The following is a 224,534-nucleotide window of genomic DNA, read 5'->3' as shown; positions in this document are numbered from 1 at the left end:
GTCCTAGTTCATCGACGACCTCGTCGGGGATCACCCACCAGCAGGCCTGAGTGATCATGGTGTGGGTGGGCATCTCGAGCGCGACAGAATCCCATACGTCATTGGTGATGTCGTCACGTCGCAGATAGCCGATGACCTGCTCGGTCAACTCCACCTGCCCGAACGCCACATACCCAGTCCCGAAACCCCGACGGTGTTCCTCGTGGAGGATGCGCACCGTTGACGCCGACTGGGGCTGGGTCCAATATCCCGGCAGGTCCTGATGAACCAGGGCGTGGTGCTCATCGGGAGCGTATTCGTCGACCAGCCATTGGTCACCCTGGTGCAGATATACCGCGCCGGGGTGCACCGTCCGGTCCGCGGCGGCCTCGTCGACCACGCCAATGACCCTTCCGGTAGCTGAATCGACGATGTCGATCCCCTTGCCTGCTGACGATCGTAAGTCGATGGCATCGACGGCCCGCTCCGGTCTGGTCCAGAAAAACCGGTTCCCACGGCGTCGTAATACGTGTTGGTCAGCCAACATCTTGCACATAGGCGAAAAAGCTGGACCGTAAAACTCCTCGTCGTCGGGGGATAGGTAAGCCTCCTGTGCAGCTGCCGCCAAATGTGGACCAAGAATATAGGGGTTGTCCGGATGGAGGACAGTGGATTCCACTGAGGAAGAAAATAATGATTCCGGATGATCGAAAAGGTAATGGTCGAGTGGATTCTCCCGAGCCATGAGCACTACCAGCGCGTCACGCCCGGACCGTCCGGCGCGTCCGGCCTGCTGCCACAGAGCTGACAGTCGTCCTGGATATCCGGCGATGACGACAGCATCCATACCGGAAATATCCACCCCCAATTCCAGGGCATTCGTTGCGACGACGGCCCGAATGGTACCGCTCTGCAAGCCCGCCTCAATGGCTCGGCGATCCTCGGGTAAGTATCCGGCTCGATAGGACGCGATCCGTGCACCGTTGATCACCTGATCCTGGGCCCGGGTCGAAATGATCTCCGCCAAAGATCGCGAGGCAACAAAACAGATCGTCTGTAACCCAGCGTCGGCGAGATCAGCCACGACACCGGTGGCATCGCTAGGCACCGTTTCAGCAGGTTGCCACAGCACGACGTCACGGCCGGGGTGCGGGGAGCTGTCCTCGTCGATGACCTCGACCGTGTCCACACCCAGCAATCGAGACCCAGCCTCATGCGCATTGGTCGACGTTGCGCTGGACAGCAGAAACACCGGATCGGCCCCGTGCATCCGACATATTCTGCGAAGCCGCCGAATGATCTGGGCCACATGCGCCCCAAACACCCCGCGATACCGGTGGGCCTCGTCAATGACGACGTATCTCAGGCTCCCCAGCAACCCAGCCCACCGAGAATGGGACGGCAGGACCGTGTAGTGGAGCATGTCAGGATTCGTCAGAACGTACCGTGCCTGCTCTCGGACGAAACGACGCTCGGCGGCGTCGGAGTCACCGTCGAGGGTGGACACCAGCCAGTTCGGTGGCCCGACCTCGCGACACACCCGGGCCTGATCGTGGGCGAGGGCCTTCGTCGGCGCCAGGTACAAGGCGCTGTTGCGTTTCAGGTGATCGCGCAGGGAGGCTGGCAGATTCGGGGTGGGCGCCTTCGGCAGAACCGGGGTCGTCGATGCCGTCGCCGCCATGATCGGCAACAGATACGCCAAGGTCTTGCCCGATGCCGTCGCCGTGCAGACAGCGGTGTGATGGCCAGTCCTCGCCAATTCTGCGACCCTCGCCTGGTGCTCCCACGGGCGCGAGATGCCGGCCTTTTCAACAGCCTGACGACAATCCTCGGGCAGCCATGATGGCCATTCACAAGTGCGCTCAGCCGTAGCGTCACGGTGATCGACATGCACGACCTGGGGGCTGGCCAGTAATCGCGACACAGTCCGGCCGTCGTGCGTCGACGGGACAGGTGGAACGGTCACGCGCCAAGATTGCCATCATGGGCAGACACCTCATCGATGACGAGATCGAACAGCTGCGGAACACCCTCATTGACATCGGCTACCTCACGGACCCCGTCATGGCAGCCATCGGAGAGTCCGGACAGCGTGGACTGACGAGGAACAGCACCACCCCGGCATCCCGGGCCCTGGCGGGCCGCACTGACCCGCTGGCAGGAGTCATCCGGCTGTGGCTACTCCAGCAGGCGGTTCCCGTCGAGCAGCTCTCCCCTCTGCCGGTGCGCACCCTTGTTGAGGCAGGCATCGTGAACGTCGATGGGGAGACGGCCCGCGCCCTGGTTGACCTGCGTCCCTATGGTTCTCCCGACGACGGCGCCTCCGGCTGGACCGTCTCCGACCTCATTCCTGGCCTGGACAAGGTCATCACCAGGACCCTCTCCGACTACGTTCTGGGTGTCTCGCCGGCATCGGTGTCCCTGGCCCAGATGGCCATCCCCACCCACGTCGGAAGCGCCTTGGACATGGGCTGTGGCTGTGGCGTGCAGTCCCTGCACCTGTCTCGCCACGCCGACCGCGTCGTCGCCACCGACATCAATCCACGGGCCCTCGAGATGGCTGAACTCACCTGCCGTCTCTCCCATGTCGACGTGGATATCCGGGAAGGATCCCTCTACGATCCCGCCGGAGATGACACCTTCGACCTCATCGTCACCAATCCGCCATACGTCATGGCCCCTCCCAGCCCAGACGGCCAGCGTCTGGTCTACCGCGAGGGCGGATTCTGTGGTGACGGCTTGGTGGAGGCCGTAGTTCGCGGCGCTCCCGCCCGCCTCCGCGACGGCGGCATGCTCCAGGTACTGGCGAATTGGGCCCACATCGGCGACCAGCCCTGGTCCGAGCGGCTGGCCACCTGGGTTGAGGGGACCGGCTGTGATCTGTGGGTCGTCGAGCGGGAACATCTCGATGTCTGTGAGTACATCGAGACCTGGCTGACCGATGCGGGCCTTGACGGATCCTCCCAGTGGCGTACCCGCTACGACGAATGGCTGTCCTACTTCGATACCCTCGGCGTCACCGGTGTCTCCCTGGGATGGATCACCCTGACGAAGACCTGCCGTGACACGCCGGATTTGTCCTTCGAGGAATGGCCATGGCAGGTCGCGCAGCCCATTGGAGGAACGCTGGCCCAGCGCACCCAGACCGTCACCTGGGCTCGTCTGAGTGACGAGGACCTGTTGGCGCGACGCTGGCGGATCGCCTCCGACGTCGACAACGAGACCACCGGACGTCCCGGGGCCACCGACCCCGAGCACATCGTGCTGCGACAGCGTCGGGGACTGTGCCGGGCCGTCGAGATGACGACGGCCTCCGGTGGAGTACTGGGAGCCTGCGACGGGGAGCTCACCCTCGGCCAGATCACCGGAGCCGTCTCGGCGATCCTCGAGGTCGACCATGGCGACCTCCTCGCCGAGGTGCTTCCGCTGGTCCGCACGTGCCTGCGTCACGGCATCGTCGAGGCTGCCTGAGTCCGCACGAACGGGTGGACGTCGACCACTGCGAGTCTCCTGTGGCAAGGGTGTTCCGCGATGCGCTATTTTCTTGAGAGAATCGTCAAAAAGGAGAACCGATGACCGATCACCAGGAAATCCCGCTCACCGAGACCCATCACTGCAGCTGCGGTGAGAGCAACGCCGGACTGCCCGAGCTCGACGTGCGCACCATTCCGCACGCCATCCGCCACGGTGCCGTCATCGGTGCCTTCGCCCAACTGCAGCCGGGTGCCTCGATGGTCCTCATCGCCCCGCACAACCCGCTGCCCCTGCTGAGCCAGCTCGAGCAGATCAATGGATCGCTCGACGTCGAGTACCTCACCGAGGGGCCCGAAGAGTGGCGCATCAAGCTCACCAAGCAGGGCTGAGACCTTCTCGCAGGACGTGAATGCACCCTGCCCCGACCTTCTGTCGGCCAGTCTGAGACAGGCCGACAGAACAGGCTCGTCACGAGCAGGGTGTTCTCGTTCCGGGCGGACCCGAGGTGCCGGATCCGACGGCTGTTGTTACGGTTGACGCGCGGTCACCGGCGACGGTGCCGCTCATTGGGCCGCGTACCGCCCCCTCGGGTCAGCCCGGCAGCCCACGTCACGTCAACGGAGAAGGCAGGAATGTCACCGACCAAGAGCCTCGTCATCGTCGAGTCACCCCACAAGGCCACGATGATCGCCGGGTACCTGGGACCCAAGTACACCGTGCGAGCCAGCCAGGGTCACGTGCGTGACCTGCCCACCAGCGCCTCCGAGGTGCCCGCCAAGTACAAGGGCCAGCCCTGGGCGCGCACAGGAGTCAACGTTGATGATGAGTTCACCCCCATCTACGTCGTCTCCCCGGAGAAGCGATCGACGATCCGCGAGCTGAAGAGCCTGCTCAAGGAGTCCGACGAACTCCTGCTCGCCACCGATGGTGACCGCGAGGGAGAGGCCATCGCCTGGCATCTGCTCGACGAGCTCAAGCCCAAGGTCCCGGTGCGCCGGATGGTCTTTAACGAGATCACCGAGAAGGCCATCAACGACGCCGTCGCCAACACCCGTGAACTTGACACCGACCTCGTCGACGCCCAGGAGACCAGGCGCATTCTCGACCGTCTCTACGGCTACGAGGTCTCTCCTGTGCTGTGGAAGAAGGTGCTTCCACGTCTGTCCGCTGGTCGTGTGCAGTCGGTGGCGACCCGTCTGGTCGTCGACCGCGAGCGCGAGCGGATGGCCTTCATCAGCGCCAACTACTGGGACATGGAGGCCACCCTGGCCACCAAGTCCGATGAGTTCCAGGCTCGCCTCGCGGCACTGGACGGCACCAGGATCGCCGCCGGGCGCGACTTCGATTCCCACGGCAACCTCACCTCCAAGGTGCGTCGCCTCGACGAGGCCACCGCGACCACCATCGCGAAGACTCTCGAGAAGACCCCGTTCTCCGTCACCAAGGTCGAGTCCAAGCCGTACACCCGTCGTCCGTACGCCCCCTTCCGCACCACGACCCTGCAACAGGAGGCCGGCCGTAAGCTCGGCTTCACCTCCCAGCGCACCATGTCGGTAGCCCAGGAGCTCTACGAGGGTGGCTACATCACCTACATGCGTACCGACTCGGTGGCCCTGTCCCAGGAGGCCATCCACGCGGCTCGCGGCCAGGCCGCCGAGCTCTACGGTTCCGACCACGTCCCGGACAAGCCGCGCATCTATGCCTCCAAGGTCAAGAACGCCCAGGAAGCCCACGAGGCCATCCGTCCCGCCGGTGAGCACTTCCGCACCCCGGCTGAGACCGGCCTCACCGGCGACAGGTTCAAGCTTTACGAGCTGATCTGGATGCGTACCTTGGCCTCCCAGATGGCTGACGCCAAGGGCGAGACCCTCTCGGTGACGATTGAGGCCACCCCGTCCTGTCCGATCAGCGTTGCCGACGGTGACGTCACCACTGCCACCTTGACGGCATCCGGTCGCACCATCACCTTTCACGGCTTCCTGCGCGCCTACGTCGAGTCGGTCGACGAAGGAGCCTCCGACGACGCTCAGAAGCGGCTGCCCCAGCTCGCGCAGGGCCAGGAGCTGGATCCGCGCGAGGTGACGGCCAACGGTCACGACACCCGCCCTCCGGCCCGCTACACCGAGCCCAGCCTGGTGGCGAAGCTCGAGGAACTGGAGATCGGTCGTCCGTCGACCTACGCCTCGATCATTCGCACCATCACCAGCCGCGACTACGTCTTCAAGAAGGGATCAGCCCTCGTCCCGACCTGGCTGGCCTTCGCCGTCACCAGGTTGCTCGAGGAGCACTTCTCCAACCTCGTCGACTACCAGTTCACCGCTGACATGGAGGAGACTCTCGACCAGATTGCTCGCGGTAACGCTGACCGCGTGACGGTGCTTTCGGCCTTCTACTTCGGCCAGACCAAGTCCGACGACGGTGACGTCCCGACGCCCACCGAGGGTCACGAGGGTCTGCACCAGCTCGTCACCGAGCTCGGGGACATTGACGCCCGGTCCATATGCACCTTCCCGCTCGGGGACTCCGACGTCGTCGTCCGGGTTGGTCGTTATGGCACTTACGTTGAGGACTCCGAGGGCAACCGGGCCAACGTTGACGACACCCTTCCCCCCGACGAGCTCACCATCAAAGCTGCCAAGGAGCTGCTGGCAAGCCCGAACGGTCAGGATCGCGAGCTCGGGCTGGACCCGCACAGCCACCGTCCGATCGTGGCCCGCAATGGCCGTTTCGGTCCCTACGTCACGGAAGTACTTGATGAGGACGAGGCCACCGAGGTCGTCGAGACGACCGCCAAGGACGGCAAGAAGCGTCGCACCAAGCGCAAGGTGAAGCCGCGCACCGCCAGCCTGTTCACGTCGATGAGTCTCGAGACCGTCACCCTTGACGAGGCTCTCAAGCTGCTCTCCCTGCCGCGCGTGGTGGGCACCGCTGCTGACGGCACAGAGATCACCGCTCAGAACGGACGCTATGGCCCGTACCTCAAGAAGGGCACCGACTCACGCTCCCTGGGCAGCGAGGAGGAGATCTTCTCCATCACCCTGGAGCAGGCCGAAGCGATCTACTCCCAGCCGAAGCGGCGTGGTCGGGCCGCCGCCAAGCCGCCGCTGCGCGACCTCGGTGAGGATCCGACCTCGGGACGCCCGATTGTCGTCAAGGATGGTCGTTTCGGCCCCTACGTCACCGATGGCGAGACCAACGCAACCCTGCGCAAGGACGACTCCGTCGAGGAGATCACCCCCGAGCGTGCTCAGGAGTTGCTGGCCGAGAAGAGGGCGAAGGGGCCGGCCAAGAAGCGGACGACGCGGAAGACGACCACTCGCAAGACCACTGCGAAGAAGGCGACGACCAAGTCCGCCTCGAAGTCCACATCCTCCAAGTTGACCACGACGAGGAAGACCGCCGCGACGTCGTCGTCGGGAAGCTGAGATGACCGCCGCGTGGCGTTCGGGAAGCACCGAACCGTTGTACTTCGAGTTGGCGTGGGCGGCTGCCCGGCCGGTTCCGGCTGACCTGCACACCACCGTCGCCGCTGTCGGGGCGCGTCGCACCATCGAGTGCGAGATCACCCTGCTCGACTCCCCGGACCACCGGCTGCTGAGGTCGGGAATCGTGATTGCCCACCGCGTCGTGGACGGACTGGGGGAGTGGTACATGGACGCTCCCGAGTGGTCGCCATGGCTTCCGGTGGCCCGCTCGGTGGCCCTCGACGCGGCTGGTGAGCTGCCCCAGGACTTCGCCTGCTTGGCTCGTCCTTTTCTGCGGGGGGCAACCCTGTGCCCGGGTGCGGCCTTGTCGTGGGAGCGCAACGAGACCATGCTCGAGGCCCCCGATTCCACCAAGTTGGCCCTCATCCGCGACGACCGGATTGCCGTCGTTCAGTCCGGGGTGACGACCTCGCGGGTACGTGAGCTGACCATCAATCCATGGCGCGGGCTCACCGAGGGACAGCGGGAATGGCTCACCAGCCGCATCCTGGCCCTGGGCGGGGTGCCCGTCACACGTCATCCGTCGGTGTTGCGACGCCTGGGCCCCGGTGCCGGAGCCCTGACCGATTACCCCCGTCCCCATCTGCATGACGGCGCCGGTGCGCAGGCCTGGGTGTCGGCCCAGGTGGCCGGGCGGCTGCGCGACGTCGTCGAGGCTGATCTGGCCGTACGGTGCCACGGAATGGACCTCGGATCGACCGAGACGAAACGCACTGAGCCGCGCGTCCTCCCCGAGTCCCCGGACAGCACTGACCTGGTTGGCATGGGGTATGACCCGGTGACGACCTCGGCTCCCAGCATTCACGACGGCGCCCACGGGTCTATCAGGCCTCTTCAGAAGGCCATTCACGCGCTGTCGGAGACACTCGATGCGATGTCGGGCCTGCTCGATCCGTCATGGGTCAAGCGCGCCCAGGACCTGTGCCTGCAGATGATGGAGCTGGATCCCGGTCACATCAGCATCCACAGCCTGCCTCGTGAGTACTGCCAGTTGCTCGAGGAGATGACGACGGCGGCGCGGTCGCCACGAGTCACGGTTGATCCTGACCAGCCGGCTCGTTCTACGATGAAGCGGATGCTCAAGGAATCGGTTGCCCAGGCGGTGGCAGCCAGCGACGGCGTCGAGGATTTTCAGGGATGGGTGGCGGCAGAGAGGTCTGCTCGCCATGCTGCTGCAGTTGCCGACATTCTTGACACTGGTCGAGCCGAGAAGGTGGCCAGGCGGCTGCGTCCGGTTGTCAAAGAATTGGCTCGTCTCAAGGGCAGTATGAACGAAGATGTTGACGTCTCCGAGATGTCTGCTGAGGATGCCTTCGAGGCTGGACGTCAGGTCGAGCGGTCCCGGGCAGCCCTGTCTGCGGCCCGGCAGTCGTTCCGCGACGACTGGCCACAGCATCGTCGCAAGATTTTGAAGGCTCTCCATGACTGATCATCAGACTCGAACCGGACGCGACCTGGGCGGCCTCTTCATCGTCCTCGAGGGTGGGGACGGTGCCGGCAAGACGACTCAATCCCGACGCCTCGACCAGTGGCTGACCTGTGAAGGTGTGCCGCGTCTCATGACCCGTGAGCCCGGTGGTTCCGGGCTCGGGCAGAGGATTAGGGAACTGGTGCTGTTTTCCGACGCAGCGGAGATCTGCCCACGTGCCGAGGCCCTGCTTTACAACGCTGACAAGGCCCAACACGTCGAGCAGGTGGTCATGCCGGCTCTGCGCGAGGGCAAGGTCGTCGTCTGTGATCGCTACGTCGACTCGACGATTGCCTATCAGGGGGCCGGGCGCATCCTCGGCCCTGACGAGGTTGCCCAGCTCGCGAGCTGGGCAACCGGCGGCCTCGTCCCCGATCTGACGGTGCTTCTCGACGTCGATCCCTCCGAGGGCGCCGGGAAGATCGCCGCCAAGGACCGCATGGAGGCTGCCGGTGAGCAGTTCCACCAGCGGGTGCGTCAGCACTTCCTCGATCTCGCCGACGCTCACCCGGAGCGCTATCTCGTTCTTCCCGCCCGCAAGAGCCGCGACGAGATCAGCGCGGCCATCATTGAGCAGGTGAGCAAACTCCTCGACCGGTGAGTAACTGGATGCCGTCACCATGAAGGTGTCGGCACGATCTGCAACGATAGCCCCGTGAGCGATGTGTTGACCGGCGTGTGGGCCGATCTCGTGGGCCAGGAGAAGGCTGTCGAGGTGCTGCGCCGTGCCGCTGAGTCGCAACCGGGTCGCTTCTCCCACGCCATGAGCCACGCATGGCTCATCACCGGTCCGCCGGGATCGGGTCGGTCCAACGCGGCGAAGGCCTTCGCGGCGGCGTTGCAGTGTGCCGATCACGGCTGTGGGCGGTGCAACGCCTGTCGAACTACCTCGTCAGGTGCGCATCCTGACGTCACCTTGGTTCGCACCGAGGCGCTGTCCATCGGCGTCGACGAAGTGCGTGAGCTGGTGCGTCGGGCGGCGACGAACCCGGTGCATGGTCGTCACCAGGTGGTTGTCGTCGAGGACGCTGACCGCATCACTGAACGCGGCGCCGACGCCTTGCTCAAGGCCATCGAGGAACCCGCCCCCAAGACCGTGTGGTTGTTGTGTGCGCCCACCCCTGAGGACGTCATCGTGACCATCAGGTCCCGGTGCCGACGTCTCCACCTGGCGACTCCGCGCGACGAAGCCGTGGCAGACCTGCTCACTCGGCGCGACGGGATCCCCCCTGAGATGGCCGCCGAGGCTGCTCGGGCCGGCCAGGGCCACATCGGTCGGGCACGACGTCTTGCCCGTGACGAGGAGGCGCGAGCCCGCCGCAACACCATCGGTGAGCTCCCCACCAGGTTGCGAGGCCTCGGAGATTGCCTGCATGCAGCTGAGGACCTCGTCAATCAGGCCAGCGAGGAGGCAGCAGCCGCAACCGCCGAGGTCGACGCTGCCGAGCGAGCTGAGTTGGAGAAGGCCTTGGGGTTCGGGTCATCCGGGGCTCGTCCACGCAATGCCCAGGCCGCCATCCGGGATCTGGAGAAGCAGCAGGCCGCGCGAGTGAAGCGCCTTCAACGCGACGCCTTGGACCGTGTCCTGACGGAGCTGACGGCCTATCACCGCGACGTGTTGGCCATCCAGACCGGGGCCGTGCGTGCGGAGGAGGAGAACGCCCTGCGAGGGGCTCGACTGGTCAATGCCGGTTGGTCAGCCTCCCTTCACCGGGTGGCGCAGTCCCGGAGTCCCGAACACACCGTCGCCACCATCGACGCCATTTTGAGCGCGAGGAGTTCCCTCGAGCACGGCGTCACCCCGTTGCTCGTCATGGAAACCCTCCTCATCGCCATGACGCGAGCAGACCGCGCTCCGTGGTGAATCCCGCCTGTCAAGGCCTGACAAAGTGAATGACAACGGTGTGTTGCACCGCTGCTGAAGCCAGTTTCGTGACACAGTGTGAGTGTGCCGTGCCGTATCCTCGGTGCGGTCCCCAAGTCGTGAGGATTGAGCGTGAGCAAGGCGATCAAGAGGACTGCAGCGGACTCCACCGACGCCGAGACCACCCGGGTCATCCGGACGGGAGCCTCCCGCGCGGATTCCGATGCCAACCGCGCTGAGGTCATCAACTCCAGCGATTCGGTGGACTCGGAGCGCACCAGCGTCATTGACGACGACGTCTTCCGTTCCGACACCGAGGAGACCCGCGTTGTTGATGATCGTGAGTTCGAGGAGGAGCGTCGCCGCCGCGAGCTGGCTGAACAGCGTGCCCGTGAGCGTGCTGACCGCCAGGCGATCGAGGCTGAGCGTCAGCGTCGTGCTGCCCATGCCGAGCCGGAGCCGGAGCCAGTCGTTGAGCCGGCCCCCAAGCGCACCACGGACAAGGCCATGGCCTCCCTGGGGATGTTCCTGTTCCGCATCGTCGTCGGCGGCATCCTGGGCATCCACGGATTCCAGCACCTCACCCAGCGTGATCTGACCCTGCGCGCCGTGCAGACCCTTCCGCTGTCCAGCGGATACGCCCAGGCTGGTGTGTGGGTGCTCGGCATCTGCGAGTGTGTCGCTGCCGTGTGCATCGTCCTCGGCCTGTTCACCCGCATTGCGGGAACCGGTGTCGTCATCATCATGGTGTTGGCGCTGGTCTTCATCTTCTGGGGCAGTTTCGCCATCTTCAAGACCATGGGCTTCAAGGGCGAACTGGAGCTCCTGCTGGCCGGATGTGGTGTTCTGCTGCTCTTCCTGGGGGCCGGCGGTTGGTCGATTGACGCCGCCTACCGGCACAGCCGTGCCGCTGCGAAGACCGAGGAGGTCGGCTACTGAGCCGAGTCGTAGCGGTCGCCTTCCGCGAATACGGACAACTTTTCCACCTCGACGTCGGAACTCTCGACGTCGAGGTGGGTTCATGGTTGCTCTACCCCACCACTGAAGGCCCACTGGTGTGCCGGTGTGTGTGGGGGCCGGAAGAGGTTGTTCCCGACGCAGCGTTGCCGGTGTGCCCAGGGATCGCCGACGACGAGGCCGTTTCCGCGGCGGCTCGGGATCGACACCGCCGGGATGAGATCTTGCAGACTGCCCGCCGCACCGTCGAGGACTTCGACGTCGAGATGGAGGTCCTGGCGATCGACGTGGTGGAGTCCGACGATGATCGCCTCATTGCGGTGTACTTCCGTGCTCCCCGTCGGGTCGAGTTCGCCACCATCGTCGGTCCGCTGGCACGACGGCTACATGCACGCATCGACCTACGTCAGCTGCGCGGTCGGGACACCGCCCGAGCTGTCGGCGGGGTGGGAGTGTGTGGCCGTCCGCTGTGTTGCGCGACCTTCCTGCCCGAGCCGTTGTCGGTGCCCAATCGTCTCGTCACCGAGCAAGGAATGGCGTCCAACCCCTTGGCTGTGACCGGCGCATGCGGCAAACTCATGTGCTGCCTGCGTTACGAGTCTCCCTATTACGCTGATTTCGAGGCTGCCTTGGGAGAAGCCAGCGGCCCGGACGGTCCGGGTTGTCCACTGGTGTCGGCCTGCTCGACGGTCGGACGACGCCGGCTTCACGAGGAGCGCGAGGACACCTGACCGAGGAGGCCCCATGACTCGACGCGATCCGCGACGGCGCACGATTGCCGCGGCCTTGGTCGCCTGCTCCTTGCTGTCGGTGACAGCCTGTACCGGTGAGGAACCCACCTCGGGGCCGACGATCACCCAACCCGCGTCGACGGGCCAGCTGTCCGCCACCCCGAAACCCATGCCATCGCCGTCCGTGACGGCGTCAGTCAAGCCAGCCCAAAAGACGGCTGATCCGAACCCTCCGGTCGCCTCGTTCGACCCCAAGGCCCACGCCCACATGGAGGGCCCAGAGAGCCCGGACCGCCAGACCATGCACCCCGCATCGCAGGACGACAAGCAGTTCAGCAAGCCGCCAGCCGGTAAGGGGATGAACCGATACCTGTCGCGCAAGATTTCGTGGCATGCCTGCGGGAACCACCAGTGTTCCAAGGTTCTCGTGCCGCTGGACTGGGACGATCCGAATGGTCCGGCGATCACCTTGGCCCTCAAGCGCAAGCCAGCGGAGTCGTCGTCCAAGGCGACCCTCTTCGTCAATCCCGGTGGGCCCGGCGGTTCCGGCCAGGAGATGGTGGACAACTTCAACTCCACGGCATTCCCGAACCACGACGTCATCGGGTGGGATCCGCGCGGGACTGGACAGTCGACCCATGCCGATTGCGGTCCTGCGAAGACGATGGACGCTTTTTTCGGCCTTGACGCGTCCCCCGACGACGAGGCTGAGTGGAAGGCACTCGTCCGTGGTACGAGGGATTTCGCGCGCAGTTGCCGGGCGCACTCCGGAGAGCTGCTGGACCACATCTCGACGATTGACACTGTTCGTGACCTAGACTATCTGCGCTATCTCATGGGCGACAAGAAGCTCGACTACCTCGGCATTTCGTACGGAACCTTCCTCGGTGCGACTTATGCCGAGCTGTACCCGGGACGAGTTGGGCAGATGGTGCTGGACTCCACGGTCAACATCACCAACCACGACACGATCAGCCAGATCGTCGGATTCGACCGGGCCTTCGGCGACTTCGCCACGTGGTGCGCCAAGCAGGGGGAGCGCTGCGCAGTGGGGACGAGCGAGGCCGAGGTTCGCAAGACCACCCTGAGCTTCCTCAACCGTCTCGACTCCCATCCGTTGAAGGTCGAGAACCGGGCCTTGACGCAGAGTCTGGCAGCGGCTGGCATCGCGTTGTTCCTGTATTCAGGCAAGGAGGCGTATCCCTACCTGGCGGGCTCCTTGCTGGGTGCCATGAAGAACGGGAACGGCAGCTACCTGCTGACGGCAGCAGACCTCCTGAACGGGCGTGGCAAGAACGGCCAGTGGGAGACGATCGCCTCGGCCTTCCCCGCGATCTCCTGCCTGGATCAGGCCGATTTCGGTCTTAACCACGCCCAGAAGGAATGGCCCAAGGAGGCAGCCAGGGCGCCGACCGTCGGCAAGGCCCTGGGAGTGACACCGACCTGTGAGGTCTGGACGGCTCACCCGACGTATCAGCTGTACCTGACGGCCCAGGGCGCGGCGCCGATCCTGGTTCTGGGTGCCACTGGCGATCCCGCCACCCCTTATGAGCAGGCCGAGTGGATGGCTGGCCAGCTCAAGTCCGGTGTGTTGCTGACCTGGCGCGGCGCCGGGCACTCGGCGTGGGAGCTTGGCAACCAATGCGTCAAGGAGGCCGTCAAGGGTTACGTCAATGACGGGAAGGTCCCCAAGGACAAGACGGTGTGCTGACGTAAGGGCCTGGTGGCAGGCGTTCTGGTGCGACGGTATCCGTCCTCGGCCGTGAGCACAGACGTGCGCGCCGCGCTGGAGGTTTGGGAGACGTCGTTACCCTTGTCGTCGTGAGGAGGGATCGCTCATGACGTTGGGTCAGCGCCATGCCATTGGCATCGTGTTGCGCATCACGGGGTTGGCCTTGCTCGCAACCGCGCTCCTTGCGCTGGAGTGGGCGTGGCGGTCCCACGCATGGAACGATCTGGAAGCCGTTGACGGGCATTGCGTCATGGTCGGGGCGCGGGTCGATGACGGACGTGTCCCGAAGGTGGGATGCGAGGAGGACGGTGCCCGCTACGTCAAGGACGTTGTCAAGCCCGGTACGAACTGCCCGCAAGGATTGACGCGGGTGTCAGTGCGACACGAGCTCAGCCACGACACCGGGTACGTCGGTGCCTTGTGCGTGCAGAATCCCTGATCGAGCACGGTTTGACCAGCGCGGTCAGAATCGCTGTCCAGGCCACCTGACCTGATCGCGCCAACCAATTCGCGGCCAGCCCGCGGGATCTCAGGAATGAGTCGTCAGGAGAGCACCGCTCGACGCAACACGTCAAGCGGCAGGGCTCCCATCCGCAGCACCTTGGTGTGGTACCTCTTCAGGTCGAAGTTCGGGTCCTTGGCTTTCGCGGCCTCGCGCAGTTCCAGCCAGGTGCGCTCACCGAGCTTGTAGGACGGGGCCTGTCCGGGCCAGCCGAAGTAGCGGTTGACCTCGTAACGAGCTGATCCCTCGTCCATGGAGACATGGTTGTTGAAGAAGGTCCACGCCTTGTCCCAGTTCCATTCACCGCCGCCGACTTCCTCGGGTGCCTCGAACTGGCAATGGAGGCCAATGTCGAGGACGACGCGGGCGGCACGCATGGACTGCCCGTCGAGCAGGCCCATGAAGTGACCGGGATCGTCCATGTAGCCCAGATCAGCCATCAACCACTCGGCATAGAGGGCCCAGCCCTCACCGTAACCCGACGTCCAGTAGTTGCGTCGCCACGAGTTGAGCTCGTCACGGGCGGCGATGGCCGAGGATGTTTGCAGGTGATGGCCGGGTGCGCCCTCGTGGTAAACGGTCGTCAGTTCTCGCCACGTCGTGAAGATGTCGACTCCTTCCGGCACCGACCACCACATCCGGCCAGGACGGGAGAAGTCGTCGGACGGAGGCGTGTAGTAGACGCCTCCGTCCTGGGTCGGGGCGATCATGCCTTCGATGTGACGAGCCTGCTCGGGAACGTCGAAGTGGGTGCCGTCCAGGAAAGAGATGGCCTCGTCGGCGCGCTGCTGCATCCATGCCTTGAGGGCCTCGGTGCCGGAGATCTGGTAGGCCGGATCAGCGTCGAGGGCTGCCATGGCTTCCCTGACGCTGGCCCCCGGACGGATACGCTCGGCGGTCTCGCGCTGCAATTGCCCGATGCGGGCGAGTTCCCGTTTGCCCCAGTCATAGGTTTCGGCGAGATCGACAGTGGTGCCGACGAACTGGCGGGAGGCCAGACGGTATCGATCGATACCGACGGCGTCGGTATCGGTAGCCAGCGGGGCGATGTCGGTGGCGAGGGTCTCGGCGGTGCGACGGAAGTTGGCCTTGGCCGCGTTGATGCCCTCGGCAAGCGCCGACCTCACGGAGCCCGGCAGGTCGTCGGAGGCAGTCCGCTTGAGGTAGTCGTCGAAGAATCCACCGTCGGAGGTCCAGGAGGTGATCTGCTCGACGAGGAGGCTCACCTGACGGATGGCAGGCGCGATGCCGGCATCGATCGAGGCGCGCTGGGTCTTCAGCCAGCCGTCGAGGGCCGGGGCGGTGGCGTGCAGACGACGTGCGACCGTCGACACCTGATCGGGGGTCTCGGTGGGCATGGCGTCGTAGACCTCGCGGATCTCGTGGACGCCCGAGGCAATGCCGTTGAGGGTGAGGAGGTCGTATCCCCTGTCGTGGCTCTCTGCCTCCAGACCCAGGTTGGAGCGCATGGCAGCGACGGTGATCTCGTCGGTGTCGTCGGCGGGCATGGTCTTGTCGAGACGGTCCAAGGTGTCCATGACGAGCTGGTACCGGGCCTCCATGCCGGCGGGGGACAGGTCGTCGTACTCGTCCTGGTTGAGGTCCAGGCCGAGGGCGGTGGCCACGATCGGGCTGGACGCGACGAGGGAGTCCCAGTGGTGGTCGGCAACCTCGTCGACCTCTGACCCCATCTGGTGGGTGGTGTGTGCGTTGTCGTTGGTCACGGTGATGACGCTATCGCGAGTCGTGGACAGGTGGGAGTCGCGTGGTGTTCCAGAAAGAAGCGTACCGGTTTCGCGACGAGGTCATCATGCCGGTATAGTCTTGCGAGCCTGCCATGGCAGGCGTGCCAACTTAGCTCAGTCGGTAGAGCGACGCTCTCGTAAAGCGTAGGTCACGGGTTCGATTCCCGTAGTTGGCTCCATGAGCGCCCGGCCAGGAATGCTCGCATGGGTCGTCAGGAATTGACGACGGCTCCCTGTCTTGCCGATGGATCCCCGTGGTGATCTACGGTCGCGGTGGTGACCGCTGCGAACACGCGAGGGCCACTGACGACCTTGGTCAGGTGAGTGATCGCTGCGGGCTTCTTGGCGTGGTCAGTGGGGATCATCCGACAGGCCAGGATTGTGGGGGTACTGGCCTCAAGGTCACTAGGGGTGGTCGTCCGGTGCTCGGTATCGGGTAGAGCGATGGTCCTCTTTCCGCATGAGTGGATGAAGTTGGCGGCGAAGGTCGTCGGCATTGCCGCCATTGTTGGCAGGAGAGCGTGGTTGCGTCGCACGCTCGTGGCAGGGATGGCGATCGGCCTCCTTCTGCGCTCTGGCGAGTGGAAGTGGAACCGTCGTTTGGGGGTGCAACTCGCTTATAAAATGACATGTAAGACACGAGGAGCCCCTGATAAGTATTCCGTTTATCTGTGATTTTATTCTGTCTAATCTGTGGTGATCCTGTAGATGGTATACATGGCATTGCCCACGCTGGGTGGGTCGCCAATCTTTGGTTGGTGAGTACTCGAAGAAGGGATACCCAATGCAGAACACTCTGACTCAGTCCAAGTCATCTCGAAGCACTGTTGGCGTTGCTGCTTTGGTCGCAGTTATCGGCGTTGTGCTGTCGACCTTCACTGGCGCTTACATTGCCGGTATGTTCGGTCTTTCCACCTCTGCGGCTAGCCAGATCGTGAACGCGGTTTCGGTTGGTGGTGCCGCGCTGTCGATCGCCATGGCCGTCGCCTCCGGTGGCATTGCTGGCGCCGCCGTGGCCACTGCCAAGTGGGCTATCAAGAAGTGGGGCAAGAAGGTCGCAATCGCCTGATGTCCGTCTCTTGTCGAAGGTGGGTGCACATGAGGAACTGCGGTTTCATCGCATCCTTCCTCTGTGCGCTCGCCATCTTCGCGGTGTCGGCAGTAATCGCGTTCGGCACGCTCGACGGAGCGACACCAGGAGGTGGGGGTATGCTTGGCAAGCCCCTCGGGGGCTCCGGAGATTCGCTCTTCATTTCGATCCTTGTGCGAAATGCCTCGGTTGTCCTGAGCTTATATGCAGGCGTCATCTCAATCGGAATTATTGCGATGGTCGGCATCGCCTCTCTCGGCTTTTTGATCGGAGCAAGCACGGCGGCAGCTGCCAATGAAGTTGGGCTGACGATGGCGCTGTGGTCCGTGAGTGGTTATGCCGTCGTCGAGATCTTGGCATATCTGTTAGCTGCGGCGGCTGGATTACTGCCAGTCAGTACCGCGGTGCTGACTTCTGGACCTCCCGCGGAAGAGAAAGTTGTCACCCGTTATCTCGCTCCATTGCGCCAGTCATTGGTCCTTCTGGCTGTCTCGTTGGTCCTCGTCGTCGTGGGGGCTGGGCTCGAGGCGGCGATCATCCAGTCAAGAAATGGTTGATATCATGAGCTTCACATCAGCGGGCTACGTTTCCGATGCTGTCGGGCGTCTCAAAACGGATAGAGCGGTCGTGTGGATCGCGGTGGTGATGACAGGTCTTCTCATTGCCATTCGCCTCTGGACCCAGTTGGCTGATCGCATCAGCCAGGTCGGCTGGACACGAGGCCACACGTCGGGTCTCGAGGACCCGGCGCTTGCTCAGCTTGCCGTCCGTCTCGGAATAGTCTTTGCAATGATTCTCTCGACCGTATTCCAAGGGCTGTATCTCTTTCTGTGTGCAGTGGTGGACGAGAAGATTCTTCAGGGCACCATGGTGCCCGTCAGAGAGGACAAGGGCACCGACGGAAAGACCGGGTTGGGGCCCGCGGTTTTCGTCGGGCTGTGCGCCACGGTCCCGGTGCAATTGGTTGCCTTGATTGCCAATGTGTCCGCGCCGAAAGAGTATCCGGCAACGTTCGTCTGGCTTTTCGCGGTCGCGGTTGCCACCATAGTGTGGACGTGGAGGCGGCCCGCAATGGGCCGGGCTGGAACACGTGGAAAAGTAACCTCAGCCGCGTTGTTGCTTGCGGTTGGTGCGATTTCTCTCGTGCTGTGAGGAAATGAGGAGCATTTATGCAGGTTTTGTACATGCGTTCCCGGCGGATTCTTGCGGGAGTGCTGGCCGTCGCCCTCAGCGTGTGTGCGGTGATGACGCTGGTCAGAGATCCGCAGGTCGTGGGCGTAGTAGTGGGCATCGTCGGCATCGTCGTGGCGGCGTTGCTGGTACTGGTGGCCGTCCTTCCCGGGATACGCCTCCGACGTGATACTTCCGCATTCCTCAGTGGAGCGATCTGCCTTGGTGCTTGCCAAGGAACATTGGGGAGAACACTCAGTGCTGCTGGGTACATGGTGGTTCCTGCTGTCGTCGTCGCCATTTGCTGCGCAACGGTCGCGGTCATGGTCCAGGCGGAAATTGATTCTCAGAGTACCAAGGATCGCCTGTGAACGCGCTGACCTTCCGGGCGGCACATGACATCTGCGATGCTTCCTCCCTCGACGCCCTTGGGTGGAGGCTCTCCCTCAAGGGTTATCGAGTGATGCGCGTTCTGGTCGCCTTCGTCGCATGTGCCTTCGCGGCTGCGGTGGCGGTCGTGGGATGTGACTGGCTCGTCAATCGGCTTGCCCAGGGCGGCGTCGTCGTCGGAGTCACACTGCCGCTTGCCGTGAGCCTGTACGTCCTCATCCTTCACGCCGTTCGGGAGACGCTGACCTCTCGCAGAATCCGACTGACGAACCACCCATGTGCTGAATTCTTCCGTGCTCTGGACATCTCGAGGTCCGACGTCGTCGTGGCGGAAATGCTCGAAAGACTCGTGATCACGTCTGCGGTCGTCGCGGGGCTCTCCTGGGGTGCCGGATTGCGAGTGTCGTTGACGGGAATACCGCCCACCGCGGTAGGTGCTCTGGTGATGATTCCGGTCGCCACCGCTCTGGGCATGGTGGCCATCACGACATGGGTCGCTGCGAAGCTCAATGACTCTCACCGTCCCAGTCAGGTGGGGGCTGCCTGCAGCGGAGCTGTCACCGGAATCATCCTTGCTCTGAGTGTCAGGTGGGTGGCTGATGTCAGTCTTCAGCATCTTCACGCCATACCGGCGTTTACGTGGACATGGGTCACCGTCGGCGTCGCTGTGGCGACGACGGCAACCGGCATCGGGGCGGTGACCGGATGCGTCACCCTGCGATCTGCCCCTTTCCTGGTGCGAAACAGTGTGTCTCATGAAAAGGCCAGGGTCCACCTGCGCCGGTCGAGAGGAATCAGCCCGTGGGTGCGCGTGGTCATGAGTGATCTGTCACCAGTTCCGGTTGCGGCCGCGTTAGCGCGTCTTGTCTTCCTCGTGTGGAGCGTTGGTGCGGTGGTCGTGGTCATCGCTGTGACGGCACTGGGTGGATCAGGGCTTGATCTGCCGGCGCGGAGTGTCACTCAGCTCTCGGCCATCCTGCTGTTGATCCTTGGCCTGGTGGTCTCGGACCTACTGTCCACACGTATCGGTCCTGCGGCATTGGCGCCACGCTGGAGGATGGCGTGGGAGCTGGGTGCCAGTCCGACCCAGCTGGCGATCGCGCCCCTGGGCGTTGCCCTCCTCTTTGGTGTTTTCCTCGTCGCACCTGCCGCGGTGGCAGCTGGTGTGCTGGGCGGTGATGCCCTCATTCCTCTGCTCGTCGTGTGGGCGTCGATCGCGTGCGCCTGGGTTGCCGCTGCTGTCGTCGCCAGTGACGCGGCTCTTCCAGACGGCACGGTTCCGACCTCGACGTCCGTAGGGTTGCTCAGTGTCCTGGCATCCACGGCGATGATGGCCGTCATCCTGATGACGGCCTTGCACGGGGTGGGCTGGATCGGCTTCATCCTGACCTTCGTTCTCCTGGGAGGTGCAACATGGGTGACGAGACGACGCGTTCTCGCCCTGCCATCGAGGCCATTGGCCTGACGCTCGGTTATTCCCCGGACCGGCCAGTCGTCCAAAGTCTGTCGTTCCATCTCCAAGGTCCCGCGACAGTGCGACTCGATGCACCGAACGGGACCGGTAAGTCGACCCTTATCGAGGGGATCTCCGGCTACCTCCGTCCCACTGAGGGCAAGCTGATCGTCTGTGGCAAAAAGGCGTCGGACCCCGCAGCGCGGAGGCGACGACGAGTGTGTCGCGCTAAACCGTCACTACATCCCCATCTGAGCATGGTTGATCACCTGACTCTCGCCGCTCGATTGGCAGGTTGCGACAGGGCTGAGCCGATGGCGCGTGCCAAGGACATCGGCCTCGACGAATGGTTCGACTACCGCACATCCACCTTGTCGACAGGAACCGCGAAACGGCTGTGGTACCTCATGTGCACGACGGGCAAGTTCGACGTCGTCGTCCTCGACGAGCCGTTCAACGGGGTGGACGAGGAGTCGAGCCGTGTGATGGTCTCTGACATCAACGAATGGCGTAAGGGGAGCCTCGTCCTGCTGGTGGCCCACGCCTTGCCCGACGGTCTCATGGTCGACGAGGTCTTGGGCCTGCCCCGGACGACGGATAGTGCACACTCCTCGCCAACCCAGTGACGATGCCGCGACCGGCTTGGCGCGACTCGGGTCTCAAGACGGTCGGCATGTGTCGCTTCCCCACCAGGACAGGATTCGAGTGGGCGCGCAAGGCCGTGTTGAGCAGGTCTCAGAGGCGCTGGCGAGTGACGTCGACGGGGATGACTCTCCTGCGAGTACCGGTAGGACTGAGTTCGTGGTTTTGTGGATCGTCGGCAGTGCTGCCCTCCTGACGTGCCCGCAGCTTCGCCGCACGGCGTGCGGCTCGTGCTCGCAACATGCTCTGCACCTGTGACGACGACAACTGCAGGGTCCACTCCGAATTCTGGGGCAATACCCACCGACGACGATGTGCCAAGGCTGTGAATCCCAGACCGATGAGGGTCGCGACAACCATTCCGAACGAGGGGAACCCACGCTTCTGCGCCACGACCATGACAATCGCCGAGGCCAGCGCGGGTGTTGCATACAGATTGTTGCCACCGAAAACTTGCGGCACATTTCCTGCGCAGACGTCACGAATCATGCCGCCACCGACGGCCGTCATGAGCCCCAGGAGCACTGCGGGCATGATGCTGAACCCAGCGGTCAAGGTCTTGAGGGCGCCGGTGGCCGCCCAACAGCCCAACACCATGCCGTCAGCGAGAATGAGGGCGATCCTCCAGGGTCGGGAATCCAGCTTCCATAACATCGCCACGCCAGCGCCGACGAGCGCGACCGTCAAGTAGCGCGGGTCGGTCAGGGCAACTGGGGGAGCGGCTCCCAGCAGGACGTCACGGACCATCCCGCCGCCCAACGCACTCGTGATCGCCAACACACAGAAACCCACAGCATCGAATCGCTTGATGCGTGCCAACCTGCCACCCAACACTCCGTTGAGGAGCACGCCGGTGAGGTCAATGGCGCGGAACAGTTCGGGCAACAGGGAGTTGAACTGGGAGAGCATCGCGGACAAGGTACCGCACCAGCTCACTCAACTCAGATTTGCTCACCGGCCCAGCAAGCGCGAACCGGGGTATCGAAGCGGGTCGACACCCAACGCGACAGAGGGCCCGGTACGATCGAGACACCACGATTCATAGGTCGCGGCCTGACTTCTCGGTTCGGCCGTCCAGCGGAATTGCAAGGGGACGCATGTACGACAGCATCATTATCGGCGCAGGTCTTGCCGGACTGACAGCCGCCGAAGAACTCGCATCCGCAGGACACTCAGTGGTGGTTCTGGAGGCTCGCTCCCGAGTGGGTGGGCGCCTCGAGAATGCCGAGTTGTCCAATGGCCAGGTCGTCGAGTTGGGTGGTCAATGGGTCGGTGCGGGCCATGAGGAACTTCACTCCCTCATCGCCTCGCAGGGTCTTGAACTGGTCGACTCCACCGAGGGCGACGTCGTCGTCAAGGCCCGTGGGCGGGTCTCCCACGTCACCAATTCGTCCAAACCGTCTGCCCACACCCTCACCCCCTTCGAGCTTTCTGATCTCGGTCAGGGCCTTCTCAGGTTCCGCCGTCTGGCCGATCGCGTTGCCAACAACAATGGTTGGACGACGGCTAACGGCACCTGGCTGAATCAGTCCCTGAGCCAGTGGGTGGTGTCGAATGTGCGTACCGACGCCGGCCGCGACTACATCACCAATCTCCTCCGCCGCGCCTTCGGGGTCTCTCCCGACGACACCACCCTGCTTGAGGGGCTGACGAAGGCCAACGCCGGGGTGGACTTGGAATCCCTCGTCGCCGTCAACGGTGGACTCAAGCAACAGCGCGTCAAGGGCGGTGTCGTGCAGGTCGCCCGCAACCTTGCGGGGCGTCTCAGTGATGACCTCAAGCTCTCCTGCCCGGTTCGCTCCGTCCGCGCAGATGACGACACCGTCACCGTCACGACGTCCGACGGCACCGAGTACCAGGGCCGCAGCGTCATCGTCACCATCCCGCCGCGTCTTCTCAAGGAGATCGAGTTCGAGCCCGCCCTTCCGGCAGAGCGTCTGGAGATGGCTGAGAAGGTGCCCGCAGGCAATGTCATCAAGGCTTTCCTCGTCTACGACAGCCCGTGGTGGCGTACCTCTGGTGCCTCCGGCCAGATGGGTGCCGACGAGGGCGCCGTTCGTGTCATCTTCGACACGTCCGACGACGAGACCGGCAAGGGAGTCCTGATGGGCTTCTTCGAGGGCGCCGAAGCCTCTGGCTACGGCCAACTCTCGGTTGGTCTGCGCCAGCGCGCCTTCGAGGAGGTCGTCGAGTCCGCCTTCGGCGAGGCCCCCAGCTCCCCGATTGAGTACCTCGATCGAGACTGGTTCGCCGAGCCCTACACCGGTGGCTGCCACGGAGCTCACTTCGCTCCCAGCCTCTGGACGACCACCGGCCCGGTCCTCGCCCAGCAACTGGGCAGGGTGCTCTTCGCCGGCGCCGAGTACGCCTCCTCCTTCAACGGTTACATGGAGGGTGCGCTGCGAGCCGGTGCTCGCGCTGCTCAGGAGGCCGTCGACCTGCTCTGACACTCAGACGCTCTGGACTCCTCGGTGCGTGGCGAGATCCTCTCCCTGCCGCACACTGCGTGATCGTCTCGGGGTGCCTGCCCTTGTCATCACACACGACCTCGGGTCGGCGTGAAACCTTACTGCTATGTATCAGGAGAGGATCGTCGAGTGGGACCCGACGGCCACCCCAGTCCTGATGAACGCATCGAGATTCCCAAGGGCCGGGTGGCCGATTCGGGTCTGCTCTACCGAGTAAGGGATCACAGCCTCACGGTTGCCGACGCTTTCCTCCTCGATCCGCTGGCCCATGTCGAGATCGAGTACCGGCAGATGGTGCTGCGTCACAAGACCGTCCTGGTCCTTCATCTCTGACGCTGCTCTCCCCACCCGTGGCAATTGGGTTCCTGATGCGATGCGCTGCAATCAGGGCTGGCAAGTAACCCTCGTCAGAACCGAGATCGCCACCATGAAGGCGGTAGGGCTGCCGCAAGGGTGGGTGTGGCATATGGGTTTCTACTGGAATCTGCTCCCACCTGGCGTGGCAGCGACCCCTGTCTCGACCCCAATCACCACCGAACCCACGCGGGAGCAAAGCCAATCCATGCGGACCCGAAGTGCCGATTCACAGAATCGGCCAGCGTTGCGGAACCGGTCGACTGGTCTTACGGACGTGTGAAGAATCGCGATCTTGTGTTACGACGGTGACAGGAACGTGACGCGGAGACCTTGAAAACATGCCATATCCTTGATGCGCCACTCACGGACGGAGATGAGACTATGTTTTGTGCGCGATGCGGCACCCAGGTGGGTGCGCACGATGCCGCCTGCAGACAATGCGGGCTGGACCTGCGCCTGCCCGGCGCCGTGCGCATGACAGACCCAGGCTCCTTCGACGAGACGGTTGTGCGGCGCCCTGCGAGCCCCAATGAGGCTCCGACGAGGGAAATCCCTCGAGTGCAGACCCTGTCGGAGCCGCGAGATCGGCAGGACGTGACGCCGACCCAGCAGTGGAACACCAACCAGCAGAGGTCCGACGGCCAGCCCTGGTCGGATCAGCAGCCTCCGCAGGGCCAGAATCAGGGATCTGGCGATTCTCATCTGCCCAATGACTGGTTCCGTGACCCTGAGGCGGAGTGGACACGCGCGATGGCGACAGTTCCGGAAACCCCCGTCTTCACCCCACCCCCACCACCGTCTACTCCTGCCACGGCATACCCTCCGCCGCCTCCGGAGGATTCGTCTCGCCACCGCAATGTGCTCATCGGCTTGGTGATCGGGCTACTCGTGCTTGTCGTCCTGGGTGCGATTCTGCTCTTCGCTGGCGGTCTGAAGGGGTCCTCGAGCGGGGATCCCGCGCCGGCGGCGACGCCGTCGACCAGTGCGCAGCCCGAGCAGCCTGCCTCGGAGGAACCTCAGGAGGACGCGGCATCCGTTGATGCCACCCCGAGCTTCCTCGAGTCCTCGCCTGCGACCGCGGCCAGTTCGACTCCGTCCACCCCGGAATCCCCGGCCTCGAGTGCGCGCCACGTTGCCGACAAGCTTCCTGACGGAGACACTGTTTGCTCCTCGACGGTTGGCGCGGTGGGCACGACGTCATGCCCGTTTGCGCTTGAGGTGGCCAAAGTGATTCCTGACGATGCGCAGGGCGAGTACGAGGTGAACGCCCACAGTCCGGTGACGGGCAAGGACTACACCATGAAGTGCAGGACGCAGGAGACCTACACCACCTGCACCGGCGGTGTCGCTGCCGAGGTTCACATCCTGCGCTGAGCGAGGACCGGGGCAGCCATCACATCGGTCGTTGGACTCCGACCAGGTGCACCTTGTCGAAGTACTCGTCCGTCAGATCTGCCCAGTTACCGTCGACCGAGACCTCGGTGAGGGTGGCTGGCGGGTACCAGCATCCGACCTCCTCCTCGGCCCCGCTCATTGCGGCCAGTTGCGCCGCCAGACCGGGGATCGTGGGGGCATGGGCGATGACGAGCAGGTTGTTGACGTCGTCGTCGATCTCTCCGATGCGCTGACGCATGGTGTCGGTGCCGCAGTAGTACAGGGCTCGCATGAATTCCACGGGGCAAGTCAGCTGGAGGCAGTCCCAGGTCTGCCGAGTGCGCAGAGCGTCGGAGACCAGCGCATGGCCGACATTGCGCAGTCCAAGGCTCATTCCGGCCTCGCGGGCCTGACGGCGTCCCAAGTCGGTGAGTGGACGCTCCCTGTCGCCACCGGCGGCGTGGGATGCAGGCTGGGCATGTCTCATGAGGAACAGGGTGTGCATGATTCCATCGTTGCACCACGTGGCCGAGGTAGCCCTACGATGTTGGCATGCCGCTCACGGACATGGGGATTGACGACGCGCGCAACTACCGCCCGGTCGTCCCTGAACCCGACGGTTTCGACTCCTTCTGGGCCGAAACCCTCGACGAGCACGCCGGGATCCCACTCGATCTGACGGCGGATCCGTTCGACAATCGCCAGGCCCTCATCAACACCTGGGACGTGTCATGGGCGGGATACCACGGTTCTCGGGTGAGTGGTTGGTTACATGCCCCTGCCGGGGCGAATGGTCCGTTGCCCCTTGTCATCGAATACATCGGCTACTCGGGTTCGCGTGGGGTCCCCATCGGGTCGGCCTTCGCGGCAGCCGGGTACGCCCACGTCGTGGTCGATCCGCGCGGTCAGGGGTGGGGCCATCCTGCTCTGACCGAGAACTCCCCGGACACCCATGAGGGTTCCGGCGCTCCAGGATTCATGACGCAATCCCTGTCTGACCCGCGCGGCCACTACTACCGCCGGTTGTTCACCGATGCCTTCCGGTGCCTTCAGGTCGCTCGGGAGATGGAGATCGTCGATCCCACCAGAATTGCCGTCCTGGGCCACTCCCAGGGCGGTGGTCAGACGATCGCGGTGTGCGGGTTGGCGGCCATGCGTGGCATCGAGCTGGCTGGTGCTTTCGTTGATGCCCCCTTCCTGTGCCACATGAGGCGCAGCTGCGACATCGCCACGGATGGCCCGTATTTCGAGGTCGTCAAGTACCTGGCGGCTCATCCGTCCATGTGTGGCAAGGCCTTCCAGACATTGGGTTACTTCGACGGTCTGCACTTCGCCCGTCGCTCCCGCACCGCCACCTGGTTCTCCGTGGCGATGATGGATCAGCTGGTACCTCCGTCATCCGTGTGGGCGGCTTACAACGCCTGGGGCGACGGGATGGTTGCGGACAAGCAGATCGCCGTCTATCCCTTCGCAGGGCACTCAGCTGGAGAGAACGTGCAGCGCTGGAACCAGCTCGGCGTGCTGGCCCAGCTCTTCTCCTGAGCTCAGCTCTTGACGGCGACGACGAGGTCGCGATGGATCGACGAGTCGACGCGGTGGCTGAATTGACGCCACAGGTCGTCATCGAGGGCAGTCAGGTCAGCGTCGGACAGGATCGCCACGAGATCCTCGCGGGACAGACCAAAGGTGTTCCACGACATTCCCAGCGCACCGCCGTGGCGCAGCTGTCCGGCCCACACCGGAACGGCCTCGCACAGTAGATCGGCGGGGGAGCGACGTCGCGACGATCCGCTGTGGGACCCGTGTACGACCCCGTAAGGGGCATCGGTGACGATGGCATCGAAGGTCTTGCGTCCCCACAGGTTCGCCGAATCGACGGCGTCCCCCGAGAACACCCCCATCGTCAGGGGTTCGGCTCCAGGGAGTCGGAGCTCGGCGTCAAACCGCTTTCCGATGGAGCGGCCGTCGCGGCGTACCGGATGGGTGCCACAGTTGTGCTTGAGGCGCTTGCGTCGCAGCCAGGTGGTGACGTGGGCGGCCATCGCCTCGACGGCCTTGGTGTCCTGCTCCACCCCGAACCCGTTGTGACCGGCCATCCATGCGCACTCCAAGGTGGTGCCACGCCCGGCCAACGGGTCGAGAATGGCCAACCGTTGGCCCTCGTCGCGACGAGTGGCGCAGCGACCGCTGAGGCTGGCAACGGTGAGGTTGAGCAGCAGTCGGGTGAATTGCTCATTGGTCTTACCGCGGTACTTGGGGATGGTCACGAGATCCTCATCGACCACGTCGACTCGTGGCAACTCGAGGGGAGCCAGCAGGTCGTCGCGACGTTCGAAGCAGGTGAGAGCTGCCGAGGCTCGTGCCACCGCACCCAAATCCTCAGGTCCCAAGGGTTCGTCGCTACTGACGGCGAGGTACCCGACCCCGGCCACCGTCACCGGTGAGACCGACGTGGCATTCGGGCAGGTGAGGGTCAACTCTGCAGCGCACAGGCGGCCTGCCTGCCCGGCATATACGTGGTTGGCGGCAGGGGCGAGCAGGACGAGGGTCTTGGGCATGGCTGACATTGTGTCATGCCCTCCGTCCGAGTTGCCGAGGAAACAGCGATCGACGACCGCTGCGTTGCGGTCGCCGATCGCGGTGTGCTGGTGAGAACTCGCCTCCCGATGTCGGGGCGGTGTCGGGTGACGAGGTCGACCTGTCAGGCCAGGTTGACCTGCAGGTGCTCGTAGGAGGTGCCCTTGGCGCGCTCGAACGAGGCCTTGATCTCGGCCTCGGCCTCCTCACGACCTGTCCAAGTGGCGCCCTCGACCGACTTTCCGGGTTCGAGGTCCTTGTAGACGGTGAAGAAGTGCTCGATCTCCATGAGGGTCATGCTGCCGACGTCGTCAAGGTCGATGAGGTTGGTACGGCGAGGGTCGTCTGCGGGGACGCACAGCACCTTGTCGTCGCCACCCATCTCGTCCTGCATCTGGAACATGGCCAGTGCCCGGCATTCGATGAGACAGCCGGGGAAGGTGGGCTCGGTGAGAAGGACCAGGGCGTCGAGCGGATCGCCGTCCTCGCCGAGGGTTCCCTCGATGTACCCGTAGTCGTACGGGTACTGGGTAGAGGTGAACAACGTGCGGTCAAGGCGAATACGACCGGTCTCGTGATCCATCTCGTACTTGTTCTTGGTGCCGCGCGGAATCTCGATCGTCACATCAAAGTGCAAGCTATCGGGCTGTTCTCCCTGGAATGGGTTGGTGAAATCATCAGTCACGAGGGGCCCCTCTTCTTGTATTGGACACGGTAATGATCGACACTGTATCCGTTTGCAGGAGGGGATTATTCGTGCCACACCCAGATCAACGTAAGCCGAAACGTGCTGTGCCCAAGCTACGACGTCGTGTGCCGGCATGGGTTCCAGTCGTAGTCGGGGTCGCCGTGATCGTCATCGTCGTGATTGCGGTGGTCGTCAGTTCGCTACGAACTGGGACGTCAACGAACGAGGCGGAGCGCGGACTGTTGCCTCGCCGTCACGGGAACACCGCGCCTGCGGTGCAGCCCGGTCGTGGGGTTGTCGCTGCGGTGGCCCCGACAACTCCGTCAGCCAAGCCGCTGGCCGCAAGCGTCGCCGCTCGTGTGAAGGCTGCCGGTGCGGCCCCGGGCGTGATGGGTGCCGACATCATGGATGCGGCGACTGGTGAAACCCTCTATCAATCAGGGCAGACCACCCTGATGACTCCTGCGTCGAACCTCAAGGTGATGACCGCGGTTGCGCTGCTTGATTGCACGGATGCCGGGCACCGTTACACGACGAAGGTTGTCACTGACGGGTCGGCAGTGACCCTGGTCGGCGGTGGCGATCCCTACTTGCGTTCCACGGCGTCCGCCGAACATCCTGAGTACCCGTCGATGGAACAGCTCGCCAAACGCACGGCGGCGGCCCTCAAGAAGGCTGGCACGACGTCGGTCACCGTCAGTTTTGACGACACGCTGTTCTCCGGTCCCGCCTGGAACAGCGCGTGGCCGATCGCCAACTACGCCGATGAGGTCACCCCGATTACCTCACTGTGGGTTGACGAAGGAATGGTCAACAACGACCGGTGGAATCGAAGCAGGACTCCTGCGGATCTGGCGACGAACACCTTCGTTGGGCAGCTGCGCAGCGCCGGGATCAAGGTCACGGGATCGGTGGTCCGGCACAAGGCGGGCGAGTCCGACACACAGATTGCCGCGGTGCAGTCGATACCTGTGGAAGACCTCGTGACCCGCACCCTGGAGGAGTCAGACAACTCCGCCGCCGAGGTGCTGAGCCGTCAGATGGCCCTCGCGAGCGGGAAGCCGGGGTCCTTTGCCGGTGCTTCCCAGGCCCTCGAGGAGCATCTCAAGAACATGGAGGCCTGGCAGGATGGCGCGGTCGTTCAGGACGGATCGGGCCTGTCCCGAGGCAACCAGATCACGGCGGCCATGCTGTCCCACGTCTGGCGGAAGGTTCTGGTGACGCCGAAGCTGCAGCCGGTGGCCAATGCGGTTCCCGTCGGTCGAGTCTCGGGAACCCTTTACGCGCGTTTCTCCGAGCCGAGCACGGCAGCAGCTCGTGGCGTGGTCCACGCCAAGACTGGCACCCTGCAAGGGGTCATCTCGATGTCGGGATGGCTGCGTGACGCCGATGGGCGGATCCTCGTTGCCTCCTTCATCATCAACCAGACTGACGGCTCTGCCCGATCCTGGCTCGACGTCGTCTACGGCAATCTGGCCGGGTGCGGCTGCACCCGCTGATGGCACGACGTGAACTGGGGCCAGCAGCCCTGACTATCGCCCAGGCCGTCGAGCGAGAGGTCCGTGGAATCGATCGATTCGTCGTCGGGTGTTCTGGTGGGCCGGACTCCCTCGCCCTGGTGCTGGGGTCGAGGTGGGCATCGCGACGTTGTGGAGTCGAGATGACGGTCGTCATCGTCGACCATCAGCTGCAGGACGGCTCGGACGAGGTGGCAACGCGCACTCGAGACCTGCTGACCGACCGTGGGATGGACGCCTGTGTGCGTCGCGTCGAGATTGATCCGAATGCCCCTGACGGCCCGGAGGCAGCAGCGCGAACCGCGCGCCGAGCAGCGCTGGTCAACGTCGCCGGGAAAGCGCCGATTCTGCTCGGTCACACCCTCGATGATCAGGCTGAGCAGGTCTTGCTGTCCTTGGCCCGTGGCTCCGGGGCGACGTCGCTGGCCGGTATCCGGCCACGGACAGGCCAGTTCTGGCACCCGTTGCTGGCGGTGCGTCGGGCCCAGACCCTGCAGGCCTGCCAGGAATGGGGTGTTGAGCCCTGGCACGATCCCCACAACAGTGAGCCCCGGTTTCTCCGTTCCAGGGTGCGTACCGAGCTCATGCCGGTTCTCGAGGAAGTCCTTGGGCCGGGGGTGGCGGAGTCCCTGGCCCGCAGCGCGACCCTGTTGGCCGGAGAGGACGCCATCCTCACGGGTGTGGCTGGTCAGTGGGCACGAGACCACGAGGTGACCGACGACGTTCTGCCCGGGCTGCGAGAGGTGGAACCCGGGTTGGCCCGGCGGGTCGTCAAGAAGTGGTTGCCCGAAGCGGCGATGGTGCACGTCGACGCGGTGCTGGGTCTCCTGGGCGGTCCCGGAGGCGCTGGGGTCGACGTCCCGGGTGGTCGCGTCGAGGTGAGACGCGGGACCCTGTACCTCACCCGGCGCCTGTGACGGATCGGGAATCGGTAAGGTGGACCCGTGCGAGCTTCTGACATTCCCGGAGATTTCGACCACGTTCTTCACACCGAGGAGCAGGTGGCCTCTCGAATCCGCGAGGTTGCTGCCCAGATCGACGCCGATTATTCCGGGCGGGAGATCCTCATGGTTGGCGTGCTCAACGGTGCTGTCATGACCATGGCGGACCTGTGCCGTGCGATGAAGTCCCACATGTCCATGGACTGGATGGCTGTGTCGTCCTATGGCGCCGGCACGAGGTCCAGCGGCGTGGTGCGCATCCTCAAGGACCTCACCAAAGACATTGAGGGCCGCGACATCCTCATCGTCGAGGACATCATCGACACCGGCCTGACGCTGAGTTACCTGGTGCAGAACCTGCGCAGCCGCAACCCCAACTCCATTGAGATCATGGCGATGTTCCGCAAGCCGGAGGCCGTCACCTGCCCGCTCGACGTCAAGTACGTCGGCTTCGACATCCCCAACGAGTTCGTCGTCGGATACGGCTTGGACTACGCCGACAAGTACCGCAATCTCACGGATGTGGCGACGCTGGCACCGCACGTCTACAAGTCCTGAGAGCGGGATCCCGCGTCGCGACGTCGTGCCAGTGGTTTATTCCTGTTCTGAGCTGTCCGCGAAACGTAGCAAGGGCTGAATGTTGTCATGCGCTGGTATCGTGACGCTCTGAGTTCCACCCATCATGCCTCTAGGTAGTCTATGAAAAACGCGTCCCGCATCTTCAAAGGTCCTCTGATCTGGATCCTGTTGTGCATCGGCTTGATCATTGTGTTCCTGCAGTTCGCCGGGTCGGGGAACGGGTACAAGGACATTCCGACTTCTGAGGCTGTCAGCATCATCAACAGCTCCAAGAAGCTGGATGACGTCACGCTGACTGACGGTGACCAGGTCATCAAGATCACTGAGAACGACGACAAGAAGTACCGCTCGTACTGGGTTGGCAATCAGTCCGACCAACTCGTTGAGAAGCTCGACGACCGGGTCCGGGCGAAGACGCTGAAGTCGTGGCAGGGGGAGAATCCGGGGCAGAGCATCTGGAAGGCTCTGCTCATCAACTTCTTGCCGTTCATCATCATCTTGCTGTTCTTCCTGTGGGCCATGAACGCGGCCCAGGGCATGGGTGGCCGCGGCGGCGTCATGGGGTTCGGTAAATCCAAGGCCAAGGTGGGCAGCAAGGACACCCCCAAGTCGACGTTCGCTGACGTCGCCGGCTGCCAGGAGGCGATCGACGAGCTGCAGGAGATCCGTGAGTTCCTCGCCGAGCCGGCGAAGTTCCAGCGGGTCGGTGCCAAGATCCCCAAAGGTGTGCTGCTGTACGGCCCGCCTGGCACTGGTAAGACGTTGCTGGCCCGTGCCGTGGCCGGCGAGGCCGGGGTGCCATTCTTCTCGATCTCGGGTTCGGACTTCGTCGAGATGTTCGTCGGTGTCGGTGCCTCCCGTGTGCGTGACCTCTTCGAGCAGGCCAAGGAAGCCGCCCCAGCCATCATCTTCATCGACGAGATTGACGCCGTCGGTCGTCACCGTGGTGCTGGCATGGGCGGCGGCCATGACGAGCGTGAGCAGACCCTGAACCAGTTGCTCGTCGAGATGGATGGCTTCGACGTTCACGGTGGAGTCATCCTCATCGCTGCCACGAACCGTCCCGACGTCCTCGACCCAGCCCTGCTGCGTCCCGGTCGATTCGACCGTCAGATTGCGGTGGAGGCCCCGGATCTCGACGGTCGTCTCAAGATCCTCCAGGTGCACGCCCACGGTAAGCCGATGGCCGACAACGTTGACCTGGCGTCGATCGCCCGTCGCACCCCCGGCATGACCGGTGCTGACCTGGCCAATGTGCTCAACGAGGCTGCTCTGCTGACGGCTCGGGCCAACCTGCCGGTGATCGGCAATGCTGAGCTCGACGAGGCCATTGACCGCGTCATTGCCGGCCCCCAGAAGAGGACTCGTCTCATGAACGAGCACGAGAGGCTCGTGACGGCCTACCACGAGGGTGGACACGCCCTGGTGGCGGCGGCCATGCCGGGTACCGACCCGGTGCAGAAGATCACGATCCTGCCACGTGGCCGGGCACTGGGCTACACGATGGTCATGCCTGACTCGGACAAGTACTCCCAGACGCGCAGTGAGTTGCTCGACTCGATGGCCTACATGCTTGGTGGCCGCGCGGCCGAGGAGCTCATCTTTCACGACCCGTCGACGGGTGCCTCCAATGACATTGAGAAGGCCACCAAGGTGGCCCGGGCCCTCGTCACCCAATACGGCTTGTCGGCCCGTGTCGGCACGGTGCAGCTGGGGTCGGGAGACGCTGAGCCCTTCCTCGGCATGACTGCTGGTCAGCAGCGTGACTACTCCGACGAGACAGCCAAGATCATTGACGACGAGGTACGTGACCTGCTTGAGAACGCCCACCAGGAGGCTTTTGACTGTCTGGAGGCCAACCGGGCGGTGCTCGACGAGCTGGTCCGTCAGCTGTTCGCCAAGGAGACGCTGAGCAAGGCCGAGGTCGCCGAGATCTTCAAGCCGCTGAATCGTTGGCCCGAGCGCGGCGCCTTCACCGGTTCTGACAAGCGCGTGCCGTCGTCCATCCCGCCGGTCACGCCGCCGCAGATTGCTGGTGTGGACGAGGATGCTCCCCAGGTGGGTGCCGGGCGTCGTGGTGTCATTGCTCCGCCGACTCCCGAGCCCGGTGGGGATGTTCCGGGGGACGACAATCCCGGTGGGTGGCAGCCGCCGTCCGACTGGGAGCCGCCGAGTGTTGGGGGAGGCAAGCCGCCTCAGCCCCCGACGCCTGGGCCTACCCAGCCGGGTGAGGGTCCTCAGCCGCCCTCGAGTGGAAATCCGTGGGGGCCACCGAGGTCTTGATGATCGTCACGGCCTGCCGGAAATGGCCCGGCAGGCCGTTGTTCTAGGCTATCCGCTGTGACGTCGACCAATCTGCCGCTTGACCCCGACCAGGCCCCACGGGGTCGCACCAGCCTGACGGTTTACGCGGCCATCGTCACGTACAACCTGTTCACGGTGGTCGGCGTCGTCGTGTTTGACTGGCCGGTGGGCAACATTCTTTTGCTTGGTTGGTGCGAGAATGTCATGTTCGTTATTGCCGCGACGCTGGCCAATGGTCGTGTGCAGCGGGAGTCGAGGCGCACCGGCTTACCGATCCCGGTAGATCCGTCGGCTGTACAGGCTGGCAATATGAGTCTCGATGCTACCGCTCCGCCGTTCGCCTACTTGTTATCCAATCTTTTCTTCTCCCTCGGTCACCTCGTGTTTGCTGGCGTGTTGGCCGTATTCGTCGGGGTGAAAATGACTATCACTGCGGCTGGTGTTCCTTTTGTGCTGGCTGTTGTGCGTCATATCGTCGAGGCGTTCAATGATTTCTTGGGTGATCCCGCTGTGCGGCGTGCCAAGGACTTGCGGGCCGCTCGGGATGCCAACTGGCGGGTTGTGGTCCAGCATGTCTTCATTCTCGTCGCCTGGGGGCTGTTTATCGGCGCGCTCAACCTTGCAGACGACCACCTGGGGCACTCTGGTGGGTTGGGACACATGAACTTCGAGGCCAGGTTGCATGTCGTGGCGGTCGGGGTGCTCTTGCTCTACGTCACTGCCAAGATCGTCGTTGAGGTGCTGATCACTCGGGCTCGTGACCGCGTGCAGCCGCTGTCGAGCCTGGCGGATGCGCTCTGAAACGGCTCTCGGGCCTGCCGAGCGCTGCCCTAGAATCGTGCGGGTGAGCGAGTCCATGCCAGAGTTACCCGTCGACGTGCCTCGGGCCGAGGCTGCGGTGCGCGAATTCCTTCTGGCCATCGGAGAGGACCCCGACCGGGAGGGGCTGCGCGAGACTCCGTCGCGCGTGGCAAAAGCCGCCCAGGAGCTGTTCGGGGGTCTCACGCAGGATCCGGCTGAGCTGCTGGCGACGACCTTCGACATCTCCCACGACGAGATGGTGTTGGTGCGAGACATCGAGGTGCAGTCGACCTGTGAGCACCACTTGTTGCCGTTCATCGGTGTGGCACATGTGGGTTATATCCCGGCTAAGGGTGGCCGGGTCACGGGTTTGAGCAAGATCGCCCGACTCGTCGACGTGTATTCCCGACGCCCCCAGGTCCAGGAGCGGTTGACGACTCAAGTTGCTGACGCCATGGTCCAACACCTGAATGCCCGTGGGGTGATTGTTGTTGTTGAGTGTGAACACATGTGCATGACGATGCGCGGCGTGCGCAAACCGGGGTCGAGGACGGTGACGTCGGCGGTGAGAGGGATTCTTCGTGATCCGGCCACACGCGCCGAGGCGATGGGGTTGATCACGCGCTGACGTACGCGGGAGGATCCTGGCTCGCTTTGGGCCTGTACTTGGGTCTTGGGCCCCATCGTCACAAGTTGCTGTCCACATAGCATCAGGACAGTGTCGAGTCCTCTTGGCGTGCCGGCTGCCGCATCTATCGGCGCAATTATCGGAGCCACCGAGGGGGCACTCGTACTTGCGTTGGCGACCCCGAAGCGCTACCGGCGACCCGACGAGTGTGGTCTACCGGTCCGACGCCGCGCGTGGGTTCCGTTGTGGACCACGGTGGTATGCGCCCTTATCGCCGTGTCCTGGCGGTTGATGCCGGCGTTCCTTTCAATTCTGCTGATGTCGGTCGCAGTCATGGTCGCGGCCTGTGTCGTCGACGTTGACGTGCACCGTCTCCCCAACATTCTCACTTTGCCGCTACTGGTGGTTCTTCTGGCCCTTCTGGGCGTTCTGGCGGCGGTCACGGGCGCCTGGTCGGCGCTGGGGCGGGCTGTACTCGCTGCGGCCGTCGTCTTCCTGGTCTTTCTGCTCCTAGGACTGATCGGACAAGGCGGAATGGGCATGGGGGATGTCAAGCTCTCCGCGTCGATCGGCCTGCTCGCGGGGTATGTGTCGTGGGTTCACGTCATTCTGGGCGTGCTCGCCGCGGCTCTCATCGGTACTGTGTGGGGGCTGGGTCTTCGAGTGGTGCGCGGCCGTGACGCCTCCCAGGATTTCGCGTTTGGTCCACATCTCGTCGCGGGCCTGCATCTAGTGCTCTGCCTGCCGGTGCTGACGGCGGTGTGATCGTGATTTCCTTTGACTGGATAGCCCGGGTGGCACCCGTAACCTCGGGTGAGTTTCCGGCGGCCGTGCAATGCCTCTTTCAACCTTCTTTGGCCAGCACGCGTCCGAAGTGGACTAGCAACGCCATGCCGAGCAGGCCGATTCCCGCGATGGTGACGACGAGTGCTCGGAAGGGCACTCCGACTCGGGTCGGCAGCAGCCACACCGCCCCTGACGCGACTGCCGTCCCGGAGCATGTCATGGATTCATTGCCGTCGGTGGTGCCGACGGCCAACACCGGGCGAAGGGCATCTCGATGTCTGGCACGCTCACCGATGGACGGGTCTGCAGGCGTCGTCATGGATGTGGTTGACGAGTCTCGGGTAAGGGTGCAGGTCAAGACCTCGTCCGGGCCGGTGCCGTTGAGCTGCACCTGCTTGGATACGAAGATCACCTGGCCCTCAGAGAGGGGTGGGGAGCGATGCAGCTGCACCGGCTTCCCGGCTGTGACGTGCACCTCTGGCGTCTCGGGCAGACTCCAGGCGGCGATGCCAAGTCCCAACAGCCCGACCGAGCACAGCGCGAGGACGGTGGTGAGGATGAGCCGGGCTGTCTGCGTTCGACGCGAGTTGGTCATCCGCCGCCAGCCGCGACGGTGGGGTGGGGCGAGGTGGCGGTCCATCTGTAGTCCTATTCGTTGGTACCGGAACGCCATGACCATACCCGACAGGCCTACATATACATCACGTATTACGAATGATCGGGCAATGACCCGTACCGCAGTTAAAATTGGCCCGGAATGCCGAAGAGTCATGCCCGTATGCCCAGGCCAGAGGCTGATCTGGCCCGACAAGGGCTCGCACTGGGCTTGGTTCGACCGACAGAGACCGTTCCGACACGAATCACACGAGAAGGAGGCGAGTTGACTATGAACGATGTCTTCGTCGTAGTGGAGGCCTACCCGGTTCATAGCGGCCTCACTGCTTGGCGGGGCGACGACCCGACGGTTCTTGTCATGGGGGCCGATGACCCGAGCTTGCTCGCCGCTTGGCTGAGGTTTTATCCGGTCGATTCCGTGACGCTCGTGTATCGTCCGGCCGTGGCCCGGCAGGCACGGTTCGCTGCCACCTTGGCCAGCGGAGCCGTATCGGCCGTCCCCGTGGCGCATGTCACGCATCGCGCTTCGGCCCTGGCTGCAGTCCTGGCCTGCTCGGCGGTTGCTCCTCGCCGTGAACCGCTAGTGGCGAAGATCGAACAACTCGAGCGTGTCTTGACCACCTCGAGGTCCGGCGTGGTCCTTCGCTCGCTGTCCGGCCTCAATGACCCTTCCCCCGGGCTTGGGCGCCATCTGGCATCCCTGCTTCCCTGGGGAGGCGTATCGGTCGTCCAGTTCACCCCCGAGGTTCACTTTTCTCGAGAGTCTAAGGCCGGGACCGGTAGTGCCGACTACTGGCTCCAGGCATGGAGGGTTACCGAGGGGGACTGCCCACTGGTTGGCCCACTGCAGTCGGCCACGGTGGAACGGCCTGTCATTGACGTTCGAGCCGAGTACGGCAGCCGAGGTCGAGAGTTTGCCCTCCTCGGCTGGCCTACCGACGTCCGTGAACCGTTTGGTAGGTGCCCAGTGTGCGCTGCCGATTGCCTGCGCCCGGTGTGCCCGGTGTGCCATGTCCATGTCCTCAATCAGGAGAGTGTCGCGTGAACCCTCGTCAACGTCGTGGTCTCATCTACTTGCTCATTGCGGTCGTCGTCGCCATTGCGACCTTCCTGACGGTGACGCGGTATGTGTCCTCGGTTAACAGTCAGGTCGGGTCGCGCGTGACCGTGTACCGGGCCAAGGCTCCGATCAGCCCTTACACCCCGCTGTCCGAGTCGCTTCTTGAGCCTGTCGAGGTGCCTCGCCGATGGACCTCTGATTCCTCAATCGTCAGCATGTCAGCCTTGAAGGGACGCCGAATCGGCTTCCGTGTGGAGCCTGGAACCGTCATCACCCGCGACATGCTCATCGCTCCTTCCGATCTCAATCCAGACGAGCGTGAGATCGCCATCAACGTCAACTCGGTGACTGGAGTCGCCGGGCGAGTCAAGCCGGGCGACAGGGTCGATATTTACGCCGTCTTCGCTGACGTTCCCGGCCTGCCGAAATCGGTTCGTGTCCTGACACGCAACATCCGCGTGGTGTCCATTGCGGGCAAGATGAATGTCACTAACCAGTCCGGCAGCGGCCTGGCTGAGACCGAGGTCATCCCAGTCACCCTCGCCCTCACCCCGAATGACGCGACGGCCGTCACCTATGCCGCCGCCTTCGCGAAGGAGGTTCGTCTGGTGGCGCTGCCCACTGATGCTGGGGCCAACCGCAATGGTGAGAATAGCGAGTACGACGCCTCTAGTTTGGGTGGCCAGGCCGTTCCGGAGGGCAAGAGGTGAGCACCGCAATTATTTGCCACGCCGACCGGAACGTCGTCGGTGACCTCCAGACCCTCCTGTCGGAGCTGCCCGATCTGGCGGTCACCGACGTCGTGGCGACAACCATCGAATTGAGGAAGGCCGTTGCCCGGTCGGCACCGGACCTCGTCCTCATTGGTGACCAGACCGGCCCTGACCCTGTCGAGGATGTCTGCCGGTCGTTCCTGTCAGCTCATCCCGGGACCGCCGTCGTTGAGGTCATGACTCACCGATCCGACTCGGCGGCCATGCACGCCATGGAGTCGGGTGCCCGTGCCGTCATCAGCCAGCCTTTCGTCTACGAGGATGTTTCGGAGCGCGTCGCCAATGCCCTCGAATACGCCGAGACGATGCGCACGGTCATTGCAGGTACCGCGGCCCAGTCCCGTCGGCGTGGACGCTTGGTCTGCGTCGCCGGTGCCAAGGGCGGAGTCGGAACGACGACTCTGGCGGTTCACATGGCGGCTGATTTCCTGCGCGTTCACCCGAACTCGCGGGTGTGCGTGGTCGATGCCGACGTGGAGAAGGGGGATGTAGCCGCGATGCTCGACATCCGTCAGTCGGTGTCCATCGCCGATATCGCCAAGGTCTCCTCCGACCTCTCGGCGTCGACCGTGGCCGATGCCGTCATCCAGCACGAGAGTGGCATCCACGTCATGCTCGCGCCCAGCGACGTGCGTGAGTCCGACTACATCACACCCGAGGCCATTCGTGCCGTGCTGGATCTGCTGCGTTTTGAGTTCCCTTTGGTCATCGTCGACGCCGGCGGCCATGTTTCGCCCGGCCAGGCGGCGGTGGCCCAGATGGCCGACGAGATGGTCGTCGTCACCACCCCCGACGCCTTGGTCATGAGGGCCTTCCGTAAGCGCGCGGCAGCCTGGGAATCGCTGGGTGTGCGTGACGAATCGGCTCTCAAGGTGGTCGTCAACAAGGTCGACAAGAGGTCGGTCTTCCCGGCGTCGGCCGTGGCCAAGCTCACCGTCGCCAAGGTGCTGGACGTCATGTTGCCGTTCATGCCCAGGGCTCTGGAGGTTGCCTCGAACGATCGCGATCCGCGGGCCCTCACCGAGGTGTCCTGGTGGCGGCTCATCTCGGCTCTGCGCCGCGAGGCTGGTGCTGATATCGAGTCTCCTGAGCCAGCCGAGGAGGCGGTGACGGGCCGACGTGAGCGAGCTCGATCAGAGACGGGCCGGCAGAGTGCTACCGCACGACGTGCGGCCCGAAGGAAAGCAGACAAGGACAGGGGCAAACGATGACGACTGTGATGAGTGCGATGCGTGGCTCTTGGTGGCGCGATGACGCCGGTGGGGTCGCCCTGGAGGACGTCGGCATCCTGCCGATCGTCCTATTGGTGGTGCTGGCGGGTTGGCAGATGCTCGTCGTCGGGGTTTCCGATGTCATGGTGGGCCGTGCGGCGGCCGCGGCCTCGCGCGAGTATTCCGTGTCAGGTTCCCTGACCTCGGCCACTAACAAGGCTCGCGGCGCTTTGCCTCGTCCTTTCGACGACGTCAGCGTTAGTGGCGGAAGTTCCATCACCGTCAAACTCAGGGTGCCTGGGTCTCTCACCGGCGTGTGGGGTGCCATGCACGTCGTAGAGGCATCGAAGAGTGTCGTAGAGGAGCCTCGATGAGTAACCGATTGAACCGCAGGGTGTGGGAGGATGACAAAGGTGGTGCCGCCATCGAGGTTATCGGGCTCCTGCCGTCGTTCCTCCTTGTCGCTGTTGCCGCCGTTCAGCTCGGCCTGGTCGGCTGGACCTCAGTCGAGACCACCCATGCTGCCCGGGATGCTGCGCGAGCTGCGACTCTCCACGAGGACCCGACCTCAGCCGCGCAGAATTCTCTCACTGGGGGTCTTCACGTCGAGTCGATGTCGGTCGGTGGTAGTGACAGCCGCCGGGTGAGCCTCACCGTGCGCATCCCTTCCCTTATCGGGTTCCAGGTCGGGACGGTGACCCGCGCGGCGGAGATGCCGAGGTTGCGGCCATGAGATCGTATGCAGCCTTCGAGGACGCCCGCCCGCACACGGCGGAGTCCGATGAGCAGAGGGAGTCGCTGGTCTCGGTGTTTCGGCGCCTCCTGCTTGAGGAGGTCGATCTGGGCGAACTGTCAAAACTCGACACCGCTCAGCGCAAGGTCCGCCTGGAGCGGGTCATCGCGCACCTCGTCTCCCGCGAAGGGGTCATTCTTTCCACCTCGCAGCGCAACCAACTTGTGCGCCGAGTCGTGGATGAGGCTGTGGGCCTGGGTGTGCTCGAACCGATCCTCTCCGACCCGAGCGTCAGCGAGATCATGATCAACGGACACCAGACGATCTACGTCGAGCGGGCTGGCAGGCTTGAGTTGTGGCCCACTGCCTTCAGTTCCGAGGACCAGCTCATGCAGTCCATCGACCGGATCGTCTCCACCGTCAACCGTCGCGTTGATGAGTCCAGTCCGATGGTTGACGCCCGCCTACCACCCGATCCCCGCATGCCTCGCGGCGCTCGAGTCAACGTCGTTTTGCCGCCGCTGGCCCTCAACGGTCCGACGGTGACCATTCGACTGTTCCCCCAGGCTCTCAGCCTCGAGGCGATGGTCGAGAAAAACTCCCTCGACCTAGCTACCGCGCAGTTGCTGCGGTCTTTCGTCCAAGCCAGACTCAACGTCATCGTCTCGGGGGGCACCGGCTCGGGCAAGACAACCCTGCTCAATGCCCTCTCAAGTTTCATTGATCCGTCTGAGCGGATCGTCACCATCGAGGACGCCGCAGAGCTCACCTTGGACCAGCCTCACACCATCCGACTCGAGACTCGGCCGCCCAACGTTGAGGGTGGCGGTCAGGTGACGATTCGTGACCTGGTGCGCAACTCGCTACGTATGCGACCGGATCGAATCATCGTCGGTGAGTGCCGTGGGGGAGAGGCTCTCGACATGCTCCAGGCCATGAACACCGGCCACGAGGGGTCACTGACGACCGTGCATGCCAATTCCCCTGACGACGCTCTGGTCAGGCTGGAGACCTTGGCCTCGATGAGTGACGTCGGCATGCCTTTCCAAGCCCTCCACGACCAGGTGAACTCGGCCATTGATGTCATTGTGCAGCTGCAGCGCACCAGTGACGGCGCCCGCCGGGTGACGACCGTCGCCTATGTGTCGAGCCGTCGTCAGGAACCTTTCAGACTCCAGCCGATCATGGAGTGGGTACCTTCGCCGTCCAACCCGGGGGACGGCGCCTTCCGCACCTGCGAGATTCCGGACGCTCTTGCTGCCCGACTGGCTGCGGCCGGGGTGGGCCTCGATCACCAGGAGGCCGCATGATCTGGTTCTGGTTGTTGTTGCTCGAGGCCGGTACCATCGCTGGGCTCATTCTGTTTGCTCTGCGCGACTTTTGGTGGGTCCGGTCCCAACGTCGACGTGCCGTCAGAGGCGCAGCCTTCGTCGGGTTGCGTCCAAAGACCGCCTTCGGTGATCTCAACGCCCGGTTCGTGCAGACCCGACCGGGCCGATGGCTGGCGCGCGAGCTCGAGGCCGGTGGCATCACCCAGCCGCCTGCCGCTGTGGCTCTCATCACGGTGGCCGTCTCGATTCTTGTTACGGTGGTCTTCTACCAGATCCTGGCCCCGGCCCTGGCAGTCCTCGGTGTCGTGCTGGGGCTGGCCGGGTTGTGGGAGTTCGTCCGACGAGCACAGCAGCGGCGCACGGCGAGGTTCGTCGACCAGCTTCCGGAGCTCGCCCGTCTCCTGGCCAACGCCAGCCATGCTGGTTTGTCGCTGCCGACTGCTATTGCGATGGTGTCTGAAGAACTCGGAGAGCCAGCCCGGAGCGAGTTCGCCGCGGTCGAGAACCGACTCAGGTTCGGTGCCCCACTGCAAGCGGCCCTCGATGAGCTCTCCTCCCACATGCGCTCGCGTGAGGTGTCGGTCCTCATGTCGACCTTGGTGGTGTCGGCCCGTAGTGGTGGCTCGCTGGTGACGGCCCTGCGTGGCATCGCTGACTCTCTCGAGGAGCGCAAGGAGACTCGTCGCGAGGTGACGACGATCCTGTCGCAGGCTTTGTCCACGGCTTATCTCATCATTATCATCGGACTGGGCCTACTTGTTGCGCTCAATTTCCTGAGCCCCGGCACTGTCGAGCTCATGACGAAGTCGATGGTGGGGCGGATCTGCCTCATCGCGGGCCTGTCATTGTTCGCGGTGGGGTTCGTCATCATCCGCCAGATGACGAAGGTGAAGTTGTGAACTCGATCCTGTTTGGTCTCATCCCAGGCTTCGTTGCCCTGGGAGCTGTCGTTCTTGCCATACGAGGCATCTATCTGGCGACCTCGGACCCGGCCGAGGCATTGGACCTCGACGAGGTGGCTCTCCTCAAGAAGACCGAGAGTGCTCGTCGTGCCGGCCCCTTGGAGTCACTCGCCCTGACCATGCTGCCGACTGTCCGCAATGCCCTCCCAGAACGCGCCGTCACCTGGATCCAACGTCAGGTCAACGCCGCTGGACGTCCCGATGGGATGACCGTTGACACGGTGATCACCGATATCCTCAAGTGGGCGATTCTCGTGGTTCCCCTAGCGGTGGTTCTCATGGTGCGGGGAATGGGTTTCATTGCTCTGCTCGCGCTGTTCATCCCGATCATCCTCCCGCTGGGCAAGCTCACTGGTGATGTCAAGCGCCGTAAGGAGCGTATCGATGACGACCTACCGAGCTTCATGGATGTCTTGGCGGTGACGGTCACCGCTGGTATCGGCTTCCGACGCGCTTTGCGGACTGTGTCGGAGCGTTATGGTGGCCCACTCGCCGAAGAGATCCAGCTCACCCTTCAGCACATCGACAATGGCGCGAGCATGCGTCAGGCCTTCACCGCCCTGCGCGACCGGACGGGCTCGGCAGCGGTGGACGAATTCGTCTCGGCTTATGTGCAGTCAGAAGAACTCGGTGCGCCACTCGTCGACACCCTCAACCACATTGCCGCCGACATGCGACGCTCTGCGGCCCAGGCTGCCCGCCAGCGGGCGGCGAAGATTGAGCCTCGGGTGTCACTGGTGACGACGACCGTCATGGTGCCGGGTGTCCTCGTTCTGCTCATCGGTGGCCTGCTCATCGGGACTGGCATGCTCGACCAGATTTCGGGGTTGTTCAAGTGAGCGCTATGCCCCGGCCCGGGATAGGTGGCTCCCAGCTCCATGAGCTCACCCGGGCGGCGCTTTCGCTGCGGCTCGTCGCGGTGTTCATCGCCCTGCTCTGCCCCTTTGGCAGGAACCTGTCCATTCTCCAGATCGCGGCCGTTGTCGCCATTGTGGTGCTGTCGATCTTTGAGGTGCGTTCCCCCGAGTCCTTGTCGCTCCTGGAGGCCCACCCGTTGTTGACGCTGGTCGACTTGACTGTCGTCGTCGGCTTCGTCGTCGTGGCTGGGGCGGCGGGGGCGTTGCAGCTGACGGTGCTGACGACGGCCTTCCTCGTCGGCGTCTGGGTGGATCGTGTCGGTGGGCTCGTCACGATGGTGCTTCTCCTCGTCCTGTATTTCCTCGGGTGGAGGACGAGATCAGGGCAGGACGGGTCAACCGGGCTCATCATGTCATTCATGCTCATGGCGATGTGGTTCCTCGGTCTTGTGGTGCGCAAGGCTGCTGATAACGAACAACGTAGTCACAAGGTTCTGCAAGCCAGCATCATCGCCACCACAGCGGCCGAAGAACGCGCCAAGCTCGCCACTGAGTTGCACGACAAGCTGGCCAAGACGATACAGAGTGTGGCTCTCACGACTTCGGTCATCCCTGACGCCGTGGAGTCCGATCCGTCGCGAGCCATCATGGTCGCCAAGCAGGCGCATCAGATGAGTGCGCAAGCCGTCTCCGAACTGCGTTGCGTGATGTCTGGGTTGCGCGAGGATTCCACCGAGCTCGTTTTCGGAGAAGCCGTCATCGGTCTGGTAAGTGCCTGGCAGTGTGCCGAAGATCGTCACGTCCGTCTCAGCATCGACAAGGACATGGTCCTCGAGCGCCAGGATGTGCAGTTTGAGGTATTGGCCGCGATCAGCGAGGCCCTCGACAACATCGCCCAACATGCTGGTCCTTGCGACGTGTCGGTCGTTGCCAGCAAGGAAGGGCCAACCCTGAGCGTCGTCGTTCGGGACACGGGTAAGGGGTTCTCGGAGCCGGAGTTGCGCGCCTGTCAGCGTGCTGGTCACCAAGGCGTGCTCGATATCCAGCGTCGTTTGTTACGTGTTGGGGGAAGGGCCGAGGTCTCGAGTGAGGTCGGAGAGGGGACGACGGTGACGATGGTTGTCCAGGATAAGCTTTGGGAGGAACGTGAGTGAGCCCGAAGTGACCACAGTCATGGTGGTCGACGATTCTGCGGTCATGCGTGTGGGGCTGCGTACGCTGCTCGAGCAGGACGGCGCTCTTGAGGTCGTCGGTGAGGCGGCCGATGGTGATGAGGCGTTGCGCCTGGCCGAAGAACTCAAACCGAACGTCATCTTGCGTGACATTCGGATGCCGCGTCGTGACGGCCTGTCAGTCCTGCCGCAGCTTGCTGCCGGGTCGACGGTCATCATGACGACCTTCACCGACGATTCGGAGTCGATTCGTCGCGCCCTGGCCGAGGGCGCTGTCGGGTACCTTGTCCATGGCGCCTTCGACGCCCAGTCCCTGGGCCACATGATCCGCAGTGCCAGGGCTGGAGCCATGACCTTGACTGCACCGGTGATGAAGACCTTGGCCGAAAAAGGGCCTGCTGCGCGGACAGGGGAGGGGTCGGTTGCGGGGGAGCCCGTTCTCCCCCGCAAGACGACCATGGGCCTTAGCAGTCGGCAGGTCGAGGTCATGGAGCTCATCGCCGACGGCAAGTCGAACAAGGAGATCAGCAAGACGCTGTTCCTGGCTGAAAAGACGGTGAAGAACCACATCAATCAGATCTTCGCGACCCTCGGGGTGACGACACGGGCCCAGGCCATAGTGCTGTGGCTCCACGGTTCGGGCCCTCACGGACTCCCCTGACAGTGGGCTCAACATGGGCACATAGTTGGGCCTTGGGACCCTGTGATGGGCTGGTGAGAATCCGTAGGTTTTTCCATGTCAGGTGAGGGAGGGATTTCACCAGATGCCTTCTCTCGGACACCTCGGAGGAACATCACACCACAGGGAGAGGAAACCATCATGAACGATCTGGTTCTCGCCACCACCGTCCGCACGCAGCTCGCCATGAAGTCGATCGCCGACAAGCTTCGTCAGGAGCGCGGTGCCAGCGCCCTCGAGTATGTTGGCATGCTGCTCATCGGCGCCGTCATCGTGGGCGCCGTCCACGCGGCCATCAATCCGGGCACTGTCGGGAAATGGGTTAAGACCGCCACCGACGTCATCGGTAATATCCACCCGTGATCTTGGAGATGACGCAAACCAGTCGGAACGACACCGTAGCATGATGTCCCGACTGTGGTGTGGCGCGGTGGATGCATATGGCGTCCACCGCGTCGCCATGCCTCGGGTGATCCGAAGTCAACCCACAGCGGGGAGGTAGGCCGATGAACTGGAGACGCGACGATGGGCAGGCCAGCACGGCGCTGCTGGCGGTGTTCACTTTCGTCATCATCATGGTGGCGGTGCTGGCAATCCCGCGGTTTGCCACTGCGGGGACCGAACGTACCGGTCTGGACTCTTCGGCGGACGCGGCTGCCCTTGCCGGAGCGCAGAAGGTGCAGGACATGCTTCCGGAGATCGTCGACGCGTACGCGAAGTCTGGTGGGCTCGACGCGCCGGTTGGCGACGCTGGAGCGGATTCGGCCATTTCCTTTGCGCAGCGAAATGGCTCGGATGTCATTTCCTATCAGTACACACCGGAGAACGGTTTGATCACGGTGTCGGTCCGAAGCCGTGATGTGCAAACCAACGGTCAACACAACGAAGGGCATGCTGTCGCCGATTCTCGATTCGCCTTCGGTTTCGGTTGCAGTATCGACATGGAACCAGCGGAACCGAAGGAGGGAGAGACATTCTCGCCTTCGGCAAACGGACATATGGTGTGCAATGGAAAGTCGATAGACATCGTGATGGACGGGTTCGGGAAGATCACCGTGACGACGCCTCCTGAGCAGATCAAGACCCTTCTTGTCGGCGATGACAAGGCGTCCCTGGTCAAGTGAGTCGACATGTTTGTGGGCGTCGGTTCGCGTCGTAGGGCCGATGGTTAATGGAAGTTGGCCGGGTATCACCGCAACGGTTCTCTGCGCGAGGGCTGCCTATTCTGGTGGGCTGTGGACGTGACCCGGCCTCTATCGTAGGGTCATTATTATGCGTAAGTTGAACGTTAGAGCCAGTGGGCTCCTCTGCGGGCTCACTATGGCGGTGGTTTCGGCGGTGGTGCCGGCACAAGCCGACGACGCGACGCCAGGGCAGGTGCCGATCATCGGTGCAGTGGCTGTGAGCCATGGGGACGTTGAGAAGCGTCGGGCTGCGAAGCCGGGCTCGGTGGTGCTGGCGTTGCATGCTGTGCGGCGTCTGCCTCAGGCGACTGTCGTTTATTACTCGCTGACCGTCGACTCGTCGGCGTCCGGGCCGATTGATGGGGGCTACTTGGTCGGCGTGCCCGGCACCCCGCGTTACAGCGGGATTCTGGAAGCCGATGGCGGCATCCTTGACGTCCGCAATCACAAGTTCTACCGCACGATCGTGGACCCCCCGGGCTGCAAGATGTGTGTCCAAGAGTGGTGGAACTCAGGGTCCCTGGGGTACACCCAGCCTGGGCACGCGACGGTTGGCTGGTTCAGTACTCCTCGGGTGCCGTCTGATGTTCAGCGGGTCGATGTCGCGGTCGGTAACCGCCTCTTTCATGATGTGCCGGTTGAGGATGGTCCGCTTACCCCCACCATCGACGAGGAGACCGCGAAGGACCAGTGGCTTGACGGCCTTCCTTTGGGGGCGGCTTGGCCTGCCTTGGATCCAAGCGTTTTGTCGGATGTTGATGTGGCTTCTTATGTCAACCCGCTCATCATCACGACGGGGGAGGTCTCCGATGCCAAGCGTAAGCGGGTGATGGGGGACACTACGAACATCGATTTGGATTCGTCGGTGTTGTTTGATCATGATTCCGACGTCGTCAAGCCTGCTGGGCGTGCTGTCATCAATCGGGCGGCCAAGGATCTTGTGGCGGCCAAGGCGACGGGGAAGGTTGAGGTCACTGGGTATACCAGTAGTGAGGGTGCCGCTGAGCATAATCTTGATCTTTCGCGGCGTCGTGCGGGGTCGGTGGCCAAGGTGTTGGGGCCTCAGTTGCCGAAGGGGGTCACGTTGGTGACGGCTGGTAAGGGTGAGGCTGATCCGGTGGCTAGTAATGACTCTGAGGCTGGGCGGCGTCTCAACCGTCGGGTGACGATCACCGTCAAGGAGAGATGATGAAAGGGCGTTGTGTCGCTATCGGCCTTGCCGCTGTTTTGGCTCTGAGTGCCTGTGGAGGTTCTGACAAGCCTACTGGGTCGGAGACCCCGAGGCCGTCGGTGTCTGTTACGACTCCTTCCACGGCTGTTACGACGTCGGGTATGAGTTCTTCTGTGACACCGAGTGTCATGAGCTCGGCTGAGGTGGCGTCCCGGGAGTCGGCGGCCGCCCAGCAGGTCATGGGAAAGGTCAAGGATGCCGGCGGGCCTCTTCCCAAGGAAGTGGCCACGATCCCCTTCCACCCCTATCTCTATGAAACGCAGCAAGCTACACTTCACGTTGCCTCGGTCAAAGCCAGTGCCACGGGCACCGTCCTCACCTTCTGGCTCACCTCGAACGACATGAGCTCCTTAGCCATGTCTTTCGTCAACCCGGAGGGCTACCCCTCCCTGATCGACACCGCCGGGGGTGTGAAGTACTCGGTCGACTCCTACCCTGCCGGATACAAGAAGAGGTTCGTTATTGGGACTGACTCGCCAGAGGTGGGTCCAGATGGGGTTTACGTCATGGAGGCGGCCTACCCGCCGTTGCCCGACTCAGTGAAGAAAGTCAAGGTTACGGTCGGATCGGCGAAGACGTCCCCCGATATCCCGGTGACCCGCTGAACGTGCTCTGTCTTCTGGGCCCACATTTGGGGCCACGGACTCAGGTGTCCGGGGTGGTGTGTTCCTAGGCTCATTACCGGTTCGCGACACCGTCGAGAGGAAGACCGATGTGGGCCAAGAATGAGCGGGGTGCCGCGTCGATGGAGTATGTGGCGATGCTTCTTGTCGCCGCGTTGTTCGCCGGGGCCGTGGCCGTCAGCATCAAACCTGAATGGGTGCGGTACAAGGTGTGCCAGGCCCTCGTGGCCATTTCTGGGGAAGGGTCGTGCAGCGCCCCCGCCAAGCCGCCGGCCCAGACCCCACCCAAGGTGTGCACGATCAACAGCTCGACCGAGTCCAATACGTGGTTTGCCAAGGGCAGTTTCAAAGTTGTTAACGCTGGCGGCGAGGATACTTTCGGATACCGGTTTATCCGGTACAGCAATGGCACCGTCGATGTCGAGCTGTACCGCTCCGGCAAGGGAGAGGTCGGTGCCGATTGGGGGCTCGGCGGAAACGGGAAGGTCGGTGCGGATGTCTCGCTTACTGGGTCGGGCAAGTATCAGAAGGGCGAGGTCTTCCACTACGACAGCCTTTCTGCCGCGCAGGCTCATGTGGCTGACTTCAGGCGGTACGTCGAGGAAAGGGCCTTGGAAAAGTCTGGGGGTGGGGAGCCGAAGTTGGAGGGCGCCAGGCACACTGCGACCTCCAAGGTGTGGGAGTATGGCCTGGGTGGCGAGCTCGACGGTGGGCTCAACCTCGGCGGTGGCGCCCATAAGTCGACGGCTGCCGGACTCGATGGGAAAGCCGACGGTAAGGTGTTGTACACCAGCAAGGAAGACAAGCGGACGGGGGCGAAGACGACGAAGGTCGAGACCGTCGGGGCGCTCAAGGGTAACGCCACCGTCAATACCCCGGGCTCGGGGCCCCACCTGTCGGCCAATGCTAACGGTCAGAAGGATGGCAAGACTTCCGTCTCGGTGACCAAGGACAAGTCGGGCAAGATCACCGAACTCGTCATCACCCAGAGTGAGGCCGGAGGCAGCGGCTTTGGCCTCGACGTGGGTGAGGGCAGTACTGGCAAGGGCAAGTACAAACCCAAACATTCAGCTGGCAAGGCGGCCAAGGGTTCTTCGGATCCTGACTACAAGCCTCGTCATGCGGCCGACAAGAAGCGTCCCGACCCCAAGTTTGCCCTCAAGTCTGGTGTGAACGGAATGGATCGTACAACGACGACCTACCGGCTCGCCGTCAACGACAGCAACCGTGCCGAGGTTACCAAGTGGCTCGGCGGTAACGGTATCTCCAGCAACCCCGTGGACGTAGTTGGCTTGCTCTGGAAGGCGTCAAGCATCCACCCGCTCGATGCCCACCCCAGCGACGGCTTCGCGAAGTTCCTCCGCGACTCCGAGGATGCCCAGTTTGACTCTCAGACGACCACGGAGAGCAGTTCGTCCGATGACCACAGCGTCAAGCTGATCATTGCCTCGGGCGGTAGCAGAGACGACACTACGTCGTCAGTGTCGATGGGTCAGAAATATTATTCCTTGGAGAATGGCCAACGAGTGTCTCATCCGGTCGTTGGTTGTAAGTGAGTGAAGGAACACGAGGACTATGAAGATGACCGCTGGTGACGTCATGTCTCGCCGTAGTGTTCTTGCTGGGGGTGCTTTGGGTGGGCTGACCATTGTTGGCGCCGGTCTCGTTGGGTGTTCGAGCTCACAGAATGCAGGTGCGCAAGGGGACTCGAGTTGGGTCAAGGCTGAGGTTGGGCGTGTGTCGGTGCGTCATCCCGCCGAGTGGGTCGAGAAGCCCTCTCACAGCAAGGTTTTCACGAAAATGTTCACAGACGAGACCGGCTGGATGTATATCGCTGGTGACTACAGTGACAACACCGATCCCGTGCTTGTTCAGGACCGACTTGAAGTCCGGATGACCGGGAACGTGGATGGGTTTGAGGCCAAAGGCTGGGATGAAATTACCGTCAAGGGGGCTGGGGAGGCCGTCAAGTGCCCGTTTGTGTTCAACCGGGAAGGCAAGAGGGCCTACGGTTGGTGGCTCATTGCTTCGCTTCCGGCACCCATCGGTGGCACCAGTGTCGTGAGTATCAATTTGCTCACCGAGGATACCGACTTCGTTGACAAGGTCATACCAACGATGGAGCTGCACGACCAATGAGAGGCGTGGGCCTGGGTGCTCGGCAGCGACGTCAGGAATCGGCGTGGTCTGATCCGGCGTTGGCCCAACCGGCGTCGCGGCGGTCTGGTGCGTGGCATGTCGCGTGGTTGTGCGTGCTCACCTTCGTGGCGGCTGGTCTGGCCGATGTTGTCGTCGTGTGGACGGGAGTGCGCGTCCACCACCCACAGGTGGGATCGGCCCTGCTTGGGCTTATTGCTGCCCTGCCGTTGGCGCACTCGTGGGCTGCGCGCCGGGCCTCGACGACCGTGTGGTGGGCCTGTGCGGTGATTTTGCTTGCTCTGGCTGGGATTGCCGGGTACGCCTGGGTTCGCATAGGTTTCCCCCCGACGAACCCGCGTCTCGTTGCGGTGCTCGTCTCGATTTTCCCGCTGGCAGCGTGCAGCGCCTTGGGCCTGGGATATCTGTGGAGGCTCTGCGAACGCCTCCTTGCTGATCACCGCCACCTGTGAGCTCGCCCTAGACTTCACCCCATGATCTCCGTGGACCCCACGAACACCAATCCGCACCCCGCCCGCACCCTTGTCATGGGAGTCGTCAACGTGACCCCCAACTCCTTCTCCGATGGAGGCATGTGGGCCGATCCCGAGGTGGCCATCCGGCACGCCCGCGACCTCGTCGCCCACGGGGCTGACATCATTGATGTCGGCGGCGAGTCCACTCGCCCTGGCACCGAGCGCACCCCCGAGGACGAGGAACTGCGTCGCGTGCTGCCTGTCGTCGAAGCCCTGGTAGCCGACGGGGCCACTGTCTCCGTCGACACCATGCGCGCCTCAGTGGCGGAAGCCGTTGTCGAGGCCGGAGCCACCATCGTCAACGACGTCTCCGGGGGCAAGGCCGACCCGGCCATCCTCGACGTCGTCGCCGACGCCGGAGTCGACTACGTGCTCATGCACTGGCGTGGCCAGTCGGCCACCATGCAGGATCTCATCCACTACGACAACGTCGTCGCCGACGTCATCAGCGAAACCTCCCAGCAGGTCGACGCCGCCATCGCCGCCGGAATCGCTCGCGAGCGCATCATCGTCGACCCCGGTATCGGCTTCTCCAAAACTGTTGAACACAATTGGCAGCTCATCGACGCCGTCGACGCCTTCCAGGACGGTTTCAAGGATCTGCGCGTGCTGTGGGGAGTCAGCCGCAAGCGCTTCCTCGGCGAACTACTTGCTGACAACGGCCAGGACCGCCCTGCCCTGGAACGCGATGCCAGCACGATGGCCCTGTCGACCTACCTCGCCCTCCATCGTGCCTGGTGTGTGCGCACCCACGAGGTCCGTGCCAACCGCGACGCCATGGAGACCGTCGCCCGCCTCCTCGCCTGAGCCTGCGCTTCTTGCTGATTGACGCTGTGCCTCTCCTCGCAGACGTCGTCGACAAGCCCAATTGCGGTGTACAGGTAACCTTCCGACATGACCGATGGACAGATCACCCTGACGGGCATCCGCGCCCACGCGAACCACGGCGTCCTCGCCAGCGAGCGTGAGCTCGGCCAGCCCTTCAGCGCTGACGTCACCCTCGACGTCGACATGGACACCGACTCTGACGACATCACCAAAGCCGTCAATTATGCGACAGTCGCACAGCAGGTGCTCAACGTTCTCGCAGGGGAACCGGTGAATCTCATCGAAACCTTGGCTGGCAGGATTGCCGACACCGTTCTCGCGATCAGTCCGCGAGTACGTCATGTCCAGGTGACCGTCCACAAGCCGCACGCCCCGGTAGGAGTAGCCCTCGACGACGTGGCCGTCACGTGCCGAAAGGATGCCGAGTGAAAGCTGTATTCAGCCTGGGTTCCAACATGGGAAACCCCTTTGCTCATCTGCGAGACGCCGTCCGCCTCATCTCCGAAACCCCCGGTCTTCACGACGTCGTCGTCTCGCCCGTCTACGTCACTGCCCCTGTTGGGGGAGTGCAGCAGGACGACTTCCTCAATCTGGTCGTCGTCGCAACCAGTGACCTTCCACCATCAGTCTTGTTGGAGCGTGCTCACGTCATCGAAGACGCCCACGGGCGTGAGCGCACCATCCCAAATGGTCCTCGTACCCTCGACGTTGACCTCATTTGCGTCGGCGATGAAACCGTCACTACTGACGAATTGACGCTTCCGCACCCCCGAGCACATGAGCGCGCATTCGTCCTCGTGCCGTGGTCCGACGCCGACCCTGAGGCCGAATTGCCCGGGTACGGACGGGTTGTCGATCTGCTGGCCCGCTTCGACGCCGACGACGTAGCCAACGCCGTCAAGCCGTATTCACGCCAGATTGACGTGGCTGGTGTCACCGTTGCGAGAGGATGGGACGAGAGGCGCGAAGAGGAGGATCTAGAAGAGGAGGATCTATGACACGGAGCCTGCCACCGGACTGGGATGACGATCGACGCCCCGACGGCGGCGATGATCCCCACGGCAATCTCGCTCCGACCGACTGGAAGGTCGTCATCGTGGCAGCTCTGTGTGGAGCTGCCCTGGGATGGTTCACGCTGAGCATCTACCAGGTCAGTGACAACACCGTTCCGATCCTGCCCTGGTCGCTCCCGGTGGTCATCCTTGTCGTCGCCGTCGCGACATGGGGATATGCCAGGGCCTTTCGCGCCAAGGTCGTCGACCCCAAGCGAGAGGTCGAGGCGAACCAAGGCCTCGTGTCACTGGCACTGGGAAAGGCCATCACCTTGTCGGGTGCTGCTCTCGTCGGGGCGTGCATCGTGTACGTCCTCACCTACGTCTGGCACCTCAACATCCCCTACCCCCGGCAGCGGACCATCGTCGGGGCGGTGACAGCCATCACCTGCGCGGTCATGGCATGGGCCGGGTGGTTCCTCGAGAACGCCTGCAAGGTGCCGAAGGGTCCGGAGGATCCGGACGAGCGCTCCAAGAGGTGACAGCGACCACAAGATCGCGACTCGCCAGTGTTCAGTGCTTGACGCGAGGCCCAACGGACTGTACTTGAGGACGCCTCACGCGATATGATTGATTGCGTGAGCGGCGTGCATGATCTCAAACGGGTTGAAAAGGACACTGGCGAGCGCAAGGGTGTGCTCGTCATTCTCATCGCGGCAACGGTTGTTGCCATTGCGTGTGGACTGATTCCCTCCATCTGGGCGGTCCGGGCTGGCGTGCTCGTAGCCCTCGTCGGAGCGTGGGTCTCGGTCTTCATGGCGTGGCGTCAGGTCGATGCCATTCGCCAGATGCATTACGACACCATCAAGGAACTTCGTCACGCTGCATCCGAGCAGGAGAAGCGTCACCATGCTGAGTCCATGGAGATGATCGACACCTTCTCGCGTCGTGTCGGCTCCATCTCGAAGACCCTCGCCGACACTCGCGCCAAGCTGGATCACGCCGAGAGCGAGTTGTCGACCCTCCGTGGCGACAAGGCTGCTTTGCAGTACAAGGTCACGGTCGGTAATAAGAGGGTCGCTTCGCTCGAGATGCGTATCACCGAGCTGGAGACTGAGCTTGACGCCCTGCTGGCTGACGGTCGTTCGGGACGCCTGGGAACCCTGCGCACCGTCACTGATGCGGGCGTCCCCACCGCTGAGGAGATCTGGGAGCGCGGCAATGACGCGACCATTGCTGATCTGTCTCGCGTCGCCTTCCCTCGCCTGTCTGACGAGACTCACGTGACCCGCCGCCAGGCCTGACACTCCGCCACCGAAAACCTCACGTGGGGCCCAGCCACTTGGCTGGGCCCCACGCTTGTCGACCTGAAGGGGATCTGGGGGTGTCATGCCCCGTCCTCACTTGTCAAGATCTCCCAATGTCCATCCCAAGGACGCGATGGTGGCCTCGAGATCGTTTACCCGAGTCCCCGGCAGAGTGGCTTCCAAGACTTGGACGTTGGCAAAGGTGGGAGTGCGCAGCGCCATTCTCCACGGCGTCGTGCCGCCGCGAGATTCCAGCAGGTACCCGGTTCGTCCCCAAGGTGCCTCCATGGCCGTCCAGGTGCGTCCCCGGGGAACCTTGACAGCCGTCGGCAGGCGCGTCTCCAGTGGTCCGTCTAGAGCTGGTAGTCGGTCCAGGACCTGGCGGCACAGGCTCGACGACACCGTCACATCGTCGCACAGGGCCGCCAGTCGCGAATAGGCGTCACCCTGAGGTTCGGTGACGGTCGCAGGCCAGGTCAGTTCATCGTAGACCGGTGAGCTCTCACGGGTGTCCAGGTTGATTCCGCTGGCGCGGGAAACCGGCCCTGAGAGGCCGTAGGCGTCAACCATCTCGCCTGCGATGACGGTGACCTCGCGAATCCCTTCGGCGGCGTCGAGGGCGGCCCGTAACCGGGGCAGGAGAATGTCAGCCTCGTCGAGCCATTCCCGTAACCCGGGGCACCACTCCTGTTCAGGATGGATCTCAAGCCCTCCGATGCGCGTGATCATGGGATGAATTCGATTTCCTGAACACCATTGCCAGATCGTTCGTGAATTTTCAATCGTGGAGGCAACCTCACTCTCAAGGCCTGGATCATCACAGTGGTGGCCCAACCAGGACAAAAACGTGAGGTGTGAGGTGATTCTGCTGAACTCCGTGAGCAAGGTGCGTATCCATGCCACCCGAGTCGGCACGGTAATGCCCATCGCCTCTTCGATGACATGGGCTGCGCCGGTCTCACCGATGAAAGGTGACGTCCAGTCATGGCGCGATGCAAGCATGGGAATCTGTCGGTAATCTCGAACCTCGAACAGTTTTTCATCTCCGCGATGAAGGTTGCCGACATTCACCTGTGCAGAGGTGATGAGCTCGCCGTCGACGGTCGTGGCAATGCTGACGAGCCCCGGCCTCGTCGGGTGAAGTCGCCCGAGGTCAAGCCGGATCACCTCGTATTCCCCACCGGATTCGCCATCCGGCGTTTCTGCGGGAGTCGCTGACATCACCGATCCGACGGCAAACAAGATCTTTCGCGTGGAACTGAACACACCCTGAGGATGCCTCATTGCGCTGCCAGATGCATCTCCGGGACAGCCATTCGGTGAAAATGGGACAGAAGTCGTCTTGTGATTCTCTTTGCCATGAACATAAACTAGGCTTTGAAAGCCGAGGTTGTATCTACAACGCAAGTCTGAAAGGAATACCATGGCACAGCGCGTACGTGTTGATCTTGTCGACGATGTGGACGGGAGTCCTGCTGAGGAATCCGTCAATTTCGCCCTTGACGGCGTCAGCTATGTGATTGATCTGTCCGCCGAGAACGCCTCCAAGCTGCGCGATGATCTGTCCACGTGGACCGCCAATGCTCGTCGCACCGGTGGCCGGCGTACTCGTGGTCGTCGTCCCACCGGAGGACCAACTGCCAACGAGGTCCGTCGGTGGGCCAAGGAGCACGGCTTCGAGGTCTCGGAGCGTGGGCGCGTCTCCAACGAGATTTGTGAGGCCTACGATCGAGCTCATTGATCCCAGTTATGTGATCGTCTGACAAGGCGTGTCGGTGACGGCGCCGGAGCAGGAAGGCTCCGGCGCTGTTCTGTTCCACCCGGGGTTGTGCCAGCGGCGTAAGCGGGTATCTCAGATCTGTCGTCAGCGGTTACTAGACTGACCACACAGGCCGACAGTCCAGTGCTGTCGGTTGGTTGCATGAAGGTTTCACGCGACCGCGGGTGGATCCGTCCGCCGGTGTGTCCGGTGGTTGATCTGCCCCACATACAAGGAGAGTTCATGTTCGAACGGTTCACCGATCGGGCCCGTCGGGTCGTCGTCCTGGCCCAGGATGAGGCCAAGGCCCTGAACCACAATTACATCGGCACCGAGCACCTGCTGCTCGGGCTCATCAGCGAGGGCGAGGGCGTTGCGGCCAAGGCCCTCGAGTCCCTCGACATTTCCCTGGAGGCGGTCCGCGCCCAGGTGGAGGAAATCATTGGCCACGGCTCCTCGACGCCGACCGGCCACATCCCGTTCACTCCGCGCGCCAAAAAAGTCCTTGAGCTGAGTCTGCGCGAGGCCCTTCAGATGAATCACTCCTACATCGGCACCGAGCACATCCTGCTCGGCCTCATCCGTGAGGGAGAAGGTGTCGCCGCCCAGGTCCTGATCCGCCTTGGTGCCGACCTCAACACGGTGCGCAACAGCGTCCTGCAGTTGCTGCAGGGCTACCAGGGGGACGAGCGTCAAGCCGCCACCTCCGGCGCACCCGAGGCTGGTCCGCAGCAGTCCTCGGCGACGATCCTGGACCAGTTCGGTCGCAACCTCACCGATGCAGCCCGTGACGGCGAGCTCGACCCGGTCATCGGGCGTGAGACCGAGATCGAGCGGGTCATGGTCGTGCTGAGTCGCCGTACCAAGAACAACCCGGTTCTCATCGGTGAGCCCGGTGTCGGCAAGTCCGCCTGCGTCGAGGGCTTGGCTCAGGCCATCGTGCGCGGCGACGTCCCCGAGACCCTGCGGGACAAGAAGATCTACTCCCTGGACCTTGGCTCCATGGTCGCCGGATCGCGGTACCGCGGCGATTTCGAGGAGAGGATGAAGAAAGTCCTCAAGGAGATCAAGAATCGCGGCGACATCATCTTGTTCATTGATGAGATCCACACCCTCGTCGGTGCCGGCGCTGCCGAGGGAGCCATCGACGCTGCCAGCATGCTCAAGCCGATGCTGGCTCGCGGTGAGTTGCAGACCATCGGTGCGACGACCCTTGACGAGTACCGCAAGTACATCGAGAAGGATGCCGCCCTGGAGCGTCGTTTCCAGCCGATCCAGGTGGCTGAGCCGTCGATCCCGCTGGCCATCGAGATCCTCAAGGGTCTGCGCGATCGCTACGAGGCTCACCACAAGATCACCATCACCGATGAGGCCATCGCCTCGGCGGCCAACCTTGCGGCCCGTTACATCCAGGACCGCTTCCTTCCTGACAAGGCCATCGATCTCATCGACGAGGCCGGCGCCCGGATGAACATCCGTCGCATGACGGCCCCGCCGGACCTGCGCGAGTTCGACGATCGGATCGCTCACGTGCGCGTGGAGAAGGAAGCCGCCATCGACGCCCAGGACTTCGAACGTGCCGCCGGGCTGCGCGACGACGAGAAGAAGCTTCTTGCCGAGCGCGAGGCCAAGGAGGAGGAGTGGAAACAGGGCGACGAGTCGGTTCCGGCCGTCGTCGGTCCTGACGAGATCGCCGAGGTGCTCTCTGGAGCCACCGGCATCCCGGTCTTCAAGCTCACCGAGGAGGAGTCCCAGCGACTACTCCACATGGAGGACGAGATCGGCAAGCGTTACGTCGGACAGGAGGACGCCGTCAAGGCGCTGTGCCGTTCCATCCGTCGTACCCGCGCCGGCCTCAAGGATCCGAAGCGTCCGGCTGGCTCGTTCATTTTCGCCGGCCCCTCTGGTGTCGGCAAGACCGAGCTCACCAAGGCGCTCACCGAGTTCCTCTTCGGTGACGAGGATGCCCTCATCACACTGGACATGAGTGAGTACTCCGAGAAGCACACCGCATCCCGGATGTTCGGTTCCCCGCCGGGATTCGTCGGTTATGAGGAGGGCGGCCAGCTCACCGAGAAGGTGCGCCGCAAGCCATTCAGCGTCATCCTCTTCGACGAGATCGAAAAGGCCCACCCCGACATCTTCAACTCCCTGTTGCAGATCCTCGACGAGGGACGTCTCACCGACGCCCAGGGTCGTGTGGTGGACTTCAAGAACACCGTCATCGTGCTGACGACTAACCTCGGTACCCGTGACATCTCCAAGTCGGTCAACCTTGGCTTCTCCAAGGCCAACGACGCCGAGTCCAGTTACGAGAAGATGAAGGCCAAGGTCACCGAGGAGCTCAAGGGGCACTTCCGCCCCGAGTTCCTCAACCGTCTCGACGAGATCATCGTCTTCCACCAGCTCACCCAGTCCGACATCCTACGGATCGTCGACCTCATGGTGGACCAGTTGGAGGAGCGTCTGGGCGACAAGGACATGGGCATCGAGGTCACCCCGGCCGCCAAGGAGCTGCTGTCCAAGCGTGGCTTCGATCCGCTGCTGGGTGCCCGTCCACTGCGTCGCACCATCCAGCGCGACATTGAGGACGTCCTGGCCGAGAAGATCCTCTTCGGCGAGGTCAAGCCCGGTCAGATCGTGGTTGTCGACGCCGCTCCGGAGGGTTCCGAGGAGCCGTTCGTGTTCAAGGGCACGGAGCGCTCCGAGCTTCCGGATGAGGTCCCTGAGGAGCTCACCTCGTCGGCAGGGGACAACAACAACGGTCAGCAGGACTGATCACTTGAGCACGTCACTGCGGCCCGGCGCTCGATGCGCCGGGCCACAGTGTCGTATGGGGAAGAGTTCGGGGCTTCGTCACACATTGATGTGTTTGTCTGGATTATCGAGGAGCGGCTCGAGAAGGCTGATTGCTCCCCCTCGGGAAGCGGCCCAGCGCTCCGACGCATCTGGAGAGGTGATGAACCGTACTGGTCGGGGCCCTAAAACTCGCTGATCGAGTTCGATGCGCGCGGACGGTTCCAACGCAGGCAGAAGCGTGGCTAGTTCGCCGCCGAAGATGACGTCATGAATGACGAGGAGATTGGCGATATCTGCGATGGCTCGGCCGAGCGCTCGTCCAGCTAGGGAAAGTGTTTGGATAAGTTCGGGAAGGGGCTGGCTGGAGAGCATCCCGGCAGCCGTCGTGGAACTAGGCAAGTGGAGTGTACGGGCGAGCGCACGGTGGCCTACGAAAGCCTCAAGACAACCTGTTGAACCGCAGGAGCATGTCGGTCCAGCTGGATCTACACAGACGTGGCCTATCTCACCTCCCCATCCTTGTCTGCCGATGGAAGGGCGCGAATGGGCGACGATGCACCCACCGACGCCGACATCGCCGGAGATATAGAGAAAGTTCTCAGGACCGTTCGGGACACCGGGAGAGAGCCTTGCAGCACTCCACGAGGCGAAGGTCGCTTCATTGCCGACCTGGATGTCGCCGAGCTCTTCTCCGGGATCGAGCAGAGGTGCGGGGGTTACGTGTTCCCACCCAAGGTTGGGGGCCTTATATAGGGTGTCACCGACAACGATGCCGGGTAGAGCGAGCGCTGTTCCTCCAAAACTAATGGCCGATGAGCGTAGCCGGTTGACCATGGCGGAACCCATTGCGCCGAGCTTAGTCAAGACGGCCTTAGGTTCGCTATGACGGAAGTCCCCGGTCCGTGCCTCTTGGAACAAGACCTCACCAGTTAGATCCATCGCTAGAGCCGTCAGGTAAGACACGTTCGCCTCTAACCCGATCGTGAAGACAGCTCCCGGCCGGATAATGAGAGGCGTTGCGGGTCGGCCGGGGGTGCCATTGTTCGGAGCGTTGAGTTCCATGATGATGCCGCTGGACAACAGACTGTCCACTAGCCGGGAAACAGTCGAGCGTGTCAGACCGACTTCATCGGCGATGTCAGCACGTGACAGGGCAGTTGGGTGGGTGGCAATAGCCGAGAAGACGCTGGCTAGGTTCGAAGCACGGACGTCTCGAGCGTTCATGCTTATCGTGCGTTGCTCAGGGGATGCCGGGTTGCGTCGCTTCGGCCTAGGCATGACGACAACACTAAACCACAAAGCCTTCATGATAATCGAACAGAAAAACAAACAGGGGGATTCGGTTGGCTGATCTGATGTGAATATGGGACTTGTTTGGATAGGGCGGTACGGCCAGACTGGCGCCTGACGAGGTGGCGGTGACGCCTATGTCCACTCGGATGTCGACATACTCCAGAGCGTAATAGCTTGTCAGAGCCGTAACTATGGTTGTGTTGGGATGCCTGGCTACAAAAGTGCATGGGGCGATCAAATCTTGTAGACGAGGTGCTTGCGGGGGGTTGGAGAGATGGGTTACGCTGATGTTTGTAACATCGAAAAACAAATTATGGAGCGACTGCCTACCCAAGACGCTCGCTCGGATGTACAAGGAGGTACGCACAGCATGTCTGGACTATGGAATGTTGATCCCATCCCATTCGTGGGCCCTGAGGATCTCAAGCAGAATCTGGGCTTCCGCTACTATCAACCCGATCGCATCGTTGCTGGGAAGCGCATGGCTGAGTGGCTGCGCTTTGCTGTTGCCTATTGGCATACTTTCGATCAGCGCCTGGTTGATCCCTTTGGGGATGGAACTGCGCAGCGTCCGTACGACCACTTCACTGACCCGATGGATCTGGCATTGGCGAAGGTGGACTACGCGTTTGAATTCTACCGAAAACTTGGTGTGGAATACTTCTGCTTCCATGATCGTGACATCGCGCCTGAGGGCGACACTCTACGTGAGACGAATAAGAATCTCGACCGTGTCGTTGACCATATCGCCGATCTTCAGGCTGAGACCGGTATTAAGCTGCTCTGGAATACCAGTAACCTGTTCACGAACCCGCGTTTTGAGGCTGGTGCCGCCACGTCACCGTTCGCTGACATCTATGCCTACTCCGCTGCCCAACTCAAGCACAGCTTGGAGATCGCAAAACGTCTAGGCGCCGAAAATTACGTATTCTGGGGCGGTCGTGAGGGCTATGAGAACTTGTGGAATACCGATCTCAAGCGTGAGCAGGACCATCAGGCTTCATTCTTCCGGTTAGCTGTGGATTACGCCAAGGAAATCGGTCTAGGAGCGCAGTTCTTAATCGAGCCCAAGCCTAAGGAACCAACGACTCATCAGTATGACTATGACGCTGCTACGACGATCGCATTCCTGAAGAGCTATGAGCTGGATGATCACTTCCGTCTTAATCTCGAGGGAAACCACGCTAACCTGGCAGGACATAGTTACCAGCACGAGATCCGTGTGGCTCGGGCTGCCAACATGCTTGGCTCTTTGGATGCTAACCAGGGCGACAAACTGCTCGGGTGGGATCTCGACGAGTTCCCGTCTGACCTGTATGAGGCCACCGCTGTGATGTGGGAGATTCTTGACGCTGGTGGTATCGGCCCGCATGGCGGCCTCAACTTCGACGCTAAGCCACGACGTACCTCGTTCGCCCCAGAAGATCTCTTTGGTGCACACATTGTTGGGATGGATACCTATGCTGCCGGTCTGCTCGTAGCGGCGAAGCTGCATGAAGACAAGTACATCGAGGACGTCATCGCCGATCGCTATAGCTCCTACGAAGATGGTCTAGGCAAGAAAATAGACGAGGGCAGTGCAACTCTGGCTGAGCTTGAGGAACACGCTCTAGACATGGCTCAAAGCCAGCTTATAGCGGCAACCCATTCCGATCATGCAGAAGCTGTGAAGGCTACTGTCAGCAACTACGTTGTGGCGGCATTAGCCCAATCCTGATCGCACGCGTGGCTCGGGCCGGCGGTAGCTGTCGGCCCGGGGCCCACGGATTTCCCGAAATCTCTAATTTAAGTCCCTGATGCTTCAGAGCCTCGGGGCACCCTCGCGACGGTGCGAGGTAAGAAACGCAAACCAACGGCGGTGTGTGATGCAGAAGCATAAAACTCCCATGGGGTTCATCTACGTTTTCGGGTCCTTGGGCGGACTCCTGTTCGGTTATGACACGGGAGTCATTTCTGGCGCTATCCTATTCATTCAGGATCAGCTCCAGTTGCAATCTTGGGGCCAGGGCTGGGTTGTCAGTTCTGTTTTGCTTGGTGCGGTACTTGGCTCAGCATTTATCGGTCCAATGTCTGACCGTTACGGCAGGCGCCGGCTCATCCTGCTCGCATCGGTGATTTTCTTCATCGGGGCGCTTGGGTCTGGGTTGGCCCACTCGGTGACCATGCTCATTATTGCTCGCGTGATTCTTGGCATGGGTGTAGGTATCGCATCGGCGTTGATTCCGACATATCTCTCGGAACTTGCCCCCGCGAGCCGCCGTGGCTTCCTTACTGGGCTGTTCCAGCTCATGATTATGACAGGAATCTTGCTGGCTTATGTCACTAACTATGCTTTTGCAGGGTTCTACAGTGGCTGGCGTTGGATGCTAGGCTGCGCTGCGATTCCATCGGCAATTTTATTTTTCGGAGCCCTAGTGCTTCCCGAAAGCCCGCGGTTTCTAGTACGTGCGGGTAGAGAGGACGAGGCCACCGTCATCTTGCGAGGTATATACCGAGATAACGACGAAGTTGTTACCGAAAAGATTGCCGGGATCCGTCAACAAGCTGCCGTGGAAAATGGTGGGCACAAGGAGTTGTTCGGCAAGACGGCTCGTCCGGCTCTCATCGCAGCCATCGGTCTGGCGGTGTTTCAGCAGATCATGGGCTGCAACACAGTACTGTACTATGCACCCACCATTTTTACTGTCGTAGGATTTGGAGTCTCAGCAGCCTTGTTAGCTCACATCGGTATTGGTGTGTTCAATGTTATTGTCACTGCACTAGGGATCTGGCTTATGGATAAAGTCGACCGCAAGGTGATGCTCATTGCTGGCGGTTTGGGTATGGCTGTTTCCCTCTTCGTCATGAGTTTTTCCATGCGTTTCGCTGAGGGGTCGTTGGCCGCTGGGGTGATTTGTGTGGTTGCATTGACGATTTATATCGCTTTCTTCTCAGCAACATGGGGTCCGGTGATGTGGACTATGATTGGTGAGATGTTCCCTCTCAATATCCGTGGGCTGGGGAACTCCTTCGGTAGCGTCATCAACTGGGCGGCCAATGCTATCGTCTCGCTGACTTTCCCAGTTCTACTTGGTTCGTTAGGTACGGCCAACCTGTTTATTGGGTATGGCGTGTTATGCCTCGCTGCGTTGTGGTTCGTGCACGCTAAATGCTTTGAAACCCGTAATCGCTCCTTGGAAGAGATCGAAGAGGCGCTACGTGCTGCCTCTGCTAAGGACGACCCCAATCTAGCTCACGCCTGAGGATTGATGTTTCAGCCGCGGCGATCGGATACGTCGACGCGATTTTGTGACAATGCCGACCTGTAAACGAAGGAGGAGAGACGATGATTGCCACGGCATCTGGTCGATTGGAACACAACGTGCATCGATACGTAGCTGGGGTGGACACCTCGACCCAGTCATGCAAAGTGCTCGTTATTGACCCGCGGTCTGGACGGGTCGTGCGAGGGGGGCGGGCAGGGCATCCCGACGGCACGGAAGTAGACCCGCAGGCTTGGTGGCGAGCATTTCAGGATGCGGTTGCACAGGCCGGCGGGCTCGACGATGTGGCCGCACTTTCAGTCGGGGGCCAACAGCATAGCATGGTCTGCCTCGACGAAAATGGCGATGTCATCCGCCCGTCACTGCTGTGGAACGATACCCGATCGGCGCAAGCGGCGGAGGCTCTGATCCTCGAAGCTGGTGGAGGAGATCGTGAGCGTGGAGCTGCGTGGTGGGCGGACGCCGTTGGGTCTGTACCCGTGGCATCACTCACGGTGACGAAACTTCGGTGGCTAGTTGATCATGAGCCTGACAATGCTGCCAGAGTTGCTGCGATATGCCTGCCTCACGACTGGCTGACTTGGAGGATCTCGGGTAGTCACGATGTGAATGACTTGATTACGGACCGCTCTGAGGCGTCGGGTACAGGGTATTTCGATGGGAGAGATTCGACATATCGGCGAGATATCTTGATGGATGCTCTGCGCGTCAGTTATGAACGAGCAGAACAGATTGTTTTGCCGCGGGTCCTCTCACCGTGGGAACGCGCCGGAAATGGGGACTCGAAGCATGATTGGGGGCACGTTATCCTCGGGCCCGGCTGTGGGGACAATGCTGGAGCTGCGCTGGCTCTTGGATTGAAGCCCGGACAGGCGATGCTCTCGCTCGGTACGTCGGGAGTCGTGGCTGCGGTATCAGAGCATCCGACTGCCGACGGTTCTGGATTGGTGACTGGATTCAGTGACGCAACAGGACGATGGTTGCCGCTAGCCTGCACCCTCAATGCCGCGCGCATCATTGACGCAATGGCTTCGATTACCGGTATTGGTACTGACTATCAACGTTTCAGCGACTTGGCGCTGTCGGTTCCGGATGCTGGCGGACTTATTCTTACCCCGTACTTCGAGGGGGAACGGACCCCGAATCTTCCTGATGCCACCGCAGCTCTGACCGGGATGAATCTGGCGAATAGCGACCGTGCCCATGTGGCTCGTGCATCGGTAGAAGGCTTACTCAATTTAATGCGCGGAGCGTTGGATGCTCTCCGTCGGCTGGATGTCATCATCGATGAAGTGGTTCTCGTCGGAGGAGGGGCCCGCTTGTATGCAGTTCAACAGCTTGCGGGCTCCGTTTTGGGGTGCAAAGTGAGTATTCCTGAACCAGGGGAGTACGTGGCTCTTGGGGCGGCGCGGCAGGCTGAGCGGGTGCGTATGTCAGCTAGATGACCTCGCGTTCTCGCACTGAGGTATGAAACTATTGAATGGGACTGTTAGGCGGGCGAAATTGTCCTGCGAGCCATGTGTTCGGGAAAGCGAACAGGACAGTCCGATAGAGTTGCCAGAATCCTAACCCGGGATCATGCACACGCCATGAGTGAGATGGGTGAGCGTATTAAGAAAGTGCTTGGTAAGCGGCCCATGGATCAACAGGGCCTTGCCGATTGAATTGGCATATGCAAGGACAAGCCGGGGTAAGTCACTCAATGGCGTCAGGTAGTTCACAGTTGGTGAAGCGAATGTATCAGTCAAGTACTTGACATTGATCTGGGTTGGCTCATTGACGGGAGTGTTGATGCTAAGATCATTCGCACTATATTTAGGCATAAGTATGACTCTGATGGAGTAGTGCATATTCTTTCAGATGCTATTGGCTGTGCAGATCTGGAATTGGTTGAGCCAGCCTTGCTGCTGGCTGATGTGACCGGTGACACTATATTCGATGTGCTTGCTACAGTGTAAGTGCCGCGAGCGACCCGGGGAAAGAAGTCCGCTCGTGCGTATAGCAAGGTGGGTCGCGGCGGAGGACGAGCCTTCCCGGCTCCGGTCATTAACTTATCTGGTTTTCTTTCGAGTCTTGGCGTGGATTTAGTGTTCTTGTCTCATGTCCACGCGGACCTAGTTTAAACTTATTCGGTGGTGGTCTGTGGTCGAAGAATTGTCATCGTGCACACGACTTCTGCATGGTATTCGGCGGTTTCAGGATATTCTACGAGTTGGTGCATTTGCTTTTTTGGCGTGGCAGGGTTCAAACTGGGGGGCAACCCCGATGTCCAGTTGAATGAAGAAGTAATTGTCAACGGGTTTGCCGCTGACTTCCTTATGCCTCTGGCGACGTCGTAGGCCTCAGTGAAGATGCCGATGCGTCCGAATATTGCGGATTTCTGTTGGGGTTATACCATTGGCGTGGCTGCGCTTCGCATCCGTTGCGATAATCTTGGAAATAGTCTTTCGATTCTAGCCTAGTCGGAGTTTGCTGAGTTATGGAACAAGAAGAATCCAGTTATAGCATCGGATCACACTCGACTATTGCGGGTTCCAATAGTCCCACAGTGGATCATTGAGCGGCATGCCGATCTTGTCAGTGAGGTTGCCATCTCCCTGGCGCCTTGACAAAGATGACCGCTACACCGGTCGAAGACCTTGTAGCGTCGCCGGTTCCCGCAATGCCCGCCTTTTCAGAGATTTCGGAGATTGGATTGTGGCATGATTCGCATTGTCGTCTCTGATACGTCGCTGATGCGAAATATTCGTGACTTGGGACGGCTCCATTTCATGGAGATGCTTTTCGATGAGTTTAATAGATCGTGGACTTGCGATGTGGAGGTGGGATGTCAAAAACAACGTCTAGACCACGATCGGTTGGAGGGAACTTTCGATCCTTCAATTCAGGTGAATCCAACAGAAGTGATTAATTCTAAAACTATGTGGACGATGTGTTTCGGAGGCAGGTTAACGGCCACTAGCCCTCGGACACCCCGTAGGAAGGACATGGGGAAGTGTGTCACTCTAGCAATATGGGCTGACCGCTCTGCAGTTGGCGACAAGTTCCTCATCTTGGCTGAGGATCGCTCGGTCGTGCAGTTTTGTCGGTATGCCGCCATTCCCTGCACTGCGCAGGCACGTTTTATGGCAGGACGGCTCAGTTCCTGTGACGACTGCGGGCTCCGTGGCATCGCTTGCCTTTCGGTACGCCGACTTCCTGGATACTAACGCCGAGGCGGTGCACCGCATGCATGACCGTAGAGGCTGAACGTCCCCGGCTGGGACGTAGTCGTGATATCACATTTCGCTGATATCAGGTGTGCCTCGTCACACCAGCAACGCCTGGAGGGCGAAGGACACCAGCCAGTGGGTGGACATGAAGTCGCCGTCAGTGATTTGGGAGGCCACCTCGCTGATCTGACGATTAGTGGCCACCTCGATGCGGCGACGAGCGTCGTCGTCGAGCCATGGTGTCAGCACCCGCAGCTGCCAGGCCCGCGACAGGCTCAGCCCATACAGGTGGGCGAGCTTGCCGTCGGTGCCGTCGGTCACCTCGGCGACATCCAACAGGTTGTCGTCAGCCTGTCCCAGATGCGGTAGGAAGGCGTGCAGCCAGGTGCCAAACTCATCGGAGCGACCTTCGGTCCGGTAGACCCGCGCCATGAGGTGGGCTTCGCTCAACGCCGCCGACAAGAAGTCATTGCCGCTGGGCTCCCAGGACGACGGGTAGTCGGTGTCGGCGTCGAAGAAACGGTGGGAGTGCTTGACAATGGCATCGACGACGTCGCTACGTCCCAGGGCCTGGGCGGCATCGAGGCACAGGCCAATACCGAAAGCGGTGTTGTCGTGGGTTCCGGTGCGGACGGGGAAGGTCATCGTCGGCAGCCATGCCAGCAGGTTGTCGAAGATCTGGCGTCCGACGATCCGAGTCGCGGACGCCCACTCCGGCGAATTGCTCGTCATGGTGGCCAGCGCTGAACACTTGGCGGACAACAGTGCCGCCCATCCCCAGCCGTAGGGACGCTCGTACCCGCGATGAACCCGCAGGTACTCCGCCTCCACCTGGGCATTCTCATTGGTCAGACGCGCATTGAGAAGGCCAACCAGCTCGTCAATGGTTGCGCAATCGATCGACTGGTTTGCGTGCTCGAGCAAGGTGAGGGCCGACCACTGCATGTGTGCCGAGGAATGCCAGTCCAGACACCCATGAAAACACGGATGGAGACGCCATGGCGTGACGTCGACGTCGTCCGGCCCCTGGGACTGGTGGGCTGAACCCCATGGGAAGGGCCGATTCAGGCCGTCAATGATCGTCGTGGCCCATCCTTGGGCGTAATCGTCAACGTTCACAGCAAACCTCCTGGGAAGCAGCACAGATACATGATGAGAATGTTGCAGAACAGCAGTGGAACAGCGGTGGGGATCTGCGCCTTGATAGGACCATAACTGTCATCAAGCTCAAGCAAAGCTGCCGGGACCAGATTGAAGTTCGCGGCCATCGGGGTGCACAAGGTGCCGCAGAATCCGGCCAACATACCCATTGCGAAGATGGCAGCCATGTTGCCGTCGAAGTGCTGGATGAGTAGCGGCCACCCGACGGCAGCCGTCATCACCGGGAATGCCGCGAAGGCGTTGCCCATGACGAGGGTGAACAAGGCCATGCCGATGCAGTAAACACAGACCGCTGCGAAGAGACTTCCGGACGGCAGGATCCACGACGTGATGCGTCCCACTGCGTCACCGACGCCGGCATTATTGAACAGGGTGCCCAGGGTCGCCAGGAACTGAGGCAGGATCGCTGCCCAACCGATGTGGCCGAGCAGCCGGTCACCTTCCTTGAAGGGCACCATGGGGGAGCGCACCTTGAACATGATCATGGCGACGACGAGGGAGATCAGCGAAGCAGCTCCTAGACCGATGATGGTCGCCATGCCGGTTTCCAACACCGGATTTCCGCCGAAGGACAGGTCACGCATGCCGGCCACCGCGAAGATCGCGGCGACGATCGGAATGATGAGGGCGGGCACGAACAGTTTGTTGCCGAACCTCTCGGAGAGCTCCTCCCGCTCGGCGTCAGTAGTGGTCTCGTTGGAGCCGCGGCCCGGGAAGCCGCATGCCGCCAGTACGACCAGGAGGAGGACAGCGACGCCCTCCACGAGTGCCGGTGCCGTCTTGTCGACGACGAAGGTGCCGTAGCCGAAGCAGAAGGCCAGGATCGCCCAGAAGGCTGCTGATCCTAACCGCTTCCTGTCATCGCGATCGCGCATCCGGATGACGGCGATGATGAGGAAGAGGATTCCGCACAGCCAGTAGAACCATTCCACCTTGATCATTCGCGGACCCCCTGCTCAGGATTGCCGCCCGAAGGCAGACTGACGGTGCGGCCAGGCTCAGGAGTGGTGTCGACGCCGACGTCGTCCCCTCCCTCGGCGGCCATCTTGGCGAGCTTGCGATCCAGCAGCCACATCCGTGGGGCATGGATGAGGAAGGCGCAGATAGCCGTCGGGATGGCCCACAGGGCGATCTGGAGGGCTTCGAGCTTGAGGTTGTAGGTGGCATCGACGAAGCCGGTGATGAGCAGGATCGACCCGATGGCAATGAAGACGTCCTCACCGAAGAACAGTCCAATGGTGTCCGCCGAGGAGGCATAGGAGCGCAGTTTCTCCCGCATCTTGCGGGTGTAGCGAGGGTGACTGCGTCGGGCGGCAGCCTCAGCCATCGGCACGACGAGGGGACGCACCGCCTGGGCGGGTCCGCCGATGGATGACAACCCCAGTGCAGCGGTGATCTGGCGAATGGCGAGGTAGATGGCGAGGAGCTTCCCAGCCGTCATGGATTTCATCTTCGACATCAGGCGGCCGGCCTGTTGCATTAGGCCGTGACGTTCTAGCAATCCGATGACAGGCAGCACGACGATGAAGACCGTCACGGATCGAGAACTGGCAAATCCGGTACCGAAAGTTTCGATGATCTTGACCGGCGACATGCCGGCAATGAGACCGGCAGCGACACCGGCGACTGCGACCACGAGCATGGCGTTGAGCCGCAGCGCGAAGCCGACGACGACGATCGCCACGGCAAGCAGAACCCACATGGTTCGCTCCTCTCCTGGGTGTTTCTGGGGATTTTGTCGCGTCACTCTAGAGAGCGTGTCGGGAGTATTTCACGTCTCCATTGCCGGATCTGTCACGACGGCCAGGCAGATTGCGGCAATCTTGGGTCATGACAACTGTTGATCTCAATGCAGACATGGGGGAGTCCTTCGGGTCGTGGAAGATGGGTGACGACGAGTCCCTGCTGGGAATCGTCACCTCGGCGAATGTGGCCTGCGGGTTCCATGCCGGCGATGCCGTCGTCATGGGACGCACCTGCAAGGCCGCCGCAGAACGCGGGGTGTGCGTGGGGGCCCATGTCGCCTACCGGGACCTCGCCGGGTTCGGTCGCAACTTCGTCGACGTAGACCCCGGACGACTGCGTGACGAGGTCATCTACCAGTTGTCGGCGCTGCGCGGGGTTGCCGCGGTTCACGGCGCGTCGGTGCGCTACGTCAAGCCTCATGGCGCCTTGTACAACACGATCGTCCACCACGAGGCGCAGGCCAGAGCTGTCGTCGAGGCGATCGTCGCCGTCAATTCCGCCACGGATTCTGACGTGGCCATCCTCGGTCTGCCCGGCGCCCTCGTCCTCGACCTTGCCGAGCAGCAGGGGGTGCGAACCCTGCGTGAGGCCTTTGCTGATCGCGCCTACAACCCGGACGGCACCCTGGTGTCGCGTAGCCAGGAGGGATCGGTGTTGCACGACCCCGACGAGGTCGCCGAGCGGGTCGTCAAGCTCGTGACCCAGGGGGCGGTGACCGCCATCGATGGCACCGAGGTGAGTATCCAGGCCGATTCGGTGTGCGTTCACGGTGACACCCCGGGGGCTGTCACGATGGCCACGGCGGTGCGCGATTGTCTTGCTGCTGCCGGTGTCGAGCTGCGGGCTGTCGCATGAGACTGCTGCCGGCCGGGCGGACGGCGGTTCTCGTCGAACTGGACGACGCCGGTCAGCGGCGGCGTCTGCATCGCGCCCTGAGCGACCACCCGGCTGAAGGGATGGTGGATCTCGTACCGGCCCAAACGACGGTGCTCGTCCAGGTGGAGTCCGCTGACCTGTTGCCGGGAGCCGTCGCCCATGTCCAAGACCTGCTCGCCGGGGGATTGGACGCTGTCGAGGAGGGATCGCGGGAGCCCCTCCCAGTGCCCGTGCGTTACGACGGACTCGATCTGTCGGACGTGGCAGATCTGCTCGACATGACGACCGACGAGCTGGTGAAGCACCACAGCGACCAGCTGTGGACGGTGGAGTTCGCGGGATTCATGCCTGGGTTCGGGTACATGTCCGGGGTGGACTGGCCCTACCGGATTCCACGTCGCTCCAGCCCCCGAACCCGGATCCCACCGGGCAGTATCGCCCTGGCCGACGGATTCACCGGGGCTTATCCGCAAGCGTCACCGGGCGGTTGGCAGATCATCGGGACGACGGAGATGACGCTGTGGGACGAGAACGCTGACCCGCCGGCCCTGCTGTTGCCGGGTGCCGTCATCAAGTTCGAGGCGGTGACCTCATGACTCACTTCGTCGTGGAGATGGCCGGGCCCAGAACCCTCGTCGAGGATGCTGGACGTCGCGGATGGGCCGATCTGGGGATCAGTGGCTGCGGGGCGTGGGATCGTCGCGCCTATCGGGAGGGAGCTCGTCTCGTCGGTAACGCAGCCGGTCTCGGGTGCCTGGAAGTTCTGCTCGGTCCAGTGCGTCTGACGTGCATCGGAGAGCCTGTTCTTGTTGCTGCGACAGGGGCAGACGTCGAGATTGATCTGGATGGATCACCACGTCCCAACGGCCGTGGATTCCTCGTCGCCGATGGTCAGACGCTGACGGTCGGTGCGCCGGAAACGGGATTACGGAGTTATCTGTCCGTCACCGGAGGCATCAGTGCGACGCCGACCTTTGCCAGCGTCTCGGCCGACCCGACCCGAGGGATGGGACCAGCCCCGCTCAAGACGGGAGACGTCGTCACCGTTGGGGATGGGCCAGCCGGCGTCATCACTACGAAGCCTGTCAACGTCGGTCCCGCGCCACAAGAACTCATCCTCCACGGCGTATGGGGCCCGCGCGACGACTGGTTCACTGACGCTGGCCGACGCGCGCTCGAGGAGACGACATGGCGGGTCGGAGAGGCGAGCGACCGCGTCGGGACGCGGCTGGAAGGGCCGTCCCTGGAGCGAGCAGTGACGGGGGAGTTGACGAGTGAGCCGGTGGTGCGAGGAGCGATCCAGGTGCCCACCTCGGGTGTGCCCCTGGTCTTCGGCCCGGATCATCCGACGACCGGTGGGTACCCAGTCATCGGGGTTGTCGACCCCGACGACGCAGACCGTCTTGCCCAGGCTCGAGCCGGGGTCGTCGTGAGGTTTCGGATGTCATCGCAGCCGTGGCGATGACACGTTCCCGGGGTAATCCGCCGGGGTATCATCGGCCCTTGCCCTAACCTCTTCGCCCCCTAGGAGACCTCTTGTCGTCCGAGCAATCGCCAGTCGTGGACGTCGATCGCCTTGCCCGGGACCGAGATGGAAATGTTGTCTCCGAGAGGCAGGCATGGAGCGCTCTGTGGGCCCTCCTCGTGGGCTTCTTCATGATCCTCGTTGACACGTCGATCGTCACGACCGCACTGCCAGCGACCATCCGCGCCCTCAACGCCAATCTCAACCACGGCGTGTGGATCACCAGTGTCTATCTGCTCACCTACGCCGTCCCGCTGCTGATCACCGGACGTATGGGTGACCGCTGGGGCCCGCGTCGCATGTACCTCATCGGCATGCTCGTCTTCGGAGTCTCCTCGCTGGCCTGCGGTCTCTCCCCGACGATCGGCGTCCTCATCGCCGCCCGTGCGGTTCAGGGCATTGGCGCTGCCTTCATGACTCCGCAGTCCCTGTCGATGATCACTCGACTCTTCCCGCCGGAGAAGCGTGGCGCCGCCATGGGTCTGTGGGGAGCCACGGCAGGTGTGGCCAGCTTCATCGGCCCGGTTCTTGGCGGCGTCCTCGTCGACACCCTGGGATGGGAGTGGATCTTCTTCGTCAACGTCCCGATCACCGTCATCGGGCTCTGGTTGGCCATCCGGAACGTCCCTGCCCTCGAGACCCACGGCCACGCCTTCGACTGGCTCGGCGTCATCCTGTCGGGTATCGGCATGACCCTGTTGGTCTTCGGTATCCAGGAGGGCGAGCAGTACAACTGGGGGACGATCACTGGCATCATCTCGGTGCCCTTGCTCATCATCCTCGGCGTGGTCTTCATGGTGCTCTTCATCGTCTCGCAGACCCGATGGGCACAGACCCATCTGCACGCGCACGCGAGCGACTTCGAACCGCTGGTTCCGCTGCGTCTGTTCACCAAGCGCAACTTCGCTCTTGCCAACATCGCGATCTTCCTGGTCGGCATGCTCGTGACTGCCTACTTCCTGCCAACGGCTGTCTATTTGCAGAACGTTCGTGGGAAGTCTCCGACGGTTGCTGCTCTGTTGCTCATCCCGACCGCCATCTTCTCCGGTTTGCTGTCGCCGGTGGTTGGGCGGGTTCTGCAGCGCCGCTCGTCGGGACGAATGGCTGCCATCGGCGTGGCTCTCTACGTGATTGCCTCGATCGGATGGTGGCTGTTCACCGTGCCGTCGACAGGTCTGTGGGTCTTCCCACTGCTCTCGATCATCACCGGTATCGGTTCGGCCATGACGTGGAGCCCGATTTCTCTCGTTGGTACTGACGACCTCGGACAGGCTGACGCCGGAGCTGGTTCGGGGGTCTTCAACGCCACCCGCCAGGTCGGTTCAGCCCTTGGTTCGGCGTTCATCGCCATGATGATGGATGCCCGAATCATGGCTCGTCATGATCTGGGACGAGGGCTCGGCGAGTCGATGTTCATCACCATCATCGCCGGTACGATCTGCGGCATCGTCTGTGCCTTCTTCGCGAACTTCCAGCGTTCGCGTCAACACAATTGTTGATGACAACAATCCGTTACGGGGCAGGTGGACGGCACGAGGAGCCTTTCGCCTGCCCCGTAGGATGGCCATATGAGGGTTGCCATCGGAGGATTTGCCGGTCTCATCGGCACAGCGCTGGTTCAGCGGCTGCGCAAGGGAGGACATGACGTCGTCACGCTGACTCGTCATGAAGCCATCCAACCCTCCGACCGCAGATGGGACCTCGACACCCTGTCCATCGCCCCGCCATTCCTCGACGATGTCGACGCCGTGGTGAACCTGGCTGGAGCACCCATCGCGGAGGGACGTTGGACTGAAGAACGCAAGACCCGCATCCTGGCATCCCGCATTGACTCCACCCGTCTCATCGTGCGCGCTCTGGCATCCTCACCACGCTGCCGGGTTTTCATCAACGGATCAGCCGTGGGCTATTACGGCCCTCGTGGCGATGAATGGCTCGACGAGAATGACCCCGCTGGCGAAGGGTTCCTGGCCGAGGTCTGCCAGCGGTGGGAAGCAGCCGCGTGCGCCGCTCCCGAGGGAGTGCGCGTGGCAACCCTGCGTACCGGTCACGTCATGAGCTCGTTCGGCGGCATCCTCGGCAAGGAGCGCCCACTCTTCCGGCTCGGATTGGGCGGCAAGATCGGTGACGGCAGCCAGTACATGTCGTGGATCAGCCTTCATGACCATGTGTCGGCCATGGTGCGGATCCTCACTGAGGATTCCATCAGTGGACCGGTCAACCTCGTCGGACCGAATCCATGCACCAATGCCGAGTTCACGAAAACCCTGGCCAAGGCGATGCATCGTCCGGCAGTGGTGCCATTCCCGGTTCCGGTGGCAAAGACGATCTTCGGGTCGCAGCTCGTTGACGAGACATTGTGTGCAGGGCAGAGGGTCAAGCCAGCCAAGCTCCTTGAGCACGGATTCGAGTTCCGCGACACCTCCATCACCGAGTCAATCACCTCAGTACTTGCAGGACGCCGATGAGCCAGAACAACCAACGTCCCGACAATTATTCCCGCCCAGACGAGTGGGGTTCATGGGCGGACGAGCCGAAACATGACGAGTCCTCCTGGGCACCTTCGCAGCCAGATTCCGGGCAGGCAGAAAGGACGTCGAGACCGGAGTCCGAGCCATATCGCTCGGGGGAGGTCGATCCCTCGTGGGAAGCACCCTCGGCGTCGTACCAGCAAGCCGCGCCCAAACCCGTTGCCCGCCCTAAGCGACGCAGCGACGCTCCGGTAGCGACGTGGACCCTCATCGGCGTCTGTTTCCTGGTGTGGGCGGGGGAGTGGGTCAGCCCTCAGATCCGCGACGCCGTCGTCCTGGCGCCGATCGAGGGGTTCCATGAGCCGTGGCGATTCGTCACGTCGATGTTCGGACACGCGCTGAGCATCTTCCACATCGGCTTCAATATGTACGCGTTGTGGGCCCTTGGCCGATCTCTGGAGCCCTTCCTCGGACGCGCCAGATTCCTCGCCGCCTACCTCATGTCCGGCCTGGGCGGGGGAGTGCTGTTCTGCCTGATGGCCTCCCCGCACGGTGACGGGACGCTCCTGCCGAACATGAATGACGGCGTCGTCGGCGCATCCGGCGCGATTTTCGGCCTGTTCGGAGTGCTGCTCATCGTGCAACGCAGGCTCGGGGCGTCGACCCGCGACCTGTGGATCGTGCTGGCCATCAACGCGGCACTGCTGTTGTTCATCTCCGGGATCGCATGGCAGGCCCACCTTGGGGGTTTTCTCGTCGGAATGATGTGCGGGGTTATTTTCTTCGAGGACCCCAAACGTATTCAGGCTGGCAAATCCGCGCAGACATGGCCTCGAATGGTTTTGTTACTGCTTGCCATGGTGGCCGCGCTGGTGGTCAAATATCTGGTGGTCTGATACGCGTTTGGTGGCGGTCAGGAAATGGTGAGATCAGCGAGATCAGCTGGTCGGTGACGTGCGATGTGTAGCCCCTCCTGAATGGCCCACATGGCCCACTGGTCGCGAAATTCTGGGTTCCGGGTTAAGGCTCGGTGGCGCCTGAGCGGTGCCGAGACTTCGCACCACACTCGCAGGGATGCCAAAGGTGCATTCGTCGGCGTCAGTACCCCGCAGCCTTCGATAACGAGGGGACGATTCGCATCTAGGATGACTTCGTCGTCGAAGCGGTTTTGATACCAGTCCCAGCGCCGGTACCGGCGTCTAGCGACGAGATCACGCAGGTCCCACACCGATGACAATCCGGACCAGCCAGGGTACAGGTCGTCAGCGTGGACGAGCTGCCAGTCGGCATGGTGACAGATGAGGGTATTGGCTAAGGTGGTTTTTCCTGCCCTAGAGCGCCCATCGATGAGGACAACCGGCTGCCCGTGTCGTAAAGGTTCGGCAAGGATGAGTTCCTCCAGAAGGTCAAAGCGGTCGGCGTCAATGAGCACCTCACTAGTCTCGTCGCCTTGGGCCAAGGAAAGCAACGATTGGGGGCGGTCAGCCCGTCATCAGGTGAGTAGTTTCACGCAGTGGCCCCAAGTTATCAGCGCCGTTGCGCTTATGCAGCAAGATACCCAGCCCGCTCAACGAGTACCGCAATGCGGACTCGACTGTCGACGTTGAGCTTGGTCTGAATCGTCGACAGATGCGCCTTGACGGTGCTTGCCGAAATGTTTAACCGCGCGGCAATGGCGTCATTGGTTAGTCCCTCGGCCACCGCTATTGCAACCTCTCGCTCCCGGTCAGTGAGGGCGGAAAGGGTCTTGCGGGCAGCCCGGTGGCCCTGTCTACCAGTGTCGCTCCGCAACTGTTCTAGAAGTTGGCGGGTCGACGTCGGGGACATGAAGGCATCTCCAGTGTGGGCCGCACGCACGGCACTGACGATGTCCTCAGGTGAGGAGGTTTTCAGTAGGAACCCCAATGCCCCGGCGTGAATTGCGTCGGTGATGGCCGCATCGGTGGTGACGGTAGTGAGGACGACGACCTTGGGCGAGCTCGGGGAATGGGTGATTCGCGATGTCGCCTCCACACCACTCATTCCGGGCATTCGCAGGTCCATGAGGACCACATCGGCCTGGGGAGCCTGCCTCACGGCTCCGTCGCCGTCACTGGCCTCACCGACCACCTCAAGGTCATCAGCGGCCTCAAGGATCTGGCGTACAGCTCTGCGTACGAGCGTGTCGTCGTCGACGAGTAAGACGCGAACGGGCAGCATGGCCACATCCTATGATGTTCACCGTTTGCGATTCGTTGCGGCTGCACCGTGGTCTATTAGGAGCAGGCGGGGATGATTATCACCGCCACGGGATGTCCACATGGACGTGGAACAGATCGTCGTCAAGACCGTAGTGAAGGCTGCCCCCAAGTAGCTCGACACGCTCGGTGATCCCCTTAAGCCCGCGGGAATGGGCACTCGGTCCTCCAGCCCATCCGCCGATGTAGCCGTTCGTCGCGTCGATGCTGATTCCGTCTCGGGGATTCCCGCGTACGCGCAGGGTCGTCGTCTGCCCGGGTGCGTGCTTGGCTGCGTTAGTGAGCAGCTCCTGAACGATGCGGTAGACGGCCCTCGACACGGCGGGATCGACCCGATCGGCGTCCTCAATGAAGACGCTCGAATTGAGGGGCTGACCGGCGCCGAAGGACTCGTCAATGACCTCGGCCAGTTTCGACAGGGGCAAATCGGGTGTCACGCGGGACTCGGTAAGTACCGACAACAGGGAATGCAGGTCATTGACGGCTGCAGCTGCCCCAGCCTGTACCTCGTGGGCGGCCTTGACGGCGTCCGGATTGTCCCGAAGTTGAGTCTCTAGCGCCCCGGACTGCAGGCTGAGAAGGGACAATCTATGGCCGAGTTGATCGTGGATTTCCTGGGCGATGCGCTCGCGTTCCTCGCGGCGTGACAATTCGTCGCCGAGTTTGGCGTTGGTGGCCTGCGCGACGTCGCGTTCCCGGGTAAGTGAGGTTGTGGTGCGTTGGGTGCGGCGCCACAGCCCCGAACCAATGGAGATGATGAGCCCGGCGGCGATGAAGGCCGCAACGGTGAACCAAGAGACCGTCAGATCAGCAGTGTCAGGGGTGTTTGCTGGGGACAAGAGAGTTTTGATCGTCGACGCGGCCTTCGGAGACCTGGCGGCGTCCACGACTCCTACGATGGTAGTCGTGATCGTCACGGCCGCGGTGGTCCACCACGGTGCCGCGCCACGTCGTCGTCCCAGCAAACATGCCAGGGCGATAAGAGGAACGGTGTTACCGATCGGTAGCACCAGGCTGATTGCCGCTGTGACGAGGGTGATTGTGAACGGTTGACGATGTCGCCATAGCAGCCAGACGGGCAAAACCACATCTGCGACGAGGGTAGCGATTCCGTGCAGCACGGTGAGACCGGAGGGGTTCTGCGCCGTCATATGGAGGGCCAGTGGACAGAACGCGGTCGAGGTGAAGCATCCGAGTATTCCGATGGCGATGAGGACGATGGACAGCCAAACGGCGGGCCTGCGATCGTCGCCCACGACTTCGTACTCGATCATGCCCTCATCCTAAGGGCGGTTTCGGTAGGGCTGCCTCGACCGGATGGACGAAAACACCTGCCCAATCGGCCACCTGCGGTCTGTCCGTTCGGCCGATGCGGGAGGGCCCGATCCTGGGATGCACTGGTGTGGAGTCGAAAGGAGACACCAATGTCCAATGACCAGCAATCACCCCACTACCCACAACCGCAGTACCCGGGAGAAGGTCCGCAAGGTCAGCCCAACTTCCAATATGCCCTGAACTCGAGCGGGATGCCGCCGTCGAAGCCAAAAAAGCCGATCTACAAGCGGGTGTGGTTCTGGATTGTCATCGCCGTCGTCATTCTGGGGATTTTCGCAGGTCTGGAAGGAGGGTCGAAAGGAGGTGACGAGCAGAAGTCCGGTAGCGACAAGGCCGCGTCCGCCCCAGCTACGAGCCAGGCCAAGCAGGTCGAAAAGCCTGCCGCGAAGACCACCGACGAGGATCAAGTTAAGGGCGACCTTGCCCTGCTCAAGGGTTGGAAGTTGAAGAAGGACGAGTTCACGGTCCATGTGACGGGGTACGTACGCAACAACTCTGACGAGTCGATCAACAACTACGTCCAGATCGAATTCAACGCCTATGACGCGTCCGGCAACAACACGGACACCTGTCTGGCCAACGCCAACTCTATCGATGCTCACGGCAAATGGAAGTTTGATGCGATTTGTTCCCAAAACCCTAGTGAGATCAAGACCGTGAAATTTAAGGATATCACCGGAATCTGATCAGCCCGAGGTTCAGCCGCTGCGATGGATCGCAGCGGCTGAACCTCGTTATGTTGCGGTGGGAGTTAGGCACGCATCTGGATTTTGATCTGGTGACTTTGGTGCTGGCTTTCCGGCAGGAGGGTCATCGCCATTTTTGTGTATTGACCGCTACCGATGAGCCTTAACAGGTGCGCGATCGTCAGTCATCCATCCCCATCACCTCGTTGTAGAGCCGGGTGGTGTGTAAGGCGATGTAGTTGATTTCGGCTTTCGTCAGGTCGTTGCCGATTACTTTCGACATGTGCTCGGCCACTTGGCTAGCTGCCAATGTGGCTTCTGGGTAGTGATCTGACATGAGTCCCACAATGTCCAGGTCAACGTGAGAGAGCTGCTTGTTGTCCGAGGCCCGAGCGAACAGATAGCGAAGGTGGGTGACGAAGCGGGATGCGCTCATGGACGAACGGTCGATCTCAACGTGCCACAGGTCCTCCAGCTCGGTGAAAACGTCGCAGATCGTCTGAGTCATCGACATGGTCCGCGAAACGTCTCTACTGTCCCACCGCTGATTGATGAAGTGCAGGGAGAATGCCACCCATTCCTCGGGTTGCAAATGGATTCCGAGAGCACCGTCGACGATTTCGACAGCGCGTCGGCCCAGTTCCGCCTCATCGGGATAGAGCTGACGGACTTCCCATTCCAGGGGAAAATCGATGACGGCCCCCTGCTTAGCTCGGTGCACAGCTGCGACGAGGTGATCGAGGATGGGCAGCATCATCCGTCGGGCATGGGGAGTGCCCAGCTCTTTGCGCGCCAATTCGACGATTGCCTGTGCCACTCGCACCTCGGTGTGAGTGGCGTTCGTTAGCAGTGATGCGATGGCGGTCGTGCGATAGGCACCCTCTGCGACATATCGCTGGGCCGATGAGGCATCGACGATCTCCCCGCGGTGTCGTCCATAGGCGATACCGCGAGCATTGACGACTATTTCGGTCCCCGAACCGTTGACGCCGAGAAGAACATTGTTGTTGTAAATCTTCTTGACGATGACGTGCCCTGGTCTGAGCGATCCCTGCTTCGTCGTTGCGTGCCGTGAGCGATCCGAACGTTGCACCGGGTCATCCTGCGGTGACTGAGAGCACTGACGCCGGATCATTGCTGCGTTCCGAGATGGTGAACCTGGCCGCGTTGGTCACGACCACGGGGGAGATCAGCGACGGTACGTGTGGCCGTATGCTGTCCAGATCGACGCTCAGGAGCAGATCGCCGGTCCTGACCCAGTCGCCCTCGTTGACGTGGGCAGTGAAACCTTCGCCCTTCAGCTCAACGGTGTTGACGCCGACGTGGACCAGAACCTCCGCCCCATTGTCTGCGCGCAGGCCAACGGCGTGGAGGGTCGGCGCGACAAGCATGACGATGCCGTCGATGGGCGAGGTGAAGTCGCCCGAGACCGGGGCGACCGCAAAGCCTGGGCCCATGTGCTTGCCTGCGAATACTGGGTCCGGTACGTCAGCAATATCGATGATCTCGCCCGAGACCGGTGCTGCGATGGTCAGGGGTGTGGCCTTGCGGCGCTTGCGAAAAATGGACATGTCGACACCTTTCAGTCGTCGATTCCGAGTTGGGCGTTGATGGCGTTCTTGTAGAGGATGGCTTTGGCTCCGTAGACGGCCTGGACTCCGCCGCCGACCTCGAAGACCTCGGTCGCTCCGAGATTCTTGAGTCTGGCTTTGTTGACCTGATCAGGCACCTTTACTGACACACGCAGACGCGTGATGCACGCGTCGACGTCCTCGATGTTCTCGGCACCGCCCAAGGCAGTGATGATCTCCGCCGCTGTCTCGTCGATCCCGTTGTTCCTCCGCTCGGACTTTTCCTGGGACCTTCTGTCGGTGGGTGTGGCGGCAGTCATGGTGTCCTCGAGATGTCCCGGAGTGGCGATCCGGAATTTCTTGATGAAAAAGGTGAAGGAGAAATAGTAGATGACGAACCAGAGCGCGCCGACAGGCAACACATACAGCCAGTGGGTCTTGGCCTCACCTTGCAGCACACCGAACAGGAGGTAGTCGATAGCACCACCCGAGAAGGTATTGCCAATACGAATGTTGATGAGGTCCGCCACCAGGAAGGAGACGCCATCGAGGACCGAATGGAACACGTAGAGCAGGGGAGCGACGAAGAGGAACATGTACTCGATCGGCTCAGTGATTCCCGTCAGGAAGGACGTGAAGGCGACCGAGGCGAACAGGCCGGTGTACTTGGCACGACGCCCCTTGGGCACGCACTGCCACATCGCCAGACACGCGCCCGGCAGACCGAACATCATGGTGGCGAAGCGGCCGGCGAAGTATCTGGTCGAATGGGTGAACAGTCCGACGTGGTTCGGGTCGGCGAGCTGGGCGAAGAAGATCTTCTGCGCGCCGACGACGGTCTGTCCGGCGACGACCTCGGAACCGCCCAGCGGGGTGTACCAGAACATCGGGTAGATCATGTGGTGCAGACCGACGGCACCCGCCAGACGCATCAGGAATCCGTAGAAGAGGGTGCCGATGACGCCCCATCCGGCGATCGCGGTGCCGGCGGACACCATTCCGGCCTGGATCGGCGGCCACACCAGGAAGAAGAACGCGCCGATGATGATTCCGGCGAAGGCCGTGACGATCGGCACGAAGCGCGAGCCTCCGAAGAAGCCGAGGAAGGCCGGCAGCTCGATGTTGTGGTAGCGGTTGTGGAGCCACACCGCGACGGCGCCGATGACGAGTGAACCGATGACGCCGGTGTCAATCGTCCGGTCGGGGTTGGAGGACAGGGAGACGAGGGCCTTGGTGGTGGCTGTCATGACGAGGAATCCGGTGATGCCGGCCAGTGCGGCGGTTCCCTTGTCGCGTTTCGCCAGGCCGATGCACAGGCCGATCGACAACAGCAGCGCGAGGTTTTCGAAGATGACATTTCCAGCTGCGCTCATGACCTGGAAGATGTCCTGGAGGATGGGATTGCCGAGGGCGGGGTAGCTCTTGACGGTGGTGGGGTTGGACAACGCGCCACCGATACCCAGCAACAGGCCTGCGGCTGGGAGGATGGCGATCGGTAGCATGAAGGCCTTGCCGATTTTCTGCAGGGTCTTGAACATGTCAGTTCTCTGAGGGGGTCTGGGCGGCGCGGGCGTGGATGGCGTCGACGAATCGGGTGCAGATCTGGGCGGGACGGGTGATTGCGCCGCCGACGACGACGGCGTGGGCCCCGGCGTCGAGGGCGGCCACAGCGAGGTCGGGGGTCGAGATGTTGCCCTCCGCGATGACGGGGATGGACAGGTCGGAGGCGAGACGACGCACCAACTCGAGATTGGGGACGGGGGAGTCCGCGGAGGCGGCGGTGTATCCGGAGAGGGTGGTTCCGACCAGGTCGACTCCGCACTTCTCGGCCGTGACGGCTTCGTCGTAGGTGGAGATGTCGGCCATCAGAACGGCAGTCGGATGGGCCTTGCGGATCTGGGCGATGAAGTTCGGCGTGGAGACATCGTTCGGATGGACGCGGTCGGTGGCGTCGAAGGCGACGATGTCGGCCCCGGCAGACAGGACTGCCTCGACGTCGTCGAGGGTCGGGGTGATGTAGGGCTCGAAACCGCCGTACTCCTTCTTGAGCAGGCCGATCACCGGTAACGGGACGGCTGCCTGGATCTCCTTGATGTCTCGGACCGAGTTGGCGCGAATGCCACCGGCACCGGACTGCGCAGCGGCAGTCGCGAACAGGGGCATGACGCCACCGTTCTCGGAATACATGGGTTCGCCGGGCAACGCCTGGCAGGAGACGACGAGTCCCTTTCTCAGGGACTGCACCACTGGATTCATGAGTACCTCCGGCAACGTGGGATACCGGCGTGGACACACTCGTGCCCGCCGGTGGATCAGGTATTGCCGAAAGTCACAAGCCTGAGATCCATGGAATGTTGCAGGAACCGTAACACACCCTTAGTTGAGTGCCACGGGGAGGGGTGCGTCACTGGGTGAGGGTGGTCAGATCCACCATGACGTCAGCAAGCTGCTCAGGATGGTGACGAACTTGGTGAAGCCTCTCCTGGATGGCCCACATTGCCCACCAGTCGATGAAGAACTCGTCACGTCCCAGGGCTCGGTCGCGGCGTGCGTCATAGGGGCAGGAGCACCACACCGTCATCGAGGCGTGCCTGGTATTCGTCGTGGTGAGGACCCCACACCCCTCGATGACGAGGGGACGATGCGCGTCGAGGGTGACCTCCTCGGCAAACCGGTCCTGGTACCAGTCCCAGCGTTGGTAGTGGTTCCCGACGATGAGCTCGCTCAGGTCCCACACCGCTGACAGGCCGGTCCAGCCGGGGTAGAGGTCGTCGCCGTGGACGACCTGGGTGTTCGGGCTCATCTCGGCGACGCGGTTGGCAAGGGTCGTCTTTCCCGACCCCGAGCCGCCGTCGATGAGGACAACTGCCCGCCTCGCCGCCGCGTCGATGTGCCCGGCAATGGCCTGGGCAGCGGCAACACTTCCCGCGATCGTGCTCACAGCGTCACCAACTCCCCGCTGCGATGGACCAGACCGTCGTGGAGCAAGGATTCCAGGCAGCGCGACGCCTGATCAGATTCCGGCCACGCGGACAGGGCCACATCAACCCTGACGCCGTGCGGACTGTTGCGGACGACGTCCATGATCACGCCACGGCACTGACGATCGGTGCCCTTCCACGGCTGTCTCCGGCGGGCCGGGGCATTGTCGGGCTTACCATCAGCTACCCACCGGCAAACACCCTGGATGGGGCACACCTCGCACAGCGGAGACCTCGCTGTGCAGACCAGCGCTCCCAGCTCCATGGAGGCCACCGCCCACCTCGCGGCCCGGACGTCGTCTGTGGGGACAAGCGCGTCGGCAACCACTCGCTCTGCCTTCGTCACCGAGGTGGGGCAGTTCGCGATCCCAGACTCTGCCCGGGCAATGAGGCGGCGCACATTGGTGTCGAGCACGGTGGCGCGGCCACCAAATGCGAAGGAGACTACTGCGGCAGCGGTGTAGTCACCGATACCTGGCAGCGCAACGAGGTCGTCATAATCGCTGGGTACGACCCCACCGTGGTCGGTGGCGACAGCCACGGCACACGCATGCAGCCGAAGGGCTCGACGCGGGTAGCCCAGTCGCCCCCACGCGGCAACCGCTTCGCCAGAATCCTCCTCTGCCAGGTCGTCAGGGGTGGGCCAACGGTTCATCCACTCATGCCACGGGCCGATGACCCGCGACACAGGTGTCTGCTGGCTCATCACCTCGCTGACGAGGACGCCCCACGGGGAGGTGCCTGGCCGACGCCACGGCAGATCTCGTCCGTTGACGTCGAACCAGTCACAAACCGTCTTGACGGCGTGCGGACTCAGCCCGGTTACAGGTACCGACATCCGATCTCAGCCGGTGACCCTGGCGGCGGCCTCGGCAGCCTTCGGCAGGGCCTTGCGGAAGATCTCGAAGGCCTCGTCGTCGTGGGTGTCGGAGAGGAACCAGGCCTCGAAGCACGAGGGCGGCAGGTTGACCCCGGCTCCCAGCATGGCGTGGAAGAAGGCGGTGTACGCCTCGGCGCTCTGGGCCTTGGCATCGTCGTAGTCGCGCACCGGACCATCCACCCCGAGGAAGACGCTGAAAAGGTTCCCGGCGTTCTGCAGGCGGTAGGAAACGCCAGCCGCATCGAGGGCGGCGACCAACTCGCCGCGCCACTGCTCGGAGCGGGCATCGAGACGCTGGTACACCCCGGCGTCAGCCAGTTGCAGGGTCGTGACCCCGGCGACGGTGGCCAGCGGGTTACCCGACAGGGTACCGGCCTGGTAGACCGGACCGGTCGGTGCCAGCAGATCCATGACCTCGGCGCGTCCACCCAGGGCAGCCAGCGGCATGCCGCCGCCGACCACCTTGCCGAAGGTGATGATGTCGGGCGCGAAGGCTTCGCCGGACTGCTGCTGCAGACCCCAGAATCCCGACGCGCTGCACCGGAATCCGGTGAGCACCTCGTCGGTGATCATGAGGGCGCCGTGCTCACTGGTGAGTCGACGAATCGCCGCATTGAAGCCGGGCTCGGGCGGGACGATACCCATGTTGGCCGGGCAGGACTCGACGATCACAGCGGCGATCTGGTCGCCACGCTCGGCGAACACCTCCTTGAGGGCCTTGACGTCGTTGTAGTCCGCGACGATGGTGTCAGCGGTCGAGGCAGCCGGGACACCAGCTGAACCAGGCAGACCAGCAGTGGCCACGCCGGAACCAGCAGCGGCGAGCAGGGCGTCGGAGTGACCGTGGTAATTTCCGGCGAACTTGATGATGGCGTCACGCCCGGTGGCGCCACGGGCCAGTCGAACCGCTGTCATCGTCGCCTCAGTACCTGTCGAGACGAAGCGCACCTTCTCCACCGGGGCCATTCGCTCGATGATCGCGTCAGCCAACTCGGTCTCGGTGCGGGTCGGAGCACCGAAGGACAGCCCCTTCGACGCGGCCTCCTGAACGGCGGCGACGACCTCGGGGTGGGCATGACCCAGAAGGGCCGGACCCCAGGTGCACACCAGGTCGACGTACCGGGTGCCCTCGACGTCCCAGATCCACGGGCCCCGGGCCTTCTCGATGAAGCGGGGAACCCCGCCCACCGATCCGTAGGCCCGCACCGGGGAATCCACCCCTCCGGGAATGACGGTCTGTGCGGCGGAGAACAGTTCGGCGTTGGAGGTCATCTCTTCCTTCCGGTGCTTGGGCTCGTGGTGGGCATGATCATCAAGGATCAGAAGTCTTCGCGGAACATCTGAGCGGCCTCAATGGCCCAGTAGGTCAAGACGAGATCGGCGCCCGCGCGCACGATCGAGGTCAGGGACTCGTTGATGCAGCGACGACGGTCGATCCAACCTTTGGCGGCAGCGGCCTCGAGCATCGCATACTCGCCGGAAACCTGGTAGGCGGCTACTGGCACCTGGGAGACCTCGGCGACGTCGGCCAGCACATCGAGGTAGTGAGAGGCCGGCTTGACCATGACGGCATCGGCACCCTCGGCCAGGTCGAGCAGCGTCTCGCGCATGCCCTCACGACGGTTCGACGGATCCTGCTGGTAGGCCTTGCGATCACCCTTGAGGGAGCAGTCCACGGCGTCGCGGAAGGGTCCGAAGAAGGCGGATGCGTACTTGGCCGAGTAGGCCATGATCGACACGTCGGTGAACCCCTCGCGGTCGAGGGCGTCGCGGATGACGGCGATCTGGCCGTCCATCATTCCCGACGGGGACACCATGTGGGCTCCGGCCCGAGCCTGGGAGACCGCCATCGCGGCATACAGCGGCAGGGTGGAGTCGTTGTCGACGCGGCCGTCAGGAGTCAGCGCACCACAATGGCCATGATCGGTGAACTCATCCAGACAGGTGTCGGCACAGATGACGAGGTCGTCACCAACAGCCTCGCGCACCGCAGAGATACCGGCATTGAGGATTCCGTTGGGATCCCAGGCCTGGGAACCGATCTCGTCCTTGTGCTCGGGAATACCGAACAGGTCGATACCGCCGATGCCGGCCTCGGCGGCCTTGGTGGCGAGTTCCTTGATGGACTCGATGGAGTGCTGGTACTGGCCAGGCAGACTTGTGATCTCGACAGGGGAGTCGATGCCCTCCTTGACGAAGACCGGCAGCATGAGCTGGGCCGGGGCGACCCGGGTCTCCGCGACCATGCGTCGCATCGCAGGGGTGGTGCGCAGTCGGCGTGGACGCGACACCGGGCGAAGTTCTTCGGGCAGCGGCTTGACATCGGCCATGCGGAGATCGCTGGAATCAGGCAGGTACAGGTTCATGATCATCTTCCTTCTTAAACAGGTCGTCGATCAGGCGACCAAGGATTCGACCGCCTCGAGGACGGCTTGGGGGGTGGGGGAGGAGGCCACCGCGTCTGATGGGTGGCCGAGCTCCTTGAGGGTCTTCGCAGTGGGTCTGCCGAGAGCGACGAGCTTCTGACGACGCCATCCCAACGGTTCGACGAGGTCGATCAGGGCACGTCCCACCGAGGATGCAGTGACGACGACGAACCCGACCGACGGCCAGGACTGGGCGATCACCTGGGGCAGTTCCTCAACGGCAGCGGTGGTGTACACCTCGAGCCGGTTGACGGTGCAACCGGCCCTCGTCAGTCCTTCGGGGACGGTGTCGGCGGCCAGTTTCGAGACCGGGAGTAGGACGTTCGTGGCACCACCCGGCCATTCGGCGACCAGACCGGCTCCGCTGTGGTCCTCCGGCACGAAGTCGACGCCAGTACTGCGCTTCTCCAGGGCCCTCGCAGTAGCTGCGCCCACGGCTGCCACCTTGATGTCAGGGTTCGGCAGTGGATCGGGCAGCAGCCCGACGGTGGTCTTCGAGGTGACGACCAGCCAGTCGGCCTGCCACAGGTCGGCCTCGGAGAGCCTATCGGCGTCCGGGAGCTCGACGGTCCGGGTCAGCGCCTTGTGGATGACCCCGTAACCGGCCTGCTTCAAGGTCGTCACGAATTTGTCGTGGGAGTCGTCACGGGGGACGACGACTGGGGGTTTGATGAGATCAGCAGGGTTCGTGGTCATCGAGTGCTTCCTGAGGCCTTGAGGTCTGCGACATCGGCGGCGCCGTCGTCCAGCAGCTCCTCGGCGGCCGTCACTCCCAGGGTATGCGCCGCGGCCAGTGCCGGCTCGACCTCCTCAGGCAATTCGACGCTCACCTGTTCCCGAATGGTGCGCGACCCGTTGACCGCAGCCACAACGACGTCCAGGGTCAACACGTCTGGGGACCTCCCGGGGGTCGGCGTGAGATGGGCCAACGCGCCGATCGGGGCGGCGCACCCGGCCCCCAGATGGGACAGCACGGCTCGCTCGGCGGTGGCCGACAGTCGCGTGCCGTGGTCGTCGATTCTGGCGAGGGCCTTGGCGAGCTTGCCGTGATGCACATCGGCGGTCCGACACTCGACGGCCAGGGCTCCCTGGGCCGGAGCCGGCAGCACGACCGACGGGTCGAGAAGCTCGGTGATGACGTCACTGTGACCCAGACGAGCAAGCCCTGAGGCAGCCAGCACGACGGCGTCGAGGTCCTCCGTGCCGCTGTCCTTGGCGTAGTGACCCAGACCCTTGACCCGGCCCAGACGGGTATCGACGTTGCCGCGGATGTCGACGATCGTCAGATCCGGTCGCACCGCCAACAGTTGGGCCACTCGCCGCGGCGAACCGGTTCCGACGCTGGCCCCCTGTGGCAACTCGTCGAGGGTGAGACCGTCACGAGCCACCAGGGCGTCGCGCGGATCCTCGCGAACAGGGGCGGCACCAATCGTCAGTCCGAGCGGGCGTCCGGTCGGCAGGTCCTTGAAGGAATGGACAGCGATGTCGGCTGAGCCCTCCAACAGGGCAGCGCGGATCGCCGAGGCGAACACCCCGATGCCACCCATTGACGCCAACGAGGCCGTCGAGGTGTCACCGTGGGTGGTGATCGTCGTCAGATCGACGTCGAGCCCCTGCGATCTCAGCAGCTCTGCGACCATCTCGGATTGAGTGGTGGCCAGGGTGCTGGCACGGGTTCCCAGACGGATTGAAGACATGCCCCCATTGTGGCACCCGGATCCGACGCCTCCCCTGCTCTCAGACCAGTTGACGAGCCGTGTGGCGGGCCTGCGGCACCAAGGCGGCGATGCCGGAGCCCGACGCCCACGCCCCGACCAGGCCGATGCGGCCTCGTCCGGACTGGTTCAACGCCTCGAGTTGACGGTGCAGGCCGTCGCGCCACGCCCTGGTCTGTGGGGTCAGTGGGGCCAGTGAACCCGTCCAGTAGATGATTTGGGAGTCCACCACCTGGTCCGACGACAATTCCACACCGAGCAGGACCGAGGCATCTTCCAGCGCCCGTTCGACGCTGAACTCGACGTCCGTCTCCCCGGATCGTCCATAGGAAACTCGCAGCAGGTGCAGACCGTCGGGGCAGGACTGGCTCAGGCTTGGCCACTTGGCCGACATGTGCGTCAGAGCCTTGGCCTTGACGCTCGTCGTCCCGGGAGCCACCAACATGCCGTTTCCCCGCGGGCAGTCGTCCAGCTGCGGAGCCTGCAGGGCCAGATTGACGTGACCAATGGGGGCGCCGGGAACCATCCCGGGGCCGGACACGTCAATGATGCTGCTCATCAGCTCGGTGGCAGAGCCAGCCGAGCAGGCCACCACGACGCGCGGGGTCAGGAAGGAGTGCACCTCGCCGTCGGGGATGGGAGGCAGGGACGGATTGGGATTGCGTGAGGTGTCGGCGGCCTCGACGAGCCACTGGTCGCCATGGTGGGTCAGCTCTCGCGCACCTACTCGGGTCATGATCGTTGCACCGGCCTCCTCGGCCTGACGGCGCAGCTCGGCCGGCATGGTGAACATGCCACCGGCAACTGACGCGACGACCGGCCCCTCTGGCATCCGGGAGCGGCACAGCGCCACGCCGGCTGCCAGGGATCCGGTGGTCCGGGCGGCAGTTCGCAAACCGGGGGAGACGACGTCTGCCGAGAGCAGGTGCGGATCGGCGGCATGGATGCCACCGGCGATCGGCGTGACGAGTCGCCTCAGCACATCCGGACCCATGCGGGACTCCACCAGGGTCCCCAGATCTCGGGGAAGCTCGTCGGGCATCGGGGCGTTGTCGAGTTCGGCGGCGCGGGCGGCCTCGTCGACCCCCAGCGCCATCACGACCGCCGGATCCGACAGATCGGCTGGGATGCCCAGGATGGCATTGCCGGGCATCGCGAAGCAGGCGTCGTCGAAGTACACCCAGGACGGGGCAGTCCTCGGCTTCTCGACGGTCACCCCCAGTTCCTCGGCCAGCTCGGCGGTGTCGGGAAGACGAATGGCCCACCCCTCGGCGCCGATGTCGTAGCTGATCCCCGCCAACGTGGCCCCAACCACCAGGCCGCCGGTGTACCCGCGGGACTCCACCAGCACAGGGTGCAGCCCTTCCTGGGTGAGCTGCCAGGCCGCAACGAGCCCGGCCATGCCACCACCGATGACGACGGCGTCGACGTTGTGTGGATCAGGGATGCTCATCGTCACTTCCTCGCAATTGTGGTTCACAGTGAGTGCACCAGCTCCACCAGTCGCGTCAGGACGTCGGGGTCAGTGTTGGCGGGCACGCCATGGCCCAGATTGACGACGTGGCCAGGGGCCTGGCGTCCAGCCGCGACGACGTCGCGAGTAGCGGTCTCCAATGAATCCCAATCGGCGAAGAGCAGGGCCGGGTCAATGTTGCCCTGTACCGGCATGTCCATTCCGGAGACCATGAGGGTGGCGCAAGCCTCGTCGAGGCTGATGCGGTGGTCGATGCCGAGCACCGGGTTGCGGGACGCCGTCGCGGCCACCTGGGCCAGCTCGGCGAGAAGATGGCCGGCATTGACGCCGAAGTGCACCACAGGGGTGTCCGGGTCGAGCTCTGCGAGGGCTCGCTGGGAGAACGGGGCGACGCTGGCGCGGTAGTCGACGGCGTTCAGCGAACCGGCCCAGGAATCGAAGAGCTGGACGGCACGGGCCCCACCGCCCACCTGGGCGGCCAGGAAGGCGGCGTCAAGGTCGGCTACCCACTCCATGAGCTTGGCCCAGGCCGGGGGATCTGAGTGCATCATCGCGCGGGCGGCCAAGTGGTCGCGGGAGGGTCCGCCTTCCACCAGGTAGGCGGCAATCGTGAACGGGGCCCCGACGAAACCAATCAGGGGCGTGGTGTCACCGAGTTCTTCCACCACCAGTCGGGCAGTCTCTTCGATGGCCGAGGCATCACCGGGTTCGCGTTGGGTGATTCGCGCGACGTCGGCAACGGTGCGAACAGGCTCGTCGAGGACCGGTCCGACTCCCGGCTCGATCCGCACCCCCACCTCGGCCAGGGCCAAGGGCACCATGATGTCGGAATAGAGAACTGCCCCGTCGACGTGGTGGCGTCGCACCGGCTGGCAGGTGATCTCGGCTGCCAGCTGAGGGTTGAGACAGGAGTCGAGCATCGTCGTGCCTTCGCGGGCCTTGCGGTATTCCGGGAGCGAACGGCCCGCCTGACGCATGAACCAAACCGGCGTGACGGCAGGGCGATGCCCGGTCATGGCCTGCAGAAGCGGCGAATCGGCTGTGAAGGTGGTGGTTTCAGTCATCACCTCGATTGTGCCCCACGTCGTCGAGAGGCTGTTCATGGGGCGGTTGTTGGGCGCGAGGCTCATTGCTACTGGGGCTCGTCGGAACCGCATGGTTGAATAGCGCTTCGTGGGATTGTGTGTCTTGACCGTGGATTATGCCGAGCAGGGACTCGGCGTCGTTTCCGAGGCGGCCGCGCAGGTCGATGGGCTCGCCCTGGCACTGACTGACCATCCCCAGATCCGTGGCGCTCTCGTGTTGTCAACGTGCAACCGAGTGTGCCTGATGGTGGAGACTTCTCCTGACTCTGCCGCTCAGGGATTCGACGAGGCCGCACTGCGGTCCTGTCTCGCCGACCAGGGGGCGGCTGTGTTGGCTGACTCGGCCCAGATCTTCTGTGAGACAGACGCCGTCTGGCGAGTTTTCCGGGTAGCTGCTGGTCTGGAGTCGATGGTTGTCGGTGAGCGCGAGGTTGCCGGACAGATGAAGCGTGCTCTGAATGAGGCGCGCAAGGAGCAGACGGTGTCATACACCATCGGCCACCTCGTCGAGGAAGCGCTCAAGACCTCTCGTCATGTCGCCACCGAGACCGCACTGGCTGCCGGGGGACGCACCGTGGTGGCCGTTGGACTAGACCTCGTCTCCCAGCAGATGGACCTTGGTGGGGCGCGTGTCCTCGTCATGGGAACGGGTTCCTATGCCGGAGCATCGTGCGCCCAACTGAACTCGCGTGGCGTGACTGAGATTCAGGTTCATTCCGCTTCTGGCCGTGCCGCCGGATTCGCTCGCCGTCACCGTGTGACCGAGGCCGTCGATCTGGATGCCGCGTTGGAGCAGGCCGACCTCGTCGTCACCTGCCGTGGCTCGGGTGTGCCTGCCCTCTCCACAGAGGTCGCCCGACGTGCAGTGGATGCTCGCGCCGGACGCGACCTGCTGGTGCTTGACCTGGCCGTCAGCGGAGACGTCGAGGAACCTGTGCCCGCCGGGGTTGAGGTCATCGACCTGGAGACCATACGTCATGCTGTTCCCGCCTCGGCCGAGGCCGAGCGTGCCGCCGCCGAGCACATCGTCGCCACCGGTGTCCGTCATCTCGCCATTGACCTCGAACGCCGCCGGATGGCACCCGCCGTCGTCGCCTTGCGCGACGTCATCTCGGATCTGGTCACCGCCGAGCTGGAGCGCCTTCCCGAGGAGGGATCCGTGCCGGTCGACGAGGTGGCAGCATCGTTGCGTCGTCTTGCTGCGTCCATGGCGCACATCCCGTCGGCGCGAGCCAGGATGGCCTCTGAAAAGGGCCTGGGGGATCGCTGGCTCAACTCGTTGTCGGACGTGTTGGGCATCGACGTCGAGATCGCCGCTCCCGTCATCGACATGTCAACCTTCACCAACGCTGACTGCATGGTCTGCCCGGTCACCGGCCTGCGGGTGGAGGACCTTGCCGCGGACGCGGCCCACCGAGGTGAGGAGAAAGACTCGTGACCGCCAACCCCTATTCAGCCCCCAAGGATCCGCTGGCTCCCTATGACGCGGTGCTCATCGCATCTTTCGGTGGGCCGCGTTCCCCCGAGGAGGTCATGCCCTTCCTGAGGAGGGTTTCCAACGGTCGTATCCCGGACGAGCGGTTGGCCGAGGTCGCCCACCACTATGACCGGTTCGGCGGGGCCAGTCCCATCAACGTGGCGACGGATGCCTTCGTCAACGCCCTGAAGGATGAGCTTCACCAGCGCGGAGCTCGAATCCCGGTCTTGCTGGGGAACCGCAACGGCTCACCTTTCCTTGATGACGTCCTGCCGGAGATGCACAACCACGGTGTGCGTCGAGTTCTTGTCGTCGTCACCTCCGCATACGCCTGCTACTCCGGTTGTCGGCAGTACCGTGAGGAGATTGCTGCCGCCCTCGACAAGGCCGGCGTCACCGACATGCAGATCGACAAGGTACCTCCCTTCAACGAGGCGCCCGGCTTCATCCGTGCCAATGCGGAAGCCCTCATGCAGTCCTTCATGCGCATCCCGCCGACCCCGCTCGAGGCAACTCGAGTCGTGTTCGTCACCCACTCCATCCCTGATTCCATGCAGGAGGCGTCCGGGACGGGACAGCCGGGGACCGACTACGTCTCCCAGCACAAGGCGGTGTGCGAGAAGATCGCCGACCAGGTGCGTCAGACCTTCGGCAACATGCCGCAGTGGGATCTGGCCTATTGTTCACGATCGGGACGACCGACCGATCCCTGGCTGGGTCCTGACATCAACGACCACCTGCGCACCCTTCCGGAGCAAGGAGTCAAGTCCGTCGCGGTTGCGCCGATCGGGTTCATTGCTGATCACATGGAGGTCGTCAATGACCTCGATCACGAAGCAGCCGAGACGGCGGCCGAGATCGGACTGGCCTTTGCCCGAGCTGCGACCGCTGGCGCCCATCCGGCCTTCGTCGCCGACATGGCGGGCCTCATCATGGCCCAGGCAGCGGCTGCTCGAGGAGAGGGTGGAAGTCTGACCTCCTGGCCCACCCCCTGCGCGCCCGGATGCTGCCGACGTTGCCCGGATGCCAAGGACATTCCGGCCATTTCTGGAAGTGACATCGCCGAGCCTGACGAGAGTCAGGCCTGCGAACTGGTCGCCGCCTCCGCGGTCTGCGAATCGGAGCCGGAGTCTCGGTCCCCTTACGACCTTCTGACCAAGGAGATCCCCATGACTGATCCCTCGAGCCCCGACTCGGTGCGTGAGGAGCCTCGCGACGACGAGGCCCCCGCCGGTTCCTACACCGCGCCGACTGACCCGCGTGACCACGCCGTCGTCCCGGAGGAGGTCAATTCCTCCAGCAAGTGGGCCATGTACTCCGTGTTCCGCGTTGCCACCCCGCTGCCCGCTGATGATGTCGAGCGTCGTCAGCTCATTGACGGTTCTCACGAGTGGGTCGGACGGTCCGGGGTCGAGACCCGTGGCTGGTACGACCTGTCGGGTCTGCGTGCTGACGCCGACCTGCTGGTGTGGTGGCTGAGCGACGACCCGGCTGCACTGCAGGACGCCTACCACCGCTTCCGTGGGTCCGGCCTGGGTCACCACCTGGACCCGGTGTGGTCGAACATGGGCGTGCATCGCCCGGCAGAGTTCAACAAGTCTCACCTGCCCTCCTGCTTCGCCGGAGTCGCTGCGCGACAGTGGGCAGCCTTCTACCCCTTCATCCGATCCAAGGAGTGGTACCTGCTTCCGGCTGCCGACCGTTCTCGGATGCTGCGCGAGCACGGCATGGTCGGTGCCGCCAGCTCCGACGTCAAGGCGTCCACCTTGGCTGCCTTCGCCCTGGGCGACTACGAGTGGATTCTCACCCTGGAGGGTGACGACCTCGTCCGTCTCGTCGACGTCATGAAGGACCTGCGCTACGTCGAGGCTCGTCGTCATGTCGACGTCGACACCCCCTTCTTCACTGGTGAGCGTGTTTCCCCGGTGGTGTGGGCCGACCGTCAGATGAGAGCCTGATGGTGCCTTTGCATGGCCTGACTGACCCAGTGGGTCCGGAATCACCGCAGACCTATTGGGTGCGGCGTCTCGTCCTGCTCATCGCCCTGGTGGTTGTCGTTGTCCTGGTGATCGCGGGTATGTCCAAGCTCATGGGTGACTCGAAGGAACAGGCTGCGCCGGTGGCATCCTCCGTCACCCCGAATCCGTCATGGACGGACACCGCATGGGGGCAGGAGGCTCCGACTTCCGCGGGTTCAGCCAGCTCCAACACGTCCGCTTCCCCATCGGAATCCCCATCAGCGTCGTCATCTCCATCCGCGCCGACCGTCGGCAAGCTTTGTGACGGATCTCAGCTGGCGGTCAAGGTTACGGGAGACACCGCGAAACCCAAGGTGGGTGGCACCGAGACTTTCACCGTGGAGGTGAAGAGCTCGTCTGACTGCCGCTGGGACACCCAGAAGGTGACGCAATCCCTCACCGTGACGTCCGGAACCGATCGCATCTGGTCGACCGAGGACTGCGGGTCCTGGGGGCCGAGGGGAGTCCACGAGATCACGTCTAAGAATCCGTGGACCTACAAGGTCTCATGGCCGACGAAGCGTTCCACCGGCAAGTGCAAGGTGTCGAAGGAACCCCTGGGTGGTGGCTACTACATTGCCACCGTTGAGATCGACGGCGGCTCAAGCGATCGATTCGTCATGCAGGTGAGTGAGTGACCTTCTGACACATGACATCGGTCCCAGCTCATGAGCTGGGACCGATGTCATGTGTCAGTGGAAGCGGTGGGTGCGTTGGTCGTTCTCGAAAATCGCCTCCAAGGCCTGCCTGATCTCGCGTGCCCGTTTCAGACCGACTCCCTTGACGTCGCCAAGTTCCGAGGTGGACGCCGAAACCAGACTCTGCAGGTTTGAGAAATGATCTATGATCGCCTGGATCGTCAGGGACGACAGATCGGCGACTGATGCCAGCTGGCGGTGGCCGCGTGGCTGCATGGGGGCGTGGAGAGGATGCTCGACGGGATCGAGGTCGATGGCTTCAGCCACCTTGGCGACGTCGAGAAGGTCCTCCCACGGCAATTCCTGTAGCCCGGACAGGGAAAACTCGCCCGGGGCGACGGTCTCAGGCCGGTAGTCCTCGGTGAGGAGACGGCCCAGGTCCTCCACGCCTAGGGACAACTCGTTGCGCTGCAACTGGACCAGCCGACCCTCGACGCCGAGTGCTGACACATAACTGCGGACCTCGGCGTCGATGCGACGCCACATCTCGACTCGTTGAGCGACAGCGGCGACGTCGCGAACCTGCACCTGGTCGCGGACTTCCAGCATGGTGAGGTTCTCGGCCTCCTCGACCAGACGTGCGCGATAACTCGACAGGGTTGCCAAGGCCTGGTTCGCCCGAGCCAGCAGCTGCTCCGGTCTCTCGATCGGGTAGCGGCGACCATTGAGGAACAGCGACATCACTGACATGGATGACGAGACGACGACCACCGGTGCGCCGGTCTGCTGCGAGAGTCGATCGGCGGTGCGGTGACGTGTGCCGGTCTCCATCGTCGGCAGATTGCCATCAGGTACGAAGTGAACCGCAGCGGCTGTGATGCGCTCGTGGTCGCTGGAGACGACCAGACCACCGTCCATTTTGGACAGCTCGCGGAGCGCTTGCGGGGTGAGCTGGATGTCAAGGGGGAAACCGCCCGAACAGACCTCGTCGATCTCCGGGCCGTTACCGAGCACGATGAGGCTACCGGTACGCCCATTGATGATCCGATTGAGTCCCTCCCGAATAGGTGTGCCAGGGGCGAGCAGAGCCATCAGGTGACGGATCCGCGCGGCCTCCATCTCCCGGTCGCTCTCGGGGGCGGGCTGGGCATCGCTCATGAGACGACTCTAGTTCTACCCACCGAAGTTCTCACCTCCGGTGTCTTGTCATGCTGGCTCGCCTGGCGCTGGCGCTGCCGACGCAAGTTGAGCACCGACAGGGCTTCGGCCACGCTGCCGACCTCGATGACATGGAGTCCGTGCATCGTCGGGACCTTGGTGTGCGCCTCCCGGGAATTGCGTGGCACGACGGCGAGGTCGAAGCCCAGACGTGCGGCCTCCCCGACGCGCCTTTCCAGACCAGGGACTCGTCGCAGATCACCGGCGAGTCCAACCTCTCCCAGGGCGACGACTCGCGTCGGGAAGTTGGTGTCGAGAATGGCCGAGGCCACCGCAACCGCGATCGCGAGATCGGCTGACGGGTCAGACACCCTGGCTCCGCCCACCGTCGAGACGTAGACGTCCCGGTTGCTCAGCGGTAGGCCAGCCTTGCGTTCCAGAACGGCCAGAATCATGGCGACCCTACCGCCCTCGACCCCGTGGGTGGTGCGACGCGGGTACTTCTCGGACGCCGATGGGGCCACCAGGGCCTGCACCTCCGAGAGCAGGGGACGGCGTCCCTCCATCGTCACCGTCACGCAGGTGCCCGGCTGAGGATCGGCATTGTCCGAGGTGAACAGTCCCGACGGATCGGGGACCTCCATGATTCCGCTGTCGGTCATCTCGAAGCAGCCCACCTCGTCTGCCGGGCCGTAGCGGTTCTTGGTGGCGCGAACCATCCGGAATCCGGAGTGACGGTCGCCCTCGAAGTTGAGGACGACGTCGACCAGGTGCTCCATGGTGCGCGGCCCAGCGATCGACCCCTCCTTGGTGACGTGACCGACGATGATGACGGCCATGCCACGCCTCTTGGCCACCCGCACCAACGCACCGGTGACCTCCCTCACCTGGGAGACTCCGCCGGGGGAGCCGTCCGCCTGACTCGTCCCGACTGTCTGAACCGAGTCCAACACCATGAGGGAGGGCTCGGTCTGCTCGATGTGTCCCAGTACCGTTCCCAAGTCGGTCTCGGAGGCCAGGTAGAGCTCATCGGCCAGGGAATTCGTACGGCCAGCGCGCAGCCTCACCTGGGCCGCCGACTCCTCGCCCGTGACGTAGAGGGTGCGTCGTCCGGCCTTGGCCCATTTGGCGGCGACGTCGAGGAGCAGGGTCGACTTTCCGACTCCGGGTTCGCCGGCAAGCAGGATGACAGCTCCAGGTACCAGGCCGCCTCCGAGTACCCGGTCCAGCTCGCTGATCCCGGTGAGGTGACGGTTGGTGGCCTGCTTGCTCACCTCACCGATGGGCACGGCCTTGGACGTGGGCGTTGATGAGGCGACCTCGGTGAGTTTCGCTGTCCCCTTCTCGACCACCGAACCCCAGGTCTGACACTCACCGCACCGACCGACCCACTTGGACGTCGTCCAGCCGCACTCGGTGCACATCCACGTCGGAGTCTGCGTCTTCTTCGCCATGGCCCATACCCTGCCAGCAGGAGCTGACAGGTCCGACGATGGTGGTGTTCTCCTCAGACCTCATCTCGAAGGTCTCGATGGCTGTCGGGAGCCGTCCGATCAGCCGGTGATCCAGTCATTCCGCACGGATCAAAGCCGTTCCCGAGTCGTGATCGGGGTCGTCAGGGGTTCGGATATCCGGAACACGGCACACTCCCGGTGGTGACGTCTTTTCGTGCACTACCGGGAGGTGCTGTCAGGTGTTTGACGTCAGATGCGAACTCGTCCGCGAGACGGGGTGTTGAAGGTCACGGCGTCAATGCCGGGGTGACCATTCGGGCTGGTGAATTCGAAGGAGATGCCCTCAACCTCGTCGGGAATCCTTTCTCCCAGCCAGTCCTCGACGCGCTGACGCGACCCGGACACCTCGACCGAGGCAAGGGTGACGTTTCCGCTCAGGCTGGAGGGCAACAGCGCGACCGGGGAGGTCCACTTGATGAAGAAGGGAAGCTGCGGGTCAGCCATCAGTCCCTTGACGCCGATCTGACGCCACTCGAGGTGGCGGCCATCGGGGAAGGTGCGCCTGCCGGGCACCGACTCGCGCTCGAGTCGCGTCTCGTACGGGGCGAGATCGTCGACGGAGACGGACCACCCCATCCATCCGCCGCCCTGCTCCTGACGGGCGCGCACGGCCTGGCCGAAGACGGCCTTCTCGGCTGCGGGGTGGTCGAGCACCTCCACAACCTCGATGTAACGCGGCCCGGCCAGCGGCAGGATGCGGTTGCGGGTGCCGAAGCTCGGATGGACTCCCCCGTTGATGAATGAGGTCCCCAGGATTTCGCCCAGGCGAGCGGCATCCTCATCGAGACCTGCAGGGCCAGCGGCGAACATGAGATGGTCGACGTGCATGGCAGTATTGTCTCCTGTGTCCTGCCCATGATGAAATCCGCCCCCGGATGGCTGCAACGAAGCGGGTTCGAGTGAGGTCATGAGGGAATGTGGACGAGGTGCGCATTCCCTGGCTTGCGACACGCGGTCGATCCCGACAAGGTAGGTTGAGCATGTGCCTGACAGTGTCGGACCTGACAATCCCTCGACCACGGCTGCTTCCAGTGTTCCTCGCGTGACGTTGTCGACGACCTCGGTCTATCCCGAGTCAACCGCCGACGCCTTCGCCCGAGCCAAGATCATTGGCTATGACGGTGTGGAACTCATGGTCGGTATCGACCCGGTTGCCGCAGATGTCGACCGGATCGTCGAATTGTCGGCAGAACACGGCGTCAAGGTGTGGTCGATCCATGCGCCGTGCCTGCTCGTCACCCCGAATGTGTGGGGTAGCGACTCCTGGGGCAAGTTGGACAAGGCTGCCGAGGCCGCGGGGCGACTTGGCTCCGAACTCATCGTCATCCATCCGCCTTTCCGCTGGCAGCGCGATTACGCGAGCCGGTTCGAGGAGGGAATCGCCGAGCTCAACGAGAAGTACGCCCCACTGGTTTTCGCCGTCGAGAACATGTACCCTTGGCGTACCCCGGCCGGTCGTTTTGCCGCATATCTGCCGGGATTCGACCCCACCAAGCTCAGCTACGACCACCTCGTCCTCGATCTGTCCCATGCCGCCACGGCGCAGATGGATTCCCGCAAGCTCGTGGACCTGTGGGGGTCGAGGCTGCGTCACATCCACCTGACTGACGGATCCGGCACCTTCAAGGACGAGCATCTTCTGCCTGGTCAGGGGAATCAGCACGCCTGGAAGGTCGTCGAGCGTGCCGTGGCAGGCGGGTTCAACGGGGACATCGTCCTGGAGGTCAACACCCGTAAACTTTCCGGGGAGAGGGCTGGGCAAGGGGCCCGGATCGAGGCGCTGTCCGAAGTTCTGATGCAGACCCGCATGGCCGTCGATCGTGGCGTTTTCGCGCGTCGCGACGTCCAGGCGCGACAGGAGGCCCATCGGTGACCGAGGATCGACACGATTTCCGTGGCGGAGCCCTGCTGGCACGGGGTCGACGACTGGCGATGCAGCTGGCGATGGACCCGACCATTGCCGACAAGGTTTCCCAGTCACGGTTGGCTCGCGAGATCGCCGCGACATATGTCGCTGGTGAGGACGTCGAGACGGCAGTCGAGAAGGCCGCCGATCAGGTAGTCAAGGGCCTGGACGTCAGTTTGCATCCCCTCGCCCCCGACGCCGTTGACGTCGCTCAGGCCCGCCGGTCGACGGTCGGACTGTGCACGGTGATCGAGAAGCTCGGCGCCGACCCGGCGTTTGACGGCCACAGCGAGGTGTCCATCGGCCTCGCGGCACTGGGACTGCGAGTTGACGACGATCTCGCCTGGGAGAACGCCAGGCAGATCTGCCAGACTGCTCGCGACAATCATGTCGCCGTGACGGTGGACGACGAGGGCCCCGACATCCACGATCGTTCTCACCGTATCGTCATGGATCTGCTGGAGAACTACGAGAACACCGGCATCGTCATTCAGGCGGCCCGTCACGACTCCCTCGTCCAAGTGAGAAGACTGGCAGCTCCCGGGCGACGCATCCGGCTGTGCAAGGGTTCCTACACCGGTCCCCGCTCGGTCACCCTGATCCGTCCCCATGACGTGGATCTGAGGATGTCGGCATGTCTGCGCGCCCTCATGACCGGTCCCTCGATGGTGATGCTGGCCAGCCACGATCCGGTTTTCGTCGCCCTCGGGGAACAGCTCATGTCGAGCCTGGATCGCCCCCTGGAATTCCAAATGCTGCAAGGAATTCGTCCCCTCGAGCAACGAAGACTGGTGGACATTGGCCACCAGGTGCGGGTTTATCTGCCTTATGGCCACGATTGGTACCGGTACTGCACCCGACGGATCGTCGAGAGACCGAGCAATGTGTGGCTGTTCGGAAGGTCGCTGGTGGAGAGGCGTTGAGGATGTGGAATGGCACGAGTACCGTCCCCCCTCATTCGCGCCGGGACGAGACTCCTTGCCGGGGACTCTCGGGGGATCGCTCGACTGATCGGCGCCTGCTGTGGGAGACGATATTTCTCTTGGCCGTGAGCCTGGGGCAATCCGCGTGGTACTCGATTCTGCGAATGATCGAGAGGCTCACCCGTGGCGTGCCGATGGATCAGCAGACCTCTGAGCTCAATTCCTCGGTGACCCCCGGACGTCCTTGGCTCGATCTGCTCTATCAGCTGTCTGACATCGTCTTCGGTGTCGCGCCGGCCTTCCTGGCGTTGCTCCTACTCGCCCAGGTCAAGCCGCCTCGCAAGGGTGTTCGTCACGCTCTTGGCCTGGAAGGTCCAGGATGGGGACAGGATGTCGGGGCCGCAGCGATTCTGGCCGCCATCATCGGCATTCCTGGCCTTGGTTTCTACCTCGCTGCTCGCGCCCTGGGCCTCAACACGACTGTTGAGGCCTCCCATCTTCAGCACGTCTGGTGGACGGTTCCGGTACTCGTCGGCCTGGCCCTCATGGATGCGGTCCTGGAGGAGACCGTCATGGTCGGCTACCTCTTCACGCGGTGGCGTCAGATCGGGTGGTCGACGACGATGGTCATCGTCGTCTCGGCTGTGATCCGTGGCACCTACCACCTTTACCAGGGGTGGGGTGGGTTCCTCGGCAACATCATCATGGGCCTGTTCCTCGGGTGGGTCTTCTCCACGAGGCGCAGACTCCTGCCCCTCATCGGCGCCCATGCCTTCCTCGACATCGTCTCCTTCGTCGGATATGCCTGTCTGGCTGGTCACGTCAGCTGGTTGTGAGCCATTCGGACACTGCGCGGTCCTGTCGTGTCATGCCCCTACCATGGGCGGCATGAAGCTTGGAGTCTTCGGAGCCACTGGACAGGTCGGCCGGGTCATGCGCACCTTGCTGGCGGAGCGTCATTTCCCCGCTGACGAGGTGAGGTTCTTTGCCTCTGCTCGTTCAGCTGGACAGAACTTGCCGTGGGGAGATGGGAAGGTCGTCGTCGAGGACACCGCTACTGCTGATGTCGCGGGCCTAGACATTGCGATCTTCTCCGCCGGTGGCGGCACTTCTCGCGAGTTTGCCCCCAAGGTGGCTGCTGCCGGGGCTGTCGTCATCGACAACTCGTCGGCCTGGCGACGCGACCCTGACGTCCCGTTGGTCGTCAGCGAGGTCAACCCCGAGGACGTCGCCAAGCGTCCCAAGGGGATCATCGCCAACCCGAACTGCACGACGATGGCAGCCATGCCGGTGCTCAAGCCGTTGCATGACGCTGCCGAGCTGACCCGTCTCGTCGTCGCCACCTACCAGGCCGTGTCCGGGTCGGGTGTCGCCGGGGTGCGCGCCCTCACCGAGCAGACCGCAGCCATTGACGATCCCTCCGCCCTGGCCATTGATGGACGAGGAGTTCCGGTCGACGACCTCGGGCCCTATGTCGCCCCGATCGCCTTCAATGCCGTGCCGGTTGCCGGCAACCTCGTTGACGACGGCACCGGTGAGACCGACGAGGAGCAGAAGCTGCGCAACGAGTCGCGCAAGATCCTCCACATCCCGAATCTGCCGGTGGCCGGAACGTGTGTGCGAGTGCCGGTGTACAGCGGTCACGGATTGGTCGTGCACGCGGAGTTCCGCGACGATCTGAGCCCTGAGAAGGCCACCGAGCTGTTGACGAATGCTCCGGGAGTCAATGTTGTCGACGTCCCGGACCCGCGGTCTGCCGCCGGAACTGATCCGTCCCTGGTCGGGCGTGTCCGTGCTGATCAGTCCGCTCCGGCAGGCAAGGGGCTGGTGTTCTTCTGTACCGCCGACAACCTGCGCAAGGGTGCTGCCCTCAATGCCGTGCAGCTGGCCGAGCTGGTGGCTGCCGAGTGAGCGGGAAGATCGCGGTCCTGGGTTGCGGAACGATGGCCGGAGCCCTCATTGGTGGGCTCATCGACGCTGGCACGGTCACGGCGGACGACGTCGTGGCGACGGCGCGTTGCGAGTCACATCGCGACGAGATCGCCTCAACTCTGGGCGTGAAAACGACGGCGGACAACGCCGAGGCCGTTCGCGACGCCGAGCTCGTCATTCTCGGGGTCAAGCCCTATGCCGCTGTCGATGTGCTGGAGGAGGTCGCGGAGTACCTCACGGATGACGCGACCGTCATCTCCATCGCTGCCGGTGTGACCACCGAGAAGTTGCTGGCTGCTGGGCAGGCCAAGGTCGTGCGTGTCATGCCCAACACCCCGGTTCAGGTGGGCAAGGGTGCGTTCATCGTCAGCCCTGCACCAGGTGCTGAGGGGGCTGGCGAGAAGGTCGTCAAGATTCTGGAGACGGTCGGCACCGTCGTCGAGGTGCCCGAGAAACTGCATGACGCCGCCACCGCCGTGTCGGGTTCCGGCCCTGCCTACGTCTTCCTGGTGGCGGAGGCGATGATTGACGCCGCCGTCGCCATGGGACTACCGCGAGACAAGGCGAGCCAGCTCACCGTCGCCACTCTGGTCGGCTCAGCCGAATTGTTGTCCGGTGGGGAGCATCCGGCAGTGCTGCGATCCAAGGTGACGAGCCCCGGCGGTACCACCGCTGCTGCCCTGGCCAAGTTGGAGGCCGGGGGAGTGCGAGCCACCTTCGCTGATGCAATGACGGTATGTCGCGACCGTGCTGCTGGCTTGTCCTGACGGGTCGGTGCGGCGTTTTTGGCTCGATTGCAGGTCACAGCGTAAAGTAACCCTTTGTCCGCCTTGTCGGTGGGCCAGGAACTTCGCACCCACCCGGGTGCACCAGACTTCCAGTTCCAACGAAAGAGGTTGACCGTGGGATCCGTGATCAAGAAGCGTCGCAAGCGCATGGCGAAGAAGAAGCACCGCAAGCTGCTCAAGAAGACGCGTATTCAGCGTCGTCGCGCCGGCAAGTGACACTTCGGGCGGTTGTGCATGTGGCGATGGCATCGGCATGACACGACTGCCTCTCGTAGTGGTGGATCACGGCCCCTCGACCCGCCGGTCGAGGGGCGTGTCGTCATTGTCACCCGCCAGTGCCGTCATCTGCGCGATGAGGCCATCGAATTCGTTGCACGGATGAGACAGGATTACCGCAGTCTCGGATGCGAACCGACGATCGTTGACGTTGCTGAGGGCCTGCGCTCCCGCTGGAGCGATCACGTCCCGGTGACCTTCGTTGACGGCGACCCCATTTCCTACTGGACCCTTGACGTCGACGCCTTCATGCCGACCCTGCGTGATGGTCCCACTCTTCCAGCGGTGCTGCCCTGACATCCGGAATGTTCAGTGAGCGGGCAGGTTTGCGCCTTTCCTCACAGACCAGCACTATTGACCTCGATGCCCAAAGCTGGAGCACACCGCCCGGCATGACGGCAGACACCGGAAGGACTCCAGATGACTGACGAGGCTCACCAGCCGATGCCGCAGCCTGCCGGTGATCTGGGCACCGCGTCGGCCCAGGCCCGGGTTGAGTTCGTGGGCACTGGCCCAGGAGACCCGAATCTGTTGACCCTGGGAGCCGTTGACGCCATCAATCGCGCTCAGGTCATCGTCATTTCGTGCCCGGAGCACCGCATCCTGCTCGGCAGTGACTTCTTGGAGCTCCGCCCTGACGTCAGGATCGTTTCGGCTGGTAGTGCCGACGAAGAGGAAGTCGTCCTGCCCAGCCAGCCCGGAACGGGTGCACCCATTCCGGTCGACGTCAACGAGCACTGCGCCGACGTCACCGCCACCATCATCGATGCGGCCTCCCAAGGACTTGAGGTCGTTCGCCTCGTCAGCGGGGATCCTTTCCTCGACGGGGATATCGGCGCCGAGGCTGCTGCGGTGGCTCGCGCCGACCACGACGTCGACGTTGTTCCCGGTGTCACCGGCATGACGGCAGTCCCGGAGTACGCCGGTCTGACCCTCCATGGCCATGACGTCCAGCTCATTGGCGACGCCGCTTGTCAGCGAGACATCGCCGGCGACGGATCGACGTGGTCGGCCAACGGATTCATCGTCGTCAACACCTCGGCTGGCCGGATCAAGGAGGTCGTCAAGTACGCGGTGGTCTCGGGCCGCAGCGAGGATGAGCCGGCAGCCCTCATCTGTCACGGCGCGACGACCCAGCAGACCACCCACACCACGACCCTTGGCGAGCTGCCGCAGACCGCCAAGTCCGCTCGACTGGCCAACGCCGAGTCGATCCACATTGCCATCGGCAAGGTCGTTGAGGCTCCTGAGCGAGAACAGCTGGACTGGTACGAGTCCAAGCCGCTGTTCGGCTGGAGCATCCTCATTCCGCGCACCCGCGACCACTCGGCCACCCTGCCCTCGCGCCTGCAGAGCTACGGCGCCCATTCCCTCGACGTCCCGACGATCTCGATGGAGCCCCCACGCACCCCGCAGCAGATGGACAAAGCCATTCGCGGTCTCGTCGAGGGACGCTACGAGTGGGTCGTGTTCACCTCCGCCAACGCCGTGCGGGCCGTCTCCGAGAAGCTGGAACAAATTGGTCTGGACGCCCGCGCCTACTCGGGCCTGCGCATCGCCGCCATCTTCGAGTCGACGATCAACGCCTTGGCCGAGTGGGGAGTGCGACCCGACCTGGTGCCATCCAAAGAGCAGTCCACCCGGGCCTTGGCCGCAGTGTTCCCGGCCTTCGACGACGCCCTTGATCCCATCAACCGGGTCTTCGTGCCGCGCGCCGACATTGCCACCGAGTCCCTGTCAGCCGACCTGTCCGAGTTGGGCTGGGAGGTCGAGGACGTCGTCGGGTACCGCACCGTTCGTGCTGCACCGCCGCCAGCCGAGACCCGCGAGGCCATCAAGACCGGCAAGTTCGACGCTGTCGTCTTCACCTCCTCGACGACCGTGCGCAATCTCGTCGGTATCGCCGGCAAGCCACACAAACACACCGTCGTCGCTGCCGTGGGTGTGCGCACTGCCGAGACCTGTCGGGAGCACGGCCTGGCGGTTGACGTCATCGCCCCCGAGCCGACGGCGTTGAGCCTGGCTGACGCCCTCGCTGATTTCGCCGCAAAGCGTCGTGACGACATGGTCATCAAGGGTCTGCCGGTTACTCGGCCTTCCCAGCGCAAGCGTCGGGGCCGTCACCCATCACGCTGAGCATCCCCATGACGTAGGGTCATGGGCAGAGGTGGGCTGCGGCCCGCGAGTATCGGAAGGGGAGACGATGAGCGCCATGACGACCGTTCACCTGCTGCGCCACGGTGAGGTCGACAACCCGACCGCGGTTCTGTACGGATGCATGCCCGGATATCATCTGTCTCCACTGGGGCGACGGATGGCCGCTCGCGCTGCCGAACATTTCGCTGATGTTGAGCTGTCTGCCCTGGTGAGCTCCCCGCTGGAGCGCGCCCGGGAGACGATGGCCCCGATCTCTGCGTTGCACCCGGAGCTCGAGGTGCGCATCGACTCCGAGGTCATCGAGGCGGCCAATGTCTTCGAGGGCCAAGTCTTCGGCAAGGGCAACAAGGCCCTGCGCAACCCTCGTAACTGGCGTCACCTTTCCAACCCGTTCACTCCGAGCTGGGGAGAGCCCTACGTCGAGATCGCCGAGCGGATGACACGGGCGATCCTGCGTGCTGCCGAGGAGGTTCCTGAGGGCGGACAGGCCCTCATCGTCTCCCACCAGCTGCCGATCTGGATTGCACGGTGCTCAGCTGAGGGGCGACGTCTTCCCCACGACCCGCGATCCCGGCAGTGCACCCTTGCCTCGGTGACGAGCTTCGGTGTACTCGACGGTCGCATTGTGCGCATCGACTACTGCGAGCCTGCTCGCGACCTCATCCCGGCCAAGGACCGTCGGGCCAACATCTCCGCAGGCGGTGCACCCAAGTGAGGACTCGGCTTGTCGCTGTCCTCGCGGCGGTCCCGATGGTGCCTGGGGCCTCGACGTGGTCGTCGACCCTGGCGGTAGCCATCATCGCGATCATCGGTGTGGCCTGTTCCTGGGCCAACTTCATGGGTCTCAGCCCGGTATTCGGCGGCTCGCACTCGTATGCCGGAGCCTGACATGAAGGGTTCCTTCTCCGAATCCCGTGACGATTGGCTTCCCGAGCTTTACCAAGAGAAGTGGGACGCCTTCGTCAGGTTGGCCACCCTGTTGCTGGCAGACCAGCGGGCGGCCGAGGACGCCGTCATAGCGGCCTTTGCCACCAGTTACCGACGTGATTTGCGGCTGCACTCCCATCAGCATGCCGTGTCGTACCTGCGCACCGCCGTCGTCAACAAGTCCAGGGGACGACAGCCGGCTGAACGAGACACAACTCCTCCCAAAACCCCCGACAAGTTGGCCTACTGGTGCCTACGGGGACTGCCAGCCCGACAGCGTGAGGTGCTGATCCTCAAATTCGCAACAGTGGAGTTGTCGGACGACGAGATCGCCGAGACCCTGGGCATGAGCGTCAACGGCGTTCACAACAATGAGACGAAGGCTCTGACCACCATCGGCGAGACTCTGCGTCCTGGTTCCCACACGAATCCCGGCCATGCCGATCCCAGGGTTGAGGCGGTTGTGCGCTCGGCCCTGGAAACCATCGTGGATTCGGTCCACCCGAACTCCCGCTACGACGCCATCATCTCCCAGATTTCCCGGAAGACGTGGCGGGGCCGTCCCGCCACCTGGATCGTCGCCCTGACCTGTCTGGTGGCACTGGGGCTGGGCATTCTGTTCCCCCTGCTGGGCTCGAATCACAGCTCGACGACGAATGATTCGGAGGCGGCGCCGGCTGCCCGAACCCCCCAGGCCAGCGATCGGTCTCTGTCAACCGTTCAGACCGGGCTGGACGTCGTCTACCTGGGCCGTGACGACGGGTTCATCCACCGTGAGCTGCGTGACCTACCGACTCTGGGCGATCGATTGGGAACAGCGGTGGGGGCCGTACTCAACGTCGCGCCCCTCGACCCGAATTACACATCCGGATGGGCAGCTGGCCAAGTGAACCGGGCGTCGGTCGAGGGAAAACGTATCACCCTCGACCTTTCGGCATCCGCTTTCAGCCAGTTCAAGAATGGCGAACAAGTACAACGAGCCATCCAGCAGCTCGTCGTGACCGCGACGGCGGCCGTCGGTGACCGCACTGGGGACAAGTCGGTGCGCATTCTCGTTGATGGTTCGCCGAACCTGCCGATCATTGGCAAACCCGCCGCGGATTTCGTTGACGAGGGTCTTGCCCAGTGCGCCCCGGTGTGGGTCGACGCGCCCCAAGCCGGTGCCAATGTGTCGTCCGGCAAGATGACGATCAGTGGCCTCGCCCAGCCGACGGTTTCCGCCATGACCTACGAAGTGAGATCTCCCAAGGGCGGTCACATGGTCACCAGCGGGCAGATCAACATCTCCGCCACCGACGGTGACAACTGGCGCCCGTGGAGCGCCACCGTCATCATGCCCAAGGGGGAATATGACGTGGTGATCCGGGAAGGAAACCGGATCGCTGACGAGAAGGTTGTGACGGCGAAGTAGTCGTCGAACAAGCAATCGTCGACGCAGCGGTCGTCAGACCTTGAGGTACTTCTCCGCCTCGGCCATCACCAGACGCGGTGGCAGGAGCGGCACCAGCCGTGCGACGGTACGGTTGAGGAACCCGTCGATCGCGTAAGGACGATGGTGGGCCAGTGCGTCGAAGGCGGTGCGCACCACATCGTCGGGTTGGCGACGGCTTCCAGCTCCCATCTCCGGCACACCTGCGACATCGAAGAATCCGGTCTCCGTCGGACCAGGACAGATCGCCGTGACTCGCACCCCAGTGCCATTCGTCTCGGTCCACAGCGCCTTCGTGAACGACAGCACGAAGGACTTCGACGCCGAGTAGGTGGCGAACTGAGGGATGGGCTGAAAGGCAGCGGTGGAGGCGACGTTGATGATCGATCCCTGCTTGGCCGCGATCATTCCGGGCAGCAGCAGACCGCACAGGTGGACGACGGCCTCACAGTTGACCTCCACCTGGGAGGTCTGGCGAACCGGGTCGGTCTCGGCGATCCGGCCAGCTGCACCGAATCCAGCGTTGTTGACGAGAGTGTCGATGACGATGCCGCGCCCGGTGACGTCCTCCACCAGGGCCAACCGGTCAGATGCCGAGGCGATGTCGCAGGGATGGACGATGGTGCGGATCCCGTATCGGGTGGTGAGTGTGGTGGCAAGATCGTCAAGGACGTCTTGACGGCGTCCCGTAAGGACGAGGTTGACTCCGCAGCTGGCCAGGTGACGGCTGAAGGCCTGCCCCAGACCACCACTGGCCCCGCTCACCAGTGCCCACGGGCGTTCGTCGCGAGTCGCATCCTTCTCAGTCATGTCACAAGTCTTCCACGCAGCTCTCAACGCTCCCGGAGGAACATCTGATAAGAGGGAGAATCCGAGACATCACTCCACGGGTACCCGATGTCGTCAAGGTGAGCCGGCAGGTCTGGGTCGTCAGCGGCACCCTCGAACCCGGCCAGCACCCGGCCGGTGTCCATCGCGAAGGAGCGGTAGTGGAACAGCGAGATGTTCCACCGGGCTCCCAGGGTTGTGAGGAAGTGGGTCAGCGCTCCCGGAGACTCTGGGAAGACGAAGGAGACAACTTTTTCCCCGACGGCCCGCGACGGATGCCCACCAACCATGTAACGGACGTGGGTCTTGGCTGCCTCGTCGTCGGACAGGTCGACCACGCGGTGTCCAGCGTTGCTCAGGATCTCCACGATCTCGGAGCGTTCGTCGCGGTGGGCCAACTGCACGCCGACGAAGATGGCGGCGGAGTCGTCGTCAGCAAGGCGGTAGTTGAACTCGGTGACCATGCGGCCACCCAGCAGTCTGCAGAAGTCCAGGAAGGCTCCTGGGCGTTCGTCGATGATGACTCCGAACATCCCCTCGCGACGCCCACCGATCTCGGCGCGTTCTGCGATGTGACGCAGGGATCCGAAGTTGAGGTTGGCCCCGCTGAGGACAGTGGTGAGCTGCTCGCCGTGGATGCCGTGGGCATGGGCGTACTTCTTGAGTCCGGCCAGCGCGACGGCACCGGCTGGCTCGGCAACGGCACGCACGTCGTCGAAGAGATCCTTGACGGCGGCGCTGATCTCGTCCGAGTCGACGGTGACGACGTCGTCGAGGTGATTCATGAGGATGCGGAAGGTCTCGTCACCGATCCGGGCGACGGCAACGCCCTCGGCGAACTGGGAGACCCGGTCCAGGGTGACGGGTTCACCGGCCGTCATCGCAGCCGCCAGACATGCCGACTCAGCCGGCTCCACACCGATGATCTTGACCTGAGGCATGAGCTGCCTGACGAGGACCGCGATCCCGGCGGCAAGGCCACCGCCACCGACCGGCACGAAGATCCGGTCGACGTCGGCGGCGTCCTGGATGAGCTCCAGACCGATGGTTCCCTGACCGGCGATGACCATTGGGTCGTCGAAGGGGGCGACGTAGGTCAGCCCCTCGTTCTCGGCCAGGTCCAGGGCGTGAGCCTTGGCCTCGTCGAAGGACTCCCCGGCCAGCACCACCTGGCCGCCGAGCTGACGCACCGCGTCAACCTTGATCGACGGGGTGGGTTTTGGCATGACGATCTTCGCGTTGACCCCGAGCCGGGCACCCGACAGGGCAACGCCCTGGGCATGGTTGCCGGCTGAAGCCGTCACCACCCCCGCGCGACGCTCCTCCTCGGTCAGGTTGCGCATTCGGTTGTAGGCGCCGCGAATCTTGAAGGAGTGGACTGCTTGACGGTCCTCCCTTTTCACCAGCACGGTGTTGTCGAGGCGCTTGGAAACATTGGGCATCGGCTCGAGTGGGGTCTTCTCGGCCACCTCGTAGACCGGTGCTCGCAGCACGGCACGCAGGTACTCCTGGTCACTCATGACAGACATCGGCGATCTCCTCACTCAGCCACTGGGCGCACCTGGGACAGGTCGCGCACCCCACCGCGGTCGGCGGAGGAGGCGAGCATCCCATAGGCACGCAGAGCGGCGGAGACGTGACGCGGGCGGGGTGTGCGTGGCGTCCAGGCATCGATTCCGCGAGCTTCCTCCTCATCGCGACGACGGGCCAGCTCGGAGTCATCGACGTCAAGTCTGATGGTGCGGTTGGGGATGTCGATGCTGATGGTGTCGCCATCGCGGGCCAGGCCGATGAGACCCCCGGAGGCAGCCTCGGGGGAGACGTGACCGATGGACAACCCCGAGGTGCCACCGGAGAACCGGCCGTCTGTGAGCAGGGCGCACTCCTTGCCCAGGTGCATCGACTTCAGGTAGCTCGTCGGGTACAGCATCTCCTGCATGCCGGGGCCGCCCTTCGGGCCCTCGTGGCGGATGATGACGACGTCCCCGGCCCTGACCTTCTTGCCGAGGATGCCGGTGACGGCGTCGTCCTGGGACTCATAGACGACGGCAGGCCCGGAAAAGGTCAGGATGGACTCGTCGACGCCTGCGGTCTTGACGATGCAGCCGCGTTCGGCGATGTTGCCGAAGAGTACCGCGAGGCCACCGTCGGACGAGTAGGCATGCCCGATGTCGCGGATGCAGCCGTTGTCACGGTCGGTGTCGAGGCTCTTCCAGCGCGAGGACTGGGAGAACATCTCGGTGGTGCGCACCCCACCGGGAGCGGCTGCGTAGAGGGTGCGGACGCCCTCGTCGGGATCGGACATGAGGTCGTGGTGGGCGATCTCGACGGACATCGTCGTCGGGGTGCCGTCGGGGGACCACACCGTCGAGGTGGTGGTGTCGAGCAGCCCGCCTCGGTCGAGCTCGGCGAGGATGCCGAGCACACCGCCGGCACGGTGGACGTCCTCGACGTGGAAGACGCTGGTCGAGGGGGCCACCTTGCACAGGTGGGGGATCTTGCGCGACAGGGAGTCGATGTCGGCCATGGTGAAGTCGACCTCGCCCTCCTGGGCAGCTGCCAGCAGGTGGAGGACGGTGTTCGTCGAGCCGCCCATCGCGATGTCCAGACTCATGGCGTTGTTGAAAGCTGCCTTGGTGGCGATGGAGCGGGGGAGCACGGAGGCGTCGTCCTCGTCGTACCAGCGCTTGGTCAGGGACACGATGGTTCGTCCCGCGATCTCGAAGAGCTTGCGACGGTCCGAGTGGGTGGCTAGCAGGGAACCGTTGCCGGGCAGGGAGAGGCCAAGCGCCTCGGTCAGGCAGTTCATCGAGTTGGCGGTGAACATGCCCGAACAGGACCCACAGGTGGGGCAGGCGTTGGCCTCCATGAGCTTGACGTCGCGGTCAGCTGCGGTCTCGTCTCCGGCGGCAACCATGGCGTCAATGAGGTCGAGCTTGTGCTCCCCGTCGGCCAGGGTGGCGTTGCCGGCTTCCATCGGGCCGCCGGAGACGAAGACGGTCGGGATGTTGAGGCGCATGGCGGCCATGAGCATGCCGGGGGTGATCTTGTCGCAGTTGGAGATGCAGACGAGGGCGTCGGCACAGTGGGCGTTGACCATGTACTCCACCGAGTCGGCGATGAGCTCGCGGCTCGGCAGGGAGTAAAGCATGCCGTCGTGGCCCATGGCGATGCCGTCGTCAATGGCAATGGTGTTGAATTCCTTGGGGACGCCGCCAGCGGCGCGAACGTGCTTGGCGACGATCTTGCCGACGTCGCGCAGTCCCACGTGGCCCGGGACGAATTGGGTGAAGGAGTTCGCGATCGCCACGATGGGACGGCCGAATTCGTTGTCCTTGGTGCCGGTGGCACGCCAGAGGGCGCGGACTCCGGCCATGGCACGCCCGGTGGTGCTGGTGGCGGATCTCAGCGTGGGCATCGTGTTCCCCTCGACAATTGCGTACACATGACGACGCCCTCCATCCGGAAGTGGAAGGAGGGCGCGCGGTTGGATTCCGGTGCGTGGTCAGACCGCGCGTCCGGTAATGAGACTCCAGCCGTTCATCATGGGTGTGACGCTAGCAGTTTTCGGGACAATGACACGGTCGTTCATATCCCGAGACATCACTCAGGAATGACGATGTGCCATGAATGGCATGATCAGTGTCGGCAGCGGGTTGGGCGATCTGTCATTGCCTGGGATGACACACTGGGGTCATGGAGCACTACGACATCGTCGTCATTGGTTCGGGCTCGGGAAACACGATCCTGGACGAGGAATTTGCTGACCGGCGCGCCGCCATCATCGACTCGGGCACCTTCGGAGGCACCTGCCTCAACGTCGGCTGCATACCGACGAAGATGTTCGTGATTCCGGCCGACCTGGCAACCTCGCCGTCCGAGGCTGCCAGGCTGGGGGTCAATCTGCAGTTTCGCGGGGCATCCTTCACCTCCATCCGTGACCGAATCTTCGGACGCATCGATCCCATTTCTCAAGGCGGGCTCGAGTACCGCCAGGGCCTGGAGAACGTCGACGTCCACACCGGCGAGGCGAAGTTCGTCGATCCCCACACCATCGAGGTCGGGAGCACATGCATCACAGCTGATCAGATCGTCCTGGCAGCCGGGTCGCGTCCGCGTGTCCCGGATGTCCTCGGTCTCGACGACCCGAGCCTGGCGGGGGCAATTCACACTTCCGACACCATCATGAGGTTGGATGAGTTGCCCCATCGCCTGGTGATTCTCGGCGGTGGGTTCATTGCTGCCGAGTTCGCACACATCTTCTCCGCGTTGGGATCCAGCGTCACCGTCATCAACCGGTCCGGGCGGATGCTGCGTCATGAGGACCGGGAGATCTCTCAGCGGTTCACCGAACAGATTGGCCACCGCGTGAGGCTGCGGATGTCCGAGGGCTTGGTGGGCATCGATCGTGATCCGGGTGGTCACCTCGTCGTCCTGACGGTTGACGGTGATGGGGTCGACTACGACTATCCAGCTGACGTCGTCCTCAACGCCATGGGTCGGGTGCCCAATGGTGATCGTCTCAACCTTCCGGCTGCGGGGGTTGACGTTGACGACGACGGATTCGTGGTCGTCGACGAGCATCAGCGCACCAGTGTGGACCACATCTGGGCGCTCGGCGACGTGTGTTCCCACTGGGAGCTCAAGCATGTGGCCAACCATGAAGCTCGAGTGGTGCGCCACAACCTCTTGCACCCCGACGACCTGACCAGTTCCGATCATCGCTTCGTGCCGCATGCGGTGTTCTCGAATCCGCAGGTGGCGTCAGTAGGTGCCACAGAACAGGAATTGCTCCAGTCCGACACTCCTTACGCCGCCTACCTTCAGGAATACGCGGACGTCGCCTATGGCTGGGCGATGGAAAATGAGGGACACTGCGTCAAGCTGTTGGGAGACCCACGGACAAGGACGCTGTTGGGTGCCCACATCATCGGACCGCAGGCATCAACCCTCATTCAGACGTGCATCCAGGCAATGAGCGCTGGCCAGACAGTCGACCAGATGGCGCGCGGCCAGTATTGGATTCATCCTGCTCTGCCCGAGGTCGTCGAAAACGCCCTGCTGGGACTCGGTAAGGAGATGGACGGTGCACAGTGACATCTCTGAGCGCCCTTGAGGAGCGCTCAGAGATGCCGGTGTGTCATTGGCTCATGGTCACTTCTTGTCCGTGATGAGATCGTGCAGTTTCTCTGTACCCTCGATCGTCAGCGGGGTGGGAGGGTCGGTCAAGGCGAAGGGCATCGTCACCACGTGCCCCTTCCTGACAGCCTTGAGCTCGTTGGCGCCCTTGAAGGACAAGAAGGTGGGTTCCACCTTTGACATTGCGCCACCACCGGCCAACAGCACGATCCACTCCGGGTCCTTGTGCAGGACGTCCTCCATCGCGGCGTCGAAGACCCGGGTGGTGTTCGAGTGATACATGTTGCGCAGACCATTGGCGGCAAACATCGGCTCAATCATGCTCGAGGATCCGTAGGTGTAGAAATCGGTGCTACCCGGAGTGATGTAAAGGGCGACGGCATCGGCCTTGCTCTCCGACGCAGTGTGTTTTTCAATGGTGGAGATCTTGGTGTCGAGATCTTCATTGATCGTGGTGGCCTTGTCCGCAACGTTGAAGATCTGCCCGACTTTGGTGACCTCGTCCTTGACCTGGGAGAAGGAGGCCGGGGCGGGTGGTTTCTTGTCGGGGCACATGGCGTCGGTGCTGTACACCTTGACGCCGGACTTGCGCAGAGCGTCGCGATTGACGCCGGTGTCGTAGCCAATGACGAGGTCTGCGTGCTGGTCGAGGATCGTCTCGGTCGATATCTTGGCCCCGCCGGTGTCAAGCTGCTGCGATGCGATCGTCGGGATCGCCTTGAGCTTGGCGAGGGTCTTGGCGTCATAGGCGTCCTCCTCGATGTGCCCGGCCCTGGCGACGACGCGATCGAGTACTCCGAGGGCGTTCATGGTGGAGGCGTCGGTGTCTCCCATCATGATGACGCGCTTGGGTGGATCGGTGAATGTGAGCTTCTCATTGCAGCTCATGACGGTGCGGCCTGCCGTCGAGGAGGCGCCAGGGTGCTCGGTTGAAGACCCAGCACAAGCAGTCGTCAGCAGGCACAGACCGGAAATTGCAGCCGCGGTGACGCGTGCGCGCGATGGTGACATCGTGTTCTCCTTCATTGGGGGTTGGTCTCGATGTAGCGCACGCCGAGGGCTTTGGATCGGCTGGTGCGGTAGATGCCCGTGGCTAGGTCATCGGTGGCTAGCGGCCATAGCGGCAGCCACATCTGTTCCCACTGTTCTGCGGATGCCGCGTCCATGAGACCAGCCAAGCACGAAAAGAATCACCTGTCGAGAGTACGTCCCGAAGAGCCAAGTCAGATAGTTCTGGGGTCTGGGGGCTCCCCAGGGGGATCCTCTGCAGGAGCGAAGCGACTTCCTCCTTCCTGGTGGGCTCCTGCGCGGCCCACCCAAACTCGAGCGTGCCTCGTGTCGGCGACCGGTTAGCGGTCCCGATGCCAAGAGAGTGTCCTCCTGTTTTGTCGAGTAGGGATACCCCCCTCACTCGTAAGCTCGCTCAGGGTCCTCTAGGCTCGTCGCACTATTTGCACAGTTTGTGCCGGGGGTAGTGGATATCGTCCGGCGGAAATAGATTGGGGTCATGGCCTGCTACTCGTCGCCCCGAACATGTCCCCGGTGTGGACGCCGAATCGAGTCCCGTTCGGGTCGAGGCCGACCCCGGATCTGGTGTTCGGACGAGTGCCGTCGACGTGCCCGAGATGAACGCATGGTGGCCCGAGGAGTGTCGGTTCCGGTGCGTGTAGTGCAGATCGAATCGGGGCGAGTCCCACATCTGGAATCGCAAACTTGCCGATGTGCGGGCGCGTCTAGCTGAAGCTCACACCCAGCTACGAGAGGCATGCGTTCGAGCCGAAACAGCGGAACGAAAACTTGCTAAATCAGATCGCGAGCGAAGCCGGTTGGTCAACCAAGATCGGACGATGCGTGCCCGGCTTCGTGGCCAGTATCGGCCTGGTTTGTGGTCGTGACATGATCGATCCGCCGCACGATCCGGGCCGGATCGTGCGGCCTTGGCGCGTGTGGTGTGTGTCGTCTGTCGGGCGAAAAACTCGGGCAGGCGTCAAGAATGCACTAGGTGCGTCGGAATAGGGGATGGTGTGCCTTGTTCTGGTTGTCGTCTGCAGTGTGTTCTATTAGCGACGACGTGTGCGTATGCTGCTGTGTGTGCGTCCCGAATGCGTTGAAGTACGGGTTAAGTGTGGAGCAGGTTCGGCAGGCGTATGAGACGGGTTCTGGTGGTGCTCGGGTGCGTCGAGGTGATGAGGATGTTGAGCCGGTGCGATGGGCCACGATCGGATTTGATAGTGCGGGGCGGGCGATCGAGGTGGTGTTTGTTCGTGGCGCTGACGGGTCCGTATTGGTGATTCACGCGAATTGGTTGACGAAAGGGTTTCTGGCTCAGATGAGGAGGGCGAGATGAGTGAGTTTGTTGCCGACAATGGTGTTCGAGTCACCGACGAGATGGTGCGCCAGTGGGCCAGTGAAGCCGAGTCAGGTTTTGAGGGGATGCAGGTCGACCCCTTCGAGGGTCGAGCTTGGGAGGAAGTGGAGACTGAACCCCTGGAGCCTCGCACGATCCGAGTGAGTGCCAGCGTGTGGAGGTTGATTGAACGGGATGCTTCTCGGTAGGGCATGACCGTGTCTGCGTGGACTCGTCAAGCGCTCACCCGTGAGGTTACCCAGACCTTCAAAGCTAGCTGAGGGTCCAAGAGCCAGGGGCGCGTGGAGTCGTTCTGGGGGCCGTGGTTTCCGTCGAGGCTGACGTGGGTCAGGTGCTCGAAAACGGCAGACCAGATGTCATGGTGAGGCCTGCTGGCCGAGGTGCGAAAAGTATCGAGATGCGCACTGGCTCGTGCTCAGACCGCAGAGGGAAAACTCGCTACGTCCGAACGTGGACGTGCCCGACGTATCGACCAGAACCGGGTTTACCGGACACAGTTGCGACACGATTCCTGGACATAGACCACCTCCGAATCGGCGACCCGTTGCCCTCATGTGCTAGTATTATATCGCTTTTCGATTAAATCGACAGAAAGAAAAACAATGGATCTCATTCTTAGGGGGGTAATGGGTGGATCACCCGCGGCAAAAAGGGTCACATGTGGGTATCTCGTACTTCAAGCGGGTGGAGGAAGTATGCCATCAAATCTAACCGCTGCGCATTTATTAATCCTCCGTTGAACATTAGCTCAATTTCTCTCTACTGATAAATTTATGAGCAAACGAGAAACTCTCCGCAGGGAACAAGAGCGCGAATCACTCAAGATGAAGCGCCGTAAGATCATCTATGTCGCCGCAGGTGTACTGGCCCTCTCCCTTATTATCGTTGGCACGGTACTTGCTATTAATAAGTCCCGCCAGGGTCCCGCTATAGAGACTTCCCAGGGTACGATCTCCAAGGCGATTGTCTCCATCCCTAAAAGCGTTTATGACAAGGTTGGCCCCGGTTCTTCGGAGCTTCAGGTCACCAAGACTGGGAATAAACCTGACAGAGACGGCAAGGTAAAGCTCTTCTATGTAGGGTCAGAATTCTGTCCCTTCTGCGCGATGGAAAGACTCCCTCTCGCGGCAGCTTTGTCTCGATTCGGAACCTTCAGCGGGCTAGAAGACACCCTGTCAAGCCCGGCAGAAAAGGAGCTTTCCAATATTCCTACGATTACTTTTAGGAACTACAAGTACAGCAGCAAGTATGTTGACTTGGATGCCTATGAGTTAGCCGATAGAGAAGGTCGACAAATAGCGAGCTTGCCGGAATCTAAGCAGGATATATTTAGCAAGTACAACCCAGAAGGAGGCATCCCCTTCGCCTACTGGGGCGACATCACCACATCGAATCCCAGCTACACGCCTTGGATGGCGAGGGAAGATCCGAAAAACGTGGTAAAAGCTCTTTCTAATCCAAATTCAAAAGAAGCGCAAGCGATCGTAGGAGGGGCGAATCTCTTCACTGCCGAAATCTGCTCTAGGACTGGTAACAAACCTACGAACGTCTGCACGTCGCCTGGCGTGAAGGCAGCAGCTGAAAAACTGAGGTGACCCGCGGCCTTGGTCTAGGCGCAGAGCAAGACAAAACCCCTCCTGAGCAAGTCCAGTTCAGGAGGGGTTTCTGTGAGTGCAGGCTTGGTTGGGGGTGTGGTTCAGGCCGTGACTTCATCGTCTACGGGGTGTCTTGATCGGGTCGAGTCTGGAGCTGGTTGCGGAGGGTGCGTTGATAGGGCGTTAACAGCGCCTCGGGTATGTGGGTGACTTTGAGGGCTTCCATGGTGGTGTGGTCGTCGGCGCTGATGTGGGTCTGCATGTGGTTGCGCCCGGCTGTCGTAGCGAGTCGGCTGCTGGTCACGTTGGTGCCGACCTCGCCGCACACGGGGCATTCCCATCGCGTGCCGGCCCCGGAGGGCAGGACCACCGCGTCGAGGATCTTGCCGTCGAGGTATTCGCGACGGAGGCGAGTCCATGCCCGGCCCATGCTTTTTCTGTTCGCCGTAGGTGCTCATGTCATGACACCTCGTCGTCCATGACGTCGAACAGAGTTGGCCCCTTGGCGGCTTCCTCGGCCTCACGGGCTCGTTCTTTGCGGGTGCGGTAGGCAAGCTGTTTAGCTGTCGACTCGGTGATTCTGTAGTGGTTGGCAGGTTGTGGCCAGGTGTGGCCTTGATTGTCGTGGTAGGCCCGAATCGCTTCGCGTCGTTGCTCTTGGTCGCGGAGATACTGCTCTCGAGTTCGAGAGGTCCAGCGTTGCATTGTCCTCATCGAGAATCCAGACCGTACTGCTAGTTCACGGGCGGTCAAGGAGCCACGCATGACACGATCCTCAGGACGGATCATCATTGGTAGCCTTCGCGAGCTCTTGCATGGTTGTTGCTCGTCTCATCTCTCCGCTGCATGTGCCGCCTTTGTGTCCGCGTGCGGATTGGATGGTGGTGAAGGTGGTTTGCGTGACTGTGCTGGATTGCACCCACAGGCGGGATTCTGTGGTGATCCAGTCGGTGATGGACCGGGCGATGCAGGCGGCCTCGGAGTCGGGTAGGGGCTCTGCGTAGTGGGCGTTGAGGACGGTTCAGCGGTCTGGGGGATTGAACAAGAGGTGGATACGACCGTTGTGGGTAATGTGCTCGACGTCGACCCGGTAGATCTCGGACAGCAGATCGGGACGCAAAACCTCCTCGCAGGGGCCGGAGGCAACCAGACAACCTTTGTTGAGAAGCACCAACTGGTCTGCTACCCGGGCTGCCAGGTTGAGGTCGTGCAGCACGATGATGGTGGTTGCGTCGATCGTGTGGACGAGATTGAGCAGGTCAAATTGGTGGCCGATATCGAGATGATTGGTGGGCTCGTCGAGGAGTAAGTGGCCAGCTTGCTGGGCAATGGCGCGAGCGACAAGAACGCGTTGACGCTCGCCACCTGAGAGCTGGGTGACAAGGCGACATGCCAGCCTGGTGAGATCGGTGCGCGCTAGGGCATCCTCGACGATCTCGCGGTCAGCCGCGTCCCCATATCCCATCAGCGAGCGGTGCGGTAACCGTCCCAGACCGACGGTGTCGCGGACTGTCAGCGGCAGGGCCTGATCTGGGGTTTGCGCCACGACAGCTACCTCGCGGGCGATGTCGCGGCGACTCATCACAGCCACGTCACGCTCGCTGACCGTGACCTGTCCGGAGCAGATGGAGACGTTGCGGTACAACGCAGACAACAAGGTGGACTTGCCCGCGCCGTTTGGGCCAATAATCCCAATCGTCATACCTTGGTTCGCGGTGACATCGACCCTGTCGAGGACAATCCGCTCGCCGCGACGGACAACTACGTCAGTGGCGCAGATCATGTCAGCGTGCCTCTCCTCACCAAGACCAGTAGGAAAGGAGCGCCAAGAAGACCGGTGATGACGCCAATCGGCAGTTCTGCCGGACTGAAGACGGTACGGGAGAAGGTGTCGGCCCACACCAGGAAGATGGCGGCGGAAATGGCTGAAGACGCGACCAGCCGACGGTGCCCGTGGCCGATGAAGGATCGCATCAGGTGGGGAATGACCAGTCCGACGAATCCGATCCCACCCGAGATCGCGACAGCCATGGCCACCCCTGCCGAGACTGGGACGAGGAGGATGACTCGTATTATCGCTGGGTCGATTCCCACCGCAGTGGCGGTGGAATCGCCAGATGCCAGCGCGTCGAGCCATGGTGCGCAGGCCCACATCAGTATCGCAAGCACACCAGCGACGACGATGCTCGTCCATCCCTGCGTCCAGCTGGCGCGGGAGAGGTCGCCGAGCGTCCAGAACATGACGGCTCGGGCCGTCTCCGGGGAGTCCGAGGAGAAAATGATGAAGTTGGTGGTGGCCTGAAAAATGAACCCGACTGCCAGACCGGCGAGGATGAGTCGCAAGGTTGACGAATTCCGTCCTCCCCCCATGAACAACACGACGGCGGTGGACAGCAATGCCCCGAGGAAGGCCATTCCGGCGACGCCGACGGCTGACGAGATGCCGATGAGAATGATGGCGGCGGCGGCCCCGCACGATGCTCCAGCGCTGACACCGAGGACATATGGCTCTGCAAGCGGGTTGCGCACCACTGCTTGCAGAGCGACACCGGATATCCCGAGGATCGCCCCCACCCCAAGGCCAGTGACGATTCGGGGCATTCTGTTCTGCCACACGATGGCGTCGGTAATGGCATCCCACGTCACATGCACCGGGATGCCGCAACGGTCAGCAAGGACGCCCAAGACCTGGCCAATAGGTATGGGGGCGGCGCCAAAGGCGATGGATAGTACGGGCGTGAGGACGAGCAGGGTCGTCAACAGTGTGAAACGCGCCGGTATCCGGTGCTGGGGTCGAGCCAAGGAAGCCGTCCTCGTCAGGGCCGAGTCGCGCGGCCGTCGGGTAGATCCAGTCCGAGAGGTTTTCGGACTCGGCATCATCCGAACGGGCGCCTTCCCGGGTTACCCCAGTGGCCATGTGCCTGTTCGTCCGCCTCACCGCTGCGCGTCAGTCCTCGAGTTGCACGAGGTTCCCTACGTCGAACGATCGGTAGCCTAGCATCGCCTAACAATGGGTGCTCGGCGCCCCCTGCATGGGGTCATGGCCCTGCCTCCAGTAGCCCATGAAGGCGATGTGAGGCCCGGGTGATCAGCCGAAGCGGCCTGAGATGTAATCCTCGGTGGCTTTCTCCTTCGGGTTGGAGAAGATCTTGTCAGTGGAGCCAATCTCGACGAGGTGGCCGGGCTCTCCCTGGGCCTTGAGGTTGAAGAAAGCGGTCTGATCTGAGACACGGGCTGCCTGCTGCATATTGTGAGTCACGATCACCACGGTGAAGCGGTCCTTGAGCTCCCCGACGAGGTCCTCGATGGCGAGGGTCGAGATCGGGTCCAGAGCCGAGCACGGCTCGTCCATGAGGAGGACCTCAGGCTCGACGGCGATGGCGCGGGCGATGCACAGACGCTGCTGCTGGCCACCAGACAGGGACGCCCCAGAACGCTCCAGGCGATCCTTGACCTCGTTCCACAGGTTGGCACCGCGCAGCGACTTCTCGCAGGCTTCGTCAAGCAACGTGTTGTCGCGCACACCATTGAGCTTCAGACCAGCCACGACGTTGTCGCGAATCGACATCGCCGGGAACGGGTTGGCTCGCTGGAAGACCATGCCGACGTTGCGGCGCACGGCCACTGGGTCGACGTCCTTGCCGTAGAGGTCGACGCCGTCGAGCTCCACCTTGCCGGTGCAGTAGGCGCCGGGGATGACTTCGTGCATGCGGTTGAGGGTCCGCAGCACCGTCGACTTGCCACAGCCGGACGGGCCGATGAAGGCCGTCACGGTACGGGGTTCGACAGTCAGGTTCACCGACTCAACGGCGTGGAAGGAGCCGTAGTAGATGTTGAGGTCCTTGACCTCGATCCGCTTTGCCATGTTCAGCTCTCTTTCGTGTCACTTGCCCATGCGACGCATGTAGCGGCGGGAGATGCCACGGGCAATGAGGTTGAGTCCCATGACGAGGATTATCAGGGTGATCGCAGCGCCCCAGACGACCGGGGTGTCCACGCCGCCCTGGGTGTAGGCGTTCGTGATGACGGTCGGCAGGGTTGCGAAGTTCGGGGTCGACGGGTTGAAGGTCAATTCGGTGTTGAACTGCAGCAACACGATGAGCGGTGCTGTCTCGCCCATGACCCGGGCCAGGCCGAGCACGATGCCGGTGAGAATGCCGGTCATTGAGGTCGGCAGGACGACCTTCATGATCGTCTTCCACTTGGAGACGCCCAGGGCGAAGGAGGCCTCGCGCAACGAGTCCGGCACCAGCTTGAGCATCTCCTCGGTGGATCGCAGTACCGTCGGCACCATGAGGATCATGAGGGCCAGGGAAGATGCCCAGGCCGACTGAGTTCCACCGAGGGTGGTGACGACCACCGCGAAGATGAACAGGGCCGCGACGATCGACGGCACCCCGGTCAGGACGTCAACGGCGAAGCTGATGACCTTGGCGATCGTGGTGCCTCGTGCGTACTCCACCAGGAAGATGGCGGTCAGCAGTGCGATCGGCACGGAGATGATCGAGGTGATGAGACCGATCTCGATGGTTCCGACGATGGCGTGGATGGCACCCTGCTCAACGAGGTCCCAGGACGGGTCCATCGAGTGGGTCCACCAAGAGGCATGGACGAGGGATGCGATACCGCGTCGGACGGCAGCGAACAACAACCAGACCAGCGGGATGACCGCGAGCAGGGTGGCGACGATCATGAAGATCGAGGCGCAACCGCTCTTCGTGGTCCGCTTGCCGGACGGACGGGAGAGGTCCAGCGTCCCGACCGTGGGCATGTCCTCGGCGCGTGCGGGGATGTGATCGGGGGTGGTGGCGCTCATCGCTTGACTCCCTTCGCTGCGATCAGGCGGGCAGTTGCGTTGACCACGAAGGTGATGACGAACAGGGCCAGGGCCGACGCCACCAGGGCGCCCAGTGAGGTGGGATCGCTGATGGCCTCGGAGAAGTTACCGGCGATCTTCGAGGCGAAGGTCTCGCCGCCGACGAAGATTGACAGGTTGAGTTTCTGTTTGAGGGCCATGGGGCTGATCGTTTGCAGGATCAGGGTGACGGCCAGCGTCTCGCCGAGAGCGCGCCCCAGACCGAGCATGGCTCCCGAGATGATTCCGGAGCGGGAGTGGGGGAGTACTGCGAGCTTGATGACTTCCCAGCGGGTCGACCCCAGGGCCAGCGCAGCCTCGACCTGGTCGTGCGGGGTCTGGGCCATGACATCGCGGCTGACGGCGGTGATGATCGGCAGGATCATGATGGCCAGAACCAGGCTGGCGAGATAGACCGTGCCGGTGGCGGAGGACCAGGACGGATCGTCCGAGAAGATCGGGATCCAGCCGAGTACCGCGATGATGATGTCGCGCAGGCCAGTGACGACGCCCGACGATCCGAACACGATGCCGCCCCACAGGCCGAAGACGATCGAGGGCACAGCGGCCAGCAGGTCGACGACGAAGGCGACGGGGCTGGCGAGATTCTTGGGCGCCAGCTGGGTGATGAAGAGGGCGATACCCACTGAGAGGGGAACTGCGATGAGCAGTGCGAGCACAGACGAGATGAGCGTCGTCCACAGCAGGGCCTGAATACCGAAGGCCGGCGGATTCTGGTCGGTCGTCCAGGCGCGAGAGGTGAAGAAGTTGTCGGTGTTGGCCGACAGGGTCGGTGCCGCCGTCTTGATGAGGAAGATGAACATCAGGATGACGATGATGGCCAGCGCAATGGCTATGACCGACGAGGCACCGGCGAAAATCCTGTCCCCGACCCTGGAGACCGGTTTCATGCGAGATGCGGCTGTTGGCCTTCGCTGCGCCGTCGATGTGGTTTCAGCCATGGGCTTCCTTCGTCGCGTTCATGGTTGTTCTCGTGGGTTGGGGCGGGAGGACGTCGCGTGTCCTCCCGCCCCAGAGCACCGGGGCCAAATTACCCGGGCGAAGTTGATCAGGAGAGGGCCTGAGCGGCGGTCAGCACCTTCGAGGCAACATCGGAAGGCAGCGGAGCGTAACCGAGATCCTGGATCTTCTTCTGCTCCTGCTCGGAGGCGTAGAAGGAGAGGAAGTCCTTCAGGAGGGCAGTCTTGCCGGCATCCTGGCCCTTGGAGCACGCGATTTCGTAGGTCACCAAAACCGCGGGGTACACGCCAGCCGGGGTGTCCTTGTACTGGAGTTCGAGCTGCAGGTCGTTGCCCTGACCCACCACCTTGGCGGCCGAGACGGCCTTACCAGCGGACTCGCCGGTCAGTTTGACCGGGCCGTTGCCGTTGTCGATGGCAGCCATGTCAAGGCTGTTCTTGGTGGCGTAGGACCACTCGTCGTAGGAGATCGAGTTCTTGGTGCTCTTGACGGCCTGAGCGATGCCGGCCGACTTGTCAGCACCCTTGCCAGTGCCCTTCCACGTCTTGGAGTGCTTCTCGGTCCAGATGTCACCGGCGGCTTTGTTGAGGAACTTGGTGAAATTGTCGGTGGTGCCCGACTCGTCCTTGCGGTAGAAGACCTCGATCTGGGAGGACGGCAGCTTGGCGGAGGGATTCTCCTTCTTGATGGCCGGGTCATCCCACTTCTTGATGGCGCCGGAGAAGATTCTGGCGAGGGTCGGGGTCGAGAGGGTCAGATCCTTGACGCCGTCGACGTTGTATACCACGGCGATCGGGCCGGCAGCCATCGGGAGGTGCCACGGATCGGCATTGCAGCGCTGCTTGGTCTTGTCGGGCTCGCCCTTGTCCTTGTTGAGGACGGAGTCGGAGCCCGCCCAGTCGGTCTGTTTGCCGATGAAGGACTTCACACCAGCGCCGGAGCCGGTGGGAGAGTAGTTGATGGTGGCCGAGGAGCACGCAGCCTTGTAGTCAGAGACGACCTGGTTGATGGCGTTCAGCTGGGCCGAGGAGCCAGCACCGGAGATGTTGCCACCAGGGCAGGCCGGCTTGAACGAGGCGGCATCAGCCGAGGAGCCGCTGGACTGGGTGTCAGCGCTGGTCGCCGAGCTGGCGGCAGCCGAAGTGGCCTCGGACGACGAGGCGGAGCTGGAGCCCTTGTCGCCGTTGGCGCCACAAGCGGTGAGGGAGATGGCGCTGATAGCAGCCAGGGCAGTGATCTTGGCGAGACGATTCGTCACGGCACATCCTTTTCGAGTGATCTCCTGGAGCCGCCGTTGCGGTCCTTGGTACAGGGCTGACGCTAGGGTTTGAACATGTCGCAACAACCGCGTCAAGGTGAACCCAAGGTGAATACCGGCGACATCCTGATTGAAGAAAGTCCCTCAGGGCCCGAATGTGACCTCCTGTGTCAGTACTTTGAGCGGTACCACTCCTGGCGGATGGTGTGTCCGGCCTCGTCCAGGTGAACGATCAGGCATTCCGCGGTCGACATCGGGTGATTCGCCCCGCTGAGAGCGTCCCGCATGGTCGGCAGAACTGGCCTGTGACCGCACACCGCGATGGGATGTGAGGGGTCGGAGAGGGCGCGACCGGCAATCTTCCTCATGGCGGACACGGTCTTGGCGGGATTGGCCTCGTGAGCCTCCTCGCTCAGCGCGTCGATCGCGACGATGTCGGCCCCAATGCTCTCGGCGTACGGCTTGAGAGTTTGCATGCATCGGGTGGACGACGAGCTGGCAAGACGAGACACCCCGAACGCGCCGAGCAGGTCAATCAACGCCTTGGCCTGACGACGTCCACGCCTTTCCAGCGGACGCCTGGCGTCCTTGGCCTTCTTCTTGCGAGAGCCCCATTCCTTGCGCGAGACGGCCTTGCCATGACGTACCAGGACGACGGTCGACGTCGGCGGTAGCTCCAGGGCCTCCTCGAGGACCTGGACGTCGGTGGGATAGCTGAGTGCCTCCAGAGCCTGGTCGGTGGGCATCCACAATGCGCCGTCGATCTCTTCCGGGCTGGCCGTCGCCTCCTCGATTGATCCGCCGACAGCAACCCCGAGCCACCACGACACCACCTTCGCCCACGACTTCGGCTTGCCGCCGGCGGTGGAGGACTTGACGGTGTATTCGGTGGGTTGCAAAGGCGCCGACAACCGAATGTTGATCCCGGTTTCCTCGGCGACCTCACGGACAGCGGTGACGGGGAGATCCTCTCCCCGCTCGACCTTCCCCTTGGGCAGGGAGAGGTCGTCATAGGCGGGACGATGAACGACGAGGACCTCACGGGTGCCCTCGGTGCCGTCAATGTCGCGAAACACGACGGCACCAGCAGCCTGGACAGGGCCCTTGTGTCCTCCCATCTCGGCTCATCGCCTCCTGTCACGGGTTCGTCGAATGAGTTCTTCCTGAAGGTCGGTCAACACCTTTCCGTCGGGGCCGCGGGAGACCTCGGTCCAGGTGCGGTCGTGCAGGTGCCAGGACACCGTCCCCGCGTCGAAGGCCATCTCGAACAACTCCTCGACCTCGGCCACGTGTTGCTTGTTCGACAGCCCGACGAGGGCCTCCACACGGCGGTCGAGGTTGCGGTGCATGAGGTCGGCTGATCCAATGGCAACCATCGGACGACCACCGTTGGCGAACCAGAAGATGCGGGAGTGCTCGAGGAACCGTCCCAACACCGAGATGACGCGAATGTTCTCGCTCAAACCGGGCACCCCGGGGCGGATGGCGCAGATGCCGCGCACCCACAGGTCCACTGGCACTCCGGCGCGAGAGGCCCGGTAGAGGGCGTCAATGACGCGCTCGTCGACAATCGAGTTGACCTTGATCCTCACGCCCGCTGGCAGACCAGCCTTCTTGCTCTCGATCTCATGCTCAATGGCGTCAATGATGCCGCTTCGAATGCCCTCGGGGGCCGCCAGCAGTCGGCGGTACTGCTTCTCGGCGGTCATCCCGGACAAGTGGTTGAAGAGCCTTGCGACGTCCTCGGTGATGATCGGATTGGACGTCAGCAGGCCCAGGTCCTCGTACTGACGAGCGGTCTTGGGGTTGTAGTTGCCAGTGCCGATGTGGGCGTAACGACGCAGACCCTCACCCTCGTCACGGATGGCCAGGGCCAGCTTGCAATGGGTCTTGAGGCCGACCATGCCGTAGACGACGTGGACTCCGGCGCGTTCCAGGACCCGCGCCCAGGTGATGTTGGCCTGTTCGTCGAACCTGGCCTTGATCTCCACGACGGCCAACACCTGCTTGCCGGCCTCAGCGGCGTCAACGAGGGCATCGATGATCGGGGAGTCGCCAGAGGTGCGGTACAGGGTCTGCTTGATGGCCAACACCTGGGGATCGTGGGCGGCCTGCTCGATGAACCTCTGCACGCTGGTGGCGAAGGAGTCGTACGGATGATGCACCAGGACGTCCCGACGACGAATTGCGGCGAACATGTCTGCCGGACGAGCCGTTTCGACCTCGGCCAGGTGCGGATGGGTGATGGGCAGGAAGTTCGGGTAGGACAGGTCGTCACGGTCGACGTCAGCAAGGGAGAACAGACCGGTGAGGTCGAGCGGAGCAGGAAGTCGGAAGACCTCCTTGTCCTTGATGTCGAGCTCACGGGTGAGCAGGGCGAGCATCTCGTCGCTGATGTCGTCCTGCACCTCGAGGCGTACTGGGGGACGCCCCACCTTGCGACGCAGCAACTCCTTCTCGAGGGCGAAGAGCAGGTTCTCGGCGTCGTCCTCCTCGACCTCGAGGTCCTCATTGCGGGTGACGCGGAAGGTGGTGTGCTGCAGCACATGCATGCCGGTGAACAACTGGTCCAGGTGACGGCTGATGATCTCCTCAAGGGGAAGGAATCGTCCTTTGCCGAGGTTGACCAGACGCGGCAGCACCGACGGCACCTTGACCCGGGCGAACTGCTCGGCCCCGGTGATGGGGTTGGCCAGCATGACGGCCAGGTTGATCGACAGGCCGCGGATGTAGGGGAAGGGGTGTGAGGGATCGACGGCCAGCGGGGTGAGGATCGGGAAGATCCGCTCCGAGAAGAGGGTACGCATCCGGCCCTTCTCGTCGTCGGTCAGCTCCGACCAGCGCAGAATCTCGATGCCCTCGGCGGCCAGGCCGGGACGGACCTCCTCGGCGAAGACGCGGGACTGCTCAGCGACAAGCTCGCGGGTCCGAGCGAGGATCGCGTCATGGACCTCGCGGGGCAGTAGACCGGCAACCGACGGGACGGCGACCCCGGCGTCGATACGACGTTTGAGTCCGGCGACGCGCACCATGAAGAATTCGTCAAGATTGGATGAGAAAATGGCCAGGAACTTCGCCCGTTCCAACAGTGGAATGCGCTCGGCATCTCGGGCAAGATCCAGCACCCGCTCGTTGAAGGCGAGCCATGACAGTTCGCGATCGCTGTAGCGATCCTCTGGCAGCTCGTCGGAAGGAGTTGGGGAAACTCCGGGGTTGGACTTCTTGGCCATGGACACACTCCTTGGAGATCTGTCCGCCCGCGACGTGGTGGGCGTAGCAGGACACAATCTATCTGACGGTAGCTGTTCACAACGGGTGCAACCCGACGTCCGCTCGGAGAATTGTGTGAACGAACTCAGCGTTCAGCCTGGAATCGGTACCCCACAGATCGCACCGTCTGGATGTGCCCCTCGTACTCGGGGCCAACCTTGGCTCGCAGACGACGGATGTGTACGTCAACGGTTCGGGTGCCGCCGTAGTAGTCGTATCCCCACACGTCCGACAGCAAGATGTCGCGAGTGAGCACTCTCCCGGGGTGGCTGACGAGGTATTTCAAGAGCTCGAACTCGGTATAGGTGAGGTCAAGGTCCTTGCCACCGACGGTCGCGGTGTAACCGTCCTCGTCAACGGTGAACGGTCCTACGACAAGCAGGTTGGTCACCTGGACGGTGAACAGGCAGCGCAGTCGGGTCTCCACCTCGAGTGGGGTGGCCGAGTCACATAGGAAATCGTCCATCCCCCAGTCGGGACTGATGACTGACAGGGTGTCCGGGCTGGTCAGCAACAGGATAGGAACTCGTCTCTCATGAGATGACAGCCGAAGGCACGCCTCCCGGGCCTCGGCAGGTTCGTCATGGCAGTCGACCAGGACGATGTCGACTCCCTCGAGGTGGGACAGGCATTCCTGTAGGTCGTCGTAGCGGGTGATGCTGTGTGGAAGGAGTTCCAGGGCCTGGGGAAGAGGAGCGTCCAGGGGGCCCAGCAGGGACAGTCGTGCCATCTGGATGCCCTCCATGTCGTCTAAATGCCAGAGCCGTGATGGCCCCATCATCCCACGACCATCTGGGCCTTCTCATGATGTCAGCACTACCATGGCTGGAGTGACGAGGATGCCTGACGAGTGGTTCCGTCCGGACGAGGAGGATTCCGGGCCGGATGAGCCTCGTCGTGCGGACGAGTCCGAACCGTCGTCCGAGTCGTCCGATTCAGCCCCCCGGCACTCTGACACAGGGGACAGTTCTGTCAGCACGACGACAAATGGGTCGATCCGTGTCGTCAGCGACGACACCGGACCAAGCGTCGTCATCGGTCACCCCCACGTCACCGGGGCGACCGCAGCTGTCCGGCGACATCGATTCCCCGTCTGGACACTGATGGTCGCGGCAGCCCTCGTCGTCGGTTTGGTACTGGGCACCTTCATCACCCAGTCCCGCGACGATACTGACGCGGTCAAGACGGCGCCGATCCCGGTCTCGCCTGCGTCGACGGTCTCGGAAGCGATGCCTTACCAGGGCGCGGGCAAGCCCATTCGTGGTCTCAAGGCGACGGCCTCGTGTGTGTCCGATCCGGCCGTCGACTCCGAGCATCACCTGGTGAGGTACGACTCCGAGTTCTTGGTTGACGACGAACCGCAGACGGCCTGGCGATGCAACGGATCCGGCGAAGGTCAACAGATCACCCTGACCATGCCGCGGCGTTCCCGGATCGTCGGGGTCGGATTGATCAATGGCTATGCCAAGGTCTACGGCGACGTCCACCTGTATCCGCAGTATCGACGGGTGCGGACGATGCGCTGGACGTTGCCGGACGGCACGTGGTTCAACCAGGACTTCACCGATGACGACGAGTCGATCCAAAAGGTCATGATCTCCCCACACACCGTCAAGGGGGACATCACATTGACCATCATTGCCACAACCGAGCCGGGGCTGCTCGGAGAGCCAACGCGCGACTCCGTCCTCATATCCTCGATTCAGATTTATGGGGAGGACTGACGGGCGGGCCCAGCGACACTCATCAGCGCCAGTCGTCGGTGTCGATGAGGATCGTCATCGGGCCGTCGTTGACCAGGCTGACCTTCATGTCAGTGCCGAAGACACCGGTCTCGACATGCGCTCCCAACCCACGCAGGTGGGAAACGAAGTGGTCGACAAGAGGCTTCGAGACGGGTCCGGGCGCGGCGTCGCTCCACGACGGTCGGCGGCCCTTTCGTGTGCGTGCGTAAAGGGTGAACTGGCTGACGACAAGGACCGGGGCGTCGATGTCGCTGGCTGACCTCTCGTCGTCAAGGATGCGCAGGCCCCAGATCTTCTCAGCGAGTTTCTCGGCGTCGGCAGCGGTGTCGTTACCGGTCGCTCCCACCAGCACGACGAGTCCGGGACTCGCCAGGGTACCGACCGTGTGACCTTCGACGAGAACCTCCGCACTGCTTGCTCTCTGGATGACGACTCGCACGGAAATCGAGTCTACGCAGCAAACCTCGTAGAATCAGGGTGTGGCTGTGGCTGATCTCGTGGTTCTGGTGACCGTCGCTGTGATAGGCGCTGTGGTGCCGCTCGTTGCTGTGACGCGAGTTCTTATGGCAGCCTGGCGCGGTTGAATCCGCCACTCCCAGTACCTGACGAAACTGCTACCCGACACGAGGACCCATGCCCTTCCAGATTCCTGACGACCTGAATCGTGATCTCATGCCCTTGGCCTGGATGATTGGCCATTGGGAAGGTGAAGGACACGGCAACACCCCCGAGGACGGTGAGTTCAGCTTCGGGTGCCAGGTCGACTTCACGGAGAACGGTGGGGATTACCTGCACTACATCTGCCAGACCTTCACCACGAACCCCGACGGCACCCCGGCTGCTCCGCTGCGTATGGAGACCGGTTTCTGGCGTCCCAATGTCGACACGCGCAAGATCGACGTCCTGATGGCTGCCCCGGAGGGCTGGGTCGAGGTCTGGACAGGAAACATCGATGGAGCCAAGATCGAGCTCGTCACCGATGCCGTCGCCCGCACAGAGGACGCCCTGGTGCCCTATACCGGTGGTCAGCGTCTCTACGGCCAGGTCGAGGGAGACCTGCTGTGGACCTTCGATCGTGCGACCACGGAAGCCCCGCTGCAGCCCTACATGTGGGCTCGCCTCAAGAGGGCCTGACATGGCTGGTCCCGTGTTGCTGACCGACGGCCCCGACGTTGGTCTGGTCTCGCACGTCGCCAATCCGGTCGCTGAGCAGCGTCTGATGAGCGACGGCGGCGGATGGTTGGCACTGTCCAACCGCGAGGTCTTCACGGTCACCGGTGCTGACCGACTGGGATGGTTGCACTCCTTGACCTCTCAACACCTCGACGGCCTGGCGCCAGGTCGCACGACGACGAGTCTGGTGCTCTCCCCGAACGGCCACGTCGAGCACGTCATACACGGTGTCGACGACGGCGAGACCTTCTGGGGCTGGACCGAACCGGGACGGGGAGCCGACCTCGTCGCCTGGCTGGACTCGATGCGTTTCATGATGCGCGTCGAGGTGGCGCTGCGACCGGACATGACCGTTCGCTGGCTCGGGGCGAGGGTTGCGACGCCGACGGATGCCGTCATCCTCGATTCCGAGGTGGCCAAGGGACACGAGGCCATCGCCCTGGTCGGTCGTCCCGTCCCTGATGCCGTCGACCAGGTCGGGGTGCAGGCATGGGAGGCGCTGCGCATCGCCGCCGGGATTCCCCGCATTGGCATCGACACGGACGAACGCACCATCCCCAACGAGATCGGCCTGTACGGCACCCACCTCGACAAGGGGTGCTACCGCGGTCAGGAGACCGTCGCCCGGGTGCACAACCTGGGACGTCCGCCGCGTCGGCTGACCTTGCTGCAGCTCGACGGGTCCGGCGCTGAGCTGCCGACCGTCAGTTCTGAGGTCCACGCAGGTGGGCGTCGTGTCGGCGTCATGGGATCGTCTGCGACTCACCATGTCGACGGCCCCATCGGCCTTGCCCTGGTGCGTCGCGGGGTCGACGTGAACCTGGATTTGGAGATTGACGGGATCGCTGCTGCTCAGGAACCGCTGGTCGACCCGGAGGTCGGCTTGCATGTTCGCCCGATAGTGTGAGCCTGTGCCCCTGTGATCAGCAGGGCCGAGGAGGAAATACGTGAAAAAGGATTATTTCAACCGCACCCAGAAATTTGTGACGGTCCTTGTCGATGTCATCGTCTTTGTGGCTGGAATATTCCTGTCGTTCTGGATGCGTTTCGGAATGGTCATTCCGCAGAGAAATCTGGACGACGGAAAAGCCGCGTTGATGGCGTCGGTCATCGCGTTCCTCATTATCAACGTTCTGTCAGGCGTTTATGTCTTGTACAACAAGACGCTCCTTGACATCGGGATCATCACCGTCGTGGACCAGGTCATGGTGACGATCGTCATCATGGCGCTGACATTTTTCGGACGCTGGTTTGCCTTCCCGCGCTCGGTCCTCCTCATCAACCTGCTGGTCGGGATAATTCTGCTGCTCATCTGGCGCAGTATCGAGTTCGTTGCCTATCGTCGCCTGCGAGGGGCCAAACGAGTGATGCTGCTCGGTCCTCCGGCAATGCTCAATCGGGCCGTCATGAACTACATGGCCAACAAGGCCACCCGCCATCGCCTCACCCATGTGGTGCGTGGTCACTACCTGGAGCAGATTCGGGCTCACATTGATGAATTCGACACCGCCCATGTCTCCGATGACATTCCTGCGTCCGAGCGAGTCGCTATTTATGACTTATTGCTGAGTGAGGACAAAGAAATCTTCATGTCGACCTCGTTTGAGCATATGGTGCTCATTAATCCGACAATCATGTCGATTGAGGATGAGACGATCATTGCTGCCAGTCCTTTCAAGATTCCAGCAGAAATGGATATCGTCAAGAGGGTTTCCGACATTGTGCTGTCGTTGATTGCCCTGGTGATCCTCTCGCCCATCATGCTCATCACTGCGATCCTGGTGAAGGCCAGCTCTCCCGGCCCGGTGTTCTACCGTCAGACCCGTATCACCAAGGACGGCAAGGAATTCAAGATCCTCAAGTTCCGCTCCATGGGAGTGACGGCTGAGAAGGAATCCGGCCCGATGCTGGCCACCTCCAATGACCCGCGCGTCACCCCGGTCGGCAGGTACCTGCGCAGCCTGCGTATCGACGAGATCCCGCAGCTCATCAACGTGCTCATCGGCGACATGTCGATTGTGGGGCCGCGCCCGGAGCGTCCCTTCTTCGTTGATCAGTTCCAGGAACAGAACGCCCACTACAAGCTGCGCCACAACGTGCGTGCCGGCATCACGGGTTACGCGCAGGTCTACGGCAAGTACGCCTCGGACTTCGCAGCCAAGCTCAACTTCGACCTCATCTACATCAAGCAGTACTCGCTCGTCCTTGACATCAAGATCATGATCCAGACGATCAAGATCCTCTTCGACAAGGTGTCCTCGCGAGGCGTTGACGAGACGGCCGAGCCCGACGAGAGCATTCATCTACCCGCCCAGGTCCAGCAGCTGGACTGATCCCTGCAGCTGGAGTAGCGGGTCCCTCGGATCACGACTCGCGGGCCACCTTGTACTGGGCAGCCTGAGCGCGGGGCCGGACAATCATGCGGTCGATGTTGACGTGGCCGGGGAGTCCGGAAATCCATCGCACACACTCGGCAATGTCCTCGGCTGCCAGGGGAGAGTCAACTCCCTGGTAGACGTTGTCTGCCTTGGCCTGGTCGCCGTGGAAACGGACGAGGGAGAACTCCTCGGTGTGCACCATGCCGGGGCTCACCTCGCAGACCCGTACCGGATGGCCACACAGCTCCAGGCGCAGTGCCTCGACGACGGCACGCTCGCCGGACTTCGCGGCGCAGTATCCGGCACCACCCTCGTAGCCCCACTCGGCAGCGGTGGACGTAATCGTGACGATGGTTCCCTCGGCGACCTCAAGAGCTGGCAGAAGGGCTTTGGTGACCCGTCCCATGCCCAGCACATTGGTGTGGTACATCGTCGTCCAGGCGTCGAGGTCGGCCTCGGTGACCGGCTCCTGTCCGACGGCGCCTCCGGCATTGTTGACGAGAAGGTCAAGCTTGCCGCCAATGGTCTCGACGAGATGGGCGACCGACTCGTCGCTGGTGACATCGCAGACCACGGCCTGCCCGTCGATCTCAGAGGCAAGGGCCTCGATGCGTTCGACGCGGCGAGCCGCACAGATGACATGCCAGCCATCCTTGGCCAAGGCGCGTGCCGTGGCCGCGCCGATTCCCGAACTTGCTCCTGTGACCACTGCAGTCTTTGTCATGGCCCCATTGTCCTGCAGGTCAAGGGCATGTGAAAGCCCCTGCCCGACGAGACAGGGGCTTTCACAAGGATGACGGTGACGTCAGCTGACGAGAACCTCGACACTTGTGTCCGCCAACGCCAGAGCGGCCTCGCGGGCCTCCTCGGGGCTGGAGGCAGCCAGCGCGGCCTCGGCGATCTGGTGGCACTGATCCAGGTTGTGGCGCGACAAGGTGGCCTTGACGGCAGTGATCTTGCCGGCAGCCATTGACAGCGAACGTACGCCGACGCCGACGAGAACCAGGGCCAGCAGTGGATCACCGGCAGCCTCACCACATACTCCGATGAGACGCCCGTCCGCTCCATCACAGGTGGCCTTGACCAATTGGATGACGGCAGGCTGCCACGGCGTCAGGAGCTCGGCCAGCTCGCCCTGCAGACGGTCGGCGGCCATGGCGTACTGGGTGAGGTCGTTGGTGCCGATGGACGCGAAGTCCACCGACTCCAGTACCTGGGCCGAACGCAGGGCCGTCGAGGGCACCTCGACCATGATGCCGACCGTCTTGATCCCAGCGGCGCGGGCACGCGAGGAGAACCACTCGGCCTCAGCCTTGGTGGCGACCATCGGAGCCATGACGTAGGGATCACGACCGGTCTGCTCAGCAGCCTTGGCCAGAGCCTCGAGCTGTGCGTCGATGAGGTCTGTGCGCACCTGGGACAGACGCAGTCCTCGGCGCCCCAGGGCCGGGTTCTCCTCCGGGCCGAGGTCGGCAAAGGCCAGCGGCTTGTCGGCACCAGCGTCGAGGGTGCGGAAGACGACCTTGGCTCCCTCTACAAAGGTGTTGAGCACGGTGGCGTAGGCCTCCGTCTGCTCGTCGATGGTCGGGGCGTCCTGGCGATCCAGGAAGAGGAACTCGGTGCGGAACAGGCCGACTCCTTCGGCGCCCTTCTTCTTTGCCGTGGGGGCATCGGACGGGTTGCCGATGTTGGCCAGGACCAGGACGCGCTCACCGTCGGATAGCGTGGCGTCGCCCTCAGGAGCGGATGCAAGTATCTCAGCGCGACGATTCGCCCGTGAGGTCAGCTCGGCGACGGCGGTTTCATCGGGCTCGACAAGGACGGTTCCGGTGACTCCGTCGAGGGCCAGCGGGGTGCCGTCCTCGATCTCGCGAGCATCGCTGCAGCGGACGACGGCTGGGATGCCGATCTGGGAGGCCAGGATCGCGGTGTGGCTCGTCGGCCCGCCAGCGGCAGTGATGAGACCGCGGACTAACTCAGGATTGAGGGTCGCGGTGTCAGCCGGGGCGAGGTCCTCGGCGACGAGGATCACGGGTGAGTCAAAGGACGGAACGCCGGGCTCAGGCAAACCTTGCATGACCGCGACGGCGCGGTCTCGGACGTTGCGCAGGTCGGTGACGCGCTCGGCGAGGTAGCCGCCGGCAGCACTCAGCTGGGCACAGAAGTCATCGAAGGCTGCCCACAGAGCATGGGCCGGGCCATGGCCATCGGCCAAGTGGGACCTGATGCCGGTGAGCAGTCCCGGATCACGGGCCATCATCGCGGTGGCCTGCAACACGGCCAGAGCCGACGGATCGGCGTGCAGGGAGCGTTCGTCGAGCCGATCGGCGACCTTGTTCAGCGCCGATTCGATTCGGGCCATGTCGGCCTCGGCGCCCTGGCTGGGATCAGAAGCGGGCAGTCCGGGGGCGGGGGAGACGAGAAGGGCATGTGCCTGTCCGACTCCGGCCGAGACCCCGAGCCCCAAGAGGGTCCGCATGGGTATCAGGCCTCCGGGTCGGTCTGCAGGTTGGCGACGAGGGCGTCGAGCACCTCATCGGCGTTGTCTCCCTCAGCGGTGAGCTCGACGGTCTCGCCGTGCTTGGCGCCAAGACCCATCACGGACAGGATCGAGCGAGCATCCACTGGTTCTTCGCCAGGACGGCCGATCTTGACGGCCAGGCCAGACTTCGAGGCGGCCTGAACGAACATGGCGGCGGGACGGGCATGCAGGCCACTCGCGGCTGCAATGGTGGTGGTGCGACTCGGCATGGTGTGCCTCCTTGGTGGGGTGAAACGTCAGGGTCGACGATAGCCGACGACAGGAACGCATTTTAAGCCGCCCTCGGCGCGTGTGTGCGGGAGTTGTGACGAGATGGCTGACGCCGTGATCGGCGAACCTGCATCTCGCCCGGGTAAAATTGCGCAATTTATCTCGAAAGGTATTGCTCGAGCTTGTGCGCTGTGGCACGATGGCAGTAATGCAAAACGAACCGGTAGAACTGCAAATTATTGCAGTTCCTTGAGACGAAGGAGTCTCCAGATGGTAACGACGGCAGGGGCTGGTGCACTCGCGCACGGTGCCCTGTTGGTGCCATTAGATGCTGGATCCAATCCGGTAATGAAGGGCATCACTTGGGCTGCCACTCACTTCATAGGTCTGTTCAACGCGTCGGCAAAGAGCTTCGTGGACATGGCCACGGGGATCATTCCGTTGCTCCTTGTCCTGCTCACGTTCATGTATGCGGTGACAACGTGGATTGGTGAGGAGAGAGTCACCCATGCGGTCCAGTGGGCCGACAAACATGCCGTGACGCGGTACACGATCATTCCCCTGATCGCGACGATCATGCTGACCAATCCAATGTGTTACACGTTTGGGCGCTTTCTTCCAGAGCGGTACAAGCCTGCGTACTACGACGCCACCGTGTCATTCGTGCATCCAGTAACAGCATTCTTCCCGCATGCAAACGGCGGAGAACTCTTTGTCTGGACAGGAGTTGCCGCTGGAGTCATGAAGGTGGACAACGGCGCCTACGCGCGCCTGGCAGCCCTTTACTTCCTCGTTGGTCTTGTGGTCATCTGCATCCGCGGAATGGTTACCCAATGGATCACCAACATTCTCATCAAGAGAGGTGGTCACACCGAGACGTTCAAGCGATATGACGTCGAATACGCAGCTGGCCACGTCCAGGGCCCTGAGGGGAGCCCGGCATGAGTACCGAACGGGCTGTCCGTGTCAACAAGGGACCGGGAGGTTGGGGTCCCGGACTGACACTCCAGGTCAACGGTGAGCGCAGTGTCGTGCTGTCCGTGACCGGTGGTGAGATCCACCCGGTGGCCCGCAAGATCGCTGAACTCACCGGCGCGGAGGCCATCAACGGCTTCAACACGTCGGTGCCAGAGGATCGCATCATGTGCGCCGTCATCAACTGTGGTGGCACCGCAAGGTCGGGGATATACCCCAAGAAGCGGATCCCGACCGTCAATGTCTTTGCCGGGTCCCCAGGTGGGCCACTGGCCACGTTCATGACCGAGGACATCTTCGTGTCGGCAGTCGGGCTCAACCAGGTTCAGCCCATCGATCCGACGTCCGTTGTCAACAGTCACGAGGAGTCGACCGAGAAGGGAGCCACGGCAGCGGCCTCCACCGCTGTCGCCGCGGACACCACGACGCGGACGAGTGGAGGGCCCAGCGCCGAGGCGACGCCCAAGAAAAAGGGGTTCTCTGCGTGGGTGGTTCGCTTTGGCACCGCCATCGGAAGCATCATCACGACCCTCCTCAACTCCGGTCGCGAGTCCATCAAACTGTGCCTCAACACAGTGTTGCCCTTCATCTGTTACGTGGCGCTCCTCATCGGGTTCGTCAACTACACCGGGCTGGCGAACTGGATTGCCCGGGGCGTCTCACCGCTCGCGGCGAATCCTTTGGGCCTGATCCTCCTGGGACTCATCACGGCCCTGCCGTTCCTGTCACCATTCCTTGGGCCGGGAGCAGCCATCGCCCAGATCATCGGCGTCCTCATGGGGACGCAGATCGCGCAAGGAGCCCTGCCAGTTCAGTATGCGCTGCCGACGCTCTTCGCGATCGACGGCCAGGTCGGATGCGACTTCGTCCCGGTCGGTCTGGGACTGGGAGAGGCGCAGACGGAAACCGTCGACGTCGGTGTCCCGGCGGTCCTGTTCTCCCGGCTCATCACTTCACCCGTGGCGGTCGCCCTGGCATATGTCGTCAGCTTCCTCATCTGAGGCGGCCAGAACGACCAACGCCAATCCTGACAACACCAACGATGACAAGGAGGTCAATCATGTCGACAACGCTGTGGAACTCGACCGTCGACAGTATCGGCGCTGATGCGGCCGAGATGCTGGAAGCAGGAGTCGTCATCCTGTTCGGATCGCCGGTCCCTGATGAGCTCGCAGAGGTGAGCCTGGTGCATGGCCTGGGGGGTGACCGGGCGGTGCCACCATCGGAGGATGTGGTCCCCGGTGACCGGGTCAGGCTCGGGGCCGCCGAGTACGTGATCGACGAGGTCGGGTCGGAGGCCAATCCGAACTTGGCGAGCTTGGGACACGTCGTCGTCTACGTCAACAGTCCGGATCAGCCCCTGTTGCCTGGAGCCGTCAAGGCCTCGGGCCCGGAGCTGCCCACGATGTCTGTGGGCAACCCGATCGCTTTCGTGCGTGGGTGAGGTGACGACCGTGGAATGGCAGTTCGCACTGTTCCTGGGTGTCGCACTCGTGCTCTGCGGCGTGATGTCGGTGCATCAATCACGTACTTTCCAACGGGCGGTCCGACGTGCCGCCGCCGAGTACTCAACTGGGGATCACGTCCTCGTGACCGGGAGGGGCAGGGGAAGGCTGCGTGGAGCCATCGTCCTACTCGTCGTGGAGCGGGCTACCAAGCGTGTCGTCTCGGCCAAGGTCATGTCGGGATCGACGGTGCTGGCGCGACTGCGAGGAGTGGACCAGCTCCTGGGACCACTTGACGACATCGCCACGAGGACACGTGACAAGCAGGTGAGGCGAGCCCTGGCTCAGGCGACCGAGCAGTTCGACAACGTCGCTGGCACCTCGTCGCCCAAGATGATCCAACGCATTTCGGTCCCCGTCGTGGCTTGAGACACCGACGCACCACACACATCCGTCATCAACACACCTTGTTCGGAGAGGAAGATAGTTATGGGATACACCACAAGACTGCTGGACAGGCAGGCCAAGCTGGGACGACCGGTGAGGGTCGGTATCGTCGGAGCCGGGCAGATGGGGCGAGGTCTCATTGCGCAGGTCCACCTAGCCAAGGGCATGGAGGTCGTCGCGGTGGCGGACATCGACGTCGACCGAGCGACAGGAGCCCTCAAGGATGCAGGGTGCGATGACGTCGTCTTCGCCCAAGATGTCGAAGAGGCCGCCCGGCTCATCGAGGAGGGCAGGTCGGTCGCCATTGACGACGGTCTCACCATGCCGAAGTTGCCAATCGACTTCGTGCTCGAGGTCTCCGGAATCCCGGAGGTCGCAGCTCAGATCGCCTACGCCTCCATCGTCAACGGCAAGGACGTCGGACTGATGACCGTCGAGGCGGACGTCACTGTCGGCCTGCTGCTGTCCTCGATGGCCAACTCCGGGAACTCGGTGTACACGGTCTGCCGAGGTGACGAGCCGATCGAGTGCGTCAAGCTCATCGAGTACGCCGAGGATCTAGGTCTGGACGTTGTCGCCGCTGGCAAGGGCAAGAACAACCCGAACCGTCCCACCGACGTACCCGAGGATGTCATGGCCGAGGCACATGACAAGAAGATGAACCCAAAGATGCTGTGTTCGTTCACTGACGGCACCAAGACACAGATCGAGATGTGCGCTCTATCCAATGCCTCGGGCTACAAGGTCGAGGTACCGGGCATGCATGGAATTGAGTGTGACGTCGACGACCTCACCAAGAAGCTCGTCCCGGCGAAGGATGGGGGCATCATCGAAGGCAAGGAGAAGGTCGTCGAGTACGTTACCGGTAACGTCGCTCCCGGAGTATTCGCCATCGTGAGGTCCGACAGCCCCGTGGTCACCGAGGAGCTGCAGTACCTCCACCTCGGCGACGGCCCGTACTTCGCCCTTTATCGTCCGTTCCACCTCGCGTCGATCGAGGCCGACCTGTCCATCGGCGAGGCCGTGCTGGATCGCAGCGCGTCGTTCCAGTCAAAGACGTGGACCTCCGAGGTCACGGCCCGGGCCAAGACCGATCTCAAGGCCGGTACGACGCTGGAAGGTATCGGTGGGCACCACGTCCATGGGTGGACGATCGACGCAGCGGATGCGCGGGACAAGCACGCGGTCCCGATTGGTGTCGTGGCCGGATGTGTGCTCAAGCGTGACGTTCCGGCTGGAACGATCCTGACCGAGGACGACGTTGAGATCGACGAGACCCGTCCCATCGTGGCAATGCGCCGTCTGCAGGACGCCCTGTTGGACAACGGCACGATCGGCTGACCAGCGGTCTGGCTGGCGGGGCAGGGGAGAGTCGGCCCCTGCCCCGCCCTTGAGCGGCTGGGAGCGAAAGAGCTCAGGAATGCTCTCCATGCGTTGTCACGCCCCCCGATGACATCAGCCTGGAAGAGGTCTGGGAGTCGATGACCCGAGTGATGACGATGGGGCACGAAGATCGTAGGCAGGGTGGTTGGCGGCTGTTCGACTGACGAACGAGATCTCCAGGGAGGTATGGGGCACCTCGTGATGGGGGAGGGGCTATTCTCCAGTCACAACAAGAGGGCGATGATGAGTGACGGGAGAAACCATGGCTGGCAGGCGTGACCTGGGTACCCTCGTCGAGGTTGCCAAGATGTACTACCTCGACGGTATCAACCAGTCCCGTATCGCCAAGACACTGGGAATCTCCACCTCGTCGGTGTCCCGAATGCTCAACCAGGCCCGTGAGACCGGTCTGGTGACAGTCGCGATCAACGACCCTCGTGAGGGAGTGGGCCGTAGGGAGGACCTCGAGGAGGCCCTCGCAGCCCGCTTCTGCCTGGAGTCGGCGTACGTCGCAGCCCACCGTCCCGGGGTCGCTCCGATGGATCTCGTGGCTCGGCTCGCCGCGGAGGTCGTCAACGGACGGCTTTCCCAGGTCAGTTCAATCGGGCTCAGTTGGGGCCGGACGGTCAGCGCCTTCGCCCACTGCTTCGAGCGGCCACGCTCCATGACCCCGTTGGACATTTACCCGCTTTCCGGTGGCATGTCAGTCAAGGACTCTGACGTCTCGGGGAACGCCTCGGTGCAGGCCCTGGCCCGACGCTGCGGTGGTAAGGCCCACCGGATCGACGCCCCGGTCATCGTTTCGTCGGCGCAGGTCTGTGCGGCCATGCTGGCCGAGCCGATTGTGTTGGAGGCCCTGCGTGACGCGGCGTCGTGTGAACTTGCTGTTGTCGGTATCGGCAGCATGGGTGTTCACTGGTCGGCGACGCTGTCACTGGCTGCCGTGCTGTCACCGGCAGAGATGGCCGAGGTGAGGGCCGCTGGAATAGCTGGCGACGTGTGCGGACGAACACTCAATGATGACGGCGAGGCGGTCCGCACGTCGGTCGACGACCACCTCATCGGCCTGACTCTCGACGAGTTGCGGGACATACCAGAGGTCATCGGGATTGCTGCGGGCGCCGAGAAGTCACGAGGCGTTGCCGGGGTCCTGCGGTCCGGGATTGTGCAGTCGGTCGTCGTCGACGAGCAGCTTGCGGATGTGGTCCTGTCGACCTGACCACACCAGGACGTGAGCGTGGGCCGGAACCCATCAGGGCACCGACCCACGTACGGTGAATGGCCTCAGCTCGCGGTCAGGGCGGTGGCGAACGCCTCGACGTCCTTCTCGATCGCATGGGACGCACGGGCGGCGACGTCGGAGAAGACGAGGACCTCCGGATCGTCTGTGAGCATCGTCCTCGTGGCATCCAAGGCTGCCTTGACCGAGTACGTGTAGTAGTTGATCTTGCGAACACCGTGCCGGATCGACTGCTGGTACTCCTCGATCGACAGGCCCGACCCGCCGTGCATGACGATCGGGACGCCCGTGGTCTCACGAAGTTGTGTGATGAGATCGAGGTTCAGGTGGGGTTCGCGGTGGTACAGGCCGTGAACTGTGCCGAAGGCCGCTGCGAGGGCGGTGACCCCGGTGCGCTTCACGAATTCGCCGGCTACCGCAGGGTCGGTGAAGAGTGCGGAGTCCGCCACCCCTTGGCTGGGGTCGCCGTTCTCATTGCCCGTCATGACTCCGAGTTCACCCTCCACACCGTGCGGGCCCACAAGTTCTACGGCTGCGCTGGTGATCGCGATGTTTTCCTCGAACGAGAGACGGGACCCGTCCAGCATGAATGAGTTGAAGCCGACGTCGAGTCCCTTCTGGAGGTAGTCGAGGTCTTCACCGTGGTCGACGTGGACCACGCAGGGCACACTGGACCGTCGGGCCAGTGCGACCATGGCTGGGCCGATGTCCTCGATCCGGTTGATGCCCTCGTGACTTTGCGCGTGGGCGAGGATGATCGGGGTGTCGTGGCGTTCGGCGACGCGTATCGCCGCGGTGAGCGACTCGAAGATGGGTGTGTTCACCGCTGCGACAGCGAGGTGGTGCTGTTCGGCCCACGTCAGGGCCTCTGACAGTTCGACGAGCATGGTGTCACTCCCCGATCACGGCCACCTTGACCTTGCGATCACGCTCCCGGTTGGGGTCCCAGTCCACGAAGTAGATGTAACCGACGGCGCCGATCTGGGGCTCGCCATCCTCGATGACGAAGGTCTGCGACGCGCCGATGAGGGTTCCTCGCAGGTGTGCCTCGGTGTTGAGGAGGCTCCCGAGGTCCGGGACGAGAATGGTGTCACCGGTGGCATGGCCGGCATCGGTCATCGCCTCGACGGCCTCCACGTGGGCTGGACCAGGATGGTAATACTGGTTGTTCGTCATGCACCGGGGGAAGATTTTGTCCAGCCCCTCGTTGAGGTCGGCCTGGAGGTACTCGTCGCCCGCGAAGTCGACGTCGTGGCAGTACTCCTCGAAGAAGACCGAGCACGTCGTGTGGGTCGATGCAACGGTGCAGATGCCGTTCTTGATGCCCGACTCGGTGATGATCCTGCGGACGTCATTGGTGATCTCGAAGTAGGTCGGGCGTCCGGCCTTGGAACGGACCTGGATGGTGTCTGTGTGGACTGTCATGATGGTGCCTTTCTAGTTGTGAAGGTGTGGATCAGCTGTTGCGACGGTTCTTCTCGGCCTTGAGCGGGATGAGCATGTCGGTGATGCGTTCTCGCCAATCGGGTGCGCAGACGATTCCCGACGTTCCGCCCGATGCATCTGCGCCCAGTGACAGCACTCGGGCGACATCGTGCCCGGAAGAAACTCCAGCGCCCTGGAGAACCATGATGGATGGATTGACCTTCTTGACTGCGAGAGTCGAGTCTGCGATGTAGTCGTCTGCCGTAAGTGCGCCTTTACCGATCTGCGCAGTGGGTTCACAGATCATGACGTCGGGGCCCATTTCTGCGACGACGCGACACTGCACGAGGGTGTCTGCGCAGACAACCGTGAGAAGCCCGACTTCGCGGGCGCGCGTGATACTGGCATCCAGGTCCGCCAGGGTCAGCGGATGCTCAGCGTGATTCAGTACGACCGCCTTGGCACCTGCTGCCACCAAGGACTCGGGAAGGACATGTCCCATTCCCCGGCCCGGCGTGATCGGGTCCATGTGTTGGGCTGCCACGATGATGTGGTTCGTCTTCTCGGCGATAAGACGGAGGTCGGTGTGCTGGGCGGTCACCATGATGTCAACACCGTGGGTGGCTGACAGTTCGTCTGCCAACATCGCCATGCGAAGCATCTCGTCGCCGAAGAGGTATGCCTTGGGGTTGATGATGAGGAAAGGTGCCTGTCGGATCATGACGCGCCTCCGTTGGTGCATAAAGTTGCAGTTACAGTGGGCAAAGTTGCTATATGGCAATTTTGACATGCTCGGATCCAAGGTGCAAGAGGTTGCGCAACAGATGGTGATGATCCCGTACTGTGGGTCGGGCGGAGAACTCGCGTGCGTTGGTGGTCCGAGAAGGTCACACATCTGATCCGGTGACGTCGCGACCGCCACCCTTCCCGGTCGTCGCGACCGCTATTGTTCGATCCATGACACCTACACAATCCGTCACCGCTACGCACCCACGAGTGGCGGTTGTCGTTGCAGCCGGTCTGGGAACACGGTTCGGTGGTCCTGTCCCCAAGCAAGTCACCTCGTTGACCGGGAAGGCCGTTGTCGCGGTTGCGGTGGAGTCCCTGGCCGCTGGAGGTTGCGATGAGGCCGTCGTGGTGGTGAAGGAAGGGATGCACAATCATCTGCAGCTGGCATTGGCTGCGTCTCCCATCCCGGTTCACTTCGTGACTGGAGGGGATACGCGTCAGGAGTCGGTTCGTAACGGCCTGAGGTTCGTTGCGAAGCATCATCGTTTGGGCGCAGCCACGACGGTGCTCATCCATGACGCGGTGCGGCCATTGGTGCCTGCGTACGTTGTTGAGAACGTCATCGCGAAAGTCGAGAACGGCGCTGTTGCAGTGACTCCTGTCATCGATGTGGTCGATACCATCCGCCAAGTTGACGGGGATACGTCGTCGGTCATTGACCGGTCCACCCTGCGGGCAGTCCAGACCCCACAGGGGTTCAACCGGGCCGTCATCACCGAGTGTCATGAGCAACTGTTGATTGAAGGTGGGGCGGTGACCGATGACATTTCCTGCTGTGAGCGGTACGGTCACCGAGCCACCCTGGTGGAGGGCTCGCGGATGGCGCTCAAGATCACTGAACCGGTCGATCTCGACATCGCCGAGGTCCTGGCCAAGGCTGCGGCTGGGGCCGGTCACCATTCTGGTCGTCGCGTCGGTCGGATGTTGCGGGCGGTCACCCCGAGCAATGTCGTCGACAAGTTGGGCCACGGGGGCAAGGAGTGATGGAAATTCGGACCGGGATCGGGACCGACGTCCATCAGCTGAGCGACGGCGTGCCGATGCACGTTGCTGGCCTTCACTTCCCTGACGAGACGGTCGGCCTGGCCGGTCATTCTGACGGTGACGTCGCCTGCCACGCCATGTGTGACGCCCTGCTGTCGGCTACCGGACTGGGGGATGTTGGCTCCGTCTTCGGAACCTCGGATCCGCGATGGGCCGGAGCTGCCGGAGTGGTTCTGCTTGGCCGCGTGATTGAACTCGTCACCGCCGACGGATGGACGATCCAGAACGCCGCGGTGCAGATCGTGGGACAACGCCCGCGCATGGCGGCGCGCCGGGCTGAGGCGGAAGCCACGCTGGCGAAGACGGTGGGTGCCCCCGTGTCAGTGTCTGCGACGACGACCGATCATCTCGGATTCACCGGACGTGGTGAAGGGGTGGCAGCAATCGCATCAGCCCTCGTCACTCGGCAGGCTCGATCGTGAGGATCGCGCCCTGGTCAGGCAACTGCGGCTGAGGCCCGGAAACCTTGATGGCCCCTGCGAGCAGGGACTGGTTGGGGGAGTTGAAGTACAACACGACGTGGCCAAGGTCGCCGAGGTTCGAGGTGGCTGACTGCCCGACCTCATCGATCGTGAAACGAGTGCCGGCGACGTTGAGGACGTCGCCGGGAACGATCTCGCGCCTGGGAGGCATGGGGGTGCGGCCACCGCGGTTGTGGAGCACGCAGATGTCCGACAGGGCATCAGGCACGGGTTCGCCGAACAGGACGACGACGCCAGTGTTCAGCATGTCCTGAGCTCCGTTGCCGACGCGGAGCACCACGGCATTCCACAGTGTGCTGCACGTAGTCGCCATGGCGGACCCCTCCTTGAGATGGGCGCTGTGCCCGTGACGGCACGGTACCATCCCTCCCAGTCTTCCAAAGACCCGCTGTCACCAGGGGACCCACCCCCCATCGAAGTGCGTGGACGGGATGCGTTTACCATCATGAAGGAACCCCTTGGTGGACCACATCCAAGGGCGACGAGGTTTCCCTGAGGAGGGGTGGTCACCATGATCGAGAAGAAGGTTCTCGTCTGCTGTGGCACTGGTATCGCGACGTCGGTGCAGGTCGCCAACAAGCTTCAGCGGCTATTGCGTGAGCGCGGAGTCAACGCCAAGATGGAGCACTGCCGCGTTGCAGAAGTGCCGCGAGTCGTCGAGGAATTCAGCCCTGACGCAATCGTCTCAACGACTGCAGTGAAGCAGCCCAATGAGAATGTCAAGATGTTCCGTGGCGTTGCATTCCTCACCGGTGTTGATGAAGGCCAGTTGGCAGACGAGATTGCAGACACGCTGAAGTCGTCATAAGCCCGTGACACAATATCGGGCACAAGTAACGGGGGTTCACCACAAAACAAATGTGGTGAACCCCCGTCACACAATCAGGGTGAACAGCCTCAGGAGGCGAGAATCTCGTCGAGCATCTCCTCGGCCTTGTCGTCCTCCACCTTCTTGGCGAGGGCGAGTTCGGAGACCAGTATCTGGCGAGCCTTGGAGAGCATTCGCTTCTCGCCGGCCGACAGGCCGCGGTCGCGCTCCCGGCGCCACAGGTCGCGAACAACCTCGGCGACCTTCAGGACGTTGCCGGAGTGGAGCTTCTCGAGGTTGGCCTTGTAGCGACGAGACCAGTTGGACGGCTCCTCGACGTTGGTCTTGCGAAGAACCTCGAAAACCTTCTCGAGGCCCTCGTCGTCAACGACGTCACGAACGCCGACAAGGTCGAGGTTGCTGGCTGGCACTCGCACAACCAAATCGTTCTGCCCAAGAATTCTCAGAACGAGGTAGAGCTTTTCCTCTCCCTTGATAGTGCGAGTCTCGATGTCTTCGATCACAGCAGCGCCATGATTTGGGTAGACAACGGTTTCACCAACGTTGAAAGTCATGTGTGTGGCCCCTTTCGATAAATTAATTATATCACATAATAGTTAGTGAAGTCAATTGTTGTTTCGCACGGGCCTCCGAAACGGTGCTACCGTTGTTCGTCACGTCGTCGACGCAGTGGGGCGAGAGGTCCTCGGCTGTCTGGATTGATCAGGGACGCACAGCAGACGCCAATCCGGCTCAACGCAGCAGCGATGAAGCACCCTGGGGGAGGAGACTCCACGATGATCGACCTTCGCTGGACGACCGCTGCCCTTGCTGCCGTCGGAATTACTGGGTAGCCGCTCAACTCGAACAACTCCCTGACGGATCCCTCGAACATACGACACGGCCCCGGTCAGGGCCGGGACCGCGTTCGCCGTTTGGTGGAAGTCGTCTCACGCCTGGAACTTGTAACCGAGTCCACGCACGGTGATGATCCGCACCGGGTGAGAGGAATCCTCCTCGATCTTTGCACGCAACCTCTTGACGTGGACGTCGAGGGTCTTGGTGTCGCCGACGTAGTCGACTCCCCAGACCCGGTCGATGAGGGACGCCCGGGTCATGACTCGTCCGGCATTGCGCAGCAACACCTCGAGCAGGTCGAATTCCTTGAGAGCGAGGCGCATGGTTTTCCCGTCGACACTGACCTCGTGGCGCTCGACGTCCATCCGCACCCCGTTCTCCTCAAGGACGTCGGGGGCGACCTCGATCTCTGGGCAACCGCGACGGGTGACGGCATGAATTCGCGCGACCAGCTCGCGGTGGCTGAAGGGCTTGGTGACGTAGTCGTCAGCTCCCAGCTCCAGACCGACGACCTTGTCGATCTCGGAATCCCTGGCCGTCACCATGATGATCCCGACGTTGCCACGCTGACGCAGCTGCCGACAGACCTCGGTCCCCGGGATTCCCGGCATCATGAGGTCAAGCAGGACGATGTCGGCGCCATTGCGGGAGTAACTTTCCAGTCCGTCGGTGCCGTTGGCCGCGGTGTCGACCTCAAATCCCTCCTTGCGCAGCATGAAGGCGGTGGCCTCGCGGTAGGACTCCTCGTCCTCGATGATGAGTACGCGGCTCATGACTCCTCCTGAGCGGATTCGTTGTAATGGTCGGCGTCAAGGGTGGGAAGTCGAAGGGTGAACGTGGACCCCTGGCCCAGTTTGCTCCACACGTCGACGGATCCCCCGTGCGCCTGGCAGGTGTGTTTGACCAGCGACAAGCCCAGGCCGGTTCCACCGTTTTCCCGGGAGCGGGAATAGTCAACCCGGTAGAACCGTTCGAAGATGCGTTCCTGGTCGGCCTCACTGATGCCAATTCCGTTGTCGGCGACAGCAATCTCGATGACGTCGGTGTCGACGTCACGGACTCGTCTGGCCGAGACTGCCACCCGTGCTTTCGACTCGGAGTACACGATGGCATTCTGAACGAGGTTGGCGATGGCCTCGGTGAGCTGATTCTGGTCCCCGAGCACCCACAGGTCGTCGTCGCAGCGTGCTACCAGGGAGACCTCCCGGTTGGTCGCCAGTTCACGATGGCGGGAGACGGCCTCGTCGATGATGTCGGCGACGGACACCGGCTCGGCGCGGAGCAGGGGCTCGTCCGCCTGCAATCGTGACAAGTCGATGAGTTGCGTCACGAGGTCGGACAGCCTCGTCGACTCCGCAGTCAGTCGCTGGGAGAAGTGGCGGACGGCGTCTGGATCATCGGCGGCGCCCTCGATGGCCTCGGCGAGGATGGACACGGCGCCGATGGGGGTCTTCAATTCATGGGAGACGTTGGCGACGAAGTCCCGGCGTGTCTCGGCGAGCCTGATGTGCCGGGAGCTGTCCGTCGCAGAGATGATCGCGTTGCCGTGGCCGTCAAGGGGGCCCACGCGGACGGTCAGGTTGAGGTTGGCCCCGGTGGATGCCCGCTTCACCTCCAGGGTGTCGACGATGTCGCGGTCTTCCCGTCGTGCGGTGCGCACCGCATTGAGGAGGGCGTCGTCGGCGATCCGTGAGCCGCGCACGAGTTCCATTGACCGGGCGCCCACAGTGGTGTGGAGCACCTCGTCATGGGGTCCGGCGATGACGGCTGCCTCAGTGGCCAGGTCAAGTGCTCGGGCGAGAGTCGGATCGACCTCGAGGGCTTCAATCTCGGTGGCGAGGGTGTCGACGGGGTGACGAGATGAGTCCACTGCCCGGATGATGAGGACCGTCAATCCGGCGCCGACGACGGCACCAATGATCGTTGCCAGAATCATGCCCACACTTTGCATGATAGGGGGGCGGTCGTCATCCTTGTCACCCACTGTCACAAAGGGATGCCATGGTCACTGGCCGTTCACTCAAGGTTCACAGCGGCGCCACGTGGGAGAAACATCCTGGTCGACAGGGTCGATAGGCTTGGTGAGAGCCCACTACGGAAGGACACCGGCATGCGCGAGAGCTACCACGACGAGCTCAATGCCACCAGTGGCAGGATCCTGACGATGGCCGAGTTGGTCCGAGTTGCCGTCAAGGACGCCACCGCGGCTCTCATCGGAGCGGACCTGACCACCGCCGAGCGCGTCATCTCTGATGATTCCAAGGTCGACGCCCTCAACGGGGAGATCGAGCGTCGTTGCTTCGATCTGCTCGCCCGTCAGGCCCCGGTCGCCGGTGAGCTGCGCACCGTCGTCGCGATGTTGAGGATGTGTTACGAGCTCGCTCGAATGGGCGACCTCGCGGCCCACGTCGCCAAGATCGCTCGTCTGCGTTTCCCCGAGGTCGCGGTGCCGCCGGTCGTGGCCGACGAGTTCGTCGAGATGTCGAAGATCGCCGACTCCATGATTGTCAAGGCTGAGAAGACCCTCGCCGATCGCGACGCGGAGGCTGCCGAGTCCCTGGCGGCGGAGGATTCCAAGATGGACGAGCTGCGTCGTGACCAGTTCCGTCTGTTGCTGGGTGACGACTGGACCTATGGCGTCGAGAGTGCTGTCGACACCGCTCTGCTCGGCCGTTACTACGAGCGCATTGCAGACCACGCCGTTGCCGTCGGTTCTCGCGTCATCTACATCGTCACCGGCCATGGGCCGGCTGGCGAGGACTGGCCCACTGCCTACTGATCGCATCGAGGCGTGACGCATCCTGCGTCGGCTTGTACTGCCGGTGACATGAGGGGCGTGTCGCGAATTGGGACACCTCGTACTGAGTACCTAGAATCGGGGTGCCCAACCTGCCGTGGTACACGGCTGATAGTTTTCAGTGAGGTCTCGTCACATGGCTTTTGCCTTCCGCAGAAAAACGACGGCTGGAGCTGTCGTTCTCGTCACCACCGTTTCGATGGCCATCGCCGGGTGCGCCAGTAGCGATCCGGAGTCTGCCAATTCTCCGTCGAAGCCGGTCGCCAGCTCAGCCCAGTCGGCATCCAAGGCTCCGGCATCCAAGGTCCCGACTTCCAAGACTCCTGCCGCCAAACCCAGCGTCTCGAGTGGCGCGAGTGTGTCGGCAGGAATGCCAAGTGGCCCGGTGCCCGCTGGTAAATATGGCGTTGGCGCCGCTGTGACGAAGCCGGATTGCGCAGAACCGCCCTCGAACTACTCGTCCTTCAAGGCCCCCGGCACCGTGGTCAAGGACATCGACGGCCTGGAGCCCGGAACGAACCATGGCACAGCTGCTGACAAGTACGTCTACCCCGCTTCCGTGGTGAACGAGTGGCTGGCGAAGCCGTCGACCCAGCCGAAGGACAAGAAGATCGTCTTCGTGACCTTCGACGATGGTCCGACGACCAAGTTCACCGCCGAGCAGCTCGACAACCTCGAGAAGGCCGGTGCCCGTGCGACCTTCTTCATGATCGCCCCGCAGCTGCGTGACGTAAGCAAGGAGATGCTCAGCCGTTCGCTCAAGATGGGCAATGCCCTCGCCTCGCACTCCTACTCGCACGACTACGATTACCTCTACCCCGGCCACGCCGCCAACGCCAAGCACATCAGCTGTGACTGGGACTGGGCCACTGCCCAGTCGCGGGCAATCCTGGGATCGAGCTACTTCTCCTCGGCCTTCCGCTACCCGGGCGGTCACATGTCCTGGACCAAGCTGTCCCAGGCTGACCAGGCTCTGGCCAAGCGCGGCGTTGCCTGGATCGACTGGAACGCCATGAGCGGCGACGCTGACGTCCAGCGTCCCAAGACCGTCGACGGTTACCTGAAGATGGTCAAGAAGACCATCAACGAGTCTGGTGACCCGAATGTCGTCGTCATCCTCAACCACGACACCTACGGAAAGCAGATGACGGCCGAAGCCATGCCGTCCATCCTCAAGTGGCTCAAGAGCGAGGGCTACGAGTTCGGTGTGATCTCCTGATCCCACCTTCATCTGCACATGGAGCGGGGGGGTAGGGGGGGGGGTATGGGGGGTGTTTCCTTTGTGTTTCCGAGTTTTCGACTGCGAGCGTTGCGTCCCGCGGGAAGTCCTTTTGGGTCCCCCGCTCCATGTGGTTCCAGGACTTGGATGCCGTCACGAACTCACTTGTTTCCCTGGTTGGCGACGGCCTTGGCGCCGGCGGCAGCAGCCTCCGGGTCGAGGTAACGGCCACCCTTGGTGACGGGCTTGAGGTTGTCGTCAAGCTCGTAGAGCAGCGGGATACCGGTTGGAATGTTGAGTCCGGCGATGTCCTCGTCGCTGATCTCGTCGAGGTGCTTGACGAGGGCGCGCAGGGAGTTGCCATGGGCAGCCACCAGCACCGTCTTGCCTGCCTTGAGGTCGGCAGCGATGTCGGAGGTGAAGTACGGCACCATGCGGGCCACGACGTCCTTGAGGCACTCGGAGACGGGACGCTCGGCCTCCGGGATGTCGGCATAGCGCGGGTCATTGAACTGGCTGTACTCACCATTGTGCTCGAGGTTTGGCGGAGGGACGTCGTAGGAACGACGCCATGCCATGAACTGGTCGTTGCCGTACTTCTCCTTGGTCTCGGCCTTGTTCAGGCCCTGCAGAGCGCCGTAGTGTCGCTCGTTGAGGCGCCAGGAGCGACGCACCGGGATCCAGTGACGATCGCAGCCGTCCAGAGCCAGGTAGGCGGTGTGGATGGCGCGACGCAGCAGGGAGGTGTGGACGACGTCGGGGAGGAGGTTCTCCTTCTTGAGCAGGTCAGCGGCGTGGCGGGCCTCGCCCTCGCCCTTCTCATTGAGATCAACGTCCACCCAGCCGGTGAAAAGGTTCTTGGAGTTCCACTCGCTCTCGCCGTGGCGGAGCAGGATGAGCTTTGCAGTCATGCTTCCACCATAGTGCGCATCGGCGACGGGCTCGCAGGTGGTCTGTGATCTGTTCACGGAATCAGCGCGTACTTCGCCCCGTGACCGGCAGCCATGTCCTCCAGGCTCTCGACCAAGGCGTTGAGGGGACGCTCCTCTGTGACGAGGTCGTGGCCGTCAATGATTCCGCTTGTCAGCATGTCCAGCGCGGTAGCCACGTACTTCGGGGTGTGGTGGAAAACCCCCTTGACGAGGTACTCGTTGTAGTGCATTGCCGTGGTGTCGAGCGGCAAGCTTGATCCAGCCTTCGTGCCTCCGAACATGATTGCGGTCGCCCCTGGACGCAGACATGCCATGTTCTGTTCCCACACAGGGGCATATCCGGTCGCCTCGATGCCGATGTCGGCCCCGCGCCCAGCAGGGGTGCGCTTGCGAATGATGTCCCCGTACTCCCGCGGCATTCGGCCAGGGGCCAGGGCGACGATGTCGACCGCACCTGCATGGCTGGCCTGCTCGAGACGGGACACACTGGTGTCGACGCTGATGACGTGGGCACCGGACGCGGTGGCCAGGCGCACGAACATGAGTCCGATTGGCCCTGCGCCGTGGACGACGACGGTGTCCCCGAGCTGGATGCCAGCTTCGGCGATGCCGTGAACGACGCATGCCAGCGGTTCCAGGGGAGCTGCCGCGGAGAAGTCAATGTCGTCAGGTAGCAAATAGGTGTTGCGAGCGGTGATGCCAGCGCTGATGACGAGCTGCTCGGCAAAGGCGCCCCAGAGGAACTCGAGGTTCTCACAGAGGGATTCCCGGCCCTTCTGGCACGCCCAGCAATGGCCACATGGCACGGTGTTGGCGGCCACCACGCGATCACCGGGCTTGAACTTTGTCACCCCCTCGCCGATGGACTCGACGATGCCCGAGACCTCATGTCCGAACCGGCTCGGAGCTGGAGGCATGAGATGGTGCCCGCGGCGGTACGTCTTGAGATCTGTGCCGCAGGTGGTGGCTGCCTTGACGTCGATGCGGATCTCCCCGCGGCCCGGCGCCGGGGAAGGGACGTCGTCCAGGCTGACGTCTCCGGGACCATTGTAAATCCATGCCCTCATCGTGCACCCGGCTTTCCCAGACAGCTCGATCCGGTGATTTCGACCATTGCTTCGTCGAACTGCTCCGGGGTGAGAAGGGACGGGTTTCCGGCAGCGCGGGCGATGACCCACACCTTGCACACCCACTCCAGGTACTGGCAGAGGTTGTAGGCCGATGCCAGGGTGTCGTCCCAACATGCGGCCCCATGGTTACGTAGCAACACGGCTTTGCGGTCGACCATCGCCGTCGCGATGTTGTCTGCCAATTCCTGGGTGCCGAACCGGGCGTAATTGGCGACCCGTACCGGCCCGCCATGAGGGGCCAGCATGTAGTGGATGAGGGGGAGCTCGTCGCACAGCGTGCCTGCGACGGTACCGAAGACCGGATGCGTGTGGATGACCGCCCGGGCATCAGTGCGGGAGTAGATGAGTTCGTGGAACGGAACCTCGGTCGAGGGCTTGAGGCCTCCCTCGATGACGTTGCTGCTCATGTCCAGGACGCAGATCGAATCGGGGGTGAGCTGGTCATAGGGAACTCCCGATGGCGTGATGACGACGTGGTCGTCGACACGTTGGCTGATGTTTCCGGACGTCCCGAGGGTCAGTCCGTCCTCCGTCATCTTGAGGCAGTAATCAATGACCTGTTGTCGCTCATTCTTGTGCAGCATCGTCAATCCTCCACGGTTGCCAAGACATCCACGAGCTTGTCGGCGACCTCCTTGTGGCCGCCGTGCAGCAAGATCTGGTAGGAGGACTCGTCCTGGATGAGGGCGATGACAGCGCCGAGCATCCCGACCTGGTTGGCAGGATCAGTGACGAGAGGCCAGATGCTGAGCTGGACGTCGATACTGCGTTCCGGGTCGTCCATGGCATGGAAGGCGGTGCTCTCGCTGTTTCGACAGATCAGCACACCCGGGGAGATGACATGCTCGGGGTCGATGTGGGGAATGGCGATGGACACGTAGCCGAAGTCGAGCCCGGTGGGGAATTTCTTCTCTCGAGCGCTGACAGCCTCGAGGAAGCTGGGCTTCACCATGTTGTCGGCGGTGAGACGGTTGTTGACCTGGGCGTAAAGGCCATCCTGGGTGGTGGCGGTCACATCGGCCACGATGAGACGGGGCGTCGTCATTGCTCAAACTCCTGTTCGGATTGGACCTCGTGCCGGCGAGCTGTGGTCGCCGGCACGAAGGTTGGGGTCAGCGGGCACGGACGCGTCTGCGTGGTTTGGTCTGGGGTCTGATGCCCAGGACGTCGTCCCGGAATCGGATGAAATAGTTCGGCATTCGCGTCATGTAGACGACGAGGGCATCAGCATCACAGCGCTTCAACCACAGACCGTTGGCTGCTGGCATCCAGCGATGTCGGGCAGCTTCGGCGCGGATGATCGGGGTGAGGTGATCAGCCAACAGGTTGGGGCCTGCCCGACCCGCCTTGGACCACGTGGTGATCTCGGACCTCATCGCCTTCTCGGCCTCTTTGACGACGCGATTTCCGATGATCATGATGGCCATCCATGCGAGCAGCGGCACCATGAACCAGAGGAAGTGTTCCTGAAACCCTTCGATGGCTGAGCGCCACCAAGGGCCGAGGACCATGTCGAGCATGGACTCAACCATGGGGGATCACCACCCTGCTTCCGCTGCTTCTTTTTCGGCTGCGAGTTCTTCCTTGCTCATGTACATCTCACGGTCAGTAATGCCGGGGGTGTTGCCCTTGGCGATGTAGACGAAGAAGGCGATGTAGCAGACGACGGCGAAGGCGAGCAGGAAGACGCTGAACACGATGAACGCGGTGCCGTAGGCCTTGGCCTGTCCGAATACGAAGAAGAAGGCTATGAAGTACGCGATCAGGTGAGCTCCCGAGTCAATGGCGGAGATTTGGCTCGCACCATTGGGGATCGTGAAGTTCGCCTGGCGTGCCAGCTCGGTGGTGGCCGGGGCCATGAAGGTTCCGATGGTCAGCATGCAGGCGACGAAGAAGGACCCGATGACTGTGCCTCGGGCGATGTTCCCTCGGCACCACGTGGTCGCCCACACCGCGAAGAATGGGGTGTCAGCAAGGTCTGCGAAGGGAAGCATCTGGTTGAGGTGCAGGTAGCTCATGAGAATGCCGAGGGCCAGCGTGATGGGCACGAGGATGATGGCGACGGACATGTTGGCCGGGTAACCGACGAGGATGGCGGCGTCAAGGCCGATGTTGAGCTCACGATCCGGGTAGCGCGACTTGATCCATTCCTGGGCTGCGTCGGACAGTGGGATGAGGCCTTCCATGAGGAGACCGACCATGCGAGGCAGCAAGAGCATGACGGCGCCCATGGAGATCGACACCGTGAGGATGTCCTTGATGGCAGTTCCCCATGCGCCGTTGAACTGCGGATAGTACGCGAGGACGCCGATGACGAGGCCGAGCAGGGTACCCATGACCATGGGCTCAGCCCAAGAACCGTACTTTTCCTGGATGTGCTCGGGGGTCATCCTGTTGTTCTTGAACCCGGGGACGTGGTCGAGCATCTTGTTGATGGTCCAGCCCACCGGCGCCCAGGACACGGTGTCCGTGTGGGCCGTCGTGACACCTGGGATCTTGTAGTAATCCTGGATGACAGGGGCGACGATGTCAGCAAGCTTGAGGACGACAACGAGGGTAACAAGACCTGCAGCGAGTCCTAGCCAGAAGTTCCGCGTCACCATGTAGACGAACGCCGCGGAGAAGATGAAGTGCCAGAAGTTCCACATGTCGACGTTGAGGGTGGTCGTCCACTTCAACGCGATCATGACGAGGTTGATGGCAATTCCGATGATGAAGATCCACGGGACGATCTTTGCCGTTCCGAAGGAAATGGCAGCGGCAACCGGCCAGCCGGCGTCGATGATGGGGAGGTCGAGGCCAGTGTTGCGCACCATTGCCTCGGCAGCCGGGCCGAGGCTCTTGGTGAGTAGGCCGATGACCAAGTTGATGCCGATGAATCCAATGCCGATGGTCAGAGCAGCTCGGATGGCCTTGCCGATCTTCATCCTGAAGAACATGCTCAACAGAAAGATGATGATGGGAAGGACAACGCTGGCACCCAGGCCCAAGAAGTATTGAATAACAGTTGTGACGTGGTCCATGGTGGGGGATTCCTTCTGCCAGGTGAATCCTCGACCGTCGTGGGCAGCGAGGATTCCGTCAGTATGGTCGGTGCGCGCTCAGCCCTTGAGGTAGGCGGCAATGTCGTCAGCGAGCTTGTCGGCGCCGACTCCGGTGAGGAAGGCAACCCCCTTGAAGACCTTGATGCCTTCGTCAGGAGACTTGACCATCGTCGTCGAAACGATGGCATCCGGATGGAATGATGCCGTCTGAGCAGGCACCTCCATGGCCTTGCACTCCTTCATGACAGCGTTGATCCCGCGCTCCTCCAGCATCTTCTCGAGCTTGTTGGCCACTTGGACCGAGGTCGCGATGCCGGTGCCGCAGCAGACCAGAACCTTTTTGTTGGCCATCATGTGACTCCCTTGATCAGAGGTGAGCGAACCTCGCTCCACCTGTCGTGATGGGTGGACGCAGCAGTGAGGCGTCAATGCCTCAACCGCCGGGTGTCTGACAGGATGATCCTGCCTCACAGTGAGGAAGACCAACCATTAATGGACGGTCAATGCACTTATGTGCAGACCTTCATGATGATCTGGCAGGAAACGGATGGGGAGGTGCCATGCCTGTCCCGCCGTCGCGTGTGGACATCAACGCAGGAATCGATGGCTCACGCCTTGAGGTCGTCAGCGATCTGGTCGGCGAGCTCATCGGCGCCTACGCCAGTCAGCAGCGGGGTGCCCCGGTAGACCTTGATCTCCTCGTCAGGAAGGGGGATGGCGGTGGTGGCGACGATGGCGTCCGGCTGGAAGGTCTCCACCTGAGCGGGGACGTTGGCCGTCTTGCACTCCTTCATCGTCGCGGCCACCCCACGATCGCGCAGCATTCGCTGCAGCTTGTTGGCCACCTGGACGGAGGTGGCGATGCCGGTGCCGCAGCAGACCAGAACCTTCTTGTTGACCATCAGTACCTCTCCTCGCGTAGATGACGAGCCCACCTCGTCAGTCGGTCTGGGTGTGGTGGTGGAGGGGCGACAGTGCCCCGTGACCACCTGTGATGCATCCATGATTATTCACATCTGGGGGCAGTAGCCAGCCGTATCGGGAAACTTCACAGCAATTCGTGACGAACGTGCAGTCATCCGTGGTGCCGGTGGGAAAGTGCGGCACTCAGATGCTGATCTCCCCGGCGACATCCGTCTCGATCCATCGTCCCAACTCCTTGCCGCGCAGGCCCTGGGACAGCAGGAACACGAGCTTGGCGTAAAGGGCCTCAAGGGTCATGTCATGGGCGCTGATGGCTCCCCCTGCCGTCAAAGCATGGCTCGATTGGTATCGGCCCAGCAGAACATCGGCCTGCATGCATTGGGAGGCGACGACGACGGGGGTCCCGGCATTGATGACGTCGAGGATGGCGTCGACCAGGCCCGGCTCGTCGCTGGGGATGTTCCCGACGCCGAAGGCTCGTAGGATGACGGCCTCGGGCAACGGGTCAAGGACGGCGCGCAACCGTGCCGCGCTGATTCCCGGGGAGAGATCGACGACAAGGACGTCGTGGCGTCGGTACGGCTTCGGATCCAGCCAGCCGCAGCCGGTCGAGTCGTTCTCGACCCATTGCCACGGTGCACCGGTGCGGGCCAGTTGGGGCACAGCGGGGGAGTCGAATCCGTTGTAGGCCCAGGAGGACAGCTTGGTGACACGGTTTCCGCGCAGCAGTTTGTGGCCGAAGAAGACCGCGACACCGTCGAGACGTCCGCTGGTGACAGCGCGCAGGGCGCCGGTGACATTGGGGGCAGCATCGGTTCCGACGACCCCCAGCGAGTACTGCGCCCCCGTGACGACGACCGGCTTGCCGAAATTGGTGAGGGCGTAGGACAGCGCGGCTGAGGTGTAGGCGAGGGTGTCGGTTCCGTGCAGGACCACGAAGGAGTCGGCGTCCTCCTGATGCTCCCACAGATCGTCAACAATCCGACGCCAGTCGTCCGGCGTGGCATTGGCAGAGTCAATGAGGTGCTCAAAGCTCAGGGTCTCGAACGTTCCCGCGAGTTCTGTGCCCGAGAGCAGCTGACCGAGCCATCCCGTCAGGTCGGCCCCAGGTGCCAGTCCGTCTGGGGTGGAGACCATGCCGAGAGTTCCCCCGGTGTAGAGGATGTGAGTACGCATGATTCAAACCCCTGGGGAGTTCTTGACGGCGTTGTCAGACAACACATCGTCTCGCACGGAATACCAGCCTATGACTGTCGCTTTTGCCACGAGGGCGGACAGGAGAAGGGTACAGTGGCCCGGCTCCTTCGTGATATTCCGCACGACGATGATGAGGGACGACGACGAGCAAGGCCAGGGAGACCCACCTGGTTTGCCACCCGCCGTGATTTTTCACGCGGTGTTCCAACCGTGACTGTGGTGCCAGGTTCAATGGTCTGGCTAGGTGGCCCTTCTGGTCTCCATGGATTCACATGATCGAAATCGCAAGATCGGGATCGTGTCGTCGAATGGGAAAAGGCACCGACGAGAACTCGACGGTCCATGTTCTGTCTCGGGGAACACGGACCGTCGAGGGATCGATATCACAGTGTGTGGAAATTAAGGCGTGCGAGAATTGCGCCACAAGGATTCCAGCACGAGGACGTCACAGCCCTCAGGCCAGATCCAGTCCCGGGTAGAGCGGGAAGTTCCCGAGCAGCTCGTCCGCGGCGTCATGGACCTTCTGGGCCACGCCGTCGACAATCTCGTACTTGGCCTTGCCCGGCTCACCGCTGGATGCCGTCACCGGGGTGGTGGCCTTCAGAGCCGTGACGATGAGCTCGGCAACGTGGTCGAACTCGTCAGCGCCGAATCCGCGCGAGGTCAACGCCGGGGTGCCGATACGTACCCCAGAGGTGTACCAGGCACCGTTCGGGTCGGCTGGGATGGAATTGCGGTTGGTCACGACGCCGGAATCCAGCAGGGCTGCCTCGGCCTGACGACCGGTCAATCCGAAGCTCGTGCTGACGTCGAGCAGATTGATGTGATTGTCGGTGCCGTTGGTGATGAGCGTGACGCCGCGCTTCATGAGTCCCTCGGCCAGGGCCTTGGAGTTGTCCGCGACGCGCTGGGCATAGTCGCGGAAGGCCTGGGTGCGGGCCTCGGCCAGGGCGACGGCCTTGGCAGCCATGACATGGGACAGCGGGCCGCCGAGGACCATGGGGCAACCACGGTTGACGTCGTCGGTGTACTCCTTGGTCGTCAGTACCATGCCACCACGCGGGCCGCGCAGCGACTTGTGGGTCGTCGTCGTCACCACCTGGGCGTGGGGGACCGGATTCTCGTCCCCGGTGAAGACCTTGCCGGCCACCAGGCCGGCGAAGTGAGCCATGTCGACCATGAGCACGGCTCCGACCTCGTTGGCGATCTCACGCATCTTCGCGAAGTTCACCCGACGCGGGTAGGCGGAGTATCCGGCGACAATGACCAGGGGCTTGAACTCGCGGGCCAACTCAGCGACCTTGTCGTAGTCGAGCAGACCGGTCTGCGGGTCAGTGCCATAGGAACGTTGGTCGAACATCTTGCCGGAGATGTTCGGACGGAAGCCGTGGGTGAGGTGGCCGCCGGTGTCCAGGCCCATGCCAATGGCGCGCTGGTCATTGAAGCGGTGGCGCAGAGCGTCCCAGTCGTCCTGGGTGAGGTCGTTGACGGTGCGAGCGCCGAACTCCTCAAGGGCGGGGGTCTCGACGTGATGGGCGAGGATCGTCCAGTAGGCGGTGAGGTTGGCGTCAATACCGGAGTGCGGCTGCACATAGGCGTGCTCGGCGCCGAAGAGGGCGCAGGCATGCTCGGCAGCAATCGTCTCGACGGTGTCGACGTTCTGGCAACCGGCATAGAAACGGTGCCCGGCTGTACCCTCGGCGTACTTGTCGGAGAACCAGGTGCCCATGGTCGCCAGGACCGGCAGGGAGGCGTAGTTCTCGGAGGCGATGAGCTTGAGGGAATGACGCTGATCGGTCAGTTCGGCTCGGGTGGCTTCCGCAATCCGGGGCTCAACCTGTGCGATCGCGTCGAGCATGGTGCGGTAGGCCGGGGCCAGCTTTTCAGCGATGTCGCGGGCGGTGGGATCGACGGCACTGGGCTCACTCACGGATGGCTCCTGTCATGACGGGATGGTGAGCACGAATCTACCCGTCCTCAAATTGACGTGTCTCCTGGGGCCGTCAGGGGCAGGCCTCAGCCCTCCGATGCGTTGCCGCGCACCCTCGACGCCTCGTACAGCGCGATCGATGCTGCCACCGAGGCGTTGAGGGACTCGACGTCACTACTGATCGGGATCGACGTCAGCACGTCACAGGACTGCCGGGTGAGACGGGCCAAGCCCTCACCCTCGGAACCGACGACGAGCACCAGTGGACCATCCAGACCGGGAGCGGCAGCGATGTCGGAGTCGGCCTCGCCAGCCAGCCCGACGATCATCCAGCCGGCCTCGGCGAACTTGCCGAGGGCCTGGTTGAGGTTCGACGCCATCGCCACCGGGATGCGTGCGGCAGCCCCGGCGGAGGTCTTCCACGCCGCAGCGGTCATCGAGGCCGAGCGGCGAGACGGGATGAGCACGCCCTGGGCGCCGAAAGCGGCAGCCGAGCGGATGATCGCTCCCAGGTTGCGTGGATCGGTGATCTTGTCCAGTGCCACGACGAGACCGCCGCGATAGGCCTGGGCGCCGGCATCGATGATGTCGTCGACCGTGGCGTACTCGTACTCGGGAAGGCGCAGGGCCACACCCTGGTGATTGGACCCACCCGTCATGCGGTCGAGCTCACCACGAGTGGCCTGCATCAACACGATGCCGTTGTCAGCGGCGAAGGAGAGGATCTCTCGCAGCCGGGAGTCGTGCTCGGCTCCTTCCGCGACGTAGGCGGTGCGCACCGGAAGACCGGCGTGCAGGGCCTCCAACACCGGATTACGACCGATCACCCACTCCGGGCCGGCACCCTTAGCCTGCTTCTCGGCTGGCTTGCGGTTGCCGCCGCGAGCCAGCTTCTCCTGCTTGGCCTTGTACGCCTTGTGGTAAGTGCGATCCTCGGCCTTGGGGGTGGGTCCGCGGCCCTTGAGGCCCCTGCGACCTCGGCCACCGGACCCGGAAGCGGAACTCTTGCCCTTGTGTCCTGCGCCGCGGCGCTTGGAATTTCCTGCCATGTCGGTCTCCTCGTCAGCTCAGCGACCAGTGGGCGCCGGTGGGGGTGTCCTCGATCGTCAGTCCGAGGTTGGTCAAGGTGTCACGAATCGCGTCGGCAGTCGCCCAGTCCTTGCGGGAACGGGCCTCGGCACGCTGATCAAGCATGGCCTGGACCAAGCCGTCGACGACTGGTTCGAGGCGGGCCTCGTTCCCGGCGGTATCCGCCCATTCCGGGGCCTGCGGATCGAGCCCGAAGACCGCGAGCATGGCACGTACCCGAGCTATGTGCTCACGGGTGGCGTCGACGTCGTGGGCAGAGACGGACTTGTTGCCCTCGGTGATTTCGCTGAAGAGGGCTGCAACCGCCTGCGGAGTACCCAAGTCATCGTCCATCGCCGTGACGAAGGCTTCCGGCAGCTCCTTCGACGCCGCGACCTCCTCGCCGACGAGGACGTGGGCGCGGTCAAGGAAGGAATCGATGCGTTCGATGGCCTTGGTGGCCTCGTCAAGGGAGCCCTTGGCGGTCTCGTCGGAGGGGCTGAACTCGATCATGGAACGGTAGTGCGGGGCGAGTAGGAAGTACCTCACGGCTCGCGGGCCGTAGGTCTTGGTGACCTCGGTCACCTGAGCGGTGTTGCCCAAGGACTTGCTCATCTTCTCCCCGGACATCGTCACCCACGCGTTGTGCATCCAGTAGTGGGCGAAGGGACGCCCGGCTGCCGCTGACTGGGCCAGCTCGTTCTCGTGGTGGGGGAAACGCAGGTCGATGCCACCGCCATGGATGTCGAAGGCATCACCCAGGTACTTCCCGGACATGGCAGAGCACTCGAGGTGCCAACCGGGTCGACCGCGCCCCCACGGGGAGGGCCAGGACGCCGTCTCCGGCTCGTCGTCCTTGTGCCCCTTCCACAACGCGAAGTCGCGCGGGTCGCGCTTGCCACGCGGGTCGGAGTCCTCGACCGGGACCATCTCGTCGACGCGCATCCCGGACAGCTCCCCGTATCGCGGCCAGGACCGGACGTCGAAGTACACGTCACCGGAGCCGTCGGGGGCGGGGTAGGCGTGGCCCTGTTCGATCAGCGTCTCGACGAGTTCGATCATCTCCGGGATGTGTCCGGTGGCGCGCGGCTCGTAGGTCGGCGGACGGCATCCCAGGGCCTTGTAGGCCGCGTGCAGCTCGTTCTCGTAGTGGTAGGCGTGAGCCCACCACGGCACACCGGCGGCAGCGGACTTGGCGAGGATCTTGTCGTCAATATCGGTGACGTTGGCAACGACGGTCACCTGGTAGCCAGAACACTCCAACCAGCGCCGCAGGACGTCAAAGACGACCTCCTTGCGGATGTGGCCCAGGTGCGGACTGGACTGCACCGTCATGCCACAGTGGTAGATCGACACCTGACCCTTGTGGAGGGGTTCGAAGGTCTCGATGCCATGGGTAGCGGTGTTGTAGAGCTTGAACGTCACGCCTCAAGGCTACCGGTGTACCCCGACACATCGCCTACCATGGCCGCATGGCCGAGATTCGCAAGCACAAGCCGTCGTCCAGCCCCATCTCCCGGGCCCTGGAGGCCGCGATGGGTGAATCCATCAAGCCGGTCGTCCCCGGATCGCGTCCCGACGAGGACGTCGAGGAGTCCAGGACGAAGCCTGAGGCCGGTCCCTCGCCGGCAGCAGCTCCCACACAGTGGGGACCTTTCGACGGTGGATCGTTCACCCTGACCACGCCCCCGACCTCCTCGCAGTGACGAGGGTCTCTAGCCCTCCATACGGGCGCGCAAGGCGTCGATGTCGAGACGAGAGGCCGATTCCACGTCGACGGACTCGGTATTGGCCTCCCAAGGGTCGTAGGGGGCATCGTCCTCCTCATCCTCGACGTATCCCAGAGACGGGTCATACACGTTGACCAGCTCGTGGCCGTTACGAGGTTGCGACCCATCGACGGACACCACTGACTCGGCACTCATGGCCTCGTCAGGAAGCTGGGCCAGGATGTCGTGAACGTATCCTTGGGCAGCCTCGATGTGAGGAACCTCGCGTTGCTGGCGCTGGGACTCGTACCAGCGATAGTCGAGCACCTCGTGGTAGAACTGCGCGAGCTCGCGCTTGCGGGACAATTCCGGGGGAATCTGCTGGACGACAGGCTCGAAGCACTCGGTGAGCCAGCGATGGGCAGCCACCGCCTCGTCGACTCCCTGCAGCCCATTGCGGGCCCGGAAGGTGTCGAGGTCATTGAGGAGGCGTCGCGCCTGGAACTCCTCGGTATCCAGGCCTGTCAGAAGCAGCAGACGACGCTGATGGTGCCCTGCATCGACAACCTTGGGCTGGATGCGTAGTCGCTGGCCGTCCGGCGAGGTCTGGATGTCCAGCTCAGCGACGTCGAAGCCCAGTGCATTGAGACGACGCACCCGCGACTCGACCTGGGAATAGTCACCTCCGGCGAACTCTTCAGCTGCGGTGAGCTCGTCCCACAGGTCGTGGTAGCGGTCCTCGATGATCGTCACCAGGCCAAGCGGATCGAGGGCGGCGTCGAGCATGTCGCCCTCCTCCAGGTCGAGGAATTCGCCGTAGAGGTTGGTGCGGGCGATCTGCAGGTCGTGTTCCCGCTGTCCGGTGGTGAGGCGGTCATGGAGTTCGCCGGTCTCGGCGTCGACCAGATAGGCGGCGAAGGCCTCGGCATCACGTCGGAACAGCACGTTCGACAGCGAGATGTCTCCCCACAAGAATCCGACCAGGTGTAATCGTACCAAGAGGACGACGAGGGCGTCAAGCAGTCGCATGACGGTCTCCTGACGCACCCCGGAGTGGAAGAGGGACCGGTACGGCAGCGAGAACTGCAGATGTCGGGTGAGGATGATCGGTTCGAGGGGCTCTCCGTCGGCGCGGTAGCGGTCGGTGATGACGCCGATGGGCTCGACGGAGGGGGTGTCCAGACGCATGAGGTCGTGCAGCAACCGGTATTCGTGGATCGCCAGGTTCTCGACGACCTCCTTGGCGGCGTAGACGTCGTCACCAACGGTGATGAATCGCACCACGTGACGGGAGATGCCTCGGGGCAGCGCGACCAGGAGCTCTTGCGGCCACTGTGCCAGCGGTGTGCTCCACGGCAACGGAAGCAGGCGGGAGTCGGGCTTCGCGCTGAGGAAACGGGTCACGGGTGACAGTGTGCCACCCACATGACCCGCGCATGGGCATGGGCCTGGTCAGCACGTCATTGAGCCCTCGAGAACTCAGACGGCAGCGGCCCTGTCGAGAGCCTCGGACAAGCAGGTGGCGAGGTCTTCGACGGGGTCGATTCCCGGACTCATCCGGATCATGGAGTCATTGACCCCAGCGGCATCCCGGGCCTCCTGACTCATGGCCGCATGGGTCATCGTCGCAGGATGGCAGACCAGGGATTCCACACCTCCCAGGGACTCGGCGAGGATGAACCCCTCCAGTCCGGTCATGAAGGCCTTGACAGCGGGTAGCCCGCCGGCCAGCTCGAAGCTGAGCAGGGATCCGAAGTCCTTCTGCTGACGTGCGGCCAGGTCATGACCGGGATGATCGGCCAGCCCGGGCCAGTGCACCGCTACGACGGCGCCGTGGGACGAGAGGATTTCGACCATCCGGGCAGCGTTGGCACAGTGGGCCTTCATCCTCACACCGAGGGTGCGCAGGCCACGCAGCGTCAGCCAGGAATCCAGAGGAGAGGCCGTCAACCCCATCATGTTGGCGTGGAAGGCCATCAGGTCGACGTCCTCCTGGACAGCGGCGACGACGGAGCCGCCGATGACATCGGAGTGGCCGTTGAGAAACTTGGTGTCGGAAGCGATGACGAGGTCTGCTCCGAGGCCCAGTGGCTGCTGCAGCATCGGCGAGCAGAAGGTGTTGTCGACGGCCACGACGGTGCGCTCGCCGTTCGAGGAATGAGCCAGGTCGGCTGCGGCAGCGATGTCGGTGATGCGTAGCATCGGGTTGGATGGGGTCTCCACCAGGAGTAGGTCAGTGGGGGATTCCAGGGCGGGGCGCAGCGCGTCGAGATCGGTCTCATCGACCCAGTCGACCGTCAGGCGTCCGACAGTGGCCCAGGTGTCGAGGATGCGCCAGGTTCCGCCGTAGCAGTCGTGTGGCGCTATGACGTGCCCTCCAATCGGCACGAAGGCCTGCAGAACCAACATGATGGCCGACATTCCCGACGAGGTGACGACAGCCCCCGTGCCACCCTCCAGCGTCGTGAGGGCGTCGGCGAGCAGGGCCCGGGTGGGGTTGCCCCCGCGACCATAGTCGAAGGTTGGGCGCTCCCCGAAGGTGTCGTAGAAGTAGTTCGAGGAGAGGACGGCGGGCGGGGTGACGCCGGAGTGGGCGTGATCCGAACACAGCCCGGTCGTCAGTCCCTGCATGGTGGTGGACGTCGGCATGGTCCCTCCTGTCATCGGGTGGTTTCGAGGGTAGCCGAGGACGCTCAGGAAATTCTTTTTGCCCAATTCTCGGATTCAACGTGACGATTCGGCTCGCCGAGCATCCGAACATGTGAAAGTCGCCACAGATCGAATGGAGATGAGCCGACATGGCTGACAACAAGACTGCTTCCGCAAAAAATGACGAGACCAAGACCGAGAATCTGCCGGACACCACCAAGGAGTCCTTGGCCCCGTCACCGCTGCACACTGACCACGGCTCGACCCTCATTGCTGAGCAGGTCGTCCAGAAGATCGCTGGTATCGCGTGCCGTGAGGTTCCTGGCATTCACGCCATGGGCTCCACCGGACGTCGCATGCTGAGCTCCATCACTGACCGCATCCCGGGTTCCACCACCAACGTCTCCAATGGCGTCCAGGTCGAGAAGGGCGAGCGCCAATGCGCCATCGACCTCTCCGTCGTCATCGATTACGGCTACTCGGTCGTCGAGGTCGCCAACAAGCTCCGCGAGACCATCATTGACGCTGTCGAGTACGGCACTGGCCTCGAGGTTGTCGAGGTCAACGTCCAGGTCACCGATGTGTACATCCAGGGCGACGACGAGGACGACGACGACCAACCGGCCCAGGTTGCCCCCCAGCGTAAGAACACCGAGCTTTCCTGAAAGGTCACAGTATGAATGCATCGCGCATCGGAGCACTCGTCGGTCTGTTGCTGGGTGTCGTCGCGGTCTGCGTTGGCGTGTGGCAGGCCATCGTCGTGCTGGTGCTGGGTCTGCTCGGGCTGATCACGGGGAGGATCATTGACGGTCAGCTTGACGTGCACGACATCTTCGGCAAGCCAAGTCAGCGGAACCGTTGATGTCTGCCGGCACCACACGCGTACGTTCGGTGCCGTCGCTGGCGGTCCACAACCGTGAGAAGGCCAGCCGCGGAACCTTGACGGTGTCCACCGCGGTTGTCGAGAAAGTGGCGGCCCGCGTGGCGGCCCAGAGCGCGGGTTTTGGGGCGCCCACCTCGTCGATGTTCGGATCGGGGTCGCGTGCCGACTTCGACCGAGGCCCGAAGGTGAGTGCGGTTCTCACTGGCCGTACTGCTGATCTCGAGGTGGAGGTTGCCATCAGCTATCCCGCCCCCATCCAGGCTCGGTGTGACGACCTGAGAGCCCGTTTGACCGAGCAGGTTCCGACACTGTCCGGGATTGAGATCGGCACCATCGACATTCTGGTGAGCCGAGTTGTCAACAAGGCATCGACGACGAGGGAGTTGAACTGAGATGAGTCATCGATACATGTCTCCGCCACTCGTTCGTCGTCCCTCCCGGACGATTCCGGTGACGATCCTGGGTGTCCTGCTGATGGTGGCAGGAGTGGTGTCCATCATCGCTGCCGTCCACCGGCTCCAGCACGGATCCTTGCCACAGTGGTTGGACTGGGGCCGTGGTCACATGACCACCGCCTCGTGGCTCAACGACACCGCGCTGACGGTTGCCATCGTCATCGGCGTCATTGCCTTGGTGTTGGTGATCTGGGCATTCACACCGGGACGCACCTCTGGTGTCTTCCTCAAGGCGGCTGAAGGCGCCCCCGACAATCGAGAGATCGTCATGGACAACTCCGACCTGACGGGCTGGCTTTCTCGCTGGCTTGACGGGGAGGACGGGGTCGCAACCTCGTCGGTGAAGCGTCGCGGCAACACGCTCGTCATTGACGTCGAGACCGACGTCAATGAGCCTGAGGTGATTCGGGAACAGCTCACCAGGAGGATTGCTGATCGCGTCAACTCGCTCGACCTGGAACAGTCCCCGAGCGTGAAAGTGAGGTTGCGATGAGGGGCCGCGCAAACAGAACACGACTTGCCGTCGTCGGGATCATCTTGTTGCTGGTGGTCGCGTGGTTCATGCTGGTGCGGTTCAGCATCGCCTCGTCGTGGGGATGGTGGCAACCTGAACCCGACGCGCCCATTGCCGACGTGCCACAGGCATGGCGCACGGACTACGCCTCCTGGGCCCTGCTCCTCGTGGGCGTCCTGGCTACGGCGATTGGGTTGACCTGGCTGCTTCGGCAGTTCTCGTCAAGCAATCGCGCTCACAGCTACGGCATCAGCCACGAGACGGACCATGGATCCACGGTCCTGTCCACCGATGCCCTGGGACGGGCCATCGAGGAACAGATCGAGGATTTCCCCGGAGTCAGCAGCGCCAATGTCAGGTTCTTCGGAGCCCGTGTTGCTCCCGAGATGATGGTCCAGATCGACCTTGACGACCGTGCTGACGTGCGAAAGCTCGTCAATTGGCTGGAGTCCGAGGTCGCTCACGACGTCGAGACCACCCTGGATGCCACGTTGGTGCGCTTCGGGGTGAAGTTGCGGACGGGGGCGCACGTGACCGGAATGGGCGTGAGCCACGTCGGCGTGACTGAAGTGTCCAATGTCGACGAGTCCGGGGACAGCCTGCCCGCCAATCCGATGCCCAAGCCCACCTTTCTCAACGAGAAGTCCGAACGGACCAAGCCTCGGACTCGTGACGGAAAGGTGCTCGCCTGAGCTGCGCGCTAGCGGTCGAGGACTCAGTAGTTGTCCTCGACCGCTGCTAGCGTCGAATCCATGGTCAGAGGGGTCGAAGGTGACGACGGCGACGAGATCGTTTTTGCAGACATAAGTGCTGCTCAGGACGGAGATGCTGCGGCATACGCTCGCGTTGTTGAGTCATGGGGCGGGCCGCTCCTGAGGTTCTGTCACAACCACTTGCCGGCCACGATTGACGCGGAGGACGTCGTCCAGGACGTTTTGCTGACCGCCTGGCAGAAGCTGCCCGATCTCGACGATAGGTCCCGGTTCAGGGCGTGGATGTACACCATTGCTCGGAATCGTTGCCGGGAAGTCATCCGGACCGCCGGGCGACGCGCAACCGATCCGGTGGCACCGGAAGAAGTTCCGGTGAGGATCGACACCCTTCAGGACCCAGCAAGGGCACACACCAGGGATGCCGCGATGAAGGCGTTGAGGAAGAGTGTTGTCCGGCTGCCGGACAACCAGAGGCGTATCTGGGTCATGGCTCAGATCGACGGTCTCGGATACGCCGAGATTGCTGAGATTGAAGAATTACCGGTGTCCACCGTCCGTGGCCGTTTGGCCCGGGCGAGGGCCACCATTGCGGAGGAGATGGAACCATGGAGGTGAATCTCGCGTGTGGCGCGGACATGAACCACGTCTGGGACAACGCGACACAGCCTCCCACCGAGCACGAGGTCGAGTGCCCAGCCTGCCAGGCGGTGCGCACCGTGGCCGTTCGTGCCGGTCAACTGCGTGACGACGCGGTTGCCGAGGATGCCAAGACCAAGGTAGTCGTTGATCCACCGAAGCTGTCGTCGGTGTGGAGGTCCTACAGCGCTGATCTCTCGCCGCGTCATTGCATCGTCAGTGACGACGATGGCGACATCGAGGTCAGAGAGACCGTGCTGACCACCATCGTGCGCGAGACCCTGGCTGATTGCGAGGATGGCAGGTTGAGCCGAGTTCGTTTCTCGGTGCCTCATGCCCCGTTGAGATTGCGCATTGATCTGTCGGTTGCGCACGGTGTTCGTATCCCAGAGTGTGCCGATCAGGTGCGTCAGAGGGTGTCGTCGGAAATGTATCGGCAGCTGGGCGGACGTCCGGAAGCCATTGACATCAGTGTGGGGGATATCCATGCCTGATCTTGAAAATGACGTTGTCGTCTCCGGGACTGTCCTGACGGGCGACGACACCAGTGATGATCTGGAAGGGGTCATCGTCATCACCGTGCTTAACACCCCGGGAGTGACTCGGCTTGTCCGGCCGTGGTGGCGTCGGGTCGGCACATCCGACGATCGCTGCGCAATCCGAGTGAGTGAGGAGGATGGGCATACCGACGTGGGAATTGAGGTCACTGTCGATCTGACGGTGCCTATCGTGCGGCTCACCCAGGACCTTCGTCACCGGGTTGCCACGGCCATAACCGCTTCCGGACGCATCCCGGGGAAGATCGACGTCACCGTCTCCAAGGTTGAGCGCAAGGACGGGTGACGGCGGGCTGAACCGGCCCTACGCCCTGGATTATGAAGCGTCGCTTTGGCTCCTAAGAGAGACGCGGTAGCCATGGTTTCAAACTGGTGGCGAAGAGCAAATACCCATGAGCCAGGACTACCACCTGCTCACGGACCCGCTGCGCCTGGCGCTGCCGACCAGACACGACGTTGCGTGACTACGGCGACCAGCTGGTGAGGGGGCGCGTGAAACTTCCGCTGAAGCGCATCCTGGCCGTCGAACTGCAGTGAATTCGTTGCGATTATCCGAGCGGATGATGAGAGACTCGGCCGGTAAGGTTCACTGGTACGAAAACAAGCAGGAAGCTTTCATTTACTGTGTGTGATGCGATGAAGCTAAGATATCTCTTAGTTCGGGTGGGATGTACTGGATTGACTCCCTGAGGCGGGGCAAGTAGTCGCGCAAATGACTCGAATATAAGATTTCCGACACGGAAAGTTTGCGCTTGACTTTTGCGTCCTCGCGTCGGGACCACAGACTACAGTTCATGCAGTAGAAGAGTGGAAATGGTTTGGCTTCGCTGCGGTTGGGCTCGGGGGAATCCTTGCCGCAACGAGGACACCGATAAAAAGCTATCCAGTATTCCACCCCTTCGTTCTCTCTGATGTTGGGAATGTTTGACCGGGAAGTTTCGCGAACTACGATCCCTATCGCCTCGAAGAGGCGTTTCTGGGCTTGGCGCAGTTTCTTGAGGGTCTCCGGGATCTCCTCGGCAGCTGGTTTTGAGAAGGTGATCCCGTTGACGGGGAGGGCCTCTCCCAAGCCTGTTCGGTAGGAGCTGCCAAGGGGCCGGTGGTGGATAATCTGATCCCGGATCTTCGTGACTTCGCGGACAGGGTAGTCGCGAACGAGGCGCTTGACGTCATCCAACCATGTTCCTCGCGCAAACTTCTTGTCGGTCTTGCTGAAGAACCTGTCTGCTCGAGCTCCAACCTGTACGTAGTCGAGCTCCTGGCGACGGCGTCGAATATCACGGACTGCCTGTTGTATCTCACGTGGTGTGTATTGGACCTTGGTCCCGGTGGGGCCTGGAATGAATTCCACGTCGTAGGAAGAGAGGCCGAGTATGGCGTTGTAGTCCGCCTTGGTTGCTGCGACTTCTTCCTGGAGCGACAGGATATAGGTGAGCATCTGGAAGAGATATTCCCACGCACAACAATGGCGCGTGATGGCAGATTCAAGGAGGTAATACTGTTGATCTATAGGGGCATTTTTTGAGCGGCACCACTCCAGCTCTGCCATGCTGATGGCAAGCTGATGATTCGCATATTTGCAGACGAGGTCGTGCAGTGAATGATATGTGACGGCGAGCGCGAAATCCAGCTGCCTGCCATCGTCGGTGCAGTCATAACGTTTCATGTTTTTTCCGAGAAACTTCTGGAATCTCCCGTCGCGCTCCACGGTAAGCCATTCCATGGATTCAGTATCGGTTCGCGGCTGTGTCGGGCTGAGATATTTTCCGAGTCTCATGCTTGGAAATCCGGTGCGATTGCCTCCATCTGTTCGAGCACCAGTTTTACCGCTTCGGGCTGTTTGCTGGGCGGATACTTGTGCCGGCGCAAAAGGCGTTTCACCGAGCTGCGGAGCTTGGCCTGTACGTCGTCGCGCCTGGTCCAGTCGGTGCGGGAGTCCTTGCGCACGATGGCGAGCAGATCGCGGGCCATGGCTGCCAGCACATCGTCGCCCATGGTCTCCAACGCTCCTGGGTCATTGGCGAGCGCGTCGTAGAAGGCGATCTCCTCGTGGTTGAGCGGCGGGTCGAACTTCGCGCCGCGAGCGTTCTCCTCGCTGATGCTCTTGGCTAGCTCGGCAAGTTCGCTGATCACCTGGGCCGAGGTGAGTTGCTGGTTGGTGTAGCGCAGCATCAGTTCGTTGATGCGCTCGCTGAAGTCGCGGTTGCGCACTAGGTTCTTGCGGGTGGCCTTGTCGGCTTCCTCGACGAGCAGATCGCGCAGGGCCTCGATAGCCAGGTGCGGGTTGGTGGCATCCTTGAACTGCTGCACCATTGCCGGCGTGAGGTTCTGCAGGCTGGGCTTGGGGATGCCTGCGGCCTCATAGATGTCGGTGATGCCGCTGCTGACAGTGGCGTCGGCGACCAGACCGCGCAGCAGTCGCAGGACTTCGTCGGGGACGGGCTGGCCGTTGGCCTCGCGTTCCTTGGCGTCATACTTGGCCATCCAGACCCGCACCTCCTCGTAGAAATTGACGTCGATGCGCTTGTCGTCGAGGGTCTGGCTGCCCGCGGACAGCGCCCACATGCGGGCGAGCCTGGCCGACAGTTTGCGGTAACGATCGGCCAGGGTCTCCTCGCCGTCGTCGACGCGGTTACCCGGTGTGCTGGGCGAGCGGAGGTACTCCACTGCGCCGGCTACGGCGTCGCGTCGGGCGCTTTTGGTTCCGGAGCGGAGCACGCCCATCCAGTCGTAGCCGGACAGTAGCCGGTCAAGGGCATTGAGGAGGTCGCGGGTGGCCCCGGCGGCCTCGTCGACGTCACGACCGACGGGGCGGGTGGTCTTGTCGGTCTCGGTGTACTCGTCGAGTGCCTCGCGCAGGTTCTCGGCCAGGGGTGCGTAACCGACGAGCAGGCCGTCTTGTTTGCCGCGGAAGGTGCGGTTGACCCGGGCGAGGGTCTGCATGAGCAGGGCACCCTTGAGCGGCCGGTCGAGGTAAAGGGTGTGCAGGGGCGGGGCGTCGAAGCCGGTAAGCATCATGTCCTTGACGATCACCAGCTCGACCTCATCATTGACGTCGGTGAGGCGTTTCTTAATTACCTGGTTTTCGGAGTCGCGGCGCACGTGGTTGCGGATCGGCTCCGTGTCGGTGGCATTGCCGGAATAGACGACCTTGATGCGCCCCTTGGTGATGTCGTCGTTGTGCCACTCGGGTCGCAGCCGAGTGATCTCGGTGTAGAGGTTTGCGCAAATCTCGCGGGTTGCGCCGACGATCATCGCCTTGCCGTGCGGGGTGGTCGCGGAGTCGCCGTCGCGTAGGGCGGGCTCGACGGTGGCGCGTCGGGCCTCCCAGTGTGCGACGATGTCGGCGGCCAAGGCGTGCAGGCGCTCGGGGGCGCCGTAGATGGCGTTGATGACCAGCACGGATTTCTCGATGCGGCTGCGTTCGGCGTCGTCGAGGCCTTCGGTGGTCTCGTCAGCGATGCGGTCGAGGTCCTCGGAGGTCATGTCGGGGGTGAGTCCGACGTTGATTAACCGTTGCTCGAAGTAGACGGGCACGGTGGCACCGTCGTCGACGGCTCGGCTGAGGTCGTAGACGTCAATGTATTCGCCGAAGACCGCGCGGGTGTCATGGTCGGCGGTGCTGATGGGGGTGCCGGTGAAGGCAATCAGGGTGGCGTTGGGTAGGGCGTCCTTGAGGTGTCGGGCGTAGCCGTCGAGGTCGTCGTAGTGGCTACGGTGGGCCTCGTCGACCATGACGATGACATTGCGCCGGTCGGTGAGCATGGGGTGGTCGAGGCCGGAGTCACGTTCGGCTGCGGAGCGGCCGAACTTTTGCAGGGTGGTGAAGTAGATGCCGCCAGAAGCGGTGTTGGCGAGCCGTTCGCGCAGCTCGGACCGGCGGGTGACCTGCACGGGCGTCTCGGGTAACAGGGTGGAGCGACGGAAGCCGGCGAACAGCTGTCCGTCGAGCTCAGTGCGATCGGTGATGACGACGATCGTGGGGTTGAGTAGCTCGGGGTGGGTCATCACCAGGTTGGCGTAGAGCTCCATTTCCATGCTCTTGCCGGACCCCTGGGTGTGCCAGACGACGCCGGCCTTGCCGGTGGAGTCGATGGCCTTGAGGGTGGAGTCGACGGCCTTGCGCACGGCGAAGTACTGGTGGGGTTTGGCAATGCGCTTCGTGATGTGGCCGGAGTCCTCGTCGAATGCGGTGAAGTTGAGGACCATGTCGAGGAATCGGCGCAGGTCGAACAAGCCGTAGGTGAGGGTCTCCAGCTCGGGGGTGTTAGGGCCGGTCTCGACGGGGGTGCCGAAGTCGTCCACCTTCCACGGCGAGTAGTGGTTCAGCGGGGTGAACGGCGTGCCGTACTGAGCGCTGATCCCGTCGCTGATGACGGTGGTGACCACGCTACGGAAGGCGGTGCCGAACTCTGCCAGGTAGGTTCCGATCTGGGCGTGGGCCTTGGCGATGGTGGCATTGGCTGCGCCGGCCTGCTTGAGCTCGACGACGGCCAGCGGCAGACCGTTGACGTAGAGGACGACGTCGAAGCGACGGCTGTTTTGGCCGTGCACGATGCGGACTTGTTGTACCGCATGGAAGGTGTTCTCGTCGGGGTTGGGGCTGACCAGGCGCAGGGTGGGGGTCTGTTCGGCACCCGAGGAGTCGACATAGGCGAGCCCGTGGAAGCCGTGCGCGAGCAGGGCGTGGAAGGCCTTGTTCTCGGCCAGTGCATCTTGGCTCTTCGGGGTAAGCATCTCGGCCTGCGCCTGGGCGAGGAAGGTGTCAGGTACCCCCGGGTTGAGGCGGTGCAGGGCGTTCAGGAAGACGTCGCTCAGCACCAGGTCGTCGAGGCCCTTCCGCCGGCCCTCGACGGCGGAACCGGTGGTCGGCTCCCAGCCGAGCTCACCGAGCCAGTCAAGCATGGTGGTCTCCCACTCGGATTCCAGGATCATGGGTTGGGTCCTTTCGGCATAGAGGAGAGGGCTGCGACGGCGCGGCGTAGTGACGGGGAGTTCTGGGCGGCGGCTTCGACGTCCCAGTGGTGGGTCGCGAACTCGTTTAGGTGCAGCACGAACAGTTCGCCTGCAGTGGTGGAGTCGTGGGCCACCTCTTCTCGGATGTCACGACTCTTGCTGCGCAGGCATAGTGTCAGCAGAGTGTGCTTGGCGTGTTTCTTAGGGTTCTCGACGTTCCGGGGGATTATGTCTGGCGAGACCTTGAAGTAGTGGGCGAATCCTTCGGTGTCCGCCATGAGCCACGACTCGGTCATGCAGTGGACCAGCCTCAGGGTGAACAGCCGATTGTCTGGGATCCCGTGCAGGAGCTGCTGGCGCAGGGCCACGGGGCATTTGGTGTCGGTATCGCGGAAGACAACCCACGGTTCACGTCGGGCTGCGCGCGCGTATTTAGCGAGCTTGGGGTCCAGCTTGGTCTTACCACCTGCGACATGAACCCGGGTCACGGGGTGGCCCGCGTGTTCAACGACCGCGCGTGCTGCGCCTCCGTCGGAAGGGCCTTCGACGACGATGTACATGGTGGCTACTTTCGGGCTGCCCGCATGAGCCCGGACATGTCGCCGGGGGAGATCAGGTCCGCGGTGATTTCGCTGAGGGGTAGACCCGCCTCGACTTGGTCGATGGCCTCGTCGACCTCGCTGAGCGGTGTGGCGATAGTGCCGTCGTTACCCACCTGCAACACCAACACTTCCTCGGGGCGAATGCCCTCGTCGTCGAGTAGTTCGGGGGCGTGTGTGGACATCACGACCTGCATCTTCGAGTCCCGCTGGGCTAGGGCCAGAAGAGGCGCGAGCTTTCGGACGATGGCACTGTTGAGGGACAGTTCGGGCTCTTCCAGCAGCAGCACGCCACCAGTGGCGGGAGAACTGACGATCGTCCACAGCAGGCCTATCAGGCGGAGGGTTCCGTCGGAGAAGTCTGCTTCCTTCTGCTCGACGGGATGGGACCGCCAGTGGCGGTAGTCGGCGATTAGGTGTGGCTGCCCGTACTTGTCCACTTCGAGTTTTAGGCTTTCGAATCCGGGGACTGTTGACTCCAGAGCCTTCTGGATGCGGCCCAGCCATGCATTCCTTGTCTTCTCGGGCGTGCCATTCATGTCGGCGATCATGGTGCTGCCGAAGGCTCGAGTGGTGGCCGTATTCATGGGCTGCGGCTGCCGAATCAACTGCGGCACCAGGTGGAAGTAGTTCGCCTTCGCGAAGTGCTCGGCTACAGGGCGGAATGCTTGGTTGGCAGAGATTTGTTCCAGGTGCGTTTGGGTCAGGCGCTCCTTATCCGCCTTGTCGGCGTCATCGGGGCGGCTGAGCAGTACTGTGCCATTACGGGTGACGGTCTCCTCGGCGACGATGGGGCGGTTGCGACCGCTGCCTTCGCCTTTAACCGCGAGTCGATAGGTCCAAGTGATGTCGTCGTCGACGAGTCTTGTCTCGACTATCAGCTGGCCTTTGGCGTTGTTGTGGGCGAACAAGGAGCGTGCGTTCGAGAGCCCGCCCCGGTCGGTGAGTGCGGCAGACAGGCCACCCCCTGGGCGAGAGATGTCGGCGAGGAAGCGGAACAGGTCGAGCAGGTTCGACTTACCAGCCGCATTGGGACCCACGACGATGAGCCGATTACTCAAGTCGAAATCCAGGTTTTTGAAGTTGCGCCAGTTGTGGGCCGTGATGTGGGTGATCCGCATGGGCTCAATCCTTCCATTGCGTTGTTGTCAGGGTCGGGTTATGGGGTGCGGTCATAGTGCGTCCTCTGCAGCTTTCTCAGCATCCTTAACGCGCAGCGTTCCGTCCATGAGAGCGGGGAGCAGGGTGTCGCGGAGAGCGGCGAGGGTGGCGGACTCATTGATCAGCGAAGTCGCATGCTCAATCCCAGCGATCGCGGCATCACCAAACGCAGCTAGTGCAGCCGTGTCCTGGGTGATGTTGATTGCGAAGTCTGTGAGATCGTTGGCCTTTAGCCGCTGCCGACCAGAGCTGCCCACCATGCGTTGGATTGCTTCTGCTCGGAAGGCCTTCTCGGTGGCGACGAAGTAACTCAGGGGGAGGGGAAAACCTTCCTTCGAGCGCAGTACGATGTATTCCGTTGATCCAAATCCCACTTCTCCGTCGGTAAGGTTGCTTACATATCCAGTCTTGCCATTCTCGAGGCAGGGGGTGATGCGTGCGAGAAGTGTGTCGCCATTGGTGAATCGAACACCACCGTTGGGCTCGGCGTAGGTGGCCTTGGGGATTGCTATCCCGGGGCTGGGAAGGTCCTGCATGGTGATTTGTGGCGCTTTTGATTTTGTGATCTTGCGCTTCGGGTTGACGTCCAGGATCTTTGAGATCGGCGTGTCAGGAGCCTCAGCATCGAGGATCTCGTGCTGGTACTGTGCACGCAGTAGCTCCTCCATGGTCGAGACAAGAGCGCGGTTGGCGGCGATCTTGTCGTCTAGGGCGCCCAGGACGTCCGCGATTGCCTGTTGCTCTGGGAGAGGAGGCAGCGGGACTTCCAGCGTTCCGAGAATTCCGAGGTTGATATGGGGGACGCCCGTGCGAACTGCGGAGTGATCGATCTGGCTCATAAAATCCGAAGTCTGAGCGGCGTAGTACACGAACCGCGCCTCTGCCTTCTCGGGGTCGAGTCGGACACGCATCTGGCTCTGGCTAATGACATAGGTGTCGAACGGGCCTGCGGCGAGGGAGGTCTGTCCTAGAGTGCCCCGCTGCGTGAGAACGAGATCTCCGGGCCGTGCAACGTTTCTGCTTAGATCCCGCTCCACTTTCTCTGCGGTGACGTATGTGTAGGGACCTCTTACGAAGCGATCGCCCATGTTGGACCCCCGTATGACAGGAACACCGCTGGAGACGTAGTCAGAGCCCACAAGCGATGACCCGAATGGGCCTCCAACGATTCCGCCCGGTGTGGCTAGATCAGCGAGACTGACGCGCTCCATCACAACCTCCCCAGTTGCTCACGCACAACCGCTTGCAGGCGGTCGGACTCGGCGAACTTTTCCTGGAGCTGGGCGGTGAGGCGGGCGATCTTCTCGTCGAGCGGCTCGTCGTCGGCCGCGGCCTCGGCCATGCCGACATAACGACCCGGGGTCAGCGCGTAGCCGGCCTCCTTGATCTCGGCGAGGCTCACCGAGCGGTAGAAGCCCGGGATGTCGCGGTAGGCTCCGTCCGGGAAAGTGGTCTCGACAGGCTCAGTACCTGTTCCCGTCCCCTCGGCGGACTCAGGAGCCGGGGAGGAAGACTCGGTCGCCGTGGCGTCCTTGGTGCCCAGATCGAGCACTTCCATGCCGCGCCACAGGTGGTAGGCGTCGGCGATCTGCTTGATGTCGGCGTCGCTGAAGGCGCGCTCGGCACGGGTAACCATGTGGCCTAAGTTGCGCGCATCGATAAACAGCACCTCGCCACGGCGGTCCACGGAACCACCCCGACCGGCCGACTTGTCCTTGGCAAAGAACCAGATGCACACCGGAATCCCGGTGGAGCGAAACAGCTTCTCGGGCAACGCCACCATGCAGCTCACCAGGTCGTTTTCCACCAGCTGGGCGCGGATCTCACCTTCGCCGCCCGACTTCGATGTCATCGACCCATTGGCCATCACCACGCCCGCCGTGCCAGTGGGCTTCAACTTCGAGATGATGTGCTGAAGCCAGGCGTAGTTCGCGTTCTTAGCCGGTGGTACGCCGTAGGTCCAGCGGCTGTCCGACTCCACCCGGTTCCAGTCCTTGATGTTGAACGGCGGGTTGGCCATGACGTAGTCCATCTGTACGCCCTGGTGCAGGTCCAGCGAGAAGGTATCGCCCCAGCGCGGCCCCAAGTTGCCGTTCAGGCCGTGAATGGCGAGGTTCATCTTCGCCATCCGCCAGGTGCTCTCCACGTTCTCCTGCCCGTAGACCGACAGCTTCATCGGGTCGTCATCGTGCGCGGCCAGGAACTTCTCCGCCTGCACGAACATGCCGCCCGAACCACAGCACGGGTCGTAGACCCGGCCTTCGCGGGGCTGCAACACCTCGACGATGGTGCGCACAACGCTGGCCGGTGTGTAGAACTCGCCACCCCGGCGTCCCTCCGACAAGGCGAACTTCGCCAGAAAATACTCGTACACCTCCCCCAGCAGATCCCGCGCCCGGCTAGCACCCTGCCCGCTGAACCGCAGCGAGTTCAGCAGGTCCAGCAGTTCTGCCAGCCGACGCTGGTCGACGCTGGAGTTGTTGAAGACCCGCGGCAGCGTGCCCGCCAACGACGGATTGTCTGACATCAACAGGTCCATCGCCTCGTTGAGACGCTGGCCGATCGTCTTGACATCGTTCACCTTCGCCATCTGCACCAGATGGGGCCAGCGGGCATCCTCGTCCACCCAGAAGACGTTCGAGGCGGTGTACTCGTCACGGTCTTCCAGAGTCTCGGCGATTGCCTCGGCGTCATAGCCTTCCTCGGTCAGCTCGGCGGTCAGCGCGCTAGCCCGCGCCGTGAACGCATCCGAGACGTACTTGAGGAAGACCAGCCCCAGCACCACGTCCTTGTACTGAGAAGCATCCATCGAGCCGCGCAGCTTGTCGGCAGCCTTCCACAGGGTGTCCTTCAGCTCCTTGTCGGTGCTGGGTAACAGTGCGTCCTGTTTCTTCCTGGGTGCCATCACTGGCCCTCCTTCTTCTCGGTCGTGGTGAGCGTCACTGCACCACAGGGCACGCAACGCATCACCACGCGGCGGAGCTCGTCCACCACATTCTGTCGGTCCTGCAACTGGCGCTCGCACCGCTCCAGCAAAGCCAGCGTGTCGTCGGTAGCCCTGCGGTCCCGGGCTATGGGGACCTGCCAAGTACGCCACGCACCGCACCCGGCAGGAAGCTCATTGATGACGGCCGCGACGGACCGCGGTGAGATGGGCGCACGGGAATCGAGACGGAGTACCCGCGCTGGATAAGCGACGACTGCGCTACCTTCGTCGTCCACCTGGGCGACCGGCTTCCCGGTCGAGCAGAAGACCACGTCGCCAGGCTGGGTCACCTTCGCCTCGGGAGCCTGCCGGGTCAGCTGCAGCATGTCGACGGGTTGCGGTGCGCGGCGGGCTAACCCGGCAGCGGTCCACAGCCTGGACGACCCCTCGGGGAGCGCCTCGACGTTGAGGCGCGTACCGGACACCACCTTCGCCAGCCGCTGCTGGGCCAGCTCACCCAGCACCACCAACGATGGTGTGCGGCCGGTGGCCACCCGCGCCGTGATGCCCTCCATCGGACTCGGCTCGGAAACCGTGAGCCTGGTGAGCAGTTGCTGGATTTTGGCCGCGTCATCACCGGGGGCACTGGGCAGCCCCACCGGCACGGTCTGGCCCAGCGTTACCAGCGACCTGGAGCGCGTTAGGAGGGAGGGGAGTGCCACCGGGTGCAGCAACTCGATGCAGCGGCGACTGTCTTGCTGGGCCACAGCCACCAGATCATCCAATAGCCGCTGGCGTAAGGCGCTGTTCAACGGGGTGCCACTGAGGTCACCGACGAAGGGGCGGGCATCCGCCGTTCCATCCATCAGCCACAACGCCAGATGCCCCCGCGCCCCATCGGCCAAGAGACCCTGGGGGAGTCGCACCACAGCGCGCACCAAGTGGTCACGCAGGACAGCGTCGCGACGGCTCGTGGAGCTGCCCAGCGGGTCGACGAGGATCTGGGCTGGACCAATCACGAGGGCACGTGTGCCCGGCGCGAGTTGGAGCGAGAGCTGGTCGAGGTCATCTAGTGCTGCGTGCACGTCGGACTCCAAGCGGGCGAGGATGACGCTGCCTTCGGCTAGCTGCCAGTCGTCGTCGAACGAGGGTGTGCGCGCGACGAGGTGGCGCACCGCCAGACGCTGTCGCGCCATCCGATGACCGGCACCCTCGCCGGGCAGGACTAGCCCGACATCCTGGAGGTCCTCGTCGCGCATCAGGTTCACCAGCACGTCGTTGGCGGTCCCGTTAACGTCCACGAGCTCCCCGCCCGGGGACAGCAAGGCCTTGGCGGCTGTGCTAACCAGGGCGACGAAGTCTTCGGCGAGGCGGGGTGTGTTCGCGGTCCGACGCGTCACCTCCTGCACCAGCCGGTCGTGGGCGTCGGAGGTTGTCCAGGCTGCCTCGACTAGCGCGTCAGCCTCATGAGAGAGCCTCTCGACGTCGAGCGCCTCGACCTCCGACCAGAGCCAGTCATCGTCGGGGTCGGCCTCCTCGACGGCATCGAGGAGATCCTCGGTGTCCATGCTCGCCAGCGGGCAGTCGACGATGCTCCGGGCAGCCACCATCGCGGTCAGGGCTTGCATTTCCTTCGTGCCACGGCCCGCGTTGAAGGTGGTTTCGAGGGCGAGGTCGAGTCGGGGCTGGGGATTGTTGCCCCGGCCGGTCCGCTCCAGCCAGTCGAGCACCTCGTCGGCTGCATAGCGGCCCGTGGGGGACGGGGAGGGAAACGGGGCGCCGGCGACAGGGCGCTTGAGCCACATCGTCGCCACGGCGCGCTTGACGTGGCACAGCCGGGCGATCTGCCCCAGAGACAGCGTCTGCTGAGTTGTCATGGTTCCTCCTTCCGCTGCAAGCAGCTTACTGGAGTAGCCGCCTTTGATATATGAAGTAGCTGATAAGGCGACTTATCAAAGTGATGTAAATTGAAATAAGCACAGGCTGTATCGACGTTCGGACATAGCCGCAGCAGCTCGCTGAGGGGCCGTGTCACACAAGCAGAGATGAAAGAGTTCGCTGCGTTCGACGGCGAGAATCAGGGCACGCCCCCCATGGCCACACAGAACACGACGAGGCCCTCGGAAGAACCGGGGGCCTCGTCGTGTCTGCGGAAACCGAGGATCAGGAGATGCGCTCAGTGGTCTCCTGGCTGAAGACGTGCACGGCGGCCGGGTCGACACCCAGGCGCACCTGCTCGCCACGCTGCGGAGGACGACGAGACGAGATACGAGCGACGACCTGGTGGGCCTCACCATCCTCGATCGAGGCTTCCTTGCCGGAACCGACGAGGGAGCCGTAGAGGTAGGCGTCAGCGCCGAGTTCCTCGACGACGGCAACGTCGAGTCCGATGCCCTCGCTGGCGAGGGTGAAGGCCTCTGGACGGATGCCAAGGGTGAGCTTGGTCTCGTTCGGGGCCTTGGCTAGGACCTCGCGGGAAACCGGAACGACGTAGTCACCGAGCTTGACGCCACCATCAACGACGTCGCCCTCCATGAGGTTCATGGCAGGGGAGCCGATGAAGCCGGCGACGAAGAGGTTCTTAGGAGTGTCGTAGAGGGCCAGCGGGGAGTCGACCTGCTGCAGGATGCCGTCCTTCATGACGGCAACGCGGTCGCCCATCGTCATGGCCTCGACCTGGTCGTGGGTCACGTAGACGGTGGTGACACCGAGGCGCTGCTGCAGGGCAGCGATCTGGGTACGGGTCTGGACACGGAGCTTGGCGTCGAGGTTCGACAGCGGCTCGTCCATGAGGAAGACCTGAGGGTTACGAACGATGGCGCGACCCATGGCGACACGCTGACGCTGACCACCGGAGAGAGCCTTCGGCTTGCGGTTGAGGAAGTCCTCGAGACCGAGGAGCTTGGCAGCCTCGAGAACGCGCTGCTGACGCTCAGCCTTCGGCACGTTCTGCATCTTGAGGGCGAAGCCCATGTTGTCGGCCACGGTCATGTGGGGGTACAGGGCGTAGTTCTGGAAGACCATGGCGATGTCACGGTCCTTCGGGGGCAGATCGGTGACGTCGCGGTCTCCGATCCAGATGGAACCGGCATTGACCTCTTCGAGGCCGGCCAGCATTCGCAGGGAGGTCGACTTACCACAGCCAGACGGCCCGACGAGGACCATGAACTCACCATCGCCGATCTCCAGGTTGAGCTTGCTGACGGCTGCGCGATCGGTGCCCGGGTAAACCCGAGTCGCCTCCTTGTACTGCACGGTTGCCATAACCGTTAATCCTTTCCACGGGCAGGTACGTGCCCGACGATCCGTTGTGGAAATCCGACGACCAAGGGTGCCGCCGGGATCCCCGCGGGTATTGCGAGGACCTGGTGTCGATCATAAGGGACATTGCCCGCGATGGTGGCAAGAGGCTGGCTGGAAGAAGTGTTTTGCCTTGTCGGCTCGCGCACCTCGGGGCTGAGCCGTGGGCCACCCTGCGTGTGGGTGCGGCCCACGGCCCGGTGGGCCGCACCCATATCGGGCTACGAGCTGGGGGTCAGGGCTGCTCCCACAGCGGGCCCCTGCACTTGAGCCCCGCAATGATCGTGGCGTCGTACCACCAGCACATCACTGCCAAGAGGATGACTTCGACAATCAAGATGATCATTATTTTCTTTGACATTTCACAGCCTCACTGGAGCCGTTGTCCAAGCATGAGCCAATTCCATTGACTTGGCCCCAGAGGGACAATACAAACAATACCATGACGACCGTTCCCAGAACCCATGCGAGAATGGTCCAGTTCTTTTCATTCTTCATCCGAGCACCAACTTGGCTTTATATGATGATTTTATGGAGCGCCAATCTGTTATGAATGTCATCGGTCCATGCAATGTGGAATTCTTGTGTCCTTGGACAATGCCTGTGACCTTGACAGTGTTTCCGAAGTTTGCGAAGACCGTTCCCCCGGAGTCTCCGGGGCGCGATGTAGTTCCTCCTGTAAGGGCAATGACATTTCGAACGCATTTGCTGCCTGTTGGTGTCCAGCCACACGTATTTGCATTGTACATATGAACTTGGTTTCCGCAGTTTTCACCGCTGGTGATACCTACAAAACAGACGCGGTTGCCAACGCCGGCAGTTGGAAAGTATTCCCCGCGCACCGGTTTGGTTTTTGTTGATTGATTGCCTCCAGTAAAGATGCTGGCGGAGTATGTTGATCCAGAAATGAATTCTGCATCGACATTTGGGTAGGTGTACGAATGGGTGACGGTTCCGGCGTATGAGCCAGATCCGGTCAGGACTCGTTGTCTCAAGTTGAAGCAGTGTGCCGCTGTGAAAACCCCTCTGGTTCCCTTGGTGTTCGTTGCCACGATTCCAGACGTACAGCTGAATTTTGATGTCTTCAGCTTTCCGCCTCCTCTGACGGGAGTTCCCATCGTTAGGCGGCCCTTGGTTGGGCTTCCGGATGATGGAAAAACTTGGTGTGTGTCAGATGGTAGCTGGGCGGCTATTTGGTTTGCGATGTCCGGGTCAGCGTAGACGACGATCTTATCTAATGAAGGCTCGTACATGTATGCGATGAAGTCATTTTCGTGTGCTGTGTTGGTGTAACTATTCTCTACGTCAATCAGTCCGCTTTCTAGAGACTTCTTGGTGAATTGAGATGATATTTCATTTACATGAAAATTCGATATCTGATCGGCGAGTGATTTTTCGGATGTGCCGTCTGGCGGTGTGGTGTCTGTCGCTGCTCGTTCTGTGGCTGCAATGGACGGGCTCATCTTGGGGTAGGAGGTGACGGCTCCGTGGATAGTTGCAATGGTTATGGTTCTGTTGGTTGTATCAACGACATAGGGAAAGCCATTTTTCATGGCGTCAATTAACTGAGTGCTCGCGGGCTGTGTCATCTCACTCGGGGGCGGGGATGCGTTGGTCTTTGGTGCTAGTGCAGCACTGATAACCAACACCCCCGCTACGGCCGCAACTGTTGTCTTTCGTCTGCTGGGCATCGTGTCCTTCCTCTCCAACAGAGCACGACATCAGGTTGAGCAGGCAGATCGTCCTTGCTCAATCTAGGCGCTGGGTGATGCCATCACGCTACTGCGGTGCCCCAGCTATTGATACGGTGCATCGCGTTTTCTTAGGAGATTTTCATTTCTCTTGGACAATTTTAGGGATGCGCGTCAAGAATTGATGTGCGCAGTCGTCAGCACTCGACGATATTGACCGCGAGGCCACCCCGTGCCGTCTCCTTGTATTTCACCTTCATGTCGCGCCCGGTCTCCATCATCGTCTTCATGACCTGATCCAGGCTGACGATCTGGGAGCCGTCACCTGCCATGGCCAGACGGGCGGCCGTCACGGCCTTGATAGCACCCAGGGCATTGCGCTCGATACACGGAATCTGAACCAAGCCACCGACGGGATCACAGGTGAGACCAAGGTGGTGCTCGAGACCGATCTCGGCGGCGTTGCAGACCTGGGCAGGCGTCCCGCCCATGACCTGAGCCAGACCGGCCGCCGCCATGGAACATGCCACGCCAACCTCGCCCTGGCAGCCCACTTCAGCTCCCGAGATGGACGCCGACTGCTGGTAGATCTCGCCGATGGCCCCGGCAGCCAGCAGGAAGTCGACGATGAGGTCGTCGTCACCGGTGTTGACGCCGGGAGTACCCGAGTCAATGTCGGAACCGGGGGAGAGGAACTTCACCGCAAAGTGCAGACAGGACGGGATGATGCCGGCTGCGCCATTGGTGGGAGCGGTGACGATACGACCACCCGCGGCGTTTTCCTCATTGACCGCCAAGGCCCACACCGTCAGCCAGTCGACTGATCCGAAGGGTTCTGGCTTGCCTGGGGTGATGCGCTCCCGGGTAGCGAGATCGCGGTGCATCTTCATGGCGCGGCGACGCACGTGCAGTCCACCTGGGAGAACGCCGGAGCGGGAACAACCACGCTCGACGCAGGCGTGCATGACGGCCCAGATGTCCAGGAGTTCGCCGCGCACGTGTTCCTCGTCGCGGACAGTCATCTCATTGGCCATGGTGACCTCGGGGATGCTCATCCGGTAATCAGAGCACTGTTCCAGCAGTTCCTTGCCTGTCTTGAAGGGGTAGGGGACCGGAGCCGAGTCACGGACGATGGCGGGATGCTCGTCCTCACCGTGTTCGACGACGAAGCCACCGCCGATGGAGTAGAAGGTGCGCTCGGCGACGACCTCCTGACCCGACCACGCCGTGAATGTCATGCCGTTGGGATGGAAGGGCAAGGACCGGTTGCGATGCAGGATGAGGTCCGTCGTCACGTCGAAGGAAATCTCCCGGCCGTCATGGATGGCATCGAGGGTGATGCGGCCGCTGTTGGCGATAGTGGCGGCCCTAGCTGGGGTCTGGTCGGTGTTGACGGTGGCGGGGTCTTCTCCTTCCAGGCCCAACAGGACGGCGGCCTCGGAGCCATGTCCGTGCCCGGTCGCCCCCAGGGAACCGAAGAGTTCGGCGCACACCCGGGTGACCTCGGGCCACACCGGTGATTGAGCCAGATCAGTCACGAAGATCTGTGCGGCTCGCATCGGGCCGACGGTGTGGGAACTGGATGGGCCAATGCCCACCTTGAAGATGTCGAAAACACTGACTGCCACGGCATTGATTTTGCCAAAGACCGAGGCGCAATGTCAGTGAAGCACAATGATGCCGTGGCACTGGGTTGTCCGCCGCTGAAGGGGCCACCGCAAGGCATCGTGATGACGAGTTCCGACAAACCCCTTGACCAACTCGCCGTGGTGGTCCATTCTCTTTCCAACAAGAATTGAAACCATGTTTTGAAATATGCCTTTACAAGGATCGTGAGGGCATGGACCCACGGTGACCTTGGTCGCGGAGAAGGAGTGGTGACGGTGGCGAAGCGTGATCGACGCAGTGAGAGAGCCGACGACATCCTGCTCGAACTGCGTGCCGGAGAGGCCATGAGCGCGGCCGATCTCGTCGAGGGCACCGGGTTGTCACGTCCGACCGTCATCTCAATCCTCAATGACCTCGAGTCGTCCGGATGGGTGGTCCGTGGCACCTCCGATGGTGGCGGTCTGGGGCGCCCTGCCTCGGTGTGGTCGTTGGGTGAGGACGTCGGAATCGTCATCGGGGCCGACATCCTCGTCGACTCGATGCTCCTGGTGGCGGCCACTTTCGGCGGGACGATCCTCGACGCCCGTAGTTCTCGGCTCGACCAGCACCGACCCGAAGCCCGTCTCGACACCGTCGTGAGCGCGATCGAGTCATTGCGAGATGCGTGCGGGGACAAGGGGCCGTTGCTGCACCTGGCGGTCTCGACGACGGGCGTCATCGACGGCGATGGTCGCATCGTGCGAAGCGACCTCGTGCCGCAGTGGACCGGGTTGGACTTGGGCCGAACGCTCTCCCGGCGCCTTGATGTCCCGGTCACCGTCGACAACGACATCAACATGGCTGCTTATGGCGAGTTCTGCCAGCGTCGTCAGCGCGGTCGCCTCGACACCGATGCTGACATGCTCCTGGTGCGGATGACCCGCGGACTGCACACCGGACTGGTCCTCGACGGACAACTGCATCGCGGACGTACCTGGAACGCCGGTGAGATCAGCGACGTGCTCGATCTTCGCCTGGACGGCGACGAGATGCCCGACGACGACTGGATCGATCGAGCAGCCCTGACGACCGGTTCGGTCGCGGCCGTCATCGACCCGGACGTCATCGTCATGTCTGGACCCACGAATGCGTCGGTCACGGTGATTCGCCGCATCATCGCTCGGCTCATGGCTCGGCGTCCTCTCGACTCGGAGGCGATGACCGCCGAGGTCGAGGAATTGGGGCAGGCTGCATCGGTCGTCGGGGCCCTCAACACCGCACTGGAACTGGTGACGAGGAAGGCCCTCGGTACCGGACACCCGCATCCCGTGGCCTTGCGTGGCATGGCCAAAGTCGTTTCCGAAGTCGAGAAAGGACAGCACAGCGTCATGACGACAACCCATCGAGAAGGACACACTGGCGATCGCATGAGGGTAGGCGTCGTCGGCGTCGGCGCGCGCTCGCGCCTGGCTCTCAACGCCGAGCTGGAGGGCAACGACGGCCTCGTGACCGCTGTCTGCGAGCCCCATCACCTGGCCCGCGAGCGGGTGGCCGACCGGCTCGGGAAGGACCCCGACTCCATCACGATCACCTCTGACGTTGCCGGGCTCATCGCATCGGGAATCGACGTCGCTTTCGTCACCTCCCCTGACGACACCCATGCCGAGGTCACCTGTCAGCTGTTGGAGGCGGGGATCCCGGTGTACCTGGAGAAGCCCCTGGCCATCACGATGGATTCGGCGACCAAGGTTCTCACCACCGCCTACGAGACCGGGACGAAGCTCTACGTCGGTCACAACATGCGCCACATGAACGTCGTGCGGTCGATGCGCGATCTCATCCGCTCTGGCCGGATCGGCGAGGTCAAGGCCATCTGGTGTCGTCACTTTGTCGGGTCGGGCGGTGACTTCTACTTCAAGGACTGGCATGCCACTCGCGAGCATGGCACGGGTCTGCTGCTGCAGAAGGCTGCCCACGACATCGACGTTATGCACTGGTTCGCCGATTCCCACACCACTGACGTCGTCGGGATGGGCGGGCTCACCCTCTACGACCGGATCACTGATCGTCGCGACAATTCTGACCAGCTCATGGGCGACTGGTACTCCCTCGACAACTGGCCTCCGCTGACCCAGAAGGGACTCAACCCGGTCATCGACGTCGAGGACATCTCGATGATGCTCATGCGGATGGAGTCCGGCGTCTTCGCGTCCTACCAGCAGTGCCACTACACCCCGGACTACTGGCGCAACTACACCGTCATCGGCACGGAGGGGCGCATCGAGAACTTCGGTGACGGTGAGGGAGGTGTCATTCGACTGTGGAACAAGCGAACCCACTACAACGCCGACGGTGATGAGACCGTCCCGATCATCGGGGACGCCAATGGACACGGTGACGCCGACGTGTTGACCGTCACCGAGTTCCTCAACTTCGTGAGGAACGGAACCCGTACGGATACTTCGCCGTTGGGCGCCTGGTATGCGGTCGCAGCGGGGATCGAGGCCACTGAGTCGTTGCGTCAAGGGTCGACGCCGCGCCAGGTGCCGACGCTGGACGAGGGGATCGTCCAATACTTCAACAACAACCAGGTCAAGTGATCACAACGAGACAGAGAGGTCAATCATGGATCGCAGAGGTTTCATCATGGGAGGGGCGGCCCTCGCCACCCTGACCATCGCCGGATGCTCGTCGTCGAGCAAGAACGACAAGACGGACGTCTCGCCAAGCGTCGACTCGAACACGTCCGCTGAGCTGACCCTGGCCTACTGGGACAAGAACCAGACGAAGACGATCGAGGAGAACCTCAAGTCCTTCGCCAAAAAGTACCCGAACATCAAGGTCAAGACGAACCTGGCCGGGTTCAAGGATTACTGGAACAAGCTGCGCACCCAGGCCCAGGGCAACGAGCTTCCCGACGTGTTCTGGATGAACGGTCCCAACATCCAGCTGTACGCCGCCAACGGTATGCTCGCCCCGATCGACAAGATCACGGATGCCGGCGTGAAGTGGTCGGACTACCCGAAAGCCCTTGTCGACCTCTACACCTACGAGGGCAAGCATTACGGAGTGCCGAAGGACTTCGACACCATTGGCGTCTTCTACAACAAGAAGATCTTCAAGGAGGCCGGAGTCGACTTCCCGACCGCTGACTGGACCTGGGACGACTTCCACAACAAGGCCAAGAAGATCTCCGACTGGGGCAAACCCAGGGGCATCTACGGATGTGCGACCACCATAAACGGCGACGGACAGGGCACTTATTACAACACGATCGCCCAGGCCGGTGGTTACGTCATCAAGGACAACAAGTCCGGATTCGACGACCCCAAGAGCATCGAAGGACTGCAGTGCTGGGCTGACTGGGTCAAGGATGGATCGGTCGCTTCCCCGAAGGTCGTCACTGACACCAAGCCGTCCCAGATGTTCAAGAGCGGCAAGTCCGCCATGTTCTGGACTGGTGACTGGACGGCCTCCGAGCTAGCCGAGGAGTTCAGGGGCAAGGAGGACGACTACGACGTCATCGACCTGCCTAAGAAGGAAAAGAAAGGCACCATCATCCACGGTCTCGGATGGGTTGCCTCCGCCAAGAGCGAGAACAAGGCAGCAGCCCTAGCCCTCATTGCTCACATGTCAGGCAAAGAGAGCCAGGAGGTCGAGGCGAAGAACGGCACCGCCATCCCAGCCTTTAACGGAACTCAGGACGCGTGGATCAAGAGCTACCCGAAGTGGAACTGCAAGATGTTTGTCGCCGCCGCGACGAGCTACGCCGTGACTTACCCGGTTAGCCGTAACACCGACGCCTGGGTCAACCGTGAGGCTGATTTCCTCAACCCGGCCTTTGCCGGCGAGACCCCGGTGCCTCAGGCTGCCAAGAAGCTGGCAGCCTTTATGAACGACGCTCTGAGCAAGGAGAAGTGATGCCACGGCCCGGTGTGCGAGGCAGTCAGGCGGCTGCCTCGCCCTCCGGGTCGGGATCCCACCGGCCCGGACGACCAAATCCGACGAGCGTCGGAGCGTGGCCCATCCTCTTCATCGGTCCGCTCATGCTCGGCATCGCGGTGTTCTACTACTGGCCCATCGTCAAGAACATCGTCGCCTCGGTGCAGCAGACCAATGCGTTCGGAGGAAATCCCGAGTTCGTCGGACTGCAGAACTACAACGACCTGTTCTCGAGTCCTGATCTGGGCTCGGCGATGCTCAACACTTTGCTGTATACGCTCATCGTCCTGCTGGGGATCCCACTGTCGGTCATCATCGCGTCGATGATTGAACTGCCAGGCCTGAAGTTCAAGGGGTTGTATCGAGCGCTGTACTTCATGCCTTACCTGGCCATGCCGATGGCTGTCGCCCAGGTCTGGAAGATCGTGTACAACGGCCAGTTCGGTCTCCTCAACCAGATACTTCGTGGACTTGGTGCAAGCAATCCTCCCTATTGGCTCGTCACCCCGGGATGGGCGCTGTTCGCGGTTGCCCTGTTCGGGCTGTGGGCATCCATTGGTTTCAACGTCATCATCTTGTCGGCAGGTCTGAAATCGATTCCTCGAGAGTTGTACGAGGCCGCATCCATTGACGGTGCCTCGAGATGGCGCCAGTTCCGGTCAATCACGGTTCCGCTGTTGTCACCGTCGATCTTCTTCCTGGTGATCATGACGACGATCAGCGGATTCCAGCTCTTCGATGCCTTATACGCCATGATCGGTACCGGCAATCCGGCTGAGCCCAGAACGAGGTCCTTGGTGTCCCTGTTCTACCGGGAGGCCTTTGTCAACAACGACCAAGGGGTAGGCGCTGCGATCGCCATTGTCATCTTCCTCTTGGTCGCCATCGTCACCTTCATTCAGTTCCTGGGTCAGAAGAAGTGGGTCAACTATGTCTGAGATCACGCAGGCTGGCGAGGGCTTGAGTGAGCAGGAGATCGACCAGCTCGTCAAGAAGGGCGACCGAAACTCCCAGAAAGGCCTGGTTGGCGTCCACATATTACTGATCATTGGCGGCATCTTCATGGTGTTCCCGTTCGTCTACCAGGTGCTCATGTCCTTGTCGACGAACGCTGAGATTCAGGCCGTTCCGCCCAAGTTCATCCCGGACGAGTGGCAGTTCAAGAACTATGCCGACGTTTTCACGAGGTTGCCATTCCTCAAGCAGTTCGGTGTCTCGGTGACGATCACCGTCCTGCGAACCGTCGCGCAGTTGATCCTGTGCGCCATGGGTGGATACGCCTTCGCCCGGATGAAATTCGGAGGCAAGTCCATCCTTTTCGGGTTCGTGCTGGCCATCCTCATGGTGCCCGGACAGTCCTATCTCATTGGCCAGTACCAGATCATTCGTGACCTTGGCCTGCTGGAGACCCCGTGGGGCATCGTGTTGCCAGGTTTCTTCTCGGCCTTCGGCGTCTTCCTGATGCGGCAGTCGTTCATGAGCCTGCCCGTCGAGTTGGAGGAAGCAGCCCGCCTTGACGGGTGCAATCCGTGGCAGACCTTCTGGCGAGTCATGGTCCCCGTCGTCAAGCCAGGCTTGTTCGCCGTCATGATTACGACCGTGTTGTGGTCCTGGAATGACCTGCTGTGGCCACTCATCGTGACCACGCGGGAGGAATCCATGCCGTTGAGCGTGGGTATAGCCACCTTGGCCGGACAGCACTCCAGCGAGTTCGCCCTCATGATGGCCGCCTCCGTGATGGCCATGGCACCGATCTTCCTGCTGTTCTTCTCGATGCAGAAGAGGGTCATCGAAGGGCTGGCCAGCTCGGGTTTGAAGGGCTGAGCCCCGGAGTTCACCACCCGACGTGCAGCACTGTTCGGGTAGTGGCACAGTTGTGTCGTCACAAAGATGTGGTTGAGGGGGTCACGCCCCGGAAAGGTGAGGGGCCATGAAGGCCTTGGCGAAGACCCGGCCGGAACCGGGGCTTGAACTCATTGACATTCCCGACCCGACCCCGGGGCCGAACGATGCCGTCGTCAAGGTGTTGCGCAGTGGTATCTGCGGCACCGACGTACACATCGACAAGTGGGACGGATGGGCTTCCAAGACGGTGCACACCCCGCTGGTCCTCGGACACGAGTTCTGCGGCGAGATCGTCGAACTCGGTTCAGAGGTCAATGACCTGGAGATTGGCCAGTTCGTCTCCGGTGAGGGCCACTACGTCTGCGGGCGCTGCCGGGCCTGCCTGGCCGGCAAACGACACCTGTGCCGCAATACCCAGGGCATCGGATATGCCGTTGACGGGGCCTACTGCCAGTACTTCGTGATGCCAGCCAGCAACATCTGGGTCCATCACATCCCGAACCTCGACCCTGATGTCGCGGCGATCTTTGACCCCTTCGGTAATGCCGTTCACACGGCGTTGCAGTTCCCCTGCTTGGCTGAGGACGTCCTCGTCTCGGGAGCCGGGCCCATCGGGATCATGGCGGCCCTTGTCGCTCAGTTCCAGGGGGCGCGTAACGTCGTCGTCACCGACCTATTCGACGAGAGACTCGAATTGGCCCAGAAACTCGGCCTGGACAACACCGTCAATGTCTCCTGTGAAGGGCTGGAGACGGTGTGGAACCGCGTCGACATGAAGGAGGGCTTCGACATCGGCCTGGAGATGTCCGGGTCGGGTGCCGCGTTGACCTCCATGATCGACAACATGACTCATGGTGGCCGTATCGCCCTGCTGGGAACCCCGAGCCGGGGCATCACCCTCGACATGGCCAAGATCATCTTCAACATGATCACGATCCAGGGAGTCACCGGTCGTCAGATCTTCGAGACCTGGTACACCATGGCCTCCCTCATCCGTTCCGGTCTGGACATCTCCGGGGTCATCACGGACCGATTCCCCATCACGGAGTTCCGCGAGGCATTCGACGTTGCCGGCTCGGGGCATGGCGGCAAGGTCGTCATGAACTGGGAATGCCTCGACTGACGAACGAAGGAAGGACAAGCACCATGTACGGATCCATGAAGGACGAACTCAGCGCCAAGATCACAGCCCTCAAGGAGGAGGGGCTGTACAAGGCAGAGGCCCCGTTGACCGGCCCGCAGTCGGGCGAGATCACCGTCGACGACGGACGCGAGGTCATCAACCTGTGCGCCAACAACTACCTCGGTCTGGCCGACTCCCCGGTGCTCATTGACGCGGCCAAGAAAGCCCTTGACGAGTGGGGCTTCGGTATGGCCTCGGTGCGATTCATCTGTGGCACCCAGACGTTGCACCACAAGCTGGAACGGGCCATCACCGAATTTCTGCACCCCGACGACCCTGACGACTGGGACACCGTGCTGTACTCGTCCTGCTTCGACGCCAACGGTGGTCTGTTCGAGGTGTTGCTGGGACCCGACGACGCCATCATCTCTGATGAGCTCAACCACGCCTCGATCATCGACGGTGTCCGGCTGTGCAAGGCACAGCGTTTTCGCTATCGCAACCAGGACATGGCCGACTTGGAGACCCAGCTCAAGGACGCCCGGGCCAAGGGTTGCACGCACATCATGGTTGCCACCGATGGGGTCTTCTCCATGGACGGTTTCGTCGCCCCGCTACCGCAGATCTGTGATCTTGCCGAGAAGTACGGCGCGATGGTCATGGTCGACGACTCCCACGCCGTCGGATTCGTGGGCGAGACCGGTGCTGGCACGCCGGAGCGCTGGGGAGTCCGCGAACGTGTCGACGTGCTCACCGGCACCCTCGGCAAGGCGTTGGGGGGAGCCTCGGGTGGCTACACCTGCTCCCATCGCGAGGTCGTCGAGATGCTGCGTCAGAACTCGCGTCCCTACCTGTTCTCCAACTCGCTGGCACCGTCGATAGCCGGTGCTGCCCTGGCAACCCTGGAGCTGCTCAAGTCGAGCTCCGACCTGCTGGATCGTCTGCGCGACAACACCGCGTACTTCCGTGCCGAGATGACCAAGCGTGGATTCGACATCCCGGAATCGGATCATCCGATCTGCCCGGTCATGATCGGTGACGCCGTCAAGGCCGCGAAAATGGCTGATTCCATGCTGGCCAAGGGCATCTACGTCCGCGCCTTCAGCTACCCGGTGGTTCCCCGCGGCAAGGCCCGTATCCGTACCCAGATGTCTGCTGGGCTCACCCGTGAACAGCTCGACAAGGCCATCAAGGCCTTCGAGAAGGCTCGCGAGGAGATCGGCTGAGAATCCTCCAGGGGAGGGGCTGGCGATCAGGCCAGCCCCTTCGTGTCCAACCAATCCTTGGCAATGGTTGACGCCGAGGCCTTCTCCTCCCCCTGAGCTCGCTGGTTCATGGTGATGAGATCGTCGGTGGTCAGCGACTTCGAGACCCTGGCCAGCTGATCGCGGGCCTTGTCGTTGACCTTTGTGTTCATCAGCGGGACGACGTTCTGCGGCACGACGAGGTGTTTGGGGTCCTTCAGGACGACGAGGTTCTGTTCCCTGATCGCCGGAGTCGTCGTGTAGAGGTCGACGAGGTCGACCGTTCCCGACGTCAACGCCTTGACGGTGAGCGGGCCCGAGGAATCCGAGAGGGCGGTGAACTTGATCTTGGATGCCGGAACCCCGTACTCCTTCGTCAGCCCCGTGGGGCCGTAGGGGCGTTCCTTGAGCTCAGGATTTCCACCCACCTTGACGGTGTCCAGCGTGGCCAGATCTGCCAGGGACGTGACCCTGTGCGCAGTGGAGAACTCGGAGGTGACGCACCAGGAATCAGCGTCCTGAGCCGCTGATGGTTCGCCCAGCGACATGCCCGACGGCACCGTCTTGCGCAGGGCAGACATGACGGACTCCTCGTCAGAGGCCGTCAAGGACCCCTGGAAGAACTGAAGGAGATTCCCGGAGTATTCCGGGACGAGGTCGATGGAGCCGTCCTTGAGCGCCTTGACGTAGACGTCGCGGGCGCCGATCTGCATCCGACGTGTGACGGTGACGCCGGCTTTCTCGAGGGCCTGGGCGTAGACCTCGGCGATGATCTCGGACTCGGTGAAATTCGCCGAACCGACAGTCACACCTGCTCCGCCGGAACCGGAGTCGTTCGACGCGAGAGGATCGTGGGAGGAACACGCCGCCAGGCCGGTCAGCAATGCTGCTGTGACCAGTGTTCGGCGAGTCATCGTGGTCATGCTTGCTCCATTCGACGAGGGGTCACTGTGGGTTGAGGGCCAGGGCGTGTCGTACACCTGAACTGGTGAGTAGACGCGTTGCCAGCGCGAGCAGGCCGTCGATGACAAGGGCCAGTCCGATGATGACGATGGACCCGGCGAGCATCTGCGGGTAATCGGAGACCGCCAGACCGTCAAGGACAAGACGTCCAAGACCACCCATACCCAGGTACGAGCAGATGGTCGTCGTCGCGATGACCTGCAGGGTGGCCGACCTCAACCCGCCCAGCAGCAGGGGAGCAGCCAGCGGCAACTCGACGCGGCGCAGGACCTGCATCCCGGTCATGCCGCAGGCTCGAGCTCCGTCAGTCACCTCGTCGTCGACGGCTTCAATCCCGGAGTAGCTGCCGGCCAGCAGGGGCGGGATCGCCAAGATCGCCAGCACGATGGTGGCCGGGACGATGGGACGCTCGATTCCCATCGTCGTCGAGATGGCCAGCAAGGTGAGCAGCCCGAGGGACGGCAGTGCGCGCAGAGCCCCTGAACAGGTCACCGCGACGGTCCTTCCGCGGCCGGTGTGGCCAATCGCCAGACCAGCGGGGATCGCGATGACCGAGGCGAGGAGGATGGCCAACAGGGTGTACCAGAGATGCTCGCCGATCCGGACCCCGATGGCTCCTGGGCCACTCCAGTGCGACGAGGTTGCCAACCAGGTGAAAGCGGCTGCAATCTGATTCATGTCGTCACTTCCTTGCGACGCTGCCACGGCGTCAGCAAGCGACCGACGACGACGATGATGAGGTCGAAGACAATCGCCAGGAGGAGGGTTCCGATGACCCCGACCCAGATCTCGGTCGGGAAGGAACGCTGATAGCCGTCGGTGAAGAAGTAGCCCAGAGAGGGGACCCCGATGAGGGCACCGACGCTGACCAAGGACAATGTGGACGCCGAGACCACCCGCATTCCCGCGGTGAGGGCGGGTACTACCAGTGGCAGGGCCACCCGCCAGAAAACCTGGGGATCGGAGTGCCCCACGGCGATGGCGTCACGACGCACCGAACGTCCCACCGAGTCGAAGGCGTCGGTGGCTGTTCTCACCAACAGGGCGATGCCGTAGAGGGTGAGGGCGACGATGACATTGATCGGATCGAGGATCTTCGTGCCGAGGATGAGCGGTAACAGGACGAACAGTGGCAAGGAGGGAAGGGCGTACAGGATGGAGGCGCCGGGTACCAGGAGGCGGCGTGCGGTCCGAGAGCGGTGCGCCCACCACCCCAGCGGGACTGACAGCACGAGGCTCACGACCACCGGAATGATGCCGAGCACGGCATGGTGGCTCGTCAATTGCCAGATTTGGTCCCGGTTCTCGTCGATCCACCGGGTGTTCATGAGTTCTCCTCGGGAGTTCCCGTGAGACGACCGACGAGTCGGCCACCGGCGTCGACGACGGTGGGAGGCTCGTCGCGCAGTTCGACGTGGAGACTGCGACGATCTCCACCGATGAAGGAGGAGACGAAGTCGTCGACGGGGTGGAGCAGGATCTCATCGGGGCGGCCCCGCTGGGCGACCTGGGCACCGCGTCTCAGCACGAGGACCTCGTCGCCGAGCAAGAAGGCCTCGTCGACGTCATGGGTGACGAATACGATCGTCTTGGCGAGATCCTCCTGGATACGTAGAAGACCCTGCTGCAACTCGGCACGCACCACCGGATCGACGGCGCCGAAGGGCTCGTCCATGAGGAGGATGTCAGGGTTGGCGGCAAGGGCCCGGGCCACTCCGACCCGCTGGCGCTGACCGCCGGACAGCTGGGTGGGGTAGCGGCGGGCCAACGAGGAGTCCAAGCCGACCCTCTCCAACAGATCCATGGCCCGCGACTGGGCAGCGCTCCGAGAAGTCCCGGAGAGAAGCGGCACTGTGGCGATGTTGTCGACCACGGTTCGGTGGGGGAGCAACCCACCCGATTGCATGACGTATCCGATCTGACGACGCAGCTTGACCGGATCAACCGTGGCGACGTCGGTGTCGTCGATGAGTATTCGGCCCTCGGACGGATCGACCATTCGGTTGACCATCCTCAGCAGGGTGGTCTTTCCGCATCCGGAGGACCCTAACAAGACGACCAGGTGGTGGGATTCCACCTTCAGGTCAAAATTCTCGACGGCGACAGTGTCCTCGTCGAAACGCTTGCTGACGTGGTCGAAACGGATCATGCGGTCCTTCCCCGCCCGGCCAGTTCGCGTGTGCTGTGGGTGACGCCGGTTGAGAGATCACGCTACCGTCCGTACGAGGTTAGGAGAAGTGTGTTCCCCTCTCGGCAGACATCGCAGCTGCAGGACTGTCACCTGCACTGGGTATCCTCGACGGCGTGCAGGACGAGATGAGTACTGCGGCTGCGGGGGAGAAGGATTCCTTCGCCGTTGCCGCCACCGCCCTTGCCGCGGCCGAGAATGAACTGGAGAGGTCCGCCGCCGGTAACGACTCCGCCGAGGACGAGGAGTGGTGGAAGGCCGAGGGCATGCCCTGGAACCACAAGCCAGGCCGCTCCGATTACTGGTGCATGGGGTGGATCGGCTTCCTTGGCATCTTCTCGTTGGCCATGCTCCCGCTGCGTGGTTGGCTGCTCGGCCTTGATCCGCCGATCCTCGTGGGGCTCACGGGATCCCGTACCGGTGCAGCGGCGACCGGAGCTCTGGCATCGGTCAATCAGGCCCCGCACTGGCTGTGGTGGTTGCTGTTGGGCTCGATCATGTCGATCAAACTTGACTGGGTCTACTGGTGGGCCGGAAAGCTGTGGGGCCGAGGGATGATCGAGGTCTGGGCCGGACGATCCGAGCGGTCCCGACGCCGTTACGACCAGGCGGAGAGGTGGGCTCGCAAGCTCGGCTGGCTGGGTGTTCTCGTCGCCTATGTGCCGATTCCGTTGCCGATCATGCCGGTGGTCTTCGTCCTGACGGGTGCCTCCGGGATGAAGGTGAAGTGGTTCGTCGCGCTGGACTTCGTCGCCGCCACAGTCTGGAACCTGGGCTACCTCACTCTGGGGTGGGGAGTCGGTGATCCCATCGTTGACGCACTGAAATACTATGCGAAGATTGCGAACTGGGTGGCCATCATCCTGCTCGTCGTCATCCTCGCCCCCCTCTTCTTCAAGTCCAAGAAGAAGGCTTGATCCCGGCGTGACACAGTGGAAGGCATGACAACCTTCCGCGCAGTGAATATCCGTGACGACCTCAAGGCGGGCCCGGCCAAGGGATATCGGGTCCTCGTTGATCGCATGTGGCCGCGAGGGGTCAAGAAGGACGATGCTGAGCTCGATGAGCGTCGCACCGATCTGGCCCCTTCCTCGGAACTGCGCACCTGGTGGAACCACGACGCTGACCGGTTCGACGAGTTTGCAGGCCGTTACGAGGCTGATCTCGACGAGTCGGGAGCAGCGAAGAAGTTCGTTGACGAGTGCGCCGACCACGACGAGGTGATCCTGCTCTTCGGTGCCGGCGACCGCGAGGTCAACCACGCCGTCGTGTTGGAGCGAATCCTCAACGATCTGGCTGGATGAGAATTCCGATCATCCGTTTCCAAGGGCGCAGCGGTATCCCGCTTCGGCCTCGGCGTTGAAGGCGACGAGGTAGATCGTCTCCACCGAGGTGTCGGTCTCCTTGCATGTTTCGACGGCGATGCGGGTGGCCTCGTCCATGGGATAGCCGTACACCCCTGCCGAAATCGTCGGGAAGGCGACGGTTTTCGCACCGATCTTGTCAGCCACCTGCAGGGACGTGCGGTAGCAGGAGGCGAGCTGGTCAGACTTGTCGATGGTCTTCGCCCAGACCGGACCGACGGTGTGGATGATCCACTTGGCAGTCATCTTTCCCGCGGTGGTGGCCACCGACTGCCCCGTGGGTAGGCCGTCGGGCAGGGTGGTCTCGCGGAGCTTGCGACAAGCCGCCGACAACTCAGACCCTGCAGCCCGGTGGATGGCGCCATCGACCCCTCCGCCGCCAGCCAGCCGACGGTTCGCCGCATTGACGACGGCGTCGACATCGAGAGTGGTGATGTCAGTGCGAAGGACCCTGATCTCGGCCATGACCCCATTGTGCATGACCGGCGATCACCCTCCGCGGAATCTGCTGGTCTGGTGGCATGAGGCGTGCGATGGTCGAGATGTTGACCGGCGTCGAGAGAGGAACACTCCCATGAGCACCACCCATCTGACTTCCACCCGCGCTGTCCATCTCGCATCCCGACCACACGGTGCACCGACCGAGGACAATTTTCGCATCGAGGAGATCCCCCTTCCCGAGCTGGCCGACGGGCAGATCCTCGTCGCCAATGAGGTGATGTCGGTCGACCCGTACATGCGCGGCCGGATGAACGACGTCAAGTCCTACGTGCCACCATTCCAGGTCGACCAGCCCCTCGACGGCGGAGCGGTCGGCACCGTCATCGCGTCGCGCAGCGAAGGCATTCTGGAAGGGATGCACGTCGTCCACCAGCTCGGATGGCGTGAACACGCGGTTCTTGACGCCTCCGATGCGAGGGCCATCGACGTCGACATCGCACCCGCCTCGGCCTACCTTGGTGTTCTGGGCATGACCGGGCTCACCGCTTACGCGGGTCTGACCCGCGCCGCGGAGATGAAGGCCGGAGATGCCGTCTTCGTCTCCGGCGCCGCCGGGGCCGTCGGCTCGATGGTCGGCCAGTTGGCAGGCCTGCTCGGGGCGACTCGGGTCATCGGCTCTGCCGGCACCGATGCCAAGGTTGCCCGACTGCGTGACCTTGGTTTCGACGCTGCTTTCAACTACCACGACGGCCCGGTGACCGACCTGCTCGGGCAGGCCGCTCCCGACGGCATCGACGTCTACTACGACAACGTCGGGGGAGACCACCTGGAGGCCGCCATCAACCACCTCAACACCGATGGTCGCGTGGCCATGTGTGGGGCGATCTCCCAGTACAACTCCGTCGAGCCGCCGTGTGCCCCGCGCAATCTGGGGCTGGCCATCGGCAAGCGGCTGACGCTGCGGGGTTTCGTCATCGCCAAGTACGCCGAGGAAGTCCGTCCGGAGTTCCAGCAGAAGATGGCCCAGTGGTTGGCCAACGACGAGATCCACTGGGACGAGACCTACCGGGATGGCCTCGACGTGGCGCCCAAGGCCTTCATCGACATGCTCGAGGGTGCCAACACCGGGAAGATGCTCGTGAGACTGTGAGATTCCCCGGCACGGAATCTCACAGGTTCGGAAGGCTCTCCACCAGCTCGTGCAGGTCGAGATCCCGGTACATGACGATCCCATTCGTCAGCGCGAGGGAGTAGTCGCAGTCACGGTGGGTGCCTCCGGACAGGGCCGACAGCATGACGCGCAGGGTGTCCCCGTGACTGACCATGACGACGGCCTCGGGGGGATTCTGGGCAAGCTCGTCCAACAGATCGCGACAGCGTCGCCAGACGTCGAGAAGTGACTCCCCGCCACCCCAGCCGACCTCGGCAATGTCGGCATCCTCGGGGATCGGCATCTCGTGCAGTTCACTGGACAGCTTGCCCTCCATGTCACCCAAGTACTGCTCCCGCAGCCGGGCGTCAGCCTGAGGTGTCGACCCGATCGCGCAACCCACACGTTGAGCGGTCTGCAGGGCACGTTTCTGGTCCGAACTCAGCAGTGCGGTGTGACGAGGCACCAATACGGCGACCTTCCGTCCGGCCTCACCGGCCTGACGATGGCCTCTCCTGGTCAGGGGGACCTCCATCGTCTGTCCCTGGACGCGGTGCTCCAGGTTCCAGGTGGACTGGCCGTGGCGTACCAGGACGATTCGAGTCATTGCCGTAGCCTAACCCCCCATGACGAATGTCATGGCGAAGTCGTGACGCCGGACCATGGGCGGAACCACGCCTGGTGGGGTGTCATGGAGGCATGAACGAAACAGCGGTGGTCGTCGAGGATCTCGTCAAGGCCTTCCCTGCCAAGGGAGGACACCTGACGGCCGTCGACCACATCAATTTCACCATCAAGCAAGGGGAGGTTGTCGCCTTCCTCGGCCCCAACGGCGCCGGCAAGACGACAACCATCGACATGTTGTTGGGGATCACCGACCCGACCTCCGGCCGAGTCGAGTTGATGGGCCGGAACGCCGAGGAGGGGGCCCGATCCGGCCGGGTCTCGGCGGTACAACAGACCCGTGGCCTGCTCGACAACTTCACTGTCCACGAGACCCTGCGAGTCATCGGATCGACCTTCAAGCTCCCGCGCTCCCGGATCGATGAGCAGATGCGGGTCTGGGAGCTGGAGGATTTCGCCTCCCGGAAGGTCGGAAAGTGTTCAGGCGGTCAGCAACAGCGGTTGCGCTTCGCCCTGGCGATGCTGCCCGATCCGGATCTCCTGGTTCTGGACGAGCCGACGATGGGTCTCGACGTCGATGGACGGCGTCACTTCTGGGCCCAGATGCACAAGGCCGCTGACGACGGCCGCACCATCATCTTCGCCACCCACTACATTGCCGAGGCGGACGAGTTCGCCGACCGGGTCATCCTCATCAACCACGGCCGCATCATCGCAGACGGACCGATCGCCGAGATCCGTGCGTCGGTCTCCGGTTCGACGGTGACCGTCGTCTGGCCCGACGTGGATCCCGCGACCCTCGATCGCCTGCCCTACGTCAACCACTACGACATCAAGTCCGACACCGTCACCTTCACCACCGACGACTCCGACGAGTTGGTGCGCCATTTGCTCAACCACACCGAGGCCCACGACGTGCTGGTCGCCCGCACCACTCTGGAGGACGCATTCCTCTCACTCACCAGCGAGAGCATCGACCGGGCGGAGAGTGCCTCATGAACATCACCTACTCCCTTCTCGACATCCGGCGGATGGTTCGCACCCCGTCGATCATCATCTTCGCCTTCGTCATGCCGGTCGCGATGTACGTGCTCTTCGGTGCAATCCAGGACTACGGCACCATCCTGGTGGCACATGGAAACGTCAATGCCGCGGTGATGGCGTCGATGGCCCTCTATGGCACTGCCACCGCCGCCTCAGGTCTGGGGTCGTCGTCGGCTCTGGAGCAACAGGCGGGATGGGGACGGCAGCTGGCGACCACCCCGATGACCCAGTGGAACTACCTCGTCACCAAGATCGTCTCGATCCAGGTCGTCGCGGCCGTGCCGGTGGCCCTCGTGCTGCTCGTCGGCGCCCTCTCGGGTGCGCGTATCGACGGCATCGGATGGCTGTGGACCTTCCTCCTGGCATGGGTGTGCTGCGTTCCCTACACCATCTTCGGTCTTGGAATGGCGATACTCATCCGCAACGAGAACGCTGCCTCCCTGGTGTCCTTCTTCGTGCTGGCCTTCGCTTTTCTCGGCAATGTCTTCATGCCCTTGGGCGGGTTCATGCTCAAGCTCTCCCGCTTCACCCCGCTGTGGGGTGTCAACCTGCTGCCGCGGTGGCCGATCATGGGAGGATACGAGATGACGACCCAGGGGCCGGTCGAGGTCGACCTCTTCCGTGCCATCATCAGCGCAGTGGCGTGGGCTGTTGTCTTCGTCGTGTTGGCATGGCTGGTCTCCCGCCGTCACAGGGACTGCTGAGAGGCCAGTTGGGAGGAGAACAGGCCGATGCGCAAACGCTCCAGACGCTCGCTGTCGATATGGGGCGCGCGCGGGACGCAGACCTTGTACGCCGGGATTTGGACGATCTTCCTTGCTTACCCCATCGAGCACATAGCTGCCAACCCCGAGCTCGTGAGGTCCCAGCGGGTCACCGGGTTCGTCCTCATCGGCCTCTTCGTGCTGGTCTACCTGTTGGGATTCTGGCTGGGGGTCGACACGCTGGAGACCTGGCTCTCGCGACGTTGGATGCCTCGCTGGCCCTGGGCATTTCTGGCCGTGATATGCCTGCTCAACGGCGGGGTGGCCCTCGTCGATCCGCCGGCGGCCGTCGAGATGTTCGCCTTTCCGCTGGCCTTCACCCTCTTCCTAATGTCGACATCCGCAGTCCTGATGATCCTCGTGCTCGAGGTCGCCGCGCTGTTGGTGGCCCGGATCATCGACGACCAGCGACAGTGGTGGCTCATCGGACTGCCGTCAATGGCCATGATTCTGCTGGCCGGATGCATCAGTCGGGTGTGGAGCAACAACCGACTCGAGCAGAACAAGCAGCACAAGATCGAGGCCACCTATGCCGAGCGGGAGAGGATCGCCTCCGACGTCCATGACCTTCTCGGCCAGAGCCTGACGGTGATCTCCATGAAAGCCGAACTCATCGGCAAACTCATCGACATCAACCCGGAGGCTGCCAAGGAACAGGCAGCGGACACGCACAACCTGACTCGCGAGGCCCTGGCGCAGGTTCGAGGCCTGGTCAGTGACCTCAACGAGGCTGACCTGGACTCCCAACTCGCCACCGCGGCGACAGCCCTGACGACAGCTGGCATCTCCCTTCGGGTCCGCGACGAGCGGACCGGTGAGTCCGACCATGACGCCGTGTGGGGATGGGTGGTGCGTGAGGCCGTCACCAACATCATCCGCCACTCTCAGGCCAGGTGCTGTTGGATCGATCTGTCCGACGACCGGATGTGCATCATCGATGACGGCATCGGTGTCGGCGACGCCGAGGAAGGTTCCGGTCGGGCGGGGATGAGGCGTCGGGTCGAGGGCGTCGGTGGGCAGCTGGACATCGGTTCGGGGGACAATGGTCGGGGAACCAAGGTGGTGGTGTTATGACCGACGAGTCGATCAAACTCGTTCTCGCCGATGATCAGGCCTTGGTACGCGGTGCCCTTGTCGCTCTGCTCTCCCTGGAACCCGACATCGAGGTGGTCGGCCAGTGCAGTCGTGGCGACGAGGTCGTCCTGACGGTTGAGAAGACCCGTCCCGATGTGCTGCTGCTCGACATCGAGATGCCCGGAATGGACGGCATCGAGGTGGCGGACCGCTTGGCTGGGGCTGACGTCAAGATTCTCATCGTTACCACCTTCGGACGCCCCGGGTACCTGCGCCGGGCGATGGATGCCGGGGCGGCGGGATTCGTCGTCAAGGACACCCCGGCCTCCGAACTGGCCCAGGCAGTGCGCAAGGTTCATCAGGGAGGCCGCGTCATCGACCCATCCTTGGCCGCGGAGTCCCTGCTGGAGGGGTACAACCCGTTGACGGAGAGGGAGCGAGGTGTGTTGCGGGAGGCGGAGTCGGGGGAGCCGATCGCCGTCATCGCGAGGAAGCTCTCCCTGTCGACCGGAACGGTCCGTAACCACGTGTCCTCAGCGATCGCGAAGACCAACAGCGTCAATCGGGCCCAGGCAGTTGCCGAGGCCAGGAGACGCGGCTGGTTGTGAAGGCGGAGGTGCTCCCAGCTTTTGGAACCACCGATTGTCCAGGTCCGTGGCAGGCAGTTCAAGGAGGCACCGTGAAAGCGCCCGACACCCACTCCCCGCGTCGAACCAACACCAAACCTCCGACTCGTGGCTGCTCGTGTGGTGCGGTCCCGGTGCCCGTCACCACATGCCGTCAACCCAGAGCCCCGCATGAGGTGTCGGTCGGCTCCTGCTGGATTGGGCCGCACTGGTCGGTCCTTTCGTGGGGCGGGTACCAATCCCCTCTGGACCCTTCATCAGCGACTCCTCTCCTCATCAGTCCGGGCCGCTGCTCTAGGGTGTGGGCATGCTGTGTCATCGTGACCGTCGTCGTGGGCTCGGGTTGGCCGCCCGGGCAGTGGGGCTGGGAGTAGGTGTCGTCGCCGATCGGTTGTTCGGTGATCCGCAGGAACACCACCCGGTGGCGGTCTTTGGCAATGCCGCCGCTGCCCTCGAGAAGCGTGACTGGGCCGACTCCGTCGCGCGTGGCGGTGCTCATGTGGCTGCATGTCTCGTCCCTCTGGCCCTGTTGGGGGCAGGGGTCGAGAAGGTCACCGCGAAACACCCGATGCTGCGCGTGATCACGACGGCTGCGACGACCTGGGCGGTCATCGGGGCGACCTCGCTGGCCGACGAAGGTCAGCGAATGTACGTCCGGCTCGACGAGGACGACCTGGCCGGGGCCCGCGAGCAGCTGTCCCACCTGTGCTCCCGTGACGCCGACCAGCTCGACGAGCCGGAACTGGCTCGGGCGACCGTGGAGTCCATGGCCGAGAACACCGCCGACGCCGCCGTGGCATCCCTGTGGTGGGGAGCCGTGGCCGGAGTACCGGGAATGCTGGTACATCGAGGGGCGAACACCCTCGATGCCATGATCGGACACCACAACGAGCGTTACGAGAACTTCGGGAAGGTTGCCGCCCACCTTGACGATCTGCTGGATCTCCCTGCCGCCCGGCTGACCGGACTGTTCGCCTGCCTGCTGGCGCCCACCGTCGGGGGAGACCGGCGTCGGGCAGTGCAGATCATGATGCGTGATCATGGCCATCACCCCAGTCCGAACGGGGGATGGTGCGAGTCGGCCTGGGCGGGCGCCCTCGGGGTGCAACTGGGCGGACGCAATGTCTACTACGGCAATCGTCACGAGGATCGTCCCCTGCTGGGAGACGGCGCACGCCCGGACGGTCGGAAGGTCGCGGACGCTGCCGACCTCGTCACCGGGGTCACCGGGATGGCGACGGCTGCCGCCTGCCTCGGCGTAGCGGCCATCGCCCACCTCAGGTTCTACGGCGGCATCCTGCCTCGTCGTTACGACTCGAGCGCGAAGGAGAAGTGAGATGAGTGGAATCCTCGTCGCCGGAACGTCTTCTGACGCCGGGAAGTCGCTGGTCGTCACTGCCCTCTGCCGGGCCGCGTGGCGTCGTGGGATCGACGTCGTTCCTTACAAGGCCCAGAACATGTCGAACAATTCGATGGTCTGCCCCGACGGGTCCGAGATCGGCCGGGCGCAGTACCTGCAGGCCAGCGCCGCCAGGGTGACTCCGGAATCAGCCATGAATCCGGTGCTGCTCAAACCTGGCACCGATCGTCGCTCCTTCATCGTGCTGCGTGGCACGCCGGGAGGCGTGCTGGAAGCGGGACAGTACGCCACCGGACGACGTCACCTCGCGGAAGCCGCATGGGCCGCCTACGACGAGCTCTCCGCCGCCCACGACATGGTCATCTGCGAGGGTGCGGGCTCCCCGGCCGAGATCAACCTGCGTGCCGGTGACTACACGAACATGGGACTGGCAAGGGAGAAGAGCCTGCCGGTGGTGCTCGTCGGGGACATTGACCGCGGCGGGGTGCTCGCCAGCCTCTTCGGCACCTGGGCGCTGCTCGACGACGCGGACCGTTCCCTGCTGGCCGGGTACGTCATCAACAAATTCCGCGGTGATGAGTCCGTTCTCGCTCCTGGTCTGGAAGAGATCACTCGTCGCACCGGAATGCCGAGTTTTGGGGTGCTGCCCTGGGTCCCCGAGGTGTGGCTCGACGGTGAGGATGCGTTGGAGGTGGGACGCTGGCGTCACGACGGGAACTCCGTTTCCACCGACGATCTGCGGGTTGCCGTCGTCCGGCTGCCGAGAATCTCCAACGCCACCGATGTCGACGCCATGGCCGCCGAGGCCGGGGTCGACGTCCAGGTGACGACCAACCCCAACACCTGCGAACTGGCCGACGTGCTCGTCCTGCCCGGATCGCGGTCCACCGTGCGTGATCTGGAGTGGCTGAGGTCCACCGGAATCGCTGAGGTCGTGGCCCGCCGTGCCCGTCAAGGTCGCACTGTGCTGGGCATTTGTGGCGGCTACCAGATGCTCACCCGCCTCATCCTCGACCCCGAGGGTCAGGAATCGCCGACCGAGCGAACCGAGGGACTCGGGCTACTGCCGGTCGAGGTGACCTTCGGTGCCGACAAGACCCTGGCCATCCCGAGCGGATCCTGGCGGGGGATCGAGGTCGGCGGCTACGAGATCCATCACGGCCGAATGGATGTCGACCTGTCGGCGGGGGAGCCCTTCCTCGACGGAGTCCGCGTCGGAAGTGTCTGGGGGACGATGTGGCATGGTGCCTTCGAATGTGACGATTTCCGGCGCGCCTGGCTGGCCGAGGCTGCCGAGCATGCCGGATCGGCGTGGCGCCCGGTGGAGGGTGCCATCGGGTATGGGCAGCGCCGCGAGCAGATGATCGACGTGCTGGCCGACGCCGTTGAGGAGCATCTCGGTCTTGACCGTCTGTTCTCCCTGGCAGGCGGGAGCTGACCCCGGCCGTGTCGTGGTGTGGTGCCACGATGTGGGAGGATCGATACAACGACCGATCTCGAGGAAGCCGGTGTGAGTCCGGCGCGGTCCCGCCACTGTGACCATCGCCGCGGTGATGGCAGCCAGACACTCGAACGGTTCGTTGCGCACGTCATCGGGCGAGGACACCTGAGGAGGCCGTCATGAGCTATGCCCCTGTACATCCTGACCACAAGTCGGGACGAACCCTCATCGGGGTCGGAGTGGGGCCGGGTGACCCAGAGCTGGTCACCCTGAGAACCGTGCGCATCCTGCGCGAGGCTGATGTCATCCTCGTGCCCTACACCGAGGCCACCACCGACGGTCCCGGACGTGCCGAGACCATCATCACTGCCGTCGCCCCGGAGATCGTCGAGCGCATCAAGCGCATCCCCTTCTCCATGCGGGAGAGGTCTGGTGTCGGCGAGAAGCGCAGGGCCTCCTGGCAGGTATCCGCCGATGCGGCGATCACGGCCTTCGACGAAGGGGCTCGCACTGTCGCCCTGGCCACCGTCGGCGATCCGACGGTCTTCTCCACCTTCACCTACCTGCGCGCCAATGTCGAGGAGAGACTCCCCGACGTCAGCGTCGAGCTGAGCCCAGGTATCACCGCCATGCAGGCCCTGTCGGCGGCGTCCGGGCGCCCGCTGGTGGAGGGCAAGGAGGTCCTGGCCCTCGTCCCGGCCACCGTCGGGATGGAAAAACTTGGCCAGGTCCTCGACCTCGTCGACTCAGTGGCGATTTACAAGGGGGGACGCAAACTCCCAGACGTTGTCGAGCAGCTGCGGCAGCGGGATCGTCAGGCTGTCATCGGCACCGACGTCACGCTGGAGTCCGAGCAGATCGTCACCCTCGGTGAGGTCGCTGATACTCAGGCTCTGCCGTACTTCTCGACCGTCCTCACCACTCCAGAGCGCACCATCACGGGAGGAAAACTGTGAACGAACCTCAAGCTGCACGACCCACTCAGCACGCCTCTGAGAGGGTCTTGGAGGATCTGGACCACAACGCCATCGAGCCGCCTCCGGTACCGTGGCGGGAGATCCCCGAGGGAGCAGGCAGGGTCGTTTTCGTCGGTGCCGGACCGGGCGCTCCGGACCTGGTGAGCCTGCGCGGAGCCCGTGTCATCGAGACCGCTGACATCATCATCTGGGCCTCCAGCCTCGTTCACCCCGACATGGTGGCCCGTCACAAGGCGGGAGCCGAGCTCATTGACTCCGCCTCCATCCCGCTGGAGGACCTCGAGCCCCTCTACACCCGCGCCCGTGACGAGGGGCTGGTGGTGGCGAGGGTCCACACCGGTGACCCGTCCATCTATGGCGCCACCGCCGAGCAGCGCGACCTGTGTCGTCGCATCGGTATCGACTTCGAGACCATCCCGGGCATCTCGGCCTTCTCGGCCGCTGCCGCCCGGATGGACGTCGAGATCACCGTCCCAGAGGTATCCCAGTCACTCGTCCTCACCCGACTGGAGGGCGGGCGGACCCCCATGCCCGACGGGGAAACCGTCGCCTCCTTCGCCCGTCACGGTGCGACAATGGCGATCTACCTTTCCGCGGCCCGTAACAAGGCTCTTCAGGATGCCCTGCTGGAGGGAGGCTACCTGCCCGAGACTCCCTGCATCATCGGGTACGCGGTCAGCTGGCCCGAGGAAATCATGTTCCGCTGCGACCTGGCCCACCTCTCGGAGACGATGCGCAACCACAAGCTGTGGAAGCACGCCGTCGTCCTCGTCGGACCGGCCCTGGCAGAGGGCCCGATCAAGACTCGCAGCCACCTCTACCACCCCGGTTTCCGTCACGAATACCGCGGAGCTGACGCCCAGGCCCGCGCTGACCTCAAGGCCCACGGCACTCGCGGCGTCTACGACCAGAACCCCACGAACTCCGACACGAAGGACAATTCATGATTCGCGTCCACGGATATCTCGGTACCATTTCCGACTCCTTGCGCCAGGAGGTCGCCGATGCTGACCTCGTCGTCGGAGGTCAGCGTCACCTTGACGCCCTCAACGTTCCCGACGAGAAGCGTCAGAAGCTCGGCCTCATCGGCCCTGCCGTCGAGCGAGTTCAGTCCCTGCCCGACGACGCCAACGTCGTTGTCATCGCCTCCGGTGACCCGCTCTTCTTCGGTGTGGTGCGACGTATCCGCCAGGCCGGTCTCAAGGTCGAGGTCGTGACGGCCCCGACCTCCTTGCAGGCTGCTTTCGCCGCCGTGGCCTTGCCCTGGGACGACGCCCAGTTCGTCTCCTCACACTCCAAGGACATCGAGACCGCCATCCGGCTTGCCAAGATCCATCCCAAGGTGGGCGTGCTGACAGCCCCCAACCGAGGCCTGGCGGAATTGGTCGACGGGCTCGCGGGTCGCGGCAAGACCTTCGTCCTCGCTGAGAAGATCGGTGAGGAGGGCCAGCGGGTGCGTGTCCTCGACGAGGAAGCAGCCAGGGCCGTCATTGCTGACGCGGACATCCTCAGCCCCAACGTCGTGCTGGTCCTCGAGCATCATCCGGACTCCCCGGCGGCCCTGGGCATCAACCCGGAGCTGGCCGGTGACGTCAACGTCAATGCTCCCGAGGCCCCCCAGCCCGGCGTCGACACCAACCCGGACGGCTCGGACCGTGACCCGATCATCGGACAGATCATCAATTCCGACGCCGCGGCGGCCCACGCCGAGGCCATCGACCACGTGCTCAAGCGCGAGACCAAGAAGTACGTCGGACCGTCCCGCACCGGGCTGGCGGCGGCCTGGGGCGAGTGCGACCTCATCGTCTCCCACCTGGCCCTGGGTGCCACGACGCGCATCATCGCCCCGCTGCTGGAGTCCAAGAAGACCGACCCGGGTGTGGTCGTCGTCGACGAGGCCGGCCGTTTCGCCATCCCATTGGTGGGTGGCCACGTCGGTGGGGCCAACGAGCTCTCCCGCACCATCGCCGAGGCTCTCGGCGGCACCGCCGTCGTGTCCACCGCCACCGACTCCCTCGGTGTCCCGGCCCTCGATCAGCTCGGTTGGGCCTACGAGGGTGACGTCGCCGGGGTGACCGGATCGATCATCGCCGGACGCCCGGTGCTGGTCATCCGCGAACAGCCCTGGCCGCTGCCCCCACTGCCCAAGAACGTCACCGAGGATGCTGAATCCCCGGTCGCCCGAATCATCGTCTCCGAGCGGGTCGCAGAGCGAATTCGGACTGACCATGGTGACGACCTGCCCACCGTCGTCCTGCACCCGAACTGCCTGGTCGTCGGGATGGGATGTAACAAGGGCACCGAGGTCGAACCGCTGCGAGAGCTTCTCGAGAAGACCCTCGCTGACAACGGTCTGGCTCTTGGATCGGTCACTCGTCTGGTCTCCCACGAGGTCAAGGCCGGTGAGCTCGGTCTCGTGAAGCTGGCGAATCAGCTCGGCGTCGATTACCGCACCGAGTCCGCGGAGGAGCTGGCCGCCCAGGATGTCCCGACTCCCTCCGACGTCGTCGCACGCGAGGTCGGCACACCGAGTGTCAGCGAGGCTGCCGTGCTGTGCCAGGGAGCCGAGCTGCTGGTCCACAAGACCAAGACTCCCGAGGCCACCTGCGCCGTCGGTCGCATCCCGGCTCGTGGTCACCTCTCGGTCGTCGGCCTCGGGCCCGGCTCGCGAGATCTTCTCACCCCGCGCGCCGTCGATGCCATCCGCAATGCCACCTTCATAGCGGGTTATGCCCCCTACGTCCGTCAGATCCGCGACCTGGTGCGTCCGGGTGCCACAATCCTGGCCACCAAGATGGGCACCGAGGAGGAGCGCACCCAGGCGGCCATTGACGCGACCCGCGACGGTCGCAACGTGGCTTTCGTGTGCGGCGGCGACCCGGCCATCTATGCCATGGCCTCCCCGACCCTGGAGATGGGCACCGATGGCATCGACGTCGAGATCGTTCCCGGTGTCACCGCCGAGCTCGCCATCTCGGCGATCCTCGGTGCTCCGCTGGGCCATGATCACGCCACGATCAGTCTCTCGGACCTGCACACCGACTGGGATCTCATCCTCAAGAGGGTGAGAGCGGCTGCCGAGGGGGATCTCGTCACCACCTTCTACAACCCGCGTTCACGTACCCGAACCCATCAGCTCCCCGACGCCCTGGCGATCATGGCTGAGCACCGTCCGCCGTCCACCCCGGTGGCGATCGTCTCCCATGCCGAGCGTCGTCAGCAGGAGGTGATCATGTCCACCCTCGAGGAGTTCAAGCCCGAATGGGTCGGCATGACGACCCTTGTCGTCGTGGGTTCGACGACGACCAAGTACGTGAGCTCCGGAGACGGACGACGCCTCATGGTCACCCCACGTGACTACCACTGGATGGACGGCCACGTCACCGGTGAGGCTCGCAAGAACTACACGCACAAGGACCTGCCCAAGGCTGACGAGAAGACCTACCTGTCCAAGCCGCCGGTCCACTCGACCCGCATGTCCGGGTCCGAGAAGAACGCCGAGACGAAGGAGTCGAAATGACCGATCCACTCGCCAGTGGGACCCCGCTGGTCATCGCAGCACATGGCACCCGTGACGAGTCCGGCGTGGCCGAGTGTCGCGCCCTGGCCGAGCGCATCGCCGGCAAACTGCCCGGCATCCCGGTCGAGCTGGGGTTCGTCGAGCTCGCCGAGCCCAGCATCCCGGACGCCGTCCGTGCCGCCGTCGCCCAGACACCGGAGGTTCCCGAGGGCGCTGACGGTGACGAGGACCCGGCAGCCGCCGTCGTCGTTCCGTTGATGTTCAACACCGGCGGTCACGTCCGGGAGGACATTCCAGAGGCCATCGACGAGGGCCGTGGGGACGCACGCGTCATGTATTCCGCCCCATTGCTGCCGGACGTGCGGATGCGCAAGGCCCTCAACCGTCGTCTCGCCGAGACCCTCGCTGCCGGTGAGGGACGCGAGGAGTGGCGTTCCCGCGACACGGCCGTGGTGTTGGTGGGACGCGGAGCTCTCGTGCCCGATGCCAACGCTTCCCACTACACCCTGACGAGGATGTTCTGGGAGGAGAACGACCTTGACCGGGTTGAACCGGCCTTCATCCAGGTGACCCGTCCGTCGGTTCCCGAGGCCCTCTCCGCCCTGGCTGCCCAGGGTGCCGATCAGATCGTCGTGCAGGGCAATTTCCTCTTCCCGGGGCTGCTGCACGTGTGGATGACCGAGCAGGTGGAGGCCTGGCAGGCCAGCCATCCCGGCGTCGAGATCCGCATCGCCCCGGTCATCGGTGACTGTGACGAGGTCGCTGACGTCGTCGTCGATCGCTACCGAGAACCCCTTGACGAGGTGGGCCTGGGGGAGGGAGCCCCGGTTTACATGACGGGTCTGCGTCTGCAGGGCCGCAAGGTTCTGGTCGTCGGTGCCGGGCACGTTGCCGAACGCCGCGTCGTGAGGCTGCTCGAGGCCGGGGCCGAGGTCCACGTCGTCGCCCCGAACTCCGGTATCCAGCTCACGCGGATGTCCCGCAAGGGATTGGTGGACCTGGAGCGTCGCGCCTTCCAGGTCGAGGATCTTGACGGCGTCTGGTTCGTCCAGGCCCTCACCAACGATCCCGAGGTGAACGCCTTGGTGGCCGAGGAGGCCGATAAGCGCGGCGTCTTCTGTGTGCGTGGTGACAAGGGACGCAAGGGCAGTGCCTTCACCCCGGCCACCGAGAGGGCTGGTGGCATGACGGTCAGCGTCGTCGGCGACCGTACCCCGCGTCGCTCCGCCAAGCTGCGTGACGAGGTGCTGCGAGCCTTGCAGGGCTGAATCTGTCGAGGAGGGATTCCCCGACGATGACGGTTCAGGGCTTTCCTGCCTATCATCGTCGGGTGATCTCCCATGACCTACATGCCCTGGGCTTCGACGCCCCCGATCTCGACGTCCTCGTCAATTCCGCGGCTGAGGCTGGTGCTGTCGGGGTGGAGGACGTCGGAGGGTTCGACCTGCTGGCTGCTTACACCGATCCGTCCGGGGCGCGGCTGGCGCTCATGAAGCAGAAGGATCGCGACGAGATCGAGACGATGGCCTCCCTCGTCGCCCCGACGACTCACCCCGCCGATCTGGTGCGGTTCAGCTCGACGGTGGCACTGGTCGACATCTACTCCCACGCCAACTTGGCATCCATGCTCACCGGGGAGTCGGTGCTCAAGCTGCCCGCCGCCAACCGCAAGCACCTGGCGCGCTTCCTGGCCAATGTTGACGACCCGGTTGAGATACCGCTGTGCCCCGAACCCGGTGACGACACCCCACGCTTCATCGAGCATCTGAGGGTGGGCGCCGTCGCCAATCAGATGCTGCGGGTTTTCGAGTCCGAGGAGGAGTACGGACGCTCTCACGAGGGGTCTCTGGGCGGTACCGGTGATCTGCAGTTCGCCGTCGGAACCCTGATCAGCCCGTGGCTGATGGAGATTAATGCCGGTCGCGCCACTCGCGGGGAGGCCAGCGCCGTCGCCGAGATGACGATGGTCTGCAAGCGGGTCGAGAAGCGCACCAATGAACTCACCGACGTCGATTGGTACCGGATTGTCGGTGACACCTCGATCCCGATGACGTTGGCCGCCCCGGCGAACCTCCCACGGGTTCCCCACGAGGGGTCGATCATCTCCGGTCAGGTCGTACCGGTGGTATCGCTGGGAACCTGGGAGGGTGAATCCTTCTGGGGCTGAGGCCGTGTGCCGGTCCCCCCATGTGGCTGGCCCGTACGGTCAGCGATACTCCGTCCCCCGTGGCACCCCCCAAGCGTTGGGGGTGAGCCAGCTGCAGGCGCCCCCGTTTCCCGACTGTGTCTGTTCTGGTGCCCAGCTCCACGCCGTTCACATGTGTTCCAGGCCTGGCGGGTGGGTCGCCAGACTGCAACTCACACTGCAAGCGTTGCAGTGTGAGTGAAGGTGTGGATGGTTCAGCATACGGTATGGATTCGGTAGCAGGTCGTCCGGGCACCTTGGCGGCCATCCATGACGACGAGTCTTTCCTTGAGCGGCAACGCCAGAGCGTAACGCACCTGACCAGTTGTCAGTCCCGCGTAGTCTGCAAGTTCGTGGATCGTCAGTGCTCTCCCCTGCGACGAGTGTAGCGAGTACGTGCTCCTCGTTGCGGGTTGGGACCGAAGATCTTTGGGGCCCGGTGAGGGCCTCGCTGTCTTCGCTTCGTAGTCGTCATGTTGACGCCACATGAGCGCCGGGTAGTGCCCCTGCGGATAGTCACCCAGGGCATACAGTCCTGCCAACGTTGGTTCTCCCTGATGCTGTCAGCATGTTCGTCGTCCGCAGGATTCGCTCGTCAGCATGGTCGCGCAATCGTCGGTCACTGGTGCGTACTGTCGTCAGATACGACTCCACCAGCTCAGGTTCCAGGTCGTCAACGACACGTCCCCTGGCAGCGGCCAAGTCGTAGTCGATCTGTTCGTCCACATGGAGAACCTCCACCTGTCTGCCGTCAATGGTGAATGTCTGAAAATCCAGATGCGGTGATGCTTGGACGGCATCCCTGGCCTGTGTTGCGATACCCGCCTCCGTTGTTGCGATGTCCTTGACGCCCACCACGTCGAACCGACCGTTTGCTTCGTCCACCCCGAGGATGACTGTGCCGCCATTGGGCATGTTCGCGAATAGCGTCTCCGCCATCTTTGGCACGTTGCCCGATGTTCGTTACTTGCACTGTTGTTTGCAGTGTAAGTGAGAGTGTGCGCGGGCCCGGGTGAGGTGGTGGTCCGGTCTGCCGAGCGGGTCGTGGTCCAGCGACCCCGTGGCAGATGTGCCAGGGATCGTGGGGTTCGCCACCTGGCGTGGCACGAGGTGCCTTGCCGAACCGAAATACCGCACTGAATCATCCGCCGCCCCGCTGTGTTGGCTCATGTTGTCTCAACATGCCAGCCAGTTGTCTCCCCAATCGTGAGGGGACGTCAGATCCATCGAAAATGTGTGCGCACTCCTCGTCGCTGAGCTTGATCATAACTTTTCAGTCATAAAGTTATACTCAATGTCTGGACTGGATGCCTGGTTAAAAGTTTCTGGGCACAAACTTGTAGCTGGAAGTAGACTGCTCACATGGGAACAACTTTCGGGCCAGACCCGATTGCAGTTGAGATCGACGCTGCGCTGGAGCACTTGGACGCAGGGCACCGGGTCCCGGAATGCAAGTATCTTGACTTCAAGGAGGATTCCAGTCGACGAGGCAAGCACGGTGAGTTGCTACTGGGTCGACGTGAGGATGAACGAGCCGCTGAGCAGCTTGCCGGTGAAGCCGCGTGCATGGCCAACACCCCTGGGGGTGGTGCTCTGATCGTCGGAGTCAATGACAAGGATGATGGACCATTGCTCATCGGTACATCCTTGGATACCGAGTGGTTGCGGAGGAAGATCTATGAGCACACCTCTCGCGCGTTGACTGTTGACGTCCGAGAAGTCCACGTTCACGATGCCAGGTTGTTGATCGTCAGATCACCCACCGCGCTGGAACCGATCAAGGTCAAGGGAAAGATCCGCTGGCGGATTGGTGATCATTGCGAGGAGATCGACGCAACGTCATGGCACCACCGCCATCAGTACTCTATCCGCTACGACTGGTCGGCGCAGTTCTCAAACGTGAGCCTGGAGGAAGTGCGACCTGCTGCCCTTGACGCAGCACGCGCCTTCCTCCAAGCCAGCACCGACGAGGCGGCGGTGGAATTGGCCAACTGTACGAGTCGTGAGTTGCTGTCCCGGTTGAACGCCATTGATGGTGAGGGCAAGCTCACCAATGCTGCTGCTCTGGTCTTTGTGGGGCGTCCCGAGCCATGCCTTGACTACATACGTCGTGACATGCCCGGTCAGGACAGCGGTGACCGAGTACGTATTGGTGGGGTATCACTGCTTGAGCAGCTCCAACGGGTGTTCGCCGTCGCGCGGGCGTACAACCCTTTATCGCATGTGTCTTCGGGACTTGTCGAGGGGCAGGTCCGCCAGCTGCCGGAACGTGCCATTCGTGAGGCCATCGTCAATGGGTTGGCTCATCGTGAATGGGGGCTGCCCGATGCAACGCTCATCGAGCACAATGGAGCCGTCTTGCGAGTTACCAGCCCCGGAGGATTCTTCGGAGGTGTGACGGCTGAGAACATCATCACCCACCCATCGACGTCCAGAAACGTTGCTCTCACTGAGCTCTTGGCATCACTTCGAATTGCAGAACGTGAAGGTATCGGAGTTGACCGTATGGTTGGTGATTTGCTTCGCCGGGGGCTTCGCATGCCGACCATTCGGGAAATTGACGGTCCCTATGTGGTGACGACGCTTTCCGGTGTCGATCCTGACGTGGCATGGACATCGTGGCTCACTGGTATGGATGTTCCCGAGCTCATGCAAAATCTCCGCACTTTGATGGTTATGCGTTTCCTCACTGATCATCTCTGGATCGACGAGGACATTCTTGCTCCCTACCTGCAAGTCCCCGTCGAGGAAGTTCACGAAACTCTTGAGCTTCTACGGCAGACGGAGTGTGATGGCGAACCCTTGCTGAAGCCCATCCGCGGCGTTCCCGACGAAGTCCTCCCCGCGTTTACCCTCTCCAAGAGAGCAAACAAGCAGCTGGACATGGAATATGCGAATCGCGGTTTGAAGCGTTCAGTGCCTAGTAGAGCAGTGACGGCTCGTCAATATGCCCGGCATCGAGGGCGTATCAGTACGACAGAATTGGGCGTCATCCTGGATGTGTGGGCTTCCAACGTCGGACAGGTCCTCAAGGATCTCATGGCTGACGGAGTACTGCAGCCTTCGTCAGAGGCAATGGCAGGTCGCGGATTTCACTACCTGTGGACAGGTGACGAGGCATCCTGACTTTTTCAGTCCTTATGATCCATCTCGCCAAGTTCCTGGTCAGGCAGAGCGTGTTCCGGTACACCGGAAAGCTAAGTGCACTTCCCCTTTCGGGGCGGTGGAGCACAACTTTTTGACCGAAAGATTGTACTTGCACCCTCGGATTGGGTGTCTGGGTGCAGTCTTCGAGGCTGCTCCCTGTGGTTCTGGCTGCTGAACCAGTCGAGAAAATTGTGCTTACCCTCGCGCTTGTGCTGTTGAGCAGAATTTTTCAGCCACAAAGTTGTACTCCAGGCATGAAGCGGCGGCGGGAGCACAACTTTTCGCAGTGTGGGGAGCTCTGCGCGGTATGGAGATCCTGTCGGTGGCGGTGTTGTGGTCCGTTCGTCTCTGTGGCAGATGTGTCAGGAGTCGTGGTGTCTGTCACCTGGTGTGGCACGAGGTACCTTGCCGAACTGAATTACCACGCGGGTGCGAAGTACCCCGTCGATTGCGCTCGGTGGGTTCCGAGGCGTGTGCCGCACGCGATCCGGCATGTCTGTGACAAGGGGCTGGCGGACGGCACGTCGCGAAGTGCGTGTCACAGGTGCTAGCCTGTCTCGCATACATGGTGCGGCCCCGATGAGGCCGCAGTGAATCCGGTGAGAATCCGGGACTGTTGCGCAGCGGTGACGGTGACGACGTCGGCAAGACCACTGGGAGTGATCCTGGGAAGGGCCGACCGAGAGTGATCCGAAGTCCGAAGACCCCATGTATGACTTGTGTCGTTCGGGCCTCGCATCAAGGTCCTCGCACCCAGAAGGAACAGCTATGCCTTCCTCGAGACGGTCGGCCGAGCGTGACCGCCGGTTGCGGGTGGCACCCCTGGTGATCATCCTCGTCGTGCTCATCGTCGTCAGCGCCGTCGTCTCGCTGACCATTGGTTCGGAACCATTGCCAATGCGTGGCGTTCTTGACACGGTTGGTGCCAGGATCACTGGTGAGCCGGGCCCCGACCCGACGATCGATGTCATCGTCTGGGACCTGCGTGCCCCCAGGGCACTGCTGGCGATCATCGTCGGAGCCGGACTCGCCCTGGCCGGAAGCGGTATGCAGACCCTGGTGCGCAACCCGCTTGCCGACCCCTACCTGCTGGGTGTCTCGGCCGGTGCGAGTGTGGGGGCCACCGCGGTCATCGCCCTGGGGATGTTTGCCTCCTGGGGCCCTCACCGGCTCACCATCGGAGCCTTGGTGGGGGCATTGGGCGCCGCCGGTCTGGTGTACCTCATCTCCATGGCCCAGGGCGGCATGACGCCGCTGCGGCTGGTGCTCTCGGGCGTCGTGCTCTCTGCGGCATTCTCGGCACTGGCGAGTTTCCTCGTCTTCCGCAGCTCGGACCCGCGCGCGGCGCAGTCGGTGCTGTACTGGATGCTGGGATCGGTGTCCGGTGCCACTTGGGACAGTTTGTGGGTGGCAGCCATCGTCACCGCTCTGTCCGTGGTGCTCATGATCGCCTTCTCGGGTTGGCTCGATGCCCTGGCGGCTGGCACCGACGTCGCTCGATCCCTCGGCATCCCCGACACCAGGGTGCGTAAGGCGTTGTTCGTCGGCAACTCGGTACTCGTCGGGGTGCTCGTGGCGGTCTCGGGCGGCATCGGATTCGTCGGACTCGTCATTCCCCACATGTCACGGCTGCTCGTGGGAGCCAGTCACCGGTCGATGCTGCCCGTCGCCGCCGCCATCGGCAGTCTCTTCCTGCTGTGGGTGGACGTCGGCGCCCGCGTCATCGCGGCACCACAGGAGGTGCCTCTCGGCGTCGTCACCGGGTTCATCGGCGCTCCCATCTTCCTGTACCTCATGGGGCGCAGCCAGTACCGATTCTCGAGTGAGTCATGACACGTCTCGAAGTTTGCAACGTCCAGTGCCGCATCAACGACCGCATCATCGTCGACGACGTCAGTTTCACCGCCGAGCCGGGGGAGCTCACCGCCATCGTCGGCGTCAACGGAGTCGGCAAGTCGACTCTGCTGCGATCCATCGCCGGGGTGCGTCAGTTCAATTCCGGAGACGTCCTGCTCGACGGCACCTCCGTCACCGACTACACCCCCATGAAACGTGCTCGGCTCATGGCCTTCGTCGGGCAGGAGGAGTCGCCATCGCCAGACCTCCTGCTGGGTGAGATGGTTGCGCTGGGACGTACTCCGCATCGCAAGCCGTGGCAGGTGGGGCAGCGTTCCGAGCGAAGGATCATCCGGGATTCCCTGGCCTTGGTCGGACTTGACCACCTCATCGATCGTCGCTGCGACCACCTGTCCGGCGGTGAACGGCGTCGCGCCGTCATCGCCCGTGGCCTGGCCCAGGGTGCAGACCTCATCATGCTCGACGAGCCGACCAATCACCTCGACGTGCGCCACCAACTCATGCTGCTGGACACGCTGCGCGCCAGCGGTCGGACGGTGGTCGCCACCATCCACGATCTGGGCATGGCCGCAGCCCACTTCGACCACGTCGTCGTCCTGGCGGATGGCGGAGTGCTCTCTGCAGGTCCGGCCCGTGAGGCGCTCAGCCCATCGAACGTCGCGACGGCATTCCACGTCGTCGCACACCATGTCACCACCCCCGATGGCAGCCAGGAGCTCGTGTGCACTGCGCCGCTGCCTGAACTCATCAGAGAGGAAAACTGAAATGTCCACCAAATTCCTACCCGTCGTCATGGCCGCCTGTCTGGCCGTGGGACTCACCGCCTGCGGCAGTGGGTCCACTCCCAAGAGCGGCGACTCCGCCAAGGACTCCGGCGAAGTCACCGTGACCAACTGCGGTAAGAAGGTCACCTACCCCAGGAATGCCGAACGCCTCTACGTCAATGACGGCAGCATCATCGCCATGACGCTGAGCGCCGGGGCACGCAAACAGATCGCCGCAGTGAGCTCGATGGGCCGGGACAAGGAGATCCTCACTGCCAAGTACGGGGCCGACACCATCAACAGTCTGCACGAGGGCGTCAAGGGTTACATGACGCTCGAGTCGATCATCGCCAACAAGCCCGACGTCGTCGTCGCCGGCTGGGACTACGGATTCTCCGAGGCGAACAATCTCACCCCCGACAATCTGCACGGCAAGGGCATCAACAGCTATCTGCTCACCGAGTCCTGTCGACAGAAGGACGGCCAGAGCGCCCGCGGCGTCATGGATCCTTGGAATGCGGTGCGTACCGACATCACCAATCTCGCCATCCTCACTGGGCACGAGGACACCGGCAAGAAGGCCGTGAAGGACATGGATGATCGTCTTGGTGCCCTTCAGAAGGCTCCGAAGGCCAAGAAGACCCCGACGGTGCTGCTCTTCGACTCCGCCAAGGACACCGTCTTCACCAGCGGAAGCAAGGGCGGCCCACAAGCCATCATCAACGCGGCGGGTGCGCAGAACGGCGCCCATGACGTCAATGACACCTGGGTGCGCATCGGCTGGGAGAAGGTGGCGAAGATGAACCCGGACGCCATCGCCTTCGTCGACTACGACGCTCAGCCTTACAGCGAGAAGATCAAGATCTTGGAATCGAATCCGGCGACCAAGAACCTGGATGCGGTGAAGAAGAAGCGCTACCTCAACCTTCCCTACGCCATGTGGACCTCTGGTCCGCTCAACATCGATGCCGCCGAGCACCTGAGGGTCAGCCTGGAGAAGTGGGGGTTGGAACCCCAGTCGTCGATCAAACCCCAGCTGAAGATTCCGGCCTCCGTGCCCGGGCACGAGGGCTGAGAGGTAGCTGCGCCGCTTCGGTACCCCTTGGCTTCACAGGTGCGGTGTCTGTGACGTTGACGTGGTTGTCGTTGACCATGACGACGGCGAGCAGGGGTGCAGATCTCCGGACAGGCGAGTTACGGAGCCTGGCTGGGATGGTGAGATGCGGCTGCTGGGCGACGCCGGTTTCAGCCCCACTGCGATGCTCTGGTGAGGGGCTTCTCAGCGATGGTTGTTGGTCAGCTCGTCGGTCGATGCAATGGCGTTGACGGCGGCCACTGCGATCGCTGAGCCGCCACGTCGTCCCAACAAGGTGAGGTATTCCAAGTCCAGGGGCGAGTCGACAAGGGCTTGCTTGGACTCGGCTGCACCGACGAACCCGACAGGGATGCCGACGACGGCTGCCGGGCAGGCACCCGTCTCCTCGCACACCTCGAGCACCCGGTACAAGGCGGTGGGGGCGTTGCCGATGGCGACGATGGCCCCGTCGAGCTTGCCCTCCTCGGCCCACAGGTCCACCGCGGCGCAGGTTTTCGTCATGTTCTTGGCCTTGGCGATGTCGGCCAAGCGGGGATCCTTGATGTAACAGATCGTCTCGTTGTCACGGGGCAGACGGGACCGGATGATTCCGGTGGCCGTCATGGAGGAGTCGCACAGGATCGGGGCACCGTTACCCAAGGCCTTGCGGGCGGCCTTGACCACACCTGGTGTGAAAGCGATGTCGTCAGCGATGGCGGGATCCGCAGCAGCGTGAATCATCCGGACGACGACTCCCTCGACGTCGGTGGGGAAGCGATCCAAATTCGCCTCGGAACGAATGATGCGGAAGGACTCGCGGTAGATGTCGGATCCGTTGTTGACGTACTCGTGGGTCACGGCTGTGCTCCTATCGATGACAAGGGGTGATGACGACTTATCGGGATGTTCCCACACTACGCAATCAGCCACACGGGCATGCTACCTTGGTTAGGCAACCCTTTGATGCAACCCTGCAGTGGCTGTGTTTGACTGGCCATTGAACAACTCAAGAATGTCCTGATGACGTGATTGAAGCCGGGAAACGCCGGCACGGACGCGCCACTGTGGACGATCCCATGTGGATCGGAAGTCAGATCTGTCGCGCACATCAGGCCTTTCCAGGACGGGACGCGAATCCCGAGAAAGGAGATGACACCTCATGCATATCGCTGAGGGGGTTCTCTCACCAGCTGAGTGTGCAGTCTGGTATGCAGCTGCTGCTCCGTTCGTTATTCACGGCGGCTACCGAGTCGTCAAGGAGGTCAAGGAGCACCCCGAGAACAAGCTCCTGCTTGCCACTGCCGGCGCCTTCACCTTCGTCCTCTCCGCCATCAAGCTCCCCAGCGTCACGGGCTCGTCCTCCCACCCCACGGGAACCGGCGTCGGGGCAGCCCTCTTCAGACCACCGGTCATGGCGTTCCTGGGGATGATCGTGTTGATCTTCCAGGCCTTGCTGCTGGCTCACGGTGGCATGTCCACACTGGGGGCCAATACCTTCTCGATGGGCATTGCCGGACCGTGGGCCGGTTACGCCTTCTACAAGCTCACCAAGAAACTCCACGGGCCCGACGCGTTGGCAGTCTTCCTCTGTATGGTCTTCGCCGACTTCGTCACCTACGTCGTGACCAGCTTCCAGCTCGCCTTTGCCTTCCCGGATCCCACCGGTGGCTTCTGGGGGGCTGTTGGCAAGTTCCTCGGCATCTTCGCCGTGACCCAGATTCCGCTGGCCATCGCTGAGGGCTTCATCGGAATCCTGCTGTTCCGTTTCCTTGCCAAGGTCGCCGCCCCGCAGCTTCAGCAGCTCGGCGTCCTCGCTCGTACCCCGGAGGTGGCAAATGCCTGAGAACACTGCAGTCCCGACCCGTGCCGATCGTTCCCTGACCGGCAACAGCAAGTGGGTGACTCCGGTTATCGTCGTCCTGTTGATCGCCCTGTTCGTGCTGAGCATGGTCCTCGGCGCCAAGAAGGTGTCCGGAGACGAGGAGGAGGGCTTCGGCGGAACTGACGACGCAGCTGCCACCGCGGCTGAGGAGGCTGGCGCCAAGGAGTGGATCAAGCCGATCTTCGAGCCGAACTCGGGTGAGGTCGAGTCCGGTCTGTTCGCCATGCAGGCTGCCCTGGGTGCCGGCATTGCCGGGTACGCGTTGGGCCGCATGTCCGGCAAGAAGAAGGGTCGTGAGGAGGCCGAGCACGCCTCTGACCTGCACAGTGTCGACGACGTGCCCGAGGCCGCCGTCACCTCGTCGGAAGCCACTGCGACTGCCAAGTCATGACAATCACCTCTCTCGACGACGCCGCCTGGGATTCCCCCTGGCGGCGTCGTCCGGTTGGTGAGAAGGTCGCCCTATCAGCATCCTTGCTCCTGACCGCTCTGTGTACCCCGTCGATGGAGTCATCGTCGTGGGTGAGCCCGGTGGTCGGCTCCGGCATCTGGCCCGGGGCGCTACTCGCCGGGATCATCAGCGTCATCGTCATCCTCGGCCCGGCGCGCATCCGGGGGCGAGTGCTGTGGCAAGCCATGGCCGCCCCGATCGTCTTCCTGGTGGTCGGCGGGATCTCGGTCCTCATCAGCCTTGGGTCGTCCCCCATCGGGACAGTCTGGTGGCATGCCGGGGTGTTCAGCATCGGGCCGGTCACCACCGCCCAGGCGATGTCACTGATTGAACATGGCGTCTGCGGCACCCTCACCCTCATGGTGCTGGCCGTCACCACCCCCATGGTCGATCTGCTCACGTGGTTGCGGAAGTTCCACATCCCTGACCCGTTGCTCGAGATCGCCTCCCTGACCTACCGGCTCATCTTCGTGCTGCTCGACACCGTCGTGACGGCCGGTGAAGCTCAGCACGCCCGCCTCGGCGACGCCCCGGAAGGGAAATTTGGCGGGCTCAACCGGCGCATGAGCAACACCGCAGCGCTGCTCGGATCGGTCGGAATTCGAGCCTGGACGAGGGCCAACCGCCTCAACGACGGCCTGGTCAACCGCGGATTCGAGTCCGCACTGGTGACCCTGCCCGTCAAACGCGTCGGATCAGCGCGGTTCAAGATCATCGTCGTCATCGTCATCGCCGCAGTCTGGGCGATCAGCTGGTCGACGACCGGAAGGATTTTCAGATGAGTGACGAAGCCCTGTTGTCGACCGAGCACCTGTACGCCACTCACCCTGGCCGGCCCATGGTGCTCACCGACGTCAACGTGTCCTTCCGCGCTGGAGTTCGGGTGGCGATTCTGGGAGCAAACGGATCGGGCAAGACGACGCTGATGCGTTGCTTGTCGGGCTCCCTCAAGCCCGTCAAGGGCAAGGTCAAGAGAGGTGACACCGTGCTCGGTCACGGGCGCACCCAGCTTCGTGAGCACCGTCGGGCGGTTCAGCTCGTCCTTCAGGACCCCGACGACCAACTCTTCAGCGCTGACGTGAGCCAGGACGTCTCCTTCGGCCCGATGAACATGGGGCTGGACGTGGCGGAGGTGCGCGACCGCGTCGCCGAGGCCCTGCAGCTACTCGGGGCCAGCCATCTTGCCGAGCGTGCCACGCACCAGCTGTCCTACGGCGAACGCAAGAGGATTGCTGTCGCCGGTGCCGTCGCCATGCGCCCGGATCTGCTTCTCCTTGACGAGCCCACCGCCGGACTCGACCCGGTCGGCGTCACCAAGATGCTGGAGGCTTTGGACCGTCTGCGCGACCACGGTACGACCGTGGCGATGGCTACCCATGACGTCGACCTGGCCCTGGCCTGGGCTGACGAGGCGCTCATCGTTGTCGACGGGGGAGTGCAGCAGGGGCCGATCGACGAGTTACTCGCAAATGTGACCATGGTGGAGAGGGCCCATCTACACCTGCCTTGGCCCCTCGAACTGGTCCGGCGTCTTGGGATGGATGAGCGTCCCCGAACGATGAGCGAGGTCGTCGCGATCCTGTCACACCTGGCACCGAGCAGTCCGTGTTGACGTCATCGTTGTGACATCAGCGGCACAAGGCACTCTTGATGGGGCGGCCACAGTGCGGCGGTTCGATGGTCATCATGAACAGGTCAGCGCTGTCGGTTTCGGCAGTGCCACACCATGTGCGTTTCGCTGCCGAGCAGACCTGGGCTGCCTGCCTGCTGGCCTCCCAGATCAGCTGAGTCCAGGATCAGACAACTGTGCACACTGGGTGGCTCGTCGTCACTCAGTGTGCTGCCAGGTCCACGCCACGACGGTGCGGGCCGGTTTCCAGCCCCGCAGCCGGCCGATGCTGTCGGCGGTCTCGACGCCGAACCTCATGAGGTCACCGCCCAGATCCCGGTGCAAGGACTCCACGAGCATCTCGGCCTCCATCGTCACCCCATGGACGACGAGCCGTCCCCCGATGGGCAGACGTGGTCGACACTGGGTGACGAGAGTTTCCGTCGCACCGCCGCCGATGAAGATGGCATCCGGGTCGGGCAGTCCCTC

Annotated in this window: 220 protein-coding genes, 1 tRNA gene, 4 pseudogenes and 3 riboswitches (2 of these 228 running past the window's edge); of the genes and pseudogenes, 133 read left to right on the top strand and 92 right to left on the bottom strand. The window is 62.9% G+C overall.

Annotation, left to right across the window (positions count from 1 at the left end):
* Positions 1 to 1,945: pseudogene (locus tag ACSJJT_RS05460) on the bottom strand (DEAD/DEAH box helicase); its annotated part reaches 359 nt to the left of the window's first position; the annotation flags it as partial.
* Here ACSJJT_RS05460 and ACSJJT_RS05455 point away from each other — a divergent pair.
* From ACSJJT_RS05455 to ACSJJT_RS05410, 10 genes are all read left to right on the top strand, one after another.
* Positions 1,933 to 3,450 (top strand): DUF7059 domain-containing protein, encoded by a 1,518-nt coding sequence (locus ACSJJT_RS05455; RefSeq protein WP_435917325.1) that lies wholly within the window; start codon positions 1,933 to 1,935, stop codon positions 3,448 to 3,450. The pseudogene ACSJJT_RS05460 and the gene ACSJJT_RS05455 overlap by 13 nt on opposite strands.
* 101 nt (positions 3,451 to 3,551) lie before the next feature.
* A complete protein-coding gene (locus tag ACSJJT_RS05450; protein WP_435917324.1) occupies positions 3,552 to 3,842 on the top strand; it encodes a DUF2249 domain-containing protein in 291 nt (96 codons plus the stop codon).
* A 243-nt stretch (positions 3,843 to 4,085) separates the two neighbouring features.
* Positions 4,086 to 6,878 carry a type I DNA topoisomerase gene (gene topA / locus ACSJJT_RS05445; RefSeq protein WP_435917323.1) on the top strand — a complete coding sequence of 931 codons (2,793 nt, stop codon included), beginning with the start codon at positions 4,086 to 4,088 and terminating at the stop codon, positions 6,876 to 6,878.
* Position 6,879: 1 nt separating this feature from the next.
* On the top strand, positions 6,880 to 8,367 hold the full coding sequence (locus ACSJJT_RS05440; RefSeq protein ID WP_435917322.1) for a hypothetical protein: 1,488 nt from the start codon (positions 6,880 to 6,882) through the stop codon (positions 8,365 to 8,367).
* On the top strand, positions 8,360 to 9,007 hold the full coding sequence (gene tmk, locus ACSJJT_RS05435; RefSeq protein WP_435917321.1) for a dTMP kinase: 648 nt from the start codon (positions 8,360 to 8,362) through the stop codon (positions 9,005 to 9,007). Before ACSJJT_RS05440 ends, tmk begins: the two co-directional genes overlap by 8 nt.
* Positions 9,008 to 9,061: 54 nt before the next feature.
* The gene (locus tag ACSJJT_RS05430; RefSeq protein ID WP_435917320.1) at positions 9,062 to 10,270 is read left to right on the top strand and encodes a DNA polymerase III subunit delta'; all 1,209 of its coding nucleotides are present in this window, start codon (positions 9,062 to 9,064) and stop codon (positions 10,268 to 10,270) included.
* A 132-nt stretch (positions 10,271 to 10,402) separates the two neighbouring features.
* Positions 10,403 to 11,209 carry a DoxX family protein gene (locus ACSJJT_RS05425; RefSeq protein WP_435917319.1) on the top strand — a complete coding sequence of 269 codons (807 nt, stop codon included), beginning with the start codon at positions 10,403 to 10,405 and terminating at the stop codon, positions 11,207 to 11,209.
* A gap of 74 nt (positions 11,210 to 11,283) precedes the next feature.
* Complete coding sequence (ricT, locus tag ACSJJT_RS05420) at positions 11,284 to 11,958, top strand: regulatory iron-sulfur-containing complex subunit RicT (protein ID WP_435917318.1); 675 nt, start codon at positions 11,284 to 11,286, stop codon at positions 11,956 to 11,958.
* A 268-nt stretch (positions 11,959 to 12,226) separates the two neighbouring features.
* The gene (locus tag ACSJJT_RS05415; RefSeq protein ID WP_435917401.1) at positions 12,227 to 13,669 is read left to right on the top strand and encodes an alpha/beta hydrolase; all 1,443 of its coding nucleotides are present in this window, start codon (positions 12,227 to 12,229) and stop codon (positions 13,667 to 13,669) included.
* Positions 13,670 to 13,796: 127 nt separating this feature from the next.
* Complete coding sequence (locus tag ACSJJT_RS05410; protein WP_435917317.1) at positions 13,797 to 14,129, top strand: hypothetical protein; 333 nt, start codon at positions 13,797 to 13,799, stop codon at positions 14,127 to 14,129.
* Between the two features lie 104 nt (positions 14,130 to 14,233).
* Here ACSJJT_RS05410 and ACSJJT_RS05405 read toward each other — a convergent pair whose 3' ends face one another.
* On the bottom strand, positions 14,234 to 15,883 hold the full coding sequence (locus ACSJJT_RS05405) for a DUF885 domain-containing protein (protein WP_435917400.1): 1,650 nt from the start codon (positions 15,881 to 15,883) through the stop codon (positions 14,234 to 14,236).
* A gap of 157 nt (positions 15,884 to 16,040) precedes the next feature.
* Here ACSJJT_RS05405 and ACSJJT_RS05400 point away from each other — a divergent pair.
* Positions 16,041 to 16,116, top strand: a tRNA-Thr gene (locus tag ACSJJT_RS05400).
* A gap of 33 nt (positions 16,117 to 16,149) precedes the next feature.
* Here the strand turns inward: ACSJJT_RS05400 and ACSJJT_RS05395 are convergent.
* On the bottom strand, positions 16,150 to 16,434 hold the full coding sequence (locus ACSJJT_RS05395) for a hypothetical protein (protein ID WP_435917316.1): 285 nt from the start codon (positions 16,432 to 16,434) through the stop codon (positions 16,150 to 16,152).
* A gap of 287 nt (positions 16,435 to 16,721) precedes the next feature.
* On the opposite strand from ACSJJT_RS05395, the gene ACSJJT_RS05390 reads away from it, so the two are divergent.
* Genes ACSJJT_RS05390 through ACSJJT_RS05365 form a run of 6 tightly spaced genes read left to right on the top strand, consistent with a single transcriptional unit; the run spans position 16,722 to position 20,666 of the window.
* Positions 16,722 to 17,006, top strand: a complete 285-nt coding sequence (locus ACSJJT_RS05390; protein ID WP_435917315.1) for an uberolysin/carnocyclin family circular bacteriocin — start codon at positions 16,722 to 16,724, stop codon at positions 17,004 to 17,006.
* A 29-nt stretch (positions 17,007 to 17,035) separates the two neighbouring features.
* Positions 17,036 to 17,584, top strand: coding sequence for a stage II sporulation protein M (locus ACSJJT_RS05385; RefSeq protein WP_435917314.1), 549 nt, complete (start codon positions 17,036 to 17,038; stop codon positions 17,582 to 17,584).
* Positions 17,585 to 17,588: 4 nt separating this feature from the next.
* Positions 17,589 to 18,179 carry a hypothetical protein gene (locus tag ACSJJT_RS05380; protein ID WP_435917313.1) on the top strand — a complete coding sequence of 197 codons (591 nt, stop codon included), beginning with the start codon at positions 17,589 to 17,591 and terminating at the stop codon, positions 18,177 to 18,179.
* Positions 18,180 to 18,196: 17 nt separating this feature from the next.
* Positions 18,197 to 18,568, top strand: coding sequence for a hypothetical protein (locus ACSJJT_RS05375; protein WP_435917312.1), 372 nt, complete (start codon positions 18,197 to 18,199; stop codon positions 18,566 to 18,568).
* Positions 18,565 to 20,052, top strand: coding sequence for a beta-carotene 15,15'-monooxygenase (locus ACSJJT_RS05370; protein ID WP_435917311.1), 1,488 nt, complete (start codon positions 18,565 to 18,567; stop codon positions 20,050 to 20,052). Before ACSJJT_RS05375 ends, ACSJJT_RS05370 begins: the two co-directional genes overlap by 4 nt.
* On the top strand, positions 20,001 to 20,666 hold the full coding sequence (locus ACSJJT_RS05365) for an ABC transporter ATP-binding protein (RefSeq protein WP_435917310.1): 666 nt from the start codon (positions 20,001 to 20,003) through the stop codon (positions 20,664 to 20,666). Before ACSJJT_RS05370 ends, ACSJJT_RS05365 begins: the two co-directional genes overlap by 52 nt.
* A 109-nt stretch (positions 20,667 to 20,775) precedes the next feature.
* Here the strand turns inward: ACSJJT_RS05365 and ACSJJT_RS05360 are convergent, their stop codons facing one another.
* Positions 20,776 to 21,591: a trimeric intracellular cation channel family protein gene (locus ACSJJT_RS05360; RefSeq protein WP_435917309.1), complete on the bottom strand. Its 816-nt coding sequence runs from the start codon at positions 21,589 to 21,591 to the stop codon at positions 20,776 to 20,778.
* A gap of 188 nt (positions 21,592 to 21,779) precedes the next feature.
* Between ACSJJT_RS05360 and ACSJJT_RS05355 the strand changes: the two genes are divergently transcribed.
* The 3 genes from ACSJJT_RS05355 (at position 21,780) to ACSJJT_RS05345 (ending at position 24,881) form a co-directional block, all read left to right on the top strand.
* Positions 21,780 to 23,129, top strand: coding sequence for a flavin monoamine oxidase family protein (locus ACSJJT_RS05355; protein ID WP_435917308.1), 1,350 nt, complete (start codon positions 21,780 to 21,782; stop codon positions 23,127 to 23,129).
* 150 nt (positions 23,130 to 23,279) lie between these two features.
* Positions 23,280 to 23,483 carry a hypothetical protein gene (locus tag ACSJJT_RS05350; RefSeq protein WP_435917307.1) on the top strand — a complete coding sequence of 68 codons (204 nt, stop codon included), beginning with the start codon at positions 23,280 to 23,282 and terminating at the stop codon, positions 23,481 to 23,483.
* A gap of 498 nt (positions 23,484 to 23,981) precedes the next feature.
* Positions 23,982 to 24,881, top strand: coding sequence for a hypothetical protein (locus ACSJJT_RS05345; protein ID WP_435917306.1), 900 nt, complete (start codon positions 23,982 to 23,984; stop codon positions 24,879 to 24,881).
* 19 nt (positions 24,882 to 24,900) lie between these two features.
* Here ACSJJT_RS05345 and ACSJJT_RS05340 read toward each other — a convergent pair whose 3' ends face one another.
* A complete protein-coding gene (locus ACSJJT_RS05340) occupies positions 24,901 to 25,386 on the bottom strand; it encodes a SixA phosphatase family protein (protein WP_435917305.1) in 486 nt (161 codons plus the stop codon).
* A gap of 47 nt (positions 25,387 to 25,433) precedes the next feature.
* On the opposite strand from ACSJJT_RS05340, the gene ACSJJT_RS05335 reads away from it, so the two are divergent.
* Positions 25,434 to 26,423, top strand: a complete 990-nt coding sequence (locus ACSJJT_RS05335) for an acetylxylan esterase (protein ID WP_435917304.1) — start codon at positions 25,434 to 25,436, stop codon at positions 26,421 to 26,423.
* A 2-nt stretch (positions 26,424 to 26,425) separates the two neighbouring features.
* Here ACSJJT_RS05335 and ACSJJT_RS05330 read toward each other — a convergent pair whose 3' ends face one another.
* Entirely contained in the window at positions 26,426 to 27,439 is a 1,014-nt protein-coding gene (locus ACSJJT_RS05330; RefSeq protein WP_435917303.1) for a TRM11 family methyltransferase, read from the bottom strand.
* A gap of 143 nt (positions 27,440 to 27,582) precedes the next feature.
* Positions 27,583 to 28,143 carry an inorganic diphosphatase gene (locus ACSJJT_RS05325; protein WP_435917302.1) on the bottom strand — a complete coding sequence of 187 codons (561 nt, stop codon included), beginning with the start codon at positions 28,141 to 28,143 and terminating at the stop codon, positions 27,583 to 27,585.
* Between the two features lie 128 nt (positions 28,144 to 28,271).
* Between ACSJJT_RS05325 and dacB the strand changes: the two genes are divergently transcribed.
* From dacB to ACSJJT_RS05290, 7 genes are all read left to right on the top strand, one after another.
* Positions 28,272 to 29,645 carry a D-alanyl-D-alanine carboxypeptidase/D-alanyl-D-alanine endopeptidase gene (gene dacB / locus ACSJJT_RS05320; protein WP_435917399.1) on the top strand — a complete coding sequence of 458 codons (1,374 nt, stop codon included), beginning with the start codon at positions 28,272 to 28,274 and terminating at the stop codon, positions 29,643 to 29,645.
* Positions 29,645 to 30,580: a tRNA lysidine(34) synthetase TilS gene (gene tilS, locus ACSJJT_RS05315; RefSeq protein WP_435917301.1), complete on the top strand. Its 936-nt coding sequence runs from the start codon at positions 29,645 to 29,647 to the stop codon at positions 30,578 to 30,580. Before dacB ends, tilS begins: the two co-directional genes overlap by 1 nt.
* Before the next feature lie 27 nt (positions 30,581 to 30,607).
* Positions 30,608 to 31,162: a hypoxanthine phosphoribosyltransferase gene (gene hpt, locus ACSJJT_RS05310; protein ID WP_435917300.1), complete on the top strand. Its 555-nt coding sequence runs from the start codon at positions 30,608 to 30,610 to the stop codon at positions 31,160 to 31,162.
* A 141-nt stretch (positions 31,163 to 31,303) separates the two neighbouring features.
* Positions 31,304 to 33,466 carry an ATP-dependent zinc metalloprotease FtsH gene (gene ftsH, locus ACSJJT_RS05305; RefSeq protein WP_435917299.1) on the top strand — a complete coding sequence of 721 codons (2,163 nt, stop codon included), beginning with the start codon at positions 31,304 to 31,306 and terminating at the stop codon, positions 33,464 to 33,466.
* Between the two features lie 57 nt (positions 33,467 to 33,523).
* Complete coding sequence (locus ACSJJT_RS05300) at positions 33,524 to 34,288, top strand: DUF6498-containing protein (protein WP_435917298.1); 765 nt, start codon at positions 33,524 to 33,526, stop codon at positions 34,286 to 34,288.
* A 55-nt stretch (positions 34,289 to 34,343) separates the two neighbouring features.
* Positions 34,344 to 34,916 (top strand): GTP cyclohydrolase I FolE, encoded by a 573-nt coding sequence (gene folE / locus ACSJJT_RS05295; protein WP_435917398.1) that lies wholly within the window; start codon positions 34,344 to 34,346, stop codon positions 34,914 to 34,916.
* 90 nt (positions 34,917 to 35,006) lie between these two features.
* Positions 35,007 to 35,681 (top strand): prepilin peptidase, encoded by a 675-nt coding sequence (locus ACSJJT_RS05290; protein ID WP_435917297.1) that lies wholly within the window; start codon positions 35,007 to 35,009, stop codon positions 35,679 to 35,681.
* Positions 35,682 to 35,760: 79 nt separating this feature from the next.
* Here ACSJJT_RS05290 and ACSJJT_RS05285 read toward each other — a convergent pair whose 3' ends face one another.
* Entirely contained in the window at positions 35,761 to 36,342 is a 582-nt protein-coding gene (locus ACSJJT_RS05285) for a hypothetical protein (RefSeq protein WP_252908252.1), read from the bottom strand.
* Positions 36,343 to 36,588: 246 nt separating this feature from the next.
* Here ACSJJT_RS05285 and ACSJJT_RS05280 point away from each other — a divergent pair, with 246 nt between their 5' ends.
* The 22 genes from ACSJJT_RS05280 (at position 36,589) to ACSJJT_RS05175 (ending at position 53,929) form a co-directional block, all read left to right on the top strand.
* On the top strand, positions 36,589 to 37,362 hold the full coding sequence (locus tag ACSJJT_RS05280; RefSeq protein WP_435917296.1) for a hypothetical protein: 774 nt from the start codon (positions 36,589 to 36,591) through the stop codon (positions 37,360 to 37,362).
* Positions 37,359 to 38,087, top strand: a complete 729-nt coding sequence (gene cpaB / locus ACSJJT_RS05275) for a Flp pilus assembly protein CpaB (RefSeq protein WP_252908254.1) — start codon at positions 37,359 to 37,361, stop codon at positions 38,085 to 38,087. The genes ACSJJT_RS05280 and cpaB overlap by 4 nt, the downstream gene beginning before the upstream one ends.
* Positions 38,084 to 39,361: a CpaE/TadZ family protein gene (locus tag ACSJJT_RS05270; protein WP_252908255.1), complete on the top strand. Its 1,278-nt coding sequence runs from the start codon at positions 38,084 to 38,086 to the stop codon at positions 39,359 to 39,361. The genes cpaB and ACSJJT_RS05270 overlap by 4 nt, the downstream gene beginning before the upstream one ends.
* Positions 39,358 to 39,735: a hypothetical protein gene (locus ACSJJT_RS05265; RefSeq protein WP_252908256.1), complete on the top strand. Its 378-nt coding sequence runs from the start codon at positions 39,358 to 39,360 to the stop codon at positions 39,733 to 39,735. Before ACSJJT_RS05270 ends, ACSJJT_RS05265 begins: the two co-directional genes overlap by 4 nt.
* Positions 39,732 to 40,094 (top strand): TadE/TadG family type IV pilus assembly protein, encoded by a 363-nt coding sequence (locus ACSJJT_RS05260; protein WP_252908257.1) that lies wholly within the window; start codon positions 39,732 to 39,734, stop codon positions 40,092 to 40,094. The genes ACSJJT_RS05265 and ACSJJT_RS05260 overlap by 4 nt, the downstream gene beginning before the upstream one ends.
* Entirely contained in the window at positions 40,091 to 41,404 is a 1,314-nt protein-coding gene (locus ACSJJT_RS05255) for a TadA family conjugal transfer-associated ATPase (RefSeq protein ID WP_435917295.1), read from the top strand. Before ACSJJT_RS05260 ends, ACSJJT_RS05255 begins: the two co-directional genes overlap by 4 nt.
* Positions 41,401 to 42,324 (top strand): type II secretion system F family protein, encoded by a 924-nt coding sequence (locus tag ACSJJT_RS05250; RefSeq protein WP_435917294.1) that lies wholly within the window; start codon positions 41,401 to 41,403, stop codon positions 42,322 to 42,324. Before ACSJJT_RS05255 ends, ACSJJT_RS05250 begins: the two co-directional genes overlap by 4 nt.
* Complete coding sequence (locus ACSJJT_RS05245; RefSeq protein WP_252908260.1) at positions 42,321 to 43,226, top strand: type II secretion system F family protein; 906 nt, start codon at positions 42,321 to 42,323, stop codon at positions 43,224 to 43,226. Before ACSJJT_RS05250 ends, ACSJJT_RS05245 begins: the two co-directional genes overlap by 4 nt.
* Before the next feature lie 5 nt (positions 43,227 to 43,231).
* Positions 43,232 to 44,398, top strand: coding sequence for a sensor histidine kinase (locus tag ACSJJT_RS05240; protein ID WP_435917397.1), 1,167 nt, complete (start codon positions 43,232 to 43,234; stop codon positions 44,396 to 44,398).
* Positions 44,391 to 45,077 carry a response regulator gene (locus ACSJJT_RS05235; RefSeq protein ID WP_435917292.1) on the top strand — a complete coding sequence of 229 codons (687 nt, stop codon included), beginning with the start codon at positions 44,391 to 44,393 and terminating at the stop codon, positions 45,075 to 45,077. The genes ACSJJT_RS05240 and ACSJJT_RS05235 overlap by 8 nt, the downstream gene beginning before the upstream one ends.
* Positions 45,078 to 45,236: 159 nt before the next feature.
* Entirely contained in the window at positions 45,237 to 45,458 is a 222-nt protein-coding gene (locus ACSJJT_RS05230) for a hypothetical protein (RefSeq protein WP_435917291.1), read from the top strand.
* A gap of 143 nt (positions 45,459 to 45,601) precedes the next feature.
* Entirely contained in the window at positions 45,602 to 46,219 is a 618-nt protein-coding gene (locus ACSJJT_RS05225; protein WP_435917290.1) for a pilus assembly protein TadG-related protein, read from the top strand.
* 148 nt (positions 46,220 to 46,367) lie between these two features.
* Positions 46,368 to 47,468 (top strand): OmpA family protein, encoded by a 1,101-nt coding sequence (locus ACSJJT_RS05220; RefSeq protein ID WP_435917289.1) that lies wholly within the window; start codon positions 46,368 to 46,370, stop codon positions 47,466 to 47,468.
* A gap of 170 nt (positions 47,469 to 47,638) precedes the next feature.
* A complete protein-coding gene (locus tag ACSJJT_RS05215) occupies positions 47,639 to 48,115 on the top strand; it encodes a hypothetical protein (RefSeq protein WP_435917396.1) in 477 nt (158 codons plus the stop codon).
* Between the two features lie 107 nt (positions 48,116 to 48,222).
* Positions 48,223 to 49,689: a hypothetical protein gene (locus ACSJJT_RS05210; protein WP_252908266.1), complete on the top strand. Its 1,467-nt coding sequence runs from the start codon at positions 48,223 to 48,225 to the stop codon at positions 49,687 to 49,689.
* A gap of 181 nt (positions 49,690 to 49,870) precedes the next feature.
* Positions 49,871 to 50,272, top strand: coding sequence for a Tat pathway signal sequence (locus ACSJJT_RS05205; protein WP_252906064.1), 402 nt, complete (start codon positions 49,871 to 49,873; stop codon positions 50,270 to 50,272).
* Positions 50,269 to 50,742, top strand: a complete 474-nt coding sequence (locus ACSJJT_RS05200) for a hypothetical protein (RefSeq protein WP_435917288.1) — start codon at positions 50,269 to 50,271, stop codon at positions 50,740 to 50,742. Before ACSJJT_RS05205 ends, ACSJJT_RS05200 begins: the two co-directional genes overlap by 4 nt.
* Positions 50,743 to 50,763: 21 nt before the next feature.
* Positions 50,764 to 51,612, top strand: a complete 849-nt coding sequence (folP, locus tag ACSJJT_RS05195; RefSeq protein WP_435917287.1) for a dihydropteroate synthase — start codon at positions 50,764 to 50,766, stop codon at positions 51,610 to 51,612.
* 87 nt (positions 51,613 to 51,699) lie between these two features.
* Entirely contained in the window at positions 51,700 to 52,062 is a 363-nt protein-coding gene (folB, locus tag ACSJJT_RS05190) for a dihydroneopterin aldolase (protein ID WP_016666893.1), read from the top strand.
* Positions 52,059 to 52,631 (top strand): 2-amino-4-hydroxy-6-hydroxymethyldihydropteridine diphosphokinase, encoded by a 573-nt coding sequence (folK, locus tag ACSJJT_RS05185; RefSeq protein ID WP_435917286.1) that lies wholly within the window; start codon positions 52,059 to 52,061, stop codon positions 52,629 to 52,631. Before folB ends, folK begins: the two co-directional genes overlap by 4 nt.
* Positions 52,628 to 53,167: a DUF3180 domain-containing protein gene (locus tag ACSJJT_RS05180; RefSeq protein WP_435917285.1), complete on the top strand. Its 540-nt coding sequence runs from the start codon at positions 52,628 to 52,630 to the stop codon at positions 53,165 to 53,167. Before folK ends, ACSJJT_RS05180 begins: the two co-directional genes overlap by 4 nt.
* 84 nt (positions 53,168 to 53,251) lie before the next feature.
* Positions 53,252 to 53,929: a cell division topological specificity factor MinE gene (locus ACSJJT_RS05175; protein WP_435917284.1), complete on the top strand. Its 678-nt coding sequence runs from the start codon at positions 53,252 to 53,254 to the stop codon at positions 53,927 to 53,929.
* 96 nt (positions 53,930 to 54,025) lie between these two features.
* On the opposite strand, the gene ACSJJT_RS05170 is transcribed toward ACSJJT_RS05175, so the two are convergent.
* On the bottom strand, positions 54,026 to 55,216 hold the full coding sequence (locus ACSJJT_RS05170; RefSeq protein WP_435917283.1) for an NADH-quinone oxidoreductase subunit D-related protein: 1,191 nt from the start codon (positions 55,214 to 55,216) through the stop codon (positions 54,026 to 54,028).
* A gap of 139 nt (positions 55,217 to 55,355) precedes the next feature.
* On the opposite strand from ACSJJT_RS05170, the gene ACSJJT_RS05165 reads away from it, so the two are divergent.
* Both ACSJJT_RS05165 and ACSJJT_RS05160 read left to right on the top strand, forming a co-directional pair.
* Complete coding sequence (locus ACSJJT_RS05165) at positions 55,356 to 55,673, top strand: histone-like nucleoid-structuring protein Lsr2 (protein ID WP_435917282.1); 318 nt, start codon at positions 55,356 to 55,358, stop codon at positions 55,671 to 55,673.
* 261 nt (positions 55,674 to 55,934) lie between these two features.
* On the top strand, positions 55,935 to 58,469 hold the full coding sequence (locus ACSJJT_RS05160) for an ATP-dependent Clp protease ATP-binding subunit (RefSeq protein WP_435917281.1): 2,535 nt from the start codon (positions 55,935 to 55,937) through the stop codon (positions 58,467 to 58,469).
* Positions 58,470 to 58,547: 78 nt separating this feature from the next.
* Here ACSJJT_RS05160 and ACSJJT_RS05155 read toward each other — a convergent pair whose 3' ends face one another.
* The gene (locus tag ACSJJT_RS05155; RefSeq protein WP_435917280.1) at positions 58,548 to 59,798 is read right to left on the bottom strand and encodes an ROK family protein; all 1,251 of its coding nucleotides are present in this window, start codon (positions 59,796 to 59,798) and stop codon (positions 58,548 to 58,550) included.
* A 355-nt stretch (positions 59,799 to 60,153) separates the two neighbouring features.
* Here ACSJJT_RS05155 and xylA point away from each other — a divergent pair, with 355 nt between their 5' ends.
* The 3 genes from xylA to ACSJJT_RS05140 all read left to right on the top strand — a co-directional run bounded on the left by xylA (position 60,154) and on the right by ACSJJT_RS05140 (position 64,491).
* The gene (xylA, locus tag ACSJJT_RS05150; RefSeq protein ID WP_435917279.1) at positions 60,154 to 61,500 is read left to right on the top strand and encodes a xylose isomerase; all 1,347 of its coding nucleotides are present in this window, start codon (positions 60,154 to 60,156) and stop codon (positions 61,498 to 61,500) included.
* A 169-nt stretch (positions 61,501 to 61,669) separates the two neighbouring features.
* Complete coding sequence (locus tag ACSJJT_RS05145; protein WP_435917278.1) at positions 61,670 to 63,025, top strand: sugar porter family MFS transporter; 1,356 nt, start codon at positions 61,670 to 61,672, stop codon at positions 63,023 to 63,025.
* Between the two features lie 83 nt (positions 63,026 to 63,108).
* Positions 63,109 to 64,491: a xylulokinase gene (locus tag ACSJJT_RS05140; RefSeq protein ID WP_435917277.1), complete on the top strand. Its 1,383-nt coding sequence runs from the start codon at positions 63,109 to 63,111 to the stop codon at positions 64,489 to 64,491.
* A 1,863-nt stretch (positions 64,492 to 66,354) separates the two neighbouring features.
* Here the strand turns inward: ACSJJT_RS05140 and ACSJJT_RS05135 are convergent.
* The 3 genes from ACSJJT_RS05135 to ACSJJT_RS05125 are packed head-to-tail and all read right to left on the bottom strand — an operon-like array spanning position 66,355 to position 69,121.
* The gene (locus tag ACSJJT_RS05135; RefSeq protein ID WP_435917276.1) at positions 66,355 to 67,377 is read right to left on the bottom strand and encodes a DUF2891 family protein; all 1,023 of its coding nucleotides are present in this window, start codon (positions 67,375 to 67,377) and stop codon (positions 66,355 to 66,357) included.
* The gene (locus ACSJJT_RS05130) at positions 67,374 to 68,360 is read right to left on the bottom strand and encodes a DUF979 domain-containing protein (protein WP_435917275.1); all 987 of its coding nucleotides are present in this window, start codon (positions 68,358 to 68,360) and stop codon (positions 67,374 to 67,376) included. Before ACSJJT_RS05130 ends, ACSJJT_RS05135 begins: the two co-directional genes overlap by 4 nt.
* Positions 68,357 to 69,121 carry a DUF969 domain-containing protein gene (locus tag ACSJJT_RS05125; protein ID WP_435917274.1) on the bottom strand — a complete coding sequence of 255 codons (765 nt, stop codon included), beginning with the start codon at positions 69,119 to 69,121 and terminating at the stop codon, positions 68,357 to 68,359. The genes ACSJJT_RS05130 and ACSJJT_RS05125 overlap by 4 nt, the downstream gene beginning before the upstream one ends.
* A 128-nt stretch (positions 69,122 to 69,249) precedes the next feature.
* Between ACSJJT_RS05125 and ACSJJT_RS05120 the strand changes: the two genes are divergently transcribed.
* The 6 genes from ACSJJT_RS05120 to ACSJJT_RS05095 all read left to right on the top strand — a co-directional run bounded on the left by ACSJJT_RS05120 (position 69,250) and on the right by ACSJJT_RS05095 (position 74,933).
* A complete protein-coding gene (locus ACSJJT_RS05120) occupies positions 69,250 to 70,020 on the top strand; it encodes a LamB/YcsF family protein (RefSeq protein ID WP_435917273.1) in 771 nt (256 codons plus the stop codon).
* The gene (locus tag ACSJJT_RS05115; RefSeq protein ID WP_435917272.1) at positions 70,017 to 70,637 is read left to right on the top strand and encodes a 5-oxoprolinase subunit B family protein; all 621 of its coding nucleotides are present in this window, start codon (positions 70,017 to 70,019) and stop codon (positions 70,635 to 70,637) included. The genes ACSJJT_RS05120 and ACSJJT_RS05115 overlap by 4 nt, the downstream gene beginning before the upstream one ends.
* Positions 70,634 to 71,506 carry a 5-oxoprolinase subunit C family protein gene (locus ACSJJT_RS05110; protein ID WP_016666905.1) on the top strand — a complete coding sequence of 291 codons (873 nt, stop codon included), beginning with the start codon at positions 70,634 to 70,636 and terminating at the stop codon, positions 71,504 to 71,506. Before ACSJJT_RS05115 ends, ACSJJT_RS05110 begins: the two co-directional genes overlap by 4 nt.
* A gap of 71 nt (positions 71,507 to 71,577) precedes the next feature.
* On the top strand, positions 71,578 to 73,065 hold the full coding sequence (locus ACSJJT_RS05105; RefSeq protein WP_435917271.1) for a DHA2 family efflux MFS transporter permease subunit: 1,488 nt from the start codon (positions 71,578 to 71,580) through the stop codon (positions 73,063 to 73,065).
* A gap of 69 nt (positions 73,066 to 73,134) precedes the next feature.
* A complete protein-coding gene (locus ACSJJT_RS05100) occupies positions 73,135 to 74,034 on the top strand; it encodes a TIGR01777 family oxidoreductase (protein ID WP_435917270.1) in 900 nt (299 codons plus the stop codon).
* A complete protein-coding gene (locus ACSJJT_RS05095; RefSeq protein ID WP_435917269.1) occupies positions 74,031 to 74,933 on the top strand; it encodes a rhomboid family intramembrane serine protease in 903 nt (300 codons plus the stop codon). Before ACSJJT_RS05100 ends, ACSJJT_RS05095 begins: the two co-directional genes overlap by 4 nt.
* Positions 74,934 to 74,950: 17 nt before the next feature.
* Here ACSJJT_RS05095 and ACSJJT_RS05090 read toward each other — a convergent pair whose 3' ends face one another.
* The 3 genes from ACSJJT_RS05090 to ACSJJT_RS05080 all read right to left on the bottom strand — a co-directional run bounded on the left by ACSJJT_RS05090 (position 74,951) and on the right by ACSJJT_RS05080 (position 77,548).
* Positions 74,951 to 75,505, bottom strand: a complete 555-nt coding sequence (locus ACSJJT_RS05090) for a nucleoside/nucleotide kinase family protein (RefSeq protein WP_435917268.1) — start codon at positions 75,503 to 75,505, stop codon at positions 74,951 to 74,953.
* 74 nt (positions 75,506 to 75,579) lie between these two features.
* Positions 75,580 to 76,236, bottom strand: coding sequence for a response regulator (locus ACSJJT_RS05085; protein ID WP_435917267.1), 657 nt, complete (start codon positions 76,234 to 76,236; stop codon positions 75,580 to 75,582).
* Positions 76,237 to 76,315: 79 nt separating this feature from the next.
* Positions 76,316 to 77,548, bottom strand: coding sequence for a sensor histidine kinase (locus ACSJJT_RS05080; protein ID WP_435917266.1), 1,233 nt, complete (start codon positions 77,546 to 77,548; stop codon positions 76,316 to 76,318).
* Between the two features lie 252 nt (positions 77,549 to 77,800).
* Between ACSJJT_RS05080 and ACSJJT_RS05075 the strand changes: the two genes are divergently transcribed.
* On the top strand, positions 77,801 to 78,295 hold the full coding sequence (locus tag ACSJJT_RS05075) for an FxLYD domain-containing protein (RefSeq protein ID WP_435917395.1): 495 nt from the start codon (positions 77,801 to 77,803) through the stop codon (positions 78,293 to 78,295).
* Between the two features lie 181 nt (positions 78,296 to 78,476).
* Here the strand turns inward: ACSJJT_RS05075 and ACSJJT_RS05070 are convergent, their stop codons facing one another.
* The 12 genes from ACSJJT_RS05070 to hemE form a co-directional block, all read right to left on the bottom strand.
* A complete protein-coding gene (locus ACSJJT_RS05070) occupies positions 78,477 to 79,388 on the bottom strand; it encodes a PRD domain-containing protein (protein ID WP_435917264.1) in 912 nt (303 codons plus the stop codon).
* A 4-nt stretch (positions 79,389 to 79,392) separates the two neighbouring features.
* The gene (locus ACSJJT_RS05065; RefSeq protein WP_435917263.1) at positions 79,393 to 79,866 is read right to left on the bottom strand and encodes a PTS sugar transporter subunit IIA; all 474 of its coding nucleotides are present in this window, start codon (positions 79,864 to 79,866) and stop codon (positions 79,393 to 79,395) included.
* Positions 79,867 to 79,877: 11 nt separating this feature from the next.
* Positions 79,878 to 81,404, bottom strand: coding sequence for a PTS transporter subunit EIIC (locus ACSJJT_RS05060; protein ID WP_435917262.1), 1,527 nt, complete (start codon positions 81,402 to 81,404; stop codon positions 79,878 to 79,880).
* Between the two features lies 1 nt (position 81,405).
* On the bottom strand, positions 81,406 to 82,122 hold the full coding sequence (locus tag ACSJJT_RS05055; RefSeq protein ID WP_435917261.1) for an N-acetylmannosamine-6-phosphate 2-epimerase: 717 nt from the start codon (positions 82,120 to 82,122) through the stop codon (positions 81,406 to 81,408).
* Between the two features lie 148 nt (positions 82,123 to 82,270).
* Positions 82,271 to 82,768 (bottom strand): nucleoside/nucleotide kinase family protein, encoded by a 498-nt coding sequence (locus ACSJJT_RS05050; protein WP_435917394.1) that lies wholly within the window; start codon positions 82,766 to 82,768, stop codon positions 82,271 to 82,273.
* A gap of 35 nt (positions 82,769 to 82,803) precedes the next feature.
* On the bottom strand, positions 82,804 to 83,685 hold the full coding sequence (locus tag ACSJJT_RS05045) for an iron-sulfur binding domain-containing protein (RefSeq protein ID WP_435917260.1): 882 nt from the start codon (positions 83,683 to 83,685) through the stop codon (positions 82,804 to 82,806).
* 6 nt (positions 83,686 to 83,691) lie between these two features.
* Positions 83,692 to 84,999: a glutamate-1-semialdehyde 2,1-aminomutase gene (gene hemL / locus ACSJJT_RS05040; protein WP_435917259.1), complete on the bottom strand. Its 1,308-nt coding sequence runs from the start codon at positions 84,997 to 84,999 to the stop codon at positions 83,692 to 83,694.
* A gap of 47 nt (positions 85,000 to 85,046) precedes the next feature.
* Positions 85,047 to 86,093: a porphobilinogen synthase gene (hemB, locus tag ACSJJT_RS05035; RefSeq protein ID WP_435917258.1), complete on the bottom strand. Its 1,047-nt coding sequence runs from the start codon at positions 86,091 to 86,093 to the stop codon at positions 85,047 to 85,049.
* 30 nt (positions 86,094 to 86,123) lie between these two features.
* Positions 86,124 to 86,849 (bottom strand): uroporphyrinogen-III synthase, encoded by a 726-nt coding sequence (locus ACSJJT_RS05030; protein ID WP_435917257.1) that lies wholly within the window; start codon positions 86,847 to 86,849, stop codon positions 86,124 to 86,126.
* A complete protein-coding gene (gene hemC / locus ACSJJT_RS05025) occupies positions 86,846 to 87,850 on the bottom strand; it encodes a hydroxymethylbilane synthase (protein WP_435917256.1) in 1,005 nt (334 codons plus the stop codon). The genes ACSJJT_RS05030 and hemC overlap by 4 nt, the downstream gene beginning before the upstream one ends.
* Positions 87,851 to 87,890: 40 nt before the next feature.
* Positions 87,891 to 89,321: a protoporphyrinogen/coproporphyrinogen oxidase gene (locus ACSJJT_RS05020; protein ID WP_435917255.1), complete on the bottom strand. Its 1,431-nt coding sequence runs from the start codon at positions 89,319 to 89,321 to the stop codon at positions 87,891 to 87,893.
* A gap of 23 nt (positions 89,322 to 89,344) precedes the next feature.
* Positions 89,345 to 90,406 carry a uroporphyrinogen decarboxylase gene (hemE, locus tag ACSJJT_RS05015; RefSeq protein ID WP_435917254.1) on the bottom strand — a complete coding sequence of 354 codons (1,062 nt, stop codon included), beginning with the start codon at positions 90,404 to 90,406 and terminating at the stop codon, positions 89,345 to 89,347.
* 109 nt (positions 90,407 to 90,515) lie between these two features.
* On the opposite strand from hemE, the gene ACSJJT_RS05010 reads away from it, so the two are divergent.
* The 3 genes from ACSJJT_RS05010 to ACSJJT_RS05000 all read left to right on the top strand — a co-directional run bounded on the left by ACSJJT_RS05010 (position 90,516) and on the right by ACSJJT_RS05000 (position 94,560).
* Positions 90,516 to 91,865 (top strand): glutamyl-tRNA reductase, encoded by a 1,350-nt coding sequence (locus ACSJJT_RS05010; protein WP_500862053.1) that lies wholly within the window; start codon positions 90,516 to 90,518, stop codon positions 91,863 to 91,865.
* A gap of 95 nt (positions 91,866 to 91,960) precedes the next feature.
* Positions 91,961 to 93,862 carry a hydrogen peroxide-dependent heme synthase gene (gene hemQ / locus ACSJJT_RS05005; RefSeq protein ID WP_435917392.1) on the top strand — a complete coding sequence of 634 codons (1,902 nt, stop codon included), beginning with the start codon at positions 91,961 to 91,963 and terminating at the stop codon, positions 93,860 to 93,862.
* A 335-nt stretch (positions 93,863 to 94,197) separates the two neighbouring features.
* Positions 94,198 to 94,560, top strand: coding sequence for a hypothetical protein (locus ACSJJT_RS05000; RefSeq protein ID WP_435917391.1), 363 nt, complete (start codon positions 94,198 to 94,200; stop codon positions 94,558 to 94,560).
* A gap of 54 nt (positions 94,561 to 94,614) precedes the next feature.
* Here the strand turns inward: ACSJJT_RS05000 and disA are convergent, their stop codons facing one another.
* From disA to ACSJJT_RS04985, 3 genes are all read right to left on the bottom strand, one after another.
* Complete coding sequence (gene disA, locus ACSJJT_RS04995) at positions 94,615 to 95,718, bottom strand: DNA integrity scanning diadenylate cyclase DisA (protein WP_435917253.1); 1,104 nt, start codon at positions 95,716 to 95,718, stop codon at positions 94,615 to 94,617.
* Positions 95,715 to 97,172, bottom strand: coding sequence for a DNA repair protein RadA (gene radA / locus ACSJJT_RS04990; RefSeq protein WP_435917252.1), 1,458 nt, complete (start codon positions 97,170 to 97,172; stop codon positions 95,715 to 95,717). Before radA ends, disA begins: the two co-directional genes overlap by 4 nt.
* Positions 97,173 to 97,421: 249 nt before the next feature.
* Positions 97,422 to 98,060 (bottom strand): VOC family protein, encoded by a 639-nt coding sequence (locus ACSJJT_RS04985; protein WP_435917251.1) that lies wholly within the window; start codon positions 98,058 to 98,060, stop codon positions 97,422 to 97,424.
* Between the two features lie 214 nt (positions 98,061 to 98,274).
* Here ACSJJT_RS04985 and ACSJJT_RS04980 point away from each other — a divergent pair, with 214 nt between their 5' ends.
* From ACSJJT_RS04980 to ACSJJT_RS04930, 11 genes and pseudogenes are all read left to right on the top strand, one after another.
* Entirely contained in the window at positions 98,275 to 99,105 is an 831-nt protein-coding gene (locus ACSJJT_RS04980) for a sugar phosphate isomerase/epimerase family protein (RefSeq protein WP_435917390.1), read from the top strand.
* Between the two features lie 59 nt (positions 99,106 to 99,164).
* Positions 99,165 to 100,061 (top strand): proline dehydrogenase family protein, encoded by an 897-nt coding sequence (locus tag ACSJJT_RS04975; protein ID WP_435917388.1) that lies wholly within the window; start codon positions 99,165 to 99,167, stop codon positions 100,059 to 100,061.
* A gap of 2 nt (positions 100,062 to 100,063) precedes the next feature.
* Entirely contained in the window at positions 100,064 to 100,897 is an 834-nt protein-coding gene (locus tag ACSJJT_RS04970; RefSeq protein WP_435917387.1) for a CPBP family intramembrane glutamic endopeptidase, read from the top strand.
* 43 nt (positions 100,898 to 100,940) lie between these two features.
* Positions 100,941 to 101,972 (top strand): aspartate-semialdehyde dehydrogenase, encoded by a 1,032-nt coding sequence (locus ACSJJT_RS04965; protein WP_435917250.1) that lies wholly within the window; start codon positions 100,941 to 100,943, stop codon positions 101,970 to 101,972.
* Positions 101,969 to 102,760, top strand: a complete 792-nt coding sequence (proC, locus tag ACSJJT_RS04960) for a pyrroline-5-carboxylate reductase (RefSeq protein WP_435917249.1) — start codon at positions 101,969 to 101,971, stop codon at positions 102,758 to 102,760. The genes ACSJJT_RS04965 and proC overlap by 4 nt, the downstream gene beginning before the upstream one ends.
* 135 nt (positions 102,761 to 102,895) lie before the next feature.
* Positions 102,896 to 102,997 carry a 30S ribosomal protein bS22 gene (locus ACSJJT_RS04955; protein WP_002550589.1) on the top strand — a complete coding sequence of 34 codons (102 nt, stop codon included), beginning with the start codon at positions 102,896 to 102,898 and terminating at the stop codon, positions 102,995 to 102,997.
* Positions 102,998 to 103,159: 162 nt separating this feature from the next.
* A complete protein-coding gene (locus ACSJJT_RS04950) occupies positions 103,160 to 103,354 on the top strand; it encodes a hypothetical protein (RefSeq protein ID WP_435917386.1) in 195 nt (64 codons plus the stop codon).
* Positions 103,355 to 103,477: 123 nt separating this feature from the next.
* Positions 103,478 to 105,193, top strand: a complete 1,716-nt coding sequence (locus ACSJJT_RS04945) for a bifunctional uroporphyrinogen-III C-methyltransferase/uroporphyrinogen-III synthase (protein ID WP_435917246.1) — start codon at positions 103,478 to 103,480, stop codon at positions 105,191 to 105,193.
* Between the two features lie 67 nt (positions 105,194 to 105,260).
* Entirely contained in the window at positions 105,261 to 105,929 is a 669-nt protein-coding gene (locus tag ACSJJT_RS04940; protein ID WP_435917245.1) for a histidine phosphatase family protein, read from the top strand.
* Positions 105,930 to 106,006: 77 nt separating this feature from the next.
* A pseudogene (locus tag ACSJJT_RS04935) lies at positions 106,007 to 106,102 on the top strand (c-type cytochrome biogenesis protein CcsB); the annotation flags it as partial.
* Positions 106,089 to 107,552: a GerMN domain-containing protein gene (locus tag ACSJJT_RS04930; RefSeq protein ID WP_435917244.1), complete on the top strand. Its 1,464-nt coding sequence runs from the start codon at positions 106,089 to 106,091 to the stop codon at positions 107,550 to 107,552. The pseudogene ACSJJT_RS04935 and the gene ACSJJT_RS04930, both read left to right, overlap by 14 nt.
* 33 nt (positions 107,553 to 107,585) lie before the next feature.
* On the opposite strand, the gene ACSJJT_RS04925 is transcribed toward ACSJJT_RS04930, so the two are convergent.
* From ACSJJT_RS04925 to ilvD, 3 genes are read right to left on the bottom strand one after another with little or no spacing between them, the layout of a single operon-like run.
* The gene (locus ACSJJT_RS04925) at positions 107,586 to 108,380 is read right to left on the bottom strand and encodes an SDR family NAD(P)-dependent oxidoreductase (protein WP_435917243.1); all 795 of its coding nucleotides are present in this window, start codon (positions 108,378 to 108,380) and stop codon (positions 107,586 to 107,588) included.
* Positions 108,381 to 108,403: 23 nt separating this feature from the next.
* Complete coding sequence (gene ilvA / locus ACSJJT_RS04920) at positions 108,404 to 109,927, bottom strand: threonine ammonia-lyase, biosynthetic (protein ID WP_435917242.1); 1,524 nt, start codon at positions 109,925 to 109,927, stop codon at positions 108,404 to 108,406.
* Between the two features lie 11 nt (positions 109,928 to 109,938).
* Positions 109,939 to 111,816 carry a dihydroxy-acid dehydratase gene (gene ilvD, locus ACSJJT_RS04915; protein ID WP_435917241.1) on the bottom strand — a complete coding sequence of 626 codons (1,878 nt, stop codon included), beginning with the start codon at positions 111,814 to 111,816 and terminating at the stop codon, positions 109,939 to 109,941.
* 278 nt (positions 111,817 to 112,094) lie between these two features.
* Between ilvD and ACSJJT_RS04910 the strand changes: the two genes are divergently transcribed.
* Positions 112,095 to 113,495 (top strand): mycothione reductase, encoded by a 1,401-nt coding sequence (locus tag ACSJJT_RS04910; RefSeq protein WP_435917240.1) that lies wholly within the window; start codon positions 112,095 to 112,097, stop codon positions 113,493 to 113,495.
* A 57-nt stretch (positions 113,496 to 113,552) separates the two neighbouring features.
* On the opposite strand, the gene ACSJJT_RS04905 is transcribed toward ACSJJT_RS04910, so the two are convergent.
* Complete coding sequence (locus tag ACSJJT_RS04905) at positions 113,553 to 114,548, bottom strand: ABC transporter substrate-binding protein (RefSeq protein ID WP_462981538.1); 996 nt, start codon at positions 114,546 to 114,548, stop codon at positions 113,553 to 113,555.
* Between the two features lie 11 nt (positions 114,549 to 114,559).
* Complete coding sequence (locus ACSJJT_RS04900; RefSeq protein ID WP_435917407.1) at positions 114,560 to 114,703, bottom strand: hypothetical protein; 144 nt, start codon at positions 114,701 to 114,703, stop codon at positions 114,560 to 114,562.
* 1,037 nt (positions 114,704 to 115,740) lie between these two features.
* On the opposite strand from ACSJJT_RS04900, the gene ACSJJT_RS04895 reads away from it, so the two are divergent.
* From ACSJJT_RS04895 to ACSJJT_RS04880, 4 genes and pseudogenes are all read left to right on the top strand, one after another.
* A complete protein-coding gene (locus tag ACSJJT_RS04895) occupies positions 115,741 to 115,884 on the top strand; it encodes a toxin-antitoxin system toxin subunit (RefSeq protein ID WP_435917238.1) in 144 nt (47 codons plus the stop codon).
* A gap of 41 nt (positions 115,885 to 115,925) precedes the next feature.
* A pseudogene (locus ACSJJT_RS04890) lies at positions 115,926 to 116,165 on the top strand (hypothetical protein).
* A gap of 41 nt (positions 116,166 to 116,206) precedes the next feature.
* Positions 116,207 to 116,426: pseudogene (locus tag ACSJJT_RS04885) on the top strand (hypothetical protein).
* A gap of 252 nt (positions 116,427 to 116,678) precedes the next feature.
* Complete coding sequence (locus tag ACSJJT_RS04880; protein ID WP_435917237.1) at positions 116,679 to 117,500, top strand: DUF929 family protein; 822 nt, start codon at positions 116,679 to 116,681, stop codon at positions 117,498 to 117,500.
* 121 nt (positions 117,501 to 117,621) lie between these two features.
* On the opposite strand, the gene ACSJJT_RS04875 is transcribed toward ACSJJT_RS04880, so the two are convergent.
* The 11 genes from ACSJJT_RS04875 to ACSJJT_RS04825 form a co-directional block, all read right to left on the bottom strand.
* On the bottom strand, positions 117,622 to 117,930 hold the full coding sequence (locus ACSJJT_RS04875) for a hypothetical protein (RefSeq protein ID WP_435917236.1): 309 nt from the start codon (positions 117,928 to 117,930) through the stop codon (positions 117,622 to 117,624).
* 29 nt (positions 117,931 to 117,959) lie between these two features.
* A complete protein-coding gene (locus ACSJJT_RS04870) occupies positions 117,960 to 118,214 on the bottom strand; it encodes a hypothetical protein (protein ID WP_435917234.1) in 255 nt (84 codons plus the stop codon).
* Between the two features lie 307 nt (positions 118,215 to 118,521).
* Positions 118,522 to 119,283 carry an ABC transporter ATP-binding protein gene (locus tag ACSJJT_RS04865; protein ID WP_435917233.1) on the bottom strand — a complete coding sequence of 254 codons (762 nt, stop codon included), beginning with the start codon at positions 119,281 to 119,283 and terminating at the stop codon, positions 118,522 to 118,524.
* Positions 119,280 to 120,302 (bottom strand): FecCD family ABC transporter permease, encoded by a 1,023-nt coding sequence (locus ACSJJT_RS04860; RefSeq protein WP_435917232.1) that lies wholly within the window; start codon positions 120,300 to 120,302, stop codon positions 119,280 to 119,282. Before ACSJJT_RS04860 ends, ACSJJT_RS04865 begins: the two co-directional genes overlap by 4 nt.
* A 56-nt stretch (positions 120,303 to 120,358) precedes the next feature.
* Positions 120,359 to 120,475, bottom strand: a riboswitch (cobalamin riboswitch).
* A gap of 113 nt (positions 120,476 to 120,588) precedes the next feature.
* Positions 120,589 to 121,365, bottom strand: a complete 777-nt coding sequence (gene pstB, locus ACSJJT_RS04855; RefSeq protein WP_435917231.1) for a phosphate ABC transporter ATP-binding protein PstB — start codon at positions 121,363 to 121,365, stop codon at positions 120,589 to 120,591.
* Between the two features lie 18 nt (positions 121,366 to 121,383).
* Complete coding sequence (gene pstA / locus ACSJJT_RS04850) at positions 121,384 to 122,316, bottom strand: phosphate ABC transporter permease PstA (RefSeq protein ID WP_435917230.1); 933 nt, start codon at positions 122,314 to 122,316, stop codon at positions 121,384 to 121,386.
* Positions 122,313 to 123,317: a phosphate ABC transporter permease subunit PstC gene (pstC, locus tag ACSJJT_RS04845; protein WP_435917229.1), complete on the bottom strand. Its 1,005-nt coding sequence runs from the start codon at positions 123,315 to 123,317 to the stop codon at positions 122,313 to 122,315. Before pstC ends, pstA begins: the two co-directional genes overlap by 4 nt.
* 107 nt (positions 123,318 to 123,424) lie before the next feature.
* Entirely contained in the window at positions 123,425 to 124,594 is a 1,170-nt protein-coding gene (pstS, locus tag ACSJJT_RS04840) for a phosphate ABC transporter substrate-binding protein PstS (protein ID WP_435917228.1), read from the bottom strand.
* A 170-nt stretch (positions 124,595 to 124,764) separates the two neighbouring features.
* Complete coding sequence (locus ACSJJT_RS04835) at positions 124,765 to 125,712, bottom strand: NUDIX hydrolase (RefSeq protein WP_435917227.1); 948 nt, start codon at positions 125,710 to 125,712, stop codon at positions 124,765 to 124,767.
* 6 nt (positions 125,713 to 125,718) lie between these two features.
* Positions 125,719 to 127,824: an RNA degradosome polyphosphate kinase gene (locus ACSJJT_RS04830; protein WP_435917226.1), complete on the bottom strand. Its 2,106-nt coding sequence runs from the start codon at positions 127,822 to 127,824 to the stop codon at positions 125,719 to 125,721.
* Positions 127,825 to 127,949: 125 nt separating this feature from the next.
* Positions 127,950 to 128,645 (bottom strand): winged helix-turn-helix transcriptional regulator, encoded by a 696-nt coding sequence (locus ACSJJT_RS04825; RefSeq protein ID WP_435917225.1) that lies wholly within the window; start codon positions 128,643 to 128,645, stop codon positions 127,950 to 127,952.
* 49 nt (positions 128,646 to 128,694) lie between these two features.
* Between ACSJJT_RS04825 and ACSJJT_RS04820 the strand changes: the two genes are divergently transcribed.
* Positions 128,695 to 129,588 (top strand): NADase-type glycan-binding domain-containing protein, encoded by an 894-nt coding sequence (locus ACSJJT_RS04820; protein ID WP_435917224.1) that lies wholly within the window; start codon positions 128,695 to 128,697, stop codon positions 129,586 to 129,588.
* A gap of 22 nt (positions 129,589 to 129,610) precedes the next feature.
* On the opposite strand, the gene dtd is transcribed toward ACSJJT_RS04820, so the two are convergent.
* A complete protein-coding gene (gene dtd / locus ACSJJT_RS04815; RefSeq protein ID WP_435917223.1) occupies positions 129,611 to 130,048 on the bottom strand; it encodes a D-aminoacyl-tRNA deacylase in 438 nt (145 codons plus the stop codon).
* Positions 130,049 to 130,242: 194 nt separating this feature from the next.
* Between dtd and ACSJJT_RS04810 the strand changes: the two genes are divergently transcribed.
* The 3 genes from ACSJJT_RS04810 to ACSJJT_RS04800 are packed head-to-tail and all read left to right on the top strand — an operon-like array spanning position 130,243 to position 133,115.
* Positions 130,243 to 130,743 (top strand): nitrobindin family protein, encoded by a 501-nt coding sequence (locus ACSJJT_RS04810; RefSeq protein WP_435917222.1) that lies wholly within the window; start codon positions 130,243 to 130,245, stop codon positions 130,741 to 130,743.
* A gap of 1 nt (position 130,744) precedes the next feature.
* The gene (gene ygfZ, locus ACSJJT_RS04805; RefSeq protein WP_435917221.1) at positions 130,745 to 131,689 is read left to right on the top strand and encodes a CAF17-like 4Fe-4S cluster assembly/insertion protein YgfZ; all 945 of its coding nucleotides are present in this window, start codon (positions 130,745 to 130,747) and stop codon (positions 131,687 to 131,689) included.
* A gap of 40 nt (positions 131,690 to 131,729) precedes the next feature.
* A complete protein-coding gene (locus ACSJJT_RS04800; protein WP_435917220.1) occupies positions 131,730 to 133,115 on the top strand; it encodes a sugar transferase in 1,386 nt (461 codons plus the stop codon).
* Between the two features lie 31 nt (positions 133,116 to 133,146).
* Here ACSJJT_RS04800 and ACSJJT_RS04795 read toward each other — a convergent pair whose 3' ends face one another.
* From ACSJJT_RS04795 to ACSJJT_RS04785, 3 genes are all read right to left on the bottom strand, one after another.
* Complete coding sequence (locus ACSJJT_RS04795; RefSeq protein ID WP_435917219.1) at positions 133,147 to 133,884, bottom strand: SDR family NAD(P)-dependent oxidoreductase; 738 nt, start codon at positions 133,882 to 133,884, stop codon at positions 133,147 to 133,149.
* A gap of 81 nt (positions 133,885 to 133,965) precedes the next feature.
* Positions 133,966 to 135,639 carry a phosphoenolpyruvate--protein phosphotransferase gene (ptsP, locus tag ACSJJT_RS04790; RefSeq protein ID WP_435917218.1) on the bottom strand — a complete coding sequence of 558 codons (1,674 nt, stop codon included), beginning with the start codon at positions 135,637 to 135,639 and terminating at the stop codon, positions 133,966 to 133,968.
* A gap of 5 nt (positions 135,640 to 135,644) precedes the next feature.
* Positions 135,645 to 135,911, bottom strand: a complete 267-nt coding sequence (locus ACSJJT_RS04785) for an HPr family phosphocarrier protein (RefSeq protein WP_435917217.1) — start codon at positions 135,909 to 135,911, stop codon at positions 135,645 to 135,647.
* A gap of 103 nt (positions 135,912 to 136,014) precedes the next feature.
* Here ACSJJT_RS04785 and srlA point away from each other — a divergent pair, with 103 nt between their 5' ends.
* The 6 genes from srlA (at position 136,015) to ACSJJT_RS04755 (ending at position 141,381) form a co-directional block, all read left to right on the top strand.
* Entirely contained in the window at positions 136,015 to 136,857 is an 843-nt protein-coding gene (srlA, locus tag ACSJJT_RS04780) for a PTS glucitol/sorbitol transporter subunit IIC (RefSeq protein WP_435917216.1), read from the top strand.
* The gene (srlE, locus tag ACSJJT_RS04775; protein ID WP_435917215.1) at positions 136,854 to 137,888 is read left to right on the top strand and encodes a PTS glucitol/sorbitol transporter subunit IIB; all 1,035 of its coding nucleotides are present in this window, start codon (positions 136,854 to 136,856) and stop codon (positions 137,886 to 137,888) included. The genes srlA and srlE overlap by 4 nt, the downstream gene beginning before the upstream one ends.
* Positions 137,889 to 137,947: 59 nt before the next feature.
* The gene (locus ACSJJT_RS04770; RefSeq protein WP_016666971.1) at positions 137,948 to 138,331 is read left to right on the top strand and encodes a PTS glucitol/sorbitol transporter subunit IIA; all 384 of its coding nucleotides are present in this window, start codon (positions 137,948 to 137,950) and stop codon (positions 138,329 to 138,331) included.
* Position 138,332: 1 nt separating this feature from the next.
* Complete coding sequence (locus ACSJJT_RS04765; RefSeq protein ID WP_435917212.1) at positions 138,333 to 138,761, top strand: transcriptional regulator GutM; 429 nt, start codon at positions 138,333 to 138,335, stop codon at positions 138,759 to 138,761.
* A 60-nt stretch (positions 138,762 to 138,821) separates the two neighbouring features.
* Positions 138,822 to 140,120 (top strand): NAD(P)H-dependent oxidoreductase, encoded by a 1,299-nt coding sequence (locus ACSJJT_RS04760; protein WP_435917210.1) that lies wholly within the window; start codon positions 138,822 to 138,824, stop codon positions 140,118 to 140,120.
* Positions 140,121 to 140,424: 304 nt separating this feature from the next.
* The gene (locus ACSJJT_RS04755; RefSeq protein WP_435917208.1) at positions 140,425 to 141,381 is read left to right on the top strand and encodes a sugar-binding transcriptional regulator; all 957 of its coding nucleotides are present in this window, start codon (positions 140,425 to 140,427) and stop codon (positions 141,379 to 141,381) included.
* Positions 141,382 to 141,446: 65 nt separating this feature from the next.
* On the opposite strand, the gene ACSJJT_RS04750 is transcribed toward ACSJJT_RS04755, so the two are convergent.
* The 3 genes from ACSJJT_RS04750 to ACSJJT_RS04740 are packed head-to-tail and all read right to left on the bottom strand — an operon-like array spanning position 141,447 to position 143,548.
* A complete protein-coding gene (locus tag ACSJJT_RS04750) occupies positions 141,447 to 142,289 on the bottom strand; it encodes a class II fructose-bisphosphate aldolase (RefSeq protein ID WP_435917207.1) in 843 nt (280 codons plus the stop codon).
* A gap of 4 nt (positions 142,290 to 142,293) precedes the next feature.
* A complete protein-coding gene (locus tag ACSJJT_RS04745; protein ID WP_016666977.1) occupies positions 142,294 to 142,827 on the bottom strand; it encodes a YjbQ family protein in 534 nt (177 codons plus the stop codon).
* A 31-nt stretch (positions 142,828 to 142,858) separates the two neighbouring features.
* Complete coding sequence (locus ACSJJT_RS04740; RefSeq protein WP_270236765.1) at positions 142,859 to 143,548, bottom strand: triose-phosphate isomerase; 690 nt, start codon at positions 143,546 to 143,548, stop codon at positions 142,859 to 142,861.
* Between the two features lie 236 nt (positions 143,549 to 143,784).
* On the opposite strand from ACSJJT_RS04740, the gene ispD reads away from it, so the two are divergent.
* Both ispD and ispF read left to right on the top strand, forming a co-directional pair.
* Positions 143,785 to 144,600 carry a 2-C-methyl-D-erythritol 4-phosphate cytidylyltransferase gene (ispD, locus tag ACSJJT_RS04735; protein WP_435917206.1) on the top strand — a complete coding sequence of 272 codons (816 nt, stop codon included), beginning with the start codon at positions 143,785 to 143,787 and terminating at the stop codon, positions 144,598 to 144,600.
* Entirely contained in the window at positions 144,600 to 145,082 is a 483-nt protein-coding gene (gene ispF, locus ACSJJT_RS04730) for a 2-C-methyl-D-erythritol 2,4-cyclodiphosphate synthase (RefSeq protein ID WP_435917205.1), read from the top strand. The genes ispD and ispF overlap by 1 nt, the downstream gene beginning before the upstream one ends.
* Here ispF and ACSJJT_RS04725 read toward each other — a convergent pair.
* Positions 145,060 to 145,455 (bottom strand): PTS glucitol/sorbitol transporter subunit IIA, encoded by a 396-nt coding sequence (locus ACSJJT_RS04725; RefSeq protein WP_435917204.1) that lies wholly within the window; start codon positions 145,453 to 145,455, stop codon positions 145,060 to 145,062. The two genes, ispF and ACSJJT_RS04725, sit on opposite strands and share 23 nt — an antisense overlap.
* Positions 145,456 to 145,653: 198 nt before the next feature.
* Between ACSJJT_RS04725 and ACSJJT_RS04720 the strand changes: the two genes are divergently transcribed.
* On the top strand, positions 145,654 to 145,950 hold the full coding sequence (locus ACSJJT_RS04720) for a PTS sugar transporter subunit IIB (RefSeq protein ID WP_435917202.1): 297 nt from the start codon (positions 145,654 to 145,656) through the stop codon (positions 145,948 to 145,950).
* Between the two features lie 89 nt (positions 145,951 to 146,039).
* On the opposite strand, the gene ACSJJT_RS04715 is transcribed toward ACSJJT_RS04720, so the two are convergent.
* From ACSJJT_RS04715 to ACSJJT_RS04705, 3 genes are all read right to left on the bottom strand, one after another.
* Positions 146,040 to 146,525 (bottom strand): CarD family transcriptional regulator, encoded by a 486-nt coding sequence (locus ACSJJT_RS04715; RefSeq protein WP_435917201.1) that lies wholly within the window; start codon positions 146,523 to 146,525, stop codon positions 146,040 to 146,042.
* A 375-nt stretch (positions 146,526 to 146,900) separates the two neighbouring features.
* Positions 146,901 to 147,581: a response regulator transcription factor gene (locus ACSJJT_RS04710; protein WP_435917200.1), complete on the bottom strand. Its 681-nt coding sequence runs from the start codon at positions 147,579 to 147,581 to the stop codon at positions 146,901 to 146,903.
* On the bottom strand, positions 147,578 to 148,759 hold the full coding sequence (locus tag ACSJJT_RS04705) for a sensor histidine kinase (protein ID WP_435917199.1): 1,182 nt from the start codon (positions 148,757 to 148,759) through the stop codon (positions 147,578 to 147,580). Before ACSJJT_RS04705 ends, ACSJJT_RS04710 begins: the two co-directional genes overlap by 4 nt.
* A gap of 159 nt (positions 148,760 to 148,918) precedes the next feature.
* On the opposite strand from ACSJJT_RS04705, the gene phoU reads away from it, so the two are divergent.
* The gene (gene phoU, locus ACSJJT_RS04700) at positions 148,919 to 149,587 is read left to right on the top strand and encodes a phosphate signaling complex protein PhoU (RefSeq protein ID WP_435917198.1); all 669 of its coding nucleotides are present in this window, start codon (positions 148,919 to 148,921) and stop codon (positions 149,585 to 149,587) included.
* 150 nt (positions 149,588 to 149,737) lie between these two features.
* Here phoU and ACSJJT_RS04695 read toward each other — a convergent pair whose 3' ends face one another.
* Entirely contained in the window at positions 149,738 to 149,923 is a 186-nt protein-coding gene (locus tag ACSJJT_RS04695) for a hypothetical protein (protein ID WP_435917197.1), read from the bottom strand.
* Between the two features lie 67 nt (positions 149,924 to 149,990).
* Here ACSJJT_RS04695 and ACSJJT_RS04690 point away from each other — a divergent pair, with 67 nt between their 5' ends.
* Positions 149,991 to 150,824, top strand: coding sequence for a polysaccharide deacetylase family protein (locus ACSJJT_RS04690; RefSeq protein WP_435917196.1), 834 nt, complete (start codon positions 149,991 to 149,993; stop codon positions 150,822 to 150,824).
* A 161-nt stretch (positions 150,825 to 150,985) separates the two neighbouring features.
* Here ACSJJT_RS04690 and ACSJJT_RS04685 read toward each other — a convergent pair whose 3' ends face one another.
* From ACSJJT_RS04685 to cysS, 12 genes are all read right to left on the bottom strand, one after another.
* Entirely contained in the window at positions 150,986 to 151,735 is a 750-nt protein-coding gene (locus tag ACSJJT_RS04685; RefSeq protein ID WP_435917195.1) for a phosphoglyceromutase, read from the bottom strand.
* 53 nt (positions 151,736 to 151,788) lie between these two features.
* Positions 151,789 to 152,823 (bottom strand): zinc-dependent alcohol dehydrogenase, encoded by a 1,035-nt coding sequence (locus ACSJJT_RS04680; protein ID WP_435917194.1) that lies wholly within the window; start codon positions 152,821 to 152,823, stop codon positions 151,789 to 151,791.
* Entirely contained in the window at positions 152,820 to 153,470 is a 651-nt protein-coding gene (locus ACSJJT_RS04675) for a class II aldolase/adducin family protein (RefSeq protein ID WP_435917193.1), read from the bottom strand. Before ACSJJT_RS04675 ends, ACSJJT_RS04680 begins: the two co-directional genes overlap by 4 nt.
* 2 nt (positions 153,471 to 153,472) lie before the next feature.
* Positions 153,473 to 153,931: a PTS sugar transporter subunit IIA gene (locus tag ACSJJT_RS04670; RefSeq protein WP_435917192.1), complete on the bottom strand. Its 459-nt coding sequence runs from the start codon at positions 153,929 to 153,931 to the stop codon at positions 153,473 to 153,475.
* A gap of 67 nt (positions 153,932 to 153,998) precedes the next feature.
* Positions 153,999 to 154,418, bottom strand: a complete 420-nt coding sequence (locus tag ACSJJT_RS04665; RefSeq protein ID WP_435917191.1) for a hypothetical protein — start codon at positions 154,416 to 154,418, stop codon at positions 153,999 to 154,001.
* A gap of 6 nt (positions 154,419 to 154,424) precedes the next feature.
* Complete coding sequence (locus ACSJJT_RS04660; protein WP_435917190.1) at positions 154,425 to 155,909, bottom strand: PTS galactitol transporter subunit IIC; 1,485 nt, start codon at positions 155,907 to 155,909, stop codon at positions 154,425 to 154,427.
* A 78-nt stretch (positions 155,910 to 155,987) separates the two neighbouring features.
* Positions 155,988 to 156,281 (bottom strand): PTS sugar transporter subunit IIB, encoded by a 294-nt coding sequence (locus ACSJJT_RS04655; RefSeq protein ID WP_435917385.1) that lies wholly within the window; start codon positions 156,279 to 156,281, stop codon positions 155,988 to 155,990.
* A 257-nt stretch (positions 156,282 to 156,538) separates the two neighbouring features.
* Complete coding sequence (locus ACSJJT_RS04650; protein ID WP_435917189.1) at positions 156,539 to 156,832, bottom strand: PTS sugar transporter subunit IIB; 294 nt, start codon at positions 156,830 to 156,832, stop codon at positions 156,539 to 156,541.
* Positions 156,833 to 157,037: 205 nt separating this feature from the next.
* Positions 157,038 to 158,033: an asparaginase gene (locus ACSJJT_RS04645; protein ID WP_435917384.1), complete on the bottom strand. Its 996-nt coding sequence runs from the start codon at positions 158,031 to 158,033 to the stop codon at positions 157,038 to 157,040.
* A gap of 472 nt (positions 158,034 to 158,505) precedes the next feature.
* Complete coding sequence (locus tag ACSJJT_RS04640) at positions 158,506 to 159,981, bottom strand: glycine hydroxymethyltransferase (protein WP_435917188.1); 1,476 nt, start codon at positions 159,979 to 159,981, stop codon at positions 158,506 to 158,508.
* Between the two features lie 86 nt (positions 159,982 to 160,067).
* Positions 160,068 to 161,030: a 23S rRNA (guanosine(2251)-2'-O)-methyltransferase RlmB gene (rlmB, locus tag ACSJJT_RS04635; protein ID WP_435917187.1), complete on the bottom strand. Its 963-nt coding sequence runs from the start codon at positions 161,028 to 161,030 to the stop codon at positions 160,068 to 160,070.
* A gap of 13 nt (positions 161,031 to 161,043) precedes the next feature.
* Positions 161,044 to 162,474, bottom strand: coding sequence for a cysteine--tRNA ligase (gene cysS, locus ACSJJT_RS04630; RefSeq protein ID WP_435917185.1), 1,431 nt, complete (start codon positions 162,472 to 162,474; stop codon positions 161,044 to 161,046).
* Positions 162,475 to 162,521: 47 nt separating this feature from the next.
* On the opposite strand from cysS, the gene ACSJJT_RS04625 reads away from it, so the two are divergent.
* Positions 162,522 to 162,755: a hypothetical protein gene (locus ACSJJT_RS04625; RefSeq protein ID WP_435917184.1), complete on the top strand. Its 234-nt coding sequence runs from the start codon at positions 162,522 to 162,524 to the stop codon at positions 162,753 to 162,755.
* Positions 162,756 to 162,764: 9 nt separating this feature from the next.
* Here ACSJJT_RS04625 and ACSJJT_RS04620 read toward each other — a convergent pair whose 3' ends face one another.
* Complete coding sequence (locus ACSJJT_RS04620) at positions 162,765 to 164,183, bottom strand: DUF4032 domain-containing protein (RefSeq protein ID WP_435917183.1); 1,419 nt, start codon at positions 164,181 to 164,183, stop codon at positions 162,765 to 162,767.
* A gap of 54 nt (positions 164,184 to 164,237) precedes the next feature.
* Positions 164,238 to 165,407, bottom strand: coding sequence for a trans-sulfuration enzyme family protein (locus tag ACSJJT_RS04615; protein WP_435917182.1), 1,170 nt, complete (start codon positions 165,405 to 165,407; stop codon positions 164,238 to 164,240).
* A gap of 149 nt (positions 165,408 to 165,556) precedes the next feature.
* On the opposite strand from ACSJJT_RS04615, the gene ACSJJT_RS04610 reads away from it, so the two are divergent.
* Genes ACSJJT_RS04610 through ACSJJT_RS04575 form a run of 8 tightly spaced genes read left to right on the top strand, consistent with a single transcriptional unit; the run spans position 165,557 to position 169,451 of the window.
* Positions 165,557 to 166,072 (top strand): Asp23/Gls24 family envelope stress response protein, encoded by a 516-nt coding sequence (locus ACSJJT_RS04610; protein ID WP_435917181.1) that lies wholly within the window; start codon positions 165,557 to 165,559, stop codon positions 166,070 to 166,072.
* Positions 166,073 to 166,083: 11 nt separating this feature from the next.
* A complete protein-coding gene (locus ACSJJT_RS04605) occupies positions 166,084 to 166,269 on the top strand; it encodes a DUF2273 domain-containing protein (protein WP_435917180.1) in 186 nt (61 codons plus the stop codon).
* On the top strand, positions 166,269 to 166,682 hold the full coding sequence (locus ACSJJT_RS04600; RefSeq protein WP_435917179.1) for an Asp23/Gls24 family envelope stress response protein: 414 nt from the start codon (positions 166,269 to 166,271) through the stop codon (positions 166,680 to 166,682). Before ACSJJT_RS04605 ends, ACSJJT_RS04600 begins: the two co-directional genes overlap by 1 nt.
* A 1-nt stretch (position 166,683) precedes the next feature.
* Positions 166,684 to 167,238: a DUF6286 domain-containing protein gene (locus tag ACSJJT_RS04595; RefSeq protein ID WP_435917178.1), complete on the top strand. Its 555-nt coding sequence runs from the start codon at positions 166,684 to 166,686 to the stop codon at positions 167,236 to 167,238.
* Positions 167,235 to 167,951 carry an alkaline shock response membrane anchor protein AmaP gene (gene amaP / locus ACSJJT_RS04590; protein ID WP_435917177.1) on the top strand — a complete coding sequence of 239 codons (717 nt, stop codon included), beginning with the start codon at positions 167,235 to 167,237 and terminating at the stop codon, positions 167,949 to 167,951. The genes ACSJJT_RS04595 and amaP overlap by 4 nt, the downstream gene beginning before the upstream one ends.
* A 60-nt stretch (positions 167,952 to 168,011) precedes the next feature.
* A complete protein-coding gene (locus ACSJJT_RS04585) occupies positions 168,012 to 168,587 on the top strand; it encodes an RNA polymerase sigma factor (RefSeq protein ID WP_435917175.1) in 576 nt (191 codons plus the stop codon).
* Complete coding sequence (locus tag ACSJJT_RS04580) at positions 168,578 to 169,102, top strand: Asp23/Gls24 family envelope stress response protein (protein ID WP_334354764.1); 525 nt, start codon at positions 168,578 to 168,580, stop codon at positions 169,100 to 169,102. Before ACSJJT_RS04585 ends, ACSJJT_RS04580 begins: the two co-directional genes overlap by 10 nt.
* Complete coding sequence (locus ACSJJT_RS04575; protein WP_016667005.1) at positions 169,095 to 169,451, top strand: hypothetical protein; 357 nt, start codon at positions 169,095 to 169,097, stop codon at positions 169,449 to 169,451. The genes ACSJJT_RS04580 and ACSJJT_RS04575 overlap by 8 nt, the downstream gene beginning before the upstream one ends.
* 333 nt (positions 169,452 to 169,784) lie before the next feature.
* On the opposite strand, the gene ACSJJT_RS04570 is transcribed toward ACSJJT_RS04575, so the two are convergent.
* The 10 genes from ACSJJT_RS04570 to ACSJJT_RS04525 form a co-directional block, all read right to left on the bottom strand.
* Complete coding sequence (locus ACSJJT_RS04570) at positions 169,785 to 170,888, bottom strand: hypothetical protein (protein WP_435917174.1); 1,104 nt, start codon at positions 170,886 to 170,888, stop codon at positions 169,785 to 169,787.
* Positions 170,889 to 170,938: 50 nt separating this feature from the next.
* On the bottom strand, positions 170,939 to 174,100 hold the full coding sequence (locus ACSJJT_RS04565) for a type I restriction endonuclease subunit R (protein ID WP_435917173.1): 3,162 nt from the start codon (positions 174,098 to 174,100) through the stop codon (positions 170,939 to 170,941).
* Positions 174,097 to 174,681 (bottom strand): hypothetical protein, encoded by a 585-nt coding sequence (locus tag ACSJJT_RS04560; protein WP_435917172.1) that lies wholly within the window; start codon positions 174,679 to 174,681, stop codon positions 174,097 to 174,099. The genes ACSJJT_RS04565 and ACSJJT_RS04560 overlap by 4 nt, the downstream gene beginning before the upstream one ends.
* Positions 174,682 to 174,686: 5 nt before the next feature.
* Entirely contained in the window at positions 174,687 to 175,841 is a 1,155-nt protein-coding gene (locus ACSJJT_RS04555) for an AAA family ATPase (protein ID WP_435917171.1), read from the bottom strand.
* Positions 175,842 to 175,892: 51 nt separating this feature from the next.
* The gene (locus ACSJJT_RS04550) at positions 175,893 to 177,092 is read right to left on the bottom strand and encodes a restriction endonuclease subunit S (protein WP_435917170.1); all 1,200 of its coding nucleotides are present in this window, start codon (positions 177,090 to 177,092) and stop codon (positions 175,893 to 175,895) included.
* Positions 177,092 to 178,786: a class I SAM-dependent DNA methyltransferase gene (locus ACSJJT_RS04545; RefSeq protein WP_435917169.1), complete on the bottom strand. Its 1,695-nt coding sequence runs from the start codon at positions 178,784 to 178,786 to the stop codon at positions 177,092 to 177,094. Before ACSJJT_RS04545 ends, ACSJJT_RS04550 begins: the two co-directional genes overlap by 1 nt.
* Positions 178,786 to 180,684 (bottom strand): hypothetical protein, encoded by a 1,899-nt coding sequence (locus ACSJJT_RS04540; protein WP_069101844.1) that lies wholly within the window; start codon positions 180,682 to 180,684, stop codon positions 178,786 to 178,788. Before ACSJJT_RS04540 ends, ACSJJT_RS04545 begins: the two co-directional genes overlap by 1 nt.
* A 286-nt stretch (positions 180,685 to 180,970) precedes the next feature.
* Positions 180,971 to 182,071, bottom strand: coding sequence for an ABC transporter ATP-binding protein (locus tag ACSJJT_RS04535; RefSeq protein WP_435917168.1), 1,101 nt, complete (start codon positions 182,069 to 182,071; stop codon positions 180,971 to 180,973).
* 530 nt (positions 182,072 to 182,601) lie between these two features.
* Complete coding sequence (locus tag ACSJJT_RS04530; RefSeq protein ID WP_252908462.1) at positions 182,602 to 183,798, bottom strand: chymotrypsin family serine protease; 1,197 nt, start codon at positions 183,796 to 183,798, stop codon at positions 182,602 to 182,604.
* 197 nt (positions 183,799 to 183,995) lie between these two features.
* Positions 183,996 to 185,426, bottom strand: coding sequence for an L-serine ammonia-lyase (locus tag ACSJJT_RS04525; protein WP_435917167.1), 1,431 nt, complete (start codon positions 185,424 to 185,426; stop codon positions 183,996 to 183,998).
* A 255-nt stretch (positions 185,427 to 185,681) separates the two neighbouring features.
* Between ACSJJT_RS04525 and ACSJJT_RS04520 the strand changes: the two genes are divergently transcribed.
* The 6 genes from ACSJJT_RS04520 to ACSJJT_RS04495 all read left to right on the top strand — a co-directional run bounded on the left by ACSJJT_RS04520 (position 185,682) and on the right by ACSJJT_RS04495 (position 193,521).
* Positions 185,682 to 187,985, top strand: a complete 2,304-nt coding sequence (locus tag ACSJJT_RS04520; RefSeq protein WP_435917166.1) for an ROK family protein — start codon at positions 185,682 to 185,684, stop codon at positions 187,983 to 187,985.
* Between the two features lie 25 nt (positions 187,986 to 188,010).
* Positions 188,011 to 189,306, top strand: coding sequence for an ABC transporter substrate-binding protein (locus ACSJJT_RS04515; protein ID WP_435917165.1), 1,296 nt, complete (start codon positions 188,011 to 188,013; stop codon positions 189,304 to 189,306).
* Positions 189,306 to 190,265, top strand: coding sequence for a carbohydrate ABC transporter permease (locus tag ACSJJT_RS04510; RefSeq protein WP_069101840.1), 960 nt, complete (start codon positions 189,306 to 189,308; stop codon positions 190,263 to 190,265). The genes ACSJJT_RS04515 and ACSJJT_RS04510 overlap by 1 nt, the downstream gene beginning before the upstream one ends.
* The gene (locus ACSJJT_RS04505; protein ID WP_004810671.1) at positions 190,258 to 191,151 is read left to right on the top strand and encodes a carbohydrate ABC transporter permease; all 894 of its coding nucleotides are present in this window, start codon (positions 190,258 to 190,260) and stop codon (positions 191,149 to 191,151) included. The genes ACSJJT_RS04510 and ACSJJT_RS04505 overlap by 8 nt, the downstream gene beginning before the upstream one ends.
* 106 nt (positions 191,152 to 191,257) lie before the next feature.
* Entirely contained in the window at positions 191,258 to 192,295 is a 1,038-nt protein-coding gene (gene tdh, locus ACSJJT_RS04500; RefSeq protein WP_435917163.1) for an L-threonine 3-dehydrogenase, read from the top strand.
* A 35-nt stretch (positions 192,296 to 192,330) separates the two neighbouring features.
* Positions 192,331 to 193,521, top strand: coding sequence for a glycine C-acetyltransferase (locus ACSJJT_RS04495; protein WP_435917383.1), 1,191 nt, complete (start codon positions 192,331 to 192,333; stop codon positions 193,519 to 193,521).
* A 26-nt stretch (positions 193,522 to 193,547) separates the two neighbouring features.
* Here the strand turns inward: ACSJJT_RS04495 and ACSJJT_RS04490 are convergent, their stop codons facing one another.
* From ACSJJT_RS04490 to ACSJJT_RS04475, 4 genes are read right to left on the bottom strand one after another with little or no spacing between them, the layout of a single operon-like run.
* The gene (locus ACSJJT_RS04490; RefSeq protein ID WP_435917162.1) at positions 193,548 to 194,462 is read right to left on the bottom strand and encodes an ABC transporter substrate-binding protein; all 915 of its coding nucleotides are present in this window, start codon (positions 194,460 to 194,462) and stop codon (positions 193,548 to 193,550) included.
* A gap of 22 nt (positions 194,463 to 194,484) precedes the next feature.
* Complete coding sequence (locus tag ACSJJT_RS04485; protein ID WP_435917161.1) at positions 194,485 to 195,180, bottom strand: ABC transporter permease; 696 nt, start codon at positions 195,178 to 195,180, stop codon at positions 194,485 to 194,487.
* Positions 195,177 to 195,830, bottom strand: a complete 654-nt coding sequence (locus ACSJJT_RS04480) for an ABC transporter permease (RefSeq protein ID WP_435917160.1) — start codon at positions 195,828 to 195,830, stop codon at positions 195,177 to 195,179. Before ACSJJT_RS04480 ends, ACSJJT_RS04485 begins: the two co-directional genes overlap by 4 nt.
* On the bottom strand, positions 195,827 to 196,651 hold the full coding sequence (locus ACSJJT_RS04475; RefSeq protein ID WP_016667023.1) for an ABC transporter ATP-binding protein: 825 nt from the start codon (positions 196,649 to 196,651) through the stop codon (positions 195,827 to 195,829). The genes ACSJJT_RS04480 and ACSJJT_RS04475 overlap by 4 nt, the downstream gene beginning before the upstream one ends.
* A gap of 125 nt (positions 196,652 to 196,776) precedes the next feature.
* Here ACSJJT_RS04475 and ACSJJT_RS04470 point away from each other — a divergent pair, with 125 nt between their 5' ends.
* Both ACSJJT_RS04470 and ACSJJT_RS04465 read left to right on the top strand, forming a co-directional pair.
* Positions 196,777 to 197,607 carry a DedA family protein gene (locus ACSJJT_RS04470; protein WP_036975756.1) on the top strand — a complete coding sequence of 277 codons (831 nt, stop codon included), beginning with the start codon at positions 196,777 to 196,779 and terminating at the stop codon, positions 197,605 to 197,607.
* Positions 197,608 to 197,631: 24 nt separating this feature from the next.
* A complete protein-coding gene (locus ACSJJT_RS04465) occupies positions 197,632 to 197,994 on the top strand; it encodes a DUF488 domain-containing protein (RefSeq protein WP_016667025.1) in 363 nt (120 codons plus the stop codon).
* A gap of 9 nt (positions 197,995 to 198,003) precedes the next feature.
* Here ACSJJT_RS04465 and ACSJJT_RS04460 read toward each other — a convergent pair whose 3' ends face one another.
* The gene (locus ACSJJT_RS04460) at positions 198,004 to 198,519 is read right to left on the bottom strand and encodes an O-acetyl-ADP-ribose deacetylase (protein ID WP_435917159.1); all 516 of its coding nucleotides are present in this window, start codon (positions 198,517 to 198,519) and stop codon (positions 198,004 to 198,006) included.
* 109 nt (positions 198,520 to 198,628) lie between these two features.
* On the opposite strand from ACSJJT_RS04460, the gene ACSJJT_RS04455 reads away from it, so the two are divergent.
* Positions 198,629 to 199,645, top strand: a complete 1,017-nt coding sequence (locus ACSJJT_RS04455; RefSeq protein WP_435917157.1) for an NADP-dependent oxidoreductase — start codon at positions 198,629 to 198,631, stop codon at positions 199,643 to 199,645.
* A gap of 19 nt (positions 199,646 to 199,664) precedes the next feature.
* Here ACSJJT_RS04455 and ACSJJT_RS04450 read toward each other — a convergent pair whose 3' ends face one another.
* Entirely contained in the window at positions 199,665 to 200,252 is a 588-nt protein-coding gene (locus ACSJJT_RS04450; protein ID WP_063279368.1) for a histidine phosphatase family protein, read from the bottom strand.
* A gap of 92 nt (positions 200,253 to 200,344) precedes the next feature.
* Here ACSJJT_RS04450 and ACSJJT_RS04445 point away from each other — a divergent pair, with 92 nt between their 5' ends.
* The 11 genes from ACSJJT_RS04445 to ACSJJT_RS04395 all read left to right on the top strand — a co-directional run bounded on the left by ACSJJT_RS04445 (position 200,345) and on the right by ACSJJT_RS04395 (position 213,242).
* Positions 200,345 to 201,268 (top strand): ABC transporter ATP-binding protein, encoded by a 924-nt coding sequence (locus ACSJJT_RS04445; RefSeq protein ID WP_042842943.1) that lies wholly within the window; start codon positions 200,345 to 200,347, stop codon positions 201,266 to 201,268.
* A complete protein-coding gene (locus tag ACSJJT_RS04440) occupies positions 201,265 to 202,017 on the top strand; it encodes an ABC transporter permease (RefSeq protein ID WP_063810873.1) in 753 nt (250 codons plus the stop codon). Before ACSJJT_RS04445 ends, ACSJJT_RS04440 begins: the two co-directional genes overlap by 4 nt.
* 27 nt (positions 202,018 to 202,044) lie before the next feature.
* Positions 202,045 to 203,151, top strand: a complete 1,107-nt coding sequence (locus ACSJJT_RS04435; RefSeq protein ID WP_063279365.1) for a sensor histidine kinase — start codon at positions 202,045 to 202,047, stop codon at positions 203,149 to 203,151.
* Positions 203,148 to 203,759 carry a response regulator transcription factor gene (locus ACSJJT_RS04430; protein WP_002549688.1) on the top strand — a complete coding sequence of 204 codons (612 nt, stop codon included), beginning with the start codon at positions 203,148 to 203,150 and terminating at the stop codon, positions 203,757 to 203,759. Before ACSJJT_RS04435 ends, ACSJJT_RS04430 begins: the two co-directional genes overlap by 4 nt.
* Positions 203,760 to 204,084: 325 nt before the next feature.
* On the top strand, positions 204,085 to 205,113 hold the full coding sequence (gene cbiB / locus ACSJJT_RS04425) for an adenosylcobinamide-phosphate synthase CbiB (RefSeq protein WP_016667029.1): 1,029 nt from the start codon (positions 204,085 to 204,087) through the stop codon (positions 205,111 to 205,113).
* 1 nt (position 205,114) lies between these two features.
* On the top strand, positions 205,115 to 206,575 hold the full coding sequence (locus ACSJJT_RS04420; RefSeq protein WP_002549709.1) for a cobyric acid synthase: 1,461 nt from the start codon (positions 205,115 to 205,117) through the stop codon (positions 206,573 to 206,575).
* A gap of 16 nt (positions 206,576 to 206,591) precedes the next feature.
* Positions 206,592 to 206,819, top strand: a riboswitch (cobalamin riboswitch).
* Positions 206,806 to 207,534, top strand: a complete 729-nt coding sequence (gene cobI, locus ACSJJT_RS04415) for a precorrin-2 C(20)-methyltransferase (protein ID WP_428991949.1) — start codon at positions 206,806 to 206,808, stop codon at positions 207,532 to 207,534. Its footprint overlaps the riboswitch before it by 14 nt.
* Positions 207,531 to 208,502 (top strand): precorrin-4 C(11)-methyltransferase, encoded by a 972-nt coding sequence (gene cobM / locus ACSJJT_RS04410; RefSeq protein ID WP_063810876.1) that lies wholly within the window; start codon positions 207,531 to 207,533, stop codon positions 208,500 to 208,502. The genes cobI and cobM overlap by 4 nt, the downstream gene beginning before the upstream one ends.
* On the top strand, positions 208,499 to 211,075 hold the full coding sequence (gene cobJ, locus ACSJJT_RS04405) for a precorrin-3B C(17)-methyltransferase (RefSeq protein WP_063279361.1): 2,577 nt from the start codon (positions 208,499 to 208,501) through the stop codon (positions 211,073 to 211,075). Before cobM ends, cobJ begins: the two co-directional genes overlap by 4 nt.
* A complete protein-coding gene (locus tag ACSJJT_RS04400) occupies positions 211,072 to 212,343 on the top strand; it encodes a CbiX/SirB N-terminal domain-containing protein (protein WP_063279360.1) in 1,272 nt (423 codons plus the stop codon). The genes cobJ and ACSJJT_RS04400 overlap by 4 nt, the downstream gene beginning before the upstream one ends.
* A gap of 26 nt (positions 212,344 to 212,369) precedes the next feature.
* Positions 212,370 to 213,242 carry a VOC family protein gene (locus tag ACSJJT_RS04395; protein ID WP_435917155.1) on the top strand — a complete coding sequence of 291 codons (873 nt, stop codon included), beginning with the start codon at positions 212,370 to 212,372 and terminating at the stop codon, positions 213,240 to 213,242.
* Positions 213,243 to 213,776: 534 nt separating this feature from the next.
* On the opposite strand, the gene ACSJJT_RS04390 is transcribed toward ACSJJT_RS04395, so the two are convergent.
* Positions 213,777 to 214,199 carry an AlbA family DNA-binding domain-containing protein gene (locus ACSJJT_RS04390; protein WP_435917154.1) on the bottom strand — a complete coding sequence of 141 codons (423 nt, stop codon included), beginning with the start codon at positions 214,197 to 214,199 and terminating at the stop codon, positions 213,777 to 213,779.
* 423 nt (positions 214,200 to 214,622) lie between these two features.
* Between ACSJJT_RS04390 and ACSJJT_RS04385 the strand changes: the two genes are divergently transcribed.
* The 4 genes from ACSJJT_RS04385 to ACSJJT_RS04370 all read left to right on the top strand — a co-directional run bounded on the left by ACSJJT_RS04385 (position 214,623) and on the right by ACSJJT_RS04370 (position 220,103).
* Positions 214,623 to 216,386 (top strand): RNA-binding domain-containing protein, encoded by a 1,764-nt coding sequence (locus tag ACSJJT_RS04385; protein WP_435917153.1) that lies wholly within the window; start codon positions 214,623 to 214,625, stop codon positions 216,384 to 216,386.
* Positions 216,387 to 216,956: 570 nt separating this feature from the next.
* A riboswitch (cobalamin riboswitch) is annotated at positions 216,957 to 217,132 on the top strand.
* Between the two features lie 88 nt (positions 217,133 to 217,220).
* Complete coding sequence (locus tag ACSJJT_RS04380) at positions 217,221 to 218,240, top strand: FecCD family ABC transporter permease (protein ID WP_179856619.1); 1,020 nt, start codon at positions 217,221 to 217,223, stop codon at positions 218,238 to 218,240.
* Positions 218,237 to 219,028 carry an ABC transporter ATP-binding protein gene (locus tag ACSJJT_RS04375; protein ID WP_069101819.1) on the top strand — a complete coding sequence of 264 codons (792 nt, stop codon included), beginning with the start codon at positions 218,237 to 218,239 and terminating at the stop codon, positions 219,026 to 219,028. The genes ACSJJT_RS04380 and ACSJJT_RS04375 overlap by 4 nt, the downstream gene beginning before the upstream one ends.
* Position 219,029: 1 nt before the next feature.
* Positions 219,030 to 220,103: an ABC transporter substrate-binding protein gene (locus ACSJJT_RS04370; protein WP_202724892.1), complete on the top strand. Its 1,074-nt coding sequence runs from the start codon at positions 219,030 to 219,032 to the stop codon at positions 220,101 to 220,103.
* 204 nt (positions 220,104 to 220,307) lie between these two features.
* Here the strand turns inward: ACSJJT_RS04370 and ACSJJT_RS04365 are convergent, their stop codons facing one another.
* Positions 220,308 to 220,961 carry a precorrin-8X methylmutase gene (locus ACSJJT_RS04365; protein ID WP_334355084.1) on the bottom strand — a complete coding sequence of 218 codons (654 nt, stop codon included), beginning with the start codon at positions 220,959 to 220,961 and terminating at the stop codon, positions 220,308 to 220,310.
* Positions 220,962 to 221,262: 301 nt separating this feature from the next.
* Between ACSJJT_RS04365 and ACSJJT_RS04360 the strand changes: the two genes are divergently transcribed.
* Genes ACSJJT_RS04360 through ACSJJT_RS04345 form a run of 4 tightly spaced genes read left to right on the top strand, consistent with a single transcriptional unit; the run spans position 221,263 to position 224,048 of the window.
* Positions 221,263 to 221,946 (top strand): energy-coupling factor ABC transporter permease, encoded by a 684-nt coding sequence (locus tag ACSJJT_RS04360; protein ID WP_334355083.1) that lies wholly within the window; start codon positions 221,263 to 221,265, stop codon positions 221,944 to 221,946.
* On the top strand, positions 221,939 to 222,376 hold the full coding sequence (locus tag ACSJJT_RS04355) for an energy-coupling factor ABC transporter substrate-binding protein (RefSeq protein WP_069101815.1): 438 nt from the start codon (positions 221,939 to 221,941) through the stop codon (positions 222,374 to 222,376). The genes ACSJJT_RS04360 and ACSJJT_RS04355 overlap by 8 nt, the downstream gene beginning before the upstream one ends.
* The gene (cbiQ, locus tag ACSJJT_RS04350; protein WP_279186945.1) at positions 222,373 to 223,218 is read left to right on the top strand and encodes a cobalt ECF transporter T component CbiQ; all 846 of its coding nucleotides are present in this window, start codon (positions 222,373 to 222,375) and stop codon (positions 223,216 to 223,218) included. The genes ACSJJT_RS04355 and cbiQ overlap by 4 nt, the downstream gene beginning before the upstream one ends.
* Positions 223,215 to 224,048: an energy-coupling factor ABC transporter ATP-binding protein gene (locus tag ACSJJT_RS04345; RefSeq protein WP_065674341.1), complete on the top strand. Its 834-nt coding sequence runs from the start codon at positions 223,215 to 223,217 to the stop codon at positions 224,046 to 224,048. Before cbiQ ends, ACSJJT_RS04345 begins: the two co-directional genes overlap by 4 nt.
* 216 nt (positions 224,049 to 224,264) lie before the next feature.
* Here ACSJJT_RS04345 and cbiT read toward each other — a convergent pair whose 3' ends face one another.
* Positions 224,265 to 224,534 carry the 3' portion of a precorrin-6Y C5,15-methyltransferase (decarboxylating) subunit CbiT gene (gene cbiT / locus ACSJJT_RS04340; RefSeq protein ID WP_202724899.1) on the bottom strand. It continues 327 nt past the right edge of the window, so 270 of the gene's 597 nt are visible here — the last part of the coding sequence; its start codon lies beyond the right edge, outside the window; the stop codon is at positions 224,265 to 224,267.

It is taken from the genome of Cutibacterium nasicola, assembly GCF_051303185.1.
Taxonomy (GTDB): Bacteria; Actinomycetota; Actinomycetes; order Propionibacteriales; family Propionibacteriaceae; genus Cutibacterium.
This window is presented reverse-complemented; position numbering and strand designations above follow the sequence as displayed.

What these genes read in the sequence shown, in the direction of transcription:
- ACSJJT_RS05450 (WP_435917324.1), top strand. Translation starts at nt 3,552, where the DNA reads ATGACCGATCACCAGGAAATCCCGCTCACCGAGACCCATCACTGCAGC.
- topA (WP_435917323.1), top strand. Translation starts at nt 4,086, where the DNA reads ATGTCACCGACCAAGAGCCTCGTCATCGTCGAGTCACCCCACAAGGCC.
- ACSJJT_RS05440 (WP_435917322.1), top strand. Translation starts at nt 6,880, where the DNA reads ATGACCGCCGCGTGGCGTTCGGGAAGCACCGAACCGTTGTACTTCGAG.
- tmk (WP_435917321.1), top strand. Translation starts at nt 8,360, where the DNA reads ATGACTGATCATCAGACTCGAACCGGACGCGACCTGGGCGGCCTCTTC.
- ACSJJT_RS05415 (WP_435917401.1), top strand. Translation starts at nt 12,227, where the DNA reads ATGGAGGGCCCAGAGAGCCCGGACCGCCAGACCATGCACCCCGCATCG.
- ACSJJT_RS05410 (WP_435917317.1), top strand. Translation starts at nt 13,797, where the DNA reads ATGACGTTGGGTCAGCGCCATGCCATTGGCATCGTGTTGCGCATCACG.
- ACSJJT_RS05405 (WP_435917400.1), bottom strand. Translation starts at nt 15,883, where the DNA reads ATGGGGTCAGAGGTCGACGAGGTTGCCGACCACCACTGGGACTCCCTC.
- ACSJJT_RS05395 (WP_435917316.1), bottom strand. Translation starts at nt 16,434, where the DNA reads ATGCCGACGACCTTCGCCGCCAACTTCATCCACTCATGCGGAAAGAGG.
- ACSJJT_RS05390 (WP_435917315.1), top strand. Translation starts at nt 16,722, where the DNA reads ATGCAGAACACTCTGACTCAGTCCAAGTCATCTCGAAGCACTGTTGGC.
- ACSJJT_RS05385 (WP_435917314.1), top strand. Translation starts at nt 17,036, where the DNA reads ATGAGGAACTGCGGTTTCATCGCATCCTTCCTCTGTGCGCTCGCCATC.
- ACSJJT_RS05380 (WP_435917313.1), top strand. Translation starts at nt 17,589, where the DNA reads ATGAGCTTCACATCAGCGGGCTACGTTTCCGATGCTGTCGGGCGTCTC.
- ACSJJT_RS05375 (WP_435917312.1), top strand. Translation starts at nt 18,197, where the DNA reads ATGCAGGTTTTGTACATGCGTTCCCGGCGGATTCTTGCGGGAGTGCTG.
- ACSJJT_RS05365 (WP_435917310.1), top strand. Translation starts at nt 20,001, where the DNA reads ATGGGTGACGAGACGACGCGTTCTCGCCCTGCCATCGAGGCCATTGGC.
- ACSJJT_RS05360 (WP_435917309.1), bottom strand. Translation starts at nt 21,591, where the DNA reads ATGCTCTCCCAGTTCAACTCCCTGTTGCCCGAACTGTTCCGCGCCATT.
- ACSJJT_RS05355 (WP_435917308.1), top strand. Translation starts at nt 21,780, where the DNA reads ATGTACGACAGCATCATTATCGGCGCAGGTCTTGCCGGACTGACAGCC.
- ACSJJT_RS05345 (WP_435917306.1), top strand. Translation starts at nt 23,982, where the DNA reads ATGACAGACCCAGGCTCCTTCGACGAGACGGTTGTGCGGCGCCCTGCG.
- ACSJJT_RS05340 (WP_435917305.1), bottom strand. Translation starts at nt 25,386, where the DNA reads ATGCACACCCTGTTCCTCATGAGACATGCCCAGCCTGCATCCCACGCC.
- ACSJJT_RS05335 (WP_435917304.1), top strand. Translation starts at nt 25,434, where the DNA reads ATGCCGCTCACGGACATGGGGATTGACGACGCGCGCAACTACCGCCCG.
- ACSJJT_RS05330 (WP_435917303.1), bottom strand. Translation starts at nt 27,439, where the DNA reads ATGCCCAAGACCCTCGTCCTGCTCGCCCCTGCCGCCAACCACGTATAT.
- tilS (WP_435917301.1), top strand. Translation starts at nt 29,645, where the DNA reads ATGGCACGACGTGAACTGGGGCCAGCAGCCCTGACTATCGCCCAGGCC.
- ftsH (WP_435917299.1), top strand. Translation starts at nt 31,304, where the DNA reads ATGAAAAACGCGTCCCGCATCTTCAAAGGTCCTCTGATCTGGATCCTG.
- folE (WP_435917398.1), top strand. Translation starts at nt 34,344, where the DNA reads ATGCCAGAGTTACCCGTCGACGTGCCTCGGGCCGAGGCTGCGGTGCGC.
- ACSJJT_RS05285 (WP_252908252.1), bottom strand. Translation starts at nt 36,342, where the DNA reads ATGGACCGCCACCTCGCCCCACCCCACCGTCGCGGCTGGCGGCGGATG.
- ACSJJT_RS05280 (WP_435917296.1), top strand. Translation starts at nt 36,589, where the DNA reads ATGAACGATGTCTTCGTCGTAGTGGAGGCCTACCCGGTTCATAGCGGC.
- ACSJJT_RS05265 (WP_252908256.1), top strand. Translation starts at nt 39,358, where the DNA reads ATGACGACTGTGATGAGTGCGATGCGTGGCTCTTGGTGGCGCGATGAC.
- ACSJJT_RS05260 (WP_252908257.1), top strand. Translation starts at nt 39,732, where the DNA reads ATGAGTAACCGATTGAACCGCAGGGTGTGGGAGGATGACAAAGGTGGT.
- ACSJJT_RS05255 (WP_435917295.1), top strand. Translation starts at nt 40,091, where the DNA reads ATGAGATCGTATGCAGCCTTCGAGGACGCCCGCCCGCACACGGCGGAG.
- ACSJJT_RS05250 (WP_435917294.1), top strand. Translation starts at nt 41,401, where the DNA reads ATGATCTGGTTCTGGTTGTTGTTGCTCGAGGCCGGTACCATCGCTGGG.
- ACSJJT_RS05240 (WP_435917397.1), top strand. Translation starts at nt 43,232, where the DNA reads ATGCCCCGGCCCGGGATAGGTGGCTCCCAGCTCCATGAGCTCACCCGG.
- ACSJJT_RS05230 (WP_435917291.1), top strand. Translation starts at nt 45,237, where the DNA reads ATGAACGATCTGGTTCTCGCCACCACCGTCCGCACGCAGCTCGCCATG.
- ACSJJT_RS05225 (WP_435917290.1), top strand. Translation starts at nt 45,602, where the DNA reads ATGAACTGGAGACGCGACGATGGGCAGGCCAGCACGGCGCTGCTGGCG.
- ACSJJT_RS05220 (WP_435917289.1), top strand. Translation starts at nt 46,368, where the DNA reads ATGCGTAAGTTGAACGTTAGAGCCAGTGGGCTCCTCTGCGGGCTCACT.
- ACSJJT_RS05215 (WP_435917396.1), top strand. Translation starts at nt 47,639, where the DNA reads ATGAGCTCGGCTGAGGTGGCGTCCCGGGAGTCGGCGGCCGCCCAGCAG.
- ACSJJT_RS05210 (WP_252908266.1), top strand. Translation starts at nt 48,223, where the DNA reads ATGTGGGCCAAGAATGAGCGGGGTGCCGCGTCGATGGAGTATGTGGCG.
- ACSJJT_RS05200 (WP_435917288.1), top strand. Translation starts at nt 50,269, where the DNA reads ATGAGAGGCGTGGGCCTGGGTGCTCGGCAGCGACGTCAGGAATCGGCG.
- folP (WP_435917287.1), top strand. Translation starts at nt 50,764, where the DNA reads ATGATCTCCGTGGACCCCACGAACACCAATCCGCACCCCGCCCGCACC.
- folB (WP_016666893.1), top strand. Translation starts at nt 51,700, where the DNA reads ATGACCGATGGACAGATCACCCTGACGGGCATCCGCGCCCACGCGAAC.
- ACSJJT_RS05180 (WP_435917285.1), top strand. Translation starts at nt 52,628, where the DNA reads ATGACACGGAGCCTGCCACCGGACTGGGATGACGATCGACGCCCCGAC.
- ACSJJT_RS05175 (WP_435917284.1), top strand. Translation starts at nt 53,252, where the DNA reads ATGATTGATTGCGTGAGCGGCGTGCATGATCTCAAACGGGTTGAAAAG.
- ACSJJT_RS05170 (WP_435917283.1), bottom strand. Translation starts at nt 55,216, where the DNA reads ATGAGGCATCCTCAGGGTGTGTTCAGTTCCACGCGAAAGATCTTGTTT.
- ACSJJT_RS05165 (WP_435917282.1), top strand. Translation starts at nt 55,356, where the DNA reads ATGGCACAGCGCGTACGTGTTGATCTTGTCGACGATGTGGACGGGAGT.
- ACSJJT_RS05160 (WP_435917281.1), top strand. Translation starts at nt 55,935, where the DNA reads ATGTTCGAACGGTTCACCGATCGGGCCCGTCGGGTCGTCGTCCTGGCC.
- ACSJJT_RS05155 (WP_435917280.1), bottom strand. Translation starts at nt 59,798, where the DNA reads ATGAAGGCTTTGTGGTTTAGTGTTGTCGTCATGCCTAGGCCGAAGCGA.
- xylA (WP_435917279.1), top strand. Translation starts at nt 60,154, where the DNA reads ATGTCTGGACTATGGAATGTTGATCCCATCCCATTCGTGGGCCCTGAG.
- ACSJJT_RS05145 (WP_435917278.1), top strand. Translation starts at nt 61,670, where the DNA reads ATGGGGTTCATCTACGTTTTCGGGTCCTTGGGCGGACTCCTGTTCGGT.
- ACSJJT_RS05140 (WP_435917277.1), top strand. Translation starts at nt 63,109, where the DNA reads ATGATTGCCACGGCATCTGGTCGATTGGAACACAACGTGCATCGATAC.
- ACSJJT_RS05130 (WP_435917275.1), bottom strand. Translation starts at nt 68,360, where the DNA reads ATGATCAAGGTGGAATGGTTCTACTGGCTGTGCGGAATCCTCTTCCTC.
- ACSJJT_RS05125 (WP_435917274.1), bottom strand. Translation starts at nt 69,121, where the DNA reads ATGTGGGTTCTGCTTGCCGTGGCGATCGTCGTCGTCGGCTTCGCGCTG.
- ACSJJT_RS05120 (WP_435917273.1), top strand. Translation starts at nt 69,250, where the DNA reads ATGACAACTGTTGATCTCAATGCAGACATGGGGGAGTCCTTCGGGTCG.
- ACSJJT_RS05115 (WP_435917272.1), top strand. Translation starts at nt 70,017, where the DNA reads ATGAGACTGCTGCCGGCCGGGCGGACGGCGGTTCTCGTCGAACTGGAC.
- ACSJJT_RS05110 (WP_016666905.1), top strand. Translation starts at nt 70,634, where the DNA reads ATGACTCACTTCGTCGTGGAGATGGCCGGGCCCAGAACCCTCGTCGAG.
- ACSJJT_RS05100 (WP_435917270.1), top strand. Translation starts at nt 73,135, where the DNA reads ATGAGGGTTGCCATCGGAGGATTTGCCGGTCTCATCGGCACAGCGCTG.
- ACSJJT_RS05095 (WP_435917269.1), top strand. Translation starts at nt 74,031, where the DNA reads ATGAGCCAGAACAACCAACGTCCCGACAATTATTCCCGCCCAGACGAG.
- ACSJJT_RS05085 (WP_435917267.1), bottom strand. Translation starts at nt 76,236, where the DNA reads ATGCTGCCCGTTCGCGTCTTACTCGTCGACGACGACACGCTCGTACGC.
- ACSJJT_RS05080 (WP_435917266.1), bottom strand. Translation starts at nt 77,548, where the DNA reads ATGATCGAGTACGAAGTCGTGGGCGACGATCGCAGGCCCGCCGTTTGG.
- ACSJJT_RS05075 (WP_435917395.1), top strand. Translation starts at nt 77,801, where the DNA reads ATGCCGCCGTCGAAGCCAAAAAAGCCGATCTACAAGCGGGTGTGGTTC.
- ACSJJT_RS05065 (WP_435917263.1), bottom strand. Translation starts at nt 79,866, where the DNA reads ATGTCCATTTTTCGCAAGCGCCGCAAGGCCACACCCCTGACCATCGCA.
- ACSJJT_RS05060 (WP_435917262.1), bottom strand. Translation starts at nt 81,404, where the DNA reads ATGTTCAAGACCCTGCAGAAAATCGGCAAGGCCTTCATGCTACCGATC.
- ACSJJT_RS05055 (WP_435917261.1), bottom strand. Translation starts at nt 82,122, where the DNA reads ATGAATCCAGTGGTGCAGTCCCTGAGAAAGGGACTCGTCGTCTCCTGC.
- ACSJJT_RS05045 (WP_435917260.1), bottom strand. Translation starts at nt 83,685, where the DNA reads ATGTCGGTACCTGTAACCGGGCTGAGTCCGCACGCCGTCAAGACGGTT.
- hemL (WP_435917259.1), bottom strand. Translation starts at nt 84,999, where the DNA reads ATGACCTCCAACGCCGAACTGTTCTCCGCCGCACAGACCGTCATTCCC.
- hemB (WP_435917258.1), bottom strand. Translation starts at nt 86,093, where the DNA reads ATGAACCTGTACCTGCCTGATTCCAGCGATCTCCGCATGGCCGATGTC.
- ACSJJT_RS05030 (WP_435917257.1), bottom strand. Translation starts at nt 86,849, where the DNA reads ATGACCACGAACCCTGCTGATCTCATCAAACCCCCAGTCGTCGTCCCC.
- hemC (WP_435917256.1), bottom strand. Translation starts at nt 87,850, where the DNA reads ATGTCTTCAATCCGTCTGGGAACCCGTGCCAGCACCCTGGCCACCACT.
- ACSJJT_RS05020 (WP_435917255.1), bottom strand. Translation starts at nt 89,321, where the DNA reads ATGAGCATCCCTGATCCACACAACGTCGACGCCGTCGTCATCGGTGGT.
- hemE (WP_435917254.1), bottom strand. Translation starts at nt 90,406, where the DNA reads ATGACTGAAACCACCACCTTCACAGCCGATTCGCCGCTTCTGCAGGCC.
- hemQ (WP_435917392.1), top strand. Translation starts at nt 91,961, where the DNA reads ATGCCCTTCCTGAGGAGGGTTTCCAACGGTCGTATCCCGGACGAGCGG.
- disA (WP_435917253.1), bottom strand. Translation starts at nt 95,718, where the DNA reads ATGAGCGATGCCCAGCCCGCCCCCGAGAGCGACCGGGAGATGGAGGCC.
- radA (WP_435917252.1), bottom strand. Translation starts at nt 97,172, where the DNA reads ATGGCGAAGAAGACGCAGACTCCGACGTGGATGTGCACCGAGTGCGGC.
- ACSJJT_RS04985 (WP_435917251.1), bottom strand. Translation starts at nt 98,060, where the DNA reads ATGCACGTCGACCATCTCATGTTCGCCGCTGGCCCTGCAGGTCTCGAT.
- ACSJJT_RS04975 (WP_435917388.1), top strand. Translation starts at nt 99,165, where the DNA reads ATGCAGCTGGCGATGGACCCGACCATTGCCGACAAGGTTTCCCAGTCA.
- ACSJJT_RS04970 (WP_435917387.1), top strand. Translation starts at nt 100,064, where the DNA reads ATGTGGAATGGCACGAGTACCGTCCCCCCTCATTCGCGCCGGGACGAG.
- ACSJJT_RS04965 (WP_435917250.1), top strand. Translation starts at nt 100,941, where the DNA reads ATGGGCGGCATGAAGCTTGGAGTCTTCGGAGCCACTGGACAGGTCGGC.
- ACSJJT_RS04950 (WP_435917386.1), top strand. Translation starts at nt 103,160, where the DNA reads ATGAGACAGGATTACCGCAGTCTCGGATGCGAACCGACGATCGTTGAC.
- ACSJJT_RS04945 (WP_435917246.1), top strand. Translation starts at nt 103,478, where the DNA reads ATGACTGACGAGGCTCACCAGCCGATGCCGCAGCCTGCCGGTGATCTG.
- ACSJJT_RS04940 (WP_435917245.1), top strand. Translation starts at nt 105,261, where the DNA reads ATGAGCGCCATGACGACCGTTCACCTGCTGCGCCACGGTGAGGTCGAC.
- ACSJJT_RS04930 (WP_435917244.1), top strand. Translation starts at nt 106,089, where the DNA reads ATGCCGGAGCCTGACATGAAGGGTTCCTTCTCCGAATCCCGTGACGAT.
- ACSJJT_RS04925 (WP_435917243.1), bottom strand. Translation starts at nt 108,380, where the DNA reads ATGACTGAGAAGGATGCGACTCGCGACGAACGCCCGTGGGCACTGGTG.
- ilvA (WP_435917242.1), bottom strand. Translation starts at nt 109,927, where the DNA reads ATGTCTGTCATGAGTGACCAGGAGTACCTGCGTGCCGTGCTGCGAGCA.
- ilvD (WP_435917241.1), bottom strand. Translation starts at nt 111,816, where the DNA reads ATGCCCACGCTGAGATCCGCCACCAGCACCACCGGGCGTGCCATGGCC.
- ACSJJT_RS04910 (WP_435917240.1), top strand. Translation starts at nt 112,095, where the DNA reads ATGGAGCACTACGACATCGTCGTCATTGGTTCGGGCTCGGGAAACACG.
- ACSJJT_RS04905 (WP_462981538.1), bottom strand. Translation starts at nt 114,548, where the DNA reads ATGTCACCATCGCGCGCACGCGTCACCGCGGCTGCAATTTCCGGTCTG.
- ACSJJT_RS04900 (WP_435917407.1), bottom strand. Translation starts at nt 114,703, where the DNA reads ATGGACGCGGCATCCGCAGAACAGTGGGAACAGATGTGGCTGCCGCTA.
- ACSJJT_RS04880 (WP_435917237.1), top strand. Translation starts at nt 116,679, where the DNA reads ATGAGCAAACGAGAAACTCTCCGCAGGGAACAAGAGCGCGAATCACTC.
- ACSJJT_RS04875 (WP_435917236.1), bottom strand. Translation starts at nt 117,930, where the DNA reads ATGGGCCGGGCATGGACTCGCCTCCGTCGCGAATACCTCGACGGCAAG.
- ACSJJT_RS04870 (WP_435917234.1), bottom strand. Translation starts at nt 118,214, where the DNA reads ATGAGGACAATGCAACGCTGGACCTCTCGAACTCGAGAGCAGTATCTC.
- ACSJJT_RS04865 (WP_435917233.1), bottom strand. Translation starts at nt 119,283, where the DNA reads ATGATCTGCGCCACTGACGTAGTTGTCCGTCGCGGCGAGCGGATTGTC.
- pstB (WP_435917231.1), bottom strand. Translation starts at nt 121,365, where the DNA reads ATGGCAAAGCGGATCGAGGTCAAGGACCTCAACATCTACTACGGCTCC.
- pstA (WP_435917230.1), bottom strand. Translation starts at nt 122,316, where the DNA reads ATGAGCGCCACCACCCCCGATCACATCCCCGCACGCGCCGAGGACATG.
- pstC (WP_435917229.1), bottom strand. Translation starts at nt 123,317, where the DNA reads ATGGCTGAAACCACATCGACGGCGCAGCGAAGGCCAACAGCCGCATCT.
- ACSJJT_RS04835 (WP_435917227.1), bottom strand. Translation starts at nt 125,712, where the DNA reads ATGGGAGGACACAAGGGCCCTGTCCAGGCTGCTGGTGCCGTCGTGTTT.
- ACSJJT_RS04830 (WP_435917226.1), bottom strand. Translation starts at nt 127,824, where the DNA reads ATGGCCAAGAAGTCCAACCCCGGAGTTTCCCCAACTCCTTCCGACGAG.
- ACSJJT_RS04825 (WP_435917225.1), bottom strand. Translation starts at nt 128,645, where the DNA reads ATGATGGGGCCATCACGGCTCTGGCATTTAGACGACATGGAGGGCATC.
- ACSJJT_RS04810 (WP_435917222.1), top strand. Translation starts at nt 130,243, where the DNA reads ATGCCCTTCCAGATTCCTGACGACCTGAATCGTGATCTCATGCCCTTG.
- ygfZ (WP_435917221.1), top strand. Translation starts at nt 130,745, where the DNA reads ATGGCTGGTCCCGTGTTGCTGACCGACGGCCCCGACGTTGGTCTGGTC.
- ACSJJT_RS04795 (WP_435917219.1), bottom strand. Translation starts at nt 133,884, where the DNA reads ATGACAAAGACTGCAGTGGTCACAGGAGCAAGTTCGGGAATCGGCGCG.
- ptsP (WP_435917218.1), bottom strand. Translation starts at nt 135,639, where the DNA reads ATGCGGACCCTCTTGGGGCTCGGGGTCTCGGCCGGAGTCGGACAGGCA.
- ACSJJT_RS04785 (WP_435917217.1), bottom strand. Translation starts at nt 135,911, where the DNA reads ATGCCGAGTCGCACCACCACCATTGCAGCCGCGAGTGGCCTGCATGCC.
- srlA (WP_435917216.1), top strand. Translation starts at nt 136,015, where the DNA reads ATGGCTGACGCCGTGATCGGCGAACCTGCATCTCGCCCGGGTAAAATT.
- srlE (WP_435917215.1), top strand. Translation starts at nt 136,854, where the DNA reads ATGAGTACCGAACGGGCTGTCCGTGTCAACAAGGGACCGGGAGGTTGG.
- ACSJJT_RS04770 (WP_016666971.1), top strand. Translation starts at nt 137,948, where the DNA reads ATGTCGACAACGCTGTGGAACTCGACCGTCGACAGTATCGGCGCTGAT.
- ACSJJT_RS04760 (WP_435917210.1), top strand. Translation starts at nt 138,822, where the DNA reads ATGGGATACACCACAAGACTGCTGGACAGGCAGGCCAAGCTGGGACGA.
- ACSJJT_RS04755 (WP_435917208.1), top strand. Translation starts at nt 140,425, where the DNA reads ATGGCTGGCAGGCGTGACCTGGGTACCCTCGTCGAGGTTGCCAAGATG.
- ACSJJT_RS04750 (WP_435917207.1), bottom strand. Translation starts at nt 142,289, where the DNA reads ATGCTCGTCGAACTGTCAGAGGCCCTGACGTGGGCCGAACAGCACCAC.
- ACSJJT_RS04745 (WP_016666977.1), bottom strand. Translation starts at nt 142,827, where the DNA reads ATGACAGTCCACACAGACACCATCCAGGTCCGTTCCAAGGCCGGACGC.
- ACSJJT_RS04740 (WP_270236765.1), bottom strand. Translation starts at nt 143,548, where the DNA reads ATGATCCGACAGGCACCTTTCCTCATCATCAACCCCAAGGCATACCTC.
- ispD (WP_435917206.1), top strand. Translation starts at nt 143,785, where the DNA reads ATGACACCTACACAATCCGTCACCGCTACGCACCCACGAGTGGCGGTT.
- ispF (WP_435917205.1), top strand. Translation starts at nt 144,600, where the DNA reads ATGGAAATTCGGACCGGGATCGGGACCGACGTCCATCAGCTGAGCGAC.
- ACSJJT_RS04725 (WP_435917204.1), bottom strand. Translation starts at nt 145,455, where the DNA reads ATGGCGACTACGTGCAGCACACTGTGGAATGCCGTGGTGCTCCGCGTC.
- ACSJJT_RS04720 (WP_435917202.1), top strand. Translation starts at nt 145,654, where the DNA reads ATGATCGAGAAGAAGGTTCTCGTCTGCTGTGGCACTGGTATCGCGACG.
- ACSJJT_RS04715 (WP_435917201.1), bottom strand. Translation starts at nt 146,525, where the DNA reads ATGACTTTCAACGTTGGTGAAACCGTTGTCTACCCAAATCATGGCGCT.
- ACSJJT_RS04710 (WP_435917200.1), bottom strand. Translation starts at nt 147,581, where the DNA reads ATGAGCCGCGTACTCATCATCGAGGACGAGGAGTCCTACCGCGAGGCC.
- ACSJJT_RS04705 (WP_435917199.1), bottom strand. Translation starts at nt 148,759, where the DNA reads ATGCAAAGTGTGGGCATGATTCTGGCAACGATCATTGGTGCCGTCGTC.
- phoU (WP_435917198.1), top strand. Translation starts at nt 148,919, where the DNA reads ATGCGCGAGAGCTACCACGACGAGCTCAATGCCACCAGTGGCAGGATC.
- ACSJJT_RS04685 (WP_435917195.1), bottom strand. Translation starts at nt 151,735, where the DNA reads ATGACTGCAAAGCTCATCCTGCTCCGCCACGGCGAGAGCGAGTGGAAC.
- ACSJJT_RS04680 (WP_435917194.1), bottom strand. Translation starts at nt 152,823, where the DNA reads ATGAGGGCATGGATTTACAATGGTCCCGGAGACGTCAGCCTGGACGAC.
- ACSJJT_RS04675 (WP_435917193.1), bottom strand. Translation starts at nt 153,470, where the DNA reads ATGCTGCACAAGAATGAGCGACAACAGGTCATTGATTACTGCCTCAAG.
- ACSJJT_RS04670 (WP_435917192.1), bottom strand. Translation starts at nt 153,931, where the DNA reads ATGACGACGCCCCGTCTCATCGTGGCCGATGTGACCGCCACCACCCAG.
- ACSJJT_RS04665 (WP_435917191.1), bottom strand. Translation starts at nt 154,418, where the DNA reads ATGGTTGAGTCCATGCTCGACATGGTCCTCGGCCCTTGGTGGCGCTCA.
- ACSJJT_RS04660 (WP_435917190.1), bottom strand. Translation starts at nt 155,909, where the DNA reads ATGGACCACGTCACAACTGTTATTCAATACTTCTTGGGCCTGGGTGCC.
- ACSJJT_RS04655 (WP_435917385.1), bottom strand. Translation starts at nt 156,281, where the DNA reads ATGGCCAACAAAAAGGTTCTGGTCTGCTGCGGCACCGGCATCGCGACC.
- ACSJJT_RS04650 (WP_435917189.1), bottom strand. Translation starts at nt 156,832, where the DNA reads ATGGTCAACAAGAAGGTTCTGGTCTGCTGCGGCACCGGCATCGCCACC.
- rlmB (WP_435917187.1), bottom strand. Translation starts at nt 161,030, where the DNA reads ATGGCAGGAAATTCCAAGCGCCGCGGCGCAGGACACAAGGGCAAGAGT.
- ACSJJT_RS04625 (WP_435917184.1), top strand. Translation starts at nt 162,522, where the DNA reads ATGGCCGAGATTCGCAAGCACAAGCCGTCGTCCAGCCCCATCTCCCGG.
- ACSJJT_RS04615 (WP_435917182.1), bottom strand. Translation starts at nt 165,407, where the DNA reads ATGCCGACGTCCACCACCATGCAGGGACTGACGACCGGGCTGTGTTCG.
- ACSJJT_RS04610 (WP_435917181.1), top strand. Translation starts at nt 165,557, where the DNA reads ATGGCTGACAACAAGACTGCTTCCGCAAAAAATGACGAGACCAAGACC.
- ACSJJT_RS04605 (WP_435917180.1), top strand. Translation starts at nt 166,084, where the DNA reads ATGAATGCATCGCGCATCGGAGCACTCGTCGGTCTGTTGCTGGGTGTC.
- ACSJJT_RS04600 (WP_435917179.1), top strand. Translation starts at nt 166,269, where the DNA reads ATGTCTGCCGGCACCACACGCGTACGTTCGGTGCCGTCGCTGGCGGTC.
- ACSJJT_RS04595 (WP_435917178.1), top strand. Translation starts at nt 166,684, where the DNA reads ATGAGTCATCGATACATGTCTCCGCCACTCGTTCGTCGTCCCTCCCGG.
- amaP (WP_435917177.1), top strand. Translation starts at nt 167,235, where the DNA reads ATGAGGGGCCGCGCAAACAGAACACGACTTGCCGTCGTCGGGATCATC.
- ACSJJT_RS04585 (WP_435917175.1), top strand. Translation starts at nt 168,012, where the DNA reads ATGGTCAGAGGGGTCGAAGGTGACGACGGCGACGAGATCGTTTTTGCA.
- ACSJJT_RS04580 (WP_334354764.1), top strand. Translation starts at nt 168,578, where the DNA reads ATGGAGGTGAATCTCGCGTGTGGCGCGGACATGAACCACGTCTGGGAC.
- ACSJJT_RS04575 (WP_016667005.1), top strand. Translation starts at nt 169,095, where the DNA reads ATGCCTGATCTTGAAAATGACGTTGTCGTCTCCGGGACTGTCCTGACG.
- ACSJJT_RS04570 (WP_435917174.1), bottom strand. Translation starts at nt 170,888, where the DNA reads ATGGAATGGCTTACCGTGGAGCGCGACGGGAGATTCCAGAAGTTTCTC.
- ACSJJT_RS04565 (WP_435917173.1), bottom strand. Translation starts at nt 174,100, where the DNA reads ATGATCCTGGAATCCGAGTGGGAGACCACCATGCTTGACTGGCTCGGT.
- ACSJJT_RS04560 (WP_435917172.1), bottom strand. Translation starts at nt 174,681, where the DNA reads ATGTACATCGTCGTCGAAGGCCCTTCCGACGGAGGCGCAGCACGCGCG.
- ACSJJT_RS04555 (WP_435917171.1), bottom strand. Translation starts at nt 175,841, where the DNA reads ATGCGGATCACCCACATCACGGCCCACAACTGGCGCAACTTCAAAAAC.
- ACSJJT_RS04550 (WP_435917170.1), bottom strand. Translation starts at nt 177,092, where the DNA reads ATGGAGCGCGTCAGTCTCGCTGATCTAGCCACACCGGGCGGAATCGTT.
- ACSJJT_RS04545 (WP_435917169.1), bottom strand. Translation starts at nt 178,786, where the DNA reads ATGGCACCCAGGAAGAAACAGGACGCACTGTTACCCAGCACCGACAAG.
- ACSJJT_RS04540 (WP_069101844.1), bottom strand. Translation starts at nt 180,684, where the DNA reads ATGACAACTCAGCAGACGCTGTCTCTGGGGCAGATCGCCCGGCTGTGC.
- ACSJJT_RS04535 (WP_435917168.1), bottom strand. Translation starts at nt 182,071, where the DNA reads ATGGCAACCGTGCAGTACAAGGAGGCGACTCGGGTTTACCCGGGCACC.
- ACSJJT_RS04530 (WP_252908462.1), bottom strand. Translation starts at nt 183,798, where the DNA reads ATGCCCAGCAGACGAAAGACAACAGTTGCGGCCGTAGCGGGGGTGTTG.
- ACSJJT_RS04515 (WP_435917165.1), top strand. Translation starts at nt 188,011, where the DNA reads ATGGATCGCAGAGGTTTCATCATGGGAGGGGCGGCCCTCGCCACCCTG.
- ACSJJT_RS04510 (WP_069101840.1), top strand. Translation starts at nt 189,306, where the DNA reads ATGCCACGGCCCGGTGTGCGAGGCAGTCAGGCGGCTGCCTCGCCCTCC.
- ACSJJT_RS04505 (WP_004810671.1), top strand. Translation starts at nt 190,258, where the DNA reads ATGTCTGAGATCACGCAGGCTGGCGAGGGCTTGAGTGAGCAGGAGATC.
- tdh (WP_435917163.1), top strand. Translation starts at nt 191,258, where the DNA reads ATGAAGGCCTTGGCGAAGACCCGGCCGGAACCGGGGCTTGAACTCATT.
- ACSJJT_RS04495 (WP_435917383.1), top strand. Translation starts at nt 192,331, where the DNA reads ATGAAGGACGAACTCAGCGCCAAGATCACAGCCCTCAAGGAGGAGGGG.
- ACSJJT_RS04490 (WP_435917162.1), bottom strand. Translation starts at nt 194,462, where the DNA reads ATGACCACGATGACTCGCCGAACACTGGTCACAGCAGCATTGCTGACC.
- ACSJJT_RS04485 (WP_435917161.1), bottom strand. Translation starts at nt 195,180, where the DNA reads ATGAATCAGATTGCAGCCGCTTTCACCTGGTTGGCAACCTCGTCGCAC.
- ACSJJT_RS04480 (WP_435917160.1), bottom strand. Translation starts at nt 195,830, where the DNA reads ATGAACACCCGGTGGATCGACGAGAACCGGGACCAAATCTGGCAATTG.
- ACSJJT_RS04475 (WP_016667023.1), bottom strand. Translation starts at nt 196,651, where the DNA reads ATGATCCGTTTCGACCACGTCAGCAAGCGTTTCGACGAGGACACTGTC.
- ACSJJT_RS04465 (WP_016667025.1), top strand. Translation starts at nt 197,632, where the DNA reads ATGACAACCTTCCGCGCAGTGAATATCCGTGACGACCTCAAGGCGGGC.
- ACSJJT_RS04460 (WP_435917159.1), bottom strand. Translation starts at nt 198,519, where the DNA reads ATGGCCGAGATCAGGGTCCTTCGCACTGACATCACCACTCTCGATGTC.
- ACSJJT_RS04455 (WP_435917157.1), top strand. Translation starts at nt 198,629, where the DNA reads ATGAGCACCACCCATCTGACTTCCACCCGCGCTGTCCATCTCGCATCC.
- ACSJJT_RS04450 (WP_063279368.1), bottom strand. Translation starts at nt 200,252, where the DNA reads ATGACTCGAATCGTCCTGGTACGCCACGGCCAGTCCACCTGGAACCTG.
- ACSJJT_RS04445 (WP_042842943.1), top strand. Translation starts at nt 200,345, where the DNA reads ATGAACGAAACAGCGGTGGTCGTCGAGGATCTCGTCAAGGCCTTCCCT.
- ACSJJT_RS04440 (WP_063810873.1), top strand. Translation starts at nt 201,265, where the DNA reads ATGAACATCACCTACTCCCTTCTCGACATCCGGCGGATGGTTCGCACC.
- ACSJJT_RS04435 (WP_063279365.1), top strand. Translation starts at nt 202,045, where the DNA reads ATGCGCAAACGCTCCAGACGCTCGCTGTCGATATGGGGCGCGCGCGGG.
- ACSJJT_RS04430 (WP_002549688.1), top strand. Translation starts at nt 203,148, where the DNA reads ATGACCGACGAGTCGATCAAACTCGTTCTCGCCGATGATCAGGCCTTG.
- cbiB (WP_016667029.1), top strand. Translation starts at nt 204,085, where the DNA reads ATGCTGTGTCATCGTGACCGTCGTCGTGGGCTCGGGTTGGCCGCCCGG.
- ACSJJT_RS04420 (WP_002549709.1), top strand. Translation starts at nt 205,115, where the DNA reads ATGAGTGGAATCCTCGTCGCCGGAACGTCTTCTGACGCCGGGAAGTCG.
- cobJ (WP_063279361.1), top strand. Translation starts at nt 208,499, where the DNA reads ATGATTCGCGTCCACGGATATCTCGGTACCATTTCCGACTCCTTGCGC.
- ACSJJT_RS04400 (WP_063279360.1), top strand. Translation starts at nt 211,072, where the DNA reads ATGACCGATCCACTCGCCAGTGGGACCCCGCTGGTCATCGCAGCACAT.
- ACSJJT_RS04395 (WP_435917155.1), top strand. Translation starts at nt 212,370, where the DNA reads ATGACGGTTCAGGGCTTTCCTGCCTATCATCGTCGGGTGATCTCCCAT.
- ACSJJT_RS04390 (WP_435917154.1), bottom strand. Translation starts at nt 214,199, where the DNA reads ATGGCGGAGACGCTATTCGCGAACATGCCCAATGGCGGCACAGTCATC.
- ACSJJT_RS04385 (WP_435917153.1), top strand. Translation starts at nt 214,623, where the DNA reads ATGGGAACAACTTTCGGGCCAGACCCGATTGCAGTTGAGATCGACGCT.
- ACSJJT_RS04375 (WP_069101819.1), top strand. Translation starts at nt 218,237, where the DNA reads ATGACACGTCTCGAAGTTTGCAACGTCCAGTGCCGCATCAACGACCGC.
- ACSJJT_RS04370 (WP_202724892.1), top strand. Translation starts at nt 219,030, where the DNA reads ATGTCCACCAAATTCCTACCCGTCGTCATGGCCGCCTGTCTGGCCGTG.
- ACSJJT_RS04360 (WP_334355083.1), top strand. Translation starts at nt 221,263, where the DNA reads ATGCATATCGCTGAGGGGGTTCTCTCACCAGCTGAGTGTGCAGTCTGG.
- ACSJJT_RS04355 (WP_069101815.1), top strand. Translation starts at nt 221,939, where the DNA reads ATGCCTGAGAACACTGCAGTCCCGACCCGTGCCGATCGTTCCCTGACC.
- cbiQ (WP_279186945.1), top strand. Translation starts at nt 222,373, where the DNA reads ATGACAATCACCTCTCTCGACGACGCCGCCTGGGATTCCCCCTGGCGG.
- ACSJJT_RS04345 (WP_065674341.1), top strand. Translation starts at nt 223,215, where the DNA reads ATGAGTGACGAAGCCCTGTTGTCGACCGAGCACCTGTACGCCACTCAC.